Annotated in this window: 202 protein-coding genes, 1 tRNA gene and 2 pseudogenes (1 of these 205 cut by a window edge); 117 read left to right on the top strand and 88 right to left on the bottom strand. The window is 55.3% G+C overall.

What is annotated here, in order from left to right; translation table 11 throughout:
* The 5 genes from K7H09_RS04140 to K7H09_RS04120 all read right to left on the bottom strand — a co-directional run.
* A protein-coding gene (locus K7H09_RS04140) for a response regulator transcription factor (protein WP_009287364.1) crosses the window boundary here: on the bottom strand, window positions 1–317 show its 5' portion. Its footprint begins 370 nt before the window's first position; the window shows 317 of its 687 coding nt (coding positions 1–317); the start codon lies at window positions 315–317; its stop codon lies off the left edge, out of view.
* A 14-nt stretch (window positions 318–331) separates the two neighbouring features.
* Window positions 332–1,027, bottom strand: a complete 696-nt coding sequence (locus K7H09_RS04135; protein WP_009287363.1) for a response regulator — start codon at window positions 1,025–1,027, stop codon at window positions 332–334.
* Between the two features lie 87 nt (window positions 1,028–1,114).
* Window positions 1,115–2,521 carry an ATP-binding protein gene (locus tag K7H09_RS04130; protein ID WP_009287362.1) on the bottom strand — a complete coding sequence of 469 codons (1,407 nt, stop codon included), beginning with the start codon at window positions 2,519–2,521 and terminating at the stop codon, window positions 1,115–1,117.
* Entirely contained in the window at window positions 2,521–5,646 is a 3,126-nt protein-coding gene (locus tag K7H09_RS04125; RefSeq protein WP_141440737.1) for an efflux RND transporter permease subunit, read from the bottom strand. Before K7H09_RS04125 ends, K7H09_RS04130 begins: the two co-directional genes overlap by 1 nt.
* Complete coding sequence (locus K7H09_RS04120) at window positions 5,643–6,857, bottom strand: efflux RND transporter periplasmic adaptor subunit (protein ID WP_230803726.1); 1,215 nt, start codon at window positions 6,855–6,857, stop codon at window positions 5,643–5,645. The genes K7H09_RS04125 and K7H09_RS04120 overlap by 4 nt, the downstream gene beginning before the upstream one ends.
* Before the next feature lie 410 nt (window positions 6,858–7,267).
* Here K7H09_RS04120 and K7H09_RS04115 point away from each other — a divergent pair, with 410 nt between their 5' ends.
* Window positions 7,268–7,858 (top strand): TetR/AcrR family transcriptional regulator, encoded by a 591-nt coding sequence (locus K7H09_RS04115; RefSeq protein WP_022522312.1) that lies wholly within the window; start codon window positions 7,268–7,270, stop codon window positions 7,856–7,858.
* Between the two features lie 26 nt (window positions 7,859–7,884).
* Here K7H09_RS04115 and K7H09_RS04110 read toward each other — a convergent pair whose 3' ends face one another.
* Together K7H09_RS04110 and K7H09_RS04105 are read right to left on the bottom strand one after the other, a co-directional pair.
* Window positions 7,885–8,688, bottom strand: a complete 804-nt coding sequence (locus K7H09_RS04110; protein ID WP_022522313.1) for a helix-turn-helix domain-containing protein — start codon at window positions 8,686–8,688, stop codon at window positions 7,885–7,887.
* 108 nt (window positions 8,689–8,796) lie between these two features.
* Window positions 8,797–9,807: a zinc-binding alcohol dehydrogenase family protein gene (locus K7H09_RS04105; RefSeq protein ID WP_022522314.1), complete on the bottom strand. Its 1,011-nt coding sequence runs from the start codon at window positions 9,805–9,807 to the stop codon at window positions 8,797–8,799.
* Window positions 9,808–9,929: 122 nt separating this feature from the next.
* On the opposite strand from K7H09_RS04105, the gene K7H09_RS04100 reads away from it, so the two are divergent.
* Entirely contained in the window at window positions 9,930–10,814 is an 885-nt protein-coding gene (locus K7H09_RS04100; RefSeq protein ID WP_009287358.1) for a LysR family transcriptional regulator, read from the top strand.
* A 117-nt stretch (window positions 10,815–10,931) separates the two neighbouring features.
* Complete coding sequence (locus K7H09_RS04095; protein ID WP_039859383.1) at window positions 10,932–11,816, top strand: alpha/beta fold hydrolase; 885 nt, start codon at window positions 10,932–10,934, stop codon at window positions 11,814–11,816.
* A gap of 61 nt (window positions 11,817–11,877) precedes the next feature.
* Here the strand turns inward: K7H09_RS04095 and fabF are convergent, their stop codons facing one another.
* A complete protein-coding gene (gene fabF, locus K7H09_RS04090; RefSeq protein ID WP_041158842.1) occupies window positions 11,878–13,149 on the bottom strand; it encodes a beta-ketoacyl-ACP synthase II in 1,272 nt (423 codons plus the stop codon).
* Window positions 13,150–13,230: 81 nt separating this feature from the next.
* On the opposite strand from fabF, the gene K7H09_RS04085 reads away from it, so the two are divergent.
* Both K7H09_RS04085 and K7H09_RS04080 read left to right on the top strand, forming a co-directional pair.
* Window positions 13,231–13,872: a TetR/AcrR family transcriptional regulator gene (locus K7H09_RS04085; RefSeq protein ID WP_027958059.1), complete on the top strand. Its 642-nt coding sequence runs from the start codon at window positions 13,231–13,233 to the stop codon at window positions 13,870–13,872.
* A 172-nt stretch (window positions 13,873–14,044) separates the two neighbouring features.
* Window positions 14,045–16,228 carry an OsmC domain/YcaO domain-containing protein gene (locus K7H09_RS04080; RefSeq protein ID WP_039859382.1) on the top strand — a complete coding sequence of 728 codons (2,184 nt, stop codon included), beginning with the start codon at window positions 14,045–14,047 and terminating at the stop codon, window positions 16,226–16,228.
* Between the two features lie 79 nt (window positions 16,229–16,307).
* Here K7H09_RS04080 and K7H09_RS04075 read toward each other — a convergent pair whose 3' ends face one another.
* Window positions 16,308–17,210, bottom strand: coding sequence for a LysR family transcriptional regulator (locus K7H09_RS04075; protein WP_009287355.1), 903 nt, complete (start codon window positions 17,208–17,210; stop codon window positions 16,308–16,310).
* Window positions 17,211–17,310: 100 nt separating this feature from the next.
* Here K7H09_RS04075 and K7H09_RS04070 point away from each other — a divergent pair, with 100 nt between their 5' ends.
* From K7H09_RS04070 to K7H09_RS04060, 3 genes are all read left to right on the top strand, one after another.
* Window positions 17,311–17,526 (top strand): DUF2798 domain-containing protein, encoded by a 216-nt coding sequence (locus tag K7H09_RS04070; RefSeq protein ID WP_022522320.1) that lies wholly within the window; start codon window positions 17,311–17,313, stop codon window positions 17,524–17,526.
* A gap of 185 nt (window positions 17,527–17,711) precedes the next feature.
* Window positions 17,712–19,175 (top strand): alanine/glycine:cation symporter family protein, encoded by a 1,464-nt coding sequence (locus tag K7H09_RS04065; RefSeq protein WP_009287354.1) that lies wholly within the window; start codon window positions 17,712–17,714, stop codon window positions 19,173–19,175.
* A 42-nt stretch (window positions 19,176–19,217) separates the two neighbouring features.
* Entirely contained in the window at window positions 19,218–20,231 is a 1,014-nt protein-coding gene (locus K7H09_RS04060; protein ID WP_039859381.1) for an asparaginase, read from the top strand.
* Window positions 20,232–20,236: 5 nt separating this feature from the next.
* Here the strand turns inward: K7H09_RS04060 and K7H09_RS04055 are convergent, their stop codons facing one another.
* The 5 genes from K7H09_RS04055 to K7H09_RS04035 all read right to left on the bottom strand — a co-directional run bounded on the left by K7H09_RS04055 (window position 20,237) and on the right by K7H09_RS04035 (window position 25,257).
* On the bottom strand, window positions 20,237–21,103 hold the full coding sequence (locus tag K7H09_RS04055; protein ID WP_009287352.1) for a DMT family transporter: 867 nt from the start codon (window positions 21,101–21,103) through the stop codon (window positions 20,237–20,239).
* Window positions 21,104–21,266: 163 nt separating this feature from the next.
* Window positions 21,267–22,496: a nucleoside recognition domain-containing protein gene (locus K7H09_RS04050; protein WP_027958055.1), complete on the bottom strand. Its 1,230-nt coding sequence runs from the start codon at window positions 22,494–22,496 to the stop codon at window positions 21,267–21,269.
* Between the two features lie 81 nt (window positions 22,497–22,577).
* Entirely contained in the window at window positions 22,578–23,510 is a 933-nt protein-coding gene (locus tag K7H09_RS04045) for a lysine exporter LysO family protein (protein ID WP_009287351.1), read from the bottom strand.
* Window positions 23,511–24,152, bottom strand: a complete 642-nt coding sequence (locus K7H09_RS04040; RefSeq protein WP_083868797.1) for a hypothetical protein — start codon at window positions 24,150–24,152, stop codon at window positions 23,511–23,513.
* 169 nt (window positions 24,153–24,321) lie between these two features.
* Window positions 24,322–25,257 (bottom strand): 2-hydroxyacid dehydrogenase, encoded by a 936-nt coding sequence (locus K7H09_RS04035; protein ID WP_039859378.1) that lies wholly within the window; start codon window positions 25,255–25,257, stop codon window positions 24,322–24,324.
* 304 nt (window positions 25,258–25,561) lie between these two features.
* Between K7H09_RS04035 and doeA the strand changes: the two genes are divergently transcribed.
* The 11 genes from doeA to K7H09_RS03980 all read left to right on the top strand — a co-directional run bounded on the left by doeA (window position 25,562) and on the right by K7H09_RS03980 (window position 36,099).
* Window positions 25,562–26,761 carry an ectoine hydrolase DoeA gene (gene doeA, locus K7H09_RS04030; RefSeq protein ID WP_027958052.1) on the top strand — a complete coding sequence of 400 codons (1,200 nt, stop codon included), beginning with the start codon at window positions 25,562–25,564 and terminating at the stop codon, window positions 26,759–26,761.
* 38 nt (window positions 26,762–26,799) lie between these two features.
* Window positions 26,800–27,819: a N(2)-acetyl-L-2,4-diaminobutanoate deacetylase DoeB gene (doeB, locus tag K7H09_RS04025; protein WP_022522327.1), complete on the top strand. Its 1,020-nt coding sequence runs from the start codon at window positions 26,800–26,802 to the stop codon at window positions 27,817–27,819.
* An 8-nt stretch (window positions 27,820–27,827) separates the two neighbouring features.
* Window positions 27,828–28,304 carry an Lrp/AsnC family transcriptional regulator gene (locus K7H09_RS04020; RefSeq protein WP_022522328.1) on the top strand — a complete coding sequence of 159 codons (477 nt, stop codon included), beginning with the start codon at window positions 27,828–27,830 and terminating at the stop codon, window positions 28,302–28,304.
* A 223-nt stretch (window positions 28,305–28,527) separates the two neighbouring features.
* Window positions 28,528–30,024 carry an NAD-dependent succinate-semialdehyde dehydrogenase gene (locus tag K7H09_RS04015; RefSeq protein WP_027958051.1) on the top strand — a complete coding sequence of 499 codons (1,497 nt, stop codon included), beginning with the start codon at window positions 28,528–28,530 and terminating at the stop codon, window positions 30,022–30,024.
* A gap of 140 nt (window positions 30,025–30,164) precedes the next feature.
* Window positions 30,165–31,598, top strand: coding sequence for an aspartate aminotransferase family protein (locus K7H09_RS04010; RefSeq protein ID WP_009287349.1), 1,434 nt, complete (start codon window positions 30,165–30,167; stop codon window positions 31,596–31,598).
* A 129-nt stretch (window positions 31,599–31,727) separates the two neighbouring features.
* Window positions 31,728–32,405 carry a haloacid dehalogenase type II gene (locus K7H09_RS04005; protein WP_009287348.1) on the top strand — a complete coding sequence of 226 codons (678 nt, stop codon included), beginning with the start codon at window positions 31,728–31,730 and terminating at the stop codon, window positions 32,403–32,405.
* A gap of 61 nt (window positions 32,406–32,466) precedes the next feature.
* On the top strand, window positions 32,467–32,814 hold the full coding sequence (locus tag K7H09_RS04000) for a putative quinol monooxygenase (RefSeq protein ID WP_022522330.1): 348 nt from the start codon (window positions 32,467–32,469) through the stop codon (window positions 32,812–32,814).
* A 33-nt stretch (window positions 32,815–32,847) separates the two neighbouring features.
* The gene (locus K7H09_RS03995; protein ID WP_022522331.1) at window positions 32,848–33,315 is read left to right on the top strand and encodes an S-ribosylhomocysteine lyase; all 468 of its coding nucleotides are present in this window, start codon (window positions 32,848–32,850) and stop codon (window positions 33,313–33,315) included.
* Between the two features lie 161 nt (window positions 33,316–33,476).
* Window positions 33,477–34,088, top strand: a complete 612-nt coding sequence (locus tag K7H09_RS03990; RefSeq protein ID WP_039859375.1) for a LysE family translocator — start codon at window positions 33,477–33,479, stop codon at window positions 34,086–34,088.
* 98 nt (window positions 34,089–34,186) lie between these two features.
* Window positions 34,187–35,224, top strand: coding sequence for a CNNM domain-containing protein (locus K7H09_RS03985; RefSeq protein WP_230803723.1), 1,038 nt, complete (start codon window positions 34,187–34,189; stop codon window positions 35,222–35,224).
* 224 nt (window positions 35,225–35,448) lie between these two features.
* The gene (locus K7H09_RS03980) at window positions 35,449–36,099 is read left to right on the top strand and encodes a peroxiredoxin (protein WP_022522333.1); all 651 of its coding nucleotides are present in this window, start codon (window positions 35,449–35,451) and stop codon (window positions 36,097–36,099) included.
* 170 nt (window positions 36,100–36,269) lie between these two features.
* On the opposite strand, the gene K7H09_RS03975 is transcribed toward K7H09_RS03980, so the two are convergent.
* Together K7H09_RS03975 and K7H09_RS03970 are read right to left on the bottom strand one after the other, a co-directional pair.
* On the bottom strand, window positions 36,270–36,467 hold the full coding sequence (locus K7H09_RS03975) for a zf-HC2 domain-containing protein (protein ID WP_223828130.1): 198 nt from the start codon (window positions 36,465–36,467) through the stop codon (window positions 36,270–36,272).
* Window positions 36,468–36,489: 22 nt separating this feature from the next.
* Window positions 36,490–37,059 (bottom strand): sigma-70 family RNA polymerase sigma factor, encoded by a 570-nt coding sequence (locus K7H09_RS03970; RefSeq protein WP_230803710.1) that lies wholly within the window; start codon window positions 37,057–37,059, stop codon window positions 36,490–36,492.
* A gap of 149 nt (window positions 37,060–37,208) precedes the next feature.
* Here K7H09_RS03970 and K7H09_RS03965 point away from each other — a divergent pair, with 149 nt between their 5' ends.
* Entirely contained in the window at window positions 37,209–38,009 is an 801-nt protein-coding gene (locus K7H09_RS03965; protein ID WP_009287345.1) for a ZIP family metal transporter, read from the top strand.
* 7 nt (window positions 38,010–38,016) lie between these two features.
* Here the strand turns inward: K7H09_RS03965 and K7H09_RS03960 are convergent, their stop codons facing one another.
* On the bottom strand, window positions 38,017–38,496 hold the full coding sequence (locus K7H09_RS03960; protein ID WP_230803707.1) for a MerR family transcriptional regulator: 480 nt from the start codon (window positions 38,494–38,496) through the stop codon (window positions 38,017–38,019).
* A 68-nt stretch (window positions 38,497–38,564) separates the two neighbouring features.
* On the opposite strand from K7H09_RS03960, the gene K7H09_RS03955 reads away from it, so the two are divergent.
* On the top strand, window positions 38,565–40,775 hold the full coding sequence (locus K7H09_RS03955; RefSeq protein WP_230803705.1) for a heavy metal translocating P-type ATPase: 2,211 nt from the start codon (window positions 38,565–38,567) through the stop codon (window positions 40,773–40,775).
* A 25-nt stretch (window positions 40,776–40,800) separates the two neighbouring features.
* Here K7H09_RS03955 and K7H09_RS03950 read toward each other — a convergent pair whose 3' ends face one another.
* Window positions 40,801–41,817, bottom strand: a complete 1,017-nt coding sequence (locus K7H09_RS03950; RefSeq protein WP_009287343.1) for an isocitrate dehydrogenase — start codon at window positions 41,815–41,817, stop codon at window positions 40,801–40,803.
* Between the two features lie 480 nt (window positions 41,818–42,297).
* Between K7H09_RS03950 and K7H09_RS03945 the strand changes: the two genes are divergently transcribed.
* The 3 genes from K7H09_RS03945 (at window position 42,298) to cfa (ending at window position 46,033) form a co-directional block, all read left to right on the top strand.
* Window positions 42,298–43,788 (top strand): SulP family inorganic anion transporter, encoded by a 1,491-nt coding sequence (locus tag K7H09_RS03945; protein ID WP_022522338.1) that lies wholly within the window; start codon window positions 42,298–42,300, stop codon window positions 43,786–43,788.
* Window positions 43,789–43,807: 19 nt separating this feature from the next.
* Window positions 43,808–44,665, top strand: a complete 858-nt coding sequence (locus K7H09_RS03940; RefSeq protein ID WP_230803703.1) for a universal stress protein — start codon at window positions 43,808–43,810, stop codon at window positions 44,663–44,665.
* Window positions 44,666–44,872: 207 nt separating this feature from the next.
* Entirely contained in the window at window positions 44,873–46,033 is a 1,161-nt protein-coding gene (gene cfa / locus K7H09_RS03935; RefSeq protein ID WP_442908115.1) for a cyclopropane fatty acyl phospholipid synthase, read from the top strand.
* Between the two features lie 17 nt (window positions 46,034–46,050).
* On the opposite strand, the gene K7H09_RS03930 is transcribed toward cfa, so the two are convergent.
* Genes K7H09_RS03930 through K7H09_RS03920 form a run of 3 tightly spaced genes read right to left on the bottom strand, consistent with a single transcriptional unit; the run spans window position 46,051 to window position 47,838 of the window.
* A complete protein-coding gene (locus K7H09_RS03930) occupies window positions 46,051–47,007 on the bottom strand; it encodes an arsenic resistance protein (protein ID WP_230803701.1) in 957 nt (318 codons plus the stop codon).
* A gap of 46 nt (window positions 47,008–47,053) precedes the next feature.
* Window positions 47,054–47,440, bottom strand: a complete 387-nt coding sequence (gene crcB / locus K7H09_RS03925) for a fluoride efflux transporter CrcB (protein ID WP_027958040.1) — start codon at window positions 47,438–47,440, stop codon at window positions 47,054–47,056.
* Entirely contained in the window at window positions 47,437–47,838 is a 402-nt protein-coding gene (locus K7H09_RS03920; RefSeq protein WP_230803696.1) for a fluoride efflux transporter FluC, read from the bottom strand. Before K7H09_RS03920 ends, crcB begins: the two co-directional genes overlap by 4 nt.
* A gap of 164 nt (window positions 47,839–48,002) precedes the next feature.
* Here K7H09_RS03920 and K7H09_RS03915 point away from each other — a divergent pair, with 164 nt between their 5' ends.
* Window positions 48,003–48,857: a universal stress protein gene (locus K7H09_RS03915; protein WP_230803680.1), complete on the top strand. Its 855-nt coding sequence runs from the start codon at window positions 48,003–48,005 to the stop codon at window positions 48,855–48,857.
* A gap of 11 nt (window positions 48,858–48,868) precedes the next feature.
* On the opposite strand, the gene K7H09_RS03910 is transcribed toward K7H09_RS03915, so the two are convergent.
* A complete protein-coding gene (locus K7H09_RS03910) occupies window positions 48,869–50,065 on the bottom strand; it encodes an MFS transporter (RefSeq protein WP_230803677.1) in 1,197 nt (398 codons plus the stop codon).
* 79 nt (window positions 50,066–50,144) lie between these two features.
* Between K7H09_RS03910 and K7H09_RS03905 the strand changes: the two genes are divergently transcribed.
* On the top strand, window positions 50,145–50,486 hold the full coding sequence (locus K7H09_RS03905) for a TraR/DksA family transcriptional regulator (RefSeq protein WP_022522345.1): 342 nt from the start codon (window positions 50,145–50,147) through the stop codon (window positions 50,484–50,486).
* A gap of 25 nt (window positions 50,487–50,511) precedes the next feature.
* Here the strand turns inward: K7H09_RS03905 and K7H09_RS03900 are convergent, their stop codons facing one another.
* A complete protein-coding gene (locus tag K7H09_RS03900; RefSeq protein WP_022522346.1) occupies window positions 50,512–52,203 on the bottom strand; it encodes a 2-isopropylmalate synthase in 1,692 nt (563 codons plus the stop codon).
* 278 nt (window positions 52,204–52,481) lie between these two features.
* Here K7H09_RS03900 and K7H09_RS03895 point away from each other — a divergent pair, with 278 nt between their 5' ends.
* Window positions 52,482–52,967, top strand: coding sequence for an Lrp/AsnC family transcriptional regulator (locus K7H09_RS03895; protein ID WP_022522347.1), 486 nt, complete (start codon window positions 52,482–52,484; stop codon window positions 52,965–52,967).
* Between the two features lie 71 nt (window positions 52,968–53,038).
* Window positions 53,039–53,395, top strand: a complete 357-nt coding sequence (locus K7H09_RS03890; RefSeq protein WP_022522349.1) for a RidA family protein — start codon at window positions 53,039–53,041, stop codon at window positions 53,393–53,395.
* A gap of 64 nt (window positions 53,396–53,459) precedes the next feature.
* On the opposite strand, the gene K7H09_RS03885 is transcribed toward K7H09_RS03890, so the two are convergent.
* Window positions 53,460–54,323, bottom strand: a complete 864-nt coding sequence (locus K7H09_RS03885; RefSeq protein WP_009287337.1) for a MurR/RpiR family transcriptional regulator — start codon at window positions 54,321–54,323, stop codon at window positions 53,460–53,462.
* 214 nt (window positions 54,324–54,537) lie between these two features.
* On the bottom strand, window positions 54,538–55,893 hold the full coding sequence (locus K7H09_RS03880; RefSeq protein ID WP_230803675.1) for an aldehyde dehydrogenase family protein: 1,356 nt from the start codon (window positions 55,891–55,893) through the stop codon (window positions 54,538–54,540).
* Window positions 55,894–56,117: 224 nt separating this feature from the next.
* Here K7H09_RS03880 and K7H09_RS03875 point away from each other — a divergent pair, with 224 nt between their 5' ends.
* From K7H09_RS03875 to lpxL, 12 genes are all read left to right on the top strand, one after another.
* On the top strand, window positions 56,118–57,266 hold the full coding sequence (locus K7H09_RS03875; protein WP_230803673.1) for a GNAT family N-acetyltransferase: 1,149 nt from the start codon (window positions 56,118–56,120) through the stop codon (window positions 57,264–57,266).
* Window positions 57,267–57,422: 156 nt separating this feature from the next.
* The gene (gene ftsB, locus K7H09_RS03870) at window positions 57,423–57,761 is read left to right on the top strand and encodes a cell division protein FtsB (RefSeq protein ID WP_022522352.1); all 339 of its coding nucleotides are present in this window, start codon (window positions 57,423–57,425) and stop codon (window positions 57,759–57,761) included.
* Window positions 57,758–58,465, top strand: coding sequence for a 2-C-methyl-D-erythritol 4-phosphate cytidylyltransferase (ispD, locus tag K7H09_RS03865; protein WP_230803671.1), 708 nt, complete (start codon window positions 57,758–57,760; stop codon window positions 58,463–58,465). The genes ftsB and ispD overlap by 4 nt, the downstream gene beginning before the upstream one ends.
* A gap of 16 nt (window positions 58,466–58,481) precedes the next feature.
* The gene (ispF, locus tag K7H09_RS03860) at window positions 58,482–58,970 is read left to right on the top strand and encodes a 2-C-methyl-D-erythritol 2,4-cyclodiphosphate synthase (RefSeq protein ID WP_161463107.1); all 489 of its coding nucleotides are present in this window, start codon (window positions 58,482–58,484) and stop codon (window positions 58,968–58,970) included.
* Complete coding sequence (truD, locus tag K7H09_RS03855) at window positions 58,963–59,994, top strand: tRNA pseudouridine(13) synthase TruD (protein ID WP_027958032.1); 1,032 nt, start codon at window positions 58,963–58,965, stop codon at window positions 59,992–59,994. The genes ispF and truD overlap by 8 nt, the downstream gene beginning before the upstream one ends.
* Before the next feature lie 169 nt (window positions 59,995–60,163).
* The gene (gene surE, locus K7H09_RS03850) at window positions 60,164–60,910 is read left to right on the top strand and encodes a 5'/3'-nucleotidase SurE (protein ID WP_022522356.1); all 747 of its coding nucleotides are present in this window, start codon (window positions 60,164–60,166) and stop codon (window positions 60,908–60,910) included.
* Window positions 60,897–61,574 (top strand): protein-L-isoaspartate(D-aspartate) O-methyltransferase, encoded by a 678-nt coding sequence (locus K7H09_RS03845; RefSeq protein WP_230803669.1) that lies wholly within the window; start codon window positions 60,897–60,899, stop codon window positions 61,572–61,574. Before surE ends, K7H09_RS03845 begins: the two co-directional genes overlap by 14 nt.
* Window positions 61,571–62,530: a DUF368 domain-containing protein gene (locus K7H09_RS03840; protein WP_009287330.1), complete on the top strand. Its 960-nt coding sequence runs from the start codon at window positions 61,571–61,573 to the stop codon at window positions 62,528–62,530. The genes K7H09_RS03845 and K7H09_RS03840 overlap by 4 nt, the downstream gene beginning before the upstream one ends.
* A 6-nt stretch (window positions 62,531–62,536) precedes the next feature.
* On the top strand, window positions 62,537–63,604 hold the full coding sequence (locus K7H09_RS03835; protein ID WP_230803668.1) for a peptidoglycan DD-metalloendopeptidase family protein: 1,068 nt from the start codon (window positions 62,537–62,539) through the stop codon (window positions 63,602–63,604).
* A 165-nt stretch (window positions 63,605–63,769) separates the two neighbouring features.
* On the top strand, window positions 63,770–64,744 hold the full coding sequence (rpoS, locus tag K7H09_RS03830; protein WP_022522360.1) for an RNA polymerase sigma factor RpoS: 975 nt from the start codon (window positions 63,770–63,772) through the stop codon (window positions 64,742–64,744).
* Window positions 64,745–64,878: 134 nt separating this feature from the next.
* Window positions 64,879–65,979, top strand: a complete 1,101-nt coding sequence (gene alr / locus K7H09_RS03825; protein ID WP_161463106.1) for an alanine racemase — start codon at window positions 64,879–64,881, stop codon at window positions 65,977–65,979.
* A 12-nt stretch (window positions 65,980–65,991) separates the two neighbouring features.
* Entirely contained in the window at window positions 65,992–66,906 is a 915-nt protein-coding gene (gene lpxL / locus K7H09_RS03820; RefSeq protein ID WP_009287327.1) for an LpxL/LpxP family Kdo(2)-lipid IV(A) lauroyl/palmitoleoyl acyltransferase, read from the top strand.
* A 308-nt stretch (window positions 66,907–67,214) separates the two neighbouring features.
* On the opposite strand, the gene speD is transcribed toward lpxL, so the two are convergent.
* The 5 genes from speD to K7H09_RS03795 form a co-directional block, all read right to left on the bottom strand.
* Entirely contained in the window at window positions 67,215–68,009 is a 795-nt protein-coding gene (speD, locus tag K7H09_RS03815) for an adenosylmethionine decarboxylase (RefSeq protein ID WP_022522363.1), read from the bottom strand.
* Window positions 68,006–68,434 (bottom strand): OsmC family protein, encoded by a 429-nt coding sequence (locus K7H09_RS03810; protein WP_022522364.1) that lies wholly within the window; start codon window positions 68,432–68,434, stop codon window positions 68,006–68,008. The genes speD and K7H09_RS03810 overlap by 4 nt, the downstream gene beginning before the upstream one ends.
* A gap of 71 nt (window positions 68,435–68,505) precedes the next feature.
* Entirely contained in the window at window positions 68,506–68,928 is a 423-nt protein-coding gene (locus K7H09_RS03805; RefSeq protein WP_027958028.1) for a gamma-glutamylcyclotransferase family protein, read from the bottom strand.
* Between the two features lie 3 nt (window positions 68,929–68,931).
* Window positions 68,932–69,600, bottom strand: a complete 669-nt coding sequence (gene murU / locus K7H09_RS03800; protein ID WP_141440747.1) for an N-acetylmuramate alpha-1-phosphate uridylyltransferase MurU — start codon at window positions 69,598–69,600, stop codon at window positions 68,932–68,934.
* Complete coding sequence (locus tag K7H09_RS03795) at window positions 69,597–70,607, bottom strand: aminoglycoside phosphotransferase family protein (RefSeq protein ID WP_022522367.1); 1,011 nt, start codon at window positions 70,605–70,607, stop codon at window positions 69,597–69,599. Before K7H09_RS03795 ends, murU begins: the two co-directional genes overlap by 4 nt.
* A 70-nt stretch (window positions 70,608–70,677) precedes the next feature.
* On the opposite strand from K7H09_RS03795, the gene K7H09_RS03790 reads away from it, so the two are divergent.
* From K7H09_RS03790 to apaG, 5 genes are all read left to right on the top strand, one after another.
* The gene (locus tag K7H09_RS03790) at window positions 70,678–73,128 is read left to right on the top strand and encodes an LPS-assembly protein LptD (RefSeq protein WP_027958026.1); all 2,451 of its coding nucleotides are present in this window, start codon (window positions 70,678–70,680) and stop codon (window positions 73,126–73,128) included.
* A 39-nt stretch (window positions 73,129–73,167) separates the two neighbouring features.
* Entirely contained in the window at window positions 73,168–74,193 is a 1,026-nt protein-coding gene (locus K7H09_RS03785; RefSeq protein ID WP_027958025.1) for a peptidylprolyl isomerase, read from the top strand.
* 11 nt (window positions 74,194–74,204) lie between these two features.
* Window positions 74,205–75,272 (top strand): 4-hydroxythreonine-4-phosphate dehydrogenase PdxA, encoded by a 1,068-nt coding sequence (gene pdxA, locus K7H09_RS03780; protein WP_230803667.1) that lies wholly within the window; start codon window positions 74,205–74,207, stop codon window positions 75,270–75,272.
* Window positions 75,273–75,508: 236 nt separating this feature from the next.
* Entirely contained in the window at window positions 75,509–76,336 is an 828-nt protein-coding gene (gene rsmA / locus K7H09_RS03775) for a 16S rRNA (adenine(1518)-N(6)/adenine(1519)-N(6))-dimethyltransferase RsmA (RefSeq protein WP_027958023.1), read from the top strand.
* Window positions 76,333–76,710 carry a Co2+/Mg2+ efflux protein ApaG gene (gene apaG / locus K7H09_RS03770; protein WP_230803666.1) on the top strand — a complete coding sequence of 126 codons (378 nt, stop codon included), beginning with the start codon at window positions 76,333–76,335 and terminating at the stop codon, window positions 76,708–76,710. The genes rsmA and apaG overlap by 4 nt, the downstream gene beginning before the upstream one ends.
* Here apaG and K7H09_RS03765 read toward each other — a convergent pair.
* Complete coding sequence (locus K7H09_RS03765; protein ID WP_027958022.1) at window positions 76,707–78,155, bottom strand: FAD-dependent oxidoreductase; 1,449 nt, start codon at window positions 78,153–78,155, stop codon at window positions 76,707–76,709. The genes apaG and K7H09_RS03765 overlap by 4 nt on opposite strands.
* On the bottom strand, window positions 78,155–78,334 hold the full coding sequence (locus K7H09_RS03760; protein WP_081742558.1) for a hypothetical protein: 180 nt from the start codon (window positions 78,332–78,334) through the stop codon (window positions 78,155–78,157). Before K7H09_RS03760 ends, K7H09_RS03765 begins: the two co-directional genes overlap by 1 nt.
* 219 nt (window positions 78,335–78,553) lie before the next feature.
* Between K7H09_RS03760 and K7H09_RS03755 the strand changes: the two genes are divergently transcribed.
* Both K7H09_RS03755 and K7H09_RS03750 read left to right on the top strand, forming a co-directional pair.
* Window positions 78,554–79,375: a symmetrical bis(5'-nucleosyl)-tetraphosphatase gene (locus K7H09_RS03755; RefSeq protein ID WP_022522375.1), complete on the top strand. Its 822-nt coding sequence runs from the start codon at window positions 78,554–78,556 to the stop codon at window positions 79,373–79,375.
* The gene (locus K7H09_RS03750) at window positions 79,372–80,529 is read left to right on the top strand and encodes a polynucleotide adenylyltransferase (protein ID WP_230803664.1); all 1,158 of its coding nucleotides are present in this window, start codon (window positions 79,372–79,374) and stop codon (window positions 80,527–80,529) included. The genes K7H09_RS03755 and K7H09_RS03750 overlap by 4 nt, the downstream gene beginning before the upstream one ends.
* 1 nt (window position 80,530) lies before the next feature.
* Here the strand turns inward: K7H09_RS03750 and folK are convergent, their stop codons facing one another.
* Both folK and folB read right to left on the bottom strand, forming a co-directional pair.
* Window positions 80,531–81,079 (bottom strand): 2-amino-4-hydroxy-6-hydroxymethyldihydropteridine diphosphokinase, encoded by a 549-nt coding sequence (gene folK / locus K7H09_RS03745; RefSeq protein WP_041158828.1) that lies wholly within the window; start codon window positions 81,077–81,079, stop codon window positions 80,531–80,533.
* Entirely contained in the window at window positions 81,076–81,456 is a 381-nt protein-coding gene (gene folB, locus K7H09_RS03740) for a dihydroneopterin aldolase (protein ID WP_041158827.1), read from the bottom strand. The genes folK and folB overlap by 4 nt, the downstream gene beginning before the upstream one ends.
* Window positions 81,457–81,546: 90 nt before the next feature.
* Between folB and plsY the strand changes: the two genes are divergently transcribed.
* Window positions 81,547–82,119, top strand: a complete 573-nt coding sequence (gene plsY / locus K7H09_RS03735; RefSeq protein WP_230803663.1) for a glycerol-3-phosphate 1-O-acyltransferase PlsY — start codon at window positions 81,547–81,549, stop codon at window positions 82,117–82,119.
* Here plsY and tsaD read toward each other — a convergent pair.
* Window positions 82,116–83,165 carry a tRNA (adenosine(37)-N6)-threonylcarbamoyltransferase complex transferase subunit TsaD gene (tsaD, locus tag K7H09_RS03730; RefSeq protein WP_230803652.1) on the bottom strand — a complete coding sequence of 350 codons (1,050 nt, stop codon included), beginning with the start codon at window positions 83,163–83,165 and terminating at the stop codon, window positions 82,116–82,118. The genes plsY and tsaD overlap by 4 nt on opposite strands.
* 223 nt (window positions 83,166–83,388) lie before the next feature.
* On the opposite strand from tsaD, the gene rpsU reads away from it, so the two are divergent.
* From rpsU to rpoD, 3 genes are all read left to right on the top strand, one after another.
* Complete coding sequence (gene rpsU, locus K7H09_RS03725) at window positions 83,389–83,604, top strand: 30S ribosomal protein S21 (protein WP_008956349.1); 216 nt, start codon at window positions 83,389–83,391, stop codon at window positions 83,602–83,604.
* A 242-nt stretch (window positions 83,605–83,846) separates the two neighbouring features.
* The gene (dnaG, locus tag K7H09_RS03720) at window positions 83,847–85,715 is read left to right on the top strand and encodes a DNA primase (protein WP_141440749.1); all 1,869 of its coding nucleotides are present in this window, start codon (window positions 83,847–83,849) and stop codon (window positions 85,713–85,715) included.
* A 226-nt stretch (window positions 85,716–85,941) separates the two neighbouring features.
* On the top strand, window positions 85,942–87,792 hold the full coding sequence (gene rpoD, locus K7H09_RS03715) for an RNA polymerase sigma factor RpoD (protein WP_027958016.1): 1,851 nt from the start codon (window positions 85,942–85,944) through the stop codon (window positions 87,790–87,792).
* Between the two features lie 140 nt (window positions 87,793–87,932).
* Here the strand turns inward: rpoD and K7H09_RS03710 are convergent, their stop codons facing one another.
* Entirely contained in the window at window positions 87,933–88,580 is a 648-nt protein-coding gene (locus K7H09_RS03710) for a hypothetical protein (protein WP_230803650.1), read from the bottom strand.
* Window positions 88,581–88,789: 209 nt separating this feature from the next.
* On the opposite strand from K7H09_RS03710, the gene K7H09_RS03705 reads away from it, so the two are divergent.
* Entirely contained in the window at window positions 88,790–90,157 is a 1,368-nt protein-coding gene (locus K7H09_RS03705; protein WP_009288689.1) for an L-serine ammonia-lyase, read from the top strand.
* On the opposite strand, the gene K7H09_RS03700 is transcribed toward K7H09_RS03705, so the two are convergent.
* The gene (locus tag K7H09_RS03700) at window positions 90,154–91,050 is read right to left on the bottom strand and encodes a LysR family transcriptional regulator (protein WP_009288688.1); all 897 of its coding nucleotides are present in this window, start codon (window positions 91,048–91,050) and stop codon (window positions 90,154–90,156) included. The two genes, K7H09_RS03705 and K7H09_RS03700, sit on opposite strands and share 4 nt — an antisense overlap.
* A gap of 130 nt (window positions 91,051–91,180) precedes the next feature.
* On the opposite strand from K7H09_RS03700, the gene K7H09_RS03695 reads away from it, so the two are divergent.
* The 4 genes from K7H09_RS03695 to mtgA all read left to right on the top strand — a co-directional run bounded on the left by K7H09_RS03695 (window position 91,181) and on the right by mtgA (window position 94,997).
* Complete coding sequence (locus tag K7H09_RS03695; protein ID WP_039860931.1) at window positions 91,181–92,164, top strand: MBL fold metallo-hydrolase; 984 nt, start codon at window positions 91,181–91,183, stop codon at window positions 92,162–92,164.
* Between the two features lie 45 nt (window positions 92,165–92,209).
* Window positions 92,210–93,319, top strand: coding sequence for an S-(hydroxymethyl)glutathione dehydrogenase/class III alcohol dehydrogenase (locus tag K7H09_RS03690; RefSeq protein WP_027958011.1), 1,110 nt, complete (start codon window positions 92,210–92,212; stop codon window positions 93,317–93,319).
* Between the two features lie 96 nt (window positions 93,320–93,415).
* On the top strand, window positions 93,416–94,270 hold the full coding sequence (fghA, locus tag K7H09_RS03685) for an S-formylglutathione hydrolase (protein ID WP_009288687.1): 855 nt from the start codon (window positions 93,416–93,418) through the stop codon (window positions 94,268–94,270).
* A gap of 10 nt (window positions 94,271–94,280) precedes the next feature.
* The gene (gene mtgA, locus K7H09_RS03680; RefSeq protein ID WP_009288686.1) at window positions 94,281–94,997 is read left to right on the top strand and encodes a monofunctional biosynthetic peptidoglycan transglycosylase; all 717 of its coding nucleotides are present in this window, start codon (window positions 94,281–94,283) and stop codon (window positions 94,995–94,997) included.
* Between the two features lie 393 nt (window positions 94,998–95,390).
* On the opposite strand, the gene K7H09_RS03675 is transcribed toward mtgA, so the two are convergent.
* Entirely contained in the window at window positions 95,391–96,329 is a 939-nt protein-coding gene (locus K7H09_RS03675) for a DMT family transporter (RefSeq protein ID WP_230803647.1), read from the bottom strand.
* A 144-nt stretch (window positions 96,330–96,473) separates the two neighbouring features.
* On the opposite strand from K7H09_RS03675, the gene K7H09_RS03670 reads away from it, so the two are divergent.
* The 3 genes from K7H09_RS03670 to K7H09_RS03660 all read left to right on the top strand — a co-directional run bounded on the left by K7H09_RS03670 (window position 96,474) and on the right by K7H09_RS03660 (window position 99,766).
* Complete coding sequence (locus K7H09_RS03670) at window positions 96,474–96,866, top strand: DUF4168 domain-containing protein (protein ID WP_022522390.1); 393 nt, start codon at window positions 96,474–96,476, stop codon at window positions 96,864–96,866.
* A gap of 262 nt (window positions 96,867–97,128) precedes the next feature.
* Window positions 97,129–99,039 carry a DUF294 nucleotidyltransferase-like domain-containing protein gene (locus K7H09_RS03665; RefSeq protein WP_027958007.1) on the top strand — a complete coding sequence of 637 codons (1,911 nt, stop codon included), beginning with the start codon at window positions 97,129–97,131 and terminating at the stop codon, window positions 99,037–99,039.
* A 1-nt stretch (window position 99,040) separates the two neighbouring features.
* Window positions 99,041–99,766, top strand: a complete 726-nt coding sequence (locus tag K7H09_RS03660; protein WP_022522392.1) for a 3'-5' exonuclease — start codon at window positions 99,041–99,043, stop codon at window positions 99,764–99,766.
* A gap of 130 nt (window positions 99,767–99,896) precedes the next feature.
* Here the strand turns inward: K7H09_RS03660 and K7H09_RS03655 are convergent, their stop codons facing one another.
* The 5 genes from K7H09_RS03655 to K7H09_RS03635 all read right to left on the bottom strand — a co-directional run bounded on the left by K7H09_RS03655 (window position 99,897) and on the right by K7H09_RS03635 (window position 105,228).
* Window positions 99,897–101,534 carry a BCCT family transporter gene (locus tag K7H09_RS03655; protein ID WP_009288362.1) on the bottom strand — a complete coding sequence of 546 codons (1,638 nt, stop codon included), beginning with the start codon at window positions 101,532–101,534 and terminating at the stop codon, window positions 99,897–99,899.
* A gap of 40 nt (window positions 101,535–101,574) precedes the next feature.
* Entirely contained in the window at window positions 101,575–101,997 is a 423-nt protein-coding gene (locus tag K7H09_RS03650; RefSeq protein ID WP_027958618.1) for a universal stress protein, read from the bottom strand.
* Window positions 101,998–102,152: 155 nt separating this feature from the next.
* Window positions 102,153–103,028, bottom strand: a complete 876-nt coding sequence (locus tag K7H09_RS03645; protein ID WP_009288361.1) for a glycine betaine ABC transporter substrate-binding protein — start codon at window positions 103,026–103,028, stop codon at window positions 102,153–102,155.
* A 167-nt stretch (window positions 103,029–103,195) separates the two neighbouring features.
* The gene (locus tag K7H09_RS03640) at window positions 103,196–104,026 is read right to left on the bottom strand and encodes an ABC transporter permease (protein ID WP_009288360.1); all 831 of its coding nucleotides are present in this window, start codon (window positions 104,024–104,026) and stop codon (window positions 103,196–103,198) included.
* Window positions 104,026–105,228: a quaternary amine ABC transporter ATP-binding protein gene (locus K7H09_RS03635; protein WP_009288359.1), complete on the bottom strand. Its 1,203-nt coding sequence runs from the start codon at window positions 105,226–105,228 to the stop codon at window positions 104,026–104,028. Before K7H09_RS03635 ends, K7H09_RS03640 begins: the two co-directional genes overlap by 1 nt.
* Window positions 105,229–105,624: 396 nt before the next feature.
* Between K7H09_RS03635 and K7H09_RS03630 the strand changes: the two genes are divergently transcribed.
* Window positions 105,625–106,092, top strand: a complete 468-nt coding sequence (locus K7H09_RS03630; RefSeq protein ID WP_230803645.1) for a hypothetical protein — start codon at window positions 105,625–105,627, stop codon at window positions 106,090–106,092.
* Window positions 106,093–106,253: 161 nt separating this feature from the next.
* On the opposite strand, the gene K7H09_RS03625 is transcribed toward K7H09_RS03630, so the two are convergent.
* From K7H09_RS03625 to K7H09_RS03605, 5 genes are all read right to left on the bottom strand, one after another.
* Window positions 106,254–107,654 (bottom strand): sigma-54-dependent transcriptional regulator, encoded by a 1,401-nt coding sequence (locus K7H09_RS03625; RefSeq protein WP_027958616.1) that lies wholly within the window; start codon window positions 107,652–107,654, stop codon window positions 106,254–106,256.
* Window positions 107,655–107,665: 11 nt separating this feature from the next.
* Entirely contained in the window at window positions 107,666–109,111 is a 1,446-nt protein-coding gene (locus K7H09_RS03620) for an ATP-binding protein (RefSeq protein ID WP_022522398.1), read from the bottom strand.
* Between the two features lie 53 nt (window positions 109,112–109,164).
* A complete protein-coding gene (locus K7H09_RS03615; RefSeq protein WP_422822634.1) occupies window positions 109,165–110,343 on the bottom strand; it encodes a PQQ-dependent sugar dehydrogenase in 1,179 nt (392 codons plus the stop codon).
* Window positions 110,344–110,435: 92 nt separating this feature from the next.
* Window positions 110,436–111,311 (bottom strand): AEC family transporter, encoded by an 876-nt coding sequence (locus K7H09_RS03610; RefSeq protein ID WP_009288356.1) that lies wholly within the window; start codon window positions 111,309–111,311, stop codon window positions 110,436–110,438.
* A 78-nt stretch (window positions 111,312–111,389) separates the two neighbouring features.
* Window positions 111,390–112,304, bottom strand: coding sequence for a LysR family transcriptional regulator (locus K7H09_RS03605; RefSeq protein ID WP_035538178.1), 915 nt, complete (start codon window positions 112,302–112,304; stop codon window positions 111,390–111,392).
* A gap of 214 nt (window positions 112,305–112,518) precedes the next feature.
* Between K7H09_RS03605 and K7H09_RS03600 the strand changes: the two genes are divergently transcribed.
* Window positions 112,519–114,483, top strand: coding sequence for a ligand-gated channel protein (locus K7H09_RS03600; protein WP_141440755.1), 1,965 nt, complete (start codon window positions 112,519–112,521; stop codon window positions 114,481–114,483).
* A 154-nt stretch (window positions 114,484–114,637) separates the two neighbouring features.
* Here K7H09_RS03600 and K7H09_RS03595 read toward each other — a convergent pair whose 3' ends face one another.
* A complete protein-coding gene (locus K7H09_RS03595; RefSeq protein ID WP_141440756.1) occupies window positions 114,638–116,770 on the bottom strand; it encodes a TonB-dependent receptor domain-containing protein in 2,133 nt (710 codons plus the stop codon).
* 245 nt (window positions 116,771–117,015) lie between these two features.
* Here K7H09_RS03595 and K7H09_RS03590 point away from each other — a divergent pair, with 245 nt between their 5' ends.
* The 5 genes from K7H09_RS03590 to K7H09_RS03570 all read left to right on the top strand — a co-directional run bounded on the left by K7H09_RS03590 (window position 117,016) and on the right by K7H09_RS03570 (window position 122,862).
* Window positions 117,016–117,972 (top strand): ABC transporter substrate-binding protein, encoded by a 957-nt coding sequence (locus K7H09_RS03590; RefSeq protein WP_230803643.1) that lies wholly within the window; start codon window positions 117,016–117,018, stop codon window positions 117,970–117,972.
* 53 nt (window positions 117,973–118,025) lie between these two features.
* Window positions 118,026–118,994, top strand: a complete 969-nt coding sequence (locus K7H09_RS03585) for a FecCD family ABC transporter permease (RefSeq protein WP_141441526.1) — start codon at window positions 118,026–118,028, stop codon at window positions 118,992–118,994.
* A 38-nt stretch (window positions 118,995–119,032) separates the two neighbouring features.
* Window positions 119,033–120,130 carry a FecCD family ABC transporter permease gene (locus K7H09_RS03580; RefSeq protein WP_412768186.1) on the top strand — a complete coding sequence of 366 codons (1,098 nt, stop codon included), beginning with the start codon at window positions 119,033–119,035 and terminating at the stop codon, window positions 120,128–120,130.
* Window positions 120,127–120,942: an ABC transporter ATP-binding protein gene (locus tag K7H09_RS03575; protein ID WP_141440758.1), complete on the top strand. Its 816-nt coding sequence runs from the start codon at window positions 120,127–120,129 to the stop codon at window positions 120,940–120,942. Before K7H09_RS03580 ends, K7H09_RS03575 begins: the two co-directional genes overlap by 4 nt.
* Before the next feature lie 87 nt (window positions 120,943–121,029).
* A complete protein-coding gene (locus tag K7H09_RS03570; protein ID WP_230803638.1) occupies window positions 121,030–122,862 on the top strand; it encodes an ABC transporter ATP-binding protein in 1,833 nt (610 codons plus the stop codon).
* 17 nt (window positions 122,863–122,879) lie between these two features.
* Here K7H09_RS03570 and K7H09_RS03565 read toward each other — a convergent pair whose 3' ends face one another.
* Window positions 122,880–123,470, bottom strand: coding sequence for a hypothetical protein (locus tag K7H09_RS03565; protein ID WP_009288351.1), 591 nt, complete (start codon window positions 123,468–123,470; stop codon window positions 122,880–122,882).
* A 112-nt stretch (window positions 123,471–123,582) separates the two neighbouring features.
* Between K7H09_RS03565 and K7H09_RS03560 the strand changes: the two genes are divergently transcribed.
* A tRNA-Ile gene (locus K7H09_RS03560) sits at window positions 123,583–123,659 on the top strand.
* A 39-nt stretch (window positions 123,660–123,698) separates the two neighbouring features.
* Here the strand turns inward: K7H09_RS03560 and K7H09_RS03555 are convergent.
* Window positions 123,699–124,697, bottom strand: a complete 999-nt coding sequence (locus K7H09_RS03555) for a tyrosine-type recombinase/integrase (RefSeq protein ID WP_230803633.1) — start codon at window positions 124,695–124,697, stop codon at window positions 123,699–123,701.
* A 396-nt stretch (window positions 124,698–125,093) separates the two neighbouring features.
* On the opposite strand from K7H09_RS03555, the gene K7H09_RS03550 reads away from it, so the two are divergent.
* Window positions 125,094–125,858 (top strand): hypothetical protein, encoded by a 765-nt coding sequence (locus K7H09_RS03550; RefSeq protein WP_230803630.1) that lies wholly within the window; start codon window positions 125,094–125,096, stop codon window positions 125,856–125,858.
* Between the two features lie 64 nt (window positions 125,859–125,922).
* Here the strand turns inward: K7H09_RS03550 and K7H09_RS03545 are convergent, their stop codons facing one another.
* The 6 genes from K7H09_RS03545 to K7H09_RS03520 all read right to left on the bottom strand — a co-directional run bounded on the left by K7H09_RS03545 (window position 125,923) and on the right by K7H09_RS03520 (window position 131,325).
* A complete protein-coding gene (locus K7H09_RS03545; RefSeq protein ID WP_230803627.1) occupies window positions 125,923–127,479 on the bottom strand; it encodes a YfjI family protein in 1,557 nt (518 codons plus the stop codon).
* Window positions 127,480–128,308: 829 nt separating this feature from the next.
* A complete protein-coding gene (locus tag K7H09_RS03540) occupies window positions 128,309–129,010 on the bottom strand; it encodes a YagK/YfjJ domain-containing protein (protein ID WP_230803623.1) in 702 nt (233 codons plus the stop codon).
* 656 nt (window positions 129,011–129,666) lie between these two features.
* The gene (locus K7H09_RS03535; RefSeq protein WP_230803620.1) at window positions 129,667–129,909 is read right to left on the bottom strand and encodes a DUF4113 domain-containing protein; all 243 of its coding nucleotides are present in this window, start codon (window positions 129,907–129,909) and stop codon (window positions 129,667–129,669) included.
* Window positions 129,910–129,942: 33 nt separating this feature from the next.
* Complete coding sequence (locus tag K7H09_RS24525) at window positions 129,943–130,386, bottom strand: DinB/UmuC family translesion DNA polymerase (protein WP_230803618.1); 444 nt, start codon at window positions 130,384–130,386, stop codon at window positions 129,943–129,945.
* A gap of 3 nt (window positions 130,387–130,389) precedes the next feature.
* Window positions 130,390–130,548 carry a hypothetical protein gene (locus K7H09_RS03525; RefSeq protein WP_230803615.1) on the bottom strand — a complete coding sequence of 53 codons (159 nt, stop codon included), beginning with the start codon at window positions 130,546–130,548 and terminating at the stop codon, window positions 130,390–130,392.
* Between the two features lie 426 nt (window positions 130,549–130,974).
* A complete protein-coding gene (locus tag K7H09_RS03520) occupies window positions 130,975–131,325 on the bottom strand; it encodes a MerR family transcriptional regulator (RefSeq protein WP_230803612.1) in 351 nt (116 codons plus the stop codon).
* A gap of 74 nt (window positions 131,326–131,399) precedes the next feature.
* Between K7H09_RS03520 and K7H09_RS03515 the strand changes: the two genes are divergently transcribed.
* From K7H09_RS03515 to radC, 7 genes are all read left to right on the top strand, one after another.
* Entirely contained in the window at window positions 131,400–132,215 is an 816-nt protein-coding gene (locus tag K7H09_RS03515) for an aminotransferase class IV family protein (RefSeq protein WP_230803609.1), read from the top strand.
* 121 nt (window positions 132,216–132,336) lie between these two features.
* Entirely contained in the window at window positions 132,337–132,666 is a 330-nt protein-coding gene (locus tag K7H09_RS03510) for a hypothetical protein (RefSeq protein ID WP_230803607.1), read from the top strand.
* Between the two features lie 107 nt (window positions 132,667–132,773).
* On the top strand, window positions 132,774–133,742 hold the full coding sequence (locus K7H09_RS03505; RefSeq protein ID WP_230803605.1) for a DUF932 domain-containing protein: 969 nt from the start codon (window positions 132,774–132,776) through the stop codon (window positions 133,740–133,742).
* A 120-nt stretch (window positions 133,743–133,862) separates the two neighbouring features.
* Window positions 133,863–134,033 (top strand): hypothetical protein, encoded by a 171-nt coding sequence (locus K7H09_RS03500; RefSeq protein WP_230803603.1) that lies wholly within the window; start codon window positions 133,863–133,865, stop codon window positions 134,031–134,033.
* 23 nt (window positions 134,034–134,056) lie between these two features.
* Window positions 134,057–134,815, top strand: coding sequence for an ERF family protein (locus K7H09_RS03495; RefSeq protein ID WP_230803601.1), 759 nt, complete (start codon window positions 134,057–134,059; stop codon window positions 134,813–134,815).
* Window positions 134,816–134,852: 37 nt separating this feature from the next.
* On the top strand, window positions 134,853–135,464 hold the full coding sequence (locus K7H09_RS03490; RefSeq protein ID WP_230803599.1) for a lambda exonuclease family protein: 612 nt from the start codon (window positions 134,853–134,855) through the stop codon (window positions 135,462–135,464).
* A 90-nt stretch (window positions 135,465–135,554) separates the two neighbouring features.
* A complete protein-coding gene (gene radC / locus K7H09_RS03485) occupies window positions 135,555–136,175 on the top strand; it encodes a RadC family protein (protein ID WP_442908114.1) in 621 nt (206 codons plus the stop codon).
* A 97-nt stretch (window positions 136,176–136,272) separates the two neighbouring features.
* Here radC and K7H09_RS03480 read toward each other — a convergent pair whose 3' ends face one another.
* From K7H09_RS03480 to K7H09_RS03465, 3 genes are all read right to left on the bottom strand, one after another.
* Complete coding sequence (locus K7H09_RS03480; protein ID WP_230803597.1) at window positions 136,273–136,494, bottom strand: SPW repeat protein; 222 nt, start codon at window positions 136,492–136,494, stop codon at window positions 136,273–136,275.
* A 1,334-nt stretch (window positions 136,495–137,828) separates the two neighbouring features.
* Window positions 137,829–138,335 (bottom strand): MarR family winged helix-turn-helix transcriptional regulator, encoded by a 507-nt coding sequence (locus K7H09_RS03470; RefSeq protein WP_230803594.1) that lies wholly within the window; start codon window positions 138,333–138,335, stop codon window positions 137,829–137,831.
* A gap of 131 nt (window positions 138,336–138,466) precedes the next feature.
* Window positions 138,467–140,416 carry an FAD-binding monooxygenase gene (locus K7H09_RS03465; protein ID WP_230803591.1) on the bottom strand — a complete coding sequence of 650 codons (1,950 nt, stop codon included), beginning with the start codon at window positions 140,414–140,416 and terminating at the stop codon, window positions 138,467–138,469.
* 346 nt (window positions 140,417–140,762) lie between these two features.
* On the opposite strand from K7H09_RS03465, the gene K7H09_RS03460 reads away from it, so the two are divergent.
* Both K7H09_RS03460 and K7H09_RS03455 read left to right on the top strand, forming a co-directional pair.
* Window positions 140,763–142,220: an aldehyde dehydrogenase family protein gene (locus K7H09_RS03460; protein WP_230803589.1), complete on the top strand. Its 1,458-nt coding sequence runs from the start codon at window positions 140,763–140,765 to the stop codon at window positions 142,218–142,220.
* An 8-nt stretch (window positions 142,221–142,228) separates the two neighbouring features.
* Window positions 142,229–143,971: a thiamine pyrophosphate-dependent enzyme gene (locus K7H09_RS03455; protein ID WP_230803580.1), complete on the top strand. Its 1,743-nt coding sequence runs from the start codon at window positions 142,229–142,231 to the stop codon at window positions 143,969–143,971.
* Here the strand turns inward: K7H09_RS03455 and K7H09_RS03450 are convergent.
* Window positions 143,968–144,882 (bottom strand): LysR family transcriptional regulator, encoded by a 915-nt coding sequence (locus tag K7H09_RS03450; RefSeq protein WP_230803578.1) that lies wholly within the window; start codon window positions 144,880–144,882, stop codon window positions 143,968–143,970. The two genes, K7H09_RS03455 and K7H09_RS03450, sit on opposite strands and share 4 nt — an antisense overlap.
* Window positions 144,883–145,003: 121 nt before the next feature.
* On the opposite strand from K7H09_RS03450, the gene K7H09_RS03445 reads away from it, so the two are divergent.
* The 4 genes from K7H09_RS03445 to K7H09_RS03430 all read left to right on the top strand — a co-directional run bounded on the left by K7H09_RS03445 (window position 145,004) and on the right by K7H09_RS03430 (window position 150,237).
* Window positions 145,004–145,750, top strand: coding sequence for a class II aldolase/adducin family protein (locus K7H09_RS03445; protein ID WP_217488676.1), 747 nt, complete (start codon window positions 145,004–145,006; stop codon window positions 145,748–145,750).
* Between the two features lie 81 nt (window positions 145,751–145,831).
* A complete protein-coding gene (locus tag K7H09_RS03440; protein WP_230803576.1) occupies window positions 145,832–146,788 on the top strand; it encodes a TAXI family TRAP transporter solute-binding subunit in 957 nt (318 codons plus the stop codon).
* A 4-nt stretch (window positions 146,789–146,792) separates the two neighbouring features.
* Window positions 146,793–148,718, top strand: a complete 1,926-nt coding sequence (locus K7H09_RS03435) for a TRAP transporter permease (protein WP_230803574.1) — start codon at window positions 146,793–146,795, stop codon at window positions 148,716–148,718.
* A gap of 337 nt (window positions 148,719–149,055) precedes the next feature.
* A complete protein-coding gene (locus K7H09_RS03430) occupies window positions 149,056–150,237 on the top strand; it encodes an MFS transporter (protein WP_174788267.1) in 1,182 nt (393 codons plus the stop codon).
* 608 nt (window positions 150,238–150,845) lie between these two features.
* Here the strand turns inward: K7H09_RS03430 and K7H09_RS03425 are convergent.
* Both K7H09_RS03425 and K7H09_RS03420 read right to left on the bottom strand, forming a co-directional pair.
* Entirely contained in the window at window positions 150,846–151,211 is a 366-nt protein-coding gene (locus K7H09_RS03425) for an integrase core domain-containing protein (protein ID WP_230803572.1), read from the bottom strand.
* 68 nt (window positions 151,212–151,279) lie between these two features.
* Window positions 151,280–151,501 (bottom strand): hypothetical protein, encoded by a 222-nt coding sequence (locus K7H09_RS03420; protein ID WP_174788265.1) that lies wholly within the window; start codon window positions 151,499–151,501, stop codon window positions 151,280–151,282.
* A gap of 379 nt (window positions 151,502–151,880) precedes the next feature.
* Here K7H09_RS03420 and K7H09_RS03415 point away from each other — a divergent pair.
* Window positions 151,881–152,279 (top strand): annotated as a pseudogene (locus tag K7H09_RS03415) (hypothetical protein); the annotation flags it as partial.
* A gap of 489 nt (window positions 152,280–152,768) precedes the next feature.
* Here K7H09_RS03415 and K7H09_RS03410 read toward each other — a convergent pair.
* The 3 genes from K7H09_RS03410 to K7H09_RS24405 all read right to left on the bottom strand — a co-directional run bounded on the left by K7H09_RS03410 (window position 152,769) and on the right by K7H09_RS24405 (window position 155,056).
* Window positions 152,769–153,503, bottom strand: a complete 735-nt coding sequence (locus K7H09_RS03410; protein ID WP_230803570.1) for a hypothetical protein — start codon at window positions 153,501–153,503, stop codon at window positions 152,769–152,771.
* Window positions 153,504–153,506: 3 nt separating this feature from the next.
* Window positions 153,507–153,755 (bottom strand): tannase/feruloyl esterase family alpha/beta hydrolase, encoded by a 249-nt coding sequence (locus K7H09_RS03405; RefSeq protein ID WP_230803568.1) that lies wholly within the window; start codon window positions 153,753–153,755, stop codon window positions 153,507–153,509.
* 812 nt (window positions 153,756–154,567) lie between these two features.
* Window positions 154,568–155,056, bottom strand: a complete 489-nt coding sequence (locus tag K7H09_RS24405) for a sigma 54-interacting transcriptional regulator (protein ID WP_174788262.1) — start codon at window positions 155,054–155,056, stop codon at window positions 154,568–154,570.
* Window positions 155,057–155,294: 238 nt separating this feature from the next.
* On the opposite strand from K7H09_RS24405, the gene K7H09_RS03395 reads away from it, so the two are divergent.
* The 6 genes and pseudogenes from K7H09_RS03395 (at window position 155,295) to nadC (ending at window position 162,639) form a co-directional block, all read left to right on the top strand.
* On the top strand, window positions 155,295–156,608 hold the full coding sequence (locus K7H09_RS03395; RefSeq protein WP_230803566.1) for a Rieske 2Fe-2S domain-containing protein: 1,314 nt from the start codon (window positions 155,295–155,297) through the stop codon (window positions 156,606–156,608).
* 79 nt (window positions 156,609–156,687) lie between these two features.
* Window positions 156,688–157,680, top strand: coding sequence for an ABC transporter substrate-binding protein (locus K7H09_RS03390; protein WP_230803564.1), 993 nt, complete (start codon window positions 156,688–156,690; stop codon window positions 157,678–157,680).
* A gap of 103 nt (window positions 157,681–157,783) precedes the next feature.
* Window positions 157,784–158,782, top strand: a complete 999-nt coding sequence (locus tag K7H09_RS03385; RefSeq protein ID WP_230803562.1) for a TAXI family TRAP transporter solute-binding subunit — start codon at window positions 157,784–157,786, stop codon at window positions 158,780–158,782.
* Window positions 158,783–158,817: 35 nt separating this feature from the next.
* Window positions 158,818–160,731 carry a TRAP transporter permease gene (locus tag K7H09_RS03380; protein ID WP_174788259.1) on the top strand — a complete coding sequence of 638 codons (1,914 nt, stop codon included), beginning with the start codon at window positions 158,818–158,820 and terminating at the stop codon, window positions 160,729–160,731.
* Window positions 160,732–161,021: 290 nt separating this feature from the next.
* Window positions 161,022–161,318, top strand: a pseudogene (locus K7H09_RS03375) (EamA family transporter); the annotation flags it as partial.
* A 472-nt stretch (window positions 161,319–161,790) separates the two neighbouring features.
* Window positions 161,791–162,639 carry a carboxylating nicotinate-nucleotide diphosphorylase gene (gene nadC, locus K7H09_RS03370; protein WP_230803558.1) on the top strand — a complete coding sequence of 283 codons (849 nt, stop codon included), beginning with the start codon at window positions 161,791–161,793 and terminating at the stop codon, window positions 162,637–162,639.
* An 868-nt stretch (window positions 162,640–163,507) separates the two neighbouring features.
* Here nadC and K7H09_RS03365 read toward each other — a convergent pair.
* The 5 genes from K7H09_RS03365 to K7H09_RS03345 form a co-directional block, all read right to left on the bottom strand.
* Window positions 163,508–163,993 carry a MarR family winged helix-turn-helix transcriptional regulator gene (locus tag K7H09_RS03365; RefSeq protein ID WP_174788257.1) on the bottom strand — a complete coding sequence of 162 codons (486 nt, stop codon included), beginning with the start codon at window positions 163,991–163,993 and terminating at the stop codon, window positions 163,508–163,510.
* A 33-nt stretch (window positions 163,994–164,026) separates the two neighbouring features.
* On the bottom strand, window positions 164,027–165,244 hold the full coding sequence (locus tag K7H09_RS03360; RefSeq protein WP_230803556.1) for a Gfo/Idh/MocA family oxidoreductase: 1,218 nt from the start codon (window positions 165,242–165,244) through the stop codon (window positions 164,027–164,029).
* 28 nt (window positions 165,245–165,272) lie between these two features.
* On the bottom strand, window positions 165,273–166,250 hold the full coding sequence (locus tag K7H09_RS03355; protein WP_174788255.1) for a PDR/VanB family oxidoreductase: 978 nt from the start codon (window positions 166,248–166,250) through the stop codon (window positions 165,273–165,275).
* 1,987 nt (window positions 166,251–168,237) lie between these two features.
* Window positions 168,238–168,549, bottom strand: a complete 312-nt coding sequence (locus tag K7H09_RS03350; RefSeq protein ID WP_039860500.1) for an AzlD family protein — start codon at window positions 168,547–168,549, stop codon at window positions 168,238–168,240.
* Window positions 168,546–169,268, bottom strand: coding sequence for an AzlC family ABC transporter permease (locus K7H09_RS03345; protein WP_009288350.1), 723 nt, complete (start codon window positions 169,266–169,268; stop codon window positions 168,546–168,548). The genes K7H09_RS03350 and K7H09_RS03345 overlap by 4 nt, the downstream gene beginning before the upstream one ends.
* A gap of 174 nt (window positions 169,269–169,442) precedes the next feature.
* Here K7H09_RS03345 and K7H09_RS03340 point away from each other — a divergent pair, with 174 nt between their 5' ends.
* The 5 genes from K7H09_RS03340 to K7H09_RS03320 are packed head-to-tail and all read left to right on the top strand — an operon-like array spanning window position 169,443 to window position 174,342.
* A complete protein-coding gene (locus K7H09_RS03340) occupies window positions 169,443–170,579 on the top strand; it encodes a C4-dicarboxylate TRAP transporter substrate-binding protein (protein WP_009288349.1) in 1,137 nt (378 codons plus the stop codon).
* A gap of 56 nt (window positions 170,580–170,635) precedes the next feature.
* A complete protein-coding gene (locus K7H09_RS03335) occupies window positions 170,636–171,265 on the top strand; it encodes a TetR/AcrR family transcriptional regulator (protein ID WP_039860497.1) in 630 nt (209 codons plus the stop codon).
* Complete coding sequence (locus tag K7H09_RS03330; RefSeq protein WP_009288348.1) at window positions 171,262–171,762, top strand: TRAP transporter small permease; 501 nt, start codon at window positions 171,262–171,264, stop codon at window positions 171,760–171,762. Before K7H09_RS03335 ends, K7H09_RS03330 begins: the two co-directional genes overlap by 4 nt.
* Window positions 171,763–171,772: 10 nt before the next feature.
* Window positions 171,773–173,080 carry a TRAP transporter large permease gene (locus K7H09_RS03325; RefSeq protein ID WP_009288347.1) on the top strand — a complete coding sequence of 436 codons (1,308 nt, stop codon included), beginning with the start codon at window positions 171,773–171,775 and terminating at the stop codon, window positions 173,078–173,080.
* Window positions 173,081–173,115: 35 nt separating this feature from the next.
* Window positions 173,116–174,342 carry a metal-dependent hydrolase family protein gene (locus K7H09_RS03320; protein ID WP_009288346.1) on the top strand — a complete coding sequence of 409 codons (1,227 nt, stop codon included), beginning with the start codon at window positions 173,116–173,118 and terminating at the stop codon, window positions 174,340–174,342.
* 131 nt (window positions 174,343–174,473) lie between these two features.
* Here the strand turns inward: K7H09_RS03320 and K7H09_RS03315 are convergent, their stop codons facing one another.
* Complete coding sequence (locus K7H09_RS03315; RefSeq protein ID WP_009288345.1) at window positions 174,474–175,187, bottom strand: Crp/Fnr family transcriptional regulator; 714 nt, start codon at window positions 175,185–175,187, stop codon at window positions 174,474–174,476.
* Window positions 175,188–175,386: 199 nt separating this feature from the next.
* The gene (locus tag K7H09_RS03310) at window positions 175,387–176,097 is read right to left on the bottom strand and encodes a Crp/Fnr family transcriptional regulator (protein WP_027958580.1); all 711 of its coding nucleotides are present in this window, start codon (window positions 176,095–176,097) and stop codon (window positions 175,387–175,389) included.
* A 576-nt stretch (window positions 176,098–176,673) separates the two neighbouring features.
* Here K7H09_RS03310 and K7H09_RS03305 point away from each other — a divergent pair.
* From K7H09_RS03305 to K7H09_RS03295, 3 genes are all read left to right on the top strand, one after another.
* The gene (locus K7H09_RS03305) at window positions 176,674–178,737 is read left to right on the top strand and encodes a TonB-dependent siderophore receptor (protein WP_009288344.1); all 2,064 of its coding nucleotides are present in this window, start codon (window positions 176,674–176,676) and stop codon (window positions 178,735–178,737) included.
* Between the two features lie 168 nt (window positions 178,738–178,905).
* Window positions 178,906–180,210, top strand: a complete 1,305-nt coding sequence (locus K7H09_RS03300) for a serine hydrolase domain-containing protein (RefSeq protein ID WP_230803554.1) — start codon at window positions 178,906–178,908, stop codon at window positions 180,208–180,210.
* Window positions 180,211–180,452: 242 nt separating this feature from the next.
* Complete coding sequence (locus K7H09_RS03295) at window positions 180,453–180,713, top strand: EexN family lipoprotein (protein ID WP_083868875.1); 261 nt, start codon at window positions 180,453–180,455, stop codon at window positions 180,711–180,713.
* A gap of 170 nt (window positions 180,714–180,883) precedes the next feature.
* Here K7H09_RS03295 and K7H09_RS03290 read toward each other — a convergent pair whose 3' ends face one another.
* Window positions 180,884–181,717: an ABC transporter ATP-binding protein gene (locus K7H09_RS03290; RefSeq protein ID WP_039860496.1), complete on the bottom strand. Its 834-nt coding sequence runs from the start codon at window positions 181,715–181,717 to the stop codon at window positions 180,884–180,886.
* A gap of 282 nt (window positions 181,718–181,999) precedes the next feature.
* Here K7H09_RS03290 and K7H09_RS03285 point away from each other — a divergent pair, with 282 nt between their 5' ends.
* On the top strand, window positions 182,000–184,138 hold the full coding sequence (locus K7H09_RS03285) for a TonB-dependent receptor (protein WP_230803552.1): 2,139 nt from the start codon (window positions 182,000–182,002) through the stop codon (window positions 184,136–184,138).
* A gap of 85 nt (window positions 184,139–184,223) precedes the next feature.
* On the opposite strand, the gene K7H09_RS03280 is transcribed toward K7H09_RS03285, so the two are convergent.
* From K7H09_RS03280 to K7H09_RS03245, 8 genes are all read right to left on the bottom strand, one after another.
* Window positions 184,224–185,261: a FecCD family ABC transporter permease gene (locus tag K7H09_RS03280; protein ID WP_027958563.1), complete on the bottom strand. Its 1,038-nt coding sequence runs from the start codon at window positions 185,259–185,261 to the stop codon at window positions 184,224–184,226.
* Window positions 185,258–186,262, bottom strand: coding sequence for a FecCD family ABC transporter permease (locus K7H09_RS03275; RefSeq protein WP_027958562.1), 1,005 nt, complete (start codon window positions 186,260–186,262; stop codon window positions 185,258–185,260). The genes K7H09_RS03280 and K7H09_RS03275 overlap by 4 nt, the downstream gene beginning before the upstream one ends.
* Window positions 186,256–187,236, bottom strand: coding sequence for an ABC transporter substrate-binding protein (locus tag K7H09_RS03270; RefSeq protein WP_230803550.1), 981 nt, complete (start codon window positions 187,234–187,236; stop codon window positions 186,256–186,258). Before K7H09_RS03270 ends, K7H09_RS03275 begins: the two co-directional genes overlap by 7 nt.
* A 72-nt stretch (window positions 187,237–187,308) precedes the next feature.
* Complete coding sequence (locus K7H09_RS03265) at window positions 187,309–187,644, bottom strand: AzlD domain-containing protein (protein WP_141440781.1); 336 nt, start codon at window positions 187,642–187,644, stop codon at window positions 187,309–187,311.
* Window positions 187,641–188,381, bottom strand: coding sequence for an AzlC family ABC transporter permease (locus K7H09_RS03260; protein ID WP_138801462.1), 741 nt, complete (start codon window positions 188,379–188,381; stop codon window positions 187,641–187,643). Before K7H09_RS03260 ends, K7H09_RS03265 begins: the two co-directional genes overlap by 4 nt.
* Complete coding sequence (locus K7H09_RS03255) at window positions 188,378–188,908, bottom strand: helix-turn-helix domain-containing protein (protein WP_141440782.1); 531 nt, start codon at window positions 188,906–188,908, stop codon at window positions 188,378–188,380. The genes K7H09_RS03260 and K7H09_RS03255 overlap by 4 nt, the downstream gene beginning before the upstream one ends.
* A 156-nt stretch (window positions 188,909–189,064) precedes the next feature.
* A complete protein-coding gene (gene sstT, locus K7H09_RS03250) occupies window positions 189,065–190,285 on the bottom strand; it encodes a serine/threonine transporter SstT (protein WP_009288341.1) in 1,221 nt (406 codons plus the stop codon).
* Window positions 190,286–190,384: 99 nt separating this feature from the next.
* Entirely contained in the window at window positions 190,385–199,021 is an 8,637-nt protein-coding gene (locus K7H09_RS03245) for a GH36-type glycosyl hydrolase domain-containing protein (RefSeq protein WP_208797092.1), read from the bottom strand.
* Between the two features lie 302 nt (window positions 199,022–199,323).
* Here K7H09_RS03245 and K7H09_RS03240 point away from each other — a divergent pair, with 302 nt between their 5' ends.
* From K7H09_RS03240 to K7H09_RS03220, 5 genes are all read left to right on the top strand, one after another.
* A complete protein-coding gene (locus K7H09_RS03240; protein WP_230803548.1) occupies window positions 199,324–200,973 on the top strand; it encodes a DASS family sodium-coupled anion symporter in 1,650 nt (549 codons plus the stop codon).
* Between the two features lie 151 nt (window positions 200,974–201,124).
* Window positions 201,125–202,273 carry an exonuclease SbcCD subunit D gene (locus K7H09_RS03235; RefSeq protein ID WP_009288339.1) on the top strand — a complete coding sequence of 383 codons (1,149 nt, stop codon included), beginning with the start codon at window positions 201,125–201,127 and terminating at the stop codon, window positions 202,271–202,273.
* A complete protein-coding gene (locus K7H09_RS03230; protein WP_141440784.1) occupies window positions 202,270–205,335 on the top strand; it encodes an AAA family ATPase in 3,066 nt (1,021 codons plus the stop codon). Before K7H09_RS03235 ends, K7H09_RS03230 begins: the two co-directional genes overlap by 4 nt.
* Window positions 205,336–205,464: 129 nt before the next feature.
* Window positions 205,465–206,217 carry a tellurite resistance TerB family protein gene (locus K7H09_RS03225; protein WP_141440785.1) on the top strand — a complete coding sequence of 251 codons (753 nt, stop codon included), beginning with the start codon at window positions 205,465–205,467 and terminating at the stop codon, window positions 206,215–206,217.
* Window positions 206,217–206,705: a phosphatidylglycerophosphatase A family protein gene (locus tag K7H09_RS03220; protein ID WP_009288337.1), complete on the top strand. Its 489-nt coding sequence runs from the start codon at window positions 206,217–206,219 to the stop codon at window positions 206,703–206,705. Before K7H09_RS03225 ends, K7H09_RS03220 begins: the two co-directional genes overlap by 1 nt.
* Window positions 206,706–206,794: 89 nt before the next feature.
* Here the strand turns inward: K7H09_RS03220 and K7H09_RS03215 are convergent, their stop codons facing one another.
* The 3 genes from K7H09_RS03215 to K7H09_RS03205 all read right to left on the bottom strand — a co-directional run bounded on the left by K7H09_RS03215 (window position 206,795) and on the right by K7H09_RS03205 (window position 210,016).
* On the bottom strand, window positions 206,795–208,177 hold the full coding sequence (locus K7H09_RS03215) for an NAD-dependent succinate-semialdehyde dehydrogenase (RefSeq protein WP_141440786.1): 1,383 nt from the start codon (window positions 208,175–208,177) through the stop codon (window positions 206,795–206,797).
* Window positions 208,178–208,376: 199 nt separating this feature from the next.
* Window positions 208,377–209,000: a peptide-methionine (S)-S-oxide reductase MsrA gene (msrA, locus tag K7H09_RS03210; protein ID WP_039860491.1), complete on the bottom strand. Its 624-nt coding sequence runs from the start codon at window positions 208,998–209,000 to the stop codon at window positions 208,377–208,379.
* Window positions 209,001–209,107: 107 nt separating this feature from the next.
* A complete protein-coding gene (locus K7H09_RS03205; RefSeq protein WP_141440787.1) occupies window positions 209,108–210,016 on the bottom strand; it encodes a LysR family transcriptional regulator in 909 nt (302 codons plus the stop codon).
* Between the two features lie 150 nt (window positions 210,017–210,166).
* Here K7H09_RS03205 and K7H09_RS03200 point away from each other — a divergent pair, with 150 nt between their 5' ends.
* The 10 genes from K7H09_RS03200 to K7H09_RS03155 all read left to right on the top strand — a co-directional run bounded on the left by K7H09_RS03200 (window position 210,167) and on the right by K7H09_RS03155 (window position 223,141).
* Window positions 210,167–211,678 (top strand): CoA-acylating methylmalonate-semialdehyde dehydrogenase, encoded by a 1,512-nt coding sequence (locus K7H09_RS03200; RefSeq protein WP_138801469.1) that lies wholly within the window; start codon window positions 210,167–210,169, stop codon window positions 211,676–211,678.
* 26 nt (window positions 211,679–211,704) lie between these two features.
* The gene (locus K7H09_RS03195) at window positions 211,705–213,390 is read left to right on the top strand and encodes a GMC family oxidoreductase (RefSeq protein WP_052475598.1); all 1,686 of its coding nucleotides are present in this window, start codon (window positions 211,705–211,707) and stop codon (window positions 213,388–213,390) included.
* A gap of 204 nt (window positions 213,391–213,594) precedes the next feature.
* The gene (locus K7H09_RS03190) at window positions 213,595–213,801 is read left to right on the top strand and encodes a cold-shock protein (protein ID WP_022522448.1); all 207 of its coding nucleotides are present in this window, start codon (window positions 213,595–213,597) and stop codon (window positions 213,799–213,801) included.
* A 291-nt stretch (window positions 213,802–214,092) separates the two neighbouring features.
* Window positions 214,093–215,862: an SLC13 family permease gene (locus K7H09_RS03185; protein ID WP_041158288.1), complete on the top strand. Its 1,770-nt coding sequence runs from the start codon at window positions 214,093–214,095 to the stop codon at window positions 215,860–215,862.
* A 90-nt stretch (window positions 215,863–215,952) separates the two neighbouring features.
* The gene (locus K7H09_RS03180; RefSeq protein ID WP_027958548.1) at window positions 215,953–216,618 is read left to right on the top strand and encodes an alpha/beta hydrolase; all 666 of its coding nucleotides are present in this window, start codon (window positions 215,953–215,955) and stop codon (window positions 216,616–216,618) included.
* Between the two features lie 46 nt (window positions 216,619–216,664).
* A complete protein-coding gene (locus tag K7H09_RS03175; protein ID WP_141440788.1) occupies window positions 216,665–217,363 on the top strand; it encodes a hypothetical protein in 699 nt (232 codons plus the stop codon).
* A complete protein-coding gene (locus tag K7H09_RS03170) occupies window positions 217,360–218,850 on the top strand; it encodes a complex I subunit 5 family protein (RefSeq protein ID WP_141440789.1) in 1,491 nt (496 codons plus the stop codon). The genes K7H09_RS03175 and K7H09_RS03170 overlap by 4 nt, the downstream gene beginning before the upstream one ends.
* Window positions 218,847–220,352: a complex I subunit 5 family protein gene (locus K7H09_RS03165; RefSeq protein ID WP_141440790.1), complete on the top strand. Its 1,506-nt coding sequence runs from the start codon at window positions 218,847–218,849 to the stop codon at window positions 220,350–220,352. Before K7H09_RS03170 ends, K7H09_RS03165 begins: the two co-directional genes overlap by 4 nt.
* Window positions 220,349–222,121: a complex I subunit 5 family protein gene (locus K7H09_RS03160; RefSeq protein ID WP_230803546.1), complete on the top strand. Its 1,773-nt coding sequence runs from the start codon at window positions 220,349–220,351 to the stop codon at window positions 222,119–222,121. Before K7H09_RS03165 ends, K7H09_RS03160 begins: the two co-directional genes overlap by 4 nt.
* A gap of 36 nt (window positions 222,122–222,157) precedes the next feature.
* Entirely contained in the window at window positions 222,158–223,141 is a 984-nt protein-coding gene (locus K7H09_RS03155; RefSeq protein ID WP_035538190.1) for a YihY/virulence factor BrkB family protein, read from the top strand.
* 74 nt (window positions 223,142–223,215) lie between these two features.
* Here K7H09_RS03155 and K7H09_RS03150 read toward each other — a convergent pair whose 3' ends face one another.
* Both K7H09_RS03150 and K7H09_RS03145 read right to left on the bottom strand, forming a co-directional pair.
* The gene (locus tag K7H09_RS03150) at window positions 223,216–224,625 is read right to left on the bottom strand and encodes a PhoH family protein (protein WP_027958544.1); all 1,410 of its coding nucleotides are present in this window, start codon (window positions 224,623–224,625) and stop codon (window positions 223,216–223,218) included.
* A 216-nt stretch (window positions 224,626–224,841) separates the two neighbouring features.
* Window positions 224,842–225,711: a LysR family transcriptional regulator gene (locus K7H09_RS03145; protein WP_009288327.1), complete on the bottom strand. Its 870-nt coding sequence runs from the start codon at window positions 225,709–225,711 to the stop codon at window positions 224,842–224,844.
* A 115-nt stretch (window positions 225,712–225,826) separates the two neighbouring features.
* Here K7H09_RS03145 and K7H09_RS03140 point away from each other — a divergent pair, with 115 nt between their 5' ends.
* Window positions 225,827–226,693: a cation diffusion facilitator family transporter gene (locus tag K7H09_RS03140; protein ID WP_141440792.1), complete on the top strand. Its 867-nt coding sequence runs from the start codon at window positions 225,827–225,829 to the stop codon at window positions 226,691–226,693.
* 101 nt (window positions 226,694–226,794) lie between these two features.
* Window positions 226,795–227,067: a hypothetical protein gene (locus tag K7H09_RS03135; protein WP_039860484.1), complete on the top strand. Its 273-nt coding sequence runs from the start codon at window positions 226,795–226,797 to the stop codon at window positions 227,065–227,067.
* 62 nt (window positions 227,068–227,129) lie between these two features.
* On the opposite strand, the gene K7H09_RS03130 is transcribed toward K7H09_RS03135, so the two are convergent.
* Complete coding sequence (locus K7H09_RS03130) at window positions 227,130–227,315, bottom strand: DUF3008 family protein (protein WP_022522460.1); 186 nt, start codon at window positions 227,313–227,315, stop codon at window positions 227,130–227,132.
* A 332-nt stretch (window positions 227,316–227,647) separates the two neighbouring features.
* Here K7H09_RS03130 and ybaK point away from each other — a divergent pair, with 332 nt between their 5' ends.
* From ybaK to K7H09_RS03115, 3 genes are all read left to right on the top strand, one after another.
* Window positions 227,648–228,115, top strand: coding sequence for a Cys-tRNA(Pro) deacylase (gene ybaK, locus K7H09_RS03125; protein WP_022522462.1), 468 nt, complete (start codon window positions 227,648–227,650; stop codon window positions 228,113–228,115).
* A 99-nt stretch (window positions 228,116–228,214) separates the two neighbouring features.
* Window positions 228,215–229,648: an ATP-dependent RNA helicase DbpA gene (gene dbpA, locus K7H09_RS03120; protein ID WP_176316401.1), complete on the top strand. Its 1,434-nt coding sequence runs from the start codon at window positions 228,215–228,217 to the stop codon at window positions 229,646–229,648.
* Between the two features lie 33 nt (window positions 229,649–229,681).
* Entirely contained in the window at window positions 229,682–230,557 is an 876-nt protein-coding gene (locus K7H09_RS03115; protein ID WP_141440793.1) for a PA4780 family RIO1-like protein kinase, read from the top strand.
* Window positions 230,558–230,686 lie beyond the last annotated feature (129 nt).

Genomic DNA, 230,686 nt, shown 5'->3' with positions numbered 1-230,686 from the left:
TCCAACGAAAAAGGCTTGCATAGATAGTCGTCTGCGCCCACTTCAAGACCATGTATGCGCTGATCCAGGCTGTCGCGTGCCGAAATAATCAAGACAGGGATCGTATCCTGCTGGTGGCGTAATGTGCGTAGTAGGGAGATGCCATCCAATTCAGGCAGGCCAAGATCCAACACCAACAGGTCGTATCCGCCCTGTTCAAGCATATGGAGTGCTTTTCTGCCATCGTCGGCGACATCAATGCTAAAGGCAGCCTCGCTAAGTGTGGCTGCAATAGAGTTGGCTAAATTAACGTTGTCTTCTACTACAAGCGCCTTCATAAGCAGTCCTGTTGTTATCCCTCCGGCTGGTACTTATACCCTACGCCATAGACAGAACGGATGATCTCCAGCTCCGGAAGCGCTTCGTGGATCTTCTTGCGCAGCTTTTTGATGTGGCTGTCTACGGTGCGCTCCGAGACGATGCGGTTGTCGCGATACATGTGATCCATCAGCTGTTCGCGGCTGAAGATACGTCCTGGCGCCTGCATCATCACCCGCAGCAGTTGAAACTCCACCGCCGTTAGGCCTAAATCCTGCCCGTGGGCGAGCGCTTGCCAGCCGTCTTCGTTTAATACCACGGGGGCGTTTTGCACCTTGGTTGGGGCATCGGCGACTGCTTGGCTGCGGCGCAGCACCGCCTTCACCCGGGCGACTACTTCCCGGGGGCTGAATGGCTTGCAGATGTAGTCATCGGCACCCAGCTCTAGCCCCAGCAAGCGATCCACCTCTTCTACCTTGGCGGTGACCATAATGATCGCAATGGTCGGCCACTTTTGACGAATTTCCCGGCTTAGGGTGAGGCCATCTTTGCCTGGTAGCATGATATCGAGCAGCACCAAAGCGGGGGAGTGTTGCTCCAGCCACGGCATTACCTCATCGCCATGGCCTAAGGTCGTCACCTCAAAACCATGAGTGGTTAAGTAGTCCGTCATTAGGCGGGCAATCTTCGGTTCATCCTCAACAATCAGTAAAGAGGCAGCATCAGACATAGCGGTAGACTCGCTTAACAGTGAACGTAAAAGCAGGGCGTAACGGTTCTTGTACTATCAGTTTTGGTGACACTAATCCCGGAAATATTAATCAGCAGCCAACAGCGGAAAACGTAGCGTCCAGCGTAGCCCACCTAGCGTTGAGCTAGAGGGTGTCAGCGTTGCGCCGTGGGCATTAACCAGGGCGCTGGCAATTGAGAGTCCTAAACCGCTGCCGCCACTGGCACGGCTGCGCGAGCCTTCAACGCGATAGAGCCGCTCGGTCAAGCGGGCTAATTCACCTTCCGGCACGCCTGGCGTACTGTCTTCCCAGATGACTACGGCCATTCCCTGCTGAGCGGTAAGCGTGACGCGTAGCTCTCCCGGCGGCTGGGTATAGGCGCAGCTGTTATCCAACAGGTTGTTCCACAGCTGGCGCAGGCGTTGGGCATCGCCACGAATCATAATGCCAGGCTCGATCTGTTCGGTCAGCGTTAAACCGCTTTCGACTAACCAGCGGTCGGCGTCGGACAGGCGGCTGGCAAGGCAGTCGCTAAGATCCATCGGCGCCAGCTGAATATCCAGCGCGCCAGCATCGCTTTGCGATAGCAAGCGTAAATCCGCCACTAAACGCTCTAGCTGCCCCACTTCCTGGGCGAGGGAGCTAAGGTTCTCCTGATTCAATGGACGAATCCCATCCTGCATGGCTTCGATTTCGCCGCGCAGCACCGCCAGCGGCGTGCGCAGCTCGTGGGCGGTATCAGAAACCCAGCGGGCGCGGGCATCGCGGCTGGCCTCCAGCGTTGCCGCCAATACGTTGAAGTCGCGTGCCAGGCGCGATAGCTCATCGCGACCGCGTTCAGGCAGTCGAGTGCGATAGTCGCCCTCGGTAAGCCGCAGCGTGGCGCCCGCCAGTGCCCGAGTGCGTCGCCCCAGCCACCAGGAGAGCCCGCCTGCCAGTAGCAGTGAGGCAACGCAGAGTGATATCACGATAAGCACCAAGTTACGCTGTTGGCGCTCAAGGAAGCGGCTCTCCATACGCTCCATCATTTCTCGGGGGGGCCGAAAACCCAGCGAGCCGATATCGGTATCGCCGCTGCGAAGGGTTAGCCAATGCCAACTGCCCGAACCTTCGCGCCCGCTCCTGGGGAGCACCACAAAACGGCCATCCGCTGCGCGCAGGGTGAAGTCCCGCGCCTCACCGAGTGGCGAAGGGCGGTCACTATGCTCCTGACCCAGTTCAAAGCGGACAATATACGGCCAGCGTTCCGGTGACTGCTCCAGCCATCCCCAGCTCTGCTGGGTTTCCCAGCGAGTCACGAGGCCGTCAGCCAGCAGTGTGGCACGGCGTTCCTGGGCCTGGTTGAGGTAGTCGAGAAAGCCGCGGTCAATACTGTACGAGACAGCAAGAAACATACTCGCTGAGATCGCTACATTGACGCTGAGAATAATCACGAACAGCTTGAGCCCCAGCCGAGAGGGGCGCCATTGACGTATGGCTGTGAGCAAGGCCATCAGTGGGCTCCTTCTTCTTCTTGGCTAGGGTTTTTATCTAGTGTCGGTTGGCGTGGCGCGCTGAGCCGCTCGCGAACATTCTCCATGCCTAAATAGAGGCAGGGCACCAGGATCAGCAGTATCACTGTGGCGAAAAGCATACCGAAGCCGAGCGAGATCGCCATGGGGATCATAAAGCGCGCTTGTCTGGACGTTTCCAAGATCATCGGTGCTAGACCTAGAAAGGTCGTCAGCGTGGTCATCATTATCGGGCGTAAGCGGCGGGTGGCTGCTGCCACAATGGCTTCCCGGGCGGCCATGCCCTCACGGCGTTTGCGGTTGGCGTAATCAATCAGCACCAAGGCGTCGTTAATGACCACGCCTGAGAGCGCCAGCATACCCAGCAGGCTAATGATGGATAGCCCGAAGCCCATGATCATATGTCCAGCGACGGCACCAACAATGCCAAAGGGGATCGCGGCCAGCACCAGCAGTGGTTGTAGGTAGCTTCTAAAAGGGATCGCCAGCAGTGCATAGAGCGCGGCAATCATTAACCACATGGAAGTTCTTAGCGTGGCTAAATTGTCGGCGGTATCCTGCTGACGGCCACCCATGCTGACTTCCAACCCCGGCCAGGTCGCTTCCAGACTGGGAAACTCCTCTTCCTGGAGCGTGGCGAGCACTTGATTGATGGCCACATCGCTTTCCGAGTCAGCGGTAACGGTAATAATCCGCCGCCCGTTAATGCGTTCAAGGCTGCTAGAGGCTTGGCTGATGGTAATGTCGGCCACTCGCGATAGCGGTACACTCAGCCCATCAGGTGTGCGCACCGGCATGCGGTAGAGCTCATTCAAACTGTCGCGGTTGTCGGTGGGTAAACGTACCTCAACGCTGATTTCGCTGCGCCCCACGTACTGTTCAAGGGCGGTGGCGCCCTGGAGTGGCCCGCGCAGGGCTTGGGCTAGATTATTACCCGTGAGCCCCAAGGCGCGGCCTTCGGCAGAAAGACGCATTTCTAACTGCGGTTTACCGTCACCAAGGCCGCTGTCGATATCTGTGAGGCCATAGCCGCCCAGCGTTTCCGCTAAGCGTTCGGCGGCGGCTTCCAGCACCTGAGTATCCGGGTGCGAAAGACGTAGGCTGAGTGCCGCGCCGCTACCGGGCCCGCCGACATCGGCTTCAAAACGAACCGACTGGGCGCCGAGTAAATCGCCGGTGAGATCACGCCACTCCCGGGCGATACGCGAGGGTGGCCACGCTTCCAGGCTCTCGCTGGCAATATCCAAACGCACTTCCAAACTTTCGCCATCTAAGCGGCTGCGTGAGCTGCTGAAGCTAAGTGTCTCTTCGCGCTCGCTGAGGGCATCGGCGGCGTCGAGCAACTGTTGGCTAAGCTCGCGGCTAACGTTGATATTGCTACCAATGGGCAGGGTGACCGTGGCCTGCACCTGATCCGATTCGACCCGTGGCATCAGGGAAAAGCCCAAACGCCCACTCATCGCCCAGGAGAGCGCGATCAACAGAATCGCGATGCCCAGCGAAACACTGAGCAGGCGCTGATTGAGGGCGCGTTGCAGGAACGGTTCGAACTGGTGATAAGTAAAGTGGTGCAGGCCCCCCTGAAGGCGCTGGCGCAGTGCTTCAAGGGGACGCTGCCACGCCGGGGTTTGGCGCGGTTTGCGACTATGCGCCAGGTGAGCGGGTAGAATCACCAAGGCTTCCAGCCAGGAAATCAAGAATACCGTCACCACCACTACCGGCACGGTGGCAAAAATCAGCCCCAAAAAGCCGGGTAAAAATAGCAGCGGCAGGAAGGCGACGATATTGGACAGAATCGCAAAGGTTAGCGGCGTGGCAATTTCGCTGGCACCTTTGACCGCCGCATCGCGCAGTGAGTAACCCTCTTCCCGGTAGCTGTAGATATTCTCACCAACGATAATGGCGTCATCTACCACGATCCCCAGGGCGATAATAAAGGCGAACATCGACATCATATTGAGCGAGACGCCGATCCAGGGCAGAAACAGCATGGCACCCAGGAACGCCGTTGGAATGCCCAGGGTGACCCAGAACGCCAACCGCGCTTCCAAAAATAGCGCCATGAGTACCAATACCAGCGCTAGCCCCATCCAGGCGTTTTTTAACAGCAGGCTAAGACGATCTTCGTAAACTTCTGAGCTGTCGCGGGAAATATCCAGGCTGACGCCTTCTGGCATACCTGCGCGTAGGCGCTCAAGCTCACCGTTGACCGCTTCCGAAATACTGGTCGGGGTTTGATCACCAATCTGGTAAACATCCACAGAGAGACCGGGCTGGCCGTTATAAAACTCCTCTCGGTCGGTTTCGGCAAAGCCATCGCTGACTCTGGCGATCTCGCCCAGGGTAATCGGCGCCCCCTGGGTGCTGGTCAGAATCGGCAGCTCGGCAAAGGCCTCGGCGCTGTTACGCCGCCCCTGATAGCGAATCAGCCACTCACCTTCTTCTGTTGTGAGCTGGCCGCTAGCGAGGTCAAGGGCTTCTTCGGCAATGCGGTTGGCAAGTTCCTGGTGATCGAGGCCATAGCGCTCGATGGCCTCTTCATCCAAGTGGACTTGAATCTCTCGCTCGCGGTTGCCGGATAGCTCCGCACGGGAGATGCCGGAAGTGGCTTGCAGTTCACCGCGTACATCTTCGGCCGCGTTGTGCAGTGCTTCCAGACCGACTTGGCCGTAAACCTGTAGGCTCAACACGCTGCGGGAGCGCCCCGCGAGGGTAAAGCGGGGTGGATCGGCAGCGCTGGGTAGGGTTGTGATGGCGTTCACCGCCTGCTGGATATCCTGATAGGCGCGCATCACATCCACACCATCAATCAGCGTTGCGTAGACGCTGGCGCTGCCTTCACTGGCCGTCGCGGTCAGCTCGTCGATGCCCTCTACATCGGCAATCGCGGCTTCCACCGGTAGCAGCAGGCTCTGTTCCACATCCTCCGGTGTGGCGCCAGGGTAGCTGATAGTGACTTGCACAACTTCGATGTCGAATTCAGGGAACACTTCCTTCTTAATCGCTAGCGACGCCATTAGGCCGCCGACGATAAACAGCACCATCAATAAGTTGGGGGCTACCCCGTGATCTACCATCCAAGCCAATGGGCCGCGTGGTACCTTCATGATTCATCTCCCGGTCCATCTCCTGCTTGAGCCGGGGTGTCGTTGGGGTGACGAATGCGCACTAGCTGGCCTTCTCTGGGCTGGGCCAAGCCCGCGGTGACGACCTGCTGGCCGGTTTCCAAGCCGCCACGAATCAAAGCATCATCTTCCCCGCGATAAGCCAGGGTGACCGGCGTTCGGCGTAAACGATTCTCTTCATCTACCCGCCACGCTACGTCACCCGGGCGGAGAGCCGCAGAAGGTAGTGAAATAAGCTGCTCCTGAATAGCCGGTTGAAAAGAGGCGCGCAGGACATCGCCCAGGCGCAGGGCAGGGCCGTCGGTCTCTAGGGCGAGCGGGTCGTTAACCGCAATCAACAGCTGTGCCTGCAGGCCATTCTCTTCAAGGCTGGGTAGCATTGAGACCAGGAGTCCTTCGCGTGTGGCGCCTTCGGGCCAGCCGCGGCTGGTTAACGTAACGCTGCTACCCGCTTCCAGCCACTCCGTCCACTCGCTGGGAAGCGAGGCGCGCACCCAAAACTGCTCAACGCCCACCAAGTGGACTACTTCTGTACCCTGACTGAGCAGGCTGCCGGCGCCGACCAGGCGCTCTTGCACCATGGCCCGCCAGGGAGCAGTGAGAGTGGCGCGTTCCACATTCAGAGCCGCTTGGTCGCGGGCCACTCGTGCTTGGGTGACTTGGGCCTGTGCTTGGCGCAGCTGCGGTTCGCGTAGTACCAGTGACCGCCGCTCTGCTGAGAGCTGACGACCAAAAGATTCGTACTCGCTGCGGGCGCGTTGCTGCTCCGCCTGCTCTAGCGCCAGCTGCGCTTGAGCATTGGCTAGTTGCGCCTCAGCATCTTCAAGGCTCAGTGCCAGGTCGGCTTGATCAATATAGGCCACAGGGGCTTGCTGCTCGACCACCTGACCGGGCACAACGTTATCAGCAAAACGCTCCAATTGGCCCGCTACACGGCTGGCCAGCATCGTCTCCTGCTCTGCTTCAACACGCCCAAAAGCGTACAGGTTGGGTGCCTGGGAACTGGCATTCACCGTGACGACGTCTACCACACTAGGCAGAGGCTCAGGCGGTGGGGTACGCTCTATACGCGGTGGTTGAGTAATGATCCACCAAGCAAGGGTCAATGTGGTAATAAGAATCAATAATGCGACCACAGCACCCAAACGAATGCGGCCATGTTGATTCGTAGCGTAATAGCGAGAAAGAGTCATTACCGCGCGTCATCCATTGGGAGCGAAAATTCCAGAAAAATAAGCGTATGATGCTAGGGTTTGTACGAAAAGTCGCCGAGCGAAGGCTAGATAAGGCAAAAATCAACGAAAAAAGGATCGGATTCGCGTGCGAATTTACAGGTTGTAAATGAGCATTTTGATCGGACTCGCGCACGAGTTGATTTTTAACGCCGTATTGGCGAGAGCAGTCAGTTTTCGTACAAAGCCCAGCATCGCGCATTGTTAAGCAGCCATTAGTCAAAAAATGTGCAAATAACATGCAACTGCCACTTAACCAGGCTTTCTTACAGCTAGATTTTCTTACAATTGGGTTCTCTTACAAATTGGCTTTCATTCACTTGGCTTTCTCTCACTTGAAAGCAATAGACTGACTGGTCTACTTTAGGCATATGAAAAATACTGCAACGCGCGACAAATTAATCGATAGCGGCGCCCAGCTGATTAGTCAGCAAGGCTACAACGCAACGGGCATTAATGCCGTTTTAAAAACCTGCGGTGTGCCTAAAGGCTCTTTCTATCACTACTTTTCCAGCAAAGAAGATTTCGGGTTGGCGGTGATCGAGCGTTTTGCCGCCAGCTATGATGAAACGTTGATGGCGCTGCTGGAAGATAATGACACGCCGCCGCTTGAGCGTCTAAAACGTTACTTCGCGGCTGGCCGTGAGCATATGCACGAGTGCGACCACGCCACGGGCTGTTTGATTGGCAACCTTGGCCAAGAGCTTTCGGGGCAGAGCGATACCTTCCGCGATGCGCTAAATCTAGTCTTTCAGCGCTGGGAGCAGCGTTTTGTGCGCTGCCTGGAAGATGCCCAGGCGCGGGGAGATATTGCCACCCATTCGCCCCCAGAAGCGCTAGCCAGCTTTATTCTTACCGGCTGGGAAGGCGCTATTCTACGCGCCAAGACGTTGAAATCCGTCGAGCCCATGGAACACTTTGAAAAGATTCTGTTCCAGCAAGTGCTGGTGCCTTCCTCTTAACGCTTACCTACTTAAACATCCGTGCTCTAGTGACGAGCTCTGAAGTGATGCTCATCAGCGGCCACATCGTTTCGAGTGGCGGCTATTAGAGCGTCATCAAGTGAAGGGTCGTCCAGTGTTATTAAACCGCACTGTGCCAGCGCTTCGCGCAGGCTAACCTGTTCATCCAGGCGTTGATACACCACCCGCACACAGCAGGGCATGCGTTCACTGTTATCCGCCACGCCTATTTTTAAGCCGGTCAAACGCGTTACTTGGCTCTGAAAACTCGGAAACAGAATCGTCTGAGTGATTTCATGGCCGTTAAGGGTTTCGTGGTCGACCAAAAAGAGTCGATCAGCAAGCTTAACCGCGGTACCTACATAACGATTGTGACACGGGCGGGAGCCGGGCGTGGTCTGCATCCGCTCGGTGCGCTGATAGACCACGCCACCTTCCCGTGCTTCCAGGCACACCAAAGTTCGCATTAACTGCCCCGGTCGCGACATTGAGTGATAAAGCTCAAAGTAACGGCCAATATAGCGCTCCATGCCTTCGCTGCCGCGCTGAACCAGCGCGTTAGGCCAAGGCAGCGTTGCTGGGGTTGCTTCTCTATTGAGCTGGCCGGTTTGTACCAGAGCACGAAAATCATGATGGGGTAGCGCGATATCCTCAGTGGTGACGCCGAAAAAGTGGCAAATGCGCTGAAGAGCGGCGTGGCTGGGGCGGTAGCGCCCACTCAGGTAGCGGTTAAACTGAGCACGGTTGATCGTTAAACGCCGACAAACCTCTGCAATAGACGGGTAGTAGCTGCAGAGCAGGCGCAGGTTGGCCACAAAATCGTCATGCATGGGGTGACTCGATTCTCTTGGTGTCGTGGCTGCCTAATGTGATGGTTCACGCCTCAGAGTGCAACGGCCTTGTGCCAGGGCCGTCGCGCCCATTAAGCAATTTTTTGTTTAAAAACCTTCCAAGACCAGTTTGCCGATCGTGCGGTTGCTCTCAATAAGTGCGTGCGCGCGTTTTAGATTCTCAGCATTAATGGGGCCTAACACCTCGCCTAAGGTGGTTGTTAGCCTTCCATCATCGACCATGGCTGCCACTTCTGTGAGCAGATCGTGCTGCTTGGCAAGATCGTCGGTGGTGAATAACGGGCGGGTAAACATCAGCTCCCAATGCAGCGAAAGGCTTTTCACTTTGAGCTTCCGCACATCGATCAGTTCCGGGTCATCAATCAGTGCCAATTTGCCCTGAGGCTTAAGGGCTTCAACAATGGCCTCAAAGTGGTGATCGGTTTGGTTAAGGCTGATCACCATATCCACCCCGTCAAAGCCTGCCACTTTAAGCGCCTGATCAAGTGGTTGGTGGTGGTCAATCACTGCGTCCGCGCCTAGCGACTTCACCCAGGATTGGCTTTCGGGCCGAGACGCCGTACCAATAACAGTAATATCGGTGAGCTGTTTGGCAAGTTGCACAAGGATTGAGCCCACGCCCCCCGCTGCGCCAATCACCAACAGGCTTTTGCCTTGGGTATCGCGCATGCCCAGCTCTAGCCGGTCAAACAGCAGTTCCCAAGCGGTAATGGCGGTTAATGGAAGCGCAGCGGCTTCAGTGTCAGAAAGGCTTTTTGGCGCTAGGCTGGCGATGCGCTCATCGACCAGTTGAAACTCGGCGTTAGAGCCTTGGCGAGCAACGTTACCCGCATACCACACCCGGTCACCTGGCTGAAAACGCGTAACGGCGCTGCCAACGGCATCCACAATGCCCACAGCATCGTACCCAAGTACGCGCGGCTCGCCGGTTTTCGGCAAGGCGCTGTTGCGCACTTTGGCATCAACGGGGTTTACGGAAATGGCGCTAACCGCAACACGAATATCGTGGGCTTCTGGTGTTGGGATCGGTAACTCAATCTCTTGAAGTGCATCAGGATGATCAATAGGCAGACTTTGGGTAAAGGCAATCGCTTTCATAATGGGGAGTCTCGTGAGTTGTCGTTGCGCCATCATGCCTGGATGTTGTTTTGCTAAAAAGAGGGGTAATCTTGCTAACAGTTTCTAATAAATTTTGAAGATAGCAGGCGCCAGGGGGTCTAATGCGTGTCGATGATCTAAAAGTGCTGACCTATGCCGCCGAGTACGGCAGCCTTTCTGCCGCTGCGCGGGAGTTAGCGATTACTCCAGCGGTGGCCAGTGTGGCCATCAAACGTTTGGAAGACGCGCTAGGCACACGGCTATTGGTGCGCTCTACCCGCAGTTTGCGGCTAACCACCGCGGGCGCACACTACCTTGTGCACGCTAAAGCGGCGCTCAATGCTCTCAACCAAGGCGAGAAAGAACTTCACCGCGAGCGCCAAGAGATCGCTGGAGAGCTCAGTCTTGCCATGCCTTCCGACCTGGGTCGCAATGTGCTGCTGGGCTGGTTGGACACCTTTATGGCCCAGCACCCGCAGTTGCATTTACGCCTGCGAGTAAGTGACCGCGTGAGTGACCTGTTCCGCCAACCCGTAGAAATCGCCCTGCGATACGGCGTTCCGGAAGACTCCAGCCTCGTCGCATTGCCGCTTAAAAGCGATAACTATCGCGTGGTATGTGCCTCTCCAGACTATATTACGCGTCATGGCAGTCCTGCTTACCCCGACGATTTACACCAGCACAACTGTCTGTGTTTCGTGCTTGGCGAACGTGTTCATAACCAGTGGAAGTTCGGGAGTGACAACATCAACGTAAAAGGCAATCGGGTGAGCGACGATGCCGATTGTGTGCGGCGCTGGGCATTGGCTGGCGAGGGCATTGCTTACAAGTCACGGCTAGACGTTGAAGAAGATCTTCGCAATGGTCGCCTAGTGGCAATGCTGGAGGAGTTTCCCTGCGAGCCAACGCCGCTTTACCTTGTGTGCCCTCATCGCCTTTCATTGACGCCTGCCGTGATAGCGTTAAAAGACTTTCTTATTCAGCAGTTAAAAGGTTACAGCCGCTAGCGACTGAGGTCAGGGTTTAACATCAACTTGTATTGCGAATCACTGATATAGGCGTTTATAAAAGGGTTACGCGATTACGTTGTGTTAGTTACATTGCCAGCAGACCAGGAGAACACCATGTTTCATGGGTTTGAAAAACAAACGCGCCACGTTAATGGCGTCGAGATCGCTTTTCGAATGGGTGGCAGAGGCCCGGCACTGCTACTGCTTCATGGCCACCCTCAGACCCACGTGATTTGGCACAAAGTGGCAGAAGAACTTGCCCCATATTTCACCATTATCGCCGCGGATCTGCGCGGATACGGTGACAGCAGTAAACCCGACGATGATCCTGAGCATCTAAATTACTCCAAGCGCGCTATGGCGCAGGATATGGCTGAGCTAATGAGCGCGCTGGGTTTCGAGCGTTTTAAAGTGCTGGCCCATGATCGCGGCGCGCGGGTCGCCCACCGTTTAGGGGTTGACCACGCTGAACGCGTAGAGCGCATGGTGCTATTGGATATCGCCCCGACGCTTGCCATGTATCGCGGCACCAACGAGGCCTTTGCACGCAGTTACTGGCACTGGTTCTTCTTGATTCGGCCTCAGCCGCTGCCGGAAATGCTGATCCAGAGCGATCCCGCCCAATATCTGAAAAGCGTAATGGGTGCCCGCAGTGCCGGTATGGCGCCTTTCTCCTCAGAAGCCCTGGCCGAATATGAGCGCTGCTTGTCGCTCCCCGGTACCGCCACCGGCATTTGCGGCGACTACCGCGCCAGCGCCACGATTGATTTAGCGCACGATCAGGCAGATATCGACGCGGGTGTAAAACTCACCTGCCCGATAAAAGTGATGTGGGGCGCTGAAGGCGCTATTGAAGCCTGCTTCGATGCTTTAAGCGAGTGGCAAAAAGTCGCCACCGATGTAGACGGCAAAGCGCTGCCTTGCGGCCACTACATCGCTGAGGAAGTTCCCGAAATGCTGCTTGAGGAAGCGCTGTCGTTTCTATGCAAGAAAGGGTGACAATAGTGTTTAGATAAACCGATCATAGCCTGGCGGCAGATCGGTTTATTTATTTCCGTCTTTAACGCTCGATACTGCTAACAATAAGCGCCGCATTGACGCCACCAAAACCGAATCCGTTGCACAATACATGCTTAGTGACGTGCTTCTGATGAGTCGCCGTGACGAAGGTTAAATCCTGCATATCATCATCGCAGTGCTCAAGATTGATGGTAGGCGGAAGTTGCTGCGTATTGGCTGCCAATACAGAAAAAATACTCTCTATGCCCCCTGCTGCGCCTAAGAGATGGCCTGTGGCGGCTTTGGTTGCCGAAATAGGAATGGCGGGCAAGCGCTCACCGAATACATTACGCAATGAGGCAATTTCAGCCCGGTCGCCAACGGGCGTCGAGGTAGCGTGGGCATTGATATGGTCAATAGCATCAGTGGTAAGGTTCGCCATGCCTAGCGCCGCTTGAATCGCTGCCGCTGCGCCGGCCCCATCCTTTGGGCCTGCCGTTAGATGATAGGCATCTGCGCTGGTGCCGTAGCCGCTAATCACCGCTAACGGCGTTGCACCCCGCGCGACCGCATGCTCAAGCGTTTCGATCACCATAACGCCAGCGCCTTCTCCCATCACAAAACCGTTACGGGCTTTATCAAAGGGTCTGGACGCGCGTTCAGGGTTGTCTGCTTCTGTGGAAACGGCCTTTAGAGCGTTAAAGCTGGCCAGTGAAAGCGGGTCAATACATGCCTCGGCGCCGCCGACGAGGGCTACATCGGCTTCTCCATTGCGTATGATGCGCATACCGTCACCAATGGCCTGTAGACCTGCCGCGCAAGCTGTAACCGGGCACCCCAGTGGGCCTTGAAAGCCATAGCGAATGGACAGATTGCCAGCAGCCAAATTGGCTAGAAAGGCGGGCACTGTGAAGGGGGAGAGTTTGCGATAGCCGCGCTCGGCAAGGTTTTTTTGGGCTTGCGTAATGGTCGGGAAACCGCCAATGCCAGAACCAATAATGGTGGCCGTTCTGCGTTTTTGAGCCTGCTCAGCGGGGAACCAGTTGGCCTGTGACAGTGCCTCATGGGCTGCTGCTAACGCGTAAAGGCTGAACAAGTCCATTTTGCGCTGCTCTTTGGGGTCAGCTATCTCATTCAGGTCAATACCGCCGCTGGGGTCTTGGTTAATGCTAGGCACCACCCCAGCAATTTTGATCGGGATATTGCTGGTGTCAAAGCGGTCAATGGTGCTGATGCCAGACTGGCCGTCAACCAGTCGCTGCCAACTTTTATTGACGCTGTTGCCTAGCGGGCTGACCATACCCATGCCGGTAATCACGATAGGTGAGTGCATAGTGGCTCCTAATTTATTGATATGGTCACCCTAGCAATGGGCACTATATGATCAAGATAATATTTAGCTGACGAGGTAGATATGCCTTATCCCAAGAGCCATAAATCGAAAACCAAAGAGCGCATTTTGGCTTCGGCGACAGAGCTATTCAGCCGTAATGGGTTTCAAAAGGTATCGATTGGCCAGATCATGAAGCTAGCCAAGATGACGCATGGCGCTTTTTACGCCCATTTCGCTTCCAAAGAGGCCCTTTACAATGAGTCTGTTCGCCTAACCATTGATAACAGCCGGGCGGCCAGGCTGGTAAAAGGCCCACTTTCGTTACAACATCTAACCGAATTAGTCGCCAACTACTGCAATCTCCAAGAGTTGGAAGCTAAGCATAAGCCGGGGCCTGAAGCGGTACTGTTCAACGAAATAGGCAGTGAAAAAGCCGAAATCCGCACCTTGTTTGAAGCGTCATATATGAGTATGAAAAAGATGCTTGAAACGCGATTGATAGCGCTGAGTAAGCTGAAACAACTTCCCTTTGCCGATGACCGCAAAGCGATTGCTGATAAATCCCGGGTCATATTGGCCTCCCTGGTAGGGGCCGTCGCCATTGCCAAAAGTTTGCCGGGGGAGGTGGAGCGAAAGCAGGTGTTGGTAGCCACACAACGCCAGATTTTGCTGATGCTCGGGGTCAGCGAAGCTGAGGCGGAGCGTATGATGCAAGCTCAATAGTTCGTGAAGAGAACCCCGAGTTGCTGCTGTAGTAAGAACAACCATTTTTGCACGACATGTGGTAGATGATTTGGGAGACTGACCAAGACGAAGCGGGTAAAAAACTGGATAATGGGCCGCAATTCGCCTACTGCCTACTGCTAGGCAAACTCATTGCTCCGGATGCCCGCTCATGGAAATCAAAGTTAACTATCTCGACAACCTCCGCTTGGAGGCTAAGTTCGACGATTTTACGGTTATCTCCGACCAGCCGATTCGCTACAAAGGTGACGGCTCGGCACCGGGGCCGTTTGACTACTTTCTGGCATCGTCTGCCATGTGTGCGGCCTACTTTGTAAAGGTGTACTGCAACGCCCGCGATATCCCTACCGAAAATATTCGCCTGTCACAAAACAACATCGTCGACCCGGAAGACCGTTATAAGCAGATTTTCAAAATTCAGGTCGAGTTGCCGGAAGATATTTCTGAAAAAGATCGCCAGGGCATTCTGCGCTCCATCGACCGCTGCACGGTTAAGAAGGTGGTGCAAACCGGCCCTGATTTCCAGATCGAGACGGTAGAAAACATCGACGAGGACGCCCAGGCGCTGCTGATGGGCGCACCGGAAGGCGGCAGTACCTACATCGAGGGTAAAGACCTGCCGCTGGAGCAGACCATTGCCAATATGAGCGCGATACTGGCCAACCTAGGCATGAAGATCGAAATCGCCTCCTGGCGTAATATCGTGCCTCATGTTTGGTCACTGCATATTCGCGATGCGGCCTCCCCCATGTGCTTTACCAACGGCAAAGGCGCGACCAAAGAGAGTGCGCTGTGTTCGGCGTTGGGCGAGTTTATCGAACGTCTGAGCTGCAACTTCTTCTATAACGACCAGTTCTTTGGCGAAGAGATGGCGGGCAGCGCCTTTGTTCACTACCCCAATGAGAAGTGGTTCAAGCCAGGGCCGAATGACGAGCTCCCCGAAGGGATTCTCGATGAACACTGCCTTGATATCTACAACCCCGAAGGCGAGCTGTGCGGCTCGAATCTGATTGATACCAACTCTGGCCGCGAAGACCGGGGCATTGTCTCACTGCCGTTTGTGCGCCAAAGCGACGGTGAAACGATCTATTTCCCCTCCAATTTGATCGAAAACCTGTTCCTGAGTAACGGCATGAGTGCGGGCAACACTCTGGTGGAAGCCCAGGTGCAGTGTCTGTCGGAAATTTTCGAACGGGCAGTGAAGCGTGAAATCCTTGAGCAGGAGCTAACCCTGCCGGATGTACCGCAGGAAGTGTTAGCAAAGTACCCAAGCATAGTAGAGGGTATTAACGCTCTGGAAGCCCAGGGGTTCCCAGTGTTGGTCAAAGATGCCTCCATGGGCGGGCAGTTCCCGGTGATGTGCGTCACCTTGATGAACCCGCGCACCGGCGGCGTGTTTGCCTCCTTTGGCGCCCATCCAAGCTTTGAAGTGGCGCTGGAGCGCAGCCTGACCGAGCTGTTGCAGGGCCGCAGTTTCGAAGGCCTGAACGATCTGCCGCTACCGACGTTTAATTCGCAGACGGTTTCCGAGCCCAATAACTTCGTTGAGCACTTTATCGACTCGGTAGGTGTGGTCTCCTGGCGCTTCTTTAGCGCCAAGCCCGATTTTGAATTCAGTGAGTGGGATTTCTCCGGCAGCAACCAAGAAGAGGCCGACACGCTGTTTGGTATCTTTGAAGAGCTAGATGCCGAAGTGTACATGGCGGTACACGAAGACTTGGGCGCACCGGTGTGCCGTATTCTGGTGCCGGGCTACTCGGAGGTATATCCCATCGAGGACTTGATCTGGGATAACACCAATAAGGCGTTGGATTACCGTGAAGATATTCTCAATCTGCACCACCTGGATGACGATCAACTCACCGACCTAGTCGAGCGGCTGGAAGAGAGCCAGATGGATGACCACGCCGATATCATTACGCTGATTGGTATTGAGTTTGATGAAAACACCGAGTGGGGACAGCTGACGATTCTGGAACTGAAGCTGTTGGTCTACCTGGCGCTTGGCCGTCACGAAGAAGCGCTGGACTGTGTTCAGATGTTCCTGCAGTACAACGACAATACCGTCGAGCGCGGCCTGTTCTACCAGGCGGTGAACGCGGTGCTGGAAATTGTGTTGGATGACGAGCTGGCGCTTGAAGATTATCTGCATAACTTCCAGCGCATGTTCGGCGAAGCCACCATGGTGGCGGTGGTTGGTTCAGTGAGTGGCGAGGTGCGTTTCCACGGCCTAACGCCCACTAACATGCAGTTAGAAGGCCTAGAGCGCCACCAGCGCTTGATTGAAAGCTATAAAAAGCTCCACGCTGCTCGGGCGGCAAAAGCGGGCATCTAAGCATTATCCAAAAATGATGATCGTTAACTGCTGGCGTTACGGCGCCAGTAGAGAAGCCAGTTTGCTCCGTACAGTCGGTCTAATCAGCAGAGTGGAACCAGGATTGGTGACTGAGGAATTCGATTAACTCGCTGCGAAACAGCTTGGCCCGCGCTGAAAGGCTTCGCCGGTAGGGCCATACCAGGAAAATTTCCCTGTTGAGCCCCTGCCACTCAGGCAGTACTCGGATTAACTCCCCCGTTTGTAGGCTGTTGGCCACCATGCTGGTAGGCATCAAGGAAACGCCGGCGCCCGATTGGGTGAGATTCAGCACAATACTCATGTCGTTACTGATGTGAAAATGGCTTTTGCGGCAAGTGTACTGACTGCCTTCCCTGTGCGTGAGATGCCAGTCGCTAAACATTTTGGCGGCCACGCTGGGGCACGCTTCTAACTCATCAATCTTACTGGGAAGAGGATGCATCATGGTGGGTGATGCCACCAATATGATCTCTATATAGCCCAGGTATTTCTGGATCAGCGTATCGTCTTTTTGTGGCCCAGAGCGTAGTGCAATATCCGCTTGTTGGCCGCGAATGTCGGCTACGTTGTTGTCCAGCTCGATGGTCAGCGAAATCTCAGGGTAGCGATGGATAAAGTGACGCCAAAATGCATCTAGCGGCCCGCTGCCCAAATTGACCGGCGCCATAATTTTCAACGGCCCGCTTAGGCTATGCAGCGTTTGATCCAGATCCAAAATGCGCTGATCTAGTGCGAGCACCAATTCCTCACATTCGCGGTAGTAGGATTCGCCGTGAGGCGTCAACGTCAACCCCTTGGTTGAGCGATAGAGCAACTCAACGCCTAGCGTGGCTTCTAATGCGCTTATACGCCTCGACACGGTGGCAATAGTCATCTTCAACGATGCCGCCGCAGCCGTGAGACTGCGTTGATTAGCGGCCACGATAAAGATATTTAGGTCATCTAACGAGGGTTTTCGCATTTTGCAATTCTGTAAAATTGATTCTCATATATTGGCATATATTACCGTTATAGATGTTTGTTAATCTACCTGCACTTATACATCATCCTTAGGTACTCTCATGAAACATAGAATTATCTTCGCTATTCTCATGTCGTTTACGCTATCGCTAATTATGTCTGCCTGGGTGACCTACGTGAATATCGGCATGCATGCTGATTTTGTTGGCATCTGGATGCACGCTTGGTTTCTTGCCTGGCCAGCCGCTGGGATCATTGCGTTTATCAGCGGCCCCTTTATCCATAAGTTAGCCCACCGCATTGCCGAGAAGGTCTGACGGCTTGCCTGATGCACTATGGTGCACCCACTGATGCAGCGAGTGCACACAACTGCACCGCTGCGCCAAATTTAATCCTGCCCCACACTTGGTAAAACGTTCTCCGCGGCGCGAATTCCACAAGCGCGATAACAAACGACGCGAATTCAAACATAACGCTAATACAAAAACGCGGAGAGAATCACATGCTCGATATGCTCAATGACCTCCTGTGGGGGAAGGTTCTACTAGTGCTGCTGGTGGGCGTTGGCATCGGTTTTACCGTTGCGTCCCGCTTTGTGCAGTTTCGTTATTTCGGTGAGATGTTTCGCATCCTCGGTTCCGGCCAAGCCTTTAAGCGCAATAAACACGGCCATTTAAGCTCGTTTCAGGCGCTGGTGCTCTCAGTGGCTGGGCGCGTTGGTGGTGGCAACATCGCCGGCGTAGCGGTTGCGATTACCTTGGGTGGCCCAGGGGCGATTTTTTGGATGTGGTTGGTGGGCTTAATGGGTATGGCCACCAGCTTTTTGGAATGCACCCTGGCACAGACCTATAAAGAAGCCGAAGGTGACGGCACCTATCGCGGCGGCCCCGCGTACTACATTGTTAAAGGGCTGGGTAAGCAGTGGCGCTGGCTGGCAGCGTTCTACTCGGTACTGCTGCTGTTGACCTTCGGTTTTGCCTTTACCGCACTGCAATCCTATGCGGTGGCAACCTCTTTCGGCGATGCTTTTGGCGTACCGGTGTTGTATAGCGGCATTGCTCTGGCGATGTTGGTAGGGCTGATTATTTTCGGCGGTATTAAGCGTATTGCACGTATTTCCGAGGTTTTGGTGCCCTTTATGGCGGTGAGCTATATCGCCATTGCGCTGCTGGTCATCGCCATGAATATTACGGAAATACCTGGCGTGATTGTGCTGATTGTAAAGAGCGCTTTCGGCCTTGAACCACTGATTGGTGGCGGTATTGGCGCGGCAATTATGATGGGCCTGAAGCGTGGCCTGTTCTCTAATGAAGCGGGCTTGGGTAGTGCGCCAAACGTCGCGGCGGTGGCCTATGTGCCGCACCCTGCCAACCAGGGCATCGTGCAGGCGTTTTCGGTATTTATCGATACCGTGATTATCTGTTCCGCCACGGCGTTTGTGATTCTGCTCAGCGGTGCTTATGACCCGACCGTAGGTGCTGGTGTTGAAGGCATCGCCCTGACCCAGGCAGCGCTGGCCGACCATGTGGGCGAATGGGGCCGCACTTTTGTCAGTTTGGCACTGTTGCTGTTTGCGTTTAGCACCATTCTCTACAACTACTACTTGGGTGAGAACAGCCTCAACTTCTTTAGCCGCGACAACCAGAACCTGTTTAACGCCTTCCGCGTTGCCATCGTGCTGTTGGTTTGCTGGGGCGCGACCACTGATTTGGGCACCGTGTTCGGCTTTGCTGATGTCACCATGGGGCTGCTCGCAGTGGTCAACCTGATTGCGCTGATCATGCTGTTTAAGTGCGGCCTGCGCATTTTGAAAGACTTCGATGGTCAGCGTCGGCAGGGCATCAAACAGCCGATTTTTGACGCTAACCAGCATCCGGATCTTGACCTGGATCCAAAAGCCTGGGAGCTAGAGCCTGAAGAGGCCGAAGCGTTAAAGCAGCGCCTGGAAGGCGCGCCTGCGAAGTAAGTATTTATTTAGACGACTGTACTGATTAGGAAAGGAGTGACCATGCCCCGCGTACTGATGCTCTATACCGGTGGGACTATTGGTATGCAACCATCGTCACAGGGTTATATACCTTGCGCGGGGCTGGCCGAACGCCTAGCGGCGTATTTGGCATTGGACGATCTTTACCGGCTGCCAGCGTTTGATGTGCTGGAAATGCAGCCGTTGATTGATAGCGCCGAGCTAATGCCAGAGGCCTGGAACCGTTTGGTGGCACAGCTGGAAATCCACTGGTCGTGCTATGAAGCGTTTGTGATACTCCATGGCACCGATACCATGGCGTACAGCGCCGCGGCGCTTTCGTTTATGCTCGGTGCGTTGAATAAGCCGGTGATCTTCACCGGCTCCCAAATTCCACTGGGTGAGCCAAGAAGCGATGCGCTGAATAATGTGTTCAGCGCGCTGCAGCTTGCGGCTCACCCCGCAACACCTTGTGAAGTAAGCCTGGTGTTTCACGACCGGCTGTTGCGCGGTAACCGAGCCCGCAAGGTGCGCACTCAAGGCTTGGATGCCTTCGACTCACCCAACTTCCCCTGGCTTGCCGAGCTTGGTATTGGCATTAGTTTTCCCCAACCTTCGGCGCTGCTAAGCGGTATACCCAACTTTGTACCTATTGAGGTGGACGACGAGGCGGTGGCGGTACTGCCGCTGCATCCAGGAATGTCGCTGCGCCGCGCAAAGGCGTTGCTGGCGGATAAAACGCTAAAAGGGCTGGTGCTTTATAGCTACGGGGTTGGCAACCCGCTGAGCTTTGAAGGCGAGCTGCTTGACGCCTTGAAGGCGGCCAGCGAGAGAGGCGTAGCGCTGCTTAACGTCACCCAGTGTGCCCAAGGTGAGGTAGTGCAGGGTGCCTACGCCAGCGGTGCTGCACTCAATCAAGCGGGCGTGATTGCCGGCAGCGATATCACTCTGGAAGCCGCCATCGCAAAGCTCACCGTACTCATTGGGCAAGGGCTGGTGGGGTCAATGCTGAGCAAGGCATTGAGTGCGCCCATGCGCGGTGAGTGTAGCCGTTAAGCTTATCAGCGGGAAGAAACGCTCAGCGCGGTGACGGTTAGCAAGATGATCCCCATACCGACCATTTGAATAACGCCCAGGCTTTCGTTTAACACCGCTACACCAAACAGGGTGGCGGTAATCGGCTCGACCATGGCAACCATGGAGGCTAGCGCAGGTGCCGCATGCTTGATACCTACCACGTACAGCAGAAAAGATAGTCCAGCGCCGAGAATGCCCAGCGCCACAAACAGCGGCAGCTCCGGAGCGCTGATAACGCTGACAGCCTGGTTAATGTCCGTTGGAAACAGCAGTGCGATGGCTAGCACGGTGAAGGCGACCGAAAGAATTGCCTGAGGACTGCCATGGGGCGCGGCATACTTGAAACCAAAAATGAACGCTGCATAAGAGAGCCCGGCAAGCAGCCCGGTGCCTACGCCAATTAACGAGAGACCACTGGCGCTGATGGCATACAGCTTGGTTAACAGCACAATACCCACCATGACCAGCGCAATGGCCAGCCACTTGGCAGCGGTGGGGCGCTCTAGTTTGAGGGAAAATGAGACGAGGTAGACAAAAACAGGGGCGCAGTACATCAGGGTGGCAGCGACCGCAACGTTGCCATACTCAATACTAAGAAAATAGAACGTAAAATTGCCAGCGACGCCCAGGCCTGCAACCACTGACCAGAACCAAAGCCGCTTGCTGTTTAGTCCGCTATGCCGACGTTGAAGCAGCAGCCACCCAAGTGCGAAGAGAAGCCCTATAAACCCTCGATAAAATGACACGACGGCTGCATCCCAGCCGTCGTCTAACAAAATGCCTGCGATTCCCCCAGATATCCCCCAGCAGAAGGCCGCCAGCGCTATCAATAAACTGCTTGCGCCTGCCATATTTCACCTATCGTCCTTGAGCGGTAAACACTCGGGAGCAACGAATGTTTAAACGCATTTCTACTGCTTAGCGATGGCTCCTGATCTACTGCCTGTAGACCTTAATGCGGCTCCCCTGAAAGGTAGACGCTGAGCCCAGTGAACGAAAGCCAGCTAACACCAGCTATCCAAAAAACCAGTAACACACCGCAATCGCAGTGGTTACTCCCGCCACATCGGCGACCAACGCACAGCCCAACCCGTGGCGAATGCGAGTGATACCCACGGCGCCAAAGTAGACAGCCAGCACATAGAAGGTGGTTTCAGTGCTACCTTGCATAGTGGCCGCGAGTAGCCCGGCGAAGCTGTCTACGCCGAAAGTATCCATGGTTTCGATCATCATGGCGCGGGCGCCGCTGCCAGAAAGCGGTTTCACAAAGGCGGTGGGGAGAGCATCGACAAAGCGGGTGTCCCAGCCAAAGCCTTCTACTATCCAGCGGATACCGCCTAAGCCAGCGTCTAAAACGCCGCTGGCGCGCAGTACGCCGACCGCCACCAGCATGGCGATCAAGTAAGGCAGCAACGTGATGGTAAAGCTCAGCCCCTCTTTTGCGCCTTCAATAAAGGCGTCGTACACCCTCACCCCACGTAACGCCCCGACCACTAAAAACATCATCACGATGCTAAATAGCGTCAGGTTACCGACTAGCGTAGAGGCCGCGGCTAGCGCCTGGGCGGACATGCCTGCCAGCGTGGTGATCAGTAGCCCCAACGCAAGTGCAGCAATCGCTAAATAGGCTAGCACCACGGGCTGCCAAAGTTTTAAGCGCTGCATCAGTGCCACCGCCAAAAGCCCTGCCAGGCTGGAGGCGGTTGTCGCTAGTAAAATAGGTAAAAAGACCAGCGTGGGGTCGGCGGCGCCTTGCTGGGCGCGATACATAAAAATCGTTACCGGCAATAGCGTGAGAGAAGAGGTATTGAGCACCAGAAACAAAATTTGTGCGTTGCTGGCGGTCTCACTGCTGGGGTTAAGGCTCTGCAGCGAGTGCATCGCCTTGATGCCAATCGGCGTAGCGGCGTTATCCAGACCCAGGATGTTCGCCGCGAAGTTCATACTGATTAGCCCCATAGCAGGGTGGCCGCGGGGAACTTCTGGCATCAAGCGGCAGAACAGCGGGTCGAGCACCCGTCCAAGCAGGCGAATCAAGCCTGCCTTTTCGGCAATCGAAAGAAACCCCAGCCACAGCGTCATGGTGCCCAGCAGCACCAGGATAATATCAACGCTCACTTCCGCCATGTCGAACAGCGACTGCACCAAGCGGGCAAATACCTCGCTATCGCCGCCAACCAACCACTGCCAGAGTGAGGCCGCGAAGGCAGCGATAAAGAAGCTTAACCAAATTCCGTTGAGCATGGGGAGTGGGCATCCTGGGGGTTAAGAGTTTTTATATCTCCAGCAATGCCACTTATCCTAACCAATGAGCGCCCGTCACCGCTAACCTGACAGCGAAAGAAAGAACAGAATTAGCGGCGGGGAGAGCAGTGAAAGGATAAACCCGCTGACCACGGCAATGGGTACGCAGGCCACACCGCCGTGCTGCTGAATGACGGGCAGGGTGAAATCCATGGAGGTGGCGCCGCCGTAACCAATCGCCAGTGCGGTATGGCGGTGAATCACCAGTGGAATCAATATAAACGCCAGCAGCTCCCGGGTCAGGTCGTTGAAGAACGCCACACCGCCCATCAGTGGGCCTAGCTGGTCGCCGATCAAGATGGCCGAAAGAGAGTACCAGCCAAAGCCTGACGCCATCGCCAGGCCTTCGTTCCAGCTTAATGAGAGCAGCGGGGCGGCAGCCAAGCCTGCCAGCAGCGAACTTATTGCTAGCGTCACCGCAATCGCCAGCCCCATGCGGTTAAGTAAGATCTGCCTGAGTGGCATGCCGGAGTTACGCAGCTGGCAGCCAATCAGTGCCAGCAGCAGGTAGAGTACCCATTCGGCCAGTAAATCTGCGCTGTTGAAAAGCCTATCACCCAGGAGTGGCCCCAGCAGCAGGCCAGCGATAACGCCCCCTGCCACCACTGCGACCAATAAAAGCGAACCCTGCATGGCCGCCAGCTTACTGGTCGGAGCATTTTTCACCACCGGTGAGCTACCGGCCTTAAGCGTTAAACGGCGCGATAGCCACCATAGTGCTGCTAAGTTAAATAGCGTGGTAATGCTAAATAACAGCAAGGCGTTGCCACCCAGGCGCGAAAGCTGGCTAGTCAGGTTTTCAAGCCCGGCAAGGCTTATGCCCATGAATAGCAGAATCAGGTAAACCGAGCCATTAACCGCTCGGTTGATCAGATTCTGTAACTGTATGGAACGGACGCGAACCAGATAGCCAAGAAAAAGCGGTAGTAGAACAATCAATAAACCGGAAAACATTTAGGGCGTCGCGCCACCGTTTGGGTTGAAGTTAGTTAATGTCAGCTGCGTTTCGCGGCGACCCTCTTTTCGATACACCGCAGAAAGAATCAGCCCGGGCCAGTCAGGGTGAAAGCTAATGGTTAGCAGGCGGTCGGGCTTCTCGATATCGATGAGCGATACGTTCAGTGCTTCAAACTCTCCTGCGGGAACCTCAATGCTGCCTGGGGCGGTAACATAATATTGAAAGTGCTCATCGCGGCCTTTTTGATCGACAAACTCAATCGCGCAGGGCGTACTCTGTGTACAGTTTTCGTGTCCCGCCCGGCGGGAGAGATCAAATAGCGCCGCTTGGCGATCTAAAGTGGGGATCTCACCTTCGTTCAGTTGATAGCTATCACCCACGCCCAGCACCGAATAGCTGCTGCTAAAGAGCAGAGCGTTGGTGTCATTGCCATTGAGCGAAAAACGGCTGAACTCCTGGCCGCGCGCCACGGTGATTGAAAAGCGCATATCGCTTAACCAGTGATTCCCTTCGTTAGAGAGGCGATGGGTAATGGTAGCCCCAGGCCAACCGCGAACCTCAAGCCGGTACTGTGCTTCAAAGGGCTGGGGGGTTTCAAAGGGCTGCGGCTCTTTGAATGTCTCAGTTGCTAATGCCATGCCACTTGAGCAGGAAATAGCAAAACCCAACCCCACACACCTGAGCGCGCGGCCAGGTAGTCGTGCGAAAACATTGACCAAGGGCCTTTCCTCCATAAAGGGTATCTTCCTAAGAGCCTTTAGCCACTGCTTGGTTCCCAGTGCGCCAGTATAGCCTGGGTGGGGGGCGTCAGTAACCTGCCTCCGGGTTGATGGTGGAGAGTTTTTCACCCGATTCAAAGGCATGCAAGTAGGCGATCACTTGGTCGATGGCATCATTCAGCGGAGTAGGTGCCGCCATATGGGGTGTGACGATTACCTTAGGATGCTGCCAGAGCGGGTTGTCAGCGGGCAGCGGCTCTTCCTGGAATACATCCAATAGCGCACCCCGCAGGTGCCCCGGCTGGCGACCGCTACCCAGTGCTTCCAATAGCGCCTGCTCATCAATCAAACTACCTCGGCCAGGATTAATCACACTAGCCCCTTGGGGCAGCTGGGCCAGCCGCTCGGCGTTGAGAATATGTTGAGTGGCGGCCGTATCGGGCAAAATGGTGATCAGGCTCTGCACTTGGCCGAGCAGTTCGCTTAATCCATCGTCGCCATGAAAGCAGTGCACACCACGGATCTGCTTGGGGGAGCGGCTCCAACCCAGTACTGGGAAACCTGCTTGCTCCAAGGCGCTGGCCACAAAGCTGCCAATAGCGCCCAGGCCTAATACACCCACCGGCCACTGGGATTTTTCCACCACCTCTTGCGGCGCCCAAGTGGCGCTTTGCTGCTGCTCTGAGTAACGATCCATGCTGCGGTAAAAGTGCAGTACGCCATAGAGGGCGTAATCGGCCATCAGCTCTCCCATGCCCGCATCGCGTAATTTTACAATTGGCACGTCGTTGGGTAGGCCTGGGGTTTTCAGCAGATAATCCACCCCTGCGCCTAAATTGATGATGCCTTTGAGCTGGGTCTGCTCTTGCAGTAAATGGGCGGGGGCTTTCCAGATGGCGAGATAGTCAGCATCTTTACGCTCATCCGCTGGTGCCTCGCTGGTGAGTACAGTGGCTTGGGGCAACGCTTCCGCAAGCGCCGCTTGCCACTGTGCCGCCTCATCAATATGCACGACAATTTTCATTTCGTTTCCTCTCGCTAAACGTGTTTCCAATGCAGGTTATCATGGTGAGCGATAGGGGCCGTTGCAAGCTCGCATAGTGCAAATAACGATGCCGTATGCACTTTTTGTCATAAAGCCTTTGACCGCTAACCAAGGGTCGGTGCTAGTATCGGCTTAAGACGACATTGGCGGGCCTGCTGCAAGCGCGGCAGATGCAACCCCGACGCCTGATCGGTGGTGGCCAGGTCGATCCTGTGGCCCAGCGTTGCGTGCCTATCGTAGGCAGTGCGCTGGTTCTTGGTGATCTTTAATGGCGAGTTGCCCGATGACTCAGGTTTCCCTGCCTTTCACGCGCGAAGAGTACGCTAACCGCCTGTGGAAAGTGCGTGCTGAAATGGCCAGTCGTGGTATTGACGTACTGATCGTCAGTGACCCTTCCAATATGGCTTGGCTGACCGGCTACGACGGTTGGTCGTTTTATGTGCATCAGTGTGTGCTGGTGGGCCTTGAAGGCGAGCCGGTATGGTTCGGGCGGCGCATGGATGCCAACGGTGCTCTGCTCACCTGTTGGATCGATCCCGAAAACATTACCTACTATCCAGATTACTACGTACAGAATCCGGACATGCACCCGATGGAGTATCTGGCTCAGTCGATCATGCCGGATCGCGGCTGGCATCTGGGGGTGGTGGGTATGGAGATGGATAACTACTACTTCTCCGCCAAGGCCTATCTAAGCCTACTGCGCGAACTCCCCCATGCGCGTTTTATGGATGCCAATGCGCTGGTTAACTGGTGCCGGGCGATCAAATCGCCGCAAGAAGTGGCCTATATGCGCATTGCCGCCAAGATTGTGGAAGGCATGCATACGCGTATTCTTGAAGTGATTGAGCCTGGCTTGCCCAAGAGCAAGCTGGTGTCAGAGATTTACCGCGTTGGCATCGAAGGTTTTGTGGATGAGAACGGCAAAGTATTTGGCGGCGACTATCCCGCCATAGTGCCCATGCTGCCTACTGGTAAAGACGCCGCCGCGCCACACCTAACCTGGGACGACACGCCGTTCCGCAAAGGTGAAGGTACTTTCTTTGAGATTGCCGGGGTGTTTAAACGCTATCATGCGCCGATGTCGCGCACCGTATTTCTGGGCACCCCGCCGACGGATTTTATTCGCGCGGAATCAGCTCTGCTGGAAGGCATCGAAAATGGTTTGGCAGTGGCCAAACCTGGTAACCGTACGGCGGATATCGCCATGGCACTGGGTGCGGCGATGGATAAATACGGTTTTGACCGTGGCGGCGCCCGCTGTGGTTACCCTATCGGTATCTCCTACCCGCCTGACTGGGGCGAGCGCACCATGAGTCTGCGCCCCTCGGATGAAACCATTCTCCAGCCAGGCATGACGTTCCACTTCATGCCTGGGCTATGGGTCGATGACTGGGGCCTGGAAATTACCGAAAGCATTCTGATTACCGACGATGGCTGTGAGACGCTGGCCAATTTCCCGCGCCAGCTGTTTGTGAAGTAGTGCTGAGATAGCTGCCCGTAACATAAAGGAATTTTTTCATGACGACGATGCGACCAAGTCCCATTTCCGCCACCGTTGATTTTGATGCCGATGGCGTTCAGCACGGCTTTTTAAAACTACCGATCTCTACCGATGAGTCTGCCTGGGGCGCGGTAATGATTCCTGTGACCGTGGTTAAAAACGGCGAAGGCCCCACGGCACTGCTGACCGGCGGCAACCATGGCGATGAATATGAAGGCATCACCTCGCTACTGAAACTCTCTTCAACGCTGAAGGCAGAGGACGTGACAGGGCGGGTGATTATTGTGCCGTGCATGAATACTCCGGCAGTCATGGCAGGCAAGCGTACCTCGCCGATGGACAAGGGCAATCTCAACCGCAGCTTTCCCGGCGACCCCAATGGCAGCGTCACGCCGCAAATTGCCGACTACTTCACCCGTGTGTTGGTACCCATGGCGGACGTGGTGCTCGACCTTCACTCGGGCGGCCGCACGCTGGATATTCTGCCCTTCGGCGCGTCTCACGTGCTGGATAATAAAGAGCAGCAGCAGGCCGCTCTGGAAGGTGCCAAAGCGTTCGGCGCCCCCTATGCCATGGTGATGTTTGAGCTGGATGCGGAAAAACTCTTCGACACTGCCTGCGAGCGCCAGGGCAAAGTCTTTGTGGCCACCGAGCTTGGCGGCGGCGGTACTTCCACCCCACAAAGCATTGCCATTGCCGAGCGCGGCGTGCGCAATTTCCTGATTCACTACGGCCTTGTAGAAGGCGAAGTGGAAATGCCCACAGGTGGGCAGCTGTATCTCGATATGCCCGACGCCAGTTGCTACGTGCAGAGCCAGCACTCCGGCGTGTTAGAGCTATTGGTGGCCCTGGGTGATGAAGTGAAAAAAGGCCAAACCATCGCCTACGTGTACGACATGACCCGCAGCGGCACCGATCCGGTTGCCTATAAAGCAGAGCGCGACGGCATTCTAATGGCTCGCCGTGCCCCCTCACTGATCAATATGGGGGATACCCTGGCGGTGATTGCCGATGTTGTTGAACGCCTGGAGGCGTAATCCTCGGCATGATGAAACTTGACCGTTACGATCTGAAAATTCTCGATATCCTCTCCCGCGATGGGCGAATCACCAAGTCGAAGCTAGCCGAGGCGATCAATCTCTCGGTCAGTCCCTGCTGGGAGCGGGTAAAGCGCCTGGAAAAGGCTGGCATCATTGAAGGGTATACCGCGCGCATCAACGCGGACGTGTTGGTGCCGCGCAATCCTGTCTGGGTGCAGATTGAGCTCAAGCAGCACAACGCCGAAAGCTTCACTCGTTTTGAAGCGCTAGTGATGCAAACCCCGGAAGTTACCGAGTGTGTGGCGGTGGGCGGTGGGGTGGATTACTTAGTGAAGTTTGAAGCGCGCACCATCGATAGCTACCAGCGTTTGATGGATAAGTGGCTGGTCTCTGAAGCCGGTATCGAGCGCTACTTCACCTATATCGTGACCAAAACCGTCAAGCGCGTTCCTATAGGCATTGATACCGACGACATTCTTTAATGTAGTTTTGGCCCCCTATCGTAAGCCCACCAAAAAAAAGCACTGCCAAACGCTCTCTGACAAAAAAAGTCGCGTGATAAGTCTCGGTTTTCAAAAACACTTCGTGGCTCCTCTCCGTTAACCTGTGGGCATTCGACGGCAAGGCTAATCAGCGCTTGCTGACAATGCCACACAGTGACTGCAGCGCTCGGTTAGCCAGACTGCATTTGAGGGGGAGGTTCCCATGACCACACTATCGACCACGCTCGCCAAGCGCCTGGAAGATCCGCGTCTGTTCCGGCAGTACGCCTACGTGAACGGTAAGTGGACTCACGGGGAAGGCGGTCGCGAAGAGGCTGTCTATGACCCCGCTACCAATGAAGCCATTGGTCATATCCCGTTGCTGGAAGCCGAGCAGATAACCGCCGCTGTAGATGCCGCTGAAGCCGCTTTTGTACAGTGGCGGGCGCTACGCGCCGATGAGCGCTGCGAGCGCCTGCTGGCCTGGTATGACCTGATTCAAGCCAACCGTGAAGACCTTGCGACCATCATGACGCTGGAGCAGGGTAAGCCGCTGCCCGATGCCCGTGGGGAGGTGCAGTACGGTGCCAGTTTCGTGCGCTGGTTCGCCGAAGAGGGTAAGCGTACCTATGGCGAAACCATCCCCAGCCATATTCCCAACGCATCACTCGGTACCATTAAAGAGCCGGTGGGAATCGCGGCGATGATTACGCCATGGAACTTTCCGTTGGCGATGATTACCCGCAAAGCTGCGGCGGCGCTGGCAGCGGGCTGTCCGGTGATCGTCAAACCCGCCAATGAAACGCCCTTCTCGGCGTTGGCGCTGGCGGAGCTGGCCGAGCGTGCTGGGATTCCCGCGGGGATTTTCAATGTGGTGCTGGGCGATCCTGCGGAAGTCTCAAAGATTCTCTGCGCCGAATCGCGTATTCGGGCGTTGTCGTTCACCGGTTCCACCCGCGTGGGCCGTCTGCTGATTGAGCAGAGCGCTAATACCGTCAAGCGGCTCTCCCTGGAGTTGGGGGGCAATGCGCCGTTTATTGTTGGGCCCGATATGGATCCCAAAGAGGCGGCCTTTGCGGCCATTGACGCCAAGTTCCAAACCGCTGGGCAGGACTGTCTGGCTGCCAATCGCATTCTGGTGCATGAATCTATCCACGATGAATTCGTAGAGCATTTCAGCGAGCGTATGGCGGCGCTTACCGTGGGCAATGGCCTCCACAGTGAGATAGATCTTGGCCCGTTGATTCACCGTCAGGCGGTAGAAAAGGCGGCCGCGATTGTCGATGACGCCATTTCCAAAGGCGCCAAGATGGTGGGTGGTGATCAAAGCCAGGCACCGGGGGAAAATTTCTTTATGCCGGTGATGCTGACCGGCGTGACGGCGCAGATGAAAGTGTGGCGGGAAGAGAACTTCGCGCCTGTGGCCGGGATCACCGCCTATAGCACCGACGACGAAGTGATTGAAATGGCCAACGACACTGAGTACGGCCTGGCGGCGTATATCTACACCCACGATATTCGCCGCATCTGGAAGCTGATGCGCGCCCTGGAGTACGGCATGGTCAGCGTTAACTCGGTTAAGATGACCGGCCCGCCGGTTCCCTTTGGTGGCGTGAAGCAGTCTGGCCTTGGCCGTGAAGGCGGTGCCACGGGTATCGATGAATACCTGGAAACGAAGTATTACTGCCTGGGCGCGCTGGGCTCAGTATCGGGTAGTTAAGTCCGGGAACTTGAGTTGGCCTTGTGGGAGGCCGGCTCGGCCGGGCGAAGGCACCGTTAGGTGCCTAAAAATAAGTTCATCATTAATGAATAAAGCACCTCCCCGCTGACTGGGGAGGTTTACCGTACAGAGAGAACACTATGAGCTTGCATCAGGATTTGATCGAACGCGACCGTAAAGTCACTTTCCACGCCTCTACCCACTTGCGCGATTTCGCCCATGGCGATGCGCCGGGCCGCGTGATTACCGGCGGCAAAGGCATCAATATCGTGGATAAGGACGGCCGCGAATTTATCGACGGCTTTGCCGGGCTTTACTGCGTCAACATCGGCTACGGGCGCACCGAAGTCGCCGAGGCGATCTATAAGCAGGCACTTGAACTCTCTTACTACCATACCTACGTAGGTCACTCCAACGAGCCGCAGATCGAGCTTTCCGAGCGTATTCTAAAAATCGCCGGGATGAATATGTCCAAGGTTTACTACGGCATGTCGGGTTCTGATGCCAACGAAACCCAGCTCAAGATCGTACGCTACTACAACAACGTGCTGGGCCGTCCGCAGAAGAAAAAGGTTATCTCACGTATGCGTGGTTACCATGGTTCGGGCATTGCCTCGGGCTCGCTGACCGGCCTGAAAGCATTCCACGACCACTTCGATCTGCCCATCGATACCATTCGCCATACCGAAGCGCCGCATTACTACCTGCGTGCCGCCGAACAGCACGGCATGACCGAGCTGGAGTTCTCTGCGTATTGCGCTGAGAAACTGGAAGCGATGATTCTGGAAGAAGGCCCGGATACCGTGGCCGCCTTTATCGGTGAGCCGGTACTGGGTACTGGCGGTATCGTACCGCCGCCGGAAGGCTACTGGGATGCCATTCAAAGCGTGCTGGCGAAGTATGACGTGCTGCTGATTGCCGATGAAGTGGTCTGTGGCTTTGGCCGTACCGGCTCTGACTTCGGTAGCCACCACTACAATATGAAGCCTGACCTGGTCACCATCGCCAAGGGCTTAACTAGCGCCTACCAGCCGCTCTCCGGCGTGATTGTTGGCGAGAAGGTGTGGCAGGTGCTGGAGCAGGGCACCGGTGAGTATGGCCCCATCGGCCACGGCTGGACCTACTCTGGCCACGCTCTGGGCTGTGCGGCAGGGCTTGCCAACCTGGATATCATCGAGCGTGAAAACCTGGTGGGTAACGCGTCGGAAACCGGTGCTTACTTCCAGCAGCAGCTAAAAGCCAATTTCGAAGGTCATCCGCTGCTGGGCGACGTTCGTGGTGTAGGCCTGATGGCGGCACTGGAGTTCTCTCCGGATGCCAAGCAGCGCCTGCACTTCGACCCAGCGCTTAAAGTCGGCCCTCGCGTGGCGGCTGCCGCCATGGAAGAGAACCTGATTGCCCGGGCCATGCCGCAAGGCGATATTCTCGGCTTTGCGCCGCCGCTGACCATTAATCGTGGTGAAGTGGACGAGATGATTGGCCGCGCCAAGCGCGCCATTGACCGGGTTACCGATGAGCTTACGCGCTCTGGCGACCTGAAAAGCGGTGAAAAAGAGGCCGCGTTTACGGTCTGACCGAGTGTCGTAGTCTTCTGAGCGCCGCTGCCTGTGCAGCGGCGCTTTTGTTATTGAAGGTGTCGTCTATGCTAAAGATATAAGCTGAACTCAGGTCACAATCAATTGAAAGTTAAGGAGTAGCCAACGATGCAACCGGTCTTAGCCTTCGATGTATACGGTACGCTGATCGATACCCAAGGCGTTACCGTTGAGCTCGAACATCGCCTAACGGATGCTTCCAAAGCTGGCGAATTTGCTCGCCGCTGGCGCGATAAGCAGCTTGAGTACAGCTTTCGCCACGGCCTGATGGGGGCTTACGTGCCGTTCTCGGAGTGCACCCGCGAAGCGCTGGTTTTTATTGACCGCGCACTGCAAACCGGGCTTTCGGATAATGACCAAGATCATCTGATGGCGGTGTATGCTGAGCTGCCCGCGTTTGACGATGTAGTGCCTGCGCTCGATCAGCTTCGCGAAGCAGGCATACGCTGCGTGGCGTTTTCGAACGGCACAGCAGATGCCGTGTCCAAGTTACTCACTCGAGCAGGCGTTGAGAGCCATATGGACGATGTAATCAGCGCCGATGAGGTAAAACGCTTTAAGCCAGACCCAGCAGTGTACGCGCATTTGCGTAGCCGCTTAGAGACACGCCCCGAGCACACATGGTTGGTTTCCAGTAACCCTTTTGATGTGATTGGCGCCACCCATGCAGGCCTACGCAGTGCCTGGATACGGCGCAGTTCCGACGCCCCTTTCGACCCTTGGGGTGTCGAGCCGGATATGACGGTTACCGATCTAGAAGCATTGGCCGAGCGCATAATCCGCTAGGTTGTTAACCTACGTCGACAAGCCGCATAATGACGTACGCTTAACGACTTAGGAGATGACCATGTCAGAAAAAATTTACTGTGTTGCCGGTTTTAAGCCCAAACCTGGCAAAGAAGAAGCGGTATTCAAAGCGCTTCAGTCGTTAGAGCCGAACACCCACCGGGAAGATGCGTGCATTCACTACACCGTAACCCGGCAGATTGATAACCCCTTCGCCCAGGGCACCAGTTATCCGATTGTTTTTCATGAAATCTGGGCCAGTCGCGAAGAGTTTGAAGCCCATTGTCAGCGCAAAGAGATTCAAGACTTCTTTGCCAAGCACGTTGAAGCGCCGGATGGCGATATCGAAGATGCCAACGTGTGTGTTTATACCGACGAACCATGGAATTTTGACGCGCCCAAGGTTTAAGCGAATCAAGGTTTCAGTGAAAAAGGAGCCAACATGACCGATAAAAAGATGAACGTCGAGAGCTTTAACCTGGATCACACCAAGGTAAAAGCCCCGTACGTTCGGTTAGCCGATATTAAAGAAGGCCAGAACGGCGACCGTATTCATAAATATGACCTGCGTATCTGCCAGCCCAATAAAGAGCATATGGAGATGCCGGCGCTGCACTCCCTTGAGCACTTGATGGCTGAGCTGTCGCGCAATCACACCGATAAAGTGGTCGATATCAGCCCCATGGGCTGCCAAACCGGCTTCTACATCGCAATGATTAACCACGACGACTACGACGGTGTGATCACTATCATCGAACAAACCCTGAACGATGTGCTAGAAGCCACCGAAGTACCTGCCTGCAACGAGATGCAGTGCGGCTGGGCCGCCAGCCACAGCCTGGAAGGCGCTAAAGAATTGGCCAAAGGCCTACTGGCCAAGCGTAGTGAGTGGACTGAAGTGTTCGCCTAAGCGCTATGTGGCAGCAAAAGGTCGTTAGACGGCGCCTCCCCCTTGTTACATATAGCAAAGGGGAGGCGTTTTTATTGAGCGTGCTTTAACGAATGGAAAACGCCGACCAACAGTGACATGCTGGCGCATTGAAAGCATTTTTTCATGGGGGAGGCGTTACTATGCTGTTGGACACGTGGCTTTTATACCTAATCGCCTGCCTTGGCCTTTCGCTTTCGCCTGGGCCAAACGGCCTGCTGGCGCTGACCCACGGCGCGCTACATGGCAGCCGTAGAACCCTGTTTACCATCGTAGGCGGCGCCACAGGATTTATGCTGATTATTGCCCTGTGCATGTTTGGCATTGGTGCGCTGCTTAAGTCGTCGGTGGTGTGGTTAACAGTGCTGAAATGGGTCGGTGGGGGGTATCTTATTTGGCTGGGTATCCAGGTATGGCGCTCGCCGCCGATTACGGGCGAGGTGGATGTGAGCGCAAGCCAAGCGAGAGGGTGGCATCTGTACCGCCAGGGGGTGCTGGCATCGGTTACCAACCCCAAGGTACTGTTATTTTTTAGCGCTTTTCTACCTCAGTTTATCGACCCACAGCGCAGTTTGATGCTGCAATATTTCGTGCTGGCAGGCACCTTTGTGGCTATTGAATGTATGGTTGAAGGCCTGCTCGCCAATATGGCTAACCGCATTCGCCACTGGCTGAAGCGTGTTGGCCGCGGCTTCAATCGCACTTGCGGCGGCATCTTCGTTGCCATCGGGACTGCGTTGCCGCTGCGCCCATGAATGCGGCTTTGCGTGGTGGCGAGCGCACGATAGAGAACCATTGACTTCCGCTTATGATGCCCCTATAAACTGGGTACAACCCATCACTCTAGGCCCTCATGTTCCTCCTAATCACGATTGCTACCCTTTCAATCGCGTTCTCGTTTTTATGTTCCATCCTTGAAGCGGCGCTTCTTTCAATTACACCCAGCTATATTGCTAAGCAGAAAGAAGACAACCCCAAGCTGCACGCCTCGCTTACGCGCCTGAAGGCTAATATCGACCGGCCCCTAGCCGCTATTTTGACGCTCAATACGATTGCCCATACTGTGGGTGCAACTGCTGTGGGGGCTCAAGCGGCGGTCGTGTTTGGCGAAGCCTCTATTGCCATCGTTTCGGCAGTAATGACAATGGCGATTTTAATACTGTCGGAAATTATTCCTAAAACCATAGGCGCGACGTACTGGCGCGGCTTGTCACCGTATTTGCCACGCCTGTTAAACCCGATGATCATTGGCTTGCTGCCTTTTATCTGGATGTCGGAGCAGATCACCCGCCGGCTAGGTAAGTCAGAGCATGATGTCGATCTGCGTGATGAAATTAAAGTACTTGCCCGCGTCGGCCTGGAAGAGAAGGTTCTGGACGAGGACGAGTCGCGCACCATTATCAATATGCTCAACTTGCACGATATCGTCGTCAGCAAAGCGATGACGCCGCGCACGGTGTGTGAAACCGTTTTGCCTGACATGACCGTGAAAACGTTCGATGAGCAGTATGGCAAAGCACCGTTTACGCGCTTCCCAGTGATGGACAACGGTGAGCAGGCCTTTGGTTATGTGCATAAAGCAGATATGTACCACGCTGACGATGCCAAAACGATGCGCGAGTTGATGCATCCGATTGGCAGCGTGGACGTCTCACATAACATCGAGCAGGTATTCACCTCTATGCTAAAAGATCACCTGCACATGCGGGTTGTCTACGACGAGCATGGCACTTTTGTAGGTTTAATCACGTTAGAAGACATTATCGAAACCATTCTGGGGCAAGATATTGTTGATGAGACCGACAATGTGGCCAATCTACGCCACTATGCTAAACAGCAGTGGATCAAGCGGGTTAAACGGGATGATAAAGCTGCCAAAGCAGCCGAGTAATCCCAAAGAAGGTGCTCTCTGTTGTTGATTTAAAGCGGCGCCTTGGGGCGCCGTTCTGCTTTTACAGGCATTTATATTCAGGCTTTTACGCCGTTAGACTACGCTTGGCAGAGCGAGTGAACGTTGTACTACGACTCGCTTTCTTAGTGCTAAATGATCTATAGTGAAGGTGTTGAAAGTCAAATAAGCTATTAGGGCGTCTAACGCCCATTAAGGAGGAAAGCATGTCATTACGTATTAATGCAGTCGTGCCCGATTTCGAAGCGGAGACGAGCCAAGGGCCGATTCGTTTTCATGACTGGATTGGCGACAGCTGGGCGATCCTGTTTTCGCATCCTAAAGACTTTACCCCGGTTTGCACGACAGAATTCGGTGCCGTCGCGCAGCTGAGCGCAGAGTGGAAGAAACGTGGCACCAAAGTAATCGGTGTTTCCGTGGATGGTGTTGAAGACCACAAGCGCTGGGGCAATGACATCCAAACCGTCAGCGGCAGCGAAGTCGATTTTCCGATCATCGCCGACGACGGTCTTACGGTGTCAAAGCTGTATGACATGCTGCCGGAAGATGCCTACCTGCCCGATGGCCGCACGCCAGCAGACAGCGCAACGGTGCGCTCGGTGTTTATTATCGGGCCGGATAAGCAGTTGAAGCTTTCCATGACCTATCCAATGACCGTAGGGCGCAACTTTGCGGAAATCCTACGCGCCCTGGATGCATTGCAAACCACGACGAAACACGGCGTTGCGACCCCAGCCGATTGGACGATAGGTCAGGACGTAATTATTCCGCCTAGCGTTTCTGACGCCGATGCCAAGCAGAAGTATGGCGAGTATGAAACGGTTCTGCCTTACCTGCGTAAGACGCCACTGCGTTAATTGCGTTAGTAGAATAGTGTAAAAAGCGAAAAGCCAGCGCCTATGCGCTGGCTTTTGCATGGGCCATCAAGTGGACTCTATACAATGTTTTTGTCGGGCGTACTTAGGAGTTCGCTGACGGAGAAGCGAAGCAGGAGAGAGTAGTGGTTTGCAGCACTTAGCCGAAAAGGCTAATCGTCTAGCGTTTTGCGGGAAGAAATTCGCGAGGCGGGGTGGTGGTCGCTAATGTTGTGCAACAGATCGAATTGGCGGGCGCAGTGACGGCAATCCCGGCACATCGACAGGTGAAGACGAAGAGCCATCTTTTCACGCAATGTTAATATTTTGTCCTGTTTTAAAGACATCAACCTCGTGGCTTCGCGGCACATAAGCATATCAGGTTCCCCTCAGCTAATTTAACCAACCATGATCCAAGCACTCTCTTAGCCGTAAACGCGCACGGTGTAAGATGACCCAGCAGTTGGTTTCAGTAATGCCGGTTTCCTTACAGATCTCTGTGGTGGAGAGCCCCATGAGTTCACGCAAGGTAAATACGCGTGCGATATTCTCCGGTAAGGCTATCAAGCAGGCATCAAATACTTGCCAAAAACGCTGGTTTTCTAACACCTGCTCAGGCTCTCCCCAGTGGCAGGGGCGGGCAGCGCTTTGCCAGTGACCATCCTGTTGAAATAGACGGTCAAGGGTGTCGTCATCTAAGTCCAGGCCTAACGGTTGCCAAGTACCTTGACGGCGCTGTTGACGCAGTTGATCCAGAATTTTGTATTTTAATATGCCAAATACCCAGGTCTCGAACTCGGAGCGCCCTTCAAAGGTGGCGCTTTTCTCAAAGGCGGTGAGCAGGGTCTCCTGTACAGCATCTTCAGCGGCGGTAGAGTCGCGTAACTGCAGGCGCGCAAAGGCCACTAAGCGGGGTCGTAGCTGGGTAAAGTGGGCGGCGGCGAACGTAGCGGAATGAGGCACGAGAATCCCCTTTTAATGTTCCCAAGGCGCACTACTGACATCGCGCTAATGAAAACCATCGTTATTTATTCATTAGGCATTAATGCGTTAAAGTACGTGTTGATACCACGTTAGACAACAACGTGTCGTTCTCTTTGATGCCTTTCTGAATGCCAACCGAGTTTATGCTGTCCATGGAAAATACGTTGTTATTAGGGTTTTTGGGCAGCTTAATTGCTGGATTGTTGACGGCGGTAGGTGCGCTACCGGTGCTGCTAGGTAAAACGCCTAGCCGTGGCTTTCGTGATTTGGCGTTAGGTTTTGCGGCGGGGGTAATGCTGGCAGCGTCATTCTTTTCGCTGATTATTCCAGCGCTTGACGCTGCGGAAATCTATTATCCCGGTGGCCCCGTGCCTGCCGCGATTGTTTGTGCGGCTATTTTGTTAGGAATGGGCGCGATTGCGCTGCTTAACGAGCATCTGCCCCATGAGCATTTTGCCCAGGGCCGTGAAGGGCCGGAGGCTGCATCACTTCGCCGGGTGTGGCTTTTTGTGTTTGCGATTACTATCCACAACCTACCGGAAGGCATGGCAGTGGGCGTTGGCTTTGGGGCCAATGGGTTAGAGGGCGGTATGCCCCTGGCGATCGGTATTGGCTTACAGAACATGCCAGAAGGACTCGCCGTTGCGGTCGCCTTAATGGGCGAGGGCTACTCAAAGTGGCGCTCCTGGTCGATTGCTGCGCTAACCGGCCTAATCGAGCCCGTTGGCGGGCTATTTGGTGCCAGTATTGTCAGCGTTTCCCAAATACTGCTGCCCTGGGGCCTGGCCTTTGCCGCCGGCGCGATGCTGTACGTGATCAGCCACGAAATCATCCCCGAAACCCACCGCTGCGGGCACCAGAAAAAAGCCACCTTTGGCTTGGCGATGGGGCTGGTGATTATGCTGTTCTTGGATGTGTGGCTGGGTTAATTGCGCGTTAACCTATGACATCCGCGCCACCGTGAGGCCCCGTTTGATGGCACAACCGGTGGTCGCTGAGTACGTCAATAATATGGCACTGGCCAACATTGCCCCCCGCACACTGATTGATCATGCGTTTGAGCTCATCGCGTACCGAGGTGAGTCGTGCAAGTCGTGCCTCGACCTCGGCTAGGTGACGCTTCGCTAGCGTGTCTACCTCTTCGCAGGGCATAGTGGGGTAATCCGCCATTTGTAACAGCTCCCGGACTGCCTCCACCGAAAAGCCAAAATCCCGCGCATGGCGAATAAACGTCAAACGGCGGATAGCAGCAGTAGTGTAGCGCCGCTGATTGCCTTCGTTGCGCGGTGCTGAAGGCAGTAGCCCAATCTGTTCGTAGTAGCGCACCGTTTCTGGCTTGCAGCCGGACTCGCGTGCCAGCTCACCAATGCCGATATAACGCTCAGTGGCAGTTGGCTCAGGGGGTTGATCTTTCATTACTTGAACCTCTAGTGACTACAGGTATTACGCTGCTCCTAAGATAGACTAACTTGGAGCAAAGAGCGATGAGTACGACCACACCGGCTAAAACCTCTGCAGTTTCTCCGTCGCCGACCACCCTGCGCGTGCAGGGTATGGACTGTGGTGGCTGCGAACGTAAAGTTGAGGCGGCGCTAAATCGTTTAAACCATGTTGAACATGTTTCCGCGAGTTCTGTCACCGGCTCGGTGCGATTAACCGCACTGCCCGGTAAGACCCTGCCACATTCCGATATTGAGTCAACGATCACGGCTCTGGGCTACCAGGTAATCGATGAGTCGGTGAACACAACTGAATCGGAAAAGTCGTCCTCATGGTGGCAGTCGCCTAAAGGGCGTTTGGTGATTGTCAGTGGTGTATTGCTGGCGCTTGCCTGGGGGCTTAAATTCGCCTGGCCCACCCTGGGCAGTTGGCCGTTCATCGCCGCAACGGTCGTTGGTCTTGTGCCGGTTATTCAGCGTGCTTGGCAGGCGCTTAAGATGGGTAACCCTTTCACCATTGAAATGTTGATGAGCATCGCAGCCCTAGGGGCACTGGCGATAAACGCCGCCGCTGAAGCGGCAGTGGTGGTGTTTCTATTTGCAGTGGGGGAGATACTGGAAGGCGTTGCCGCCGCTCAGGCGCGCCGCAGTATTTCGGCGCTTTCCAAGCTGACTCCCTCTACTGCGCGGTTGATGGAGCAGGGCGAAGCTCGGGAAGTTGCTGCCGCGTCTCTGGTGCCGGGGCAACGAGTGCAGGTACGCCCTGGCGACCGTCTGCCCTGTGACGGGCAAATTATTGCCGGTCACTCCTCGATTGATGAATCGCCTGTGAATGGTGAGTCGGTGCCACGGGAGCGTAGCGAAGGCGAGTCAGTATTTGCTGGCACCGTCAATCTGGATGGCGTGCTTGAAGTTGAGGTAACCCGCAGCGCTGAAAACAACACCATCGCCCGAGTGATTAAGCTCGTGGAGGAGGCTCAGGCGGCCAAAGCACCGGTGGCGCGTTTTATTGACCGCTTTGCGTTTTACTATATGCCGGCGGTCGTCGGGGTGGCGCTGCTGGTCGCTATCGTACCGCCGCTGGTATCGACGATGCTGTGGTCGGAATCCATCTATCGCGCCCTAGCGCTACTGCTTATTGCTTGCCCCTGTGCGCTGGTGATTTCGACGCCCGCGGCCATTGCAGCCGGGTTATCGGTGGGCGCTCGCAACGGTCTGCTGATGAAAGGCGGTGCGGTATTAGAGCAGTTAGGCAAACTCAAGCGGGTCGCGCTGGATAAAACCGGCACGCTAACCGCGGGCAAACCCACCGTGACGGATGTAGAGAGCCTTGAAGCTGGTAGCCGTCTTGATAAAAGCCGTTGCGCTGAGATAGTGCGTCTTGCTGCCGCTCTGGAGCAGGGCTCGAGCCACCCCCTCGCTGTGGCGATCAGTGACTATTATGACCGGCAGGAGGGGGCTTCGGTACCTACTGTGCAAGGTGCTCGTGCGCTAGCAGGGCAGGGCGTTGCCGGACATGTCGAAGGACGTGAGTTAATGCTGGTGAGCTCGCGCTATTTACAATCTTTCACCCAGCACACCGGTGAGATAAAAGCCCGTATTGCGGCGTTGGAAGCGCAGGGCAAAAGCCTGGCCGTACTGATAGAAATAGGGATAGAAGGAGAGGACGGGATAGAAAGTGAGCGCCTATTAGGACTAATCGCTCTGCGTGATGAACCCCGTGAAGATGCTCGCGAAGGTCTTCAAGCGTTAGAGCGCCTAGGTGTGCAAGCCGTGATGCTTAGCGGTGATAATGCCCGCACCGTGGCGGCCATTGGTGAACAGTTGGGCATTGAAGCAGAAGGCGAGCTGATGCCGGAAGATAAAGCCCAGCGCGTGCGCGAGTGGCAGGCGCAAGGGCTTGGGCCAGTGGGTAAAGTGGGCGATGGTATTAACGATGCACCAGCACTCGCAGCGGCAGAAGTGGGTATTGCCATGGGTAGCGGTACCGATGTGGCGCTTGAAACTGCCGACGCCGCGCTGCTTAAAAACCGCGTAGGTGGGATAGCCGAGATGATCGCACTTTCCCGGGCGACCATGCGCAATGTAAAAACCAACGTGACCTTGGCGCTTGGCTTCAAGGCGCTGTTTTTGGTCTCTACGGTGCTGGGGATTACAGGGATGTGGGTCGCGGTAATGGCTGACACTGGGGCGACCGTGCTGGTCACCCTCAATGCATTGTACTTATTGCGTTACCGCTTTAATGAAATTGGCTAGAAAGTGATCGATTTGAACGAGTCAACTAGTGGCTCTGTACGTACTCGACCAACGCCTGGGCGAAGGAGTCGGTAGAGCCAGTGCCGCCCATATCGGGGGTGACCATATCGCGGCGGGTTTCCAACACGGTACGGATACCCTGGCGGATGGCGGTGCCTTTCTCTGTCATGCCCAGGTGATCAAGCATTTGTGCGGCGGCGAGCAGCAAGGCGCAGGGGTTAGCGATGTTTTTGCCTTCGATATCCGGCGCTGAGCCATGCACAGCTTCAAAGATCGCTGCTTTTTCGCCGATGTTCGCCCCTGGAGCCAAACCCAAACCGCCGACTAAGCCAGCGCAAAGGTCAGAGAGAATATCGCCAAACAGGTTGGTAGTGACCACCACATCAAACTGATGTGGGTTCATTACCAGCTGCATGCAGGCGTTATCGACGATCATCTCTTGGAATTCGATCTCGGGGTACTCTTTGGCAATCTCCCGCGCTACGTCCAGAAATAAACCCGAGCTGGTTTTGATAATGTTGGCTTTGTGTACCGCGGTGACTTTTTTGCGACCGTTGTTTTTGGCCAGCTCAAAGGCGTAGCGCACAATGCGCTCGGAGCCTTTGCGAGTCACTTTGATCACCGAAATGCCAGTATCGCCGTCGTCGATCATCTCCTGGCCGTCGGAAAGATACGCGCCTTCGGTGTTTTCGCGCACGGTGATCATATCAATATCGTCGTAGCGCGAACGAGTACCGGGGAAGCTAATCGCCGGGCGCACGTTGGCATAAAGGTCAAAGTGACGACGTAGCTGTACGTTAATCGAGGAGAAGCCCTTGCCAATCGGCGTGGTTAGCGGGCCTTTCAGCGCGATGCCGTATTTTTCGATGGCATCCAACGACTCTTGAGGAATCAGCGTGCCATGCTTTTCAAGGGCACCTAAACCAGCATCGATGTGCTGGTAGGTTAAGCCACAATCTAAGGCGTCGAGTACTCGCAGCGTGGCCTCCATAATTTCGGGACCGATACCGTCGCCCTTGATGACTGCAATAGATTGGCTCATGTGCTGCTCCTCTTTGAGCGACAAGTGTGTTGCGTATGCCGCTTCAACGTAAATAGTTGGGACTTGATAAGACATCATTTTCGAGCGTAATGGTACGCCAAATTGAGTCTGGAGGGCACCCTGCAAAGGGTGTAGCACGGGTGCAAAGAGCGCTAATTGCTGCTAGAATGCCGCGGCTTATAGCGCCACGCTTTAACTTTGCGTTCTTCTTACAGCAAGGCATAACGGTAATGATCTTTTCACGTTTATTTCAGAAACTACCTATTTCAGGGCTGATGACTCCGCCCTAGGTTTTCCCCCTCCTCAAGAAAACGTCTGGCCTCGTTAATTGCGTTGTCATGGCGTTGCAGCATGCTACTGTCGGCCGCACCCTAGATTGCTCCAGCACTGCTCATTGGTTTGACGCCGCACGTCTTGTGTGTGCTGATGCGCCGCGTCGAGAGTTTGTAAAATCTTAACCTCCAGCCATGGACTCCCTGAATGTCTCTCTATACCAAGCAAGAGTGGTTTTCCAACATTAAAGGCGACACGCTCTCGGGAATCGTTGTCGCCCTTGCACTGATTCCCGAAGCGATTGCTTTTTCAATCATTGCAGGCGTTGACCCTAAAGTTGGTCTTTACGCTTCCTTCTGTATCGCGGTGGTCATTGCGTTCACGGGGGGGCGCCCTGGCATGATTTCGGCGGCGACGGGGGCTATGGCGTTACTGATGGTGACGCTGGTGAGAGAGCATGGGCTTGAATACCTGCTGGCCGCCACGCTGTTGACTGGTGTATTCCAGATTATTGCGGGTTACCTGAAACTCGCGGATTTGATGCGCTTCGTGTCACGCTCAGTGGTGACGGGGTTCGTTAATGCGCTGGCGATTTTGATTTTCATGGCACAGCTACCGGAGTTGACCGATGTGACTTGGCATGTCTATGCCATGACGTTGGCCGGATTGGGCATTATCTACCTGTTCCCCTATTTACCTGTCATCGGTAAGTCCATCCCCTCACCTCTGGTCTGTATTGTGGTGCTTACCGCGGTCTATATGATCAGCGGTATGGATATCCGCAGCGTCGGTGATATGGGGGAACTGCCTGATACGCTGCCTGTATTCCTGTGGCCAAGTGTGCCGCTGAACCTGGAAACGCTATGGATCATTCTACCTTACGCGATGATGCTAACCGTGGTCGGTCTGCTTGAGTCTATGATGACTGCCACCATTGTCGATGATCTGACCGATACGCCAAGTAATAAAAACCGCGAGTGCAAAGGGCAGGGAATTGCCAATATTGGCTCTGGACTACTGGGTGGCATGGCGGGCTGCGCCATGATCGGCCAATCGGTGATTAACATTAAGTCCGGTGGTCGTACGCGGTTATCGGCGCTGATTGCTGGCGTGGTGCTATTAATGTTGGTGGTTTTTTTAGCAGACTTGGTCTCGCAGATCCCTATGGCGGCGCTGGTGGCGGTAATGATTATGGTGTCGATCGGTACCTTTAGCTGGGAGTCGATTCGTGATCTTAAAAAGCATCCGATAAGCACCAATATTGTCATGCTGGCAACAGTTGCAGTTACCGTCAGTACACATAACTTAGCGATTGGTGTTTTTGTAGGCGTGCTGCTAGCAGCGCTATTCTTTGCTAATAAAGTGGGCAACATTCTCTACGTTGGTTCAAAAGAAGTGGAAGTCGGTAAGCAGCGTGAATATCAGGTGGTCGGCCAAGTGTTCTTCGCCTCTTCTGAGCGTTTCACGGCCGCTTTTGATCTTAAGGAAAGTATCGAGAAAGTGACGATTGATCTTTCTCGTGCGCATTTTTGGGATGTGACGGCCGTGCAGGCGCTGGATCGCGTGGTGATTAAATTCCGCCGTGAAGGTACCGAGGTAGAGCTTGTGGGCTTGAGCGAGGCCAGTGCGACGGTCGTGGATCGCTATGCGGTACACAACGACCCCGAAGCGGTTGAAAAGCTGATGGGCGGCCACTAACCAACGCAAGGAGAGCGACATGACAGATCAAGTATTAGCCGCTATTGACGGCTCCCAGTTTTCTGAAGGCGTCTGCGATTATGCTGCCTGGGCAAGCTTGGCTATGGATGCACCGTTAACCTTTGTGCATGTGGTCGACAACCACTCAGCAGTACCCGAAGAGCAGAACCTTTCCGGCAACCTGCGTTTCGGTGCCCGCGAAAGGCTGATGAAAGAGCTTTCCGAGCTTGATGAGCAGCGCGCTAAAGTGAATCTTGAGCATGGCAAGCTGATGCTGGAAGTAGCTAAAGAGCGCGCTATCGATGATGGGGTCAGCAACCCCACCACACGCCAACGCAATGGCACCCTGGTGGAGAGCTTGTTAGAGCTTGAGGAAGACATACGGTTGCTGGTGGTGGGTAAGCGCGGTGAAACCGCCCACCAGGCCAGTGGCCACCTTGGCTCTAACCTTGAACGGGTGGCGCGTGAATTGCATCGTCCGATCCTGATGGTGCCGAAAACCTTCAAGCGACCTGAAAAGATATTGATGGCCTTTGACGGCAGCAAAACCGCCCGTAAAGGCGTCGAGATGCTGGCTCGTTCGCCGCTTTTTGCTGGCACTGAGTGCCATGTGCTGATCGTGGGTGCGGAAACGGCTGAACGCCGTTCTGAGCTTGAGTGGGCGTTAGGCACATTGCGTGAAGCGGGCCACCAAGCCGAAGGCGCTATTCGTGCAGGCGAGGTAGATGAAGCCCTACAAGCCTACGAAACAGAGAACAGCATTGACCTGCTGGTGATGGGCGCCTACGGCCATTCGCGTATTCGCCACCTGCTGGTTGGCAGCACCACAACGGCTATGCTACGTGGTAGCCGCATCCCGGTGCTGATTTTGCGCTAAAACTCAAAAAAAGCAGTAGTGCATAACCGTTTAGCTCGCTTTGCGTATTACCTTCGCAGCCGGCCCTCTTTCTTGAGCGAGCCGGCTTTTTAGTCTCTGCAGTGCATAAATTATCTCCATCAAATGATGCTAATGTTGCCATGCGCTTCTATGCTAGTAGTCAGGTTGTAACCTATTCACCCACTGGAATAGCGTAAGGAGCCTGCTGTGAACATGCCTATGTTGGAAAAAAAGCCTGTTGGCTTCGACGAAGCCTCTACTTCCCACCGTTTTGTTGCTGAGCTACTGGCCCAAGCCGATATTCATTTCGACGGGCACCGCCCCTGGGATATCCAATTGAATGCCCACGGCGTTATTGATAGCGCTCTCGCGCGAGGCAATCTTGGGTTTGGCGAAAGCTACATGAAGGGGGACTGGGACGCCGATCGGCTTGATGAGTTGTTTTACCGCTTAATGCGTGCCCAGCTCGGGCAGCGTATCAAGCCCACTCAATTGATTTATCACTCTCTGCGTTCGCGCCTGCTGAATCGTCAAACAGCGAAGCGTGCCTGGGAAGTGGGCGAAAAGCATTACGATCTGGGTAATGACTTCTACGCGGCCATGCTCGATCAGCGCATGACCTACACCTGCGGCTACTGGAAAGATGCCAAAACCCTGGACGAGGCCCAGGAAGCCAAGCTCGATCTCGTCTGCCGTAAATTGCAATTAAAGCCAGGCATGCGCGTGCTGGATATTGGCTGCGGCTGGGGAAGCTTCATGGCCTACGCGGCTGAGCACTATGGTGTTGAGTGCGTGGGCCTGACTATCTCCAAAGAGCAAGCGGAGTTTGGGCAACGATTGATCAAAAAGGGCTTGCCGGTAGAGTTTCGACTGCAGGATTACCGCAATGAAAGCGAGCAGTTTGACCGTATTGTCAGCATCGGCATGTTTGAGCATGTGGGGCATAAAAATTATCGCGAGTATATGAACGTGGTTAACCGCTGCTTAAAGGATGACGGCCTGTTTTTGCTACATACCATCGGCAAAAACTTAAGCAACACGGTGACTGACCCCTGGATTGATAAATATATTTTCCCCAATGGCGAACTGCCCACCTTGGGGCAAATAGCTGATGCCGCCGAAGCACTGTTTGTGGTGGAGGATGTGCATAACTTTGGGGCTGATTACGACCGTACTCTGATGGCATGGCACAATAATTTCGAGAGGCACTGGCCCACATTCGAAAGCCAGTATGGCGAGCGTTTCTATCGCATGTGGCGCTACTACCTGCTGAGTTGCGCCGGTGCTTTCCGAGCCAGAGAAATTCATCTTTGGCAACTGGTGATGAGTAAGCAGGGGGTACTGGGCGGTTATTCCCGCGTTAGCTAATCGCTATCTAACACAAGCTAGGGATCTGGCAGTAGCTTATTGGGCACCCAGCGTAAGAGTGCCACCATACCAAATAGCTCTACCAGTGATTGAAACACCACCACCACAACCGCCGCCTGCCAAGCGCTGGGTAGCGTCAGGGCGATGGGCAACATCATAAAAGAGTTACGTGTACCAAAGCTAAACGCTAGCGTTCTAGCGCTGGCGGTGGGTAGCTTAAACAACTTGCCAAGCCCCTTACCCAATAGAGCTGCAAAGAGTAAAAAACCAATAAAAATAAACACCACCTGAACCAACACTTGGCTAAGGCCGAACACAGTGTTGACCTGGGAAGCGGCGATCATAAACACCACTAAGGCCAGTAAGGGCACTGGCAGTATTCCCAGGTAATACACGGTGCGTTTAACTGCCTTGTGACGCTGGGCTATGTACTCGGTTAACCAGGCGAGTGCTAAAGGCGTGAGAATAAGCCCTGCAAAAGCGCTCAATAGTTCTTTAGAGAGCGTTAGCTGAAACCACTCACTGCCCAGGAACAACCACAAATAAACGGGTAACGCGACTAACTGCACCAGCAGCAGTAGTGGGGCGGCGGCAACGGCCCGAGCGCTATCGCCCTTGCCTAAATGCGTGAAGGTGATAAACCAATCGGTGCAGGGCACCAGCAGTACCAGTAAAACGCCTGCCAGCACGGCGGGGGAGAGTGGTAGCCAAATAACGGTAAGGGCTAAAAAGGCTGGAATGGCAATAAAGTTACCGACCATCAACGCGGCCATAAAGCGTGTGTCAGTGAAGCTACGGGCAATATGTAGCAAAGGAATTTGCGTAAAGGTGGCGTAAAGCAGCACCGCTAACAGCGGCCATAAAAAATGCGCTAGCGGCTCAGCGAATTGCGGTGCTCTGATGCCTAACGTTAGGCCTAAGCCAATGAAAATCAGGTAGAGCCAAGACTGATGCTTTTCCATCTGATCGCGCATGCTGGCACATCCTGTCGCTAACGGTTTTGCAATCGGGGCTGTTTTGCTAACGAAAAAGCGCCATGCGCTCACCCACCACGGCAGCGCCCAGCCAAAGGGGAAGGCTAACCACAATGTAAACCAGCGCAATCCCCGGGCGGCCTAACTGCACCAGATGTAGCGTCTCTAAGCTAAATAGCGAAAAGGTGGTAAAACCGCCGCAAAAACCGGCCACCAATAATGGCTGAAAACGCGCTAGCTGGCTGTGGGGGGAGCGCGAGAGGGTGGCGGCCAACCAACCGATTAAGCACGAACCCAGTACGTTAACAATGAGTGTTCCCCAGGGGAAATAGCCCCCTAGTGCTGCCTGGGATAATAGCGAAACGCCGTAGCGCAGCGCGCTGCCCACGCCGCTACCGACACCTACCGCAAGGTAAGCCTTCCAGGCGCTCATAAGGTCGCTCCTGACAGAGAAGCCCCTGATAACAACCAGCCCAGGGTGACCATGGCTAAACCAAGCAGCAGCGTGGTGCCCACATTAATGCCTGCGCGGAGTTGCTGGCCGCCCTGCCATAGCTCAATGGTCTGCAAGCTAAAAGAGGAGACAGTGGTGTAGCCACCTAACACACCTCCGACGGTGAACAGCCATACAGAAGAGGGGGTGCTGGCGATACCTAGGCTGCCGAGCAGCCAGCCCGCTAGAAAGGCTCCGCTGGCGTTAACCGCCAGGGTTCCCCAGGGGAAGGCCTTGCCGAGATAGCGGGCGAGTAGATTGGAAACCGCAAATCGTCCCATCCCGCCCAGCGCGCCTCCTAGTGCGACTAACAGTACGCTTGTTAAGCCATGCCCCATGCTTTCCTCCGAGTCGCCAACTTCAATAGGCCGCTAAGTTTAGCATGTGCGTTTTATAGCGTCCGAAGCACGCAAGAACGTTTTAGGGTGTCGTGGGGTAATGAGTTCGTGTAGAAAAGGGTGAGAATATAAAAATAATGTTGATGCTCAAGGAGAAGTACCTCATGTCAGATCGCGTGTTGGCAGCTATTGATAGTTCTCAGTTTTCAGAAGGCGTGTGTGATTATGCGGCTTGGGCCGCCCAAGCCCTGGATGCTCCGCTCAGTTTTATTCATACCGTGGATAACCATGCCCAAGTAGCTGAGCCTGATTTAACCGGTAACTTAGGATTAGGTACCCGAGAGCACCTGCTGGAAAAGCTGTCTGGCATTGAAGAGCAACATGCCAAAGTCTCCCGTGAGCGCGGGCGCCTGCTACTCGACGCCGCCAAGGAGCGCGCGGCCAACGCCGGTATTGCCGACCCGCAGTGTTTGCAGCGCAACGGTACTCTGGTGGAAACCCTGGTCGAGAATGAAAAAGATGTAAGGCTGTTAGTGGTAGGCAAGCGGGGCGAGACGGCGCACCAAGCCAGTGGTCATTTAGGTTCCAACCTAGAGCGCGTGGTGCGGGAAATGCATCGCCCGATTCTCATAGTGCCGAAAGAGTTTACTCAACCGCACAATGTGATGATGGCGTTTGACGGTAGTAAAACGGCTCGTAAAGGCGTGGAAATGCTGGCCAAAAGCCCGCTGTTTGAGGGTGCTACCTGCCACGTGGTGATTGTGGGCGCGGAAACCGCTGAAAACCGCTCGCAGCTGAGCTGGGCGCTGGAAACCTTACGCGAGGCCAGGCACACCGCCGAAGGGGCGATACGCGCGGGCGAGGTGGAAGAGACGCTGCGTACCTATAAGCAAGAGCATGATATCGACATGCTGGTGATGGGCGCCTACGGCCACTCGCGGATCCGTCACCTGCTGGTCGGTAGTACTACCACCACAATGTTGCGTAATGCCCAGTTGCCGGTGCTGATTTTGCGCTGATTTCTGCACTTTTATGGCTCAGCCGGGATAGTGGAGGTTTCCCGCAGTACACGCTGAGCCAGTAGCCAACCGGCAATGATAAACACCAGCATGCCCAACAGAAGCGCATGGAACGGAGCGCCTGCGCTAAGGGCTAACCCCAGTACGGCGGGCGCGACGCCGGTGGAGAACACCATGGCAGCGCTAAGAGCGGAGCGAACCCTCCCTAGGTGCTCAACTCCCCATAGCTTGATCAGCAGACCCGATGCTATTAGCTCTTGCGCGCCCATGGCCAAGCCGCCCCCTACCATCAATGCCCAAATGCTGATATGCCCGCCAATGGTGAGTGCCATCACCATGGCAAAGGCGTAGGGGAGTAGGTAAAGGCGGGCTAGCTTTACGGGGCCCAGTTTATCCACCCAGCGGCCTCCTAATAAGGCCCCCGGCAGTTTGGCGATTCCCATGCCGGTCAGCGCCAGGGCGTAAACCGCCAGGGAGCTCTCCAGAGACTCCGTTAATTGCGCTTGATAGATAAACAGCCCCGTCATGGTGATGGGGAGGGCCATTAATAGTAGCATTAGCAGCCAAAAGCGTTTTTCGCGAAAGGGACGAGGGCCATGGGGCGTCTGCCTGGTTGGTTTAACGCCCGGTGCGTCGGGCCAAGGTGCTTTTAACAGTAGCCACAGCCAAGGCAAGGCGATGACGCCACACAGTAGCCACCAGAAGGTTTGCCAACTGCTCCAGATAAGCGCAGCCGCCACTAACGGGGGCAGCAGCGCTTCTCCCAGCGGTATCCCTAGGTTAGCCAGGCCAATGGCACGGCCGCGCATGGTGGAAAACTCTCGGGCAGCGAGGGTGTTACCCAAATGGGTCAACATGCCCTGGCCGCATAGCCGCACTATGCCAAGGCCGACTATCCCCAGCCACCACCAGGGCGATAAGGTAAGCAGTACAACGCCGGTTAACAGCAGTGACAAGACGATTGCCGCAAAGCGCTGTGGGTTAATCCAGTCGATGGAGGGCCCAAAGCGCAGCATGCAGAAACCCGCTATCAGGGTAACCACGGCATAGGCGGTGCCAAACTGGCCGACGCTAAGACCCAGGTGGTCTGAAAGGGGCGCTTGAAAAAGACCAATAAAGTAGCTCTGCCCAAGGCTTGAGCTAAACATCGCTAGAAAAGCGATACTGAGTACGCTGCGGTGATCGCGCAGCAGGGTGCGATAGCCCATCGTAACGTTCCCTTCGCGATCAAATAATTAGTAGGTTAACGATTGTTGGTAAATGATTGTAGGCTAGTGGGAGGTGCAGATGAATCACCCTGAGGTGGATATAGTCGTTATTCGTGAGAAATTACTTGCTCTTGACGCCACGCTCCGCGAGGAGAGCGCCAGCAGTGAAGAGTCCCGGGATACGGTGATGCTGGATCAAACGTCGGTAGGTCGGCTGTCGCGTATGGATGCAATGCAAGGGCAAGCGATGGCCAAAGCAGGCGAGCAGCGACGTCAGCTAAAGTTGAAGCAGATTGCCGCTGCCCTGCAACGCATTGAGAGTGAAAGCTTTGGTGAGTGTATAGAGTGCGGCGAATGGATTGGGGCCAAACGCCTCACCTGGGGCCCATTAGTGCTGAAGTGTATTGAGTGTGCTGATTAGACCCTGCTCCTTAGAGCCAAGCCGTTTACGCTTCGGCGGCAGCTTCTGGCTGCTGCTCAGTTGTCTGACCAGGATTAATCGTTGCGTTAATACCTGACAACAGTGCCTTGAGCGATGCACTCACGGTGTCGCTATCTTCGGCCACTGCGCAAAGCCGCTGGCCATCGATATTGAGCTGAACGAAGGCGATGGCATTGGCTTCACTGCTGGCACCCAGCGAATGCTCGCTGTAATCGATAATCCCTACACTACTGCCGGAGTGGCGTTGCCACGCATCGGTAAACGCCGACATCGCGCCGTTGCCCTTGCCAGAAAGGCGCAGCGTTTCGCCACCCTGTTTCAGCGTCAGCTCAATGCCTTCCTGCTGGCCTTTGGAGAGCTGGTAATCGATAAGCGTTAGCGGCGATTCCTGAGTGAAATTATTGAACATCACCTGGCGAATCATTTCGCTGGAGAGTTCGCTGGCGCGTTTTTCGCTCTCTTGCTGCACGTAAGGCGCCAAGGCCAGCATCATCCAGCGCGGCAGGTTAATGCCGTAATCCCGCTCAAGCAGGAAAGCCATACCGCCCTTGCCGGACTGACTATTGACGCGAATTACCGCCTGATAATCGCGGCCGATATCATGGGGGTCGATGGGCAGATAAGCCACTTGCCAAGGCTCGTCGGGTTTTTGGTGCTTGAGGGATTTACGAATCGCATCCTGGTGGCTGCCCGAGAAAGCGGTGTAGACCATCTCGCCCACCCAGGGGTGACGCGGGTGTATAGCGATACCGGTGCACTCGTTGACCACCTGAATGATTTCATCAGGGTTGGATAGATCCAGTTCAGGATCGATGCCCTGGCTGTAGAGATTCATCGCCAGGGTGACGATATCCATATTGCCCGTGCGCTCGCCATTGCCCAGCAGGGTGCCTTCTACCCGCTCGGCGCCGGCCAGCAGGGCGAGTTCAGCAGAGGCTACCGCACCACCGCGGTCATTGTGGGTGTGCACCGAGATAATCACGCTGTCGCGGCGGCTAATGTGCTGGCAAAAGTACTCAATCTGATCGGCGTGATGGTGCGGCCCGGCCACTTCCACCGTGGTGGGCAGGTTGAGAATGCATTTATTCTCTGGCGTCGGCTGCCACACATCCATCACCGCTTCGCAGATTTCCAGCGAAAAATCGATCTCGGTGCTGGAGAAACTTTCCGGGGTGTACTCGAAACACCACTCAATCTCGGGGTATTGGTCGGCGTAGGTTTTGACCCAGGTGGCCCCTTGTACCGCAATATCGACAATCCCGGCACGATCCATCTCAAACACCCGCTCGCGCTGAATGGTGGAGGTGGAATTATATAGGTGAACAATGGCGCGCTTGGCACCCACCAGCGAGGCAAAGGTCTTCTCAATCAGGTGTTCACGGCACTGCACTAGTACCGCTATGGTGACGTCATCGGGAATTTGATTCTCTTCGATCAGCCAACGCACGAAGTCGTAGTCGGGCTGGCTGGCCGAAGGAAAGCCTACCATGACTTCTTTAATGCCCACTTTAACGATCTGCTGCCAGAAGCGTTGCTTTTGCTCAACGGTCATCGGCTCAAGCAGCGCCTGATTGCCGTCGCGTAGGTCTTCGCTCACCCAGATCGGGGCATGATCCAGGTCACGATCTGGCCATTGGCGATTGAAGGCAGGTACGCGGGGCGCAGGGCGATATTTGCGATGATCAAAAGCAGACATGGTGAGTTTCCTAAAGGCGGTGAGTTGTTAAAAGCGGCCGCTTGTGGCGTATGCCGCATTGCTGCAGTGCCAGGGTGAGGCACTTTAAGGGGCTGCTTGTGGCAATGACTCTTGTGGTACTGAGCTATCTCTTACTGGACTATCTTTTACTAGCTATCTCGTACTTGACATAGTGTATGCGGAGAGCGACGAAAGGTTATTGCGAAAATGTAGTGTTATCGCCAATAATTGACATTAAATATCGCATAATTCGCTTTTATTGGTAGGAGCTGCTTTCTATGGCCGTAATGCCGCTGTCGCTTGATCGATTTGATCGCCATATTCTGGATATTGTGCAGCAGGAGGGGCGCATCAGTAATCAGGAGTTGGCTGATCGAATCGGGCTTTCGCCTTCGCCCTGCTTGCGCCGGGTGCGGGCTCTGGAGGAGCACGGCCTAATACTGCGCTACCGTGCGGAGGTCGATTCCCGCCAACTGGGCTATCAGTTAATGGCGCTGCTGCATATTTCCATGGATCAGCATACGCCGGAGCGCTTCGATAATTTTGAGCGCCATATTCGTGAGATACCCAACGTTATCGAGTGCCTGATCATTACCGGTCAGGCGGCGGATTTTCAGCTCAAAATCCTGGTGCGGGACATGGATGACTACCAACACCTGCTGTTGCATGTGATTAACCGCATCGAGGGTGTTACCGGCGCGCATACCAGCTTTGTGCTGCGGCGGGTCTTTGAGCATCGGCCGGTACCTACGGATCGGCTTTGATAAGAAGGCATAGTCAAGGATAAGCCAAGCGGTTTAGACTGCTTTTCTTAAACCCACTAGGAGTTTTCCCTATGACCATTCAACGCCACGATACAAAAGCCCGCATGAGCCGTGCGGTGATTCACCAGGGCGTGGCCTATTTGTGCGGCCAAGTGGCTGGCCCGGAGGCCCGCGAGGGCGACATTACTGCCCAAACGGAAAGCATGCTGGCGCGGGTGGATGCGCTACTGAAAGAGATTGGTTCAAGCCGTGAGCAGCTGCTTAGCGCGACGATCTACCTGAAAGAGGGCAGTGACTTTGCCGCTATGAACGGGGTATGGGATGCCTGGATGCCCGCAGGCTACGCACCGGCGCGCACCTGCGTCTGCGCGCCCATGCCCGCCGATGAGCTTAAAGTGGAAATTACGGTGACTGCCGCAGTGAGCTAACTGCTTTCTATTCGCTACTCACCATTCACCCCTCACTATTTTCCATTCACTTGCTATTTATCATTCACTTACCGGGCTTTTCTACCGGAAAGCGGGTGTCGCGCAGGCTGTCTTTGATTTTCTTGAGGTGGGGTAAGAAGTCTTCACCACGCCTCAAGGTTACCCCAGTGGCCAGCGCATCAATCAGCGTTAATTGAATTACCCGCGAGGTCATCGGCATGTAGTGGTCGGTGTCTTCGGGGGTAGCGACATCCAGGGTGGCGGTGCATTCGTTGGCCAGTGGCGAGTTTGGCGCGGTTATACCAAGAACGACGGCCCCTGCATCCCTCGCCAAACGGGCGATATCCACCAGCTCCCGGGTGCGCCCGGTGTAGGAGATAATCACCACCACATCCCCCGTATGGCAAGCGGCGGCGACCATACGCTGCATCAGCACATCAATGTAGGCCATCACCGGCAGGTTGAAGCGGAAGAACTTGTGCTGGGCATCCTGGGCCACCGCGCCAGAGGCACCCAAGCCAAAAATATGGATCTGCTTGGCCTGGGTAAGGTAGTCGACCATGCGCTCGACAGCACCCATATCGATGTCGCGCTGGGCTTCATCGAGGGCGGCGATGGTGGCGCCAAAGATTTTGTGGGTGTACTGGGTGGCGGAGTCGCCAGGCTCCACTGCACGGGTCACATAGGGTGTGCCGCCAGCTAAGCTCTGGGCCAATTTGATTTTAAAATCGGGATAGCCCTTGGCGCCAAAGTTACGGCAAAACCGGTTAACCGTGGGTTCGCTGACGCTAGCTGCCTGGGCCAGGCTGGCAATGCTTAGGCTGGTGGCGACCGTTGGGTCTTCAAGAATTACATTGGCGACTTTACGCTCCGATCGGTTGAGTTCTTCTAAACGTTCGCGTAAGCGGTCAAGTAAGTCATGAGCCATTAACGGTCTCCGTGTCGTGTATGGAAAGCAGCAAATTTCCTATGCTTACAAAAGTTTTCCCACGAGTTTCAGTAAGCTGTTGCAAATGCTCAGGGCAGTTTCTGCTGTGCTTACGTGGGCTTTGTAGATAATTCCAACGTAGAGCGTATGTGAAATATATCATAAGGGCATTGTGAAAATTTGTTATTAGCAAACGATCATCAGTTCTTAAGCTTTAACCGACTCCTAACAATTTCATTAACCAGCGCCGATAAGGTGGATAAAGCAAGTGGCTCGAGGTGCGTTTTGATTGATAAAAAACGCTGCGTAAGTGGCTAAAACGCTCAAAGCCGTGACGGCCATGGTAGGCGCCCATGCCACTCTCGCCGACGCCGCCAAAGGGCAGTGAAGGAACGGCGTGATGAAGAAGCGTGGCATTAAACACCAGTGCGCCAGAGCGTGTCGTTTGCAGCAACTGCTGCTGTAAGCCCTTATCATGTGTGAAGGCATACAGTGCCAGCGGGTGAGGGTGGGCATTCACATAACGTATTGCGGCCGACATATCGCTAATGCCAATTACCGGTAGGCAGCGGCCAAAAATCTCTTCGCGCATCACCTGTAGCCCCTGGTGGGGGTCGATAATCAGCGCTGGGGCATGAGTGCCGTGATCGATGACTCTGCAGCCGTGGTCTTGGGCTTCTTGCAGCATGGCATCTAGCCGCTGCTGGTGGGCCGCGTTAATCGCGTGGGTGGCCGCATGATCGTCGGGGCGCTGCCGTTGAATAGCCTCGCTCAACGCTTTAACCAAGGCATTAATATGGCGGCTCTCAACCAGCACGTAGTCGGGGGCGATACAGGTTTGCCCGCCGTTCATGCCTTTTCCAAAAATAATATCTGCTGCCGCTTTGTCGAAATCCGCATCGCCTGCCACGATGGCGGGCGACTTGCCGCCTAGTTCAAGCGTCGTTGGGGTCAAATTCGCCGCGGCTGCTTGGGCCACTTGCCGACCTACCGCGCTGGAGCCGGTGAACACCAGGTGATCGAACGGCAAACTGCTAAAACGACGCGCCACCTCTACATCGCCTTCTACTACCTTGAGTTCTTCAGGGGTGAAGTATTGCGGCACCAGTCGCTGCAGTAGGGCGCTGGTAGCGGGGGAGTGCTCGCTGGGTTTAAGCATCACCACATTGCCCGCAGCAAATGCATCCACTATCGGCATTAGCGCCAAACTCCAGGGGTAATTCCAGGGTGACATCACGCCGACAACGCCCAGCGGCTGCGGCGCGATGCGTGCCCGGGCAGGCATCAATCGCCACGGCATGCTGACCGACCAAGGGCGCATCCAGCGCCATAGATGCAGTCTGGCATGGCGAATGGCGTGGAGCACCGCGCTGATTTCAGCCATGCGTATTTCCACCTCGCTGCGCTGACCAAAATCCGTTTGAATCGCGCGGATAATCTCAAGCTGGTGATGCTTGGTCATACGCGCGAGGCGGGCCAGCCGGTCACGACGCACCGTTAGCGTCGGGTAGGGCATTTGATCGACAGCGTGGCGCTGCGTTTGAAAGTCACCCGTCATATCGCGCGTCATGGACTCTCCTCATATGCCGTTACCGGCGTGGCGTTAACGTTAAATACTGCAGTTCAATAGCCGTATCTGCTTTCGTTGGCATAGCCCGATGGCATAGCTCGTTGATTTAGCCAGTTGATTTAGCCAGTTGATTTAGACATCGGTGTAGATGGTTAGTGTAAACGGTTTATATAAACAGTTAGTGTAAAGTGACCTTTTAGCCCCCACACGTTCGGGAAGGTGCTATGCCGTTACCCCCACTATCGATCACCATTCTACCCACCATTGAGGCCATTACGGCAAGCCAGTGGGATTCACTGGTCGATAATGATCAACCCTTTTTGCGTCACGCGTTTTTACACGCCCTGGAGGCAAGCGGCTCGGTCAGTGAGGCCACGGGCTGGGAACCATGCCATCTGAGTGTATGGCAAGGCGAGCAGTTGGTAGCGGCGCTGCCGATGTACCGCAAGTACCACTCTTACGGTGAGTATGTGTTTGATTGGGGTTGGGCGGAAGCGCTAGAGCGTGCCGGTGGTCGCTACTATCCAAAAGCCCTCAGTGCGGTACCTTTTACGCCAGTGCCTGGCGCGCGCACGTTAATCGCCAAGAATGTCGATGCCCGCGCCGTCCGTGGGCTGCTGGCCGACGCCTGGCGCGAGCAGTGTGAAAGTCTCGGTCTGTCTAGCTGGCACTTGCTATTTGCCGACGAGGCCGATGTCACCGCCTGGCAGGCGCAGTGTCCTGAGCTTATTACGCGTGAAGGCGTACAGTTTCAGTGGCGTGATCGCGGCTTCGGCGATTTTGAGGGCTTTCTAGCCAGCATGACATCGAAACGGCGCAAGATGATCAAGCGCGAGCGTCGCTTGGTCGCCGAGCAGGGGCTACAGGTAGCGCACCTTGAGGGTGATGCAATTACATCAGCGGACATGGTGCATTTCTATCGCTGCTATGCAATTACCTACCATGAGCGCGGCAGGCCGCCTTACTTAAACTATGACTTTTTTGAGCGCCTGCGCCAAACCATGCCAGAGGCGCTGGTGCTGGTGCAGGCTTACGTTGAAGGGCGCCCGGTGGCGTCAGCACTCTATTTTCGTGGCAGTAGCACGCTCTATGGGCGCTACTGGGGGAGTGAAGTCGTCGCCGATTGCCTGCATTTTGAGGCATGTTACTACCAGGGTATCGAGTACTGTTTGCAGCGCGGCTTAACGCTGTTTGATCCGGGCACCCAGGGCGAGCACAAGCTGGTACGCGGGTTTGCGCCCCAGCGTGTGCGTTCGCTGCACTATATTAGCCACCCTGGGCTTGCCGCAGGTGTTGCCCAGTTTTGTCATGAAGAGGGCGAGCATGTCAGCGCCTACCGCGATGCGGCCCATCAAGCGCTGCCATTTAAGTAGTTATTTAAGCTGTCATTATAACGACGTGCGGCTCGCTGGTGCTGCCCCTTAATGGCATAATGCGCGCCGATAAGCACTCTTTAGTGTATCAACGCCGCTTTTGATCAAACCAGGGCTTTGAATAAAATCCAGCCGATATTTCCAAGGAGTGCCGTGATGCGTAAATGGTTAGTGATGACATTGCTCGCTGTCTTGGCGCTGCTTCAGTACGAGCTGTGGTTAGGCAACGGTGGCTGGCACGATTTGCAGCAAGTGGAGCAGCGGGTCGCGGTGCAAGAGGCGGCCAATGTGCCCATGCGCGAGCGCAATGCGCGGCTGGCGGCCGAAGTGACGGATTTAAAAAACGGTTTAGACGCCATTGAGGAGCGGGCACGTAGCGATATGGGCATGGTGCGCACCGACGAGCAGTTCTTCTGGGTGCCTGGTGTAGCGATTGAGAAGGAGCTTATCGGTATTAATGCAGGTCTGGTCGCTCCCCAGGAGCCGCCACAGTGAGCCAAACCTGGTTAATTGTGCCCGCGGCGGGTCAAGGGCGCCGTATGGGGGCCGATAAGCCCAAACAGTACTTAACCTTGGCCGATGAGCAGCCGGTGTTGGCGCATACTTTGGCACGCCTTCATAGCGCCTTTCCTAGCGCTCGCTTGGTGCTCTGTTTAGATGCCGACGACCGCTGGTTCTCGCCCCGCTGGGTGCCTTTTACTGACTGGCAGCGCGTGCCCGGGGGCGATGAGCGAATGGACAGCGTCTTAAATGCCCTACACGCGATGGCCGCCGATGATAATGACGTAGTGATGGTGCATGATGTGGCCCGCCCCTGTATTACCGCGAGCGATCTCCAGGCGCTGTACCAAGCCGCCGCGGCCCACCCCGCAGGCGCGCTTTTGGCGATGCCGGTGGCGGATACCATGAAGCGTGCCGATGAGCAGTGCCAAAGCGCGCGAACCGAACCGCGGGATGACTTGTGGCACGCGCTAACGCCTCAAGGGTTTCGCTATGTGCTACTGCGGCGAGCCTTAGAAACCGCCCGCCAACAGCGAACCCTGGTAACCGATGAAGCCTCGGCGGTTGAAGCCTTGGGCGAATGCCCACAGTTGGTAAGCGGGCGGCGCGATAACCTGAAAATTACCCACCCGGATGACTTAGCGCTGGCAGCCGCGATTATGGCGGCACAAACCGCTAACACGCCTGACGGGCTTTAATCACTAGGAGCTTATAATGCGTATCGGCCACGGATTCGATGTACACCGCTTCGGCCCCGGCGATCATTTAATGATCGGCGGCGTTAAGCTGCCGTTTGAACACGGTTTCGTAGCCCACTCCGACGGCGATGTGCTGCTTCACGCGATTAGTGATGCACTGTTGGGTGCCTGTGCGCTGGGCGATATTGGCCGCCACTTCCCCGATACTGACCCGGCGTGGGCGGGGGCTAATAGCCGTGAGCTGCTGCGTCATGTAGTCACGCTGATTCAAGGTCAGGGCTATGGGGTGGTCAATATCGATGCCACGCTAATGGCTCAAGCACCTAAAATGGCACCGCATATCGAGGCAATGCGAGAAGTCATTGCTGCCGATCTAGGCGTCGCGCTTGGTCAAGTCAACGTTAAAGCCACCACCACCGAACGATTAGGTTTCACCGGGCGCGGTGAAGGTATCGCCGCGGAGGCGGTGGTGCTGCTTAACCGTGCTGAGGCGCTTAATGATTAATATGCCTGAGTGGCAGCGCTGTCTCGATGCTCAATTTGGCTCTCCCAAACCGGGCCAGTACCGTGCCCAGCCGGAAGATTTTTGGGTCGATGAGCAGCTGGATTTCACCCCTGAAGCACACGGGGAACATTTGTGGCTGCGAGTTGAAAAGCGCAATCAAACCACGTTAGATGTCGTCAATACATTAAGTCGGCTTTGTGGCGTAACGCCCCGTGATATCGGTTACTCTGGCATGAAAGACCGCATTGCCGTCACGCGTCAGTGGCTGAGCGTGCATCTGCCCGGCCGCGACGCGCCCACGGAGCTTGAGCAGTCGCTTAATGCGCTGGGGATCACTGTCGTTGAGCAGGCGCGCCACCCACGTAAGCTGAAGCGTGGCGTTCACCGCACTAACCGTTTTGTATTGCGCCTTAGCGGTGAGGCCATTGAAAGCGAAGATTTTGTCAGCCGCTGGGAAGCCCTTTGTCAGCATGGCGTGCCTAACTATTTTGGCCCCCAGCGCTTTGGGCCCGAAGGACGTAATCTTCAGCGTGCCGAAGCATTACTTAACCGAGGTTGGCGAAAACGCGACGATCGCCAGGGTATGATGCTCTCCACTGCGCGCAGTTTTTTGTTTAACGAACTGCTCAGCGCGCGCATTGCGGATGGCACCTGGTCGCAGCCGCTGGCGGGAGACACGTTGATGCTGGACGGCACCCAAAGTGTGTTTCGTATCGACGCCTCCGACCATACGCTTCAGGCCCGCGCCGCTGAACTGGATGTGCATCCCACTGGGGTGCTTTGGGGCGTTGGTGAAGCTGACCAGGGCGACGCCGCTGGCTATGAAGCCCGTTTGCTGGAGCACTACCCTGGGCTATGCAGTGGCTTACAACGCAGCGGAGTAAAGCAGGCACGCCGTGCACTTCGTATGCGGCTGCTGGAACCCCAGTATGCTTGGGAGTCAGGTGCTGTCCGGCTTTCGTTTTCGCTGCCGCGGGGCAGCTTTGCCACCGCTGTGCTGGGTGAGCTGATGTTAGCGAACTGATTTAGCTATTAGATTTGAGATTAGCATACAGAAAAGTTAGTAAAAGAGAGGGATATGAGCGGCCGCGTTTCGTGCATATGCTTTTGCGCTCACGTCTCTTGTGGCTATCACTCTTGGCTTACGACTCTTGTGCTTATAACTTTTGTGGTTAAGAACAGGGAGACCCACTATGCGGCGACTGCTGCTTTCCAATGATGATGGTGTGTACGCGCCCGGACTGCGTGCGCTGCACGATGCGCTGTTGGCCCATGCCAATATTCGCGTAGTGGCGCCTGATCGAGACCGCAGTGGTGCTAGCAACTCGCTTACTCTGTCACGGCCTCTCTCGTTGACGCCTCTGGATAACGGCTTTTATAGCGTCGATGGTACTCCCGCGGACTGCGTTTATTTGGGCGTTCACGGCGTATGGGATGAAAAACCCGATTTAGTCATCTCCGGCATCAATCACGGCAGTAATCTGGGCGATGACGTGCTCTATTCAGGCACTGTCGCGGCGGCGATGGAGGGGCGTAATTTAGGTATGACGGCGATTGCCATGTCGCTGTGTGGCGAGCGTCATTTCGCCACCGCTGCCAGGGTCGCTGCCACCTTGATTGGTGCTGCTGATCAGCTCTCTCTGCCGCCGAGAACGCTGCTGAATGTCAATGTGCCCGATGTGCCCTGGGAGGAGGTTAAAGGCGTAAAAGTGACTCGCTTAGGCTATCGTGGGCCAGCCGAGAAACCGTTAGCGGTAAAAGACCCGCGGGGGCGTACGCGCTACTGGATTGCGCCGGTAGCGGCCAATGCCGATGACGGTGATGATACCGATTTTGCTGCCGTCGAGGCGGGCTATGTGTCGATTACTCCCTTACAAACAGACCTAACGCGGCACCCCGCGCTTAACGATGTGCAGGAATGGTTGGATGTTTTTGCCTGATATCTCTCCAGGAGAGCTGCGCGGTCGCGGCATGACCTCCCAGCGTACTCGTGACCGCATGGTCGAGCGCCTCATGCAGCAGGGCATCAGCGATGCCCGGGTGCTGGAAGTCATGGCCAGAGAGCCGCGTCATCTATTTGTTGATGAAGCGCTGGCCCATCGCGCTTACGAAGATACCGCGCTACCGATTGGCTTTAACCAAACGCTGTCGCAGCCGTTCATCGTGGCGCGCATGACGGAGCTTGTGTTGCGCGCCGAGCCGCGCAGGGTATTGGAACTGGGGACAGGGTCTGGCTATCAGACGTTAATACTGTCGCGCTTGGTCGAAGAGCTCTACTCCATTGAGCGCATCAGTGCGCTACACGAGCGTGCGGCGGAGCGGTTAAGACGGCTAGCAGCACCTGCCAGACTGGCGGTGGCGGACGGCGGCTATGGTTGGCCAGACGTTGCGCCGTTTGACGTTATTTTGCTAACCGCCTGTGCCCAGACGCTACCCACACCGCTACTAGAGCAATTGAGCCACGACGGGGTGCTGATTGCTCCGTTGGAAGAGCCCGATGGCAACCAGTGGCTTACTCAAGTAAAGCGCATTGGCAGTGCCTTTGAAAAACGTCGGCTTGAGCCCGTGCGTTTTGTACCCTTACTGCAAGGAGTAGTGGATTGAAGCGGCAACCCTTGGGAATATTTTTACGAGGCGCAGGGATGGGCGCCGCCGACGCAGTGCCTGGCGTGTCGGGAGGAACGATTGCATTTATTAGCGGTATCTATGAAGAGCTGATCAATACGATCAAACAGTTTGGCCCCGGTGCCATCGGCGCTTGGCACCGCGGTGGCTGGCGGGCTCTTAGCAACCATTTGAATCTCGCCTTTCTGGTGCCGCTATTGGCGGGGGTCGCGGTTAGCCTGTTTAGCGTAGCGCATTTAGCGCTCTGGTTGATGGAAGCGCACCCGCTGCTGCTGGATGGCTTCTTTTTTGGCCTAGTGGCAGCCTCTGCTCTGGTGGTCGGACAGGCGAGTAGCGGCTGGAAGCTTTGGTATCTATTGCCGCTACTGGTGGGGCTAGTGCTCGCCCAGGCGTTACCGGGCATGATGCCGCTGGTGTTATTAATTGGTAATGAAGCGCTGGTAGTCATGGTGGCAGGCTGCATCGCGATTAGCGCCATGCTGTTACCGGGCGTGTCAGGTAGCTTTCTATTGCTGACTATGGGCCTCTACGGCACCATTATGGGTGCAATTCGCAGTTTGGATCTGGGCATTATCGTGCTGTTTGGCATGGGCTGCATAGTCGGCTTAGCGCTGTTTTCACGACTTCTGTCCTGGCTGTTACGGCGTCACCATACCCCAACGATGCAACTGCTATTGGGGTTTATTGCCGGTTCGCTGCCGGTTCTCTGGCCATGGCGCGAGCTGTTACGCTACCAAATCGGGCCAGAAGGGCAAATGATTCCTCTGGAGTACCGCTATTTATTGCCCGCTGACTATGCCGTATTGACCGGCGCTTCGGCACAAGTGGCCGGTGTTGTTGCGCTAATGGCCGTGGGTGCCCTCATTGTCGTGTTACTCAACCGACATGCAGATCGTCGGCCAATCGATACCCAGCTTGGCGCTGAAAAGGAGTAGGTTTGAATGCGTAAAGGTCATATACCTAAAGTACTCATGATGTCGGCGCTGGCATTAGCCATTGCTGGCTGTGCCAGCCAGCAAGGCGGAAGCCCCCAGGTGCGCGATTTAAGCCAAGCACGCCAGGCGGTGGAAAACTCGCCCCAGTACACGGTGAAAGCGGGTGATACTTTGTATGGCATTGCTTGGCAGCACAATTTGGATTATCGCCAGCTCGCGGCAATCAATAACATTGATCCGCCCTACCAAATTCGGCCAGGGCAAACGATTGCCCTGCGTGAAGGCGCTGGGTTGGCATCAACGGCCAGTAACCAGCCCACGACGAATACCTCAAGTGGCGCAGTGGCGACCGGGCTGAGCCCACAGACGGCCTCAGTGGCCAGCGACGACCAGGAGTTGGATTGGCTACTGCCCGATGAATCCGCGATTCAACGCAACCAGCGCCTTACCGCTGAACGCAATGCAGCAGAGCAAGAGGCTGATGAATCGTCCTCAACACCTCAGCCTGAAGTCGTCGCGGCGGCTGAGCCTGAGCCCGCCGAGCAACCTGAACCACAGCCATCATCAGAACCCGAACAAGCTGAGCCACAGCAAGCACCGGCACCGCAGCCCGAATCTGAGCCCGAACCACAGCCTGAAGCAGCGTCTGCCACACAAAGTGCCAGCGTAGACCGTTCATCGCGTACCTATACGCCCGCCGAAAACATCGACTGGCAGTGGCCTGCCGATGGTAATGTGGTCGGGGCATTTGGTCAGGGTGATAGCATCACCGCCGGGATTGATATCGCTGGTGAAAAGGGGCAACCTGTTAAAGCAGCAGGCCCCGGCATTGTGGTTTATGCGGGCAGTGGCGTCAGGGGGTACGGCAACCTCATCCTTCTCAAGCACAACGATCAGTTCCTGAGCGCGTATGCTCATAACGACAGCTTACGGGTCAGTGAAAATGACGTAGTAGAGGCTGGTGAGGTGATTGCCACAATGGGGGATAGCGATGCTGAAAACGTCAGATTACACTTTGAAGTTCGCCGTGATGGGCAGCCGCAAGATCCCATGGACTTCCTGCCTTCTCGCTAATGCACTCACCGGGATAGTGAGCAGTCAGCGCATAACTTGGACGTTGCCCGAATCGCAGCATTCGAGCGTCATATAACAATCGTCACATAACAATATGGTGTGCGTCTTAGAACGCACCCTTTGACTTTCTAAATGGCGGGTAGGCGACAAACGAGGGGTAAGGCCATGAGTATGTTGGAGAAAGATCTACAGGAGGTTGACCTGGACGCTGCTGAGGAGGCACTTGATGATACCGATGACGATGTCACGATAGAAGAAGATGCCTTTGAGAAAGCGCTAGGGCGTGAGGATCGTCAATCGACCCAAAGCTTGGATGCGACGCAAATCTACCTCAACGAAATCGGCTTTTCGCCACTGTTAACGCCAGAAGAGGAAGTTTACTACGGCCGCTTAGCGCGTAAAGGCGACCCTTTGGGTCGCTCACGAATGATTGAATCCAACCTGCGGCTGGTAGTGAAAATTGCCCGCCGCTACCTAAACCGTGGCTTGACGTTGCTGGATTTGATCGAAGAGGGCAATTTAGGTTTGATTCGCGCGGTAGAGAAGTTTGACCCCGAACGGGGCTTTCGTTTCTCGACCTACGCCACCTGGTGGATTCGTCAAACCATTGAGCGGGCGCTGATGAACCAGACGCGGACGATCCGCTTGCCCATTCACGTGGTCAAAGAGCTCAATATTTACCTGCGTGCGGCGCGTGAATTGACTCAAAAGTTTGACCATGAAGCCACCGCCGAAGAGATCGCTGATCACCTTGATAAACCGGTCGATGTGGTCAAAAAGATGCTCGGTCTTAATGAGCGCGTATCATCTGTCGATTACCCCATGGGTGGTGAAAGTGATAAACCGCTGATCGATACATTGGCTGACGATGAAGTGCAGGGGCCTGAGGCGCGGCTAGTGGATGGCGACGTTAAAGAGCATGTGGATCTTTGGTTGGATGAGCTGAGCGAGAAACAGCGCGAAGTGGTGGTGCGCCGTTTTGGTTTGCGCGGTCACGAATCGGCCACCTTGGAAGAGGTGGGCGCCGAAATCGGTTTAACCCGCGAGCGAGTTCGCCAGATTCAGGTCGAAGCACTCAAGAAACTACGCCGTGCATTGGAAAAACAGGGCCTTTCTTTAGAGGCGCTGTTTGAAACCTGAGTGAAGCTTAGGCGAACGTAAATCGCGTTATCTCTCTAAGCCGGGCGAGCGCCAGTGAGCGCTTACTCGGCTTTTTATTGCTGGCATTTTTATTAACAAACTTTTATTGCTAAATCAGGTAAGTGAGAAAGCACATGCGCCCCCTTGTGGCCGATATTGATCTGGACGCGCTGCGTCACAACTATCAATTGGCGTGCCGCTGCGCGCCGCAAAGCCGCTCAGTGGCAGTTATCAAAGCCGATGGGTATGGGCATGGCGCGCTGGCCTGCGCTCAGGCGCTGGAAGGCCAGGCTCCCGCGTTTGCCGTTGCCTGTATCGAAGAGGCGCTTACCCTGCGCCAGGGCGGCATTACCCAACCCATCATCCTGTTGGAAGGTATCTTCAGCGCCGACGAGCTGGCGCTGGTGGATTCCCACGGCTTCTGGATTGCGGTACACAGCCAATGGCAGGTTGATGCTTTGTTAGCCGCTTCACCTAAAAAGCCAATTCCTGTCTGGTTGAAAGTTGACTCCGGCATGCACCGCCTGGGCTTTGCCATCGACGAGGCCGCCGCTATCTGGCGTCAGCTAAGTGCCGCGCCAAGCGTGGCCTCGCTCCACCTTATGAGTCATTTTGCCAGCGCCGATTCCCGCGATAACCGCTATTTCAACCAACAAATGACCCGGCTGCAAGGTCTTGCTAGCGAGCTAGAAGCGCCGCTGTGCCTGGCCAACTCACCGGCTACCCTGGCGTGGCCGGTGGCCCATGGTGACTGGAACCGGCCAGGTGTGATGCTCTACGGCAGCGACCCCTTGGAAGTTGCCAACGAAATCACTCAGCAACTGCAGCCGGTGATGACCCTACGCTCGGAAATAATTGCCCTGAGGGAGCTGGAAGAGGGCGAGCCCGTTGGCTATAGCGGGCGCTGGCGCGCACCGCGGCGTTCACGCATTGCCGTGGTCGCCTGCGGCTACGGTGATGGCTATGACCGTCATGCCCGCGATGGCACGCCGGTACTGGTCAACGGCCAGCGCTGTGCGATTGCCGGAAAAGTCTCCATGGATATGTTGACCGTTGATGTGACGGACGTACCCGACGCCGCGATTGGCAGCGACGTTGTATTGTGGGGCAGGGCCAGCAACGGCGAGGTGCTGTCGGTGGATGAAGTGGCCCGCTACTGCGATACCATCAGCTATACGCTGCTAACAGGGGTACTGCCTCGGGCGCCGCGGCGTTATCATGGGCGTTCTGCTTAAACGGTTGTTTGCATGTCGAAATCACGTTACCCGCGCTCATTCGCCCACCCGCGTTACTGGCCCACATGGCTGGCTATTGGTGCCATGTATATCGCTGCCTGGTTGCCTTGGCGATTAAAAATGGCCATTGGCAAAGGGCTTGGACTGCTCGCCTGGCGCTTTGCCAAACGGCGGCGCCATATTACCGAAACCAATATAGCGCTCTGTTTTCCCGAAAAGAGTCCCCAGCAACAGTATCAGCTCGTTAAAGATACCTTTATTGCCAATGGCATTGGTCTGATTGAAACCGCAACCGGCTGGTGTCGCGATGGCGAAAGCCTACGCCACCGGGTCGCTTACATCGGCGAAGAGCATATGGCCCGCGCCGAGGCCCGGGGTAAAGGCGTGATCATTGTGGGGGTTCACTTCTCTTCCCTCGATTTAGGGGGTGCCCTGCACGCGCTGTTTTTCTCTGCCGATGCGGTCTATCGACCGCATAATAACCCGCTGTTTGAGCGTTTTATGACCCGCGCCCGCGGGCGCAATTTTGGTGTTGCCCTCGACCGTTATGACTTGCGTGGCGCGGTGCGTCAGCTCAAGGATGGACGTATGGTGTGGTACTCACCGGATCAGGATTTTGGCCGCGATGTGAGCGTATTTGCGCCGCTATTTGGTCAGCAGGCCGCGACTATTCGCTTAACGGCCAAGCTTGCGCGTATGACCGGCGCGTCAGTGGTGCCGATGATGTTTCACCGCAACCCGGATAACGCCACCTATACCATTGAAAGCCTGCCTGCCCTGGAAGGTTTTCCCAGCGGCGATGAAGTTGCCGATGCCACACGGATCAACCAGTTTATTGAACTGGCCATTCGCAAGCATCCCGAGCAGTACCTCTGGCTACACCGACGTTTTAAGACTCGCCCTGAAGGCGAGCCAAGCGTTTATTAAACGGCGATAGCCCTTCCTGTCATCGCGAGCGAAGCGCGGCGGTCTCGACTTGAGTGCCCACCGTAGGTAGAGATTGCTTCGTCGCAGGCTCCTCGCAATGACAGATAAGCCAGGCTCCTAATGCCCTTCCTGTCATCGCGAGCGAAGCGCGGCGATCTCGACTTGAGTGCCACCGCGGGTAGAGATTGCTTCGTCGCAGGCTCCTCGCAATGACAGGATAAGCCAGTATATTTAGTTGATATGAAAAAAAAGCCAGCGTTCGCTGGCTTTTTGGTGTTTCGGTGCTGCGTTGAGACCCGTTTGGGGGCTTAATCCAGATTGCGGGAGTAGAAAATTTCCAGCATCTCTTTACGCAAACGGCCCTCGATATCCCGGGCTTCTTCAAAGGTAATATCGCGACGCGACGTGCCGAACAGGTAGTTATCCAGTTCGAAGTCTTTGAGCAGCATCTTGGTGTGGAACATGTTCTCCTGATACACGTTGACGTCCATCATCTGATACGCATTCTTGGTGTCTTCAGCGAGGTAGTCTTGAATGGAAGTAATACCGTGATCGATAAACAGTTTTTTGCCATCCACATCGCGAGTAAAGCCACGCACCCGGTAATCCATGGTGACGATATCGGAGTCGAAGCTGTGGATCAGGTAGTTCAGCGCTTTTAATGGGCTGATATGACCACAGGTGGAGACATCAATATCCAGGCGGAAGGTGCTAATACCGTTGTCGGGGTGCGACTCGGGGTAGCTGTGCACCGTCACGTGGCTTTTATCCAGGTGGCCAACCACCGTCTCCGGTAGCGGGCCGGGACCTGGCTCAATTTGCTCAGGCGCCGCCTCATCAAGCTCATGTTCGGCAATCAAAATCGTCACGCTCGCGCCGTGGGGCTCGTAGTCCTGGCGGGCGATATTGAGCACATGGGCGCCGATGATATTGGTGACGTCTTTAAGAATCTGCGTCAAACGTTCGGCGTTATACAGCTCATCGATATAGTCGATGTAAGCCGCCGTCTGCTCTTCGGTTTTGGCATAACAGATATCGTAAATGTTGAAGCTCAGCGAGCTAGTCAGGTTGTTAAACCCGTGGAGTCGGAGATTGTCTGTCACGTCCGAGCCTCCTCCATAATCTCAAAGGAATGGGTGATCTCAACGCCGCCGTTAACGAGCATGATTGAGGCACTGCAGTATTTTTCAGCGGAGAGCTCAACTGCGCGGGCCACCTGCTTCTCTTTCAGCGCGCGACCGGTCACCACGAAATGGACGTGGATCTTGGTAAAAACGGCGGGCACTTCATCGGCGCGTTCGGCGTCTAGCTCAGCAACGCAGTCGGTCACATTGGCACGCGCTTTATCAAGAATATTCAAGATATCAAAAGCGGTGCAGCTGCCCATGCCCATTAGCAGCATTTCCATTGGGCGAGGCCCTGTGTTGCGACCACCGTGGTCGGGCGGGCCGTCGATCACAACGCTGTGCCCGCTACCGGATTCCGCCACGAATTGGCGGCCTTCTGTCCATTTTACCCGTGCTTTCACGTTGCTCTCCTCATCTAGGCGACGAAAGGTAAGTCGCGCAGCATAACATTTCTTGGCCTGCGCGCCTCTTCTCAGCGCCGCTGTTGAACATTGCTAATGTTCGGCATGCGCCAGCCACTCTCATAAATAGCTGTTTTACCTGTCACACTCGGATTGTAAAGATACACCCAGGCGAGACCAAAACAGGTGGTTATCTGCTGGCGGTCATACTCACCCTCTGACGGCGCATCGATGCGGTAATCCTCTAACCAGTCTAGCTGGGCCAGATGGTCAATACTGATCTGATAGACTTCAATCGTCACCCCTTTTGACCGCTGCCATTTGGCACCGGGGTAGGGGCCAATATCGTAAAGCGTGAGCGCTTTAGTAACGTCGCTCCCGAGCAGAGTGGCTCCGTTTAGCCAGTGGGCATTGTTGAAACCTTGCTTGAGCGTGCCGTAGACCGCTACCCGTGGAGTGTTGGCGATTGCCTCACGTAAGTGGTGCGGATGCATAGGCTAACCCCTTTCGCTCTGTAGCTGGCGTTCCAGCGCCGCCAGTCGTTCAGGGGTTCCAACGTCGACCCAATGCCCCTTATAGTGCTCGCCGCTTACCTGGTTGTTATCGATAGCAGTTCTCAGCAGTGGCGCCAAGGCAAAAGCGCCCTGGGGGTGCCCGGCGAGCAGCCCTGGGTGAATCACGCTGATACCTGAGTAGGTCAAACGCTCAGTGCTGGTTTGATTCACGCGCCCTCCTGCTAGTCCAAAATCCCCACTGGCGTGATGAGAAGGGTTTTCCACCAGCATCAGGTGAGCCAGATCATTGCCTTGCAGCGCGTGCTGGGTGGGGAGCGCTGCGCACCAAACATCGCCGTTAATCAACAGAAACGGCGCCTCGCCAAGCATCGGCAGCGCTTGCTGAATACCGCCTCCGGTTTCCAACGGTTCGGTTTCGCGACTCCAGTGAATGTGCAGTCCATAGGCGTCACCATCGCCGAGCGCTGCGATAATCTGCTCTGCACGGTAGCTGACATTGATGACGACCTCATGAATACCTGCCTGGCGAAGACGAGCCAGGTGGTGCACGATTAGCGGCTTGCCCGCCACGGGCAGCAGCGGCTTGGGGCAGTGGTCGGTGAGCGGACGCATTCGCTTGCCTAGGCCTGCGGCTAAAATCATCGCTTTCATGACGGTATTTCCGCTAGTCGTTTCATAATGGCAGGTCTTAAGGTGAGTTGGAGCCACTCAGCGAACTCAGCCTGCTCGGTCAGAAACGAAAAGCTATCTTCCAGATGATCCAGAAAGTGGGGTAAGCGCTCGAGATAGCCACTTTTTTGATCGCGCAGGGTTAAGCGGCAGAAAATCCCCAGCACTTTTAGTGAGCGCTGGGCAGCCATCGCGTGGCACTGGAGCAGAAAAGTGGCAAAATCGACACTGCTGGGCAGTCGACCATCATGGCGGGCCTGGTGATAAAAAGCCTCGACAAAGCCAGCGAACTGCTCATTGCTAAAGCGGCAGTATCGCCCCCGTAACAGCGAGATCACATCGTAGCTGAGCGGGCCAGCCACGGCGTCCTGAAAGTCGATCATAAACAGACGCTGATCGTGCAGCATCAGGTTCATGGCATCAAAATCACGGTGCACAGTCACTACCGGCTGCGCTAAGGCATGCTGGATAAGCTGCTCACGAACAACGTGCCAGCTCTCTGGCGATGGCAGCGTTAACCAAGCGCTGAGACACCACTCGGGAAACAGGTCGAGTTCGCGGCCCAACAACGCCGTATCATACACGGGCAGCGAGTCAGGGCCTGCGCGATTTTGCAGCTCGGCGATCAGCGTGAGAGCCTGCTGATGGTAAGCCTGTATGCTAGCGTCGTCGCTAAACAAACACTGTAGGGGGGTGTTACCCAAATCTTCAAGCAGCAGAAAGCCGTCCGCCAGGTTGGTGGCGTGCACCTTGGGTACCGGCAGTCCGGCGCTTCGCCAGCGCTTGGCAATGGTTACAAACGGCTGGGAGTCCTCTTGCTCAGGCGGGGCATCCATGACCACCTGGGTGGTGCCGTCGGGTAGTGTTAGGCGAAAATAGCGCCGAAAACTCGCATCGCCCACGGCGGATGAAAGCGAAATATCGGTCTCAGAGAGACCGTTTTGTTGGGCGGCCCACATGGTGAGGGCGTTAATCCGATATGAGGACATGCAAGCTCCTTGCTGGTCGGGCATCATGCGGGCTGTATAATACCGATTCTGGATGCCAAGGATAACGAACATGGGCAAGCGATTTTCGCGCACGTTGCCGGTTGCGCATACGCTGATGGGCAGTTTGCTTGCTGGCGCCTCGTTTACAGCGGTGGCTCAGGGTCAAACCATGTCCGCTGAAGCGTTGGATTGGCAACCCTGGGGGGAAGAGGAAGCGGCTAACCAACTGTGCCGGGGCCGCTATGTAATGCCCAGCTACCGCTTGCCAGCGGAAGATAACCCGGAAACCGTCTCGTTGGAGGCCCGGGAAGTCGATTACGCTGCCGATGGCGAAGCATTGCTACGCGGCGATGTGGTACTGCGCCGCGGCAATGAAGAAGTGGAAGCGGAGCGTATCTTTTTACCCGCTGACCGTCAGCAGGTCGACGCAGAAGGTAATATCGCCATCCGCGATGGGCGAGCTTTGGTGCGTGGCGAACAGGCGATGCTCCGGCTAAACGAAGATCGGGCCACCCTGGGTGACAGCCACTATGTGCTCTACGAGCAGCATCTGCGCGGTCAGGCTAGTCAGCTAGAGCAGACTGGGGAGGGCGAGTACCGCCTGCAAGACGCAAGCTTCACCACCTGTGATCCAGGCGCCAATAGCTGGCAACTGGTCAGCAGCGATATTCGTTTGAACCAAGCCGAAGGCTTTGGCACAGCGCGTCATGCGCGCCTGGAAGTGAAAGATGTGCCGGTATTTTACTGGCCATGGCTGCGCTTTCCCATCGACGATCGCCGCCATACAGGCTTGCTGTCTCCGTCGATTGGCTTTTCAACGGACGGTTTTGACTACGCCCAGCCGTTTTATTGGAATATTGCCGCAAACCACGATGCGACGATCACGCCGCGCTGGATGAGTGACCGCGGGCTGTTGATGAACGGTGAATACCGCTACCTGTTTGAGGAGAGCTCGGGCATCGTTGAAGGCGGCTATTTAAACAGTGATAACGGTGGCTCTGGCGGCGGAGAAAATCGCTTTGAGGGTGATGATCGCTGGTATGTGGATGCCCGCCATGCGGGGCGGGTAAATGAGCGCAGTAATTATCGGCTGCGCTACGGGGCCGCCAGTGACGGGCGCTATTTCGATGACTTCGGCGGTGAGTTTGGCGAGAGCGAGCGCGCCAGTATGGAGCGTTTGGCCCAGGTCGATTACCGCGGCCAGCGCTGGCAGTTGGATGCCCGCGCCCAGGGTTTCCAGCGCTTGGAAGACCCGCTTAGCGATAGCGATAAACCTTTTTATCAACTGCCGAGCCTGAGCGCGAATGCCAACTGGCAGTTCGACAACGGGCTATATACCCAGTGGCGATCAAACGCGACCTATTTTTGGCGCGACGTGGATGAGCGCCGCGTGCCGGAGCGCGAAGCGGCCACCGGTAGCCGCTTGCACCTAATGCCTGCGGTTGGCTGGCGTTTCGAGCGCCCTTGGGGCTACCTGGAGCCGCGTACCGAGCTATGGAACACTGCTTACGAGCTGGATTACGGCGAGCGCGATACACAGCGTAGCGACTCACCCAGCCGCAGTGTTGTGCTGACCTCCATCGACAGTGGGCTCGTCTTTGAACGTGAGCTTGCACTGGGTGGGCGGGACTACCGCCAAACCCTAGAGCCGCGTTTGAACTACGCCTATGTGCCGCGCACCGATCAGAGCGAACTGCCCGACTTTGACAGCCGCGAACGCGCTTTCTCCTGGGATCAGCTTTGGTCAGCGCAGCGCTTTTCCGGTACTGACCGCGTTGGCGATCTCAACCGGCTCTCTTACGGCGTGCAGTCACGCTTATTGGAAGATGCCTCCGGTCGTGACCGGCTCTCGTTTGGGGTAGGTCAGAGCGTTTACTTTGATGACCGCCGTATCGATAGCGAGGGCGATGCCGATACGCTGCCGGATCGGCCGGAAGACAACCCAAGCGTCAATCCGGAAAGCCGCTATCAGGCCACCCGAGATCGTTCGCCGCTGGTTACCCGCCTTGACTGGCAGATTAATGATCGCTGGAGCAGCGGAGCAGAATGGCTCTACGATGACCACCGGGAACGCACCGAACGATCAAGTGTTGATGTTAGTTACCGGCATCCCGAAGGGCACGTAGTGAACCTTGGCTACCGTTGGGAGATCGAAGGGTTCGATCCAGGCGTATTGCCGGGCGATAACGGCTTTCGCGACTATAACCGCGAAGAGTGGGATCTCTCATTTGCCTGGAAAGCCAGCACCAACATTGATTTGATTGGCCGCTACCTGCACGATCAAACCAATGAACGCTCACTGGAGCAATTGGCAGGTGTGCAGTGGAACAACTGCTGTTACGGTCTGCAGTTGGTGTGGCGCGAATGGGTAGATGACAATGACACCGCACCCATTAATGATGACTTTAATGATCGCGGGCTATTTTTACGCTTCGTATTCCGTGGCTTAGGCGGCGTTGGCCAGGATGCGGATAGCTATTTTGAACAGACCATTCCTGGCTATCGTCCGACTGCCCTGTAAATGACTTCCATCGAATGGCTAATGAAAGAGACGTTTGTTATGAAAATGAGAAAGCCCCTGCTAGGCCGTATGAAACAGCTATCGGCTGGTAGCCTGCTCGCTTTGTGTGTAGGCGCAGGCCTTGCATTGGCCCCGCTAGCCCTTCAGGCGCAGAACTTCCAGTCCACCCAGCGCCAAGTGCTGGACAGCGTCGTGGCCGTGGTCAATAACGATGTGATTATGCGCAGCGAGTTAGATGATCGCATGACGCAAATCGAGCAGCAGGCGCAGGCCCAGGGTGGTAATCTCCCTCCGCGCTCCCAATTGGAGCGTCAGGTGCTTGAGCGCATGGTAATGGAAGAGATTCAACTGCAGATGGCGAAAGATGCCAACTTGAGCGTCGATGATACCGAGCTCAATGGGCAAGTGCGCTCGATTGCCGAATCCAATGGCATGACGCTTGACCAGTTTGCCGATGCCGTGGAAGCTGATGGTATGACGCTGGCCAGCGTGCGCGAAGATATTCGCCGCGAAATGCTGATGCGTCAGGTGCAGCAGCGCCAAATTAGCAACCGCGTATCGGTCAGCGATCGCGACGTTGAGCGCTTTCTAAACCAGCAGCCCGGCCAGTCCGGCGAGCAGAACTTTATTGAAGAGACCCGTGCCCGCCACGTGCTGATTGCACTGACCCCTAATCGCGATGAAAACCAGGCCCGCGCGCGAGCAGAAGAGGTACGTCAGCGCCTTTCACAAGGCGAGGATTTTGCTTCGGTGGCGCGTGAGATGAGCGACGACAGTGGCACTGCCCTCAACGGCGGCGAGCTGGGCTGGGTTCGCCCAGGGCAAACCGTACCCGCCTTTGAAGAGGCGATGCGCGACCTGGATGTTAACCAGATATCTCAGCCGGTTCGCTCTCAGTTTGGCTACCACGTGATTGAGGTGGAAGAGCGCCGTCGTCAAAACGTTACCCAAGAGAGCCAGCGTGAGCAGGTGCGCCAGGCGATCTTCCAGCGTCGCGCGAACGAAGAGTTAGAGACATGGCAACAAGAGATTCGCTCCCAGGCCTTTGTTGATATTCGACTCTAATGGTAGTGGGAATGGTAGCGGGCACTTTATCTTCCGATAGCGAGCTACCGGTAGTAGTGACCACCGGCGAGCCAGCGGGCATTGGCCCCGAGCTAATGCTGATGCTAGCGGCCCAGGGCATCCTCCCCGCGGGTACAGTAGCGATTGGCGACCCGGATATGCTGCGCCAGCGTGCAGCAGCGCTGGGATTAAGTGTCACGGTGATTGAATGTTCGCCTGGCGAGTACCCAAGTAGCCCCCATGGTTTGCCGGTCTGGCCGGTTGCGCTGAACCAACCGGCCACGCCGGGCGTTCTCAATCCGGCCAACGCTGATTATGTGCTGGCTACCTTGGCGCTGGCGGTGGATGCCTGCCAAAAAGGTCAGGCGGCCGCTATGGTTACGGCGCCACTTCATAAAGGCGTCATCATCGAAGGTGGTCACCCAGCCTTTACCGGCCACACTGAGTGGTTGCGCGATGCCTGCGGCGTCGATGAGGTGGTAATGATGCTCGCCACCGATACGGCGCTGCATGCTGCGTCACCAAGCTGGCAGGGTGGCGGCGATCTGCGTGTGGCGCTGGTGACCACCCATTTGCCGCTGCGCAATGTTGCCGACGCCATCACCTTTGAGCGGGTAACCCGTATTAGCCGACTGCTTGCGGCTGATTTACAGCGCCAGTTTGGGATTGCCCAGCCACGTATTGCGGTATGTGGCTTGAATCCCCACGCCGGTGAAGATGGTCACCTGGGGCGCGAGGAGCTGGATGTTATTATTCCCGCCCTTGATGCACTGCGCGCTGAGGGAATGGATATACTTGGCCCCTTGCCCGCCGACACACTGTTTACCCCCAGGCATTTGGCTGGTGTCGATGCGGTGCTGGCGATGTACCACGACCAGGGTTTAGCGGTGTTAAAATACGCAGGCTTTGGTCAGGCCGCTAACATTACTCTGGGCTTGCCATTGGTACGCACTTCGGTCGACCATGGCACCGCGCTGGATCTGGCAGGCAAAGGCGTGGCAGATCCCGGCAGCCTAAACGTCGCTATCGCCCTTGCGCGCCGTTTAGCCGCAAGGCGGCTGTCTGCGGCTGAAATTTAATCCGGTGCCAGGGTAGGTTGCAGCGAGGGTCTTTTTCCAGGGCCGGAAAATGTTCCTGACAATTCCGGCATTTCCGCCATCCATGGCGGTCAGATGGGAAAAGTAGCGCCCAAGGACGGGTTCACAGCGCCCTCGCGGAAACCTACTCTGGTACTGATGCAAGCAGACGACCAGTTGCAACAGTGCTGGCTACTACATACTCCCGATTGAATCCGCACCCCAAGGAACACCGTTTGATGTCTACTGTGCCCCAACACCGCGCTCGTAAACGCTTTGGTCAGAATTTTTTACGCGACCTTGGCATTATCTCGCGGATCGTTCGCGCCGTTGGCCCGCGCTCGACGGATCGCCTCGTCGAAATTGGCCCAGGCCAGGGGGCGCTGACCGAGCCGTTGCTGGAAGCCGCGGGGCACTTGGAGGTGATCGAACTCGACCGCGATCTGATTCCCGGTTTGCGGGTACAGTTTTTCAACTATCCCGATTTTGTGATTCATGAAGGCGACGCACTGAAGTTCGATTTTGCTGCGCTGAAAGGCGATGGGCCCGCGCTACGCGTGGTAGGCAACCTACCCTACAACATCTCCACACCACTGATAATACATCTGCTGGCTGCAGGAAGTGCCATACAAGATATGCACTTTATGCTGCAAAAAGAGGTGGTTGAACGCTTAGCCGCAGAACCCGGCGGTGCTGATTGGGGGCGTCTGTCGGTTATGGCTCAGTACTACTGCCAGGTCGAACAGCTGTTTATCGTGCCGCCGGAAGCCTTTGTGCCACGACCCAAAGTCGACTCCGCCATTGTGCGCTTAACCCCCCATGAAACGCTGCCCCATACGGCGGATGACCCCGCGATGCTGTTTGAGCTGGTGAAGCTCGCCTTTGGTCAGCGGCGCAAAACGCTGCGCAATAACTTCAAAGGGCGGGTGAGTGCCGACACCCTGGAAGATCTGGGCATTGACCCCATCCGCCGTCCGCAAACGTTGACCGTGGCGGAGTACGTGGCGATTGCCAACCGTGTCGCCGCCGATGAGCAGGCAAGCGGTGAGCGGGGCAGCCAAACGTGAGTGGCCTAGCAATCAAAGTGAGCGTCGTCCCTAGCTATCGCGCTGATGAGTCTAACGATGGAGAGTCGCGCTATGTGTTTAGCTACACCGTGACTGTCCACAATCAGAGCCCCCATAGCGTTCAGCTGATGGCGCGCTACTGGAAAATCACCCAGGGCAGCGGCGACTGCCAGGAAGTCCGCGGCAAAGGCGTCGTCGGCCAACAGCCGCTAATTGGCCCCGGCCAGAGTTTTCGTTACACCAGTCGCGCCATTCTGCAAACCCCGGTGGGGGTGATGGAGGGTGCCTATACGCTGTTGGATACCTCTACTCAGCGTGTTTTTGAGGTAGCCATTATTCCTTTTAGGTTAGCCGTACCGCTTCAGCTCCATTAGACAGTTTGGGTTAGCCTGCTCTCCAGGTGATCGCAAAGCCGCAGGGCCAGCTGTACTAGCGTTAACGTCGGGTTGGCGTGCCCGGCGCTGGCAAAAACGCTGGAACCCGCCACATAGAAGTTATCCTGGGCAAACAGTCGGCAGTCGGGGTTAACAATGCCTTCCTCGGCATTAAGACTCATACGCGTGCCGCCCATATGGTGACGGCCAGCCAACTCGCCCTCGGTAGGCAGTTGTACCGGCGTATCGGCCAGCCAGTCAGCCATTTGCAGCCTTCCCACCTCGTGGTCGCGCAGATACTCCCCTAATAGCAGCATGCTCTCGCGGATCGTATGGCGATCCAGCTCGGACTGCTGCCACACCAATCGGCTGCGGGGTACGTCCAGATCATCCAGCTCTTCGCTTAACTCTATGCGATTGTCAAAGCGCGGCTCTTGCTCCCAGGCGGCTCTGAGTACCGCGCCGTGTATCACCCGTCCCTGGGCCTGCCAGACACGCAGTCGTCCCGCCAGCGTGGGGGCCTGATCCGCGAGCTCGTCAATCAGTTCCTGGGTGGCTTCAGCGTTCATGCGGTGCAAGCGCAGCCCACAATTCAGTATTTGGCGTGAGCTGATGGATTGAGCGGTGGGGGAGAGGAACACGTTGTAATCCTCGTCCAGCCCCAGTGCCGCTGGCTCAAAAATTAGCGCCTGACCCACCGTGGCGTGGGGGTGCTCCATCCAGTAATGCCCTAGGGTGTCGGCTTGAGGTATAAGCTGGCCATTTAACTGTTGGTTGCACCACAGCAGCAAGCGCGAGTTTTCGATGCCGCCACAGGCCAGCACAAAGTAGCGCGCCTGAACCTTTCGGTAATCGCCTTGGTAGTTTTTGAAGATAGCGCCGGTGACTTTGCCATTCTGGCTTTCCAGCGCCACCAAGTTGGCCGTTAGGCAGCACTCCAACGTGTTCGATTCGCTTAGCGTGGTGGCATATTTCTCCTTCAGACGCGTCGGGTGGCCCAGTGAGAAATAGATGCGCTTGAGCCCAGAATCCGTGATCGGCTGATCAGCAGGCGTAGGCGCCAAGTCGAGCACGCTGGCCGCGGCGCGGTAGTAGGGCGATAACGCATCCCGGCCAATAGGCCAGGCCGTCTCACTGGCAGCACTTTTGGCGGTAAAGTCATAGCGATCGAGTGGTCGGCAGATGCCACCCCAGTGGTTGGTCGACCCGCCCAAATAGCGCAGGCGAGCGCCATAAAGGGGAATATAAGGGTCGCCGACGACTTCGCCCCGGTAGCACTCCTGGGAGCGTTCGCTGTAGTCCGCATCGCCACCTTCGCAGAGCAGTACGCGGTGGCCCCGCTCCGCCAGGGTAACGGCCATGGAAATGCCCGCCGCACCCGCGCCGATAATGCAGACATCCACTGCATGGCTGTGTTCGCTAATGTCCTCAAAAGCGATATACATCAGCGGTCACTGCTGCGCAGGAGCCAACCATTAACCGTCACCGCAGCGGGCGGTGGGTCAAGCTTGGGAGTGGTGGCTCGTGCGGCTGGAAGAAGCGTTGTGCCGGGGAGTATAAGTGCGCCAAGACCTGCCAGCGTTGCCGCTCGCAATAGCCCGCGTCGAGAGTAATCCATTGTCATAAGCGTACCGTTTTCCTTAACAGTTGTTGCGAGGTGGCTACTCGATTGAGTGGTTAAGCTAGCGAGAAGCTCAAGAGCGCCAAAGCGTACTTTTTATAGTGATCCAGGTTTGTACTTTTCACCAGTGCTAATCATCAACATAAGCCACCAGCGACAGGCATAGGATGTCGGTGAAGTGGTAGTATTTAGCCTACTCATTTTATTAAAAAGGCCTCGTGCATGAGCACCTATGCGATCGGCGATCTGCACGGCTGTCACGCCGAATTTGTAGCCCTTCTTGAGAAGCTCAGCTTCAACCCCGCGCGGGATACGCTATGGCTGGTGGGCGATTTGATTAATCGTGGGCCTGGTTCATTGGAGTGTTTGCGAGAAGTGCGCGCACTGGGTAGCTCGGCACGCAGCGTATTGGGCAACCACGATTTTCATTTGCTGGTCGTAGCGCGCGGCGGCGGCAAGCTGAGAAAAAACGATACCCTGGGCGATATTCTGGGTGCACCTGATCGCGAAGTGTTGCTGGATTGGCTACAGAGCCAACCGCTTAGCGTGTTTGAAAACAGTACGCTAATGACCCACGCGGGGCTGCTTCCCCAATGGAGCGTAGCCCAGACCGAATCTTTAGGGCGCGAAGTGCAGATGGCGCTAGGCAGTGAGGCATCCGGTGAGTTTTTAACCCAGCTGTTTGGTAACCAGCCGGATAGCTGGCACGATGATTTAGACGGCATGGATCGGCTGCGCCTGACTGTCAATGTGCTGACTCGGATGCGCTTTATTGATGCCCAGGGCCGTTTGGACTTTGCGGCCAAAGAGGGATTGGACAGTGCCCCAGAGGGCTTTCTGCCCTGGTTTCAATACCCGCGTGACGATGACACCCGCCTACTCTTCGGCCACTGGGCGGCGCTGGAGGGGAATACCCCCCAGGCGCGGGTACCCGTTGAGGCGTTGGATACGGGCTGCGTGTGGGGCGGACGTCTAACCGCGCTCAATCTGGACAGCGGCGAGCGAACCAGTGTAGCTAGCCTTCAGCAGGAAAAACGACAGTGAAAGAAACAAACAGTGATCCCCGCTTAGCAGGCTTGAACGTGTATCGGGTGGGCGGCGCCGTGCGCGATGAGTTACTCGGCTGGCCGGTATATGACAATGACTGGGTCGTGGTGGGCGCTACGCCGGAGGCCATGCGCAAGCGCGGATTTAAGCCCGTGGGGCGCGACTTTCCGGTTTTTCTGCATCCCGAAACCGCTGAGGAATACGCCCTGGCCCGCACCGAACGCAAGTCTGGTCACGGCTATGGCGGGTTTGAAGTGCATGCCAGTCCCGATGTCAGCCTGGAAGAGGATCTGTTGCGGCGTGATTTAACCATTAATGCCATTGCCCAGAGTACTGAGGGCGAATTAACCGATCCGTTTAATGGTCAAGGCGATATCGAACGGCGCGTGTTGCGGCATATCTCTGCGGCGTTTAGCGAAGACCCGCTGCGAGTACTACGTACCGCACGTTTTCTGGCCCGCTATGCGTCACTGGGCTTCACCATTGCCCCTGAAACCCTGACGCTAATGCGTAAGGTGAGCCACAGCGGCGAACTTGAGCACCTGGCCGCCGAGCGGGTGTGGGTCGAAACGGAAAAAGCGCTGGGTGAACCAAGCCCAGAGGTCTATTTCACCACCCTTGAACGTTGCGACGCGCTCAACGTCTGGTGGCCAGAATTGGCGGGCGAAGCGTTAGTGAAGGGCTTGGCAGCGATGGCTGAGGTACCTGATAGCGATATGTTCCCATTGGCTCATTGGCGCCATGCGCAGTTGGTATCGCCGCTAAGCGCTGAGCAGCGCGATGCCTTGTCGGAACGACTCAAACTGCCCAATGCCGTTGCCCAATTGGCTCGCCATACCGCGCTTACCTATTCTTTAATAAACCATTCGCTAAAAAACCATGCGCTGCCTTCCGACGCATTAGAGGGCCCCAGCGTGCTACGTTGGCTGGAACGTTTGGATGGTTGGCGTAAGCCTGAGCAGGTCGAGGGACAGCTGGCGTTAGTCAAAGTGTTGGCGCCTGAGCAGGTTGGCCCGCTCGAAAACGCCTGGCAGGCTGCTCGGGAGGTAAGCCCCCAGGCACTGATAGCTGAGGGATATCAAGGCGCAGCGCTGGGCGAGGCCTTGCGAGCGCGCCGCGGGCAGGCCGTGGAGGCGGCGCTAACCAAGTAATTTACCGGCGTGCCGCCGCCAGCAGGGGCTGTTCATCCGCTTGGGAGATCCAGCGGCCGCGCCAGCTGAAATCCACCGCCCAAAGGCGCTGGCTGCCTAGCTCGAAGGCGCTCCATAGCGCGGCATAGGACGTGCCGCAGCGGGGGTGGCGCTGCTCGGGCAGCAACTCGGCGAGCGGCTGCAAAACAAACGCATTATGGGTAATTTCGCTACGCGGTAAGGCGATTTCGTCAACCGTGCCGCAAAGGCTGCCCACCGTGAGCAAGTCGATATCCAGCGCGCGGGGACTAAATTTGGCAAGACCAGGCAGGCGGCCATGCTCTATTTCCAGTTGCTTCCCCCATGCCTGAAGTTCGCCGGGTGTCCAAGCACTGTGAAACGCCACCACCAGGTTGTAGAAATTGCGGCTGTCGGCGAAACCGACCGGCTCGCTTTCAAACACACGGGAGATCTGCAGGGGGCCGAAGGTATCAGCAAGCGCATCCAGGCAGCAGCGAATATGCCGAGTAGGGTGAATATTGCTGCCTAAGCTGACGGTCACCAGGTTCATGCGCTGATCTCCTGGGTTGCCTCCGGCAGGTTGCCGCGGGTGATTTCCAGGCCGACGCTAACGGCGTTGGCAACCGCGCCCGGTTTACGTACCGTCAAGCGCAGCCAAGTGATAGGGAATTCCGTACGCAGGCACTCAGCGAGGCGTTCGGCAAAAGTCTCTACCAGGGCGAACTGATGGGCATCGGCAAACTGCTGAATGCGCTGGCAGATAGCAGCGTAATCCAGGGTGAGGCGCAGATCGTCGGTGGCTGCCGCCGAGCGAATATCGGTCGCCAACACCAAGTCTAAGCTTAGCGACTGTTGAATCGAGCGCTCCCAGTCGTAGACACCAATCACGGTATCGACGCTTAACGCTTCAATCAAAATGCGATCCATCCAGCTTCCCCCTACGGTAACAAGCGGGCGATTGTACGTTAGGATGGGGCTAAACGACAGTATATCGGGCCACAAAGCGAGCATGGCGCCATGGTATGGATAGTGGTGGGTTATTTAAGTGGCAGTTGGCTGGCAGCGCTGAGCGTTTGCCGCCTGGCGGGTGTGGGCGACCCCCGTCAACACGGTTCATTTAATCCCGGCTTTTCCAACGTACTGCGCCTATATGGCCCCCGCTTAGCGGCAGCCACCCTGCTGTTAGACGCCTTAAAAGCCATGCCTGCTGTTTTGGGTGCCAAGCTGATGGGCTATCCGGTCTGGCTGCAGGGGCTTGTGGGATTGGCAGTATTGCTAGGCCACAGCTTTCCACTGTGGCATGGCTTTCGTGGCGGTAAAGCGGTCGCCAGTGCCTTCGGTGTGTTGTTGGTATTGGTGCCTCAGGTGGCGTTACTGAGTGCATCGATATGGGCGCTGCTAGCGTGGCGATTAAAAACAGCTGCGCTGGCGTCGCTAGTGAGTGCTCTCGTGGCGCCGCTGGCCTGCGGCTGGCTGGCGCCGGAGTACGTCATGGTGGTGGGTGGATTCAGCCTGCTGGTGCTGGCACGTCACGGGCTTAATATTCGCCGACTGCGACGCGGTGAGGAGCCACCGTTTCGTGGTTTTTAGGGTGAGACAGGCGGTATCAACTGATCGAGAGGCCAGCGGGGCGTCGCCTGCATCATGCCAGAAGTGTCGCACTCTCCCGCTGCCAGGCGTTGAGCACCCACATAGGCAATCATGGCGCCATTGTCGGTACAGAATCGCCCGCGCGGGTAGTAGGCGCGGGCTTGGCGTTTTTCGCACTCAGTCTGCAGTCGTTCGCGCAGGCGATGGTTGGCGCTGACTCCGCCCGCCACCACTAAGCGCTTCAAGCCGGTTTGATCCAGCGCTCGACGGCACTTAATCACCAGCGTATCGACAACGGCCTCTTCAAAGGCGCGGGCAACGTCGGCGCGGGCCTGGGCGTCGAGTTCGTCGGCTGTTTCCAGCTGGCGAATGGCCGTCATGGTGTGGGTTTTAAGGCCCGAAAAACTAAAGTCTAGCCCTGGCCGGTCGGTCATGGGGCGCGGAAAACGAAAACGCTTGGGGTCACCCTGTTCCGCTAACTTGGCGACCTGAGGGCCGCCTGGATAGGCCAGTCCGAGCATCTTGGCGGCTTTATCAAACGCTTCACCAGCCGCGTCATCCACCGATTCGCCGAGCAGTCGATAGCGACCCAGCCCCTGAACTTCGACGAGCTGGGTATGGCCGCCGGATACCAGCAGCGCCACGAAAGGGAACTCGGGTGGCTCGTCTTCCAGCATCGGTGCCAGTAAATGGCCTTCCATATGGTGTACGCCGAGCACGGGGATGTTCAAGGCCCGAGCCATGCCATGGGCGGTACTGGCACCCACCATTAATGCGCCGACCAAGCCGGGGCCAGCGGTGTAAGTGATGCCATCCAGGTCGCGGCGCGTTAGCTTGGCGTCACCGAGCACTTGCTCGATCAGCGGCAGCAGTTTGCGGGTGTGATCGCGAGAGGCGAGTTCGGGCACTACGCCGCCAAATTCTGCATGCATGGCGATTTGGCTATACAGCGCATCGGCAAGTAGCCCCTTGCCGCCGGTTGACGAGGTGTCGTAAAGCGCGACACCCGTTTCGTCGCAGGATGTTTCAATGCCCAGAACTCGCATAAAAAGGGCCTCTCAAAGGCTATTCAAAAGATGTAAAGGTGAAAAACACAAGAGCACTAGTCTAGCATTGTCGTCCTGGGTCAGCGTAAGCATTTGCAAAGATGGCCAACGGCGACTAAACTACTGTGCGCTGTAAAACTGGGTCGTACACCGCGTTCTAAATGTAATATCGCAGTGTACGTACTATCCGAACTCAAGACTCCTTAAGGTAGGTGAGTGCTTAATGCCTTCTGTAAAAGTACGTGATAACGAGCCGTTTGACGTCGCCCTGCGTCGCTTCAAGCGTTCTTGCGAAAAAGCCGGTGTTCTTTCTGAAGTACGCCGCCGCGAGCACTATGAGAAGCCGACTGCTGAGCGTAAACGCAAAGCGGCAGCTGCCGTAAAACGCCACGCTAAGAAAGTTCAGCGTGAGCAAAAGCGTTTCGAACGGCTCTATTGATCCGTACCCGAGGGGGCCGGAGCAGTTAGCTGGTCGTCTCAAGAGGGATGCCAAGCGGCCGCCACTAGGTGGCCGTTTGTTTTTGACTGTTGTTCTTCAAAGCTGTCGTTGCTAAAGGCCGTCGCTGTTTATGATGATCTGATCTGGCAATGGGTCTGATGACCTTAGGCAGTGTTTTAAAAAACAGGGCTTTTAAAAACAGTCTCGAAAGTTAGCGCTTTGCGCGAGGATGCCCGTAGTTCATGGCAGGCCAAATTCCACAGCGTTTCATTGATGATCTGTTAGGCCGCGTTGACGTGGTCGAGGTGGTTGGTGAGCGCGTGCAGCTTAAAAAGGCTGGTCGTAACTACTCTGGGCTGTGTCCCTTCCATCAAGAGAAAACCCCGTCGTTTACCGTCAGTGCTGATAAGCAGTTTTATCACTGCTTTGGCTGCGGAGCTAATGGTAATGCACTACGCTTCTTGATGGAGTACGACAAACTACCGTTTCCTGAGGCGGTAGAGCAGTTGGCCGGTCGCCTGGGTATTGAAGTGCCGCGTGAAGGCGCTGATGACCCGCGTGCCCAGCAGCGTGAAAAGAAGCGCAAAGAGGGTGTTAACCTGCTCGAACTCGCCGCCAGTTTTTATCGCGAGCGATTAAAGATGCAGGAGGGCCAGCCGGCCCAACGCTATTTGTCGGGTCGTGGGCTCTCGGACGAGGTGATCAAGACCTACGGCATTGGCTATGCCCCGGCGGGTTGGGAGGCGCTAAAACAGCACCTCAGCGAGCGCGGTATTGGTGAGCCAGTGCAGGTGGAGTACGGCCTGCTGATTCACCGTGAGGATACCGGGCGTACCTACGACCGTTTTCGTGATCGGGTAATGTTCCCCATTCGCGATTTGCGCGGTCGTACGATTGCCTTTGGTGGTCGAGTGATGGGCGATGACCAGCCCAAATATCTCAACTCTCCGGAAACACCCGTATTCCATAAAGGTCGTGAGCTTTACGGCTTGTATGAGGCGCGCCAAGCCTCGAACAAGCTTGAGCAACTGGTCATGGTCGAAGGCTATATGGATGTGGTGGCACTGGCGCAATACGGTATTCATAATGCTGTGGCGACGCTGGGTACCGCCACCACAGAAGACCATTTGACCCGCCTGTTTCGACTGGTGAGTCGCGTAGTGTTCTGTTTCGACGGTGATCGTGCCGGGAGGCAGGCGGCTAGCCGGGCATTGGAAACCGCACTGCCGCAAATGATTGATGGCCGTGAAGCGCGCTTTCTGTTTCTGCCCGAAGGTGATGACCCGGACACCCTGGTGCGCCGTGAAGGCACCCAGGCATTTCAGGATCGCGTGACCTGCGCCATGCCGCTGTCGGAGTTTCTATTCGAACAGGCAGCCCAAGGGCGCGACTTGAATACCGTGGAAGGGTGCGAGCGGTTTGCCAGTCAGGTGCTCGAAGCATTGAACAAAGTGCCTGAAGGCATGCTCAAATCGCTACTGCTGGAGTCATTGGCAAAGCGTAGTGGGCTGGCGCAAGAGCAGTTGAAAGTGCTGCTCGAAAAGCGTTCCCAGGCGTCGCAGCGATCCGTCACCCAAGGTGATGTTTCGCAGGAGCCGGCAGAGCAGTTGGAGTCCGAATCGGCCTCATCCGCCATGAACGGCGCTGTTTTGGCAGCGCCAGCCCGCTCATCGCGCTCACGTTCTCAGGCGCTCTCCCCGGTTGGGCGTATCGTGCAGCTGTTATTGCATGAGCCCAATCTGGTGGTCACGCTCCCTGATCATTTGGAGTGGTTGCCGGAAGATGGCGATGCGCCGCTATGCCGCGAGCTGATTGAACTGCTCAAGGCAGGGCGCTACCGCAGCCCACAAGTGGTGTTGGCGCATTTTCAAGGCAGCCAGCAGGGGCAGGCTTTGGCGGCTTTCGCCAAGCGCGAGCTGTTGATTCCCAAGGCAGATCGGGAAGCAGAGCTGAAGGGATTGGTGGAACACTTGCAGTACGTTCAGCGCCAGCGTTCTCCTCAAGAGGAGTACACGGCGTTGCTGGCGCAGGAGCGCGCCGGGCAAAAGTTGGATAAGGAGCAGCGCCAGCGTTTGGCAAGCTTGGTAATGGAGCTTGCTCAGCGCCAATGAGGCGGTGTCTTGGGCGATGGGGGTTGAATTCCTAGCGTTTCAGCACCAGATATAGGGTCAGCCACCGAGCGTTGGCCTAACCGAACAAACTAACACACCTGAATTACCGCGCAAATACGTCGAGCTGGAAAATTTCTTGCTTTTTACGCTATACTGTACGGCTTGTTGAGTTTAATCGATTCAGCGCTCCAGGTGTTTCATTCTTCTTCGTCGAGATAGGGTTTCTATGGCTGGAAATGCGCAGCAGCAGTCGCGTCTGAAGGAGTTGATCGCTCGAGGCAAGGAACAGGGTTACCTGACCTATGCCGAGGTCAACGACCATCTACCTGAGGATATCGCCGACCCGGATCAAGTGGAAGACATCATTGGCATGATCAACGACATGGGTATAAGTGTCGCTGAAGAAGCGCCAGATGAAGACACTTTGATGATGTCGGATCAATCCACGGACGAGTCCGCTGCGGAAGAGGCCGTAGCGGCCCTTGCCGCCGTGGAAAGCGATGTAGGCCGCACCACTGACCCCGTACGCATGTATATGCGTGAAATGGGCACGGTTGAGCTTTTGACCCGTGAAGGCGAAATCGAAATCGCCAAACGGATCGAAGAGGGTACCCGTGAAGTGATGTCGTCTCTGGCCTATTTGCCGGGTGCCGTCGCGTCTATTTTGGACGCCTATGACGCTACCCAGGATGAAGAAGCGCCGGGGCGTCTTTCGGATCTGTTTTCTGGTTTCATCGATCCCGATGAGGGTATCCCCGGCGTTGCCGAAGCAGAGGTGCCCGAACCGGAGCCTGAAGCCGAGATTGACGACGACGTTGAGAGCGACGGCGACGATGAGGACGAGGATTCTACGGCCAGCGAGGGCGGCCCAGATCCCGAAGAGGCGCGTGCACGTTTCGAGCAGATTCGCGAGCAGAACGCCTTGGTGGAAGAGGCGTTTGCCAAGCATGGCCGCGGCAGTGCTGAGTTAAAGGCCGAGCAAGCCCGCTTAGCGGTGCTTTTCTCGCCTATCAAGCTGGTGCCTAAGCACTTCGAGCGCTTGGTCGGTCAAGTGCGTATCAGTGTTGAGCAGGTGCGTGCCCAAGAGAAAGCGGTCATGCAGCTGTGCGTGAAAAAAGCCAAGGTGCCGCGTAAGACGTTTATCAAGTCGTTTCCTGGTAATGAGTCGAGCAAAACATGGCTGGATGAATTCCAGGCAGCGCAGAGCAAGTACGCAGACCGCCTTGAGCCGTTGCGCGCCGATATTGCTCGTGCTCAGCGCAAGATCGCCTTCGAAGAGGATATGGTGCAGCTCTCGGTTGCCGACCTTAAAGAGGTGAATCGCAAGCTCTCGATTGGTGAGGCGAAAGCTCGCCGTGCCAAGAAAGAGATGGTTGAGGCTAACCTGCGCTTGGTGATTTCGATCGCCAAGAAGTACACCAACCGTGGTTTGCAGTTCTTGGATCTCATCCAGGAAGGCAACATCGGCTTGATGAAAGCGGTCGATAAGTTCGAATACCGCCGTGGTTATAAGTTCTCGACTTACGCCACCTGGTGGATTCGTCAGGCAATTACCCGCTCGATTGCCGACCAGGCGCGCACCATCCGTATTCCGGTGCATATGATTGAGACGATCAACAAGCTCAATCGCGTCTCGCGCCAGATGTTGCAGGAAATGGGCCGTGAGCCAACGCCGGAAGAACTCGGCGAGCGTTTGGAAATGCCGGAAGATAAAGTACGCAAAGTGCTCAAAATCGCCAAAGAGCCGATCTCCATGGAGACGCCGATTGGTGACGATGATGATTCACACCTGGGTGACTTTATCGAAGACGGTACCATGCTGCTGCCCATTGATATGGCTACCGGTGAAGGTCTTATCGAAGCAACGCGCAACGTGTTAGGTGGCTTGACCGCCCGCGAAGCGAAGGTACTACGCATGCGTTTCGGTATCGATATGAACACCGACCATACGCTGGAAGAGGTGGGCAAACAGTTTGACGTAACCCGTGAGCGAATTCGTCAGATTGAAGCCAAAGCGCTGCGTAAGCTGCGTCACCCCAGCCGCTCTGAGCCGCTGCGTTCGTTCCTCGACGAGTGAATGTCGTAAGTTGTGAGTGGTAAATAGAAAGTAGTAAGTGGTGAATAGAAAGTAGTCGCCGCTAAGACCAAAAAGCCCGCCGTTCTCTGAACGGCGGGCTTTTTTATGGGGACTATTGTTGAAGACGATGTGTGCCGCGCTTAATTGGGTATCTGCCGGGCTTTATAAATGCGGCGAGCCAGTAGTAGCAATTCCAGGGTGGCGATCAGAATTAGGCTATAACCGAGTAGTTCGACGACTTCTTCAGCAACACTCTTAAAGGTTCCTGAATAGCTGTCTTCAAGAACGGCTTGCCAGAACTCTTGTCGCCCATACAGGCGCGAGAATATATAAGTGGTCAGCACGCCTGCCGTAAACAAACCAAAGGCGAAGGTGTTGCTGTAATGAGCGAACTCCGCAAGAAAGCGTTGGCGCTGCTTCACCACCCAAAAAAGCGATGGGAGAATAATCAGTGCAACGAGTACCTTCCAGGTGTTCTCAGCCACATAGTTATCTAAAAAGTGATCCTGTTCGCGTACTAAGGAGGCGGCCACAAATGCCAGCAGCAGCAGTGTAACGGTGGGCCACACTTTAAGTACATGACGAATGTAAATCAGCATTGCACAGCAGGTGGCCAGCACCAGGGTCTGGGTAAACTCGGTAAAGCCCAGCTCAGAAAACCGAACTGAGGGTAAATAGAGCGCTTCTAAATAGGCACCTTGGGTAATCGCGCCGATAAACAGCACGTACAGCACCGCACGTACTAAGATGGTTCGAAATCCGATAGGCCAGGCAGGGGGGGAAGACATACCAACATCCTTTGTGGGTAAGCAGCGTAGCTACTACACAATTTTGCAATGACATGTGCATATAAAAACATGCAGGGTTGAATGTTCATTATATCGTCACAGTTATGTGTTGGCACGTCGATATTGCGGTTAATCACTCGACGTTTGGTCATCGGCGCTGCAAAGTGCCCCATAGGCAGGTAATAACAGTGTTGTGAGGCGTAATAGACATGGCTATTAGTGTGTTTGATCTTTTCCGAATTGGCATCGGGCCATCGAGTTCCCATACTGTGGGCCCGATGCGCGCGTCGCGAGATTTTGCCTTGGCGCTTGGCGATACCCGCGTTACCCGGCTGGTGGTAAGGCTTCATGGGTCACTTGCCGCCACCGGGGTGGGCCACGGTACCGATCAAGCCGTCATCATGGGGCTGATGGGCGAAGCACCAGAAAGTATCGATCCAGACACGATTACGTCGCGGTTAAAACAACTTGCCGAAGGCGAGCCGCTGTTGTTGGCCAATGGCCAACAGATCGCTTTTGACGCTCATAACGATGTCGAATGGGATGAGGCCTGTTTGCCGTTCCATCCCAATGCCATGGTGCTGAGCGCCTATTGTGATGACGCGCTAGTGGCGACCAATACGTTTTACTCCCTCGGCGGCGGTTTTTATGTCGATCAAGCGAAGGCAGATCAAGGCGAGGTCGGTGAAGATGCTACTGAACTGACTTATCCCTTCAATACGGCGGCCGAACTACTCGTACTATGCCGGCAGCATCAACTGCGTATTAGCCAGCTTATGTTAGAAAACGAGAAAGCCTGGCGTAGCGAATCGGCCATTCGTGAAGAGCTGCTGACCATCTGGCACGCCATGAGCGATAGCATTGAGAATGGCCTACGCGCTACAGGCCATTTGCCCGGTGGATTAAATGTGCGCCGCCGTGCGCAACTGCTCCACCAGCAGTTGCTTCATCCACCGGAAAATCAGCGCCTGATCGTGTCGAGTTTTACCGTAATGGATTGGGTTAACGTGTTTGCGTTGGCAGTAAATGAAGAGAACGCCGCCGGGCGGCGGATGGTCACTGCGCCGACCAACGGCGCAGCGGGCATCGTGCCCGCCGTATTAGCGTACTACTTGAAGTTTGAACCCGACGCTAGCGAAGCTGATGTGGTGGATTTTCTGCTTACCGCCGGGGCCGTAGGCATTTTATGCAAAAAGAACGCCTCCATTTCCGGTGCCGAAGTGGGCTGTCAGGGCGAAGTTGGCTCCGCTTGTGCTATGGCGGCCGCAGGGCTTGCCGAAGTGCTAGGCGGCTCACCTGGGCAGGTGGAAAATGCCGCTGAGATCGGCTTGGAACATAACCTTGGTTTGACCTGCGACCCGGTCGGCGGGCTTGTCCAAGTGCCCTGCATCGAGCGCAATGCGATCGCCTCCGTCAAAGCTATAAACGCTGCACGAATGGCGCTGCATGGCGATGGAGAGCACTTTATATCGCTGGATAAAGTGATCCGTACCATGCGCGATACTGGCCGTGACATGCAGGACAAATACAAAGAGACCTCCAAGGGCGGGCTCGCGGTCAATGCTATCGAGTGCTAGGCAAGCGGATTGCTGGGTAGCAGGGTGTCTATATTAGCGACCAGGTAGTCGACCAGTTGGCGGATTTTGGGTGACAGGTGGCGGTGGCGGGGGTAAACCGCCCAAACGGCGGTATCGTGATGCTGAAAGGGCTCAAGCACGGCCACTAGCTCGCCGCTGGCCAAGTAGGGGGCAACGTAGTAGTCCGGTAGTTGCGCAAGCCCCAGCCCCTTGCGCGCCGCGTCTAGCAGCGCTGGCCCGGAATTTCCCGACCAGCACCCCTCGACACGCACTTCACGGCGTTGGCCGTTGACTTCAAACAGCCAGTTGGGCCGTGAGCCAATCAGGCAGCGGTGCTGGCTAAGTTCCGCCAAGGTGTGGGGGCGCGGCGCCTGGCGGAAGTAGCTCTGTGAGCCGACGATATACTCGCGGCGGTCACATAGGCGTCTGGCGATCAGGCTTGAATCCTTTAATACGCCCATCCGAATGGCAATATCGTAGCCCTCTTCAATGAGTTCTACTGGTCGGTTAGTGAAGTGCATATGAACGTCCAACTGCGGATGCAAACACTGAAAGTCATTCACCAGTGGGGCGATAAAGCGCTCGCCAAAGGTCGTGGCCGAGGTCAGTTTAAGTAGCCCGCTAGGCTTGGCCTGGAGTTCGCTAAGCGCCTGCTCGGCATCGCGTAGCCCATCAAATAGATGGCGGCAGTGTTCCACGTAGATAGTGCCCGCATCGGTTAAGCGGATCTGGCGGGTGGTACGATAGAGCAACTGCACGCCCAGCTGGTTTTCGAGCTGGCTGACCAAACGGCTGATATGCGAGGTCGATACCTTCAGGTGGCGGGCCGCAGCAGAGAACGTGCCTAAACGCACCACCTCAACAAAGGCTTCGATACGGCTCCAGTGCTGCATGCTAACTCCCTGGGTTGATAGCGATTGTTGCTGTGTGGCAATAATTTTATGAGTGTATCCCGGTTTATCAAGAGCGCCTAGCTGGCCTACACTGCTAGCATCGCTAGCCTATGACTGGAGTCTTTTGCTTATGTCTATATCTTTATCTCAGTGGTCTCGCGGTGCGCTAGCAGTGGCCGTGAGCGCTGGCTGGGCAGTCAGTGCCCAGGCAGAGCTGCCCGCCCAGCAGCAGGAGCAGGCGCCAGGTTGGTTTCGCATGATGGTTGGGGAGTATGAGGTAACCGCGCTATACGATGGTCATACGGCTATTGATACCTCCTTGCTAAAAGGCATGGAGCAAGAAGAGATTCTCCGCCACTTGGATGCGCTATTTATCGATGCAGAGAGTGGCATGCAAACTGCGGTCAATGCCTTTCTTATTCACACTGGCGAGAACCTTGTGCTGGTCGATGCCGGCTCGGCTGCTTGCTTTGGCCCCTCATTAGGTCAGGTGGAGAGTAACCTACGCGCTTCTGGCTACTCGCCGGAGGATGTCGACACGGTGTTGATGACTCATCTGCATCCTGACCACGTGTGTGGTTTGGCCAATGAGGAGGGCGAAGCGGTTTATCCCAATGCTGAACTGCGTGCCAGCCAAGCGGATGCCGATTTTTGGCTGGATGAGGAGCGTGCGGCTGCGGCGCCTGAAGCCAATCAACCCTTCTTTACCATGGCTCAAGACGCGGCAGCGCCTTATCAGGAAGCTGATCGTTTCAACCCCTTCACGGCTGGTGATGAAGTTCTGATGGGCATTGTTGCCCAAGATACACATGGCCACACCGCCGGACACTCAAGCTTTATGCTCAATAGCGATGATGACGCCATGCTGGTATGGGGGGACGTAGTACACAGCTACGGCGTTCAATTTGCTGACCCTACTGTGGCCATTGAGTTTGATTCTGACCCCGAGCAGGCCATTCGCACCCGGGAAAGCGTGCTCGAAAGCGCGGTTGAAGATAAACACTGGATAGCTGGTGCCCATATGCCTTTCCCTGGCATTGGTCATATCGTAGAAGATGAAGAGGGCTATCGCTGGCTGCCGATTGAGTTTGGCCCAGTGGCAGTTGACGAGTAACGGCTTAGTGTCTGTTGTTGAAGTAATGAACATTTAGGAGTCAATATGAAATCACGCGCAGCTGTTGCACTGGAAGCGGGTAAGCCGCTTGAACTGGTCGAGATTGATGTCGAAGGCCCGAAGGCGGGGGAAGTGCTGGTTAAAATGGCCGCGACAAGCGTTTGCCATACCGATGCTTACACGCTCTCCGGTGCTGATCCCGAAGGTAACTTCCCTGCGGTGCTGGGCCATGAAGGTGCCGGCGTTGTGCAGGAAGTCGGCGAGGGCGTTACCAGCCTTAAGCCAGGCGACCATGTTATTCCGCTTTACACCGCTGAGTGTGGAAAGTGTAAATTCTGTTTGTCGGGCAAAACCAACCTGTGTGGCAGCGTGCGTGCTACCCAAGGTAAAGGGGTCATGCCTGACGGTACCTCGCGTTTTTCACTCGAGGGCAAAATGCTTCATCACTATATGGGCACCTCCACGTTCAGCGAGTACACCGTGTTGCCTGAAGTCTCCCTGGCGGTGGTTTCTAAAGAAGCACCCATGGATAAAATCTGCCTACTGGGCTGCGGCGTGACCACCGGCATCGGTGCAGTGCTGAATACCGCAAAAGTAGAGCCGGGCGCCACTGTGGCGGTGTTTGGTCTCGGAGCTATCGGTTTGGCCGTCATTCAAGGCGCGGTAATGGCTAAGGCAGGGCGTATTATTGCTATCGACGTCAACGCTGATAAATTTGAGCTGGCCAAGCAGTTTGGCGCCACTGATTTTGTGAACCCCAAAGAGTATTCAGATCCAATCCAGCAGGTCATTGTCGATTTGACCGATGGCGGCGTTGACTACTCCTTTGAGTGTATCGGCAACGTCAATGTGATGCGCTCAGCGCTGGAGTGCTGCCACAAAGGCTGGGGTGAATCGATCATCATTGGTGTCGCTGGAGCCGGTGAAGAGATCTCCACACGGCCATTCCAGTTGGTCACCGGGCGGGTCTGGAAAGGCTCCGCCTTTGGTGGCGTAAAAGGACGCAGCGAGCTGCCGGGCTACGTTGATCGTTATATGAACGGCGAAATCAATATCGACGATTTCATTACCCACGATATGCCATTCGAAAAGATCAACGAAGCGTTTGAATTACTGCATGCGGGTAAGAGCATTCGTACCGTGCTGCATTACTAGGCCTAGCATTATTAAGTAGTATAGAAAGCACGTTTGAAACGCTAAAACGCGGTAGGGTAGACCTGCCGCGTTTGCTGTATTTAAAGGAACCTGCCCATGAGCATGAGTGAAACTCTAGAACTGGTGTCTGCCAACCGTAGTTTCGGGGGCTGGCATAAGCGCTACCGCCACTATTCCCGTGCGCTGGACTGCGACATGATCTTCGCCGTTTACTTGCCACCCCAGGCGGAAAACGAGCGCGTACCGCTGCTGTGGTGGCTCTCGGGGCTGACCTGTAATGACGAAAATTTCATGCAGAAAGCGGGCGCTCACCGTATTGCCGCTGAGCTGGGCGTGGCGATTGTTTGCCCTGATACCAGCCCACGGGGCACCGACTTGCCCGGCGAGCATGAAAGCTATGATTTAGGCTCTGGGGCTGGGTTTTACGTCAATGCCACCGAGTCACCCTGGAAGCCCCACTATCGCATGTACGACTATGTGATTGAGGAGTTGCCTTCTGTAGTGCGTCAGCACTTCCCGGTCAATGGGCGCGAATCGATTAGCGGACACTCGATGGGTGGGCACGGAGCATTGATCCTGGCGCTGCGTCATCCAGGTCGTTTCCGCTCTGTGTCGGCCTTCTCACCGGTGGTGAACCCGATGAACTGCCCTTGGGGGCAGCAGGCGTTTAACGCCTACTTGGGGGACGATCAGTCCCGCTGGCGTCAGTACGATGCCTGTGAGCTGGTGGCCAACGGCGCATCACGCCAGCGGCTGTTTATCGACCAGGGCGAAGCGGATCAATTCCTGGAAGAGCAGCTTCAGCCAGAGCGTTTAGAAGCCGTTTGCGAAGAGCATGATCATCCGTTAACGCTGCGCCGCCAGCCGGGCTACGATCACAGTTACTTCTTCATTGCCTCGTTCATTGAGGATCATCTGCGCTATCATGCAGATCACCTCATGAAGCGTTAAGGATAACGGGATGCTCAATCGCTTGCTGCGCCGTTTTATGCGTCTGCTATGGCGGATTGTATGGCGCGGCGTTTTAGCGTTTGTACTGTTGTCGGTCGCGCTGGTCTTGTTGTTTCGGGTCGTTCCACCACCGGGATCGATGGTGATGGTCGAGCGCAAAATTCAGAGCTGGATCCACAGCGATCCGATTCGTATACAGCGCGAGTGGCGAGGTTGGGACTCGCTCTCGGTGAACGCTAAGCTGGCAGTGATTGCCGCGGAGGATCAGCGCTTTCCACACCACGGCGGGTTTGATCTGGTCGAACTGCGCCGCGCATTGCAGGCTAGCCGGGACGGCGGACGACTGCGCGGTGCCAGTACCTTGAGCCAACAAACGGCTAAAAACGTTTTTCTGTGGACAGGTCGCAGCTGGACGCGGAAGGGGCTAGAAGCGTGGTTTACGCTACTGATCGAGATACTCTGGAGCAAGCAGCGTATTTTAGAGGTCTATCTCAATGTCGCCGAGTGGGATCGCGGTGTGTTTGGCCTAGAAGCCGCTGCTCAGCACTATTTTGGCGTCTCTTCAGCTTCGTTAACTGAGCGCCAGGCAAGTCTTCTCGCGGCTATCTTACCCAGCCCCCTGACGCGCAGCGCCGCACGCCCCGATGCCCAGGTTGAGCGGCGAAGTCAGTGGATTCGCCAGCAGATGCGTAACTTAGGTGGGGCTGATTATTTGCAACATCTATAGCTATTTTCATATAGCTATTTTTAGCCACGCTATTCGTATTTAGCGTCGTCAATTTCCGCGAGTGCTTCCAGATTGGGATAGGAGAAGTAATAGCCCTGCTACATGGGAAGACCCAAGGGCAGCAGGCCGCGTGATTCCTCACGGGTTTCAACACCTTCAGCAATTAGCTGAGTTCCCAAGGTTTTTGCTAGTGCCACCAGGCTATGCAGTATGGCTTGGTAGCACTTGTCGTTATCGCCCCCAATTGATGATCGGTTGAAACACCATCGTGAATGCAAAAGGTACCGGAGAATTGCAACGGTTACAGTGTCCGTTCACCCTGGCACAGTGGTGTTGTGCTGACATGTTTAGCCAAGCCCTGGAATAAAATTATCGACCATTATAAAAATCGGGTCATCGTCTACTCGCCTTAGGGCCGGGTTTCCGTATCACCATCACTACCCCAGTGATGGCCACCAACATACCCACAAGCCCTAACAAGGGAAGGCGTTCGTCAAAGAGCCACCACGCCTGAAGCGCCGTGACTGGCGGCACAAGATAAAAAAGACTCGCTACACGCGAAGCTTCCCCCTTTTTAATCAAGGCCATGAGTAACAGAATAGCTGCAATTGAGAGAATCAACACCAACCAGCCCAGGGTCAGCACAAAGGTGCTGCTCCATTCCACCTGGCGGGACTCAAAAAGCAGGGCTCCAACGCCCAGCAGAGCGCCCGCTGCTAAGTACTGAATCACCGCCCCTGAAAGCAGCGGCATGCTGGTGCAGTATCTTTTCTGATAGAGCGTACCCAGCGAAATCCCCATTAACGCGGCGGTGACACACAGCAGAGCACTAATCCCGAAGCCGTCAAACAGCGACTCACCCAGCTCAAGCTTACTGCCGAGGACTAAACTGATACCTATCAGGCCCAGCGCTAGCCCTGTCCATTGGCGCCAAGAGAGCTGCTCACCCAGCAGTGGGCCAGCGAAGGCGGCGGTCAGAAGCGGCTGCAGCCCCACCAGTAAGGCCGCTAAACCGGCGGGCATGCCCAGGTAAATGCCATAGAAGACGCCACCTAAGTAAGCACCATGGACTAGAAAGCCTGATATGGCGATATGTGTCCATAGCCTGGGTGATGAGGGCCAAGGTATCCGCATCACAACGACCAGCGGAGTCAGTAGCAGTAGCGTGAGTACAAAGCGAATAAACAGAAACGTAAAAGGTTCTGCGTAAGGCAGGCCGAACTTTGCACCAATAAAGCCAGTGCTCCAAAGCAGAACAAAAAGTGCGGGCATGGCGGCAAGTCCTGCTGAAGGTAAGTCGTTTTTACGTAACTTGCTGAATATGATAGACATATTATTTCCGAGGTGGCGTGTTTAATTCGTCTTTTAGATACATTTGGTTCTTTTTGTTACTAACTTTTACATAAAAGATTGAACCTGCTTGAGCATGGCGCGTCACAGAGGGCACATACACAACGCAATATTGAGGTTTCTTCTATGCAACGTATGACTGCTCTGTTCTCCGCTGCTCTGCTCGCGACCGGTTTGATGACGGCCACCGCCCACGCCCAGGAAGAGCAACAAGGCGCTGCACAAGATCCAATGGCAACCCAGCAAGCTCCTGCCCAGGATTTTTCTGACGACCAGCTCCAGCAGTTTGCCGATGCTTCTCAAGAAATTGCGGTTATTTCTCAGGAATATACCCAGCGTCTGCAGGAAGCGGAAGATGAATCAGCGCAACAGGAAGTGCGCACCGAAGCTAACGACCGCATGATCGAAGTGGTCGAAGACAGCGGCCTAGATGTTGATACCTTCAACGCTATTGGTCAATCCATTCAGCAAGATCCGGAAATGATGCAGCGTGTGCAGGAAATGGCTAACCAGTCATAAGTCATACTGCTAAAAGTGGCTGATGTGTTTTTGCTAATTTGGTCTGGCTAATATAGCAACCTTTATTTAGCAACGTTAATATTAGTATGGTTTCGGCCACCAAAGCCCGGTGCATAACTGCACCGGGCTTTTTTTGTGAGCCGATTGGCCTACGGTTAGTTTTATTATCCTTAGTGGGGTTTACCTAACTTAGCCTTCCCGCCACACTTTAGATTATGCGTTGATTATCCAGCCTATTGACCGGCAACACCAAGGAGTCCGTATGGATGTCGAACTGTTAGAAATACGCCAACATATGGGACGGTTTCCCCCTTTTGATGGGCTGTCGGATGATCTCCTTGATGCCATTGCTGAGCAGGTGGAAGTGAGCTACTTCAAAACAGGTAGCAGCATATTAACGCTTAACGAGATGCTCAATGATCTTTGCTATATCCGCAGTGGCGCTGTGGAGGTTTATCGTAGTCAGGGCGAGCTGTATAACCGCCTGGGCGAAGGCGATATTTTCGGTCACTTCAGCCTCTTGCGTAACCATAAGGTGCGTTTCCCAGCCCAGGCGATCGAAGATACCCTGATCTATTTTATTCCCAAGGCGGTCTTCCTGCGATTGTGCGAGGAGGATGACCATTTTGCGGATTTTGTCGAGTTGGAGCGACCGCGGCTTGAGAGCGCTGCCGAGCAGCAAAAGAAGTCCAACGACATGATGGTGACGCGGATACGCAAGCTGCTAACCCGCTATCCAGTAATGGTGGAAACGTCTACCAGCGTTCAGCACGCCGCGCAGCAAATGAGCGAGGCTCAAGCCTCCGCCCTGCTGGTAATAAAAGAGGGGAGCGATAACCCTCGCTACAGTTTTAAAGATAGCGAAGGCCAAACTTGGCAGATGTGCGGTATTTTAACCGATAGTGATTTTCGTACCCGCATTGTGGCCGAGGGGCTATCGCCACAAACCTCCGTCGGTGAAGTGATTTCCTCGCGGCTAATTACTATCCAGTCTGACGCCTCTGTTTATGAAGCGATGCTGACGATGTTGCGCAGTAACGTGCATCACCTGCCTGTGCTCTATCGTCAGCGCCCTGTGGGCGTAGTGCATCTCTCCGACATTATTCGCTACGAGACCCACAGTGGTCTCTATCTGGTCAGCAATATTTTTAATCAGTCCAGTGCCCAGGGGCTGGCACGCTTGGCGCCGGATGTGAGCGCGGCGTTTGTGCGTATGGTGCAAGAGGGCGCTAACTCGCAGATGGTGGGTAGCGCCCTTTCCACGATCGGACGCAGCTTTACTCGACGGTTGCTGGAAATGGCTGAAGCAGAACTGGGCCCCCCGCCGGTGCCTTATTGTTTTATGGTGAATGGCTCAATGGCCCGCAATGAGCAGAGCATCGTCACTGACCAGGATAATGCGCTGATCCTCTCCGACGAGTTTAATCCCGAAGAGCATGACGACTACTTTTACGCCCTGGCAAAAATTGTCAGCGATGGCTTAGATGCCTGCGGTTACACCTACTGCAAAGGTGACGTTATGGCGACCAACGTTCAGTGGCGTCAGCCGCTCAGCGTTTGGAAGGGGTATTTTCAGGATTGGATGGCCAATCCCACGCCTGAACGGCTGCTGCACAGCTCGATTTTCTTTGACCTGGATAGTTGCTATGGCGAAGACCTTTATGTGGAAACGCTGCAAGATTTGATTGCCGAGACAGCGCCAAAATCACCGCTGTTTTTAGCCGCCATGGCGCGCAATGCCTTAAACCGTACGCCACCGCTGGGGTTTTTCCGTACCTTTGTGATGGAGCAAGATGGCAAGCACAACAACTCGATCAACTTGAAGCGCCGGGGAACTGCGCCGATGGTGGATTTGGTGCGTATTCACGCTTTGGCCTGCGGTTCCAAAGCGCAGAACTCCTTTCAGCGCTTGAATGACATCAGTAAGACCCAACTATTGGCGACCGGCATGAGCGACAAGCTAAGTTATGCGTTTGAGTTTTTATGCATGTCGCGGATTCGCCATCAAATGATTGACCTACAAGAGGATCGCCTGCCGGATAACAATATCGAGCCCGAAAACGTGGCGGACAGCGAACGCCACACCCTGAAAGACGCTTTCCAAGTGCTTAGCAACGCGCAAAAATTCCTCAAGTTCCGCTATCCCATGCCTGCACAACGGCAGGGGCGCTAAGATGCGCGGTATACGCCCACGTCAAAAAATCGTCCAGGCCGATTGGAAGGGCTATATGGCCCAACGAGCGCAACAAGCGAAAAATCCTGCCCTTCAGCAATTCTTTGGTACGCCGTTGCCTGATCCTGAAACGCCCATTTCTGAGGTGCCCATGGTGGCGCTGGATATGGAAACCACTGGGCTGGATGAGAGGCGCCATGCGATTGTTAGTATTGGCCTCGTGCCCTTCACGTTAAATCGTATCAAATTGGCTGAGCGGCGCTATTGGGTAGTGAACCCTTCGCGGCCGCTAGCAGAAGCCTCAATTACCTACCACCACATTACCCATTCAGAGATCGCCCAGGCGCCGGACTTAGATGCGATACTGGACGAACTTCTGGCCCAGCTAGCAGGTCGCCTAGTGGTCGTTCATTTTCGCAATATTGAACGGCCTTTTTTGAATGCAGCTGTCAAAGCCCGACGTGGGGAAGGAGTGCTGTTTCCGATGATTGATACCATGTCGCTGGAAGCGCGGATGCACCGCCAAACCCTATGGGCGCGGTTCCGCCGCTGGCTGGGTCGCCCACCGGTTTCCATCCGTATGCATGCGAGTCGTGAGCGCTATGGCTTGCCCCCTTATCAAGGACATCATGCCCTGGTGGATGCATTGGCCACCGCAGAGCTATTGCAGGCGCAAATAGCCACCCATTATCGACCTGAAACGCCATTGAAAGATATTTGGTGTTGATGCTTAGCTGTCGACATACCAACAAAAACGGGCAACCCATTGGGTTGCCCGTTTACTAGCTAAATTTGAACAGTACCAGCAAGCTTTAAACTTATGATTGGTTTAAAACCATGGTCGGTTCAAAGCATCGCTAGACGGCTTTAGGTTCGCTCATCAACCCCTTGATAATGGCATAGCAGGCCACTAGCAGAATGATGGTGAACGGGAAGCCGGTAGAAACAGCCATGGTTTGCAGCGCTGTTAGGCCACCGCCTAGCAGTAGCGCAATGGCAATCGCGCCTTCGATGATCGCCCAGAAAACGCGCTGTGGCGTCGGTGCATCGACCTTACCGCCAGCGGTGATGGAGTCAATCACCAACGAGCCAGAGTCAGACGACGTCACGAAGAACACGATGACTAGCACAATGGCCACGAATGAGGTGATTTGTGATAACGGCAGCTGCTCGAGCATTATGAATAGCTGCAGATCAACGCCTGCATCGCGAACGGCCTCAATGCCTTGGCTGACGTACTGATCAATGGCTGTGCCACCAAACGTGGTCATCCATAGTACTGATACAGTGGACGGCACCAGCATCACCGAGACCAGAAATTCACGCACTGTACGACCGCGGGATACCCGCGCAATAAACATACCGACATACGGAGACCAGGAGATCCACCAGGCCCAGTAGAAGGCTGTCCAGCCCTGGCTGAAGTTGGCATCTTCACGACCAAAAGGATTCGATAACGCAGGTAGATGAACCGCATAGTTCCAAAGGTTTTCAAAGAAGCCCGTGGCAATCATCAGGGTAGGGCCAACAGCAATCACAAAGAAAAGTAGCATTGCCGCAAGAATAATATTGATTTTGGAGAGCAGCTGTACGCCCTTATCAACGCCTGCCACGATTGAGCCGATGGCGATCATCGTAATACCGATGATCAACAGGATCATGGTGATATCACTTTCCGGCGCACCAAACAGGTAAGTGAGGCCTGCTGCTGCTTGGGTTGCCCCTAAACCAAGGGACGTAGCCAAACCAAATAAAGTGGCAAACACTGCCAAAATATCAATCACGTGGCCTGGCCAGCCCCATACGCGCTCACCCAAAATGGGGTAGAACACAGAACGCATGGATAGCGGCAGGCCCTTATTGAACGAAAACAGTGCCAGTGAAAGCGCCACTACAGCGTAAATTGCCCAGGGGTGCAGGCCCCAGTGGAAGATGGTTGCGGCCATAGCTAACGCTTCAGCACCGGCAGCATTGCCTTCCGCACCCGCAAGCGGCGCCCAGCTGCCACCGTCAAATGAAGTGCCAAAGTGCGTCAGCGGTTCGTTAACGCCGAAAAACATCAAGCCAATGCCCATGCCTGCGGCAAATAGCATTGAAAACCAACCCATATAGGTAAAATCAGGCTTGGCATCGGCGCCACCAATGCGGATTTTACCTAAAGGAGAGAAGATCAGACCAATGCACAAAATGACGAATATATTCGCCGCTAGAATAAAGAACCAAGACAGATTTCCGGTCAAGAAATCGAAAATGTTTTGATAAATCGGTGCGACGGTCTCTTGCAGTGCCAGAGTTAACACCACAAATAGCAGCACGATAACGGCCGATATACTGAACACCTTACCGTGCAGGTCAAGATTGAGACCCATAGTATTCGTGGTGATGTTGTCTTGGCCGATAACGTAATCGGTATCGATCAGGTTAGCCGGGCCATCTGGGGCGGGTATACCCTCAGAGACCGGCTCATCAGGCTCATTTTTCGGTGTTTTGTCCATAAGTTTACTCCCTTAATTATTTTAAAAACGAAAGGCGGTTTTATTGAGCCAGACGAATTAAGAAGACAGAGGCGTTTGTGTGGGTTGCTACTTTGCCACCATGCGAAGGCATGACAATATCCAAATGCCGCGGCAGATGAGTTGCCATCATTACTAAGTCAGCCCCTACTTCGTCAATAGCTTTCTCAAGCAGTGTGTCGATATTCGCCATAGGGTCTGTTGAGCTATAAACCTTGCTGCTTACCGGTTGGCCATGAACCTTATGTCGTTCTTGCGCAAAAGCCTCGAGCTTTTGCGCATACTCCTGGGGAGTGCGGGCGACGCTTGTGGGTGTATTGGCCGTGACGCTGACATAGGTGATATGGGCGTCATATTGTTTGGCAAGGTCGGCTACAACGCTTAATGCGGGTTCAAGTGCTTCAAGGTGGGCAAGGTCTACCGGCACCATAATGTTATTAAACATGCCAAGCTCCCGAAATGACCTGTCACACTATCAAACTGCTTATAGTAGTGTGCTCATAACAATAGGTTGTACAAACTTAAGCAGTTGGGCTGGGGCTTACGAAAGCCCCAGCCCAACCATTGCTAACAAATACAACTTACCTAATCAAAATGGCATTAGCTATCGAGCCATTCTGCTACTACATCTTGGTTATCTTCAACCCACTGCTTCGCGTTCTCATAGGGGTCACTGCCATCTTCCTGGTTCATCAGCATGACCTCGCCCATCTGCTCAGGCGTCCACTCGAAAGCGTCGAGAATGGCATAGGCTCCTGGCATGTCGTCTTCCAGGCCTTGGCGAACTGCGGTGTGAATCTGCTCTGCACCGCCATAGACGTTTTCAGGGTCTTCTAGATATTTGAGATCAAAGCGGGCAAACATCCAGTGGGGCGTCCAGCCAGTAACAACGACATCTTCCTCGTTATTAATTGCACTCGACAGTGCCGCCGTCATGGTGGCACCGCTGCCACTACGCAGATTCAGCTCAAGGTCATAGGTATCCACAACCTCTTCGGTGAGGCTCATTAAACCTGCACCAGGGTCAATACCGATGATCTCGCCGTTAAAGCTGTCGGCGTTATCGTTAAGGTCTGCAATCGAGTCGACGTCAGTATACTCTGGAACCACAAGGCCCAGCTTGGTGCCGTCCAGGTTGGGGCCAAGGTCTTCAATACTATCGCCCAGGCGTTCCATGTAATCGGCGTGAGTGGTTGGCAACCAAGCAGCGACGATGGCATCCGCATCGCCAGTGGAGAGCGCCTGGAACATAGCCGCCGCTGAGAGTGAGGTTAGCTCGACGTCATAGCCCGCTTGCTCAAGTACTGCAGCGACCACGTTAGTTGAAGCGACTTCGGAAGACCACTCTACGTAGGCCAGGTTAACCATGCCTTTCTCTTCTTCAGCCTGCGCCGCGCTGCTGACGGTCACACCAGCACCTGCTAGCAGTGCCAGCGAAGCAAGACGGATACGGAGGTTCAATGTGCGATGTTTCATTCACTTTCTCCCTTGTGTATTAAAATATAAATGTACTGGTTATTAACGTGCATGATGCTTAACGAGCACGGTTGCTGCAAAACACAGCATGGTAAGCAAAGAGCGACTTAGCAAGCTAATGGCTCAACGCAGCCGCTTCTGCTGTTTTACTCTATCGCGCGTTTTCGCTATTGCCGGGTTTTTCTAAGCGATTGCGTCAGGCGGTCAAGCAGCATGGCCAGGATGACCACCGCGATGCCTGCTTCAAAGCCGTCGCCAGGGCGCAAGCGTTGAATTGCGCGCCATACTTCGCTGCCCAAACCATCTGCACCAATCATGGCTGCGATGACTACCATGGAGAGAGCGAGCATTATCGTTTGGTTGATACCTGCCATTACTGTGGGCAATGACAGCGGTAGCTGTACTTTGAATAACTTCTGGCCACGGGTGGCACCGTAGGCATCGGCGGCCTCAATCAGCTCCACCGGTACTTGACGAATACCCAGAGTGGTAAAACGAATAGCCGGGGGCATCGAGAAGATCACCGTGGCAAAAATCGCCGACACCGAGCCAATACCGAAAAATGGAATGGCTGGGATCAAATAGACGAACGCTGGCATGGTCTGCATAAAGTCGAGAATTGGCATAATGACCCGGTAAAGCCGGTTAGACAGCGCCGCGGCAATACCCACAGGTAACGCGATGACAACTGCCACCATGGTAGCGAACACTACCAGCGTGAGCGTTTCAATCATCGGGTTCCAGAGCCCCAGGTTCCAGATCAGTGCCAAGCCCGCAGCAGCGCCTATGGCTAGGCGAGTGCCCGCCAGCTTCCAGCAGAGCAGGGCGATCAAGCCAAGCAGCGCCCACTCGGGTAACCACATCAAGCCGTCATTTAAAACATCGATACCGGTTTGAGTGAAACGAGAGATGCCGCGGGTAACCAAAGAGTATTCGCTGGTCAACCAAGTCAGGCCGCCTTCAATCCAATCACCTAGCGGGATGCGTGGGATATCCATTATTGCTCTCCTGCTCGTGCCAGTTCGTCGAGTACTGCGCCTTTAACCACCACGCCTAGCAGTTGCTCTTGCTTATCAATAACGGCGATAGGGAAACTCTTTTCACTAAACATGGCAAACAGGTTATGCAGTGGCTCATCCATGGGGACTTTGCGGAAATCCTGGGTTAAGTAGGGAATAATCGAATCGGCACCCTCTTCAATGGCCCGGCTGGCGGCATCGGCCTCGAGTAGCCCGATAAGGCGGCGGTTGCGATCAACCACATAAATAGAGTCGATAGCATGGTCGCGCATGCGGTGTAGCGCCGTGCGTGGGCCATCGCTTTCCCGAGCGGTGGAGCGCAGTGGCCGCATGGCGCTCTCGGCGGTCAAGATACGTGCCCGGTCAACGCCTTCGATAAAGCGACGCACGTAGTCATCCGCAGGCTTGGTCAGAATCTCTTCCGGCGTGCCGATCTGCACCACTTCGCCATCTTTCAGCAACACGATACGGTCGCCAATGTTGAGCGCCTCATCCAGATCGTGGGTGATGAAGACCGTGGTTTTTTGCATTTTGGATTGCAGCTGCAAAAGCTCTTGCTGCATGTCTTTGCGAATTAGCGGGTCAAGTGCTGAGAAAGCTTCATCCATTAACAGTACGGTGGCATCGTTTGCCAGAGCACGGGCGAGGCCAACGCGCTGCTGCATACCGCCGGAAAGTTGATTCGGGTAGGCGTCTTCCCAGCCCTCCAGGCCCACTTGCTTAAGCGCATCATGGGCAATTTTATGGCGCTCTGTTTTCTCTACGCCGCGAATTTCCAAACCGAACTCGGCATTTTGCTGCACAGTGCGGTGGGGAAATAGCGCGAAATTTTGAAATACCATAGAGAAGTGACGGCGGCGGCACTCCAGTAACGCTTTCTCTTTTAGCGTCGGGATGTTTTCGCCGTCGATAATGATCTCACCTTCGGTGGTCTCAATTAGACGGTTAAGACAACGGATCAAGGTCGATTTGCCTGACCCCGAGAGTCCCATGATGACCAGCAGTTCGCCTTCATAGACATCAAACGAAATATTGGATAGCCCCAGTGTCTGGCCGGATTTCTCCAGAATTTCGGGGCGCTTCATTCCTTGATCACGTAGCTCAATGGCTTTTTGTGGGTGCTTACCAAAGACTTTGCTTAATCCGCGCACTTTAATTTTGACGGGTCGTGTCTCGTCCATCGGCGATGCCTTTTTGTTGAGCTGAATGGGCGTGTGTCGTTATTGCGCCATTCATAAAGAAATAAGAGCTTGAGTCGGATAATTTATTAAAAATTATTATACATAGGTGGGGCCTGTGTGTCACAACGGCTCGCTCAACGGGGCAATTAACGCTACATGTGTCATTTTTTACCCACTCGCGCGGGCTGCCTATAAGTACATAATGGCATTGCTAATGTTTTATAAGGCATTGATTATTAATTGTTTATATTGGTTTTTTATGTTTTTGGCACGTAAAGTGATTGTAGTTTAAGTAGAGTGTTGTGAATAACTTGTATACGTGTACGGAAAGCTGACTGTCGATTTTTCCAGTGAAATGTTTAGAAACAAGCAGCGTAAGTAATGGAGGTGGGTATTATGGATAAGCAACACGACCACATTGAGAGCAAGCAAATTTCCAATCGCCCACGCTGGTTAACGCTGTGCATGATGGCGACAGCGGCAAGTGTAATTGTGTTAGCTGGTTGCGGTGATAACGAAGAAACAGCGCCACCTGCTGAAGAGCCTTCACCATTAGAGCAGGATGCCACCACTCAGCCGGAACCGGGTATGAGTGAAGAGTCAGCGATGGAGCAGGATCCAGGCTTAAGTGAAGAGCCAGCAGCAGAAAACAGCATGACGCAATCTGAAGAAACGATGTCAGAAGATCCTATGCCAGAAGAGTCCATGCCAGAAGAGTCCATGCCAGAAGAGTCCATGCCGGATGACACCATGGACGAGCCCGCAGAGGGCACTATGAACCCTGACGACGAGCCTGGCTTTGGTGAAGGAACCGAACCTATGCCTGGCGCTGAGGAAGAGGATGAAAATTCGACCAGTAACTAGTCTTTAGCAAGTGTACCGCTCCCTACGATGGTAAATCGCCTCAGCTGTTTGTTCCCTGCGGCTGCTCCACACGATTTGCCATCCTTTCCGCCCCCGCGCCCGCGGGGGTTTTTTTGTCTGTTTTCTAGCTAGCGCATCCCACCTTATCAGTATCCTGGTAGTTACTCTTCACTGTCTTCCAGGCGACGATAGAGTGTCCGACGAGCAATGCCCAGCACTTCTGCGGTGCGTCGTTTGTTGCCACCCGTTGCTTCTAATACCTTGTTAATATAGCGCTTTTCAACTTCTTCTAGGCTAGGCCAGCGGATTGGCGTTGCCGAGGGCACCTGGCTCCCTGCCAGCACTTCGCCACTGACGGTAGGCACCAGTGGGGTACCGCTTTCCACCGTTGATTGTTCGCGCAGCCGTTCGGGCAGATCTTTATGGCTGAGCGAGCCATCTTCGCTCAGGGTAACTGCCCGCATGATGGCGTTTTCCAGTTCGCGAACGTTACCGGGATAGGCATAGTTGAGCAGGTTGTTGAGCGCTTCTGGCTCGATTTGCTCGATCTGCTTGCCCTGGGCCTCGGAGTGCTTGTCGATAAGGGCAAAAACAAGGTGCTCAATATCGGTACCGCGCTCGCGTAGCGGGGGAATGCGCAGCGAGAACGTTTCCAAACGGTAGAACAAGTCGCTGCGGAAATTCTCCTGCTCGATTTCCTTCTCCAGGTTGCGGTGAGTTGCAGCGATGATGCGGACATCTACTGGCTCTTCGCGCTCGCCGCCCACTGGGCGCACGGTTTTCTCCTGCAAGGCCCGCAGTAGTTTAGCTTGCAGATTGATGGGCATTTCACCAATCTCATCTAAAAACAGGCTGCCGCCCTGAGCGCTTTGAAAGAGCCCTTTGCGCGCCTCATTAGCCCCGGTAAAGGCGCCTTTTACATGACCAAAGAACTCACTCTCCATCAAATCTGCGGGAATGCTCGCACAGTTAACCGGCACAAAGGGTTGGTCATTGCGAGGGCTTTCCTGGTGAATGGCGCGGGCGAGTAACTCTTTGCCGGTACCGCTTTCCCCTAAGATCAAAATGGGGGCATCGCTTTTGGCAAGGCGGGAGGCGTCATGAAACAGTGTCTGCATGACCTGGCTTTTACCCACAATGCCGTGGAAATGGCTGATATCCGTGTCGTGGAAAACCGCCAGGCGTTGGCGTTCCAGCACACGAAATACGGCATCGCGGATGGCATCAAGGTCTAACGGCTTGGTTAAAAAGTCGTCAGCCCCTAGCTTAAGTGCCTCAACCGCCTGATCGATGGTACCGAAAGCGGTAATCACAATAATGCCCAGCTCACTGCCTGCTTGGCGGAGCTGCTGGAGTAGCTGAATGCCGGTCATACCCGGCAGTCGCACGTCGGTAATTACCAGTGAGACGGTGGTGTGGCTTAGTAAGGCGATCGCCTCTTCAGCGCTAGGTACGCCGAGCGTCGTGTAGCCTGCATCCTGCAGTTCTTCTTCTAATAACTCACGTATAGCGGCGTCATCTTCAACCACCAACAAAGGTAAAAGGGGATCCTGTTGGGTCACAAACGTTGTCCTCACGCGGATGCGGTTTCACTAATAGGTAGTGTGATTTCAAATCCAGCGCCGCCAAGGGCGCTGTCAAACACGCCGATCGTACCGCCGTGGTCGTTAATAATGCGATGTACCATAGAGAGTCCCAAACCGCTGCCTTGACCGACCGGTTTGGTGGTGAAAAATGGGTCGAACACTTTGTGATGATGGGCACTGGGTATCCCTGGGCCATCATCTTCCACCCACAGTATTAATTCGTGCTCTTGCTGCTGGGCGCGCACTCGAATTCTGTTCACTTCGGGGGCTTGCGCTGCATTGCGCAGCAAATTGGTCAGCACCTGTACAATTTGTTGGCCGTTGGCGAGTAAGTTGGGTGTCGGCGACGGTAATTCAATGTCTAAACGAATATTGCGTGGCTCCAGCTCGTCTTCAACCAAATCGCTGGCATTCATAATAAGCTGATCAAGCGCCAGTTCGCCTTTCTCTACGTTATGTTGGCGGCCTAATTCCATCAACTGGCGCACAATTTCAACGATGCGCTCGACTTCGCCACGAATACGCCCTAGTCGTGCGCGTTCGTCATCGCCAATCACATCGCGGCGAGCCAAACGCTGGGCCTGGCCATTGATCACCGTTAACGGCGCACCTATCTCATGGGCAACGCCGGCTGCCAATACGCCCAGTTCAGCCAGCTTTTTCGATTTGCGCAGGCGCTTTTCAAGCTCAATTTCGCGCCGTTGGCGATTTTCGATCTCTTGGTCTTTTTCGGCCATCGCATCCAGCATGCCATTCAAGCCGGAGGCAAGGTGGCGATATTCGATAGGGCCGTCTTCGGTGGCGCGTTGGCTGCGGTCACCTTTTTCTACCAACTGCATTACGTGCAGCAGCCGGTTAAGCGGGCGCTCGATATGGCGGCGAAACCCCCACCAAATACTAAACACGATTCCGGCGGCGCCAATCACAAACACCAACACGGCCACAATACTGATAAAACCCGTGTAGTTCTCAATACCGGTATTTAGCCGATTAACCTGCAGTACCCCATATACAGTGCCATCTTGTGAGCGCAAGGGTGTCAATGCAGAGTAGTAATTCCATCCATCGTGTTGGCGATAGTTGCTATATAAGTCATCGCGCTCAATGATTTGTTGAATCTCTTCACGGCTGAAAATATCTTTGCCTAGGCCCAGCCCGTAAATATCGCGACCTTGGGTATCGAATACATAGGCCCCGTAAATTCGATGGAAGGAGAACGCCGACTGTAGCGCTTCTTCAAGCGGCGTGTTGCTATCTGGCGTAACCGCGTAGCTGAGCGACGAGCTCAGCGTCCGGGTAATAATCTCAACTTCCGTTTGTAGCTTTGAGCGTACGTTATCTTCGAGCGACTTGATTGCCACTAAGCTAAAAACCACCAGGATGACAAATAGCGGCACAATCACGGTCAAAATAATCAAATTGCGTAGTCGCATGGGGCATCCATGGTGGTTTTAATACGTTTTAATATCAGCCAGTGAATGAAGCGCTACTGGTTCGTTGGCGCTAGGCGGTACAAGCCGCCCTGGGGGGCGTCAGTGAGTAAGTAAATGGCATCATCAGGGCCTTGGCGAACATCGCGAATGCGACCCACTTCGCCTTGTAAAATCAGCTCTTCCTCGGTGACACGGCCCTCTTCCAAGCGCAGGCGCAACAGCTTCTCGCTACCTAGCCCACCGGCTAATAAGTTGCCTTGCCACTCACTAAAGGCGTCGCTAGTCACTTCGGCAAGCCCAGCGGGGGCGAAGCGGCCTTCAAATACATACACTGGATCAACCATGCCGGGGAGCGAATCTTCGCCAATCGGCTCGTTGGTTGCATAGTCATTGCCCTGGCTGACCTTTGGCCAGCCGTAATTATTGCCCGCTTCGATATGATTCAGCTCGTCGCCGGTGCGGGGGCCATGCTCTGACGCCCAGGCTTCGCCGTTACTGAGCACGACCATGCCTTGAATATTGCGATTACCCATGGAGTAAATTTCATCCAGGGTGGTGTCATCACCAACGAAAGGGTTGTCATCGGGAACGCCGCCAGTAGCGGTAAGACGCAGGGTAGAGCCCGCGTGGTCATCGCTTGCCTGGGCGCGGGGCGGTTCACTGCCGCGATCCCCAATACTCATTAGCAGGGTACCGTCGGGCAGCCACGCCAACCGCGAGCCGTAATGGCGGCCCGGCCCAGAGGCGCGATCTTGTTCAAACAAGTGTTCGACCTCTCCTAGCTGGCCATTGTGCCATTTTATTCGCGATAATGCTGAACGGCTGTTATTGCCCTCGGGCTTGCTCCAGGTGAAATAGATCCAATCGTTATCACCCTCGCTATTTCCGCCTTCAAAATCAGGATGTAACGCTATGTCTAGCAAACCGCCCTGGCCCTGAGTACTCACTTCGGGCATGCCTTCCAACGTACTGGCTTCACCGCTTTCGGGGTCGACAAGTTTCAGTTGCCCGCTGCGTTCGCTCACCAAGTAGCGGCCATCGGGTAAAAACGTCACCGCCCAAGGATGCTCAAAACCATCGGCGATACGCTCAATGGAAAGGTTTAAATGGTCGGTTTCCAGCGATTCCTGGACGATTTCCGCATTTGCCGTGTTAATAGCGCCCGCCAGCACTAGCCCACTGATCCTTGCCCAAGCCCCATGGGGCAGTGGGCGTTGGGTATGATTGTTCATGTGAAGCATAGCGTGCCCTCTGGTGACGTTAATCATTGGCATCCTTGCCAGTAGTCTAGCAGTGACCTTTTAGTCACGTGTGGGTTCCACTATTACATGAGCAGGGCGAGTAGCACGGGTAGGTAAAACAGCGCTAACAACGTTGAGCAGAAGACCAAACTGGCGACATAAACGGGTTCGCGCTGGGCACGCTGAGCAAAGAGATAATTGAATACCGCCACCGGCATACACATTTGCAGCACTAAAATGCTCTGTGCCAGTGGCGGAAGGCCCACCCAGCCAGCGATCAACCAGGCGACCACGGCAGCGAGGGGCACGCGCACCAGGCTAAATCCGAGCCCTGAACGCAGGTTCTTCACCTGAATGCTGGCTAGCGATACGCCCAGAGTAATGAGCATGAGCGGTACCGTGAACCCTGACATTAAGTCCACCGTATTCGCCAACCAGGGCGGCAGGGAAGTGTCCGTCAGCAGCAGCGCCATGGAAATCGCAATAGCGTAAACCGTGGGCGTTTTGGCAAGCGTTTTGAGCGGGTTGCCCTGGCTATTAAGCACCGCGCCTAAGGTGAACTGAAACAGCGAGACAGTCACCATCACCGTGATGCCGTATGCAAACCCGGCACTGCCAAAGGCGTAAAGCACCACCGGTAAGCCCATATTGCCGGTGTTGGGGTACATCATGGGGGCAAGCAGCACTCGCCAACTGCGGCGCAACAGTTTTGCCACCACAAAAGTAGCGGCCCCCATGGTGATAATCACCAGCGCGGCGGCCAGCATCGTCTGGCCAAAGGTGGTGGCATCAATATCGGCACCCGCCAGGGATGCTAATACCAGTGAGGGTGTGCCAATGTTAAACACTAGCCGGGTAATGAAGTCGACCGGGTAGGGATGGCCTAGGCGTACCCACAGGTAGCCGAGCCCTGCACCCGCCAGCACGGGCGCCATGACGGCAAAAAGTTCGGCAAGCATTGGCTGTCCTTGGCAATCGTTAGCCGCCCATTGTCGTTAATAAGCGGGCTAACTGGCAAGGCAAACACTCGAATTAACCTAGACGGCGGCGGCTGACGTGCGCCACGGGGCGGGCACCTGGCTGCGTAAAAACTCTAACAGCGCGTGGGTACGGCGTGATTGATGACCGTAAGCGTAGAGCAACGTGATGGGGAGAGGCACCGGCTCCCAGCCCGGCAGGCAGTTAACCAGTTCGCCTGGATGATGCTGTTCGCGTTTTGCAGTTAACCAGTGTGAGAGCAACCCGATCCCCTGGCTGCGCGCGATGGCATCAATATGCAGGGCAGTAAGGTCTACTCGCAGCCGGGAACGGGGCGGGTTAAAAGCGTACTGGCCATGCTCTTGATGAGTGAGCAGCAGCCCATCAGAGGCAGAACCCAACAGATCTATCCAGGCGTGCTGGTTCAGTTCGTCGGGGTGTTGAGGCGTGCCAGCCGCCGCTAAATAGTGTGGGCTGGCATAAAGCCCGCGGGTTAAATGCCCCAAGCGCTCCTGGTTTAGCCCGCACTCGTGCGTTGGCCCAAGCCAGACATGAACGCTATTGCTGTGCATTTTAGTGGGTGGTGTTTCCCTGGTGTGTAGCGTTAACTCTACCTTGGGGTGGCGGTTTAAGAAGGCATCAATCGTGCCGGGTAACCAGCTGCGTGCCAGGGCACCGTGTACCTCAAGGGTTATTTCGCCGCTAATCTCCTCACGCAGCTCTGCCAGCGCCTCCTGGCTATGAGCCGCCATTGCCAAAAGCTCGGTGCAGTAGTTGTGAAACAGTAACCCCGCCTCGGTAGGAATCAAGCGGTTGGCCTGACGGCGCAGCAGTGGCTGGTTAAGCCGGGTTTCGAGCTGGCTGATACGGCGGCTAAGGGTCGATTTGGCTAATCCGAGCTTTTGAGCGCTGCGAGTCAAACTGCCCGTGGTCATCACATCGGCAAAGGCGGTAAGTTCGTCAAAGTCATACATGGTCAGGCCCACGGAAAAGGGTGAGCGCTAATTGTGCCATTTTTCGGTGCGAATGAAAATAATAGGCATTTGTGTTCCGGTATGCTGAACGTACCGTCTCACCCCAGTGTGCAAAGAGTGTGTAAAAATATTAATGCTAATAATTCGCATTTAATAGAGCGAATGCTGACCCACATTCCTCACACACATTGCTCACACTATGAAGGACGAAGTTATGTCTCCCTGTTTGCGCCGAACGCTGCTGGCCAGCGCCATCTCTTCCCTTGCCAGTAGCGCATTATGGGCACAAGAAGCACCCCGTTTAGACGATATGGTGGTCACTGCGTCGGGGTTTGAACAGCAGATTACCAATGCGCCTGCCTCTATCAGCGTGGTTTCCCGGGAAGAGTTAGAGCGGGGCCACTATCAAAGTGTCACCGATGCGCTGCGTGACGTGCCCGGTGTGATTATTACTGGCGGGGGCGCTGGGGATAACGGTCAAGATATCTCCATTCGTGGTATGCCTTCCCAGTACACGCTTATCTTGGTGGACGGACGCCCGCAGAATTCCCGCGAGTCCCGACCCAATGGTAGCGCCGGGTTTGAGCAAGACTGGCTGCCACCGCTACAGGCTATCGAGCGCATTGAAGTAGTGCGTGGGCCAATGTCGACGCTCTACGGCTCCGATGCCATCGGCGGGGTAATTAACGTGATTACCCGCAAGGTTGCGCAGGAGTGGCACGGTAATGTTCAACTCGACACCGTGCTTCAGGAAGACAGCGACTCCGGCGATAGCCGCCAAGCTAATTTTTATCTGAGTGGCCCGCTGGTAGGGGAGCGTTTAGGGCTTCAGCTCTATGGTCGCGCCTCTCAGCGCGATGAAGACAATATCCTCAACGGCTATGAAGATAAAAGCCTACAAAGCCTTACCGCACGATTTAGCCTTGCCGCATCAAAAAAACACGACTTCACGTTTGAGGCCGGTATCACGGAGCAGGAGCGCGAATCGCTGATGGGCAACTCGGCGCCATCAGAGGGCTGTCGCGGTGGTTGTGAGGATAGCTTCAATGACTATACCCATCAGCACGTTGCGCTAACCCACAGTGGCCGCTTCGATTGGGGTACCAGCGAAACCTACCTGCAGCGTGAGCGCAGCGAAAATAAATCGCGGGATATTGAAATCACCAACACCACCGCCAAAACCAGCGCGGTCATTCCGCTAGGCATGCATATGGTGACGGTAGGCGCTAACTACGAGGAAGAGTCGCTTGACGATAGTACGACGAATCAATTGCCTGGTTCTGATCGCAGTGAGATTGAGAATAGCCAATGGGCACTCTTTGTTGAAGATGAGTGGATGCTTACCGATTCCTGGGCATTGACCGGCGGTTTACGTGTTGATGATGACGACAATTACGGTAGTCATTTAAGCCCGCGTCTTTACAGCGTGTGGAATATGACGCCTGATTGGACGTTGAAAGGCGGCGTTTCAACCGGTTATCGAGCGCCTAACCTGCGCGAGATTACTCCCGACTGGGGACAGGTCAGCCGTGGTGGCAATATTTACGGTAATCCTGACCTTGAGCCAGAGACCTCGCTCAATAAAGAGCTGGCCCTGCTTTATGCCAACGATAGTGGCTTGAGCGGCGGTGTCACGCTATTCCATAACGACTTTGACGATAAAATTACCCGCATTGCTTGCCCCATCGATATCTGTACGGATGGCGCTAACGATTATGGTAGCGACCCGACTTACCGCGTCAACGTGGATGAAGCGGTGACTCAGGGCGTAGAGGCGAGTGTGGCTGCGCCGTTAACCGATACCGTTGAGCTAACGGCCAGCTACACCTATACCGATAGCGAGCAAAAAAGCGGTGAGTATGCAGGCGAGCCGTTAACACAGCTGCCTAAGCACCAGGTATCCGCCTCGTTAGATTGGCAAGTCTCTGCCAAGTTGAGTCAATGGACAAAAGTCACTTACCGCGGCGAAGAAAGCCAACCGACTACTGGCCCTTCGAGCAGTGCCATTGTGGCTCCTTCCTACACCTTTGTAGATGCAGGTATTGGCTACCAGCTAAATGAATCGACTCAACTGAACGCGGGTATCTACAACCTGTTCGACGAAGCGATTGACTACGATGAGTACGGCTATGTGGAAGATGGCCGCCGGGTTTGGTTAGGTCTCAACGTCGCCTTCTAAACGCTAGGTTCCCGTTATAAACGCAGTACAGCAGCGGCTATCCAGCGATAGCCGCTTTTTTGGCTGCTAGGCAAGGAGAGGAGAGTCAGCAAAAAAGCCCCAGCGCATGGCCGGGGCAGAAATCAGCATTGAAACAGTAGCGAGCTGAAATTGATTAGAACTCGTAGCGGGCGGATAGCCACAGACGGCGACCTTCTTCACTATTGGCGTAAACGTTGCCAAAGCTGGAGCCATCGCCGTAGGCGCGGTAGTCGACAAAGTCTTTGTCAAACAGGTTATAGATGGTTGCGCTCAGATTAAGCTGATTGGTGACTGCATAGTTACCGCCTAAGTGAAACAGTGAATAGGCTTTAAAGTCGCCCAGGTCATCAAACGAGGGGGCACCGCGGACGCTTTCGCGGTTACGGTAGCGTTCGCTGCGGTATTCTGCTGATAGCCAGGTATCCAGCTTTGCCGTTGTCTGCCAGCGTAGGGTGGCGTTAATGGCGTGTTCCGGGGTATCTGTCAGCGGCTCGCCCTTGTTATCGCCACTCTTCTGTTCGCTATCGGTGTAGGTGTAATTGGCGTTGATGCGCCAATCGGGAGCGAACTGGTAGCCAGTAGAGAGCTCAACCCCTTGGGTGATCGCTTCATCGATACTGATATCCTGGCTATACAGGCCGTCAGGAATCAGCGGGTCGTTTTCCACCAGGATATCGCTGCCACTGGCAATCTTATCGTCAAACTGGTTGTGGAACAGCGTGGCGCTGGCGGTAAAGCCTTGCTGGTTGTCGTAATGGGCGCCGATCTCGCTGCTGGTGCTGGTTTCAGGCTCAAGATCCGGGTTACCAATAGTTAGTACGGTGCCTTGGCCGGTAACGCCATTGATGCCATCGTGAAGATCATTAAGCGTGGGCGTTTTATAACCGCGGCTCACGCCACCTTTTAATGTCCAGTTGGGCGCCGTGTTCCACACCAAGTAGCCGCGCGGGCTGAACTGGCTGCCAAAGGCATCGTGGTGATCGTAACGGCCACCTAGGGTCAGGGCCAAATCGTCCCGTAGTAGCCACTCATCTTCCGCAAATAGCGACCAGGTGGTTTGGGCAAAGGTCTCACCGGCCAAGCCGTCGTCAAGCTCCGCATCCCACCACTGCATACCCACGGTGGCCATATGGTTGTCTAGCGGCATGATGAATTTGCTGTCGAGCACGGTATTGGTGGTTTCCAGCTCCCGCGGCGCACCGCCGACAATGCTGGGAAAGCCTTCGTAAGCGACGCCCACATCACCAGGAATCGTGCGTCCTTTGGTTTCGGTGGTATTGCGCATCAGGCTGGATTCCAACGTACCCGAGGCAAAACGTCCGGTGTGGCCAATGGCGATTTGCTCGCGCTCAAAACGGAGTTCATCCGAATAGCCGGTGGCGCTGCCAGGGTCGGGCGCGCAGCTGCGGGTGCGGCCATCCAGGGTGCCTAGCTGGCACTCATCGTTGTTATAGCGCTGACGATTGACTTCACCATCTAGCCACAGGTCATGGCTATCAGAGGGTGTCCAGGTTAGCTTGCCGCCGATGTTGTAGGTATCGCCTTCCACCGGGCTGGGGCCGCGCTGGCTAACTTCAATAGGATTGCCGTCACCGTCGGTGTAGGTGAGTTCAGAAGCATCGCGCTCATAAACCCGCCCGCGCAGTTGCAGGCCAAGGGTATCTTCCACCAAAGGGCCACTGGTATACAGGTTGATCTCGCGACGATCGCCAAAATCGCGATCTTCGTTAAAGGTGTTTTCGACCCCGATAGAGCCAGTCCACTCGCGGCCAACCCGACGGGTAATAATGTTGATTACCCCGCCCATGGCGTCAGAGCCATACAGTGTCGACATCGGCCCACGAATAACTTCAATACGCTCAATGCTGGAAATGGGCGGAAAGAAGCTGGTGGACGTTTCGCCAAAGCCGTTGGGCGTCACGCTACCGGCAGTATTCTGGCGGCGGCCGTCAATCAGGATCAGCGTGTAGTCGCTGGGCATGCCACGGATACTAATATTACTACCACCGGTTTTGCCCACTGAGCCGCCGACATCCACTCCCTCAACGTTGCGCAGGGCATCGGCAATACTGGTAACCCGTTGACGCGAGAGCTCTTCGCGGGAGATCACTGAAATGCTGGCGGGGGCATCGACCATCGCCTGTTCAAACCCGCTGGCCGAGACAACGATATTGTCCAGCTGTTGATCTTCTTGAGCGGTGGCTGTGCCTGAAGTAACAGCAAGCGTGACGGCGCTAGCCAGAACAGAGCGAGTAAAGCGTGGCATGTCATCCCCTCTTGGTTACGATAATTATTAGCTAATGATATTAATTATCAAATAAAGGCGGGAGTCTAAAAAGAAAAGTTCCCAAACGCGAGGGGATGATTGAGGAACATTACGTTGCGTGAACTGAAACAGCGGGGTGGTGGAGAGGTTGCAAGAAATGGAACACGCCATTCGATGGAATAGTAGTGCAAGCGCTTTTGATAATCGTTATTATCCTTGCCAAAGTACCGTATTGAGAGAAACTTATGCTGGTTAAAACGACATCAATGGCTGCCACCCTCGCTAAGAGCGGGCGTTTAGGTATGGTCGGCATATTGCTAAGTATTTTTGTGGCAGCCACTGCGCAAGCGCGCACGCTGGAAACCGCCTTTGGCGACGTAGACATTGAGGGAACCCCAAAGCGCGTCGTAACACTCTACGAAGGCGCTTTGGACGCTGCGGTAGCGGCAGGCGTGGACCCGCTAGGCGCTGTGACGACGCGTGGTGGCGACAACGTGGCAAGCTACATTGAAGCGCATCTTGGTGAAAACCCGCCGGCGATTATGGGCGTGGTGCGCGAGATCAATATCGAGGCCGTGCTGGCGCAGCAGCCGAATCTGATTTTGGCCCCCGCCCAGCTCTCTGATGAGCAGTATCAACTGCTGTCACGTATTGCGCCCACGGTGGTGCCACCGCCCCAGCCACTGGCGCCGGATAATTGGAAAGCGGAAGCCCGCCTTTACGGCGAAGCGCTCAATCGCCAAGCTGCCATTGCAGAAGCGATTGAGGCCGTTGAACAACGCGCCGCCGAGGTCGCTAAGGCAGTGGAAGAGGCCGGTGTGGGGGGGAGCGCCTTCTTGGTACGCTGGATGCCCGGTGGCCCCATGGTGATGTCGGAAAACCTTTTTTCTGCAGGTTTGTTAGCCCAAGCGGGCCTGGATGTTCAGGACGCTGGCCTGGTCGGCGAGCGCGGTGTGCATAGCGATGTACTGAGCCTGGAAAATCTTTCCCAAGTGGACGGCGACTGGCTGTTCCTGGCAACGCTCAACGAAGATGGTCAAGCGGCGGTGGACGCAGCCAAGCAGAGTAGCGCCTTTACGCGCCTAAACGTAGTACAGCAAGACCACGTAGTGCCGGTGGATGGCCAGCTTTGGACAAGCGCCAATGGCCCGCTGGCCGCCCAGGCGATTCTTGATGATATAGAGGCAGCGTTGTTGCCGTGACGGTTCCACGTTTTGCAACGCCTAACGTTAGGCGTGCTACTCCCCGAACGCTAATGCTGCTGCTACTCACCGCCCTTGTGGCGGTGAGTCTCGTTAGTCTATTAATCGGTGCGGGTAGCATTGGCCCCGGCAGGGCCCTGGCGCTACTGAGCGGCGCTCAGGACAGTGAAGCACGCTTCATCGTCTGGGAACTGCGCGCACCGCGCACCTTGATTGGTATTGTGGTGGGCATGGCACTAGGCGTCGCTGGCGCCCTGTTGCAAGCGGTGGCACGCAACCCACTGGCTGAACCAGGGCTTTTAGGGGTTAGTGCGGGGGCAGCGTTTGCCGTGGCGCTGGCCTTAGTGCTGGGTGCCAGCGCCGCCACTTTACGCATTTCAGTCGCGCAGTTAGGTGCGCTGGTGGGCTGCGTGTGCGTATTGAGCGTGGCGCGCTTTCGCGGTGTGGGTAACGACCCCGTCCGGCTCGTGCTTGCCGGAGCCGCATTTTCTGGTCTGCTGGCGTCTTTAACCTCATTGATACTGCTTTACGACCAGCGTGCTGCTGATGAAATTCGTTTTTGGGTGATTGGCAGCTTGGCAGGCCGCCGCTTGGGCGACCTGCTGGCCGTGCTGCCCAGTATGCTGGTCGCGGCAGTGATGGTTGCACTGATTGCTCGGCCGTTAGCTGCCCTGGCGCTAGGCGAACGAGTGGCCTCTGGTTTGGGCCACCACCCCAATCTCATTCGTTGGTTGGTCATCGCCTGCGTGGCGCTGTTGGTGGGGGCTGCCACCGCTATCGCCGGGCCCATTGCCTTTGTTGGGTTGGTGGTGCCGTTTGTCGCACGGGCCTTTGCCGGGCCTGATATTCGTCGCACGCTATGGTTTTGTCTGCCCATCGGGCCGCTGATCGTCCTCGCGGCCGATATCATTTCTCGGGTGGTGGTCGCTCCATCGGAACTGCCGTTGGGCGTACTCACGGCGCTGTGCGGCGCCCCCGTACTGATAGCGGTTGTACGTGCGCGCCGCCTACCAATGCTATGAATTCGCTAATGAAAACCACGCAGATAAAAAGCTCGGCTATGCCTTTCTCTTCGGAAGACCAGTTCCGCGCGGGCGGCAATGACAGCGTAATTCCACCGCAAGGTTACTGGCGATTCGCCTGGCGAAGCGGGAACAGTGCGAACAGCCTGTTGTTTGAACAGCGTGCGGTGGCCGTTAACCTGGGCCTGTTTGGCGCGTTACTGCTTGCCAGCGTTATTTACCTAAGCCTGGGCAGCGTTAAGGTCGCCCCTATGGCGGTGCTGCAGGCGCTGTTTGGCAATGCAGATATAATGGCGAGCTTTGTCGTGCAGGAGCTACGCTTGCCGCGTTTGGCCGCAGCCGCTAGTACCGGGGCGGCCTTCGCGTTAGCGGGCATTCTGATGCAAACCCTGGCCCGCAATCGCTTGGCGACGCCGGGTATTATTGGTATTGATAACGGCGCGACGGCATTTGCAGTGGCCTCCATCGTAGGCCTTGGTGTTTCCATCGCGCCGCCTGCCATGGCGTTAGCAGGGGCAACCACCGCAGCGGTACTCACCTTCGGGCTCGCCGCGGGCAACGGCACCCAGGGCTATCGCTTTATCGTGGCGGGGATTGGCGTGGGCGCGGTGTTTGGCGCGATAACTCAATTGATGCTGGCGCGAGTCGCCATTGATACCGCCAATGCCGCTTACCCATGGACGGTGGGTTCGCTTAATGCCCGCCCCAGCGGCGCACTGCAATTACTCATGCTCGGGTTGGTGTTAGGGCTGGCCGCTGCCATGGCATTAGCCCGTTCGCTAACGCTACTGCGTTTTAAGGATGCTACCGCTAGTGGGCTAGGCGTGAACGTCAAGCGACGCCGGTTGGAAGTGCTGCTGCTATCTGTCGCCTTGACGGGGTTGGCGGTCGCTGTTGCCGGGCCGGTGGGCATGGTGGGGTTGATTGGGCCGGAGATTGCCCGGTCGCTTGCGAGTTCGCGCAGCGTGCCTGTTTTGGCGGCCACCCTGGCGGGGGCGTTGGTGATGGTACTCGCCGATTTGGCCGGGCGTACGCTGCTGGCGCCTATCGAGATTCCCGTCGGTATCGTTACCGCCGTGGTCGGCGGGCCCTGGTTACTTTGGATATTAATGCGTCCGCAACGGAGCTTCACATGAGCCAATCTCCAACACCCACCATGCCGTCTCTTGCCACGCAGTCGCTCGGCATGAGTTATGGCACCCGGCAGGTGATCGATGGCTTGGATATCACCCTGCCCAGCGGCCAAGTGACCGCCATTGTAGGCCCTAACGGCTGCGGAAAATCGACGTTGTTGGCCGGGCTTGCTCGGTTACACAAACCTGATAGCGGTGCCGTATTGCTCGATGGCGCCGATATTCAGCGCCTGCCCACCCGCCAACTCGCTACGCAACTGGCGCTATTGCCCCAGGAAGCCGTCGCACCGGAGGGGCTCACCGTGACTGAGCTGATTCGCTTTGGCCGCCAGCCCCACCAAGGCTGGCTACGCCAGTGGTCGGCAGAAGACCAGCGCGTGGTGCAGCACGCGCTAGCGGCGGCAGGGCTTGAACAACTCGCTGACAGACCGATTGATGCGCTCTCCGGTGGCCAGCGTCAGCGCGCCTGGATCGCCATGACTATCGCCCAACAAACCCCGCTGTTGTTGCTGGATGAACCCACCTCTGCGCTGGACCTTGGCCACCAGATTGAAGTGTTCGAGCTGGTGAAACATCTTGCCCATCATGGCCGTACGGTGGTGATGGTGCTACACGATCTCGCCAGCGCCTGCCGCTACGCTGACCATCTCATCGCCATGCGCGAAGGGCAGATAGTGGCGGAAGGGCCGCCCGCTCAGGTGGTGACGCCCGATCTAGTGCGTACGCTCTATCAAGTAGAGTGCACGCTGCTGCTAGACCCCGATACCGGCAGTCCGCTGTTGGCCAATGTGCGCCGCGCCCCGGCGCCAGCTTAACTCCCCAAGCATTAACGCGTTGAGCCTGAGCATTGAATTCATTACGCTAGCGCCTACCTAATTGGCCTACAACAACCTCAGTAAGGAATGCTCGTGGCTCCTTCTCCGCCCCGTTCTAAGAATCAGAGCTTTCAAGCCCTGGTGCGGCTACTCCGCTACGCCAAAGGCTATCGACGGCGCATTATTGCTGCCACTACCTGTTCAGTCATCAACAAGCTGTTTGATATTGCTCCGGAAATTCTGATTGGTGTGGCCATCGATGTAGTGGTCAACCAAGAGCAGAGCTTTGTGGCCAGCCTGGGGTTTGAAACGCCCCAACAGCAGATCACTATGCTGGCGGTGCTGACGTTTGTTATCTGGGCAGGGGAGTCGCTGTTTGAGTACCTGTTCCAAATCTTATGGCGCAACTTAGCCCAACGTTTACAGGCGGATATGCGCCAGGATACCTACGAGCACGCTCAGCGGTTGGATATGGCGTTTTTCGAGTCGAAAAGCTCTGGCCAGTTGGTGGCCACCATGAACGATGACGTCAACCAGCTTGAGCGTTTTCTGGACGGCGGGGCTAATTCGATTATTCAGGTGGTGGTCACCGTGGTAGCAGTGGGCGCAGTCTTCTTTGTGCTTTCGCCATTGATTGCGCTGCTGGCGTTTACGCCTATCCCGCTGATCATTTGGGGCGCGTTCTTCTTCCAGCGTAAAGCCGGGCCGCTGTATAGCGATGTGCGTGAAAAGGTCGGGGATCTAGCCAGCCGCTTATCCAATAACCTGAGCGGCATTGCGACGATTAAAAGCTTTACCAGCGAAGAGCGCGAAGCCGAGCGCCTGCGTGATGCCAGCGAAGCCTATGTAGACGCCAACAGACGGGCGATCAAGGTTAGCTCCGCGTTTATTCCGGTCATCCGCATGGCGATTTTGGCCGGTTTTCTTGCCACCTTTACCGTGGGCGGCATGATGGCGCTCAACGGTTCACTCAATGTGGGTGCTTACGGTGTGTTGGTATTCCTGACCCAGCGTCTGCTCTGGCCGCTCACCGGCCTGGCTCAGGTGATCGACCTGTTCGAACGCGCCATGGCCAGCACGCGGCGGATTCTTGATCTGCTTGAAGAGCCGATTACCGTTAAAGACGATAGCACCACTCCGCTCGCTCAGCCGGTGCGCGGCGAAGTGACCATCGACAATGTGAGCTTTCACTACGCCACCAGTGGCGTTGGCGTGGAAAACATTCATTTACACGCACCTGCAGGCAACACTCTGGCATTAGTAGGCGCGACCGGCTCGGGCAAATCGACCCTGATCAAGCTACTGCTGCGCTTTTACGACCCGGAAAACGGGCGGGTATTCATCGATGGCCAGCCGATTACCGACGTCAGCATGAACTCACTACGCCAGTCGATTGGCCTGGTCAGCCAGGATGTTTACCTGTTTGAAGGCAGCATTCGCGACAATATCGCCTACGGTAAGCCCGAGGCGGATGAAGCTGAAATTATCGACGCTGCCAAAACCGCCGAGGCGTGGAGCTTTATCGAGACGTTGCCCCTAGGGTTAGATACGCCGGTAGGGGAGCGGGGCGTGCGGCTTTCTGGCGGCCAACGCCAGCGGCTTTCCTTAGCGCGGGCGCTGCTTAAAGACCCGCCTATTTTGGTGCTGGATGAAGCCACCAGCGCGGTGGACAACGAAACCGAAGCGGCCATCCAGCGCTCGCTTAAGCGCATCGCCCATGGCCGCACGGTGATTATGATTGCCCACCGGCTTTCTACCATCGTGCATGCCGATGAGATCGTAGTGATCGAGAAAGGCCAAGTGGCCGAGCGCGGCACCCATTCCAGCCTATTGGCAGCGAACGGCCACTACGCCGCCCAGTGGCGGGTACAAACCGGCGAAGCCCAGGCGGGGGATGTGGAAGCAGTTAGTAGCCTTTAACGACTACCGATTAACTATTACCTATTAACCAGGAGCGCATTGAGGGTGACGGGCACATGCTCGTCAATCTCCTGGTAGCCTAGTAATGACATCACGGTGCGCACCGTGCTGTTGGCCATCAGCGCTCGGCCATCCATCGCCATGGGCTCCGCGTGGGTTACGCGTATCTCGTTCAAGCCTTCACGAGTAAACCGCAGCGGCACGGATTCCTGTTGGTTTACCATGTCTGATTGAACGCTAAATGTCAGCGTCTCCACCAGGGATTCGCCAATATCCAAACCGTCCAACCGCTCTGGCGGCATTTGCGCCTCTAGCGTCACCAAGGTGGTGTTCGCCAGCAAGCCTATCCAAGGTGGCAGCTCACCAAAGCGTTCCAGCACATCCGTTTGGCTAAGTTTTAACGGCAAGCGCAGGGTGCCATCACTGGAGATATCTCCCTGTAGATCGCGCACTTGATGGTGATGCGTTTGCGGTGTTTCGCCGTTCAACTGAGTAATCGATGCCTGAACCCGCGACTGGCCAGGATCAAGCTGCCAGTCAGCGTGCACGGGCAGCGCCAACAATAAGGGGAATAGAGCAATCAATGCTTTCACAGCGCGTCTCCGCATAAAGAACTACTCACCAGACTGCCCAATCCACATAAAGTGCCGTAATGACATCAAGATAGCGCAAAGGGGCTAGCCTCACCCGGCCACATTCGCTATGATATGCACGCTTTTCGGGCCTATAGCTCAGTTGGTTAGAGCAGGGGACTCATAATCCCTTGGTCGTAGGTTCAAGTCCTACTGGGCCCACCAATTAAATCAATTGGTTACAGAGATTAGAGCTTCTTTTCATCAGTGCTTGGTTGCCATTTGGTTGCCAATGCGCGGCAGATTGGCAACCACACTGTCCCATCTTTTCGGGTCGGCGTGGGCATAGCGACTGGTCACCGTCAGCGATGAATGCCCCAGCAAATCCCTGATGCTCGTTAATGACTCCCCCTTGCTGGCGAGTAATGAAGCGTAGCAGTGTCGCATATCGTGAAAACGGATGTCCGGGCGACCAATGGCTTCTCGGGCTCTTTCAAACGCTCCCCTGACTCTGTCTCCTGTTGTGTCAAACGGTAAGCTTTCCATCAGTGGTAGTGCTTCTTCTGATAGCGGAATAACCCTGGGTTTACCGTTTTTCGTCTGGTTGGGTTTGAGCACGATTCGACCGTTGTAAACGTTTCTCGGCTCCAGTGCCATCAGCTCCCCGCGTCGCATTCCTGTCAGCATGGCCAGCAAAATCACCTTTCGTTCGACCTGATACCGCTTGGGTACGGCATCAAGCAGTTCGGCAAGCTCCAACTCGGAGAGATAGACGTGGCGCTCATTTTTGGGTGAGGGCTTACGTAGCTTTCCGTCGAGTGGCAAGTCGATCCAGTCCCATTCTCGATACGATAGCGAAAGCACTCGCTTGACGACCTGAATCCGGTTGTTGATGGTTGACTGCGCCAATCCCTTCTCTTTTAGAGCTTTCTGCATTCTTCGGGCGGCATCCAGTAGTTCCTGGCCAATGATGATGCCGGGGGCATGCTCATCCATCCATCTGGCGACCAATAGAATGTGCTGTTTCTGGGAGCGAGCGTCGTATTCGCTGACCATCCGCTGCAGCCCCTCTGAGAAGGTGTATTTGGGCTTACGGCCCATGACACCATTGAATTCATCTTCTTGGCGTTGAGCTTCTGCCTTTAGTGCGTACTGCCTCGCTTCTCCTTCTGTGCGAAAAGTTCGCTGAGTACGTTGGCCGTTGACCCTGGCGCGGACAATCCATGTGTCACGGTCCTGTCTTTTTGAAACGTTGTATCCCATTCTCGATCCTCCTTTAACTGAGGATCGCGCCTGCATCCTCTAGCGTACTCCTCAACGGCCTCATGCTCAAAGCGCACGGCTTTGCCAAGCTGAATGAACCCGATGCAGTGTTTATTGCTGTAGACCCAGCTCAGGCTCATGCCTAGGCTTTCAGCGACTTGCTCGGGGCGTAGTAGCGCTCTGGCCATTGTTTCCCTCCCTCCTCATCGGCTTGATGAGTGGATTTTCGCAACTTGTTGCCAGCCGCATACCGGTGCTACTTAATCTGCTATAAAAAATAGGTGTTAGTCTTGACTAGTGCGATCGGGGGTGTTAAGGAAGTTGTTGGCAGAAGAGGGTATGTGTGTTGAAACTCGGTGACATATTGTCCTGACTATTAGAAAAAGGAGGCGGGGGATGACTGTAGATTCTTGGCAGATAATTTATGATCAAGCAGGTGATCTGGTTGATGCTATATTGCATGAGCAACCGAAAAGTGAATTCGATGCAATTGATTTTGAAGAAGCAATAAATAGCAAAGCGGAGGAAATTGCTTGGCGGGGAATCAAACCTGAAGATGATTGGTCTACGATTATACGACCTGTTAAGAAGGGAGTTAAGCTTGATAATAAAATTGACGAGCACTTCCATACTGCCTTGCGTCAGGGGGTGTTTGTTCGTTTACTTTATGAAGGTGAAATGCAAATAATAATAAAATATTACTCTGATAGTTCGCAGCCGGGAAAATTGTTTAAAGTTGGTGCAAAAATGGTTTCAGCCTTTTCTTGTGCGCAACAGCATGCAACAGCATGGCGACTTTTAAATGAAGTTAGAAACAACAGCTATGAGGTAAGGCAAGAAAAAGCTCAAGCTGCGCGTAATGAGAAAAAGGAAGAGCGAGAAATCCTGCTACGTGGTTTAGTGAAGGGGGCGCTCTCGAAACGTCCAGCCAATGGATGGCCTGGGCATGTCAGAGCGGCGCAGACGATTGCCAAGACATTGTTCCCTCTTATCGACGAATATAACCTTCCGCTACCGAATGATGAAGACCAGCTTTCTGAGCAGATTGAAAAACTCATCTTCCATGAGCCCATCTTGCGAAAGGCCTACAATGACTCTGCCAAAGAACCGTTGCCGGAACCTGTAAAGCTTCGCAAGGTAAATGTTGATGTAACCCCATAGACCGTTCTATACCATTGCTTGTGGTAGAACGGCCTGTATCATTATTTATTGTCTATTCTGTCCATTAGTGGGTGCCACCAGGAAGAAATATCTGCAGATGGGGCTTCAGGTTCAGGTAGCGCGTTCTGCCATGGTAAAGAGGCACGATACGGTTCTGGGCAATCAATATCTCAAGGGCTGCCTCCAGCCGGTGTTTTTGGCGTAGCCGATTAGGACCGCATTGACGAACAAAGTTATGGCGTACCACCTGGAGGTTCTGGTTACGTAGCTGATCAAGCCACTGATCAAGTTGTTCAGCATCTTGGATCGGCTGCGGGGGTGGTAGGAAAACGCGCTGAAAGTGATCCGAAAAGGCACAGACTATATCCGCTGCCATCAATACCGTCTCTCGCTGAATATCCCCTTCACCCCCCTCAATCAAGTGCAGTAGACCCGCTACACGACCCATGATCTCGGGGAGTTTGCCACCATGATCCAAACAATGCTCGAACCTTCCCCCCGGTTGGCATTGCTGTTCGCACTCATTATGGAGCTGTACCCAATCACGTGCGGCTGCTTCGCTAAGCTGTAGACATTCACGTGGACTATCTGGTAGCAACGTCAGGACACGGTTGGCCTTTACTAAGTCTTTGATACGGGCCTTGAGCGCTTCCCAGTGAGACCAATCATACTGCTGGTCGTGCAGGAGTAAACGACCGCCTTGGCGTGGACGAGGAGCGCATATAATCCAACGTCCCAAGGTACCTGTCGCACGTGCCATCTCTCCGTGACGCTCCAGGAATTCTTCTAAGGGAGCCGGCTGCGTCAGCCACAGTGCTGAAGATCTGACGCCCTGGCTGGGGGCCAACCGGGTCGTTTCACGTGATACGCGAGATGTCCGCACCCATTCACCATCAGATAGGTTGTTAAGCAACCCCATGCGTCGCATTAGAGCTCCCTTGTAGGTGTCGTGACCCTCATCAGTAATGATCCCCCCCGACGGAAGGTCGCGGGAAAGCCCCTCAAGGTACGCCTCTGGTGTGACATCTTGATACAGTAATTGAAAAAGACGTGGTGGATTATGCTCAACTTCACGATGTTCCTTAAGCTTTATGTTCAGCGCTGCTGTGCTTTGGCCTTGCTTTGTTGCTTTCTCAATGGCTTTTAGAATGGCTTTTTCTTCCGCATTGAGCACCTTTATTTCCGCATTGTAGTCGGCAACCAACTTAACGTATTGACGCTGATAATCGGCCTCTACCTCATGGATGATCGACATGACATGGTTATAGCTTGAGGATTTACGCTCATTAGACGCTGCAACCACTTTGATATTGAGAGACAGCGGGCGCGTTTTATGGTTGGGCAGATGGACATTATAAAGACCCTGAGCCGCGATCGCCGTAGCAGCGAGGATGATAGCTAGCGGCATTTCAGGCTCTACTTGCTCATTGAAACTGAGCTGTTGAACAGCGTTCCACAGGAGTGATGATTCTGGCACGACAGTTCGCCATTCGCCTGGTAGCGGCAACAGCTGCTGATAGCCACTTGTGGAAGCACTGTTCACAGAGGGGTAGCCGTTAGGGTACATCCCTGAGTGAGTCGGTGTTATATCACTGTAACGGCTGGTGGTCGGTATTCTCATCGTCGTTTCCCTATAGAGCTAAACGGATCGGCCCAATGCCGATATGCGAACCTTGCCCCATCGTTTGCTCGGTAACGACTGCCTAACTAAACGCCATTTTTAAATTAGGTAGAGGGGTTGACTTTTTTTTGTTTTTCATAGGGAAAAATAGTTGTTATCACGGTGTTAACGTCAACAGGCTGCCATTCCCGCTACCGCTGTAGCGATAGTTGCAGCCTAGACCGTTTCAGTATCCACTTTCATGTTCCTACTAAGTTTTACACATCGCCAAATAGACCTCTTGATGTATATATACTTTAGTCTTAATTAATTTTTTTAGGTAACGCCATATGTGTCCTAAGAGTGTGTTATTTTGTTAAGTAAAATTTACTATAAATGTTTGCTCCTGGACGCATGGCCGCACGAGTTTTAGTGGGCGCTTAGCACAGGTAACTAGCCGAGTAGAAAATCGTTGCCAATGAATTTGCGTCATTTCGCTGTAGACAATACTCCATCGGCTTTTAGACTTTCGAGTCATGAGAAATGTGAACAAGGTCATTAATCTTATCTAAAGGCCACTCAAGGGCGCTTACCTAGGAGTGAGGGCCTTTCAAGGTGGGGTTGTTGGGTAAAACAACAGGAAAAGCGCATGAAAATTTTAAACCACTCTAATGACTGCCAAGTAGGTCTCATCATGAGCGCTTGATTTCTTGTTAAGGCTCTTCTTTTCTACGCTGATAATCCCTAAATGGACGTGCTGAGCGCTGACTAGAGAGGAGTGTAGGGCCACTCTACGAAAGTAGTGGTAACGCCTCACAGGCGTTCTAAGAAGGCCGGTGGCTACCCCGTGCTATCGCTGGCTTTCATCAAAGCAATGCACACCCTGACCGATAGGTTTCGAATACGCTTTGCACAAGTAGCTTGCAGCGTAAAACAAGTCGGCAAATGCCGTTTGGTCATCGCTTTTGAAATCCCATGTGGCCAACGTTTTGTCGTGCTTTTTGGGAACCCTTACCAGTAGATCCATGCACTCTTGAGGCCATTTGATAGCAAATGCCCACGCCCTGACTAGGCGATGGTATAGGTTGTCGTAGCTGTAGTAGCCATCGGAACTTTTCTTCATACATCCCAGCCAGTTATAGGCATTACCATTAAAAAGTAATACTAGATGGTAATGGTGATGACTGCTCGTAACCTGCTCAAGGCACCATACATAGCGCATTTTGTGTGGTTTTGTATTATCTGCAACATTTAGCTCCCATTGCAAAAAATCCAGGAAGTTGCGGATATATGCATTATCAAGGCCTATATAGCCAGTGTAGTCCTCTACAGGAAAGCGTAAGTCGATACGTACAGCGAATAATCGACTACAGTCCTGGCGTGCTTGGTTCATTACTCTAAGCAAAGTCTCCAGGTAGTTTTCGATTAAGGGCCCTTTCTGCGTTTGCACCATCATATAGTGGTATTCAAACTCCCAGAATAGCTTTAAAGCGGGGTTATCTTGGTGACGTTTACGACGGCGTTGACCTACGTTCGGTATAATGAGGTTCATTATCAAACTCCTAACACTCACGCACAGGAATACCCACGGCATGGAGACCGTGTGATTACCCATAGCAAAAGTGTGACCATGGAATAGATAGAAAACGCTGAAGTGATACCGCGTTAGCAGACGCAGTTATCTTTAGCGAAACAGTAAGTGCCCTAGCAGGCGAATGTGAGCATCATGCGAGCAGTAATTTATCGGTTAAATGCTGTATGGTGGGTTCCGCAGGGGTAACCAATAGGCGTGTTACAAGCACGCCTTGCTTAGCAGTAAATGACAACTTAGCTGCTTTGCCATGAGGATGTGAGGATGGCTTATAAGGTCACTATGGTTATCGCCTTGAAGAAAGGTCGTCGGCTTTTAGGCCTCCTTCATGGATAATATTACTAACCTTAAAAAAAGGTATAATAGTATTACCGCCATCAAAAGGTACCTGATAGGCATTCCCACTAAGTGCCCACACCCGCATGGTAAGCGGGCTGCTTACAGATCATAACTACTCTGAGAGACACCCTTTTCATTAAAAAGTAAATCCATTTTTTCAATAAGATAACCAAGAGCTTTTTAAACTCGGCATGTGCTCAGATAATCATACCCGCCAGTATTTTCTTTCTTAAATAACACTGCCCTAGCATGACCAGCACCATAAAAGCGTGTAAGGCTTACCTAACGATCAATAGCTCGTTCCACTGGGTAGTGTATAGCGGTGTGCGTCGCTCACTGCGCAGCGCCCAGGCATTGCCTTTACGAGGTAGACCCAGCTGTACCGTTCCCTTTCCCAACTCGCGATTTAGCTTGTCCATCGTCCCCATCAGGCGTTCGCTGCGCTTAGCCTCTTCATCGGTTTGCGGGGTTTCAGTGAGGGTAAGCTGTCGGTTTGACTTGGGGGAGAGATCAAGCAACATGAGACCTGCTTTATGGTAGGCATAGCCCTTGCGTCAGAGACGCCGCAGGCCTTGTACCGTCGCTGCGATGATGTCCCGGCTATCATCGGTGTGCCTTTCGAGGGATACGACTACACGCTGCTGATATTGCGGTAGGTCGGTACGAAATGGATTCGTGCGTACAAATACCATGACGGCGCTAGTAACGCTTTGCTGTTGGCGCAGCTTTTCAGCTGCCCTGGCGGCGTGCTGTCTTAAGGCTTCGCGCAGGTCGTGGGGATTGCTGGTTAGCCTACCGAACGAGCGCGACACCATGATCTGTTGCTTGGGTAGACTCATGTCATCAAGCTGGATGGCGGACTGCCCGCGCAGCTCCCATACGATGCGTTCCTGTACCACACTAAAGCGCTGCCTAATGTGCTTAGGGTCAGCTTCACGTAGCTCCCATGCGGTCTCAATACCCATCACTCTCAGGCGTTCACCGGTACGGCGTGCCACGCCCTACAGATCTGTCACCGGCAATTGCTTTAGCAGTGCCTTGGTCGCTTCACTCTCGGCGGTTAACTTACACACCCCGTGTTGCTTGTAGGCGGGATGTTTTTTAGCCGCTTGGTTCGCCACTTTGGCCAATACGCGGGGCGGTGCAAACGCCACCCACACGGGAGTGCCTGTTCACTGTCGAACGATTTCACGCATTGATTGCCCTCGCGCTTCTAGCATATCGGGGTCAAACCCCTAGAAGCCGACAAAGCTTTCGTCAATGGAGTAGATTTCAATATGTGGTGAAAACTCACTTAACACCCTGGTCAACCGATGGGACATATCGCCATTTATGTGGAATAGAAAATCAATGGGGACGGGAGCTTTGCTCAGCCTCGGGTGCTTTTCATACCCAGCCAGTATGGCTATAGCTTCTGAAAAGAAAGAGATCGCCAACGAGTCCAGTTTACGATCCCTGACCTACCATCGGGCTAACATTCACGTAAAAGAGACAACAGGCAGAAAATGGCCTAAGGCAGACCTTCAGGCCAGGGGAAACTAACTATCATGCACAGTTGGTAGGGACTCCAACTGTGCTGTCTAAGGTCAGGAATCTATTTCCAACAGAAACATCTCAAGCACCTTCCGGCTTCGCATCAGCTTCTCGGCCTTCTGATCGATGAGATGGATCTGGTCATGCAGTGTAGTGCGAAGCTCATCGCATGGTTCAAGGATATGATCCTCTCCTCGCATGCAAGGGGAGAACTGCTTGATCGTAGCGAGCGTCATCCCGGCAGAGCCCAGAAGTTTGATTCTCTCGACGGTCCGCTCGTCGACCGGATCATAGTCGCGATAACCGCTTTCCGTTCGTCGCGGCTTCAGGAGGCCTTCAGCTTCGTAATAACGGAGCATTCGAATACTCACATCGCAGCGCTTGGATAGTTCGCCTATTTTCATATGCCCTCTTGACTCTGACAGCGCTGTTAGACTCTAGACTGCATACTCCCAGTCACAACCGCAGGAGCAAAGCGATGTCTGTTCAAGCCGCTACTTACTCGACACTTATCAACGGTGAACCAGCAAGCACTAGTGACCTAGTGCCGCTAGCCTTCTCGGGGTTCGCGCATTTTACCGCAATGCAAGTCCGAGATCGAAAGGTCAAGGGATTGGATCTACACCTGACGCGTCTCAGAGAAGCTTCAATCACGTTGTTTGGCATGGCGCTGCCTGACGAGAAAGTGCTCCGTAGCATTCGGCTAGCGATCGCCGAAGGTTCAGCGGATAAGTCACTTACCGTCACAATCTACTCTCAAGAAGGTGAGTTCACCGCCAAGAGCATGGGAGTGGAGCCGAGCATCCTTGTCCGAGCTGACTTGCCATATGACGGTCCCTCAGGTCCGGTGCGGCTTAGTGTCGTGGAACATGAAAGGCACTTGGCGGAGATTAAGCACGTCGGCGAGGGTGCCAAGACATACTACCTACACCGAGCTGTAGAACAGGGCTTCAATGATGCAGCATTCGTTGATCGTCGCGGAAGGTTAAGTGAGGCGACAATTTGGAACCTCGTATTTTGGGATGGACATTCGGTTGTTTGGCCCCGTGCAGAAATCCTGACCGGGACGATGATGGGAATAGTTCAGCGCCAGCTGAGGCGCTTAGGTGTGCCCCAGCGTCATGAAGAAATCAAATTCCGCGATGTGGCGGGTTTCTCCGGTGCCGCGATAATGAATTCCTGGACACCCGGCGTCATGATAACCGCCATTGGGTCAAATATCGTTCCAGAAGCAAATCAGTTCATGGATGTGCTTCACGAGGCCTACCAGGCTGAACCTGCAATGATTGTTTAATGACGCACCCATGGTCACAAATTCGCGGGCGAAAAAGGACAAAGCGAAAAAAATACAGATCTATATCACTCCTATGAATCCTGCACACGGGATCACTTTGACGCCTATAGGAGTGTTGTTTATGTCCCCGCCTTGCCTCAACTGTGCAGCCGCTTGCACGCTTAACCTTGAAACCGCCCAACGCATCGGCACGGTGGGCAGCAGCCTTGTGGGCGGTGCCATTGGTGCGTGGCGTGCGTCCTATCACCCAACGTCCCCTTTATCGATGGCTACCTCACGCTTCCCGTTAGCCAAACTGCCCGCTGCCGTGATTGGGGCTGTTTCCGGTAGTCAGGCTGGCTCGCGTGTCGCAACGGTGTTCTTCACACAGAAGTCGCCACCCGGTGAAGGAACGCCCTGGCTGTGCGTATCGTGCGGACATGCCTTCCGGCAATCACACAGCGCCTTCTAACCACCCCGTTAACGCATCCTCCCTAAAGCAGCCCAATCCCTTACATTCCAACCATAAAGCGCTGGCGATTAACGTCAGCGCTTTTTTTATTGCTAGGAGTTTTCACCATGGCACATCTCGTTGAACAAATGGCTTACGTCGGCGCAACCCCGTGGCATGGCCTGGGGCAACAGCTATCCCATCAGCAACCGTTAGAGGTCTGGCAGCAACAGGCCGGAATGAACTGGCATATTGAAGAAGCCCCGGTGCGCTTTATTGCCGAGGGTGCCAGCCACCTAGGCAGCATCCACTCGTTCCCTGAACAGAAAGTACTCTACCGCTCGGATACCAAGGCGCCGCTATCGGTCGTGTCTCAGCGCTATAAGGTGGTGCAGCCCGAGGAGATTCTGGAGTTTTACCGCGACCTGACGGAGTACGCCGGGTATGAACTGGAAACTGCGGGTGTGCTGAAAGGTGGTCGTAAGTTCTGGGCCTTGGCACGCAGTGGCTTAAGCACTTCGCTGAAAGGCCAAGATGAGGTCAACGACTACCTGTTGTTGGCAACGTCCTGTGATGGCACCTTGGCCACCATGGCGACACCCACCACGGTGCGTGTGGTGTGTAACAACACACTGCAGATTGCAGTAGATGGCACGTCGCAAGCAGTGAAGGTACCCCACCGGTCGGAGTTCGATCCCCGTGCAGTAAAAAGCCAGCTGGGTATTTCTGTTTCCCAGTGGAACGACTTCATGTACCGCATGAAGGCATTAGCCGAACGCAAAATCGACCACCGCGAGGCTCAGCAGTATTTTCAGTCGGTGCTCTGCGGTATCGATAAGCCGATAGATGACCCTTCCAAGCTGCCTAACTACCGGGCACTCAACAAGGTACAGAAGCTCTACCACGGCGAAGGCCGTGGTTCTCACCTTGACACGGCCAAAGATACCGCTTGGGGCTTGCTTAATGCCGTTACCGAGTACGTGGATCACGACAAGCGTGCGCGCAGCAACGATACTCGCCTGGATTCAGCGTGGTTTGGCAAAGGGGCTCAGCTGAAGCAAGAGGCATTGCAAACGGCTCTTGCCCTGGTGAGCTGACATGCTGTTTCTCATCATTTTACTGCTAATTTTCTTAGTTTTTGTCTTACCCCTCATTGGATAGCGCGATAAGCCCAGCCCCTAACAGGCTGGGCTTTTTGCTTTTACGTGGAGCACACCATGGTCTCTCTTAACCTCGATTTAGATATCGCATTAACCCAACTGACGGAACGGCTGCTTACCCAGGAACAAACCTTTACCGAGACCTACGTGATGGCAAAAGGACAGCTGTATCGCACCGAGCTGCATCTATACCCAGTCCCTCCCAGCGAGCTTCCCGCCGATTTTTAAGCCTCTATTGAAGGAGCCTTGCCATGGCCACCAAAACTAATGTGGTAAATCAAGAGTCATCTGCATCCACTTCACTACAAGCTGTTCCTGCAGAACCTACTCCCCACCTCACTGAGAGCACGGCCATTATCCAGGTGATAGAGCGCGCTGCACTCAACCCGGATGTCGATATCGACAAGATGGAGCGCTTGCTACAGATGCAGGAACGGGTGATGGATCGCCAGGCCATGATGGCCTATAGCGCGGCCATGGCAGCCATGCAGACCGAACTCCCCAGCATTGAAGAGCGCGGGCAAACCAATAACGGCTGCTATGCCACCTTGGAGGATATTGTCGATACCGTGCGCCCCATTATGCAGAAACACGGTTTTGCAGTGAGCTTTCGTATTAGGACACAGGAGCGCGGTATCGAGGTGACCGGTGTACTGATGCACAAGGATGGCCACCGTGAAGAGACCAGCATGCTGCTGCCTGCCGATATGAGCGGTAACAAGAACGCTGTGCAGGCGTTTGGCTCATCTACCAGCTACGGCAAGCGCTATGTCCTTTCTGCACTACTCAACATCACCACACGCGGCCAGGACGATAATGGCAACGCCAGTACCAAGGAAGCCATCAAGACAGTCACCGCGTTCCAGGCAGGTCAAATCCAACGACTGATCAGCCAATGCCCCGCGACGACCCAGGAGTGGTTTATTGGCAAGTACGGCTCAGCCGTGCAAGTGCCGCATAGCGACTTCGACAAGCTTCGGGCATCCCTCTCCAAGCGAGCCGTTAAGTAAACGGCGTACCAACCCTGCCTGAGTAAAGGAGGCATCCATGCAGATACTCAATATGCCGCAAGGCTCCTCTGAGTGGCTGGCGGCGCGCTTAGGGCGCGTCACCATGTCGGAGCTCAAGGCATTGCTGATTAAAGGCAAAGGCCCTGGTGGATTGGGTGCCGGGGCCATTACCTACATGCACCAGTTGATCGGCGAACGCATTACCGGCGAGCTGGCCGAGCCGTTTCAAGGTAACGCGCATACCCGTCGTGGTCATGAGCTGGAAGGCGTGGCACGTGCGCTTTACTGCGATGCCACCGGCGAACCCCAGCCCCAAGAAGTGGGCTTGATCCTTAATCACGAGGTGGGCTACTCGCCAGACAGCCTGGTAGGCGCTAACGGCCTGCTAGAAATCAAAACCAAGCTACCTAAGTTCCAAATCGAAGTGCTGCTGAATGGAGAAATACCCGATGAACACATACCTCAATGCCAGGGCGGCCTATGGGTCAGCGAACGCGAATGGATCGATTTTGTTAGCTATTGGCCGGGTATGCCGCTGTTTATTAAGCGCGCTTACCGTGACGACATCATGATTCGCACCATTGCTGAACGGGTCGAAGCATTCCATGAAGAAATGGAGCGACGTTTGAGCCAAGTGATGGCTGCGTGACGAAACCCATACCACAATATTCAACACGCTATCTAACGACATAGATGCCGGGGCCACCACCCCGGCATTTTTTATTTTTTGGAGACAACCATGACACACGCCAAGCTGAAAGCCGGTGAAGTGGCGGGCACCTATCACGTTACCTCGCCAGTGACCGAAACCGATATCATCATCATGGCCAAGCGCTTCGCGCGACGCAAACTCGCTAAAGGCCGCAAGATCACGCAGCCTTCGCAGGCATTCGAGTACCTGCAGTTACTGCTTCAAGATTACGAGCACGAGGTGTTTAGTGTTCTCTTCCTCGATAGTCAGCACAGAGTCATCCGCTTTGAAGAGCTGTTTCTTGGCACCATTGACGCCGCAAGCGTCTATCCGCGTGAAGTACTGAAGGCAGCCCTTGCTTACAACGCTGCTGCCGTAATTTTGGTACACAACCACCCTAGCGGTGACCCCGAACCTAGTGATTCAGATAGGAAAATAACCGAGCGACTCAAAGAGGCGCTGGGGCTGATGGATATTCGAGTGATTGATCATGTTGTGGTGGGCAGAGAGGGGGTAAGTCGTTTGCGGAGATGGGGTATCTTTGAACTCAGGAACGCAACGCCGGTGCTGCCCAACAGGGCGGCTCCGGCATGTAAGGATTTTTTATTTTTTGCGAGTATCGGCAACTATCGGCCCGCCCCAGCATCACCAAAACCAGCAGTGCGGTAAGCGCCACCAGATCGTAACGAAACCACCCTATACAAACCCGCCCAGGGAACTGACCATTCAAGCGGCACGTCGACAGTCTCCATGAGTTTTACAGAGGCTACGGCTTATGGGTAGCGGCACTCTCGTTGGATGGCATTTTCTGGGTGATCAGGTTGGTAGTGATCTCAAATATCCCGTAGTGAAAATGAGGAGGAAAAATCTGATCGGCAAAGCCGAAGATCCATGGCGATAGCGCTAGGAATATCCCGCACAGCATGTCGACCGTCGGGTGTTCCGGCATCGGAAGGACGGCAAACAAGCCGTACTCAGACTTCGTCATTATACTGGAAGCAAGAAAGCAGCGAGTTTTACACTCCGCGCCTGGTGGTACGCATGATGGTGTGGTTGATTGCGCCGTAGGAAGGCCTGAGTGGCTATGTCTGCATGGGCTAGGGGGTTTACTGCTCCCACACCAAGGAATAACTGGAAGAGCAGGGCGGCGGCCCGCACCGAATTATCGGTTCGGCTAGGAGGCCACTGCTCGTTATGGGATCGAACAGGTCAAAAAAGCGCCGCGTGTCTCGCGGAGATGATCGACACCAAAGGCGCGGGACTTGGTGGCGTGGTTGACGCTCCTTACCGGGACCTAGATCGGCGTCGTTGTGCTACTAAGAAGCCAGTTTGCCCACGTCCGGCTCTATAAGGTCATGCTTCTTGGCAATCTCGCGTTAGGTCGATTCCGCGTCAGCGGCTATGGCGTCTGAGGGCAGTCCGCCACCTTGAGGCCGAAATATTCGCCAAACTCGAACCACATGCGGCGCCAGCGGAAGACGTCTCCGTTGACGGTGTTAAACTACGGCCTTCAGGCCATGGTAGGCGGCGGTGACGACCGCGGACAGACCGGCCGCGCCCGCAGGCGCTGGTCACCAAGCGTGAGGAAGAGGACGGCAAAGTAGGTTACTGCTTCGACATCAAGCTGCAGGGCGAAGGCGAAACAGTATTCTTCGATTTCTGAGCTTCGATAAGCGGCTTCTTCGTCTTTATACCCCGCCTCGCGCGGGGGTTATTGCCTAGCTTAGAAAGCTCCGGTCTGTCTTATTTTCGGGCGGCAGGTCGTAAAGTGCTGATATCCCATGGAGATATCGATCGGGTTTTCTCAGTCAACGACACCATCGCCTGGAAACAAAGGCTCTACCCTAACCATGTGAGCAACGCCAGCGGCTTCGCTCGTCTTTATCAGGAGCCTGGCATGCCCTAGGCACGGATGGTGTGGTAACGGTGGACATGGACTTCCTATCTGCTTCTTCGTCGGTAGTGTCTCCTCGGCGAGGCTTGGCGGGCATGCTTGCGACCAAAGGTACACTGGTTCGACTAAAGTCTAAAACGTGTGTAGAATGGAGTTTTCCCACGACCTGACAGGTTGCAATCGATATGACAACTCAAGCGTTTTCTCATCCCGTCACCGAAGCCAGCGTTCCCCTGCTCAAGCGCATCGGACTGAGCGCCTACCGACTGTTGGAGCGGATGACCGAGAGGTCGTATCGTCAGCACAAGACATTTCTTACCCAAAGCTATGGCCTCTGATCGGTAGCACACGATTCGACCCAGTACAAAGAGCCAGCGCAATGCGCTGGCTCTTTGCTTTTTTGGATAGTTGCCTGGCGTTTCGCCGGGTCAACCGGCGCGGCGGATAGGCACCCGGCTTAGGGCATTGTTTTCATCGGCCAAGCGCTGCAAAAGGCCGCAGACCTGCTCGCGTTCCTCCTCGTTCAGCGGGGCGAGGATATCCTCCTGGGCCTGGATCACGGCGGGCTCGGCCTCTACGCGCAATGCCTTGCCAGCCTCGGTGATGGTGACCAGCATCGAGCGGCGATCCTCGGGGCTGCGGCGTCGATCGACCAAGCCGCGCTCCTCGAGCTTTTTCACCACAATCGCTACGGTGTTGCGATCGAGCGCCGTGAAGCCGCCGAGAGTGATCTGGTCCAGCGAGCCCATCTCGTCCAAGGCGGAGAGGATTATGTACTGCAGCTGGGTGAGATTGTTGGCCTCGCACTTGCGCAGGAAGATCGCCACGCTGATCTGATGGCAGCGCCGAAGCAGGTTGCCGGGCAGAGCGTTGGCCTGGGAAAGCGGAGATTCGGTCATGTTCTCGGTCTGCTCAAGGAAATGGATGAAAGACACAAGCCATGGTCCTCTGCGGGTCACGGCTTTTAGGCTCTGGCTCTGGGACTACTGGCCAGCCAGTTTCACCGGCGAAGCAGGTGCCTGACGGGAACGGTGCCCCTGGCAGGCTGCCGCCAGCAGAGTATAGGTCAGCCTGCCTCCAGCATGAAGCGGGCGAAATAAGCCGCCAGCTCTTCATGGGCCTCCAGCGGCAGCACATTTGCGATGTGCTGATCGGGACGCACGATCACCAGACAGCCTTGCTCCCGGTCGATGCCGCGCATGTCGAAGATGTCCTGCTTGTTCTTCAGATTGGGGCAAAAGACCTTCTCGTAGTCGTGCAGTCCGTAACGTCCCTTGCGCGGCCACAGCAGCTGGGGGAAGGCATCCAGGGAGAGCTCGCGGAAACCCTGCTGGCAGATGGCTCGCAGGTCAAATATCGAGTCAACGGCATCCCCTGGCGGTGTGTACTTGCGTACCGGGGAGTCAGGGGAGTCGCTCAGGAACCGGCACAGGCCGCTGAGTCCGGACTCCGGCGCGGCGGGATCGCTGGCGTCGGCGAAGGCGAACAGCCGCCAGCGGCCATCCGCTTTCACCGTGTGGCCTAAGTGCATGGGCTTGGCATCGGAGAGGCGAACCACCGGCGCGGAGTGGAAGCGCATCCCGATCTCCAGGCCCTTGGCAAGATGCTGATGGGTCGGCTCGGCGGAGATCAGCGAGGGGTAGTACTGGATTGCCGTGCCGGCGGTGAAGCGCCCCTGCTTGACGAAATACTTCTGGAATTCCTTGGGATCTACGCCGTCGCCCTTGTCCTCGGGTGAGCCCTTGGGCGGGGCGCTGAACATCTTGGCAAACGTTCGGTCGAAGTCGATCAGCTCCTTGGCCACGGTCTGACGCTCGGTGGTATAGGTGTCCAGCAGCGCCGGTGAGGCCTTGCCCTGCAGCACCGAGGCTATCTTCCAGCCCAGGTTGAAGGTGTCGCGCATCGAGACATTCATGCCTTGGCCCGCCTTGGGGCTGTGGGTGTGGCAGGCGTCGCCGGCGATGAACAAGTGGGGAGCGCGACTGCCGACTTCTTCGAGGGGCACGTCGTCGAACTTGTCGCATAGACGCTGGCCGATATCGTATACCGACCACCAGGCGATTTCCTTCACGTCCAGGATGTAAGGGTGCAGGATCCGCTGCGCTGCGGTGACCAGCTGGTTGGAGGTAATGTTGCGGCTGGCGACACGCTCGTCTTCCTTGAGCTTGTCGAGTTCGATGTAGAGGCGCGTCAGGTAGCCGCCCTCTCGCGGGATGATCAGGATATTGCCTTCGTTAGCGGAGTGGATCGCCGCCTTCATGCGGATGTCTGGGAAATCGGTGACCGCCAGCACATCCATCACGCCCCAGGCTTGGTTGGCGGAATCACCCTGCAGGGCGCGGCCTAGGGACTGACGCACCGCGCTGCGCGCGCCGTCACAGCCCACCACATAGCGGGCCCGTACGGTTTCCACGTTGCCCTTGTGAGCATCATCGGTACGCTCAAGCTTAACCGTCACCGGGTACGCCTCGGCGCCCAGAGTGACCGCATCGGCCTGGGCGGGATCGACCACCACATCGACCACGCGGCGCGAGTAGTTCGGCTTCAGGCGACTCGCTGAGTTGCGCATTAGCTCCAGATAGAAGTCATGGATCCGGGCCTGGTTGAGCACCGTATGCGGGAACTCGGAGAGGCCGTCTTCGGTGTCCTGGATGCGACCGTGGCGCATGATGTTCTTGCGGTTATCTTCATCCGGCTTCCAGAACACCGTCTCGTTGATCCAGCAGGCCTCCTTCATCACCTTTTCAACGAAGCCGAAGGCATTGAACATCTCCATGGTGCGACAAGCGATGCCGTCGGCCTGGCCGAGCTTTATCGGGCCATCCTTCTGCTCGACGATGCGGGTGCGAATCTCGGGGAAGGCCGATAGCTGGGCTGCCAAGGTCAAGCCGGCCGGTCCACAGCCGACAATCAACACATCGACCTCCTTGGGTAGCTGGTCGGCATTGGCGAGCTCACTAACAGGCTCGTGGATGGTCGGGTCGCCGGTCTGGAATCCATTGAGATGAAATTGCATGCGGGCCTCATCGGTATTTACTGATCACTATTGTGATCAATATTATTGTGATGTCATGTCTCGTTAGCAATTAGCCTTTGTGCTTATGCTCATTAAAGTTAATTCTAGTTGACATAACCAAGATCTCATCGTTTCCCCGATTACGAATAGTTAGGGCCTCCCCGCTTCTAGCGCTATGCTCGGCCACGTTTTCGATGAGTCGACATCCTTATTCAGGTAGGCATGTTTTTGTTTTTCACAGATATATCGAAGTGGCTATATATATAGCTAGATATATATATTTGACTGTGGGCTGCGCTTCCATGCATTACTGTCTGCATCTAAGGAGACGCAAGAGGAAAGCAAGATGGAGCGTATCTGCGAGGCCGAGCGTATGTTGATTGGGGGTGAGCTTGTTGAAAGCGTTACCGGCGAATGGATAACATCCATTAATCCCGCGACGGAAGAACCAATTGGACGGGTGCCAGCCGGTTCGTCAGAAGATGTGGACCGGGCCGTCCAGGCGGCAGAAAAAGCTTGGCCCGCCTGGGCGGCATTGACACCGATGGAACGGGCCGCGGCCATGAATCGCTTCGCCGACGCTATAGCGGCCCGTGCGGAAGAGATCCTAAGAATTGAGGTCAGCGACACAGGCAACACGATCCGGCCGATGCGAATGATCGATGTACCATCCGCTGTGGAAAGCTTGCGGTACTACGCCGGGCTTGCTCCCGATCTACGGGGCGACACCATCCCGGCAACCTCCGACAACCTGCACCTGACGATGCACGAGCCTTATGGGGTAGTGGCGCGGATTGCGCCTTTCAATCACCCCATCATGTTCGCTGTCGCACGTACCGCCGCGGCGCTGGCGGCAGGCAACGCAGTGATAGTAAAGCCGCCCGAGACGTCTCCGTTATCGGCGATGGTGCTTGCCGAGATCGCCCGGGATACCCTGCCGCCGGGCGTATTTAACATCGTAACCGGTGACGGCGCTGTTGTTGGCAACGCTATCGTTCGGCATCTGGGTATCAAGCGGATTGCTTTCATCGGTTCGCCCGAGACTGGCCGTGCTATTCAGCGGTCGGCGGCTGAGGTTGCGGTCAAGCACATCACGCTAGAGTTGGGCGGTAAGAACCCAATGATTGTATTTCCTGACTGTGATCCCGAGAAGATCGCTGACGCCGCTGTGTTCGGCATGAACTTTTCCTGGCAGGGCCAATCCTGCGGGTCGCTTAGCCGGCTGCTCTTGCATGAAGATATATACGTTCGCGTACTCAAGGCAGTGGTAGAACGCGTCGCCGCGCTGCGCATCGGCGATCCACTGAGCGACGAGACCGATGTGGGCCCGGTCAACTCCGAGCTGCACATGCAGCGTATCCTGGCACATTGCGCAAATGCCGATGCGGATGGCGCGCGCCGAATGCTGGGCGGTGGGCGGCCAGAAGGGGAACAGTTTCGCAAGGGGTATTGGGTAGCACCCACAGTATACGCCGACGTGACGCCGGAGCTGCGTCTTTGGCAGCAAGAAGTGTTTGGCCCTGTCATGGCGATAGGTCGCTGGAGAGACTTCGAAGAGGCGGTTGCCATGGCCAATAGCACCGAATATGGCCTAACTGCTGCTGTCTGGACACATGACATTAACGCAGCGTTGAAGATGGCGCGACGGATCCGGTCGGGGCATATCTGGATCAACGGATCGAGCATGCATTTTTTGGGGGTGCCCTTCGGCGGTATGAAATCCAGTGGTGTAGGTCGAGAGGAAGGGCGCGATGAGCTGCTTAGCTACACCGAATCCAAAACCATCAATATCATGCTGTCGTGAGGGTAATCATGAGCCATAAATCCAATAATGACGTCCCCTGCTGGGGTTCGGATGCGATAGCCAAAACCTTACAGGGTCTTGAGCTTAACTATATCGCACTCAATCCTGGCGCAAGTTACCGTGGGCTTCACGATAGCTTAGTGAACTTTACCCACAATGACCCGCGGCTATTGTTATGTGTACATGAAGAAGCAGCGGTTGCCATTGCGCATGGTTACGCTAAGGTGACGGGGCGTGCCATGGGAGTCGCGCTACATTCAAATGTGGGTTTGATGCATGGTTCCATGGGTATTTACAATGCTTGGTGCGACCGGGTGCCTATGGTAGTCCTAGGGGCCACGGGTCCAGTTGATGCCACCCAGCGGCGCTCCTGGATCGACTGGATTCATACCTCGCAGGATCAGGGTTCACTGATCCGAGATTTTGTAAAGTGGGATGATCAACCTGGAGGAGTCACGGCCACTCTTCATGCATTGGTTGAAGGAGTTTCCCGTGCGGGAACTGCTCCACGCGGTCCGGTCTATATTAATATCGATGCAGCACTGCAGGAGAAGGCTTTAGATGCGCCGCTGCCCGAAATTGATATATCGCGGCGAGGAGCGCCGCGGACCGGGGCGCCTGTACCTGATTTGGTGAATGAGGCTGCAATGCTGCTGTCAGGTGCAAAAAAAATCGTCGTTCTTATGGGGCGCATGTCGCATGATTATACGGATTGGACGCGCCGCATCGCGTTTGTTGAGCGTCTTGGAGCGCAGGTGGTGACAGATTTCAAGACCGGCGCGACCTTCCCCAGCGCTCATGGCGCGAATATCGGTCACGCAGGCTACTTCCCCGATCCGAAAGCCAAGGCGGCAATTGCTGAAGCCGAGATCATAGTGAATCTCGACTGGCTAGACTTCGGTGGGACATTGCGTTCGGTTTTTGGTGATCGGCCGGTGCCGGCAAAAATAATCTCGGCCACGATCGACGTTCACAATCATCGCGGCTGGGTAAAGGATGGCGGCGCCCCCGCCCCGGCCGATGTAGCCTTCCTTAATGAGCCTGACCAGGTTGTTGCCGCGCTAGTGGAAGCTTTGGAAGCACAGGAAACAGTTCCCTTACCTGCGCTTTCCTTGCCGGACGAAGTAAAGGGCGGCACGATGACATCGCAGGATATCGCAGTGCTCCTACGCCGAGGTGTGAATAAGCGCTCTGTTTGTCTGATACGCGCTCCACTCAGCTGGACCGGCGCGGATTGGCCCGTTTCCCATCCGTTTGGCTCCCTGGGTTATGATGGTGGTGGCGGCATTGGTTCCGGCCCAGGGATGGCGGTGGGTGCGGCATTAGCCCTGCGTGACGAGGGCTTAAAGCACTTGCCACTGGCGGTACTAGGCGATGGCGACTTTCTGATGAACGCTTCGGCTCTTTGGACGGCAGTCAACCAGGGCGTCCCCTTAATGATTGTCGTCGTGAATAACCATTCGTTCTATAACGATGAAGTACACCAAGAGTCGGTTGCGAAGGAGCGGGAACGCCCCGTCGAGAACAAGCATGTGGGCATCGTGATGAACGGACCCGACATTGATGTCAGTGCGATAGCTCAAGGCTTCGGCGCGACAAGCTATGGTTTGCTGACTTCACCTACTGCGGTGATGAAAGCTATAAGCAATGCTCTGGAGGTGGTCGAGAGTGGCGGCGTAGCAGTACTTGAAATCGAAGCGGCTAAGGGCTACGCGCCCTCGATGGTGCAAGCGATGCGATCAGCAGGTTAATCGCGTAATGCGAGGCTTATTTCGTCCAGCATCGTGGTTTGGAATTTGGTCAAATTCTTATTTTTTCGGTAAACCAGGTAGAACGGAACGCGTAGCTCCATACCCAATGTCTCTAGTCTCCTCAGTGAGCCTGAGGCAAGTTCATCTCGAACCGAAGACTGAAACAAGAAGGCAACACCCGCACCAGCGCGCACTGCTTGCTTTATAGCTTCGGCATGGCCAAATTCCATCACAATCTGTTTGCGTGATACGCCAAACTCCATTAATAAGCGCTCCTCGATATCACGACGAGGAGTACGTAACTGAGCCGTGATGAATGGAAGTTCTGAGAGTTCATCGAGCGCTACGCTCTTCGCCTTGGTCTCGGATCTGTTCGATGCCACGAGGATCAGGCGTTCGTCCCGCACCCGTTGTACCTCCAGACCGGCGATATCATGGCGTGGATCTAAAATGGTAAAAGCAAAGTCGCATTCGCCTTGTCTCACCGCATCTGGAACCAGTATCGAGTCAGTCACTTGCACTGATATCTCTCCCTGGGGATAACGCTGTTTGATTGGTGCGATAATACCAGGAAGAACGTAAGAGCCCAGAGTCATTGAGGCACCGATTTTGGCCTTGCCGGCCAGCCCGCGCTGGGTATCGGCTATCTCGCGTTCGAACTCTTGAGTGCGGATGACGACATCCTGAGCCCACTTGTACACGCGATGGCCTTCTTCGGTCAGTGCGATGCGTCGGCCGTTTCTTTCCGTCAGTGAGACTCCTAACTTACTCGCAAGCGATTTCAGATGCGCTGAGACGACAGGCTGGGCAATGTTCAGACGCTCAGCCGCCCGCGAAACGCTCTTCAGCTCTGCGACTATGCAGAAGACTTCGAGCTTATGGATGGTGAGCTGGGAGGCAACTGACCGCATGAGAATCTATACCTTGATGAGTATACAGAAAGGTATAAATATATATTAGTTCCCGTGACGAAACACAACTAGTCTGAATATAAGTATTATCTATCCCTATGAAAGGCGGAGGAGCCACCAGATGCCCGAAGACATGAAAGCACGTTTCGAGGAAGATATTCTTGAGACGACCATTACCAACCTCGTTATTGCCAATCGCATCCTGGCGCGAGAAGACGTGATAGACGACTTTGGGCATGTGAGTGTGCGTAACCCTTTGAACCATGAGCGTTATTTTATATCGCGCTCGCGGAGCCCCGAAGTGGTAACGCGTGGCGATATCATGGAATTTACACTCGATGGTGAGCTAATCGGCAATGACCATCGACGTCCATATGCCGAGCGGCATATTCACGGCGCGATTTACAAGGATCGCCCGGACGTGAATGCAGTGACACATCATCATGCTCGCTCGATTCTTCCGTTCACGATGAATGCAATCTCGCTGCGCCCGATCTTCCACATGTCGTCAGTGATCGGCAAGGAGATTGAGACCTGGGACAGCCAGGTCGAATTCGGCGACACCAATATGCTCGTCGATTCAATGGAGATGGGGCATTCGCTGTCACGAGCACTTGGGGAGAATCGGGTTGCTCTGCTTCGCGGGCATGGGTGTGTCTGCGCAGCGGATAATCTTAAAGCGGTCTGCATGGTGTCTATCGGGCTGAAGGATAACGCCAAGCTCATACATGACACACTCCAGATAGGAGAGCTGAGTTACCTCACCGACGGGGAGATAGAAAAGACAAGCGCCATGCTGCTAAGCCCTATGCCCCTCGCACGGGCTTGGGATTATTGGGTGGCACGAGCGGGATTCAGTGGAATATAAGGGGGGCCAACAGGAAACGAGTAACCCGATAAAAATAAACTAACCATCACCGAAAAATAAAATAAACAACGGAGTATCGCCATGAAATATGCAATGCTGGGTGCGATTTGTCTTGGAACCACAATCTTTATGGCAAGCGGCGCTAGCGCGCAGTCACTTGGTATCGGTGCCGGGACCCAAGGCTCGCAAAACTACGCTGCCAATGCCGGGATGGCGAAGTTTCTGTCTGATGAGGCAGGGATGGACGTGCGCGTGCAAGCCTATGGCGGATCGGGACAGTCGATGCCAATGATTGATGCAGGTCGGCTGGACATGCAATTGATCCCGAGCCCTGATATCTCTGCTGCAGTTCAGGGGCAGGAGCCGTTCGAGGGTAGGCCACTACAGAATCTTCGTATCGTAGCCTCTCTGAGCTCCTCAGCCTATGGGTTCATGGTGCGTGAGGATTCAGATTACTACAAAGTTTCCGACATCGAAGGTAAGAGCATCACCTATGGCTACACAGCACAGCCGACCTTACGGTTCCAAGTCGACGGCATTCTCGCCGCTGGAGGGTTGTACATTGAAGACATGGAAACCCATATGATGCCATCTGTACCAAATGGTGTCGATGACCTTATCGCGGGCAACGTCGATGTGGCCTTTTTCTCCTTGCAGGGTGGTAAAACACGCGAGGCAGATGCTGCCGTAGGCATTCGCTGGCTTGCTGTCAACGATACACCCGAGGCCGAGGAGGCGATGCAGGAATTCGTACCCACCTCCTATATAAAAACAGTCGATCCGGGCGATGGCATTGTGGGCGTGGATGAGCCAACGCCAATGATGGGGTATAACTATATATTAACCGCGGGGAAGCATGTTCCTGATCAGACTGTTTATGAAATCGTAAAACTCCTCCACGAAAATCCTGAGAAAGTGCGTGGCATCCTTACGGCTTTCGCTGACTTCGAGCCAGCTAGCATGGCGCCTACCTATCCGGGTCTGAGCTATCACCCAGGTGGGATCAGCTACTATACCGAAGCCGGGCTGGTAGAGTAGCGTCATGCAAAAGCCGAAAGATAACTCCCTGGATCCCGCTTTAATCAAGCATGCAAAGAGGCTACTAGGGGGATTAATGGTACTGTTGCCGGTGGCTTATGCCGGCAATGTGCATCGTCTACTGGAGATGTCGATATACGATGTACAGCTATTAGTGTTAGTTCTCATACTTTCCCTCTCTGCGGGCTTTCTGATCATGGCGGAGCGCGCCCGCAACAGCTGGCTAGAGGCGGCCAACCTTGTCTGCGCCGCTGTAATATTCTGTGTGGGCTTTTACGTCGCGCTCTTTTACCCATCAATATCGATGGAGGCACCTTATCTTCCGGACTGGCTGATCGCGACCAGTGCTGTTCTGTTCATTGCGCTCATGCTCAACCTGCCAGCTTCAGCCGGTATTGGTATCCTGTCGGTTGTACTAATTTTTCTAGCCTACGGTTTATTTGGGCATCTCGTTCCAGGGGAGCTGCAGAGCCGTCAGACTACGCCCTCGGAACTAGTGGTCTATCTCGCGATCGATGCGAATGGCATGCTTGGCACCGCTCTAAAGGTGGCGGTAATCATCGTTATTCCATTCCTGCTGTTCGGCCAGCTCCTGGCGCGTTGCGGTGCGGCTGATTTTTTTAATGACATAGCCTTGGCTGGCATGGGGCGTTTTCGAGGAGGCCCAGCCAAGGTTGCAGTCACTGCCTCAGGCCTTTTCGGATCGATCTCGGGCAGTGCGGTCGGTAATGTAGTAGGCACTGGTGTGGTAACGATCCCGATGATGAAACGAGCAGGCTTCAACCCTGCCTATGCTGGCTCGGTCGAGGCGGTAGCCTCCACAGGGGGGCAGCTCGTGCCACCGGTCATGGGGGCTGCTGCCTTCATCATGGCTGACTTCATCGGTGTCGATTACTCGACAGTTATGATGGCAGCGCTACCGTCGGCACTGTTGTACTACCTCGCCATCTTCATCAACGTCGACCTTTACGCGGCCAAACGCAACATTCGTGCGGTTGAAGCCTCACAGATCCCCTCCTGCTGGCATTCGCTGCGTCAGGGCTGGCATTTTCTAATCCCTTTCGTAGTTCTCTTCTATACACTATTCGCTCTAAATATGCGCCCCGAACGAGCAGCCGTTCTGGCGGCTCTCACTCTGCTGGCTGTTAGCTTAATTTTTGGCTACCGCGACCGCCGCATAGCTCTTGGAGATATTTGGTCCGTTGTTGCCTCAGCGGGGGCCGCCGCGAGCGGACTCGTCATTGTGTGCGCAGCAGCTGGATTGATCATTGGTGTACTCAATCTTTCGGGCCTCGCCTTCAATCTCACGCTGCATATCATCAATGCAAGCGGTGAAAATGTTTTCCTGCTAGCTCTCATTACCGCACTGATTAGCATCGTGTTGGGCATGGGCATGCCCACTGTAGGGGTATATATCTTACTCGCTACGCTAGTGGCACCGGCGCTCGTCGAAGTAGGCATTCCAGTGATCTCGGCACACCTCTTCGTCTTTTACTTCGGTCTTCTTTCAATGGTGACACCGCCAGTGGCATTAGCGTCCTTTGCGGCTGCCAATATTGCTGGGGCTGGTGCGTGGAGCACGAGCATTGCGGCAATGCGTCTGGCATGGCCAGCCTATGTCGTGCCTTTCCTCTTTCTGTTTGCCCCATCGCTAATCCTAGAGGGCAGTCCTATGCAAGTGACTTGGGCGCTAGGCTCGGCAATAATGGGTATTTACATGGTTACTGCGGGAATTGTCGGCTACATGGGTCGTATGGTAGGAGCATGGTTCCGGTTCTTGCTGATCATAGGAGGATTCCTACTGCTCATTCCAACAGACCTATTTTCAGGCGGCTTCTATACCGACATAGTGGGACTAGCTGTTTTCGGTTTCTGCGTGATTTGTAGTGCGTTTATACGTACTAAGACAATCGATATTCCCAGAATTTAGTTTCATTTTAACCTTAATGACCACTTCCCTAAAGCCAATAAATGCCGCTGGGTCTATTTAGTGACCAATAGCCCAGCTAGGCGTGTGGCCTTACTATCCATGTTAAATGCGTTCTTGGTTCAGCGGGGCAGGGCTTTAAGAGTAGTAGGGGATTTTGTTCGGATAATTGCTAGGTGTAAGTGCTGTTTGTTTTTTGGTTTTTACAGGTTGTTAGATCTCGACACGCAGCGTTTATGACACACTTTAAATGCATTGATAGCCATCATCACCGCATTAAACCGAAGTGTGGGAGGGTGAATAAGTATCCTTAATGCTCATAATTAATAGAGGAGGGGCTGTGGCAAAAACAAGCAAAAAAAAATGTCATGGCTGGACACTCTACGCCTTGAGCTTTTTCTCTTTGAGTCCCATGCTCATGATGGGCCTCGCAGTACCCTTGTGGGGTGTATCGCTCGGTATTGCCCCCTCACACTTGGGGGTCATTCTTTCTGCACGCTCCTTCCTGCCGCTTTTGTTATCAATTTACGGTGGAAATTTACTCGACCAGTGGGGCGTACGACGCACTCTACAGGTGCTTGCTGTCCTATCAATGTTCATACCACTACTTTATCCGGTGCTACCGTTTACATCAGCACTGATCTTACTGGAATTGTTCGGCGGAGTGGTAACGGCTTTCGTGTGGATGTGTGCACAGACTGTTCTGGGGCAGGTTGCGAAGGGTGATCCTTTATATGCAAGTCGCTTCAGCTTCGCCGCTAGCATGGGCAATTTATGCGGCCCGTTTTTGCTCGGCCTGGCCTGGGGGCTCAGTGGGCCATGGGCTGCATTTGGAGTGGTCGCCGCCTGGGGCGCGGCACTGACGCTTTTAGTCGTTAGCTGTGGCAGCAGCTTTCAAGGCGCTAATACACATGTTGATTACGGATCGCGATCAGTGCTTACAACACATTTAACTGCTTTGAAAACCATGCGCGATCGTCAGGTTGCCTTTGTGCTCTATACAACTTTCATTCGGATCGCTGCGTACACAGTACAGGCATCTTTCTACGTGGTCGCTCTAGATTTCGTGGGACAAGGAAAAATACAAATTGGCATCCTTGTTGGGATCGCTGGGCTTTGCTCAGGAGGGTTCACTATGCTCAGTGCTTCCGTGGTTCGACTGATTGGCTCGCAAGAACATGTTTTAGTTAGCGGAGTCGCGCTTGCGATCTTATCTATCGCTGTGACCCCTGCATTTTCTAGTTTTACGCTATTGTTAGTCTTGGCCATTTTACACGGGGCCGGGATGGGGCTATCGATGCCTTTGCTACTCTCCTTGCTTTCAGAGGCAGCGAGCAGCGATACTCAAGGGTTGGCGGTGGGGTTGCGCTCCACTGCCAACCGGCTCGCAGGCGTAGTCATCCCCGTTGGTCTGGGTGCGGCGATCAATATGTTTGGTATCACTTGGGGGTTTTATTTAATCGGATTTTTGTTGTTAGTTTTTTTGTGGCTTGGCTGGTGCGCATTGAAGCCCTCCCAATAAATTTACAAGCGGTAAGCTCCGTTTGTTCGTAAAATGCTGGGGTAAGGAGTGCTATCTTGTCGTCATGTAGCTTGGCCTAGCATAGGTGTGAAGGTATTCTTAGTTAGTGAAATAAAATTAATATTTATTTTTTTGAAGTGGGTTGGGCACTAACAAATGCGCTAATTAAGTTTAACATATTGGGACATAATTATCGCAGAGGCGCTGCCCGATCATGTATACTGATTACCAGTCGATCTCTTTCACATCCACAATGTAGGATGCAAGATACGATGCGCAAACCAGCTAGTCGGAGGTAATATTGCGGCTGGCGACGCGTTCGTTTTTCTTCAATTTTCGGATTCAGTGCAAAGGCGATTCAGATAGCCATCCATGGTACCAGCAAGATATTTCCTTTGTTAGCGAAATGGATGACCGATTTTCAGGCGTATTGCGGGGAAATCAATTACAACCAGCACATCCAACACGCCCTAGCCCTAGTTAGCTGAATCTCCATCAGTAAGCGCCCCAGGGATTTCCTGACTACGCTGGGTGCCTAGTCGCACCCCAACCACATAGCGGGCAGGTATGGTCTCGTATTTTCCCCTCGTGTTTCGGGTCGAGCCTCTCTAGCTGTTTGGTCCCGTGAAGTGGGGATTCGGATCACCATAAAACCTCTCGATCTCTTTTTGCCATTTCTCAAGGATAAATTCAATCGGTGTTTTGCCCTTGAGCGCCCGGAGTGGCCGAGCACTGTTGTAGGCCCATAGATAGTTCTTCAGGTGAGACTGTAACTGCTCCAGCGAGGTGCAGTGAAACGCCCGCGTGGTCACCTCCTTGATGGTTCGATTCATCCGCTTGACCTGCCCATTGGTCCAGGGATGGAGGGCTTCGTTAGCCAACCCGTAACGATGACAGACCACATCGAAGATATGCGGCTTGTAGGTCTTGGTTCCCGCCTTCTTCGCAAACTGCAGGCCGTTATACGTCAGCACGGTGTGGGCGCGGTAAAGTAGGGCTTTCAGTGTATCTTCGAGAAATTCGGCGCGATCTGTCGGGTCATCTACCGGTACAACTGGGCATGAACGAACTTGAACGTTCGGTTCACCGCGACAAACAGATAGGCCTTGCCCTCGCCGGTGTGAATCTCGCTGATATCGATATGCAGGTAACCGATCGGTAGCGCTTGAATGACTTCTTCTCGCGCTTCTACCCGGTACCCTTTGGCAATTGGCTGATGCCTTGGCGCTAATAGAGGCGGTGCAGGCTCGACTGGGTTAGCCATGTAGCTGCACTGTCAACACTCCAATCGACGCTCACTTCGACGGGAATCCTTTAGCGCCGCTGCCACTGCCGGACGGAAATTTCTTAGGTCAACGATGACCGACCAACAGCCGGAAACCTTCGCCCGGCCTCGGGCAGCATCGTGTCGGAGGAGCGCAGCACAGGGTCTTCGTAGCTCGAAGTACGGGGCTGGCGTCTGATGAGCTCGTCGCTGAATCATCTGCCATCGCGCGTTCCCGCCGCTTCCGGGGTCCGCTGAGAGCGGCATGTCGTCCGCTCCCGTCGGTGCGCCTCACTACGTGTCGCTAGGCAGTTAATTGGGTTCTTCCTCAATTTCTGTGGTTCATCCGCTGCTAGCGACGCTATTCCTAGGGGCGAGCATGCAAAGGAAATCGAAAGGGTCGCCCGGCCTAGGGGTCAAAATTCTGGGTGTCGAACTCACTGATGATGACAGAGTTCGGTTGTTTCCGCTGCCGGATCAACAGTCGGCATTTGCTCCGATTGCGGACGGCGAAGACGAAGACGGCACGGCTGGTCCAACTGGAGTCTTCAGGATCAGCCGGTTGTGACGGTTAAGTTCCTGCTGAGCCGCTGGCAAAGCGCACATTAGAAATGTGTACAGCAAACGTTCACCGATTGGCTGCCGACGGTTGCTTCAACTTATGCGCGCCATACAACTAGGGTCGGTCGCTCACAGCAACTCCACGATTCGGGTCGTTGACATCGACGACTGGAGTTGGCAACGAGCAAAACGTTACGGCACCATCATGGTTGAACTGCATCCAGCACGCCGGCGGCCATGCTGAATGAGTAATCTCGGCCATTCTGGTCGCAATAGAAGGGAAGCGGACATGTTCACGAAGATCAAGGTTTCGACCCAGGATGAATATCTCGTCGTCGCATCGTCCATCTCCTCTATCGAAACAGACTGACCTCAGAACGGGGGCATCTATCGGGGCAGGGCAAAACCGTGAGCATCGACACGTTCCATCCAATCTGGCTGAGACATGGCCAGGAAGCGCGCTGCAACGGTAACGCCCCTGCGCGCGCGTATTTCGTTGATCCTACTCTTCTTTGCCGGGGACCCAGCCTCGATTGAAATACGCTATGTCATAATCGCCCACGGGCATGAAGTGTGCCGTTCCTTCGATATCCAAGGAGGACGCCATCTCGTTGAGATCTTGCGGTTCCGTACTTGGCCATTCCCCGGTATCAAACCGTTGGTTCATAACTCCGACCGCCAAGGTACTTTCGGCGGGATTGATGGCCTATCCAGTGCAATGCTGTACGAAGCAAGTCCTCTTTTCCGTTTTTGGCTGCCAGATCCTCATAACCGGGCATGAGCGTGTAGGGGATCTGGTGATCGCCAAGCCCATGCAATCGAAACACAGGAATCTCAGATCTCCTACGATGTTGCGGCCGGCAGCGCCCCAATATTCGAGCGCATGAGTAGACGCTAGGACGCCGGACGCCTCGTTGATCCTTTGAATATCCGCCTGAGGTCCCAACCCCGCCTCTTGATAGAGCACCTCGACGGCATTCTTGACGGCAGGGTTTACGTTCTCGAAATACGCCGCATAATCGATATTCTCGTTCCAAGACAATTGTTGACCCTGCGCGGAATTCTCGAACATCGTCCGGGCAGCGCCACCAGGGCTCCACGATATGAGCAGCAGCGTGTTGTACATCGCCTCTTGCAGCGCCTTCGGGTCTTCTAGATACGGATGCTGTTCGTCACCGCCAGCCGTCCAAACTGGCCATTCTCCCAGCGCAAATGCCAGTGCCATACGGGCACGCCCATCCGGCAATTTTTGTGCAGCCTTGAATGCCTTCTGCCATTCCTCCGGAAGCGTCCCACCGATTTCGTTCGCATCGGCACCGGCACTAATATCGGGCGGAAGGTTAGTGATCGCCAAGTTGGGCGCCGGGCCATGTCCGGCTTTCTCATAGTACTCGGCGAGGAGCGTCTGCAGGACGAACCAGCCGTCGAGAAAGGTGTTCATCAGTCACACGGGCGTATGCGCGGATAGGGCAACGGCTCCATCAACGCGATCAGAGAAATCTTCGGCCACGGCCAGCGCCGTATGTCCGGCACCGGAGCAGCCGAACTGAATGACGTGTTCAGACCCTTCATAGGTTTTCTCGAAGCGATCGAGAACAAGATCGAGATTGGCGACCTCCCGTGCTGGGTCGTACTGCCAATCCCGGAGTGGGTGGCGTGCGGTGCCTGCCAGGGCATAGCCCCTGTTCAGCAAGGCGCTGAAGCGATCGGACCATCCTGGGCTGTCCTCTCTCGCAGCATAGTCAAGGTCGCGGATCAGCTTTCCATTCCATTCGGTCGGGACGCGGATCAGATATCTCGTCCCGCCGGAAGTTCGTCCTGTTGCTCCTTGTACCCGGCTCCCTCATTATTCGTCACTTCTGGCTGTTTCGTGATCTGGGCCAATGCCGAACCCGATGCCGCAACGCCTCCGAGTATCGCGGCGGCGAACACCGACGCTCCAAGCGCTCCAGCGGAGCAGCACGTCCGCAGTCTACTTTTCCGCATCCGCAGCCCTTTCTTATGAAGATGCCTTTGAACAACTTTCATAGTGTACTACCTTCGTTGTGTTCTCGCTTCGTTGCCCCGTCAGACAGGGCTGTTGAGCCGCATGCGCTTAGATGCCTCAACGACATGAGTGCGCATTAATGCCGCGGCTTCTACGGCCATGCCGGCCACCATCGTCTCGAAGATAGTTCGGTGTTCCTTCCTGACATGAAGGGGCATCTCGGGAAACCGCAGAACCTCGCCGATCGAAGGTCTGAGGTGCTGCCAGTTAAAAAAAATCTACAAAACGATACGGATAAGCAGAAGGTAAAGTTTAATTATCTAACTTAGAGATCTGTATATACACTGCGAGGTTTTGTCAAACATATTAAAGTAGTATTTGTCCTGGCGGGAATCTCTCGCAGATTGTGATGCCCCCAAGGCTTTGTTCAAAAGCCGAATTTGATATTGTCGTCTATCTCGTAGCAACATAGGTACCCCCATAGCAAATCGCTATGGGGCCTGCGAAAAGGGCAGGGCTTACATTGAGTATATCGTGTCGCCACCGCAGACTACGGGGCAGTTCTTGGCGGTGATCGCCAGATAACGAACGGTATCTTTTGACATCCTTTTCTCGGACGTCAGGTGGCTAGACCGTCCAGAGCGCTCCGCGGCGACGAAGCGGCCCTCAGTACGGTGGCTCTGGTCATGCAGGCTTTGGGCCAGGTTCTCCTTGCCAGTACCTATCTCGCCCAGGAGTAGTACGGGGACTTCAAAGGGCGCTGCGCAGCCGAGCATGGTGAGCATCTTCTGGAAGGCCGGTGCCGACTCGATGGCCGCCCCGTCCTCCTGGCCGCGGGTACGGGCCAGCTCCATCCCCAAGGTGGCGATGCGCGCCTGCAGTTCGTAGAACTCATCGATTAGTGGCTCCTCTATCACTTCCCGATCATGCCTGCATCCTAATGGCTCTCCCGTGGCTCGCTCCACCACGCTCGAAATGGCCGCTCTGGCCACCGGTCTACGCTTCATATCAGGCTCCTAAGTATCGAGGGTCCGCCAAGGCTAGCAATGGTGCGGCTGGCTGGAGGCGGATCTCGTCAGCGTTACGGTGCCCAACACACTGGGTGCGACTTTGGTCTATTTGACATGGCCGCTCGATTCCTTAAGGTTAGAGATGTAAGTTAGGTATCTAACTATATCAGCGAGGCCTACTTATCGACGAGGCCTCCTCGTGAAGCTAACTATTCTTGTAACGGAGACCGTGCTTATGTTGACGCAAGAAGATAACGAACTGCTGTGTCGTGTCGAGGGCGATGCCCCCATGGGTGAGATCATGCGCCGCCACTGGCTGCCCGCATGCCTTTCAGAAGAGATCGAGGAGCCAGATGGTGATCCGGTGCGGGTTCGACTGCTCGGTGAGGATCTGGTGGCCTTTCGCGATACCGAAGGGCGCGTGGGGGTGCTGGACGAGATGTGCCCGCATCGGCGCGCATCGCTAGTGCTGGGTCGTAACGAGGAGTGTGGACTGCGCTGCCTGTACCATGGTTGGAAGATGGATGTCGAGGGCAATGTTCTGGAGATGGCTTCCGAGCCACCAGAATCAAAGATGACCGAGAAGGTAAAGCACAAGGCATACCCCACCCATGAGTCGGCCGGTTTTGTCTGGGTCTACATGGGGCCGCCCGAGGAGCAGCCGGAGTTCATTCCGCCCGTTTTCCAACCGACTCCGGAAACTAAGGTGTCTATCTCCAAGGTGATCGTCGATTGCAACTGGGCCCAAATCCTAGAGGGAGCCATCGACTCGGCCCACTCCTCGAGCCTGCATTCCACCGACATGGTGCCGGCCCGCAAGGATGGCGCCGAGGCCACCGACAAGCTTTGGCTGCGCCCGTCCACAGACAAGGCGCCGCGTCTGCAAGTGCAGCCGACCCCGTTCGGTTTCCGCTATGCCGCTATCCGTCGTCCTATCAAGGACGCCAAGACGCATGATTACGTGCGTACCACACTGTTCATCGCGCCCTATACAGTACAGATCCCGCCGAACAATCTCTATGATATCGCGATCCTGCATGTGCCAATCGATGACACCCATACGGCGTTCCACTTCATCGCCTGGGGCGACGCGAGCACTACGCCTGATACCGAGTCCTGGCGCAAGTTCCTCGGCACGCAGATCGGGATCGATGTGGACACGCACTACGGTAAATTCCGTACCCGTGAAAACAACTACTGGCAGGATCGTCGCATCATGCAACTCGGTACCAGCTTCACCGGTATCAAGGGCATCCCCAATCAGGATATCGCGATGTGGGAAACGATGGGCCCGATTGCCGATCGAACCCATGATCGTCTCGGTGCGAGCGACCTGGCGATCGTCGAGTTCCGTCGCCAGATGGTGCAGGCCGCCAAGACCATGCAGCAAGGAGGACCAGCCATTGGCACCGAGGAGCCGCGGATTCCGCATTATAAGCTCAAGTCTTTCCAGGGCATCGTCCCCAAGGAAGAGGATTGGCGTCAACTGGGTACCGCCCCTGAAGAGGCGGAGCTGTATGCCGACAAGCAGCACCATGCCAGCAATTAAGATCGGTACGTTGAGCCCGTGAGCAAGCCTCTTATGTTGCTAAACATCGTGACTCACAAATAACAAAGCAGGAACCATGATGAACAAGCTTGAACTTTCGGTTGCCGTCGGCAATTACGACCGCGTAAGGCCATTGATCGATGGGGAAGTGCAGATCGATGGGGTAGATCCGGTATTCATGCTGCATGACCCGGAGGAAATCTTCTTTCGTGCCTTCCGTCATGCCGACTTTGACATCACCGAGCTCTCGCTGAGCAGTTATACCGTAAAGACGGCAGCGGGCAATTGCCCCTATATCGGGGTACCCGTCTTCCCCTCACGCGCCTTTCGGCATACCTCCATCTACATTCGGACCGATCGCGGTATCGAATCGCCGGCCGACCTGCGGGGCAAACGCATTGGCGTTCCCGAATATCAGTTGACCGCTAATGTCTGGGCCCGTTTGTTCCTCGAGGAGGATCATGACCTCCAGCCTCGTGATGTGACCTGGATGCGTGGTGGTTACGAGGAGCCGGGTCGGGTCGAGAAGATCAACCTCGATCTTCCCGACGGAGTCCGCGTGGAGAACATTCCGGAGGGGGAAACTCTCTCCGGTATGCTGGCTTCTGGTGAGCTGGATGCGGTAATGGGGCCGCGAGCTCCATCTTGTTTTATGCAGGGGCATCCCCAGGTGGGCTACCTCTACCGTGATCCTCAACGCGCAGCCTCGGACTGGTATCGCCGAACGGGCATCTTCCCCATTATGCATCTGCTGGGCATTCGCAAGACGCTTGTAGAGCGCCATCCCTGGCTGCCATTCTCCGTCTACAAGGCTTTCGAGCAATCCAAGGTCAAGGCATTGGCGAAGCTTAGTGACACCTCAGCAACTAAGGTAACCCTGCCGTTCGTCGAGGACCAGCTCCAGGCAGCCCGACGCCTGATGGGAGAGGATTTTTGGTCCTATGGCTTTGCTCCTAACCGGCACACGCTGGAGCGGTTTCTCGAGCAACACCATGCGGAGGGGCTGTCCCGGCGGCTATTGAAGCCGGAGGAGCTGTTCCATCCCGCCACGCTGGAAAGCTTCAAGATCTGACTGTCCCTGAAAGGGTGATTCTATCCGTTGCACAGCGATACCTTTACAACAACAAACCAAACTCCGTAGTACCAATGACGCCATAAATATAAGAGGTGAATAAATGAAAATCTCAATCAAGAAGTCCGTGATGGCCATGGCCCTTGTCGTTCCTGGGCTGATGATGAATGTCGCATCGGCCCAAGAATACAAACTCACCGTTGCCGGTGCCTCGCCAGGAGGACTGTGGTCATTGCTGGGCGCCGGCCTGGACAGTGCCGTGAAAGCTGAATATCCCGGCTCGACTGTGACCTATCAGACTTCGGGGGGCGGTATTGCCAATGTGGCAGTCCTGCAGCGCGGTGATGCTAGCCTGGGTATGGTTGAGGACGCCGTGCTGCAGCTGGCTCGCGATGGGGCAGCCCCTTTTCGCGAGCCTGTCAATGACGATATTAGGGTGCTTGCCTATCTCTACACCTGGGCGCCGATGCAGGCTGTTATGAGGAAAGAGTTTGCCGAAAAGCATGGTATCTCCAGTTTTGCGGATATCGCCGAGGTCAAGCCACCGATCACCATTGCCATCAACAAGCGCGGTAATATCGCATCGAGTGTGGCGGAAACCATGTTAGAGGCCATCGGTGCGGGACCCGATGAACTCAAAAGCTGGGGAGGCGATATCATCTATGCCGCTTCCAGTGAGCAGTCGGGCCTGCTTCAGGACCGGCGCATCGACATGCTCCTGAACAGTCTATTCGTGGGACAGAGTTCGATCATGCAGGCGGCCTCGAGTGTCGATGTGAAGCTTTTGCCCTTGTCCGAGGACACCATACAGGAAGTCTCGGAGAAGACGGGAACCAGCGCCTTCACAATTCCTGGGGGAGCCTACGATTGGGCGCCGGAAGAAACACAAACCGTGTCGGTCAGCACTGCCTTGGCCGTGCGGAGCGATATGGATGAGGAAATGGCCTATAACCTGACCAAGGCGCTTTACGAAAACTATGACAAGATCGCCAACGTTCATCCGGCCATGGAGAGCCTGACACCGGAAGTCATGGCGGATGTAGACGTTGTGCCCTATCACGATGGCGCCGAGCGTTACCTTAAGGAAGTCGGCCTTCGCTAATTGTGGAAAGAGTATCGCTACTGAGAGGTTGGTCTATGAATCACTTTTTCTCGATGGTAACGGGAACCGGCGCCAGGCGAACCCTCACGGGCAGGCTGGGGATGGTAGTGCATGGATGCGCTGCCCTCGTGGCGCTGGCAGTCATTTATACGACGACAATCGTATATGTAGATCTGTATGCCATGATGGTCGTTTTCCTTTCCGCTATGCTGGCCCTACTGTTCCTTAACGTGACCGCTGGGCCCAAGGGGCGTCAGGACCGCCCCAGCGTGTTCGACTGGTGCCTTGTCGTGGCGAGTCTCGTTGTTGGACTCTATTTTTTTGCGGAAAGCCACCGGATCACTCAGCGCATCACCTTGCTGTTCCCACTGGAGACAGTTGACTTACTAGCGGCCAGTGTGCTCCTAGCACTGACCATCGAGGCAACACGTCGCACGGTCGGCTTTGGCCTGACCAGCGTCGTGCTGGTCTTTGTCGTCTATAACCTTTGGGGGCACGGCTTACCGGGAGCACTTGGTTTCCGAGAGGTCAGTTATAATCACTTTCTCGATATCATGATGTTCACTTCGGACGGCCTGTTCGGAGTGCCGCTTCGCGTCGCGGCGACCTATGCCTTCCTGTTCGTGATGTTCGGAACCTTCCTGTCCAAGGCGGGCGGTGCCGAGTTCTTCTATAATCTGGCCTCCGCGGTTGCTGGCCGTAGAACCGGGGGGCCGGCTAAGATCGCCGTCATTTCCTCGGCACTTTACGGTACCATGTCGGGGAGCCCAACCTCCGACGTCGTCACGACGGGATCCGTTACTATCCCGATCATGCAGCGCCTCGGGTATAGCAAGCCACTATCGGGTAGTGTAGAAGTGGCCGCTTCCACCGGTGGAAGTCTGTTGCCCCCGGTTATGGGATCTGCAGCTTTCATCATGGCGGAGTATACGGGCATTGAGTATCGCGATATCGCCGTTGCCGGTATTATTCCTGCGATGCTCTATTTCATGTGCGTATACGCGCAGGTGCATCTGCGCTCCCAGAAACTGGGCCTGAGAGGGTTGTCCAAGGAGGAAACTCCACCTTTGAAAGGGACTCTCAAGAACGGCGGCCTGTTCATCCTCCCGTTGGTCGCGTTGTCGGCGGCTCTGTTAATGGGGTATTCCCCGACCTTTGTCGCGGCGCTTGCCACTGCGGTGGTGTTGATCGTCTCGGCGGTCCGTAGTTCGACTCGGATGGGGCCAAAGGCTATCTGGGATGCCTTGGCCGTCACCACACTGCGTATGGTCTCAGTTGTGGCGGCTTGTGCGGCGGCGGGGCTGGTAATCGGGGGAATCTCCATGACGGGCCTGGGCGGTAAGTTCGCCGATCTCGTGTACTTGCTGGCTGGCGATGTTGCTTTCCTAGCACTGATCATCTCCGCCATACTGGCGATTATCTTGGGCATGGGCATGCCGACTCCCTCTGCCTTCATCCTGGCGGCCGTGCTGGTGGGTCCCACCTTGCTGGGGCTGGACTTTAGCGTCCTCCAGACCAATATGTTCATCCTCTACTTCGCTGTGCTCTCGGCCATGACACCCCCGGTGGCGGTAGCCGCCTTCGCCGCTTCGGCCATTGCAGATGCCAAGCCCCTAGAGATTGCTACCGGGGCCGTGAGGTTAGCCATTACGGCTTTCATCGTGCCCTTTGCCTTCATGTATGGTGATGGACTGCTGATGGTCGGTGGCTGGGCGGAGATCGCCAGTACCTGTGTTACTGCGGTGATCGGCGTACTATTACTGAGTATCGCGGTTGAAGGGTATTGGCGCGGACGGCTCCTCAAGTGTCCGAGGTTTGGCTTTGGGCTGGCAGGGCTGTTGTTCATTGCCCCGAGCTGGTGGGCAGTTGCTTTGGCAGTGTTGCTCGTCTCCATGGCGGTTATTGCCACACCTCATTTGCGGCTTCATCGGTATAAGGTGATGATATGATATAAAAAAACAGTTTCTTGTTTGTGGTAATCTATTCTCATAAAGGCCAAGCTACATGCCATGAAACTTCGGCGTTAACTTGGCCTCTATGAGTATTTTAGGGTTGTGAGGTCATGGTGTTGAGTTCGGAAATAATACCTGTCCTGCTTTCCCTGTTGTCTTCGCTGATGTTCGCCGCCACTTTTGTTCTTGTGAAGATTGGTGTCAATTCCTCATCAACCCTTGCGGCACTATGGGTGACCCTATCCACTAACGTGGTTTTCTTATGAGGCTGGAGTCTTCTCAGAGATGGCTGGCAGCTCACGGAGTGGTGGGAGTGGCGTTACACTGTCTTGGCCGGATTTTTTGCTCCCCTGCTTGGTCGGTTGTTCCATTTCCTCGGTATGGAAAGCTTAGGTGCGAATACCACTACTCCACTCACATTGACCCATCCGCTAGTTACCGTAGTGCTGGCCATCTTTTTTCTAGGTGAGGATGTTGATCTTGCAGTGCTGCCGGGGATCGGGTTTGTGCTGTTGGGTACGGCTTTTCTTGGATCACAGAGCGGGCGGCTGAGTGTACATTCTTCAATTAGCACTTCAAGATGATATTTACTCTTCCCTTTGGCTGCATCGCTGTCTTACGGTGTGTCGGTAGTATTCAGGAAAATAGGCATTGATCATGTAGCAGATGCAGTGATTGCAGCCGCGGTCACCACGACATCCTCCTGGGGGTTGTTGGCATCTTACCTGATTGTTTATAAGACCATCCGTGGCGTTTCTGCGCCTGTCAATACTGTCGTTTGTGGTCGTGGTGAGTTTTTTGTTTTTTGATGTCAGGTCTGTCCAAGCCTCGGTCCTGTGTTTCTTTATATGGCTTTTCAGGGCGGTAGGCTTTCCGTTGTTGCTCTATTGGCTTCAATGACTCCCTTTTTTGTATTGCTGATAACCGTATTTATTATGCGTGGAGAAGGTGTGGTGAATCGATGGGTGGCGCTAGGCACCGTTACTATGGTAATGGGTGTGGGTGCAATTGCGTATTTTGGAACTGCATAGTAAGTGGAAAGGGGAGAGTTTTTGTATGTATAAGATTGATAAAAACATGCTCGACGAAGCAGCGAGGAGGAACGCAATTGCTGCACTTGAAGAAGACATCGGAAGTGGCGATATTACGGCGCGACTGGTGTCCGGTATGTGTGAGGCGGAAGCTAGCATAATCACGAAGGAAGATGCCGTTGTTTGTGGCACCACTTGGGTCGACGAGATTTTCAAGCAGATCGATCCCCGAGTGGAAATCGAGTGGAAGGTCAAAGATAGTGATTGCGTCACGGCCGGTCAGACGCTCTGTGACATGTCAGGAAATGCCAGATCTCTGCTCAGTGGGGAGAGAAGTGCGCTCAATTTTCTTCAGGCTCTCTCAGGTACCGCGACCCGAAGTCGCTATTTTTTCCGGTTAGTCGAAGGAACGTCAGTGCAATTACTAGATACTCGCAAGACCTTACCCGGCCTGCGTCTCGCTCAGAAGTATGCGGTAACCTGCGGTGGTTGTCTCTGTCACCGTATGGGCCTATATGACGGCTATCTCATCAAGGAGAATCATATTGCAGCTTGTGGTGGTATCGCTAAGGCGATAGATGAAGCAAGGCATCTGGCACCCGAGAAGCCGATCGAAGTGGAAGTTGAAAATCTGGAGGAATTCAAGCAAGCGCTTAAGGCGAGGCCCGACATGATCATGCTGGACAATTTCAGTATCGAGGACATGCGGACAGCCGTCGATATCTCAGCAGGAGGCGTGCTACTTGAGGCCTCAGGAGGCGTCACGGAGGCCACCTTGATCACTATCGCAAGGACGGGGGTCGATTACATCTCTCTAGGTACTTTGACCAAGGATCTCAAGGCGATAGACTTATCAATGCGTCTATTGATGTGAGAGGTCAACAGGCCAGCGGGGGCTGCCGAATTCACACGAAGATCAAGCGTGGAATCGGCAGTTGGAGGTATCTTCGGTATGCTAAGGACTAAACTCCGAGATGGGTTTGCGCCTGGCGTGCCCGAATATCCATAGCTGCCAGGGTTTTTCCGTCTGTCCCCCGGTCGCCTCTGTGGTTGGTCTCGTCGGGGCAGTTACTCGATGGGACCAAGTCGAAGCGCCAGCTTGAAGCGGTGCATTCACTTCGTCATAGATGGCTCGGTAGACCGCTTGCTTTAAGGTTGGCCTGGGGACTATCGCGCCATGCCTGCGTATCGGTACGACATTATCGTTTCTAGAGAGCCGGCAAGCGACGCCCCCAGCGAACGATCTCGGATCAATAGGGCAGTCGCGGTGCCTGCAGTGTCCCCGTTCTGGAAGATTGGCGCGCCTGCACCCAGAAAGCTGCTCATGCGGCATGTCGGCCGCAAGGGGGCCTACTTGACGGTACTGAAGGAGAGTGGCTATGTACAACTGCCACAACATTCGGTCGTGCACGATAATTCGACCTCGGGTATGGTTACTCCCTAATAAAGAAGAGCTACTCGGGGCTTGGTAGATACCAACTATTCACTTTCAATGAAGGCGTACTCGATGCCTTCTGGCATGCCAACATCCCCTTCCTGAAGATACCGTACGGCTTCTACTGAGGCGAAACATAGCACCCGGGCTCGTCACGTTGGACGATATACTGACATTCCATCACTATGGCAGCCCCATCGATGCTGATGGCCGCTCCGTCTATCTTGAGCGCTTCTCATGGAGAGGTCTGGCGGTATTCATCGCTAACCCACAGGTTAGTGGGTTAGCAGATGATTGTGATTAAGCATTATTCGTTTGCCGCGGCCAAATTGCTGATAATTTTGAGCAAGGTGCGTCGTGTCACACGGAGGTCTTCACACTTGGTACCTTGCACAGCAATATCATTAACGTCCTCAGCAAGGGGAATCAGGGTTTCCTTTAAATCTCGTCCCTTATCCGTAAGATAGATATGAATGTTCTTGCGGTTACCATTTAGTTGTCTGCGTTCAATCAGGCCGTTGGCCTCCATCGCTTTCAGGGCGGTAAAGGTCGTGGGCTCCATCAGTCCAGCCTGTTCACTGAGTTCGCGTTGAGTCAATCCTTCTGTTACCCAGAGGATACGCAGGAACGACCAGTGGCCGAAGCTTACCGAGTGTTCCGCCAAGCGTGACTGCAGGCTTTTTGTCAGAACTCGGCCGGCATCACGTATCAAGTGAGCCAAGCGATCGTCCGGCACATCTTCTAACCAATGAAGAAGAACCGTTCGACTTTCCCGATTATTGTTACGAGGCATCGTGGTGGTTTCTCCCAAGGAGGCAATATCGCCCTAATCCGAAGTTTTATCATAACACACCGGGTCTGGCACACTTGTCTGGTGGGATAACATAACTTCATGTTTATTTTGGGCGGATTCCAGTATCGCCAAGCAGACTTCCATCGTTGCCATTCCCCATTCGCCGGTGTGAATGGGTCGCCGGTCATGGCGTATGGCACCTATCAGTTCATCTAAAACTTCACGCCTCGGGATCTCCGGTCGCGGCAAGGATTCCAGAAAGCGTCGAGTATGGGCATACACCTGAACCCCGTGCGGTACGGGACGAAGGTCGGCGCCATCGCAGGAAACGAGGACGAAGCCGAAATGGTTATGTGCGGTATCCTGTGGTTGGCTATTGGTTAGGGAAAGGCCAGCGCCATAGGTGCGGGTGTTCTTAAGGGCGGCTTCCTCTTCGGGTCCTTGAATCTCCATCAGCCTCGCCCTGGCACAGCCGTACTGATCGGGGTCTCGAGGCCGCCCCAATTCACCTGTCCACCCGCAAAGTTCATCGCTGTCGAAATGCGCGAAGCCACTGTAGGTCATGTTGGCAAATACGCCATTGTCGAAGGTGAGCAGCACACTGTAGGCGCCTTCCGTGGGGCGTGCAGGATCCCAGCTTCCAGTAGCGGCCCGCACGCTCTTGACGTGCCCGCTACCGAGCAGGCGCACAATATCGACCTGATGAGCAGCCTGGCTGAACACCACCCCACCCCCCTGCGACGTGTTTAACTCTTCCGGACGGCGGGGGCGGTAAAGAAAGTCGGTGTAGTTGAGCGCACTGATCATGCGCACCGCCCCGAAATCCTGACTGTCGATTATCTCACGCGTCCGCAAATAGGGCGCATCGAAGCTATGACTGTGTCCGACAATCAGCCAGCACGCAGCGCGGCGCATGGCATCTATCATGGCCTGGCAATCCTCAAGGGAGAGCGCCATCGGCTTTTCGACCAAGACATGCTTTCCATGTGCTGCCGCCAGTTCGACATGCTCGCGATGAAACTGGTGGGGAGTGGCGATATATATCGCTTCCACGTCGGGATCGGCGCATAGTTCAGCAACTTCAGCATAGGTGGTGGCGGCAAAATCGTCACGGAACTGGCGACGAGCCTCCTCTCGCGGATCGGCCGCCGCCACTAAGCGAATGCCAGGGTGGGCCGCGAAGGTGGGCAACAGAAGCATGAAGCCTCGACCCAGACCGGCGATGCCGAGTTTCAAGCGGGGTACTAGCATGGTGGGCACTCCGGGGTGAAGTAAATAATTATTCAGGTAAATCGATTAACAGTTCCTTCGAACGCGCGCGCGAGACGCAGACCATAATGTTGTCCTGTCGCTCGGCTTCTGACAAAACCAGATCACGGTGCTCCGCCTCGCCTTCCAGAAGCCGCGTTCGACAGGAGCCGCAGGTGCCACTTTCGCAAGAGTAGGGAACATGATGGCCATTCACTCTTAATGCCTCGAGGATCGAGACACCTGCCGGTACCGGAACCGCCTCGCCGGTCTTGTGGAGGCGTACAGTGAAGGGCGTGTCCTCTGCTGCGCTGGTCGAATGGCTTTTGCCAAAGTCTTCGAAGTGTACACTGGAGGGTGTCCAATGACCGGTCATGTCGCGAACCGCTTCCATTAACCCACGGGGGCCACAGCAGTAGATATGGGCCCCCTTGGGCTGCTCGAGTGCCGGCCACAGGTCATAGGAGTTATCGGGATTGCCATGGTCATGATGGATTACCACCTTGCCTCGGTACTCGGGGGCGCTGAGTTCCTCGAGAAAGGCGGTTTGCGACGGCTCGCGCGACAGGTAGTAAAGCTTGAAGGGCTTGCCCCCCGTTGCCTTCAGGTGATAAATCATCGAGAGAATCGGGGTTATGCCTATTCCGCCGGCTATGAAGATGTAGCGAGCGGGGTTGCCTGTCAGTTCGAAGTCGTTGTGCGGCGCCGATACCTTGAGACGATCGCCCACCCGGGTTTCGTCAACCAGGCTCTTCGATCCGCCGGTGCCTTCTTCCTCGCGCTTGACCGCAATGACATACCGAGCCTGCTCGTCGGGATCATTGCACAGCGAGTAGTGTCGCATTTGGCCGCTGGGAGTCTCGAGGCGCACATGAGCGCCGGGTGTGAATTCGGGAAGGTCGTTGCCCTCGGGATCAGCGAGCTCAACGCGGTAAATGCCGTCGGCGATCGCGTCCAGTGCTGAGACGACCAGTTCGTTCATGGGAACTTTTTCAGAGGGGCTAGCCATAGAATACCCACCTTTCTTGTGTGTGGTTGAATACTTAAATATCTAAGTATTTTTCCGACACTAATGCAAGCCACGAAGCTGCAACTTTAGTCGCATTTTTCGTTGCTCAGAAGCAAGAGTTACCGGTATGAGGCGCAATTATGGCCTGTGAGGTTGACCTGTTACTTGACGCGAGGGTCACCAGCCAGTTGGGGGTCTTAGGGCCACACACGCCGGGTATTTCTCGTCTTACACTGAGTCTCACGTAATATCACCTTCGCCTCATACGCCTTCTGCTCCACGCATCTCGCTGCGCTGTTCGGGCTTAAGCGTCGACATCATTTCCCATGGGCATGAATAATGACTTGCCCGCGAGTGACAACACGCTTGCCACCTTAGCCCTTTCGTTCAATAATTGCGGCCCATCGGCGGCTTTTACCGTTATATCGGTGAAGAGGAAACATCTCTGGCATTTCGTGATGAGTTGAAGGACTACGAGGAGAGGAGAACACTAATACCACTGGAAAATGAAGGTTTTGCACTGTAGGGCGGGCGTTCATCGCAGCCATTCTCAAAGCGCGTACGTCTGAGACATCATTTGACGCTTTCCTGCCGACCAAGCGCCTGCTGGGTCGTCTCGAGCAGGTAATGTTTGTGTTATATGGCTAACTGGGGGCTCTACACAGCTAGCCGTAGGTAAGGCGATGGTTCTTGTTTGGTTGCTGGTTGCCGGGAACAATGTAACTAGTGTAAGTAGTGGAAATTCTCAAATGGCTGATTTTAAGAATAACCGCATTGCAGGCGCGATTCTTAAAATCACTGAATTTTATTCATAATCACTTTGTCGTAAGTTAAGTCCTTCCTGGATTCAACAAGTGAGTGCGGGCAAGGCCTACGCTGAATCAAGCTAGGCTTTGGAGTTCGGAGTTCGCAATGCAACTCCCAAGCGTTTACTTTTTCTCACTATCTCTAGGCGACGAACCGTATTCGCGATAGAAAATTTTTCGCTATTGTAGAAAGGGGCAGAGTGGGTTCATCTGATGGGGGTTCTTCCTGATCCCTCCGCATCGGCCGCTAGGAATGGTGCTAAAATAAAGTTTGACCACATCACTCTCTAGGCTATGAAGGATGAAGCAAGCGCAGAGACGTATCGCAAACAGGCTTTTTCATCTTGGTGCACGGCCAACCCGGACCCTACCACGTGGGCGGAAAGCGCACTTGAATACTGAAAGGCGATGCTATTTGGCATCCGCAAAGAGGAGCCTGTGGCAGCCTTGTATAGTAAGATTGCTCCGGTGCTAGAAGCTGAGCTTGCGGCTATGCACCCTACGCGTGCTGATTCGTCAAATACCCTGGCGATGCTGTTCCTGTACCGCTGATATTCTGAGTTGGCCGTGTCTTTTTTTCAGGGCGCCAAACAGATGCTCGTAGAGAACTATGAGGAGAAATATCAACGGATTCATGCCCAACAGTCTTTGATAGACGGACTCACTCTAAAATATAAAAAGTAGGCGTGAAGGTCGGTAGAGATTCAGATTAATGAGCATATCTTGGTGAGAAGTAAGGCTAACCACAGTTTGATAGAATAATAGAGGAGCTTTCCACTTAGGGCTTCGCCTAGAAAATTTTACTGTGCCATTATTGTTTGTCAGTGATTGCAGTGAGGCATTTTATCCACTTCATTCAGCTCCTTCAGACTAATGTTTAAACGGCGGGTGGTCGTCGCCTGGTTGTCATTTGGCTGCTGACAGGGTGAAAACCGTGTGAGTAATGTAATTCATGGAAAACGGTAAATCGTTGATAATGCTTGGTTTACGCATTGCAGGCGCGACCCCAAAGTTTGTTTGGTTGCACTCATAATCCCTTGGTCGTAGGTTCAAGTCCTACTGGGCCCACCATTTCTATATTTACCTATTTCAAAAGCAGGGAGTAATTAGTCCCTGGAGCTGCTGTATATCTGATTCTAGTTACGCCCTGCGCACGTCTAAAACTTTCAAGTCCCCCAATATTACCCAACCCACCAGCGCCAACCCGCAGCGCAAAGCATACCCATGGCAATCGATACCAGCGGGCTTCTCAATACTACCGCCACCGTGCCAGCGGCAATGGCCGCGAGCCGAACGCCGCCGTCACCATGCACGATGATAGGCGTAATAACGGCAATCAGGACTGAGCTAGACATGGCATCGACGAATCGCCGCACGCGTGGACTTAGCGGCACACGCGACATGATTAGCAGCCCCAGCACTCTGGAGCCATAAGCAATTACCACCATTAGCATGATAGCTATCAACGACTGCCACACGGGTGATGAGCTCATGAGGCGCTTTCCCTTAACCAGCGCCCGGGTAATAATACGGCCACCACGCCACCAGTAATGGCACCCACCATCACATGTAGGTAAGGCGGCAACCACCAGTACGCCATTAATGCACTAGCCGCTGCTGCCAGCCAGGGTAGGGCCATTGCCGCTCTTGGGTTTCCACCTACAACGATCATCAACAGAAAGCACAGCATGATCACATCAAGGCCGAAGCGTTCAGGCTCGGTAATGCCTCCGCCAAAGGCTAACCCTATTGCGGTGCCCGCGACCCAGGCTCCCCATAGCGCTATCCCGCCACCTAGAAGAATGCCCAGGTTTCGCTCGCCGCGCTGATACTCTCCCAGCGCCATTGCCCAGTTGGAGTCGGTTAGCAGAATCACCATAGCGAATTGCTGGCGTTGAGGTAACGCCTTGAGCCAGGGATAGAGCGCCGCACTCATTAGCATATGCCGGGTATGAATCGCGAGTGTGACCGCTGCCAGAGCAAGCAGTGGCAGAGGCGAATGCCACATCTCTAGGGCAGCAAATTGCGATGGAGCCGCGAAGACAAACAGGCTCATTAGCATCGCTTCCCAGCCGGCCAACCCTTGGTGCACGGCGGCTACGCCAAACGCCAATCCAAACGCGATCGTAAAAACCGCTAAAGGCAGCATCATGCGAATCCCTCGCCAGGTACCCGCAATATCCAGCCGAGTAGGATTTTCTTTTATTTTCATTGCTTAACCTTTCTATGCGAAGCAGGTCGTATCAAAAACAAACAGACCTGCTTGTTTTTTTATTATTTGAAGTCTAGATTGAATTATGTGCACGCGCCACAGCTGGTGACGTGTCAACAAGATGAAACAATACAACAGAAAAAAACAGCCGATTAAATCGGCCCAGGAAACTATATGAACTTCACTCGTAATACGCTGACACTCGCCGTTGGAGCGCTGGTCTTGCCTGTTGTTGCTTCTTCGGCCCATGCCGCAACTTCCTTTATTGCCAATTCGTTCTACGACCAACAACATCCCCACTCCCGTTACGGTTACATCGAGTGGGCAGAAATGGTCAAGGAACTCTCGAACGGCGAACTGCAACCCGAGGTTTATACCGGCACCGTACTGTTGGCACCACGGGCTAACCTGCAGGGTATCCAGGATAACGTGGTTCAGGTTGCTCACCATGCGGCTATCTACACGCCTTCTGAAATGCCAGTCGCGAATGCCGTGCAGGAGTTAGGGTTTAACTATGATGACCCGCTGATTGGCATACTGGCGGTGACAGACTTCAGCCTTAATAATCCCACTCAGCTAGCCGAGTGGGAGGAGCTGGATATTGTCTACCTGGGCGCCTATAACACGCCTTCCTATGTGCTGTTCTGCCGCGAACCAGTCCGCAATCTGGAAGAGCTACGCGGTAAGCGTATTCGAACGGCTGGCTCGACTGTTTCTGCCTGGGTCGAGCAAGCCGGGGGAACGCCCGTCAATGTGCCTTCCAGTGAGATGTATAGCGGCCTCGATCGTGGCTCGTTGGACTGCGCCTCTAATGCGGCTAACGACTTGATTGACCGGTCATTGTGGGAGGTTGCCGAGCACACCACGTTGCTGCCTACCGGCATGTATTGGTCTGGCCCTCAGTGGGGCTTCAATTCGGGCTTCTGGGCTAGCCTCAACGATGAGGAACGTAATGTCTTCAAAGAAGCGACTGCCAAGGCAATGACCCGCATGATTGTCCAGTATCTGGGCGCTTCTGAAGCCGCACTGGAAGAAGCCGCCTCCCACGGCAACAATATCTACGAGCCCGAAGATGATCTGATGGCTTCCGTGGAGGCTTTCCGCGATGAGGCCTTGGCCAATGTCTACGATAAGGCTCGTGATGAGTACGGCGTTGAAGACCCAGAGGCGCTGATTGATGATTTTATCGCGACCTACGAAAAGTGGGATGCCTTAATCAGCGAGGTTGATCGCGAGGACGAAGAGGCACTGGCCGAACTGGCCATGGAAGAGATCTACAATAAGCTTCCTGCTGACTACGGAATCTATTAACGCTGCAACATTGAGGCCGCCGCATTGAGGCGGCCTAGGCCAAATAAGGGTTCGCTATGACGAAGCGACAGAATCAAGAAGAACGCTCACGCCAAACCCAGGCTCGGGTGACGCAAGCGACTATCGAATGCATTCTCGAGAAGGGCATTCGTGCCACTTCAACGGTAGATGTTGCACGTCTGGCGGGCGTTTCCCGTGGCGCTTTAGTTCACCATTACCCCTCTAAGACATTATTGATGCAGGCGGCGCTTGAGGACTTGCTTAGTCGCGAAGTGGAAAGCGTAAGGGAGATGGCCGTAAAGGTTAAAGCGGGTGAGCTTAACTTTGACAGCCTGCTTAAAGCGCTGCATGAGCACTTCAAGGGTGACCTTTATATGGTGACTCTCGAATACCTCACTAATGCGCGAACCGACCCCGATATCATGAAAGTGCTGATACCGCTGGCAGCAAAGTTCAATGACTCTTTGGAGCAGATTTGGGAGCAGTTAGTCGCCAGTTCCAAGCACACTTCACATCAGAATCGCGTCGCCCTGAATGCCACCTTGTGCATGATGCGGGGTATGGGGGCGCAAAGCATCTGGCGAGATGACCCCGAACTCTACCGCGATATGCTGCTGTTCTGGAAAGAGACCCTGTTAGAACTGGGCTTTTCTGCCCCGGATACGCAGAGGAGTGAGCCCGCATGATGGCCAAACACTTCGAATCACTGAGCCAGTGGGTTGCCAAAAGTGCCATGGTGCTGGCGGCCCTCTTTCTGGTGCTTATGGCACTGCATGTCTCACTCGATGTTGGGCTGCGCTACTTATTCGGAAAGTCGTTTACCGGCACCTTGGAGTTTGTCTCTTTTTACTACATGGTCGCCGTCGTCTTTCTGCCTCTCGCCTATGTGGAGCTTCAGCGGGAACACATCAGCGTGGATGTGCTGGTGGGAAGGCTTCCGCCTATTGCCCAACTAACGCTTTACCTATTTGCCAGCACCCTTGGGTTCCTCTATTTCGGCATGCTCTGCTACCAGAGCTATCTAGATGCCGTTCGCGCTACGGTTCGAATGGAAACGGCCATGGCCAATTTCACCTTCTATCTATGGCCCAGTCGTTGGGCGTTACCGGTTGGCTTTGCAGCTATGTGCCTGGCCATCCTCGCCAACATGATTAAGGCGCTGCAACAACGCCAAGCCCTGTAGGAGTTTCCTAATGAGTAATATCGAGATAGGTGTGGCAGGCATTGCCATCGCCTTGGCCCTTACCGCCCTGCGCGTACCAATCGGCGTGGCACTGGGTTTGGTGTCGATTATCGGCATTGGCGAAATGACCAGCATGCGTGTGGCCTGGGGGATGATTTCGGCCACTCCGTTCGACTTTGCAGGTACCTGGGAACTGACCGCTGCACCTATGTTCCTGTTTATGGGCTATTTGTGTACCAGCACTAATATGACCCAAGGCCTGTTTCATGCCATGCGCCTTTATCTGGCGCGCCTGCCTGGCGGTCTGGCTGTTTCCAGTGTTATGGCCTCTGCCTTCTTTGCTGCAGCCTCCGGCTCTAGCGTCGCAACATCGGCGGCCATGTCGCGGATTGCCGTGCCCGAAATGCTCAAGCATAACTACGACAAGGGGCTGGCCACCGGTACCGTCGCCGCCTCTGGAACACTTGGCTCGCTGATTCCCCCAAGCGTGCTGCTGGTGCTCTATGGCGTTTATGCCCAGGTGTCGGTGGGTCAACTGTTTATGGCGGGATTCATCCCCGGTGTGCTTTCGGCGCTGCTTTACATCGCCATGATTATGGTGCGAACCAAGCTTAGCCCCAGCTTGGCGGGCAACACCGATGTACGCTCTAGCTGGGACGAAAAGTGGGATGCCTTTAAGCATATCTGGCCGTTGCCGTTGCTGATCGGCTCAGTTCTTGGCGGGATTTTTCTGGGTGTTTTTTCACCTACCGAAGCGGGGGCCGTGGGTACAACCATTGCCGCTCTGATTGCTTTGGCACGGCGCACACTAACTTTTTCAGCCATTCGGGAAGCGCTGATTCGCACGGCGGTGAGCACGGCAAGCATCTTTATTATTCTCATTGGGTCGCTGTTTTTCACCCGCTTTCTAGCCATGAGTGGCGTGCCCGCTGCTTTCTCCGAAATAATCCTCGGCGTCAGCACCGAGACCTGGTGGATCATTCTCGCGGTGGCAGTGATCTATCTTGTGCTGGGGATGTTTATCGACTCCATTGGCTTACTGCTCCTCACTCTGCCGTTAATTCTGCCCTTAGTGGAAGGCGCAGACCTCAACTTGATCTGGTTCGGTATCATCGTCGTAAAGCTGCTTGAAGTGGGGTTGGTCACTCCGCCTATCGGGCTCAATGTGTATGTCATCAAAGGTGCCTTGGGCAATAGCGTCACCCTGTCTGAAGTCTTTAAGGGCGTCGCCTGGTTCATCGTCATGGATATTGTTGCCCTGTTATTGATCGTGCTGATTCCAGCGCTTTCGCTCTACCTTCCGCAAAAGATGTTTTAACGCCACTCTCACAAGAACACTCACAAGGAATACTCATGACAACGACACGCTTTATTAATGCCAACGTCATCGACACGCGCAACGGAAAAGTACTCGCCAACCAGCAGGTGCGTATTCAGGATGGCCGTATCGTCGATGTGAGCGATTCGCCGCTAGAGGGCAGTGATGATCACGTCATCGATATTCAAGGCCACTACCTGATGCCTGGTCTGGTTGATTCGCATGTACACGTCACGGCAATTACACCCAATTTTGCTCTGCTTGAGACGCTTTCGCCTTTCTATGTGGGTGCCAAATCAAGCGAGCTGCTGGAAGCTATGTTGATGCGCGGATTCACGACCGTGCGCGATGCTGGCGGTGCAGATTACGGGCTCGCCAAGGCTGTCGATGAAGGTGCCCTGGTCGGCCCGCGTATCATGTACGCCGGGAATGCACTCTCCCAGACCGGCGGCCACGCCGATATGCGCGGCCCAGGCCAACAAACCTTTGAAGGCTGCTTCTGCTGCGCGGGCCTAGGTCGTGTTTGTGACGGTGTTAGTGAAGTACGCCGGGCCGCCCGGGATGAGATCAGAAAGGGTGCCACCCAGATCAAGATTATGGCGTCTGGCGGCGTTTCATCACCTACCGACCGTATCGACAGCACGCAATTTTCGCTTGAGGAAATTGATGCCATTGTGGAAGAAGCCTCCGCCGCCAATATTCATACCATGGCACATGCCTATACGGCGCGCGCTATCAACCGGCTTATCCCCAGAGGCGTCAAGACCATTGAGCACGGCAACCTTATGGACGAGGAGAGCTGTCGGCTATTCCTTGAGTACGACGCTTACCTAACGCCGACTCTCTGCACTTACGATGCCTTAGCGAAGGAGGGCGTCGAAGCGGGCATGGCCGAGCACCTACAACGCAAGGTTTATGATGTGCTGGATGCTGGCGGTAAGGCACTGGAAATGGCTCAACAATACGGTGTCAAGATGCTATACGGCTCTGATCTTCTTGGCCGGATGCAACGCCATCAACTCAACGAATTTCATTTACGCAAAGATGTAGTGCCCACCGACGAGCTGATTCGTGCAGCCACTAGCCACGCCGCCGACGCTTATGGTCACACCGGCGATTTTGGCGAGATTATCCCAGGCGCAAGGGGAGACGTAATCGTGCTTAAAGACAATCCTTTGGACGATATTAATGTTCTTACTCAGCCCGATGAGCAGCTCATGCTAATTATGAAAGGGGGAGTAGCTTACAAAAATGTTCTGTAGTCAGGCTTAATGCTGCTTAATAAAACGCTGCGTAATGAAGAGGCCAGCCAATGGCCTCTTTACGTAGCCCGTTGGCGTTACAGAGGAAGGGGGCTTATTAAATGCTTGATCAAGCGTTACGCTTCCTTTCTTTATATCACCGGCAACATTTTGGCGTATAACGCGCAATCATCGCTATAGCAATCGCAGGACGCCTCGATTAGGCCTAGTCGATCAAGCACCGTGATGGTTCCACGCTGGTAACGGATTAGGCCACGCGCCTGCAGGGCTATCGCCGCCAGGGTAATGCCTGCACGTCTAACCCCGAGCATCATGGCCAGAAACTCATGAGTCAGATTCAACTGATCGGTACCCGCGCGATCCTGAGTTATCAGCAGCCAGCGGGCGAGGCGCTCTTCAATTCGATGAAAATGATTACACGCCGCAGATGTCGCCAGTTGCTTCATCACGACATAGATATATCGCTTTAGTCGCTGTTGTAATACCGGAGTGCTAAGGAGTAGTTGTTGAAAGGCTCCAGCGTCAATACGTAGGGCCGAACCTGCTCCTTGAACCAGCGCGAGTAGTGGCGCCTCATCAATGCCTAACACTAAGGAGCTGCCCAGCATTCCTTCCCGACCCGCCATCGCGACTTCCAGTCGTTTGTCAGTATCGATGACGACAATCAGTGAAATGAAGCTATCGATGGGAAAATAGACGTGGGTAAATGTCTCTGTGGGCTGTAGCAGCACTTTACCAAAGCTAAGCTCCACGGTGTTGCAGGCAGCCATAAAGGCATTTCGCTCGACTTCCGGCAGCTCAACAAGGAGTTGATTGGCAGTGGGAACGTTCAAAATAGACGTCATGTGCCTCTCCGGTTATAAGAACCTGGCAAACAGCACAATGAAGGTGTAAATCATTTTGATGTCGGCTGCAGATAGGCCATCATCAGCGTTATTGACGGACTATGCGCATATTAACATTGGGTAAATCACTCGTCGGCACGCTAGCGTACATAACGTTGGAATGGTGTTTACGGGTAGATTGATAGTAGGGATTGAAGGATTACATTACGTCATGGTGGTTGAGTAGGCGGTCGTACTCGCGCTTAACCACCGCGTAACACTCGCAGACCCGCTTCTCTAGCCCAGGCCTGTCAATGATGGTGATATGCCCGCGGTTGTAGGAAATCAGCCCTGCTCGCTGGAGTTTCCCTGCGGACTCGGTCACGCCTTCGCGCCGCACGCCCAGCATATTGGCAATTAACTCTTGGGTCATAATCAATTTATCGCCCGGTAGCCGGTCGAGGCTGAGTAGCAGCCAGCGGCATAGCTGCTGATCGACGCTGTGATGGCGGTTGCATACCGCTGTCTGTGCCATCTGCGTCAGCAAGGCTTGGGTATAGCGCAGAAGTAGTCGCTGCATAGGGCCCGCGCGATAGAATTCGTTTTTGAGTAATTGCCCCTTAAGGCGGTAAGCCTTCCCTGCACTCTGCACAATCGCTCGGCTGGGGGTGGTCTCTCCGCCCATGAACAACGAAACGCCTACCACTCCTTCATAACCCACTACGGCAATTTCCGTCGAGGCACCATCTTCCATTACGCACAGCAGTGAGACGATAGAATCCAATGGGAAATAGACATGGCTCATTTGCCGGCCGGATTCGCTGAGTGACTGACCCAAGGACAATGTAACCTGCTCAAGATGAGGCAACAGATGCGCAAGGTCTTCTTCGGGTAATAAGCCAAGCAGAGCGTTCTGCTGGAGTTCTAGCATCGCACCTCTCCCCCTGTTGTTGGCTGTCGCGCGGCTTTTGATCAAAATTGTCTGAGTAAGATGTTCTTTTCTAATGCTTTTTACTGTTATCACAAATTTTTATACAGATATCGTTTTTAGTATAGGCTATCGGCAGACCAACTCAGTACGCTAACGTACATAAGCCTCTTGGAACAGGCTTAGAAACGACGTGTTGTATAAGAGAGAATCGTTGGAGAGGGATAGTTATTGCAGGAGTTTTCACCCCCATGTTCGCCAGCGCACAGCCAACAGATAGCTAACTGTTTAATGTAGATATAAGTGTGGCAACGGAAATGCCTAAACAGGACGTTGCACTTTGCGCTGCAGGGAACGCAGCGCCTCTCTTCTCAAATCTCAACTGCTAAAGCATCTAAGCAGTTGAGATGCATTGGGTACAGTCTGTTGGTATCGCCTTCAGTCAGCGTGGAAAATCCCCGCATTAGGCCATTGAAAGCAACTATTCAAAAGCGCTATCATGAATGCTAATAACAACGATTATCATGATGCTTATTTCTCTGCTTCCTCTTTGCTCCTAATTCCAACTGAGACTCTATCATGCCTCGTCTGCCGTTTGCCCGTCGTCCTTTGGCGCGCTCAATTTCCGCACTGATCCCCGTCACTGCGGCGCTTTTTTGCGCATCTGCCTATGCTCAGGAAGAAAACACTTCCAACGATACTGTGGTGGTTACCGCCACGGCACTAAAAGTCGATACCCCGCTAGTAGAGACACCACGCCCGGTCTCAAGCGTTGACCGTGAAGAACTGGAAGCCCGTAACGTCCAACAGCTAGATGAAACTTTCCGCTATCGTGCGGGCGTGCTGTCGGGCCATTACGGTAGTGATAACAATACCGATTGGCTCAAGGTGCGCGGTTTTGATCAATCGACTTACCAAGATGGTCTGCGAATCTACCGCGAAGGATTTTATCAGTGGCTACCCGAGCCTTATGGTTTGGAACGTATCGAGGTATTTAAAGGGCCTTCATCGATTCTATACGGTGAGGCACCTCCTGGGGGCTTGATCAATGCGGTCAGTAAGCGTCCGACTGAGACTCCTCAAGGGGAGGTTAATTTACAGCTTGGCAACCGCAACCATCGCCAAGTCGGCATTGATACCAGCGGGCCGCTGGGAGAATCAGAGGATGTGCGCTATCGCTTGGTGGGATTATACAAAGAGCGCGACGGCGATTTAAACGCCACGGATAACGAGCGCTACTATTTTGCGCCGAGCCTGGCGGTTGATCTTAGTGAAGATACTACCGTTACCTTTTTAGCCAGCGTGCAAAAAGATGATGGCGTTCCCGTTAATGGCTTTAAGCTGCCCTATGGCACTGTGGAAAACACCCCCTTTGGCCGCATAGACCCACAGACCAACTTGAGCGAACCTGGATACGATCAGGATAAACGCACTCAGTGGGGGCTTGGTTATGAGCTTCGCCACGCTATTAACGATACTTGGTCGTTTGAGCAAGACCTGCGCTACAGCGAACTGGACTTAGAGCTGCGCAGCACCTACGCACTCTCCATGGTTGATGATCGACGCGCATCCCGTGGATTGGTTTATCGCGATGGTTCCATTGATAGCTGGACGATTGATAACCGCATGGTGGGTACTTGGTACGGTGATCGCACCGAGAATACGCTGCTGCTGGGTGTTGATTACCAAAACTTGAGCCTGCGTGGCCAGGAAGGGGATAACTATGCGTTCGGCGAGCCGATTGATATCTTTAACCCAACCTACGGTAACTTTACGCCGATTGCAGAAGAAGATCTGCTAACTCGGGAAATCGATAAAGAGCAGACCGGTCTGTATGCCCAAAACCAGCTGCGTATCGATGACCGCTGGGTGCTGCTGGGCGGCGTACGCTACGACCAAGCGGAAACTGATAACCGTAATCAAACCGCAGGAACCACTCAGCGCTCAGATGACGACCAAGTGTCTTGGTCAGGTGGCGCAATGTATCTGGGTGAAAACGGTGTTAATCCTTACGTTAGCTACACCGAGTCATTTGACCCAGTGGGTAGAGTCGATGATGCAGGCGACCTGTATGATCCCCGCGAAGGTCGTCAGTGGGAAATAGGCGCTAAATTGGCGCCGTTCGACTGGGATGGCTATGTAACGGCGGCAGTTTTTGATCTGGAAGAGACCAATACTCTAGTGACCTCTCCAGCAGGCTTCCAAGTACAAGAGGGCAAGCGTACCTCTCAAGGCTTTGAGCTGGAAGGGGTGGGTTATATTACCGATGCGTTAAAAGTCACCGCGGCCTACACCTACACCGATGCTCGTCTGGAAGGCGATGAGCGTGCGCCGTTAATCCCGCGCCACCAAGCATCAACTTGGTTGGATTACGCCTTCACCGGCGGCGCGTTAAACGGCGTGACCCTAGGTGGCGGTGTGCGTTATGTGGGCAGCACTGTTGATACCAGCGTCGCCGACAACACAGTAGTGGATAGCTACACTCTGGTCGATGCCATGGTGGGCTATGAGTTTGCTGACGGTTGGCAGGCCCAGGTCAACGTCAACAACCTCACCGATAAAGAGTACGTGGCCAGCTGTGAATACTGGTGCTATTACGGTGAATCCCGCAGTGTGATTGGCAGCGTGAAATATAGTTGGTAAGGCCCAGTGCAAACCACAACGCCCGGTCATATAGGTCGGGCGTTTGCGTATCTGGGGTATGCCTTAGGATTTGGGCGTATATCTTAGTAAAGCATCGTGCATTTCTATCTATACTGAGGACGCTGCCTGTCCGCTTTATGTGCAGGACAGCCTATTTAGGAGTTGGTCATGCCGCGTTTAACCCGTCGATTCATCAGCGTTCTACCGCTTGCGATGTCCACCATATTTGTTGGTTGGGCAGCACCAGCCTTCGCGCAGGCATTTAATAGTGACGTGTTAAGCGCCGACGAATCAGACCCCAACCGGTTGGGCTGGATGCAAGGGTTTCCGCCTGTTTCAGAACGGGTAATTGGCCAACCTGACTCCAATTACTTTAGCTTTCCTAAAATGCGTTGGACAGTGTGCCACTTCCGCGAATTGCTACCCACTAAACAGGTGAGCAGGGGGTTGGGAGCGCCTATGCCGCTCACCTACGCGCTGGATGACGCTATCAATGATGTGCTGTTTACACCCCTTGACGGTAGTGAACCCATGTCGTGGCAGGTATCGTTGAGCGAGAACTACACCGATGGCCTGCTGATTCTTCATCAGGGGCAAGTGGTGTATGAGTACTACGCCGGCTGTTTAGATGAGGCGGGCCAGCACGGGGCAATGTCGGTGACTAAGTCGATGACCGGCCTGTTGGGGGAAATTCTGGTCGCTGAAGGCGCATTGGATGAAGAGGCGCTCGTCGGCGACATACTGCCAGAGCTGGCCAATAGCGCTTTTGGCAATGCCACCGTGCAGCAGCTGTTAGAAATGACCACAGGCCTTGCCTATAGCGAAGATTACAGCGACCCCAATGCGGAAATATGGGCGTACAACGCAGCGGCAAGCCCACTTCCTAAGCCAGAAGGCTACTCTGGGCCACGCACTTACTATGAGTATTTAGCCACCGTGCAGCCGGAAGGTGAGCATGGTCAGGTGTTTGGCTACAAAACAATCAATACCGATGCACTCGGTTGGGTAATTGCGCGCACCACGGGCGAGTCGGTGACGTCGTTACTGTCGTCGCGAATTTGGCAACGCATAGGCGCCGAGCAGGATGGCTACTTTACCGTCGACTCTATCGGAACACCCTTTGCCGCTGGCGGTTTAAGCGCAGGCCTAAGGGATATGGTCAGAGTAGGGCAGTTAGTGCTGAATGAAGGTGTTATTAACGGCAAGCAACTGTTTCCCGCGGCTGCGGTAGAACGCATTCGTCAAGGCGGTGGCAGGCAAGCGTTTGCCGCTGCAGGTTACCGCACTTTACCCGGTGGCAGTTACCGTGGCATGTGGTGGTCGCTGCATAATGATCATGGTGCATTCACTGCCCGTGGGCAGACGATCTATATCGACCCCACCGCCGAGATGGTAATAGTGCGCTTTGCCTCACACCCGGTGGCGGGCAATACCGCACCCCACCTCGCTCCCAGCCTATCAAGTGGTAGCTGAGTATTTGTTGAAGAAAGCCCCTTAGCCCAGAACATACGAGGTCTGATGCATCGACTGGCTCTACCAAATATTGTAGTTCTAGGTCGAGTAGAGTACTTAAAGAATGCTAAAAGATGCGTTAAATTGTTCTTCTTCTTTGACTGATATAGCTTATCTTGGTAATCTTAATTAGGATTTTTCGTTTAAAATTTTTAGAAAGGAAATCTTATGTGTATGACGTTCAAATTTAAGTGGAGTGCAATATGATATTTTTGCACCCACGAAATTTAGCAATCATTGCTCTAGCCGGCCTTACACTTACAGGGTGTTTTGATGACGCTGCCGAGACAACCCTTCCCACTCATGATGTAGAGTGGTTCAAATCTCACGATGATGAGCGCAAGACAACACTAACGGAGTGCTCAAATAATCCTGGCGAGTTAAAAGACACGCCGAATTGCTCTAATGCACTTGAAGCTGAGCAGCAGCTTTCTTCAGGTTCATTGCATAACGTCGATTGGTAATCGTATCGCTTATGTCTGTAGTGGTTCAATAAAATCGGACACCACTTAAGAGATAATATTGCTACTAGTATTTGAGGTGTTTAATAAAAAACTTCTCAATATGTAGGTTAGCATATCCACTTTATACGACGCTGATGAAGCAGATATATGCCTTACATTGCACTGCATCTCTAAAAAACCACCTCCGATGCAGTGGCGGTCTGATACCGTTTCCGCGGCACGCAAATCGGGCTGCCGCTTTCGGGGTCGTGGATCACATGGGCATCCAGGTCGAACACGCGCTTAAGGTTGGTGGCGGTAAAGACCTTGCTGGGCGCGCCGCTGGTAACGATACGGCCATCGCACATCATTACTAAATGATCAGCGTAGGCGGCGGCCAGGTTTAGATCGTGGAGCACCAGTAGCAGGGTGCGACCTTTTTCATGGGCCAGGCGCAAAAGTAGCTCCAGCAAATCAACCTGTACCTTTAGATCCAGAAAGGTGGTGGGCTCATCAAGTAGGATCAAGTCGGTTTGCTGAGCCAGCACCATGGCAATCCAGCAGCGCTGGCGCTGGCCGCCGGAGAGCGCATCGACATTGCGCTCGGCAAACTCAGTCACGTGGGTATAAGCCATGGCTTCACGAATAGCAGCGGCGTCTTGCTGAGCATTTTTCTGCCATAACCCCTGATGTGGAAAACGGCCCATCCCCACTAACTGCTTTACGCTCAGCCCCTCGGGCGCTACCGGGCCTTGGGGCAGAATTCCCAGGCGCTTGGCGACCTCCCGCGTTTTGCTGCGATGGATATCCTTGCCGTCCAAATACACATGCCCGCCACTAGGCGTGAGCGTGCGCGCAAGGGTTTTTAGCAGCGTCGACTTGCCACTTCCATTTGGCCCCAAAAGCACCGTGAGCTTGCCTTCCTCAATCGCAATATCGACACCATCCAGTACACGTCGAGTGTCATAGCCCGCGTGCAGGGCTTCGCCCGTCAAGCGAGGTGGCTGATGAGAAGGCTGGGTCATGAATGTGCTCATTGGGGTTGTTTAAGCAGGCAGAACCGTAAGCCAAAATATTCTCATTTTCAATACTTGCCATTGCTCAGCAAGCAGTTGCTCACTGCTTTAAACGTCGGCCGTAGAGGAAAGAGGGGGTAAGAAAGGGGAGAAATAGTGTCGTTATCCTGAACGGTTCGTTCCGCTTGAGTAGATCTTTGTGACTTATATGCATAAAATAATCATTATTATTTAGATGTAGATTACGTTTACAGGGTAAGGTTCACTCAAAAGCAGGGGGATAAAAACTAGATGTACACTAAGAAACGCCAGGTATTTTGGCCTACGGTGACGCTTGCCGGTTTGGTAGCTGCCAGCCACGCTTATGGGCAGGAGTCTGCTTCCACAGGATCGCAAAGCGGCGCCAGTGATGCCGATTCGACCATGGTGGTGACTGCCACCCGCAGCCATAGCGAAGCGGGCCAAACGCCGCAGCGGGTAACGATCATTACCCGTGAGCAGATTGAGCAGCAGCTAGCGATTACTGATGACCCGGGCCAGGTGCTCAGTAATCTTATTCCCTCTTACTCCCCCAGCCGCCAAAAGCTCTCCAACGCGGGCGAGACATTCCGCGGCCGCGATGCCCTGTTCCTGATTGACGGAGTGCCGCAGTCCAATCCCCTGCGCGACAGCTCGCGGGATAGCTATACCATTGACCTTTCCATGGTGGAGCGTATTGAAGTCATCCACGGGGCCAGCGCCGAGCACGGTTTAGGTGCGACCGGCGGCTTGATCAACCTGGTGACCCGGCGTGCCGAAGGCGGGGGCATTAGCCAACACGCGGGCATTAGCCTGACCATGGATGATGATCTCCAGTCGGATGGGCTAGGCAACAAGCTGGACTACCGCATTAGCGGCCAGCAAGGCGACTGGGATTTCGTTGCCGCAGCGACGCGTCAGGAGCGCGGGGTTTTTTACGATGGCAACGATGAGGTGGTCGGTATTGCCTACCCAGGCGAGCTGCAAAACTCGGAAAGCTACGATCTTTTCGGCAAGCTGGGCTACTGGATCGACGACAACCAGAATGTTGAGTTCTCGCTGAATCACTTCGATTTGGAAGAGGGCAACGACTACGTACCGGTCACCGGGGACCGCTCCGCAGGTGTTCCCACCACGGCACGCAAAGGCCGTCGTGACGGCGAGCCTGGGTTCAACGAAGTGACCTCGGCGCGGCTTTCCTACTCTCACGCTGACTGGTTTGGCAACGAGCTGGACGCCCAAGTATATCGTCAGCGCTTCCGTGCACGCTTTGCCACTACGCCATTTTTCCCTTATCTGGATAGTGCAGGGGATACCCAGTATGACCAAACGCGGAATGAATCTGACAAAATGGGCGCCAAATTCACCTTGAACCGTGATGGTATGCTGGATGACCGTTTGGGTGTGACGGTTGGTTTGGACGTATTGGAAGACGAAACAAGCCAGATGCTGGTGCATACCGGGCGCACCTACGTGCCGGAAAGCCGCTATCGTAATTTGGCGCCTTTCCTGCAGGGCCAGTTTAAGCTCGCGGATCCTCTCACGCTGCATGCCGGGGTGCGTCACGAGCATGCCGAGCTTGAGGTGGATACCTTCCAAACGATTGATCGCAGCAATGTCACCCAAGACAACGTCACCGTGGACGGTGGCAAGCCCAGTTTCGATGAAACGCTGTATAACGTCGGCTTAACCTATCAAGCCACCGACTGGGCCCAGCTGTACGCCAACTATTCGGAAGGCTTTGGCATGCCCGATGTGGGCCGGGTGCTACGCGGCATTGGCACGGCGGGCCAGGATGTGGACACCCTGCTGCAGCTTCAGCCGATTGTTACCGATAACCGGGAAATAGGCGCGCGTTTTGACTGGGATGGCTACGGGCTAGAGATTAGCTACTATGAGTCCAATTCGGATTACGGCCAGCGGCTTACCGAGCAGAATGGCACCTGGGTCGGTAGCCGAGAGAAAACCGAGATCCAGGGCGTTGAGATTACCGGCGACATGCAGGTGGCGGACAAGCACGATCTATCGCTCTCCTATGCCCACACTGAGGGCAAGTCGGATCAGGATGGCGATGGCAGTGTGGATACCAAACTCACCGGTATCAATATCGCCCCGGATACGCTCAAACTGGGCTGGAGCGCTATCTGGAACGACCGCGTTTCCACGCGCTTGCAGGGTAGTTACTACTTCGATCGAAGCGTCGATAATCCTGAACTTGATTTTGACGGCTACGGCTTAGTGGATGCTTCTCTAGCTTATCGCCTGCCCACCGGCAGGGTGTCAGTAGGTATCGAAAACCTCACCGATGAGGATTACCTCACTTACTACTCTCAAGCCGCACGCATCAGCGATGAGTACTACTTCACTGGGCGGGGCCGCACTTTCACTCTGGGGTACCAGCTGGATTTCTAGTCAGCCGCTTTCTATTTTCTATGTTTTGTGCTCGATACTGTTTGGCGGCGCCTTTGGGGCGCCGCTTTTTTTTCGTCAATTCGCTCTAAAAGCGAGCTCGCGATCTATGCAGTAAATAAACGAAGAAGGGCGCGCCTATCCCGGCAACAAAGATGCCCGCAGGTAAATCTTTGGGCAAAAACGCTACCCGGCCCAGCAGGTCGGCGTAAAGCACTATCAAGGCGCCGACCAACGCTGATGTAGGCACCAGGCGTGCCATGTTCCGCCCCACCAGCCTAGCGGCCAGGTGGGGGGCAATTAATCCCACAAAGCTTAAGCCACCGGCAAAAGCCACAGCGGCACCTGCCAGCGCCACGCTGCAGGCCAGCAATACCAATCTGCTGCGCAGAATCGCCACCCCAAGCCCTTCGGCAACGCTATCACCCAGGGCCATGGCATCCGCATGGCGGGCGAAGAGTAGGCTGATAGGCACCGCGACGACTAACCACGGCAATAGGCTCCACACATCGTCCCATTGCGCCGCGTAAAGGCTGCCGGTTAGCCATACATAGGCGGTCATGGCGGCAGAGTCATCGCTGATCACGATTAACAGGGTGGTGCCAGCGCCCATGGCCGCGGCCAGGCCAATGCCGACCAGTACCATGCGCGATGGGCTAACACCGTTTTTCCAGGCCAAGCTCACCACCAGCAGTGCAGAAACTAGTGCTCCCAGCATGGCGGCAACGGGCAGCCAGTGAATGCTAAGGGTCGAACTCAATAGGGATAAGAACACCACCGCCGCCAGCGCCGCACCGCTGGTAATGCCGATGACATCCGGGGAGGCCAGCGGGTTACGCACAATGCTTTGCAGAATCGCTCCCGCGATTGCCAGGGCGGCGCCGACCAATACCGCTAGAGCGATGCGCGGAAGGCGCAGCTCCCAAATAATAAAGGTAATATCACTACTTAGCGGGGCTGCTAGTGCATTTAGCACCTGCAGCGGTGGTGTGGGAAAACTGCCTAAACAGAGCGACAGCCCGGCGCTTGCTAGCAATAAAAGGCTTAGCATCAGCAGGCGACGTAGTAAGCGATTACTGTCGCTTTTTGCTTCGCTGTTAAGGTTTAACGTGGCGTCTGCTCTCATTGGCCAGCCATCTTGCGTCGTGCCAGATAGATAAAGAAGGGCGTGCCGATCAGCGCGGTCATCACACCGACCGGAACCTCTTGGGGTGGCATTAAAAAGCGCGAGCCAAGATCGGCCAGCAGCAGCAAACAGGCACCCAATAGCGCGCAGGCTGGCAGCAGCCAGCGATGGTCGATGCCAAATAACCCCCGCGCCATATGGGGCACAATCAGGCCCACAAACCCGATCATGCCCGCCAGCGCTACGGCGCTGCCCGCCAGCACAATCACAATCAGCCCGAGCAGCAGCTTGATGGTGGTGGCCTGCATGCCCAGCCCGGTGACCATGTCATCGCCCAGTAACAGTGCATTGGCGTGACGTACCAGCAGTGCGCTGAGCAGCAGTGCTCCGCCGAAGAGCGGCAGTAAGGGCGCTACCAAAGAGAGGTCGCGCCCCGACACTGAGCCCGCCAACCAGTAAAGCACGCTTTCAAAACTTTGCTGATCAATCACCAACAGCCCTTGGCTGAACGACACAAACATTGCCGTCACTGCTACACCTGCCAGCACGACCCGCAGAGGGGAGAGCTCACCGTGGCGGCCGCGGCTAAGCACCACCACCAGTATGGCCGCAACGAGTGCCCCTAATAGCGCGGCCCATACGTAGTGAGCGGGCGTGTGCAGCGGCAATAGCGAAACCGCTACTACTACAAAAAACATCGCGCCGGCGTTAATGCCCAAAATGCCCGGCGACGCCAGCGGGTTGCGCGTCATGGTCTGCATTAGTGCGCCTGCAATCGCTAAACTGGCGCCCACCAGAGCGGCAATCACCGCACGGGGTAAGCGTTCAGTTAAAAGAATGATGTGGGCGATGTTGGTAGGATCGTAATGGGCGAGCGAGCCATACAGAGAGGAAAGGGAGATCTCCGTTGTGCCTAACATCACGCTGGCGAAAAAGGCGCCTAGTGCCACCAGCACGCCGAGTAGCAGGCCAATACTTTTTGCGGCAGTACTGTTTAGCATGAAGCAGGCTCCCCACGGCCACTGGCGTGAGGCAGGCAAGCCTGATGCGGCGCCGCTTCGGGTTGCAACAGCCCGTAGTGACTATACAGATCATCCAGCATGGCGTTGGCCGCCAGTATGCCGCCACCCATCATCCAACTCACCGGCTCAACTTCAAATACGCGCCCGCTTTGTACCGCTGACAGCTGTTGCCAGAGTGGGTGGGAGGCCCAGTGTTGGTAATTATCTGCAATAGCGGGGTCATCGGGCTCAAGCAGAATAAAGAGGGCATCGGCATCCAGCACCGGAATGTTTTCAGTACTGGAAAGCTTCATTCCCCAACTCTGGCTTTGCAGTGTATCCGGCTGATTAAAGCCCAGCTCATCAAGAATCGAGCCTGCAAAGCCGCTGGTATAGATGCGCACGTGGTCGCTTTTAAACCGCACCACGGCCACTTTTTGCGGCCACTCGCTGCTCAACTTGGCGGCGATCTGCTGGCGAAAGTCGGCGACACGATCATCCCATTGCTCAAGCAGCTCATTTGCCTGCGCTTCGCGGCCAGTAGCATTGGCCACCATGTTCAGCGTGGTCTTGAAGTTAAACACTGTCGGGGCAGATACAGTGGGGGCGATGGCCTCCAATAGCGGCGCTATTCGCGCATGGCGAAAGTCGCTGGCAATGACCAAGTCAGGATTAAGCCAGGCAATCTTTTCCAGGTTCGGTTGGGTTTCCAGCCCCACATGCTCGACGCTATCAAGCGCATCGCGCAGATAGCGGTACATGGGCTTTTCCAGCCAGGAATCGACTACGCCAATAGGCGTCAGTCCAAGGGCTACGGCGCTGTCGGTAGCCCCCTGGTAAAGCGTCACAATGCGTGGCGGTTCCGGGGGGCTGCTCGGCGTGTCAGCGGCTGCCATAAAGGGCATTAGCGCCGCCTGCGTTAACAGCAACACACTCATAAAAACCTTCTTGCCATGGGTGTGTGCTTTTAACATTAATGTCACTTTACGATTGGCTCGGACTTAAGAGCCGGGATGATGGCATGACGTAAAAGCTAATGCAAAGCATTACCAAATGAAGGCCGCGACCTCAACTATCCCAAATACCGCGACGCCGGCCGCGACCGGCCAGCCAAGTGAGCGTACCCGCGACCAGACCAGCAGCGTGACAGAAAGCCCGATGGCGGTGGCGATCCAGGAAACAGCGCTTGGGTTAACCGGTACAATGGATACCCCCAGCACGGCGGCAATCATCAGTGGGCCAAGAATACCCAGCCACTGGGGCATGTTATTAAGGCCACTTTCGCTGTTGAGGCGGCGCTGCATCCATAAAAAAGGCACTACCCGCATCAGCAACGTGCCAATGGCAGAAACCGCGACCACTATCCAAAGTGCAGTGCTCATGATTCACGCCTCCTGTTGGTGGCGAATCTTTGCGTATAGAACTGCGTGGAGTAGAAGCACAGCGCGCCGCAGGCGGCGGCTAAGGGAATCGCCACGTTGCTCCAGCCGACCAGGGTCAAACACAGCGCCGCTAAAATGGTGCAGCCCATGGCGACTGCCCAACGCTTGTCGGTAAAGCGCGGCGCCACCATGGTCAAAAACAGCGCGGGCAGCGCGAAGGGCATAATCTCACCCAGCAGCGGCCAGCGGGCGGTGAAGGCCTCACCGGCGGTAGCGCCCACCGCGGTGCCAATTATCCAGGCGCCCCAGGCCAGCAGTGATGCGCCCAAAAACCAGCTAAAACGCTTTACCTCAGGCAGTTGGGGCAGCCGGGTTAGGGCCAGTGCAAACACCTGGTCGGTGAGGCCGTGCATTAACCAGGGCCAGTGGCGGCTGCGCGGCAGTAACGCCGCTAGGTTAGGGCCGTACACCACATGGCGCACGTTAATCAGCAGCGTCATCGCTACCACCAGCCACAGCGGGGCGCCGGTGGCGATCATACCGACAAATAGAAATTGCGAAGCACCGGCGTAAATCAGCGCTGAAATAGCCGTGGCCTCCAGCGTGCTAAAGCCGGCCTGGGTGGCGACTAAGCCAAATGACAGCGCCACGGGAATGTAGCCGCCCAATAGTGGGATGGCTTCTCGCACGCCCTGCAGCGCGCTACGAACAGGAGAGTGGCTGGCAGCTTGGCTCATGATGTTTGGCCTTCCAAACCATAGGTGATGGTCATCATCAACGTGGCCTCCGCTTCGTGGGTACGGTAAAGGTGCGGTTGATCGGCGGCGAAGGTGATGGCCTCTCCCGGTGTTAGCACCGTGGTGGCGCCCTCTGGCCCTGCTTCCAACCAGCCGCTTATCAGCGTGAGTGATTCACGGGTGCCGGGTGTATGGGCTTCAGCATGGCGCAATGTATACGGTGCGCAGCGCATCCAGTAGGCGTCCACCTGGGGGGAGTCCTTGCCTTGATCGATTAGGCGCACCTGCACGCCATCTTCACCCAGCGGCACGCTGATTGGCGCTACCAGGGTGCCGAAGGGCACATCGAGCCGCACCGCCAGCCGCCAAATGGTATCCAGGGTCGGATTGCCGTTGCCTTGTTCAAGGCGACACAGGTTGGATTTGGCAATCCCCGCCTCATTGGCTAACTGCGACAGTGACCAGCCCCGCTCCAGGCGAAGTGCTTGAAGGTGCTGGCCCAACGTGTTGAGTGAGAGCTTATCCATAAGGCTGTCCGCTGTTCTTTATATAGAACGTTCTATATAAGGAACGTTCGTCTGTCAATGGCCTCGCTCGGCAACAATAGCCTTATTCGGAAGTGGCACCCTCTAGCGGCGGCGCGCTGGGAGTATGCCTAATGGGGCACTATGCCCCGGGCAGTGCTAGTTGTTCGCTTCCTTGGAGCGGCAGGCCGCTGCAGTAAACAGCACATCGGTAGAGGAATTGAGCGCAGTTTCGGTGGAGTCCTGTACCACGCTGATCACAAAACCAATCGCCACCGCCTGCATGGCCACTTCCGTGGGAATACCGAACAGGTTGGCGGCCATGGGAATCAGCATCAGTGAACCGCCCGCCACGCCTGAAACGCCGCAGGCCGCCAGCGCTGAAACCACGCAAAGTAGCAGCGCCGTGGGAAAGTCGACGCTAATGCCTAGCGTATGAGTGGTCGCCAGAGTGATGACAGTAATGGTGATGGCTGCGCCACACATATTGATCGTTGCACCCAACGGAATGGAAATGGAGTAGGTGTCAGGGTCGAGCTTTAGGCGGCGGCAAAGCTCCAGGTTCACGGGGATATTCGCGGCCGAACTGCGGGTGAAAAAGGCAGTAATCGCACTACCGCGCAGGCACGTAAACACCAGGGGGTAAGGGTTTTGCCGGGTGGTGAAGTAAACCAGCAGCGGGTTGCTAACCAGCGCGACAAACAGCATACAGCCCACGATCACACCCAGCAGTTGGGCGTAGTTGAGCAGCGACTCAACGCCGGATTCTGCCAGCGTGCCTGCCACTAAACCAAAGATACCCAGCGGCGCTAAACGAATCACCAGTGTCACAATGCGGGTGATCGCTGCGGATAAATCGCTCAATGCTTGGCGGGTGGTATCGCTGGCTTGGCGCAGCATTAAACCCAGGCCGATAGCCCAGGCCAAAATAGCGATAAAGTTAGCCTCCATCAGCGCACTAACCGGGTTGGCAACCGCGTTTAGCAGCAGGTCGCGTAGAACGCTAAAAATATCCCCGGGCGGGTTGCCGTCAACTTGCCCCAAATCTAACGTAAGCTCCGTGGGAAACAGGAAGCTGGCTGCCACTGCAATGAGCGCGGCGATCAGCGTGCCCACCACATAGAGCACCAGCACGGGGCGAATATGGGTGGGTTGACCTTTTTGATGAGCAGAGATCGCAGCGGCTACCAGTACAAACACCAAAATGGGCGCCACTGCCTGCAATGCGGCGATAAAGAGCTGGCCAAGTAGGGCCACGTCGCTTGCAATGCCCGGTGAAAACAGGGCGAGCACTACCCCGGCAACGATACCGATTAAAATCTGCGGGATAAGGCCCAGCCGAATAAGTGGCCGGAAAACGGTGCGGGCGGTGGCGATCATTGCGCAACTCTCAGGTAGTAAAAGGTGGGTGGCGTATCGGCGTTTAGCCGCTAACGCGCCTGAAAGGGGCGGTATTCTATCAGCTACGACCTGCCTCCGTTACTTTTCAGCGACTGTGTTTGGCTTGATAAATACCTCTAACTGATGTCGTTTGCCATCCAGCGGAATGCGTACTTCACCTTGTTGACGGGTCAGTATTCGGCCATCGAGCTGCGCGCTGGGTGCCTCATCGGTGGTGGTAACCTTAACCGCGTAGTGGGTGGCGGCAATGGTTAGCGTTGCGCTAAAACCTGGCCAGTCGTGGGGAAGGCAGGGGGCAATCACCAGCCAGCCACCTTCTCGGCGAATGCCCAGAATGCCCTCCACCCCAGCGCGGTACATCCAGCCCGCTGAGCCTGTGTACCATGTCCAGCCGCCGCGTCCGGTATGAGGCGCAACCGAATAGACATCCGCGGCCACCACATAGGGTTCTACGTGATAACGAGTGACCTCTTCGGTGGTGCGGGCATGATTGATCGGGTTGAGTAGCGCAAAAAGCCCATGCGCTTTGCTGCCCTCGCCGAGCTTGGCAAAAGCGAGAATCGCCCACATTGCGGCATGGCTATATTGCCCCCCATTTTCGCGCATACCCGGTGGGTAGCCGCCAATATAGCCAGGGTCGCGCTGGGGTTGATCGAAGGGGGGCCAGAACAGTAGCGCAAGTTGCTCATCGTGCCTGATCAGTTCACGTTCCAGTGACGCCATGGCGAGGGCTGCGCGGTGGGGGGCTGCTGCCCCCGAGAGTACCGCCCACGTCTGGGCAATCGAATCAATTTGGCAGGCGTCGCTCTCTTTGCTACCCAGCCAACTGCCGTCATCGAAAGTTGCCCGTCGATACCACTGCCCGTCCCAGGCGTTGCTTTCAAGCGCAATACGCAACGCAGTGATATGGGCACGCCAACGCTCGGCGCGTGGAGTGTCCACTGTGGCTGAGTCCGTTGTGGTTAAGTCCGAGGTCGCTGAAGGCGCTTGCTTTTCGCGCTGCTGGGCAAAGGGTAGAAACAGCTCCAGGGTATGCACCAGCAGCCAGCCAAGCCACACGCTTTCGCCTTCGCCCGCTTCGCCAACGCGGTTCATGCCATCGTTCCAATCGCCGCCACCGATCAGCGGCAAGCCGTGCTCGCCGGAAAGCGATATGCTCTGATCCAAGCCTCTGGCGCAGTGCTCAAACAGCGAGGCGGTTTCCCCTGCGATCATCGGCTGAAAAAAACAGTCGTGCTCTTCAGGCGCTAATTCGGCACCTTCCAGAAAACTCACCGGCTCGTCGAGCACGGCGGCGTCGTGGGAGGTGGCGATATAGCGGGCGCAGGCATAGGCCAGCCATACCCGGTCATCGGAAATGCGCGTACGTACCCCTTGGCCGGAATGGGGCAGCCACCAGTGCTGGACATCGCCTTCGACAAACTGGCGTGAGGCGGCGCGCAGCAGGTGTTGGCGAGTGGCTTCGGGGCTAGTGAAGGTTAACGCCATGCCATCCTGTAACTGGTCGCGGAAACCATAGGCGCCGCTGGCTTGGTAAAACCCTGAGCGCGCGGTGATTCGGCAGGCAATGGTTTGGTACATCAGCCAGCCGTTAAGCATGATGTCCATGGCGCGGTCAGGGGTGGCCACTTGTACCGCGTTAAGCTGCGTTTGCCAGTGCGCAGTGACCAGTGCGAGCTCCGCGTCAATGTCCGCCTGGCGATACCGCGCGATCAGCGATTTGGCTTCAGCGGTTGAGCTGCTTTGCCCCATCAGTACAACGATATCGACGCTTTCTCCTGCCCCTAGCGTTACGCTGCGGTTAAGCGCGGCACAGGGATCCAACCCCGCACCGTGGGTGCCGGAAAGCGGAGCCTGGCTGCGCAGCCCCGCGGGCGCCCCCAGGCTACCGCCGTGGCCGATAAATTCACAGCGGTCAGCCGTCCAGGAAGTTGGTTGGGTGCCGATATCCAGAAACGCTACCCGGCCAGGGACATTTATATTCCAGGGATTCTCCACCAGCAGCGCGCCGCTATCGGCGTCTGGGTGCGAGATCAGAAAAGGCGCCGAGCCGCTACGTGAAGTCCCTAGCACCCACTCGGCATAAGCCGTCACCGAGAGCTTGCGTAGTCGCCCGGAGTGATTGCTAAGGCGTAGCCGTGAAATCCTTAGCGGGGTCTCTAGGGGCACGAAGTGCAGAAGCTCCAGAGCGATCCCATCCACTTGGTGCTCGAACTGGCTATAGCCGAAGCCGTGTCGTGCCATGTAGCGGCCATGATCCCGCAAAGGTCGGGCAGTCGCGGTGAAGAGCGCCATCGTCTCTTCATCGCGAACATAGATCACATCGCCACTTGGATCCATCACGGGGTCGTTTGACCAGGCTGTGAGCTGGTTTTCGCGGCTGTTATCCGCCCATACATAGCCTGCGCCTTCTGCTGATACCTGAAAGCCGAAGCCTGCGTTGGCGATCACGTTGATCCACGGCGCGGGCGTGGAGCTCCCTGCCTCAAGTACCGTGACGTACTCACGACCATCCTGAGCAAAGCCGCCCAGGCCATTAAAAAACTCAAGCGTTGGGAGTGGCGTTTCGCTGGCATTGAGCGGGGTGTGCCTGGGTAGGGGACGTTTGACCAACGCTTGGGGCGGTGTTGTGGCAAGGCGTGTGGGCAGCGTCAAGGCTAATTGATTCGCTATGCTGCCGCGATGGGCCATTAATGCAACGCAGGCGATCGACTGAAGCTGCATACGTACTTCCAGACTTATTAGGTCGGCACGCAATGCAATCACGGCGCCCTGAGCGAAATCTTTTTTAAGACGAGGTTGTGTTTGGCTGCTAAGCACCGCTGTTTCAATGGCCTGCTGCAGATCCTGAATATAGGAGGAGGAGCGCTCATTGATAATCACCACATCCACGCCCAGCCGCTTCATGCGCCAATATTCGTGGGCACGGAGCAGTTGGCGTACCTGGCCAATGTCATCAATGCTATCAATGCGCATTAAAATTATCGGCAGGTCACCGGAAATGCTGTGTTGCCAGAGTCGCGACTGCGGCCCGGCACCACGCTCAATGGCTTCGGCAGGCGCTCTAAAGCGGGTATCAGGGTAAAGAATTGGCGCGGCAAGACGCTGAAAGTCGGCGGCTTCTTCAGGCTGAATGCCCAAATGGCGAAGCTGCACCTGTGCCTGAGTCCAGGCGAGGGTTTTGGCGCGCTCAAAGGCGCTGCGGTCGTGGTGTTTATCAATTAGATCCATCAGCGCCTCACGGGAGGAGGCGACCACAGTCCAGTAAGCGATTCGGGCCGCTTTGCCGGGGACCACGCGCAGGCAGTAGCGCAGTGCAAAAATAGGATCCAGTACGCTGCCGACACTGCTTGAAAGGTGCTGGCCCTCTGCCAGCGCTGAGGCATGCAGCGTACTTCGGCCGCGGCCTAAAAACCGGGCCCGGTCAGTCTCGAACTCCAGCTCGCCCACGGTGTCGCCCTCTACCACCGCAAAGTGAGCCGCCCACACCTGCTCTTCATCGGGTGAGCGCCGCCGCCTTGTGGCGATCAAGGCGTTGAAGGCTTCAAGGTACTCGGTCACCACAAACATTTTGGCGAAAGCGGGGTGCGCATTGTCGGTACTGGGAGCGGTCAAGACTAATTCTAGATAGGAGGTGATCGTGATGTCCCGGGCGTGACGACCGCTGTTGGTGAGCGAAAGGTGGCGAACTTCGCTGTCGTCCTCGCCTGAAACCAGCACCTCCATGTGGCTGGTGATGTCGTCATGACGATGGCTGTAGCGAGCATAATCCTCGGCAAATATCGCATGGCTATGTTCATCGTTAGCGCCGGCCGGGTGCGCCGCCGTTTGCCCTGTGGCTGTCCACACGCCGGGGTGCTTGGCATCGCGCAGAAAAATAAAGCTGCCTAAGTGGTCGCGGGTGGCATCCGGCTGCCAGCGGCTAATGGCTACGTTGCGCCATCTGCTGTAACCACCGCCGGTGGCCGTTAGCATCACCGAGTAGCAGCCATTGGAGAGTAAATGGGTAACGGGTGCGCCACTGGCTGTTGTTGAAGCACGGCGAATAGTTTGTGCTTCGTTAATCATTTGACTCGCGTTTGACTTCACCTCTTCAGCGCGGGGGTGGGCAATCGCCACGTTACGCGGAACCCGCTCTTGAAGCAGCAGTTCGCTGGCTTGAATCATCGGTTCGCGGTGAAAGCGAGCGCGCATCTGGCCGTGATGCAGGGTGTTAGCAATAGCCGCGATGGTCATGCCCTGATGGTGGGCCATAAAGCTGCGCACAATCACCACTTTCTCACCTGCGGGTAGCCGCGAGCGAGTGAAATCGAGTGCTTCATAGAAGCCATAGCGGCCTACTGCACCCATCTCCGCCAAGCGTTTGAAATTACGACAGGCGCCGTTGGGGTCAACCATGGCGGCTAATCCGGTGGCGTAGGGTGCGATCACCAGATCAGCAGAGAGCCCTCGCTTGAGCCCCAGCCCCGGCACCCCAAAATTAGAATATTGATAGGTGAACTCCCGATCACGGGCATTATAAGCGGATTCGGAAATACCCCAAGGGGCGGAGAGCTGGGCAGCGTAGGTCTCTTGACGCTTTACCACTAGCCGGTTGGTTTGCTCCAGCAGGCTGCCCCCAGGGGCGCGCATCACCAGCGAGGGCATCAGGTATTCAAACATCGATCCCGACCAGGAGATCAATGCCGAGCCAAAGGTGACCGGGGTGGCAGCACGGCCGAGTTTGAACCAGTGGCGGGTGGGAATATCGCCTTTGGCAATTGCAAACAGGCTAGCCAGGCGCGCCTCAGAGGCCAGCAGGTCGTAGCAGCTGGTATCCAGGCAGTTGTCATCCAGCGAATAACCAATCGACAGCAGTTGACGCTCGCTATCGAGTAGAAAGTCGAAATCCATGCCCAGTGCCAGGCGTCGCGCCGAGTCCGCAAGCTGCTGCAGGCGTAGGGCGAGTGCACCCTCTTCAAGGTTTGGCTGGGATTCCCTGTCATGGCGGTGTTGCGCCACTGAGGCGTGCAGTGCTTGCAACCAAAACAGCAGGTCTTCGCTGTATGGGTCGTTATGCTCGCTGAGAGGAGTGCGCGAAAGCGTTAACGTACTATCCGTCAATGCGGCGATAGTTGCCAAGCATCCCGTCGACATCACTTTGCCTTTCAACTGAGCGTCTATGGCCTCCAACTGCACGCTAAGCTGAGCCGTGAACTCTTTCGACAAAGTGGATGCTTGTTTAAGTGTCTGACGGGCCAGGTTTAGGGTGTCGGCAATGCCTTCGCGTGGGTCAGCTAGATAGCCTGCCGTCTGCCAGGTTTCGCAGGCATTGGCGATAGCGATAAGGTGCCCTGCAAGGTTGCCGCTATCCACCGTTGACACATACCGGGGGTTAAGCGGGCGCAGGTCGTGGGTGGCGTACCAGTTATAGAAGTGCCCCCGGTAGCGGGGTAGTCCCAGCATCACGCCCAGGGTGGCTTCGAGTCGCTCAAGCGTCTCATGGGTACCTGTCCAGCCGAAATCCCGTGCCGCCAGGGTGGAGAGTAGATAGAGCCCCATATTGGTCGGCGAGGTGCGCTGGGCGAGGGCGGGCTGAGGATCCTCCTGAAAGTTATCCGGCGGTAAGCGGTTATCGGTGGCAGTCACGAAGGTTTCGAAAAAGCGCCAGGTTCGCCGAGCAATAACCCGTAGCTCAAGGGCTTCTTCTTCTGAGATGGTGGGTTGGACAACGGCGCTTGTGCTGCTGCTTAACCAAGAAGCCACTGCTGGTGCCGCCAACCAAAGCAGTGCCATGGGAAGTGTGATTGGCCATGTGTGGCTGGCTGTCCAGAGTGCACTGATAACCACCGCTAGCCCCAGTGCGGTGCCTGGGGCCATGCGCTGATAGAATCCCAGTACGGTCAGCGGCGGGCTTTTCATCGACTGGGCGGCAGATGTCCACTCCAGTAGACGCCGGTGGGTGACCAGTACGCGGGCGAGCGTTCTGGCGATGGCATCCAGCATGCGCCATGCTTGGTCAGGTAAAAACAGGATCAGTAGCAGCATTTGTGCGCTACCCAGCTTTAGCTCGTCAAACCAAAGGTGGTAGTGGTGGCGTAGTCTAGACCACGCCCGGAAGGGAACGAATGAGGCCGTTAGGGAGAGCAACACCGGTGCCCCGACAACGGCCAGTAGTAGCAGTGTACTGGTAATAGCCATGCTCAGCGGCAACTGCCAGCTAACCGCAAGGCTTGCCAACACTAATAGTGGCGTTACCGAGCGGCGCAGGTTGCCGAGCATTTTCATCCGCCCAGTGAGCGGCAGCGCCGAGGCGATTAGCCAAGGGAGCAGTTGCCAATCACCGCGTGTCCAGCGGTGCTGGCGCTTGGCGGCTACATCATAGCGGGCCGGGAAGTCTTCAATCACTTCGATATCGGAGGCGAGTCCCGCACGGGCAAATACACCTTCGAACAAATCGTGGCTGAGCAGGCTATTGTCGGGCACCCGGCCAGCCAGCGAGGCTTCAAAGGCATCGATCGCGTAAATACCTTTACCGGCGAACGAGCCTTCACCGACCAGATCCTGATAGAGATCTGAAATAGCGGCGGCGTAAGGGTCGATGCCCCCAGGCGCGGAGAATAGCCGCTGGTAGATAGAACCTTCGCCCCCTGTGGGCAGCGACGGCGTCACTCGAGGCTGCAATATTGCATACCCCTCCACGACCCGGCGTAGCTGTTGATCCATTCGTGGCTGGTTTAACGGATGCGCCATTTTACCGATCAACCGGCTGGCTGCGCCCCGAGGCAGGCGAGTGTCGGCATCTAGAGTGATGACGTAGCGCACGTCACTGGGCAGTGGCGGCGGCTCGATAAAGGTGGTGTCCGTGGCGCCACGTAGCAAGCGGTTTAGCTCGTGTAGCTTGCCCCGCTTACGCTCCCACCCCATCCAGGTATTCTCGCTGGCGTTAAATACCCGCCGCCGATGAAGCAGAAAGAAGCGTTTATCGCTATCGAGGGCGAGAGGACAATAACGCTTATTTAACTGCTCCACCGCTGCTTTAGCAGCCAATAACAGCGCGGCCTCATGGGGTAGTTCCGCTTGGGGGGCATCCACGCCGTCAAGCAGCAGCGCATAGCCAAGCGCCCCCTCACCGCTGGACAAGTGGTGCACTTCAAGACGCTCAATCTGTTCGCGCAGATCTTCTTCGCTGGTCAGCAGCGTAGGCACCGCCACCAGGGTTCTTAACTGTGGCGGAATGCCTTTGGCAAGGTCGAGCCCAGGCAGCGGTTGAGCGTCGATAGAGTAGATAATCAGGCGGTTAACGATCAGCGTCGCGACTTCCATAATGGGCAGGAAACCGAACGCCCCTAGCAGCATAAGCCAGGGTAACGGTACATCACCGATCGCCAGCGGTAACGAAAGCAGCAGTCCACCGGCCAGCGTCATCAGGCTCAATGTCACCACGGCCATCAGTACGATATAGCTGCGAATGCCGTGGTGAATGAGTGTCCGGCGCAACCACTGGCGTGAGGAGGGGGTAAATCGTATCTTCTGCTCAAGGGTTATCCGACCTGAGCTTACCAAGAAGTAGCCAGGGTCTCCCCGGCGTGCTGCTTCGGCCGGGTCGCTGGTGGCGTCCCCTGCCTGCTGGGAGAGTGAGAGCGCCGCTTCGACTACCTCAAACTCGCTGAAACGAGAGCCACGGGCGAGTTGTTCTATGGCGCTGCGATACTGATTGCGGGTGGGGAAATCGAGCTGGCTGAAGTGGCTTTGCTGGCGTAACCGGCTATCCACTAAACTAACGTTCTCAAACAGCTCCGCCCAGTCGATGCTGGAAACGAAGCGCATGCTGGTGATGATATTGCGCACGGTTACGTTGGCGGCGCCTTGGCGCTGCTGAGCGTGCTGAACCATGTCGTCAATGCTTTCACCCTGCTGGCTAAGTTGCTCGTTTAGCCAACCTACCAGCGGGCTGCAGCGGGGGTCTAAGCCGCGTAGCCGCTTAGCGAGCTGAGCGGTGAAGGGCTCTGCTAATGGCCCTTTATGAATATTGAGCGTGCTGGTTTCCAGGTGAAAGTTATGACGTTCCTGGGAGGTTTGCCGGTCGGTGGGCGTTAGCCATTTAGTGGCCAATGCATCGGCTTCGTCCCTTGCGGTTTGTTCGCTGATAATTTGGTCGGCAAGGCGTCGCAGGTTCTCGATCAGCACAATACGTAGCGTGATCGCCACCGCCCAAAGTTCGCCAATGGTCAGAGGCTGAACGCGCTGGTAAGCGGTGATAAAGTTCTGCAAATTATCCAGTTCGACATGGCTGTCAGTATGCGCCACAAAAGCCCAGGCGATACCAAATACCCGCGGGTAGCCCGCAAAAGGCCCGTTGGCTAACTTTGGTAGCTGGCGGTAATAACCGGGGGGAAGGTCGCTGCGTATCTCGCGAATTTGCGCTTCAATCAGGTGGTAATTATCGAGCAGCCAAGCGGCGGCAGGCACAATTTCTCGCCCACCTGCCAGCGCTGTGGCACTGGCGCGGTAAACGTCCAGCAAAGCGCGCGCGTTATCGTTGAGCCGTCTTGCTAACGAAACTACCTTGGGTGGCGTGCTGGTCACTGATTGGTTAAGCGCCAAGCTGCCGGCGTGCTGTTCAAGTCGCTCTGCGCTGAAGAGCTCTTCCCTGACGGGGCTAGTCGAGTTCCACGGCGCTGCAAACGTAGGGTGCGGACGCACAAAACGGAGAAGTTGTTTCACAGATTCCATCCTGGTGAGAATGCACCTCGGTGCACCAACGATGCTTCCTTACCAGAACAATGGTCGTGATGTGAGATTTCGTCCGTGCGCTAGCGCACATTGCGCTTATGTCACTGTTAGTATTTGCGCATAGTTAAACTAAAGTTGTTAGACTTTGGTTGTAATTAATGGCAAATCACTGGACTAATTGCCTATTGCAGTTAATAAAGGGCGCCAAAGGAGGTTCCGTGTCGCCCATCGTGCGGCATATATATCGGAATGTTGATCCTCGATTTGTTCTTTTCACTCTGACCGTAAGTGGCGCAAATTGTATGCATAAAACTGCCCTGATGACGGTATGGGATCAGCTATGGCACTCCCACTACCAAGCCAAAAAACTATTGATGTGCGCGCTACCTACGGGCGGGGCCGCCAACGCCGCGGCTTCGAATACCAAGCGTAATCCTTCCCCTCAACCTAAGCCGCCTGCCTACACCACGCCGCAGAAGATTGGCCTGTTGCTTGGTCCGCTGCTGTTCGCTTTTGTGGTGATGTTCTTTCACCCTGAAGACTTAAGCTTTGAAGGGCGTATGGTGCTCGCTACCACTCTGTGGGTGGCCGTATGGTGGATCACCGAAGCTATTCCGATTCCCGCGACCTCGTTGCTACCCATTGTGCTTTTACCGATTACCGGCGCTTTGGATGGCAATACCGTTACGGCCGCCTACGGTAATCCGATCATTTTCCTGTTTCTGGGCGGTTTTATGATCGCGCTGGCAATGGAGCGATGGGATCTTCACAAGCGTATCGCGCTGTCGATTATTGCCGTGTTGGGCACCAGTATTAATAGCATCGTGTTTGGTTTTATGGCCGCGACGGGCTTTTTGTCCATGTGGGTCTCCAACACCGCATCGGTCATGATGATGCTGCCGATCGGTACCGCTATCGTGTATCAGGTGAGTCAAGAGCTGGCGAAAAGTGACGGCGACCACAGTGTCGAAATCGATAAGTTCAGCAAAGCGCTGATTTTTGGTATCGGTTATGGCGGTACCATTGGGGGCCTGGGCACGCTCATTGGAACCCCTCCGAATATCATACTCGCCGCAATTGTAAATCAGCTGTTTGGCATTGAGATCTCCTTTGCCGGTTGGCTCATGTTTGCATTTCCCATTGTGTGTGTACTGCTAGTTATCACCTGGCTGCTACTTACGCGGGTGTTTTTCCGCATTGACTTTAGTCACCTACCAGGTGGCCGAGAGCTGATTAACAAAGAAAAAGCGGCGCTGGGTAACACCAGCTTCGAAGAGAAAGCGGTGCTGGTGGTGTTTTTGTTCGCTGCCTTTATGTGGATCACCCGCTCGTTCTTGTGGCAGGGGCAGATCATCAATATCCCCGGCATCAATGATACCATGATCGCGATTGTCGCTGCGCTGCTGCTGTTTTTGATTCCCTCCAAAAATCAAGGTGGCTGCCTACTGGGCTGGGACGTGGCGAAAGACGTACCCTGGGGCATTCTGCTGTTGTTCGGAGGTGGTTTGGCAATTGCCGCAGGCTTCGGCTCTTCCGGCCTGGCGGAGTGGATCGGTGGGCAAATGAGCGTGCTGGAAGGCGCCAACTTCCTGTTGGTCATCCTGCTGGCGACCGGCATGGTGCTGTTCTTGACCGAAATCACCTCGAATACCGCCACGGCCACCATGATTCTGCCGGTGTTGGCGTCGCTGGCGCTGGCGCTGGATATCCACCCCTTCGTGCTGATGGTGCCCGCCGCCATGGCCGCCAACTGTGCCTTTATGCTACCTGTTGGTACGCCGCCCAACGCCATCATCTTCGCCACTGGCAAACTGAAAATTATCGAGATGGTGCGCACCGGCTTCTGGATCAACATCATCGCCATGCTGCTGATTGTGGCGGCGGTTTACTTCCTACTGCCGGTCATGTGGGGAGTTGATCTCACCAGCTATCCAGACGCCTTCCGTCGCTAGCGCTGGTTGAGCCTAGAGCCTTTAGAGAAACGATTAGCCCTGCCATTGAGCGGGGCTTTTTGTCGGTCGTTTATGTAGGTGAGGAGTTTTGTGGGTAGATTGAGTATCGGGTTGTTATCATGCCGCTACACTATTTTTTGCTGAGCCTGTTATGCGTCTACTTCACACCGCCGATTGGCACCTGGGGCGGCTGTTCCACAACCTGTCGTTACTGGATGATCAGCGCGATGTGCTCGACCAGCTTATCGAAATTGTCGACCGGGAAAACGTCGATGCGGTGCTGATTGCGGGCGATATCTACGACCGTTCGGTGCCGCCTGCGGCGGCGGTAACGCTGCTGGATGAGGTGCTCCACGCGCTCTGCGAGGAGCGCAAGCTGCCGGTGATCATGATTTCAGGTAACCACGATGGTGCTGAGCGGCTTCGTTTCGGCGCGCGCCACCTGCGTCAGGCCGGTCTGCATATTCTTTCCGACTTAGCTGATTTTGACACACCTGTAACGCTGACGATTAAGGGCGCTGAGATGGATGTGTTCGGCATTCCCTACGCCGACCCCGAACATGTTCGCAGCCAGTTTAACGTGGAGGTGCGCGATTTTGACGGCTCCCACCGCTATTTGGTTGAGCGCATCGAAGAGCAGCGTCACCCGACACGCCCGTGCATATTGATGAGCCACTGCTTTGTGGATGGCGGCAGCGCCTCTGATTCTGAACGCCCGCTGACCCTGGGCGGTGCCGAAAGCGTCGCCTGGGAGCCTATGCAAGGCTTTGACTATGTGGCGCTTGGCCACCTTCACGGCCCCCAGTACCGCGGCGGCGAGCATATTCGTTACAGCGGCTCGCTGCTCAAATATAGCTTTTCCGAAGCCAGCCAGCGTAAAGGCGTGACGCTGGTGGATTTTGATGCGAGCGGCGTCACCAAGATCGAGCAGATACCCCTCATACCCAGTCGTGAAGTTCGCGTATTAGAGGGCGAGATCGATGCGTTGATTGCCCAGGGGCGAACGGATGCCAATGCCGACGACTATCTGCTGGTGCGGTTAACCGATCGCCACGCCATTCTCGACCCCATGGGCAAGTTGCGTGAGGTGTATCCCAACGTGCTACATCTCGAGAAGCCCGGCATGCTGGATGCCCAGGGTAATCAGCAGCTTGACCGTGAGCGGCTGAAGTTCAGCGCACTGGATATGTTCAGTGACTTTTTCGCCCAAACCAGCGGTGAGCCCATGACCGACCAACAAGCCGAGGCGATAAGCGAACTGATAGGCGAGCTTAGTCGTGACGAAGAGGCTCAGGGATGACACCTCTAACCCTTACCATGCAGGCGTTCGGGCCCTTTGCGGGCAGTGAGACCATCGACTTCACCGCGCTGGGAAGAAGCCCACTGTTTTTGATTAATGGCCCTACCGGCGCCGGTAAAAGCTCGATTCTTGATGCCATCTGTTTTGCGCTTTACGGCCAAACCACGGGCAATGAACGCGATCCGGCGCAGATGCGTTGCGACCAGGCTGACGCTTCGCTGCTAACGGAAGTGACGCTGGATTTTCGCCTGCGCGGCGTGGATTACCGGGTTCGCCGGGTGCCCCAGCAGGAGCGCCCCAAGGCTCGCGGCGAAGGGACGACCACCCATAATGCAGAAGCCCAGCTGTGGCGATTAAAGGCAGAGGGTGAAGTGGAATCCTGCCTGGTAGCACGCAAGGTCAATGATGCCACCGCGGAGTTGCAAACCCTGATCGGCCTGGATGCCAACCAGTTTCGTCAGGTGATGGTGCTACCCCAGGGCAAGTTCCGCGAACTGCTGCTGGCAGGCTCCAAAGAGCGCGAAGTGATTTTTTCCCAGCTGTTTCAAACCCAGATTTTTCAGCGCATCGAAGAGCGCCTGCGCACCCAGGCCAATCAAATCGAGCGGGCAGTGAGTGATCATCGCCAGCATATCAGCGGCATCCTCGCCGGGGGGGAGCTTGAGAGCGAAGCCGCGTTAGCGCAAGAGCTTGAAGCGCTGACACCCCAGGTAGACCAAGCGCGGCAACGTTTTGAAACCGCGCAGCAGCAGCGCCGTAGCGCCGAAAAGCAGCGCGATGAGGCGCTGGCGCTGCAGCGTCAATTTGAGGCCCGCGATCGGCTGGCGGCGGATAAAGCCCGTCATCTTGAGCAGCACACACAGATAGAAAGCACTAAGGAGCGCTTAGCGCAAAGCACCCACGCCCAGGCGCTGCGCCCACAGAGAGCTGCCTTAGACCAAGCGCTGCAGGCGTTGATCACCGCCCAGGCCGATCAGCGACAGGCGCAAGCCGAATTAGCCACTCAACGTACTAACGCCGAACAGGCGCAGCAGGCGTCAGAAGTGGCACGCCAGCGTCAGGCAGAGCTCCCCGCGCTCCGTGAACGGCATCGCCAATTGGGCGAATTTATTCATAAAAGCCAGCAGTTAAGCGAGTTGCAGGCGCGTTTTAAAACGGCGCAGGCCACCTGGCAACAAGCCGATAGTGCGCTCAAGCGTGATGAGGCGCAGCTAGATAACATTCGCCAGCAGGGCGAAGCGATTAGCGTTAACCTGGAACGCTTACAGACAGAGTTTCAGCAACTGGCCAGCGCCCCCGCTGAGCTCAGCCGACATAACGACCTGCTGACCCAGCGCCAAGAGCTGGATGAACTCACCCGGCAAGCGCATGAGTTAACCAGCCAACAGCAGCAGGCGACGGAGGCACTCAACCGCCAGCAAAGCGAAGCAGAACGAGCGCAACGCCACGCCACTGAGCAGGAGATGCGTTGGCACCAGGGGCAGGCCGCGCTGTTAGCGCTCACCCTTGAACAGGATGTCCCTTGCCCGGTGTGCGGCAGCCTGGAGCATCCAGCCCCAGCGGTTAACAGTGCCGACGTGGTCAGCCAAGCGCAGGTTGAAGAAGCCAGGGCGGCGCAAGAGCAGGCTCGTCAAGCACAACAGAGCGCCGAGCGTTACCATCATCAGCTCACTCAGCAGATTAACTACAATACAGAGCAGGCCCAGCGGCTTACCCAACAGCTGGGCGAGTGGGCTAGCCAACCGCTGCTTGAACTGCAAAATGCCTGCGAAGGCTTGCGCCGCCAAGTGCAGCGCCGGGAAAGCGTTGAACGTGAGATTAGCCAGCAAACCGTTGCTCGCGAAGCGCTGCGCCGCGAGTGGGGCGCGCTGGATAAGCAGCTTAAAACCCAACGGCCCGCGGTGGAGAAGGCAAAAGAGGACGCGTTGCGCCTAGAGAGTCAGCGCGATCAACTGAGCCAATCGCTGCCGGAAGATGCCCGCGACCCTGAGGCAATGCGCCGAACCCTCACTGAGCTTGAACACCAGATCGCACAGCTCGAAAAAGCCTGGGAGAGCGCCCAGCAGATGCTCTCGACCAGCCAAACCCAACTGGCGCGGGCGGAAGAGCAGCTACGCGGTGCGAACGAGCGAATCGAACGTAGCGAGCAGACGCTTCAGCAGGTGCAAGCTGAGTGGCAAGCCGCCCTGCAGGCCAGCCCCTTTGAAGATGAAGCAGCGTTTCAGGCTGCGCAGTTGGATGATACCCAGCGACAAGAGTTGACTCGCCAAGTAGAGGCGTACCAACGCCGCCTGGCCGAGCTTGAAGGCGCGCTGGAGAACTACCAAACTCAGCTTGCGGAAAAAACGCCGCCGAATATGGCCGCGTTGACCAGCCTAACCGAGGCGGCCCAGGTCGAAGAGAACACCCAGCTAGAGGCGTGGCGGGGGCTGGATGGGAGGCTGACCACGCTGCGCGGTATTCGTCAAAAGCTTGCGACTGCCCACAGGGCGCAGGCAGAGCTCGAAGCCCAGTATCAGCTGTGGGGCACGCTCAGCGAGGTCGCTAATGGTCGTACGGGGCACCGTATTAGCCTGCAGCGCTTTGTGCTGGGTGTGCTGCTGGATGACGTATTGATTCAAGCTTCGGAGCGTTTGGTGCGCATGAGCCGCGGGCGTTATCAGTTGGTGCGTCGGGAAGATCCCTCCAAAGGTAACAGAGCGTCGGGTCTGGAGCTTGATGTGGCCGACACCTACACCGGCAAGAACCGTTCGGTAGCGACACTCTCCGGCGGGGAGTCTTTTATGGCTGCGCTCTCGCTGGCGCTAGGGCTCTCGGATGTAGTGCAGGCGTACGCTGGCGGTATTCAACTGGATACGCTATTTATCGATGAGGGCTTTGGCAGCCTGGATCAGGATGCGCTGGATCAAGCTATTGCCATGCTCAGCGAACTGCAAATGGGCGGGCGCATGATTGGGGTGATCTCCCATGTCAGCGAACTCAAAGAGCAAATGCCAGTTCGTATAGACGTAAGTGCCAGCCGCCACGGGAGCTCTGTGGAAGTAAAGGGCGTACTTCTTTAACGCCGCATGGCCGAGTGCAGGCAGTTTTCTTACAAGGCCTGGTTCATGCTGGGTTCATATAGAATGTTTTATAAAGTAAATGAATCGTCAAACGAGCCCTAAAGATACTATCTACTTAGGAGTACAAGGATGAACGCAAGCAAAATTTTACAGCAGCTGATGCAGCAAGCCGGCGGAAGCCAGAAGGGCGGCAGTAGCAGTAGCAGTGGTGTCGATGTTAAAGGCATGCTGAGCGGGCTTTCTAAGCAGCTAGGCGGTGGCAGTAGCGGCGGTCAAGGTGGCGGCTCCTCCAGTAGCTTTGATATGAAAAGCCTGCTTGGTGGCGGTGCCATGGGTTTACTGGTGGGTTCCAAACGTGGTCGCAGCATGGGCGGCAAAGCACTAAAATACGGCGCCATTGCTGGGGTGGGCGTGCTGGCATGGAAAGCGTGGCAGAGCTCCCAGGCGGCAAAAAATGGCAATGCCCAGCAAAATACGGCCCAGAATGCGCCAGAGGGCGAGCGAGTAGAAGTGCTTAGCGGTGAGTATCAGGAGCGCCGCAGCCTGGAGTTACTGCAGGCGATGATTATGGCTGCCCGGGCCGATGGCCATATTGATGAGCAGGAGCAGGCGCTGATTACCGAGCAGATTGATGCCCTGGGTGCCGACCAGGAGATGCATAACTGGGTGGAGCAGCAGCTAAAAGCACCGCTGGATGCCCAAGCGTTGGCCCGCGAAGCGGACTCCCCTCAAGCGGCCCGGGAAATGTACCTGATCAGCGTGGCCGTGACCGATGATCAAAACCCCATGGAGCGTGCCTGGCTTGATCAGTTGGGCAATGCACTTAACTTACCCAAAGAGATGACTGACGAACTTGAGCGTCAAGCGCAGCAGGCGGGTTAATGCTGGATACGGTTAATTTTTGGCTAGCTACCGGCTTTGGCCTGGGGCTAGCGCCGATGGCGCCGGGTACCTTCGGCTCGCTGCTGGGCATCCCCCTGGCGTGGTGGCTGTTAAGCCGCCCGCTAGGTCAACAAGGCGCTATCATGGCAGCTCTGCTGCTACTTGCGATACCGGTTTGCCACATCGCCGCCTGGCACTATGACGGTTTGGATCATGGCAGCATCGTCGCTGATGAGTACTTTGCGTTCCCGCTGGCGGTCATCGGGTTGCAAGCTGCGCGTCACCCGCTGGTTATGGCGTTGGCATTCGTTGTCTACCGCTTTTTCGATGCGCTGAAGCCGCCGCCGATTCATCTGGCAGAGTATGTTCATGGCGGTTTTGGCATTGTTTTGGATGATGTTATCGCGGCGTTGGTGACCTGGGTGGTGATTGCTATTGGGCTGAAGCTTTGGCAGCGTCGAACCTCTGGGCAACAGTTAAACTCGTAATAGAACACGCAACGAAAAAAGCGCCGCTAGCTTAATAAAAAGCTAGCGGCGCTCTATCTTATCGCTCATGATTTTGAGCGCTTACAGGCTTACTCTTGAACGACAATCACCGACTTGGCATTGACGAACTCGTGCATGCCGAAGCCGCCGTGCTCGCGACCGTACCCGGAGTTTTTAACGCCGCCGAAAGGCATTTCCGGGGTAGCAACACCAAAGCCGTTAATGAATACCATGCCGGTATCAAAGTACTTGCTGGCTAGCTCGGTGGCGCGTTCCACATCTTTAGAGATGATGCCGCCGCCCAGGCCGTAACGGCTGTCGTTAGCAATGCGCATGGCGTCTTCGTCATCTTTGGCACGAATCAGCGCAGCGACGGGGCCAAACAGCTCGTCGTCGTAAGCGGGCTGGCCGGGAGTCACGTTATCCAGCACGGTGACCGGGTAAAACGCGCCCTTACCGGATGGCTTTTCGCCACCGCAAAGAATCTTCGCACCTTTGCGCACGCTCTCTTCCACTTGGTCGTGGAGACCATCGCGGAGATCCACGCGAGCCATGGGGCCCAGATCGCTGTCTTCTTGGGTCGGGTCACCCGCTTTAAGCGACTGCATACGTTCTACATAGCGCTTTTTAAACGTTTCATAGTTCTTTTCAGTGACCACAAAACGCTTGGCCGCGACGCAGGTTTGACCGCCGTTGTAGACGCGCCCCTGTACGCAGGTGTCGATGGCGATATCCATATCGGCGTCATCGAGCACCAGGTAGGCGTCGTTAGAGCCCAGCTCAAGCACGGTCTTTTTAAGGTACTCAGCCGCTTTGCCAGCGACTTTGCGACCTGCGCCATCACTACCCGTTAGCGTTACGCCACGTACCGCAGAATGAGCAATCACCTCATCAGAAACATCGTGAGAGATCACCAGTGTACGGAAGACGTTTTCCGGAAGACCCGCTTCGCGGTAGATCTTTTCCAACAGCAGGCCGCTGCCAGTCACGTTTTCAGCGTGTTTTAGCAGCACGCCGTTACCCGCCATGATATTGGCGATTGAGTAACGTACTACCTGATATGCAGGGAAGTTCCAAGGCTGAATGCCGTAGATCACACCCATCGGTGAGTAGGTCACGAAACCGCGTTTACCATTGCCAGGCTGACGCTCTTCGTCGGCTAGCTTTTTGGGGCCATGTTCAGCGGTGTAATCACAGATGCCGGTGCAAAGATCGACTTCCTGGCGGGCCTGAGAAGGCAGTTTACCCATCTCATTGACCATCAGGTCGGCAAGCTCTTCTTTATGCTTTTGCAGCGCTTGGCCAATGGCTTTGACCGTTTTAGCGCGGCTTTCCAGCGATTCTAGGCGCCAATCGAGAAACGCCTCGTAGCAGGCGTCCACTATCTGCTTGGCTTCCGCGCTGCTCATTAGCGTATAGGATTCGAGGGTTTCACCATTGGTGGGATTGATCGTCTTGATACTGTTGCTCATAAGATCTCCTATCTATAGATCAACGTGGGGTCAAAGCGCCTAGCTCCAGGGCGCCTAATCGACCGGTCTATTACTGGTGCACGGTCACTGTAGTACAAAAAGAACGACCATGCATAACATTGGCGTTACCTTTCCGGCAGTGATTAAAGCAAACAGTTCAACCCATCACTTCAGTCAATGGTTGATGGTGTACCGCTTGTTACTCAAACGAAGGTCCACCGGCTTCTTCGCCCCACACTTCTTCCAGGCGCCCGTCGCGACCACAGCTGTAGCGGTAGAACTTATAGCGCACGGGGTTCTTTTGATAATAGTCCTGGTGGTACTCCTCAGCAGGCCAGAACTTGGTGGCTGGTACTATCTGGGTGGCGATCTCCCGGTCGAAGCGCGCTTCCATTTCGGCTTTGGACGCTTCGGCCAGTTCACGCTGGGCTTCGTCATGATAGAAGATCGCCGAGCGGTATTGATCGCCTACATCACAGAACTGACGGTCGACCGCAAAGGGGTCGATGTTGCGCCAGAAGATTTCTAAGAGCTGCTCGTAACTGATCTGCTCGGAGTCGTATTCGATTTGCACGACTTCAGCATGGCCAGTACCGCCCTGGGAGATTTCTTCGTAGGTGGGGTTCTCTAGTTCGCCGCCGATATAGCCGGAAATGGTGGCGCTAACACCGGGCTGGTTGTCGTAAGGGGGTTCCATACACCAGAAGCAGCCGCCTGCAAACGTGGCTTCTGCACTGCTTTGGGCTTGAAGCGAAGGGCTGGCTAGGCCAGCGGCCGCCAATACGCCAAGCGTAAATGGACGAAGAGGGGACAGACGGATCATTGCAAGCACTCCAGTAGCAGGGCGAGTTACTGTTCATTATGAAGTTGATTAGTCGCTTGGTGTTCCCTTTCCTTACAGCCCCTTTGTGACAACCCTTTTTTTATGACTTAGCCTAGACGATGGGGCCATACCTCATCCAGCGTACTTAGCGCAGCGTTAACGGTCGATTCGTTGGTGCTTTCATGACGCCAGATAAAGCTTAACGCGCAGGGCAGGCGAATATTCTCTGCCACTGCCAAGCCGCTTTCCTGGCGCTCGGTCATCGCCAGGGCGTCCCGGGCCAAGCTTAAGCCAACGCCTGCGCGCACCAGGTCAAGCATGCAGGCCTCCTGGTCAACTTGGGCCACCCGGTTGGGAACTGCGCCGCTCGGTGCCAGCGCCTGCTTTAACAGCCGGTGGTGGGCGGAATCCTGTGGCGTAACAATCCAGGGCAGCGTGGCTAAGTGCTCCCAACGAGTATCAATGAGTCGATTTTCCCAGCCTGCTGGGGCAATCACGTGATAATCAAAATGGGTTAGCTCACGCCAAGCAAGCGTCTCATGGCCTTTTCCAGGGCCTTGAGCGGGCGGCGCCAGGTAAAACCCAACATCTAAGTCGCCTTGTTCAATACGATTAAGCACGCTGCCGCTCATACCATGGTGAAGTTCGGTTTCTAACTGCGGCGTACGGGCCATCAAGCGGCTCAAAAAGGCGCCTAGACGGAGAAATTCGGGGTCGACAATGGTGCCAATTGAGAGCTTGCCGCGCAGCGTGCTGTGTAATGTCCCGGCGGTTTGCTCAAACGACAGGGCGCTGGCCAGGGCCTTTTCAGCGGCAGGTAGCAGTGCATGGCCGTCGGGCGTCAGAGCAAGGCCTTGAGGACGGCGACTAAACAGCGTGAGGCCTAAATTCGACTGCAGTTGCTTCAACTTTAGGCTAATGGCCGGCTGAGTCAGGTGCAGCTGTTCTGCGGCGCGTGACACGCTGCCTGTTCGTGCAACGGCCACGAAGGCGCGCAGGGTGGCGTACTCTTGCATGATTAGCCTCAAATACTCGTTGTGATATTAGAAAAGCTTATAACTGGCTTTTAAATAACTCAATTGACCCGTTCGTTAGGCCCAGTAGGCTAGGCTGAAAGTAAGCTTTTTGCACACGCTTTAAACATGCGTTCTTAACTAGGTAATCCCATGACAACAACAGCGATTCAGCACTTTATTAATGGTCAGGTCACCGCTGGTGAGTCTGCTCAATCCCAGGACGTCTTTAACCCTGCCACTGGCCGAGTTACCGGTCGTGTGTCGCTCGCTTCCCCGGCGGACGTCAATACGGCGGTAGAGGCCGCACAAGCCGCTTTTCCTGCCTGGGCCGATACCCCTCCGATCCGCCGCACCCGGGTGATGTTCAAGTTTTTAGAGCTGTTAAACGCTCATAAAGATGAGCTAGCCGAAGCAATTACCAAAGAGCACGGCAAGGTGTTCACTGACGCCCAGGGTGAAGTGGCCCGTGGTATCGATATTGTTGAATTTGCCTGTGGTATCCCGCAGTTGTTAAAGGGTGACTACACCGAGCAGGTGAGTACCGGGATCGATAACTGGACGATGCGTCAGCCGCTGGGCGTCGTTGCAGGTATAACGCCATTTAATTTCCCTGCCATGGTGCCGATGTGGATGTTCCCGCTGGCAATTGCGGCGGGTAATACATTTATTTTGAAACCAAGCCCGCTCGATCCCAGTGCTTCGCTGCTGATGGCTGACTTGCTTAAGCAAGCTGGCCTGCCCGACGGCGTGTTCAACGTTGTGCAGGGTGATAAAGACTCTGTGGAAGCGCTGATCGACCATCCGCATGTTAAGGCGCTGTCGTTTGTAGGCTCAACGCCAATTGCCAACCTGATCTACGAGCGCGGCGCGCGCAACGGCAAGCGCATTCAAGCCTTGGGCGGGGCCAAAAACCATATGGTAGTGATGCCGGATGCACATTTGGATAAAGCCGTCGACGCACTGATTGGCGCCGCCTATGGCTCCGCCGGCGAGCGCTGCATGGCGATTAGCGTGGCGGTGTTGGTAGGTGATGTGGCGGATAAAGTCGTGCCAGCATTGGCTGAGCGGGCTAAAGCGCTGAAAGTAAAAGATGGTATGCAGCTGGATGCGGAAATGGGCCCCATTGTGACTCGTCAAGCCCACCAGCGGATTACTGGGTATATCGAAAAAGGCGTGGCTGAAGGTGCTGAACTGGTGGTTGATGGACGCAACTTTAATGCTTCATCGGCAGGCGAGGACTGCGCCGACGGGTTCTGGATGGGCGGCACGCTTTTTGACAATGTCACTCCCGAGATGACGATCTATAAAGAAGAAATTTTTGGCCCGGTGCTGGTTTGCGTGCGGGTGCCGGATATCGCCACTGCAATCCAGTTGATTAACGACCATGAGTTTGGCAACGGCGTTAGCTGCTTTACCGAAAGCGGTACGGTGGCGCGGGAGTTTGGCCGCCGTATTCAGGTCGGCATGGTGGGTATCAATGTGCCCATTCCGGTACCTATGGCATGGCACGGCTTTGGTGGCTGGAAGCGCTCGCTGTTTGGTGACACCCACGCCTATGGGGAAGAAGGCGTGCGTTTCTACACCAAGCAGAAATCGATTATGCAGCGTTGGTCGGATTCGATTGATGCCGGGGCTGAATTTGTAATGCCCACGGCGAAGTAGCGACTAAACGTTACCGGAGCCAACCAATGTCAGAATCTACCCATAACAATATCGACCATATCAGTTACTTCGACTATATCGTGATCGGCGCAGGCACCGCGGGGTGCCTGATGGCTAATCGTTTGAGTGCCAATCCCAATAATAAGGTACTGCTGATAGAGGCGGGCGGTCGCGATAACTACCACTGGATTCATATTCCGGTGGGCTACCTCTACTGCATTAATAATCCACGTACCGACTGGCTGTTTCGCACCGAGCCCGATAAAGGCCTCAACGGCCGTTCGCTGATCTACCCGCGGGGGAAAACCCTGGGCGGCTGCTCTAGCATCAACGGCATGATCTATATGCGCGGCCAAGCGCGTGACTACGACCACTGGGCGGAAGTCACCGGCGACGATGCCTGGCGCTGGGAGAACTGCCTACCCGACTTTATCAAACATGAAGACCACTACCGTCTGGACGAGGGCGGAGATGCAGACGCCCAGCACCGGGATTTTCACGGCCACGGTGGGGAGTGGAGGATCGAAAAGCAGCGCCTCAAGTGGCAGGTGCTGGATGATTTCGCCGAAGCTGCCGTGCAGGCGGGCATCCCGCGTACCGACGATTTTAACCGTGGCTCTAACGAAGGCGTGGCCTACTTTGAGGTCAATCAGCGCTCGGGCTGGCGCTGGAATACCGCCAAAGCGTTTTTGCGCCCCGCGCTTAAGCGCAAAAACCTCACACTATGGCACTCCACTCAAGTCAATCGGCTGCTGTTCGAAAAAAGTGCCAACATGCTGCGATGCACAGGGGTGGAGGTGGAGCGTGAGGGCAGCCCGCTTCGCGTCATGGCGAACAGGGAAGTAGTGCTCTGCGCAGGCGCGATTGGTACGCCGCATCTGCTGCAGCTTTCCGGTGTGGGGCCCGCAGAGTCGTTGCGTAAGCATGGCGTTGAGGTAGTGCATGAGCTGCCGGGCGTCGGCGAGAACTTGCAGGATCACCTGCAGATTCGTTCGATATATCGGATTACTAATGGCAAAACCCTCAATGCCATAGCCAGCACGCTGTGGGGTAAAGCGGGAATTGGCCTTGAGTACCTGTTTAAGCGCTCTGGGCCGATGAGCATGGCACCTTCGCAGCTGGGGGCTTTTACCCGCAGCACGAAGGATCAGCCGCACCCCAATATTGAGTACCACGTGCAGCCGCTAAGCCTGGAAGCCTTTGGTCAGCCGCTGCATCCCTACCCAGCGATTACCGCCAGCGTATGCAATTTGAACCCTACCAGCCGGGGCACCGTGCGACTTAAAAGCAGCGACCCGCGCCAGGCACCGGCGATTTCTCCCAATTACTTGAGCACCCCTGAAGATCGCAAAGTGGCGGCGGATTCTCTGCGGGTGACGAGGCGTATCGCCGAGCAGCCTGCGTTTGCCAAATACGCGCCGGAAGAGGTGAAGCCCGGCCTTGAGTACCAAAGCGACGATGAACTAGCCCGGCTGGCTGGTGATATCGGCACGACTATTTTCCACCCGGTGGGCACCGCACGTATGGGCCAGGAAGATGATGCGATGGCAGTGGTCGATGCACGGCTGAGAGTGCGCGGTATTAGCGGGCTAAGAGTGGCTGACGCCAGCGTTATGCCGACCATCACCAGTGGCAACACCAATTCTCCGACGCTGATGATTGCCGAGAAGGCCGCCGGTTGGATACTGGCTGAGAGGCGTGAGGTTTACTAGCGACAAAATCTACTAAGCAGCGTTTTATGGGGGTGTTGACGCAGGAGGGTGGTTGAGCGCAGAATAGTTACAGTTGGTTAGCAAGTCGAACGTTGTCAGCAGTATAGAAGCGCCTCTAGCGTTAAATCTGGTGAAAGTCTCTTGTTATACCCACTGCAATTCGGGTATTTCCCGGTTTAATTAGCAACATTGAGGATTTCGATCATGGCAACTGGTACCGTTAAGTGGTTCAACGACACTAAAGGTTTCGGCTTCATTTCTCCTGACGACAATGGCGACGATCTGTTCGCGCATTTCTCAGAAATTCAGGCAGAAGGCTTCAAATCCCTGCAAGACGGCCAGAAGGTTTCCTTCGACGTCACACAGGGTAAAAAAGGCCTTCAGGCTTCTAACATCAAAGTAGAAGGTTAATTCCTTTACTAAGGTGTTAACAATCACCGCCTAGCGTTGATTGACCAGAAAACCCCGCCGAGCGCGGGGTTTTCGCTTTTTAGGTTTTGTAACCTAAACTTAGCTCACCTCACCTCACCTCACCTCACCTCACCTCACCTCACCTCACCTCACCTCACCTCACCTCACCTCACACCTCACACCTCACACCATATTCCATTTAGATCTTTAAATGTTTCTAAAAATAACTTTTTAGAATATGCGATTGGCTTCACAATACCGCCATGCTTATTTGTTAAGGATGTCGTGGTTATGTCGCTGGATGCTTGGATAGCGGTCGGGGTGGTGCTCACCATCTTCCCGTTGATGGCCTTTTCACGCCTGGGGCCGGATATTATTTTGCTGGGCGCGGTGATTTTGCTAATGACGCTGGGGGTGATTGACCCACAGCAGGCGCTGGGGGGCTTCTCCAATAGCGGCCTGTTTACCGTGGCGTTTATGTATGTGCTGGTGGCCAGCATTCGCGAAACCGGCGGCATCGACCTGATCATTCGCTATGTGCTCAAACGGCCAAAAAGCGAGCGAGGCGCGTTGGTTCGCCTGCTGCTCCCCGTGGCCACGCTTAGCGGTTTTGTCAATAATACCCCGGTTGTCGCTACCTATATTCCCGCGGTCATGAGCTGGAGCCGTCGGCTGCGCTTGTCTCCCCAGCGGCTGCTGATGCCGCTCAGTTTCGCCTCTATCCTCGGTGGCACCATCACGCTCTTTGGTACCAGCACGAACTTGGTGGTGCACGGGCTATTGCTGGAGCGTTACCCAGAACTCGGTATGGGCCTGTTGGATTTGGCCTGGGTCGGTGTTCCCGTCGCCGTCGTAGGGCTTGGCTATCTTATTTTGCTCGGGCCGCGGTTGTTGCCTGCCAGGGAAGGGCTGGCCAATGCGTTTGCCAACCCACGCGAGTTCACTATCGAAATGGAAGTCGACCCGGCAGGAGTGCTGGTGGATCGCACTGTCGAAGAGGCGGGACTACGCCACCTGCGGGAGTTGTTTCTGGTTGAGATTGAGCGCGCAGGCAACGTGGTTAGCGTTGTTGGGCCTGGCGAGCAGCTAAAAGGTGGCGATCGGCTGGTGTTTGCAGGTACCTCTGATGCGGCGGTGGAGTTGCAGCAAATTCGTGGCTTAATCCCTTCCCGGGATGGTACTTCCAGTTTGGAGAAAGAGTTTAAAGAGCGTCGCTTGGTCGAAGCGGTGGTCTCAAATCAGTGCCAGTTTATTGGCCAGCGTATTCGCGATGGTCACTTTAGAACCCTTTATGGGGCAGCAGTGCTGGCGATCTGCCGTGGCGGTGAACGGGTTAAGGGTAATCTTGGCCAAGTGCGGCTGCAGCCTGCCGATGTGCTGTTGCTGGAGGCGCGTCCTCCTTTTATTGAGCGTCATCGTCAGTCGCGGGACTTTCTGCTGATTAGTGAGTTAAATGGCGCAGCGCGGCCGATCCATGAGAAGGCGCCGCTAGCGTGGGGAGTGCTGTTAGGTGCCGTACTGCTCGCCGCCTTCGGTGTGCTGAGCATGCTCAACGCTGCCATGTTGGGGGCGGCATTGGCGCTACTAACGGGCTGCTGTTCGGTGGGCGCCGCCAAGCGTGGTTTGGATACCCAGGTGTTGCTCACTATTGCCGCGTCGTTTGGGGTGGGGGCCGCGCTGCAAAGCTCTGGTGCTGCCGAGGTAATGGCCGGCGGAGTGCTCACCTTAGTGGCCGGAAACCCTTTGCTACTGTTAGTAGGTACTTACTGTGTGGTGGCGCTGCTCACCGAGCTGGTGACCAACAACGCAGCGGCAGTGATTATTTTTCCGGTGGTGATGAGCGCGGCCGAAAGCTTGGGCGTGAACCCGATGCCCTATGTGGTGGCGGTAATGTTTGCCGCCTCAGCGAGCTTTTTAACCCCCATCGGCTATCAAACCAACCTGATGGTGTATGGCCCAGGTGGTTACCGGGTGAGCGATTTTCTACGTTTGGGCGGTGGATTAAATATACTGACGGGTGCCATAGCGCTCGTTTTGATTCCCCTCGTGTGGCCCTTTTAAACGTGGCGTGGCCTTTTTAAGCATGCCATGGCTCGCTGTTAACGCGGGTTTGCGCTAGGGTGGCCCTTTTTGAATAAGGAATACGATGTCATGACTGCTCCTGGCGAACTGATTATTGAGCCGAAAGATGGTCAACCCGCCGATGCCTGTGTGTTTATTATTCACGGCTTAGGCGCGGATGGGCACGATTTTGAACCCTTGGTGCCCGCATTAGCGCTGCCTAAAGATTCTCACGTGCGCTTTATCATGCCCCATGCGCCACGCCTGCCGGTGACGATTAATGGCGGTATGGTGATGCCCGCTTGGTACGATATTTTGGCCATGGATTTGGGGCGTCGGGTCGATGAGATTCAGCTCAAGAAATCTGCTGAGCGAATCCAAGTGCTGATTCAAGAGCAGATCGACCAGGGCATCGATAGCCAACGCATTATTGTGGCGGGCTTTTCGCAGGGTGGCGCTGTTGCCTACCACGCCGCGCTGACTTTCCCCGCGCCGCTAGGGGGCTTATTAGCCATGTCGACTTACTTCGCGACCGCCGACAATATCGATCTTGCGGAAGCCAATCGTCAAATCCCTATAGAAGTGCAGCACGGTCACTTTGACCCCATTGTGCCTGAAAGCCTGGGTCGTAGCGGTGTCGACCGCTTAAAAGAGATGGGCTACGCGGTCAACTACCGCCAATACCCTATGGCCCACGCGCTCTGCCCCCAGCAGGTGAATGATATCGGCAAATGGCTGAGTTCTCGCCTAAACTAAGCGCCTCGTCCTATTCGTGACCGATGCAAGGATGTAGCGAAAACGAATGATAGCTTTCTTTGATGCAACACACTCTCTTGACGCAATAGAAGTGCTGCTGGCGCTGTTCCTCACGGCATCAGCGCTAGTGAGCCTGTTTGATCGCCACCTGGTGCGCGCCTGCTACTTTTTTGTGGCTTTTACGGCCGCAATGACTGCGGCCTGGTGGCAGCTCGGTGCTCCCTGGCTGGCAGCCGTCGAGCTGGTGCTAGGGGTAGGGCTAACCGGGCCCTGCTTTTTTTATGCCCTGGGCCATGTTGTATCCGGCGCTTCCTCGCCTTTAGAGCGCGATAAATTCAGCGAGCCTTGGTCGCGGGTGGCAATGCGGGTGGTATTGGCGCTGGCTTGGTTTGTCATGGTCGGCGCCGCGATCCGCTATGTCGTTGCCGATATGGCGTATGCACCTTCAGAGCATCCGCTGCTTGTTGCCGGGGTGGTGATTGCCGCTACCGCCTTAGGGGCGTTTGCGCTACACCGTCATCTGCTGCGTCGGCTGCTGGCGTTTAATCTGCTCGGCTCGGCGGTGTTTATGCTACTGGCTGGCGTGGCAGGTACCTCGGCGACTGCTCAGGCGTTAATTAGTGTAGGGCTGCTAGTCGCCTGGCTAGGGTCAATGCTGGGTGCGCTGTTGATTCGGCAGCTTGTACATCTCGAAGGGGTCGAGGCTTTGGGGCGTGACGGTAAACCTGAAGAGGGCGCCACATGATTTGGCGCTTTGGCCTTTTCGATAGCACCTTTGAACCCCTTCTCTCTACTCACTGGGCGCTGTTAGTTGCGCTTGGCTTACCCCTGATGCTGGGCATGCTGGCAGCACTATTCCCCCCTAAGCGGGCATGGCCCGTGGTGCTGGCGAGTGTGCCGGTGTTGGCCTCTGGGCTAATGCTGCTATCTGCTTACGATCAAGCGGGACTACTGCGCTGGCATTGGGACATAGCAGGCGTTCAGCTGTCGCTGCGCTTAAACGGGCTGAGCGTGCTGTTGCTATTAATGACTCAGGTGATTGGTGTTGCGGCAGCGATCTATACGCCAGGGTATCTGCGCTTAAGCGAAACCGGGCCGTTGGCACGCTGGCTGTGGCCGCTGATGGGCGTAGTGCTGAGTGCGCTTTCGTTAATTTGGCTGGCCACTGACCTGTTAACCCTCTATGCCGGGCTGGAGTTGATGGGCCTTGCGGCGGTCGGCATGCTGATGTTATCGGGCAAGGTAGCCGCGCTGGTGGCGGGAATGCGCTATTTGCTCTTGGCCCTGATGGGCTCGTTAACCTATTTACTCGGGGTCGCGCTGATTTTGGGCCATTGGGGGCGGTTGGATTTGCAGGGCTTGGCTGAGGTCGTCGAGCCTGGGCCGGTGGCGTGGTTTGCCGCCGCATTGATAGGCGCAGGGCTGGCCTTGAAAGCCGCGCTGTTTCCACTGCATGCTTGGCTGACTCCTGTCCACGAGAATGCCTGGACACCGGTGAGCGCGCTGCATGCGGCGCTGGTGATCAAGGCGTCGCTGTTTATATTGCTGCAGCTGTGGAGCATTCTGCTCCCCGATACTTTCTACGCCCCGCGTGTTATCGCTTGGTTAGGCATGCTGGCGATTGTATGGGGCGGGTTACTGGCGTGGCGTACCGATTCACTTAAAACCCTGGTCGCTTCTTCTACCGTAGGTCAGCTGGGTTACCTGATGGTGGCTTTTCCGCTACTACTGGAGCCGGATATTGCCCCGCTACCCCGCGCTTTGGCTTGGGAAGGGTTCTGGCTGCAGCTAATGGGCCATGCCTTTGCTAAAGCCGCCATGTTCATGGCTGCAGGTAACCTGATATTGGCCACCGGGGAGAGCACGCTCAAAGGCCTGGCCGGTACCAGCCGCCGCTTGCCGCTTTCGCTATTAGTGTTTGGTATTGCCTCCATTACTTTGATGGGGCTGCCGCCCAGCTCGGGGTTTACCGCCAAGTGGATGCTGCTACAGGCGATGGTGATATCCCAGCAGTGGTGGGCGGTGGCCGCGCTTTTAACCGGTACGCTGCTCACTGCTGCCTATATATTTCGCATGTTTCGCTACTGCTTTGATGAGACGGCCCCACGGCATCGTTATCAACCCTTGGCGCCGGGCATGGATCTGATCGCACTAACGCTTGCTCTGATTGCGTTCGCTCTAGGGTTATTGGCGCATTTCCCGCTGGAATTGATGCATGGAGGTAGCCCATGAACGCCGCCTGGTTACCGCTAACGGCTCTGGCCACTTCGCTATTGGTGGTGGTGATTATCTTGGCGCTGCCGGAAGACGCCCGGCGGCTGCGCACGACGATTAACCTAGCGGCGGCAATGGTTAAGATTATTCTGGTTACTCTTATGGTCAGGCGGGTCGCCGCGGGGCATGAGGATATTTTTAGCTTTCAAGTGATCGGTGGCGTTGATTTCGTACTGCGCAGCGATGCGTTGGGGGTGATGTTCGCCGGACTATCGTCACTGCTGTGGCTGTGCACCACCATCTACGCCATTGGCTACTTGGAAGGTTCAGCTAATCGGAAGCGCTTTTTTGGCTTTTTTAGCCTCTGCGTTGCGAGCACGATCGGCATTGCGCTGGCTGATAACCTGTTTACCTTCCTGATTTTCTACGAAATGTTGACGCTCTCCACCTACCCTTTGGTGGTTCATAACGGTACCCAGCAAGCACTCGATGCCGGGCGCGTCTATTTGCGCTACACCTTAAGCGCCGGTGTGGTACTGCTGCTTGGCACCGTGTTGCTATATAGCCTGACTGGGGATCAGTCATTCTCCTCAGAAGAGGGGTTGGGCGACTATTTAAACGATCATCGCGGTCTGCTAACGCTAATATTTGCCCTGCTAGTGGGTGGGTTGGCGGTAAAAACGGCCATGGTACCGCTGCATGGGTGGCTGCCCAGGGCAATGGTTGCCCCCGCGCCGGTGAGTGCGCTGCTACACGCGGTAGCGGTGGTGAAGGCGGGGGCTTTCGGGATTCTGCGGGTAGTTTACGACCTGTTTGGCATTGAGCTGAGCGTGGAGCTCGGCGTTATTACCGCGCTAGCGGTAGCTGCCTCATTTACGATTATTTATGGTTCATTAAGGGCCATTGCCCAAGAGGAGCTCAAGCCCCGCCTAGCGTTCTCCACCGTCAGTCAGGTCTCCTATGTCATTCTCGGTATAGGCCTGTTTGGCCCTTTCGGCACCGTCGGTGCTTTAGCGCACTTGCTGCATCAGGGCTTAATGAAGGTCACGCTATTCTTCTGTGCGGGCAACTATGCCGAAGAGCTGGGGATCCATCGTATTGATGAAATGGACGGTGCTGGTAAGCGTATGCCGTTGACCAGCATCGCGTTTACTATCGGCGCGTTTGGCATGATTGGCCTTCCGCCCGTGGCGGGGTTTATTACCAAGTGGTACCTCGGCGTTGGCGCGATTCAGGCCGAGATGTATTGGGTCGTCGCCGTGCTAGTGGCGAGCAGTACCCTCAATGCTATGTACTTTTTGCCCATTGTGCACCGCTTATGGTTCCGTTCAGGGCCTGCCCATGGCAAAGGCAGTTGGCCCAAAGAGCAGCGTCTAGGCCGTTTTGAAACTCATAGTTGGCTGCTGTTACCGATGGTGTTTACCGCCTTGGTGAGTTTGGGGGCCGGGCTGTTTGCCGGGCTCCCCTTTAGCCCCTTGGATTGGGCGGCTCGGGTAGCCAACGGGGAGTATCTGCCATGATGACCATGCTGCTTGCCCTGGCGCTACTTTGGCCGCTGGTCGTCATCGGCTGGACGCTATGGAGCGCCTACCGCGCTCCGGCTGCTTATCAGAGCTATTTTTCAGCACTATGGCTAAGCGCCGCTTGGCCAGCGCTGCTGCTAGCCTATGGCGGTGAAGCGCAGTGGACGATGGATGCCTGGATGCTAGGCGGCGAATGGGCGCTTAACTCGCTAAGCCGCCCCTGGCTTGCGTTTACCGCGCTGCTCTGGGGGTTGGCAGCCATCCACGCGAGGGGCTATTTTGCGACGGAACAGGCGAAGGCCCAGGAGGGGGATCAGGATACTCAGCGACGCCTGTTGCGCTTAGCGCTGCTTTGGCCGCTGACACTGCTGGGCAACGTACTACTGATTATTGCCCAGGATATCGCCAGTTTTTATCTAGGCTTTGCGCTGATGACCTTCGCCGCCTACGCACTGGTAGTGCATAGCGGTACCGCAGAGGCCCGGCTGGGGGCCAAGGCCTATTTGATGTTAGCCGTGGTGGGTGAAGGGCTTATTATAGGCGGCTTTCTATGGGCAGCCGGTGAAGCTGACACATTAACGTTGCAAGGCCTGCGTGAAGGCATTTTAGTCGCAGAGCAAGGCGCATGGATGGCCGCCTTGTTGTGCTTGGGCTTTGGCGTGAAAGCAGGGGCTATTGGCTTACACGTATGGCTACCGTTAGCTCACCCGGTGGCACCGGCCCCTGCCAGCGCGGTGCTTAGCGGAGCGATGATTAAAGCAGGGCTGCTGGGCTGGATTAGTGTGCTGCCGTTAGGTGATGAGCAGATTTCAGCTTCCTTAGCCCAGTTTGGCAACATCATGTTAATGGCAGGGCTGGCGGCAGCGTTTGGCGCCGCGCTGTATGGCGTTTTTCAGCGTCATCCTAAAGCTGTTTTAGCCTACTCCAGTATCAGCCAGATGGGCATGATGACTGCTTTGGTGGCCATGGGATTAGTCGCGCCAGAGGTGTGGCCGTTGCTGTGGCCAGGCTTGGTGCTGTTTGCTGCCCACCACGCGCTGGCCAAAGGCTCACTGTTTATGGGCACCAGTATCAGTGAGCATCTACCCCGGTGGCCGCTGCCGTTGGTCTGGGGTTTGCTGGCACTGCCGGGGATCTCGCTGGCGGGTGCCATTGGGGCGGGCATGATCAGCAAGTGGGGGGTGAAGAGTCCACTCTACGAAATGCACCATGAATCGTTAATCAAACTGCTCAGCTGGGCGGCTGTTGGCACCGCGGCTCTGGTAAGCGTTGCTTTATTGCGTCAGTGGCAGCAGCGCCATAAAGGAGGCAGTAACCGAGAGCAGTGGGGCGCCTGGTTAGTTGCCATAGCGGCAGCGCTGTTCACGCCACTTTGGCTTCCCCTCCCTGCGGGCAGTATTGAGATGCCGCCGCTTAAAGAGTGGTTGGGGATTATGTGGCCATTCCCGGTGGGGGTACTTTTCGCCGGGGTGGGCTGGCTATTAACGCGCCCGCTTAAGGGTAAATCCCTCCCCGCGGGAGATCTATGGTGGCTCTATGCGGGGATGGTCGGCGCTGCATTGGTGCCAATACGACGGCTTGGGCACTACTGCGCCAAGCTTAAAGCGGCGAGCGTGGCAAGCGCACAAAAAACTGAAGAGATATTAATGGGCCATTTAACTCACCTGTTGTCGACGGAGTCCTGGTTGCGTCACCATGTCAGTGGGCTGATGATGTTGCTTGCCGTGCTGCTTGCGGCGCTAATGATGTGGGAAGGTCAGCGATGAGACGACTGTGTGGACTGTACTTGTCAGGAGCCTGCTATGGGTAAGCTCCCGCGCGGTCGCCGGGCGCAGGTACCTGGTGATATTCCCCAGCGGGGTTGGCACGATATTACTTGGCGGGTAGTGCGCGCCGCTCGTCGTAACCGCCTGACCATGCTGGCCGCCGGTGTGGCTTTTTACGCCTTGCTGGCGCTGTTTCCCACTATCGCCGCGGTCATTTCCCTCTGGGGGTTACTGTTTGACCCTTATGAAGCCGGTCAGCAGTTGTATGAAATCAGCCGGTTCATGCCGCCGGATGCTGCCAAACTGATTGATCAGCAGGCTCAAAAGGTCGTGGAGAGTGCGGAATCGGGTAATTTTCTGGGCGCATTAGCCGGGCTGCTGATTGCGATGTTTATCGCTTCCAAAGGGGTGGCGGTGCTGGTTATTGGCCTTAACGTGGTGTACGGCGAAACTGAAAAACGCAGCCTGTTACACCGTAGTACGGTATTGGTCGCGCTGACTTTTGGTTTGATTTTTATGACGCTGATCTCGCTAGCGTTTATTGCCATCGTACCGGTGCTGGTCAACTCCTTGGCGATTAATCCTCCGTTGGATCAAATCCTGCAATGGCTACGCTGGCCTGCACTGTTAGTGGTGATGAGCATGCTGATTGCGCTGCTCTACCGCTACGCCCCTTATCGGCGCTCGGCCCAGTGGAGTTGGTTAAGTTATGGGACGCTGCTGGCAACGGGGATGTGGCTGTTAGGTTCCGGTGGGCTTTCGCTCTACGTGCGCTATTTCTCTACCTTTAGCGAGCTTTATGGCTCACTGGGGGCAGTGGTGGCGCTAATGCTATGGTTTTGGCTCTCTGCCTTTGTGGTGCTGTTTGGTGCGGAAGTCAACTGTGAGATGGAGCGGCAAACCTTCACTGACACCACCATTGGCGAGGCGCGTCCGTTAGGTGAACGCGAGGCGTTTGCCGCGGATACCATTGGTGCCCCCCGGCCGTGGAAGGACATTGAGGAGAGTAACGATACCTGAGGGTGTGGAGAAGCACCTCCCACCAGCGGTGGGAGGCAGTTGGTTTTAAAAAAAGCAGGTTTAAAGAAGAAAGCTTAAAGCAGTTCTTCCGCCGCCAGGGCCAGGCGCGAGCGTTCAACACTTTTCAGCGTAATATGCCCGGCATGGGGCCAATCACGGAAGCGCTCCACCACTGCGGCCATGCCGCAGGTGTTGGCGGTAAGGTAGGGGGTGTCAATCTGCCCGACATTGCCCAGGCAGACGATTTTGGTATTGCGCCCCGCCCGTGTTACTAGCGATTTAAGCTGTTTGGGGGTGAAGTTTTGCGCCTCATCAATGATTAAAAAGGTGTCGTTTAGGGTACGACCGCGCATAAAGCTCGGCGAGCGGATTTGTACCCGTGAACCAATCAACTGCCGCGTGGCGCCGTTATCCCAACTGGTTTCTCCCTCCTCGTTGCGCAGCAGGTTATCCATATTGTCGTGGAAGGCACCCATCCACGGTGACATCTTCTCCTCCTCGGTGCCGGGTAGAAAACCAATGTCTTCGCCCATGGGGATTGGCGCGCGGGTAAACACAATACGCTCAAACAGCTTGGCATCCAGGGTTTGCTGAAAGGCGGCGGCCAGGGTCATAAAAGTTTTACCCGTACCGGCATTACCCGCAATGGTAACCAGATCAATATCGGGATCCATGAGTAGATTTAATGTGAAGTTTTGCCGACTGTCGTGGGCGTGAACGCCCCAAACGCCCGCGTGGTGGCGATAGTTCGTCAGCAATTGCAGGCGCGCCGAAGAGGGCCCCAGTTCACGAACGATTGCTTCGAACTCCGCCCCGTTTTCGCTATCCGAGACCAGCATGCCCACGTGCCAGTGGCGGGGCATAGTGCCGGTGAGTTGGTAGAAAGTGTGGTGATCGAGTCGTTCCACTGTGACATCAACATTCAACGCTTCCCACAGTGAAGCGCCATGCTGGCCGGCAGAGGCGTAGACCTGGGCGCCCTCAATCATGGCGTCGCTGTCGGAGAAGGCGCGGTCGTTGAGATAATCTTCCACCGGTACTTTCAGCGCAGCGGCTTTAACGCGCAGATTAATGTCTTTGGTGATCAGAATGACCGAGGCGTCGGGACGTTCTTCGCGTAGGCGACAGGTTTCCGCCAGTATGCGGTTATCGGGGCTATCGTCGAGGGAATCAAACAGCTTTAAATCGTTGTAGCATAAAAAGTGCAGGCGTCCTGTGTCGCCACTGAGTCGGGGAATCGGAATGCCGCGTTGGATCTCATCAAAGGTGACTTGGCTGGTAAGGTCGGAGAGCGTACGGCTGATTTGGCGAGCCGTGCGGGCAATTTCACGTACACCATTTTTGTGCTTATCAAGTTCCTCCAGGACGGTCATGGGGATAACGACATCGTGCTCATCGAAGTGGTAGAGCGCGGTGGGGTCATGAATCAGGACATTGGTGTCCAACACATACAGCCGAGTGGCTTTCTTATCGATTCGTACCATCGTTGGAATCACTCCTTGGTTGACGGCAACTTCGACACTGGCAGGTGCGTATTACGTCTGGATGACACTTACCAGTGTTCCTCACGTGGCGTGTCCTGGCGTCTCCTTATTTAGCTCTTTTTAATAGCGTGGAAGGCTTTGGCGTTTTTTTCCACAAAAAAGATTTCAACGATATGTCAGCAAGTCCTGAGTATTAGCCTGGTACTCGCCCGGGTATCAGTTCTGGGAAGCTAAGAAGTGCGCCACCTTGTTTAACAAGGCGGTGGCCACCACGCCGCGGTTATCGCTCTCCACATAGCGGTAATAGTGGCTGTCTAGCACTAGATCGTGATTTAGCGTGCAGAGCGTGCCTGCCTCTAGGGCGCCTTTAACCAGCGGGTAAGGCAGCAGGGCCCAGCCGGTTGCATTGATGACGGCGTCGCGGATTACCTCAAACATGGTTAAACCCAGATAATTACCTGAAAACAGCGCCTCGCTGATCAGCTTGTCATCCTGTACGTAGGTCAAACACACTTGGGTGTACTGGGCCAAGTCGTCGCGGTTAACGCTAGGGAGGCGACTTAAAGGGTGATGGGGCGCTGCCACTAAACGCATGCTGACGGGAGCAAGGTTGGCCGCGTTGGTATCAATGCCTTCAGCGGTATACAGCCCAAAGGCAATATCCACCGTTTGGCGCTGCACAAACTGGGTGTGCTCCTGGGGTGGCACCAAGTACACCGAAATCGCGGTTAACGGAAACTGCTGTTTTAAATCATGCATCACCTGGCGCCAAAACACCTCGGGGAGAGCGTCATCACGGGCAATGCCGAGTTGGCTTTCAACGCCCTGCAAGTGTTGGTGGCAGTGTTTTTTGATCCGGCTGGCGCTGGTGAGTAAACGGTAGCAGTCGGGAAGCACGCTATCGCCTACGGCGGTCAGCGTTAGGCTGTTGCCCGAGCGCTCAAATAGCGCCACGCCCAAGCTGTCCTCCAGCGCATTGACGGCAGCACTTAGCGTGCTCCGTTTTAAGCCGGTATGCCGTGCAGCGGCAGCAAAGGAGCCATGCTCGGTGACATCAATAAAAGCCTGTACCTGTTCAGCGCGCATAGTCGCCTCGTTTAATGCGTTGAGCGCCAGTTAACTTGGCGCTGAGCGATTCGTGATTGTCATAACTCTTCTCTATTATGGCGCACAATTCGCCTAACGTGATGGAGTTATCCGCGTGACCCCCTTTGTTGCCGAGCGCCGTGCGCTAAGATTTTCAGCCATTTCTGCTAGCCTGTTTGCGTTTACCGGGCTGGCACTAGGGTTGACCAGTGGTTCCATAACGATTCTTTTTGATAGCGGTTACTCGCTGTTAAGCCTGGTGTTGGCGTCGCTATCGTTATTTGCGCTTAAGCAGGCGCGTAAACCTGCAGACGATCACTACCCCTTTGGGCGGCTGACGGTGGAGCCGCTTGCGGTGCTGCTCAAAGGCGTAGTGATCGCGATGGTGTGTATCGTGTCATTGGTCTCCGCGCTATGGAGCCTGCTCGATGGTGGGCGGTTGGTCACGCTGGATTTGGCGCTGATGTTTGGCGTGGTCAACGTCACGGGTTGTTTATTAACTTGGTGGTGGCTGGCGCGCTACGCCGGTGTAGCGCGCTCTTCGCTGTTGACCGCCGAGCTACGTCAGTGGCAGATGGATACCTGGCTAAGTGCCGCTGTCATGTTGGGGTTTGGGCTTACCTGGCTGTTAACCCAGTCGCCATGGGCCAGCTACGCGCGCTTTGCCGACCCGGTGATGGTGCTGATCATTGCAGGCTACTTCTTGCCCATGCCGGTTCGCATGGTGAAGGGAGCACTGCGTGAGCTGATGTTTGGCGGTTCATGCAGCAGCGTGCGACGCGATGTGGTGGAGGATATAGCTGACTTTGATGTCACTGCCGACGATGTGCGCCTGGCCCAGGTGGGCAGCTTTTTAATGGTCGATATCCAGCTCGACAAGCAGCAGTTCGACGACGCTCAAGAGATAGTGGAGAGTGTAGAGAAGCGCTGTAAACGGCTAAACCTGCGCCCTATTACCAGTCTTACCTTAGTCGCTGGCTGAGAAGGGTGAAAAAAGATTGACGTTCTGTTACAGGCAGTGCTATTTAGCGCTACCGACAATAGGTGTCGGCTTAATAGTGCTACGTTGAGGGTTGTAAAAACATGCCACTGCGCCGCTGTTTACCCGTACTGCTACTGACCACACTGGTCGCTGGCTGTGCAAGCTCTACCATTGCGCCAAGTTATACTACCGACAATCCTGACGTTATGCGGATTGGCGGTGAGCGCCCGGCTAACCGCGATGCGAGCGTTGAAAGCGCCGGATCGTTCTGCCTGGAAACCGCCGAACGTTGGAATGAGCATGGCCGTACGCCGGATGGCCAAACGTTATGGGCAAAAGACACCCTGCGTAAAGTGGTACCTTGCAAGCAGTAGTCGTTAGTAAAGCCAAAACCGCCAGCTTCGCTAAGCTGGCGGTTTTATATCAAAAAGGATAGTTAATCCTGTTTCTTTTCCGGTTTGCCTTTGCGCTGTGTACTCGCGAAATCTTCTAGCTCCTCCTCGCTCATGGAGTCATACATCTCTTTAGACGAACCATAAAGTTCACTGGGCTTGGTTTCTCCGCGCTTAGCGGATAGTGCCGCGCCCGCCGCTTTCTGTTGCGCCTTGGAGGTTGCTGGCATTGTTGAACTCCTTTCATTTAGCTTCCGTTTACCTACTGCACTATTGAGCATTGCATTTTTAAGCATAGTCACTGGTGCTCAGCTTTCCATTCATAGCGTACTAGGCTTTGTACGAAAACTGACTGCGCTCGACAATACTGCGTTAAAAATCGCCTCGTGCGCGAGTCCGATCGAAATGCTCATTTACACGCTCAGCTTTCCATTTATAGCGTGCTAACATTCATGCTCAGCCACCGGTTGACTTCCATTTGCCTGTCGCGCTATTAACCTATCGGGCGAAGTGTGCCATTCAGTAAAGTCATCGTATCAACGCTATTAATGAAGAGAACGCCATGACACCGGCTATCAATAGTGCAAAACACGCAGGCATTGCCTTTCAAATCCATGAGTACGATCACGACGCCACCGCGCACTCCTATGGATTGGAGGCGGCGGAAAAACTGGGCGTCGCGGTGGAGCAGGTTTTTAAAACCTTAGTGGTAAAGCTGGATGGCAAACAGCTGGCGGTAGGCATTGTGCCGGTGAATGGCCAACTAGGGTTAAAGCAGATCGCTAAAGCCGCCGGCGCAAAGAAAGCGACCATGGCGGAACCGTCGGAAGTCGAGCGCACAACCGGCTATGTGCTGGGAGGTGTTAGCCCGCTGGGTCAGAAAAAGCGCTTGGCCACCTTTATTGATCACTCTGCCGAAAGCTTTGCCAGTATCTATGTAAGCGCCGGGCGTCGTGGACTTGAAATCGAGCTGGCCCCGGGGGATTTAGCCACGCTGAGTCAGGCTACCTTTGTGCCCCTGGCAACCTGATGTCACTGTGATGGCGGCGCAGCCCCGGGCACTTTCTGGTATGGTGCGGTAATATTTGCGTGTGTCGTTTGTCTTTTAGGCTGCGTGCGCTGTTTTCCGATGGCCATCTACCTGTGGCCCAAGCAAGGTAATATCGTGTCTGACTCCTCTTTCTCCTCGTTAGCGTTGCCAAAAGCTCTGCTGAGCAACCTTGCGTCCCTTGGCTACCACGAAATGTCGCCGGTGCAGGCGGAAAGCCTGCCGCCGATGCTGGCCGGGCGCGATGTGCTGGCGCAGGCGAAAACTGGCTCAGGCAAAACGGCGGCGTTTGGTTTGGCACTGCTGGCTAAATTGAAAGTAGACAGCTTTGCGGTGCAAGGCCTGGTGCTGTGCCCCACCCGGGAGCTCGCTGACCAGGTGGCTGAAGAGCTGCGCCGTTTAGCCCGCGGCATGGCCAATGTAAAAATACTGACTCTCTGCGGCGGTGCACCCTTTGGCCCACAGCTCGGCTCTTTAGAGCACGGCGCGCACATTGTCGTAGGCACACCAGGGCGTATTGACGAGCACTTGCGCAAAGGCTCGCTCACTTTGGAATCTCTCGCCATGCTGGTGTTAGATGAAGCGGATCGCATGCTGGATATGGGCTTCCAGGCAACCATTGATGACATCATTGCCGAGACCCCAACTGACCGCCAAACGCTGCTGTTCAGCGCAACCTTCCCAGACGAGCAGTCATCGGGCGGTTTAACCGAGATGACCCGCGGCGTCATGCGTGAACCGGTGATGGTGAAAATCGCCGAGGTGCACGACGCCACGACGATTCAACAGCACTTTTACAGTGTCGCCAATGAAGAGGCGCGATTTGACGCCCTGCGCCAACTGCTGCTGGTCTATCGGCCCGCGACCAGCGTGGTATTCTGCAACACTAAACGCGAAACCCAGGCAGTGGCTGAGCAACTGACCGATGCTGGTTTTAGCGCCGTGGCGCTCAATGGCGATTTAGAGCAGAAGGATCGTGATCGCATTCTGATTCTGTTCTCTAACCAGAGCGCGTCTATTCTGGTGGCCACGGACGTTGCCGCCCGCGGCCTTGATATTGCCCAGCTGGACGCCGTGTTTAACTACCAAATTGCCCGCGAGCTTGATGTTCACGTGCACCGGGTAGGTCGCACCGGTCGTGCCGGGGCCAGTGGCATTGCCTGTACGCTGGTAACCCCTAAAGAGAGTTACCGGCTGGAGCGACTGGAAGGGTTGCTGGAGCAGGCGATTAAAACTGAGCCCTTGCCTAAACCGCAGCACTCGGTGCCGTTCGAGCCGCTAATGGCGACATTGCAGTTAGCCGGTGGCAAAAAAGACAAGCTGCGCCCCGGCGATATTCTTGGCGCACTGACCAGTGAAGGCGGCTTGCGCGGCGATCAAGTGGGTAAAATTAAAGTGCTCGCCCGCAGTGCCTATGTGGCCGTTGACCGCGATGTGATTCAACAAGCTCAGGCCAAACTCGAGCGTGATAAATTAAAAGGGCGGGCTTTCCGTGTTCGCCGTATCCGTTATTGAACGCGTACCAAAGAGGAGCCGACGCAGCTAACCATGAAAATCCCTAAGCGATTACAACCCCTGGTCGATGATGGAATGATCGACGAGGTGTTGGTGCAGTTAATGAGTGGCAAGGAAGCGCAGGTCTACGTGGTGCGCTGCGGTGAAGAAGTGCGCTGTGCCAAGGTATTTAAGGAGGCCAAACAGCGTAGCTTTAAACAGGCCGTTCAATATCAAGAGGGGCGTAAAGAGCGCAATAGCCGCCGTTCACGGGCGATGGCTAAAAAAACCCGTTACGGTCAGAAAGAGCAGGAGCAGGCGTGGCTGAATGCCGAAGTCGACGCGCTCTACCGTCTTGCCTCGGCGGGTGTGCGGGTACCTGAGCCTCATGGCTTTGTGGACGGCGTACTGTTGATGGAGATGATCAGCGACGCCGAAGGCAACGTCGCGCCGCGCTTGGACGAAGTCACGCTTACCCCAGAGCAGGCCGAGACCTACTACGCCAAGGTTATTCAAGACGTGGTTAAGATGCTGTGCGCGGGCCTGATTCACGGCGATTTGTCGGAATTTAACGTGCTGGTCGATGCCTCTGGCCCGGTGATTATCGATCTGCCCCAGGCCGTTGACGCTGCCGGTAATAACAGCGCAGCCGTGATGCTGTATCGCGATGTGGATAACATGCGCAATTACTTCGGCCAGTTCGCGCCAGAGCTTCTGAATACCGAATATGGCAGAGAGATGTGGGCGCTGTATGAAACCGGTGAACTGCATCCGGATAGCAAGCTCACCGGCCACTTCGATGCTGACACACATATTGCTAACGTCGATGAGTTGATGGAAGTCATCGACGATGCCAAAGAGGAAGAGGCGGAACGCCAGGCGCGTATGCGCGACGATGATGACGACGGCGAGATTCCGCAGCCTTACTGAACAGCCTCAATAAAGCTGGCTCCTCTCGTTTTACAGCAAAGTGAGGAGCCAGGTTCGAGCTTTTGCCTGCTTTTAAGATTTAACCCAGTAGTTCATTCGCTTGCTTGACCACATTGTCGACGGTAAAGC

Origin of the sequence: Halomonas sp. IOP_14, assembly GCF_021021315.1 — a bacterium.
Lineage (GTDB): Bacteria > Pseudomonadota > Gammaproteobacteria > Pseudomonadales > Halomonadaceae > Vreelandella > Vreelandella titanicae.
The sequence above is the reverse complement of the archived record's forward strand: the minus strand, read 5'-3'. Positions and strand labels throughout refer to the sequence as shown.

Coding starts and splice junctions, on each gene's coding strand:
- K7H09_RS04135 (WP_009287363.1), bottom strand. CDS start 1,027: ATGTCTGATGCTGCCTCTTTACTGATTGTTGAGGATGAACCGAAGATT.
- K7H09_RS04130 (WP_009287362.1), bottom strand. CDS start 2,521: ATGGCCTTGCTCACAGCCATACGTCAATGGCGCCCCTCTCGGCTGGGG.
- K7H09_RS04125 (WP_141440737.1), bottom strand. CDS start 5,646: ATGAAGGTACCACGCGGCCCATTGGCTTGGATGGTAGATCACGGGGTA.
- K7H09_RS04120 (WP_230803726.1), bottom strand. CDS start 6,857: ATGACTCTTTCTCGCTATTACGCTACGAATCAACATGGCCGCATTCGT.
- K7H09_RS04115 (WP_022522312.1), top strand. CDS start 7,268: ATGAAAAATACTGCAACGCGCGACAAATTAATCGATAGCGGCGCCCAG.
- K7H09_RS04110 (WP_022522313.1), bottom strand. CDS start 8,688: ATGCATGACGATTTTGTGGCCAACCTGCGCCTGCTCTGCAGCTACTAC.
- K7H09_RS04105 (WP_022522314.1), bottom strand. CDS start 9,807: ATGAAAGCGATTGCCTTTACCCAAAGTCTGCCTATTGATCATCCTGAT.
- K7H09_RS04100 (WP_009287358.1), top strand. CDS start 9,930: ATGCGTGTCGATGATCTAAAAGTGCTGACCTATGCCGCCGAGTACGGC.
- K7H09_RS04095 (WP_039859383.1), top strand. CDS start 10,932: ATGTTTCATGGGTTTGAAAAACAAACGCGCCACGTTAATGGCGTCGAG.
- fabF (WP_041158842.1), bottom strand. CDS start 13,149: ATGCACTCACCTATCGTGATTACCGGCATGGGTATGGTCAGCCCGCTA.
- K7H09_RS04085 (WP_027958059.1), top strand. CDS start 13,231: ATGCCTTATCCCAAGAGCCATAAATCGAAAACCAAAGAGCGCATTTTG.
- K7H09_RS04080 (WP_039859382.1), top strand. CDS start 14,045: ATGGAAATCAAAGTTAACTATCTCGACAACCTCCGCTTGGAGGCTAAG.
- K7H09_RS04075 (WP_009287355.1), bottom strand. CDS start 17,210: ATGCGAAAACCCTCGTTAGATGACCTAAATATCTTTATCGTGGCCGCT.
- K7H09_RS04070 (WP_022522320.1), top strand. CDS start 17,311: ATGAAACATAGAATTATCTTCGCTATTCTCATGTCGTTTACGCTATCG.
- K7H09_RS04065 (WP_009287354.1), top strand. CDS start 17,712: ATGCTCGATATGCTCAATGACCTCCTGTGGGGGAAGGTTCTACTAGTG.
- K7H09_RS04060 (WP_039859381.1), top strand. CDS start 19,218: ATGCCCCGCGTACTGATGCTCTATACCGGTGGGACTATTGGTATGCAA.
- K7H09_RS04055 (WP_009287352.1), bottom strand. CDS start 21,103: ATGGCAGGCGCAAGCAGTTTATTGATAGCGCTGGCGGCCTTCTGCTGG.
- K7H09_RS04050 (WP_027958055.1), bottom strand. CDS start 22,496: ATGCTCAACGGAATTTGGTTAAGCTTCTTTATCGCTGCCTTCGCGGCC.
- K7H09_RS04045 (WP_009287351.1), bottom strand. CDS start 23,510: ATGTTTTCCGGTTTATTGATTGTTCTACTACCGCTTTTTCTTGGCTAT.
- K7H09_RS04040 (WP_083868797.1), bottom strand. CDS start 24,152: ATGGCATTAGCAACTGAGACATTCAAAGAGCCGCAGCCCTTTGAAACC.
- K7H09_RS04035 (WP_039859378.1), bottom strand. CDS start 25,257: ATGAAAATTGTCGTGCATATTGATGAGGCGGCACAGTGGCAAGCGGCG.
- doeA (WP_027958052.1), top strand. CDS start 25,562: ATGACTCAGGTTTCCCTGCCTTTCACGCGCGAAGAGTACGCTAACCGC.
- doeB (WP_022522327.1), top strand. CDS start 26,800: ATGACGACGATGCGACCAAGTCCCATTTCCGCCACCGTTGATTTTGAT.
- K7H09_RS04020 (WP_022522328.1), top strand. CDS start 27,828: ATGATGAAACTTGACCGTTACGATCTGAAAATTCTCGATATCCTCTCC.
- K7H09_RS04015 (WP_027958051.1), top strand. CDS start 28,528: ATGACCACACTATCGACCACGCTCGCCAAGCGCCTGGAAGATCCGCGT.
- K7H09_RS04010 (WP_009287349.1), top strand. CDS start 30,165: ATGAGCTTGCATCAGGATTTGATCGAACGCGACCGTAAAGTCACTTTC.
- K7H09_RS04005 (WP_009287348.1), top strand. CDS start 31,728: ATGCAACCGGTCTTAGCCTTCGATGTATACGGTACGCTGATCGATACC.
- K7H09_RS04000 (WP_022522330.1), top strand. CDS start 32,467: ATGTCAGAAAAAATTTACTGTGTTGCCGGTTTTAAGCCCAAACCTGGC.
- K7H09_RS03995 (WP_022522331.1), top strand. CDS start 32,848: ATGACCGATAAAAAGATGAACGTCGAGAGCTTTAACCTGGATCACACC.
- K7H09_RS03990 (WP_039859375.1), top strand. CDS start 33,477: ATGCTGTTGGACACGTGGCTTTTATACCTAATCGCCTGCCTTGGCCTT.
- K7H09_RS03985 (WP_230803723.1), top strand. CDS start 34,187: ATGTTCCTCCTAATCACGATTGCTACCCTTTCAATCGCGTTCTCGTTT.
- K7H09_RS03980 (WP_022522333.1), top strand. CDS start 35,449: ATGTCATTACGTATTAATGCAGTCGTGCCCGATTTCGAAGCGGAGACG.
- K7H09_RS03975 (WP_223828130.1), bottom strand. CDS start 36,467: ATGTGCCGCGAAGCCACGAGGTTGATGTCTTTAAAACAGGACAAAATA.
- K7H09_RS03965 (WP_009287345.1), top strand. CDS start 37,209: ATGCCAACCGAGTTTATGCTGTCCATGGAAAATACGTTGTTATTAGGG.
- K7H09_RS03960 (WP_230803707.1), bottom strand. CDS start 38,496: ATGAAAGATCAACCCCCTGAGCCAACTGCCACTGAGCGTTATATCGGC.
- K7H09_RS03955 (WP_230803705.1), top strand. CDS start 38,565: ATGAGTACGACCACACCGGCTAAAACCTCTGCAGTTTCTCCGTCGCCG.
- K7H09_RS03950 (WP_009287343.1), bottom strand. CDS start 41,817: ATGAGCCAATCTATTGCAGTCATCAAGGGCGACGGTATCGGTCCCGAA.
- K7H09_RS03945 (WP_022522338.1), top strand. CDS start 42,298: ATGTCTCTCTATACCAAGCAAGAGTGGTTTTCCAACATTAAAGGCGAC.
- K7H09_RS03940 (WP_230803703.1), top strand. CDS start 43,808: ATGACAGATCAAGTATTAGCCGCTATTGACGGCTCCCAGTTTTCTGAA.
- K7H09_RS03930 (WP_230803701.1), bottom strand. CDS start 47,007: ATGCGCGATCAGATGGAAAAGCATCAGTCTTGGCTCTACCTGATTTTC.
- crcB (WP_027958040.1), bottom strand. CDS start 47,440: ATGAGCGCCTGGAAGGCTTACCTTGCGGTAGGTGTCGGTAGCGGCGTG.
- K7H09_RS03920 (WP_230803696.1), bottom strand. CDS start 47,838: ATGGGGCATGGCTTAACAAGCGTACTGTTAGTCGCACTAGGAGGCGCG.
- K7H09_RS03915 (WP_230803680.1), top strand. CDS start 48,003: ATGTCAGATCGCGTGTTGGCAGCTATTGATAGTTCTCAGTTTTCAGAA.
- K7H09_RS03910 (WP_230803677.1), bottom strand. CDS start 50,065: ATGGGCTATCGCACCCTGCTGCGCGATCACCGCAGCGTACTCAGTATC.
- K7H09_RS03905 (WP_022522345.1), top strand. CDS start 50,145: ATGAATCACCCTGAGGTGGATATAGTCGTTATTCGTGAGAAATTACTT.
- K7H09_RS03900 (WP_022522346.1), bottom strand. CDS start 52,203: ATGTCTGCTTTTGATCATCGCAAATATCGCCCTGCGCCCCGCGTACCT.
- K7H09_RS03895 (WP_022522347.1), top strand. CDS start 52,482: ATGGCCGTAATGCCGCTGTCGCTTGATCGATTTGATCGCCATATTCTG.
- K7H09_RS03890 (WP_022522349.1), top strand. CDS start 53,039: ATGACCATTCAACGCCACGATACAAAAGCCCGCATGAGCCGTGCGGTG.
- K7H09_RS03885 (WP_009287337.1), bottom strand. CDS start 54,323: ATGGCTCATGACTTACTTGACCGCTTACGCGAACGTTTAGAAGAACTC.
- K7H09_RS03880 (WP_230803675.1), bottom strand. CDS start 55,893: ATGACGCGCGATATGACGGGTGACTTTCAAACGCAGCGCCACGCTGTC.
- K7H09_RS03875 (WP_230803673.1), top strand. CDS start 56,118: ATGCCGTTACCCCCACTATCGATCACCATTCTACCCACCATTGAGGCC.
- ftsB (WP_022522352.1), top strand. CDS start 57,423: ATGCGTAAATGGTTAGTGATGACATTGCTCGCTGTCTTGGCGCTGCTT.
- ispF (WP_161463107.1), top strand. CDS start 58,482: ATGCGTATCGGCCACGGATTCGATGTACACCGCTTCGGCCCCGGCGAT.
- truD (WP_027958032.1), top strand. CDS start 58,963: ATGATTAATATGCCTGAGTGGCAGCGCTGTCTCGATGCTCAATTTGGC.
- surE (WP_022522356.1), top strand. CDS start 60,164: ATGCGGCGACTGCTGCTTTCCAATGATGATGGTGTGTACGCGCCCGGA.
- K7H09_RS03845 (WP_230803669.1), top strand. CDS start 60,897: ATGTTTTTGCCTGATATCTCTCCAGGAGAGCTGCGCGGTCGCGGCATG.
- K7H09_RS03835 (WP_230803668.1), top strand. CDS start 62,537: ATGCGTAAAGGTCATATACCTAAAGTACTCATGATGTCGGCGCTGGCA.
- rpoS (WP_022522360.1), top strand. CDS start 63,770: ATGAGTATGTTGGAGAAAGATCTACAGGAGGTTGACCTGGACGCTGCT.
- alr (WP_161463106.1), top strand. CDS start 64,879: ATGCGCCCCCTTGTGGCCGATATTGATCTGGACGCGCTGCGTCACAAC.
- lpxL (WP_009287327.1), top strand. CDS start 65,992: ATGTCGAAATCACGTTACCCGCGCTCATTCGCCCACCCGCGTTACTGG.
- K7H09_RS03805 (WP_027958028.1), bottom strand. CDS start 68,928: ATGCATCCGCACCACTTACGTGAGGCAATCGCCAACACTCCACGGGTA.
- murU (WP_141440747.1), bottom strand. CDS start 69,600: ATGAAAGCGATGATTTTAGCCGCAGGCCTAGGCAAGCGAATGCGTCCG.
- K7H09_RS03795 (WP_022522367.1), bottom strand. CDS start 70,607: ATGTCCTCATATCGGATTAACGCCCTCACCATGTGGGCCGCCCAACAA.
- K7H09_RS03790 (WP_027958026.1), top strand. CDS start 70,678: ATGGGCAAGCGATTTTCGCGCACGTTGCCGGTTGCGCATACGCTGATG.
- K7H09_RS03785 (WP_027958025.1), top strand. CDS start 73,168: ATGAAAATGAGAAAGCCCCTGCTAGGCCGTATGAAACAGCTATCGGCT.
- pdxA (WP_230803667.1), top strand. CDS start 74,205: ATGGTAGCGGGCACTTTATCTTCCGATAGCGAGCTACCGGTAGTAGTG.
- rsmA (WP_027958023.1), top strand. CDS start 75,509: ATGTCTACTGTGCCCCAACACCGCGCTCGTAAACGCTTTGGTCAGAAT.
- K7H09_RS03765 (WP_027958022.1), bottom strand. CDS start 78,155: ATGTATATCGCTTTTGAGGACATTAGCGAACACAGCCATGCAGTGGAT.
- K7H09_RS03760 (WP_081742558.1), bottom strand. CDS start 78,334: ATGACAATGGATTACTCTCGACGCGGGCTATTGCGAGCGGCAACGCTG.
- K7H09_RS03755 (WP_022522375.1), top strand. CDS start 78,554: ATGAGCACCTATGCGATCGGCGATCTGCACGGCTGTCACGCCGAATTT.
- folK (WP_041158828.1), bottom strand. CDS start 81,079: ATGAACCTGGTGACCGTCAGCTTAGGCAGCAATATTCACCCTACTCGG.
- folB (WP_041158827.1), bottom strand. CDS start 81,456: ATGGATCGCATTTTGATTGAAGCGTTAAGCGTCGATACCGTGATTGGT.
- plsY (WP_230803663.1), top strand. CDS start 81,547: ATGGTATGGATAGTGGTGGGTTATTTAAGTGGCAGTTGGCTGGCAGCG.
- tsaD (WP_230803652.1), bottom strand. CDS start 83,165: ATGCGAGTTCTGGGCATTGAAACATCCTGCGACGAAACGGGTGTCGCG.
- rpsU (WP_008956349.1), top strand. CDS start 83,389: ATGCCTTCTGTAAAAGTACGTGATAACGAGCCGTTTGACGTCGCCCTG.
- dnaG (WP_141440749.1), top strand. CDS start 83,847: ATGGCAGGCCAAATTCCACAGCGTTTCATTGATGATCTGTTAGGCCGC.
- rpoD (WP_027958016.1), top strand. CDS start 85,942: ATGGCTGGAAATGCGCAGCAGCAGTCGCGTCTGAAGGAGTTGATCGCT.
- K7H09_RS03710 (WP_230803650.1), bottom strand. CDS start 88,580: ATGTCTTCCCCCCCTGCCTGGCCTATCGGATTTCGAACCATCTTAGTA.
- K7H09_RS03705 (WP_009288689.1), top strand. CDS start 88,790: ATGGCTATTAGTGTGTTTGATCTTTTCCGAATTGGCATCGGGCCATCG.
- K7H09_RS03700 (WP_009288688.1), bottom strand. CDS start 91,050: ATGCAGCACTGGAGCCGTATCGAAGCCTTTGTTGAGGTGGTGCGTTTA.
- K7H09_RS03695 (WP_039860931.1), top strand. CDS start 91,181: ATGTCTATATCTTTATCTCAGTGGTCTCGCGGTGCGCTAGCAGTGGCC.
- K7H09_RS03690 (WP_027958011.1), top strand. CDS start 92,210: ATGAAATCACGCGCAGCTGTTGCACTGGAAGCGGGTAAGCCGCTTGAA.
- fghA (WP_009288687.1), top strand. CDS start 93,416: ATGAGCATGAGTGAAACTCTAGAACTGGTGTCTGCCAACCGTAGTTTC.
- mtgA (WP_009288686.1), top strand. CDS start 94,281: ATGCTCAATCGCTTGCTGCGCCGTTTTATGCGTCTGCTATGGCGGATT.
- K7H09_RS03675 (WP_230803647.1), bottom strand. CDS start 96,329: ATGTCTATCATATTCAGCAAGTTACGTAAAAACGACTTACCTTCAGCA.
- K7H09_RS03670 (WP_022522390.1), top strand. CDS start 96,474: ATGCAACGTATGACTGCTCTGTTCTCCGCTGCTCTGCTCGCGACCGGT.
- K7H09_RS03665 (WP_027958007.1), top strand. CDS start 97,129: ATGGATGTCGAACTGTTAGAAATACGCCAACATATGGGACGGTTTCCC.
- K7H09_RS03660 (WP_022522392.1), top strand. CDS start 99,041: ATGCGCGGTATACGCCCACGTCAAAAAATCGTCCAGGCCGATTGGAAG.
- K7H09_RS03655 (WP_009288362.1), bottom strand. CDS start 101,534: ATGGACAAAACACCGAAAAATGAGCCTGATGAGCCGGTCTCTGAGGGT.
- K7H09_RS03650 (WP_027958618.1), bottom strand. CDS start 101,997: ATGTTTAATAACATTATGGTGCCGGTAGACCTTGCCCACCTTGAAGCA.
- K7H09_RS03645 (WP_009288361.1), bottom strand. CDS start 103,028: ATGAAACATCGCACATTGAACCTCCGTATCCGTCTTGCTTCGCTGGCA.
- K7H09_RS03640 (WP_009288360.1), bottom strand. CDS start 104,026: ATGGATATCCCACGCATCCCGCTAGGTGATTGGATTGAAGGCGGCCTG.
- K7H09_RS03635 (WP_009288359.1), bottom strand. CDS start 105,228: ATGGACGAGACACGACCCGTCAAAATTAAAGTGCGCGGATTAAGCAAA.
- K7H09_RS03630 (WP_230803645.1), top strand. CDS start 105,625: ATGGATAAGCAACACGACCACATTGAGAGCAAGCAAATTTCCAATCGC.
- K7H09_RS03620 (WP_022522398.1), bottom strand. CDS start 109,111: ATGCGACTACGCAATTTGATTATTTTGACCGTGATTGTGCCGCTATTT.
- K7H09_RS03615 (WP_422822634.1), bottom strand. CDS start 110,343: ATGAACAATCATACCCAACGCCCACTGCCCCATGGGGCTTGGGCAAGG.
- K7H09_RS03610 (WP_009288356.1), bottom strand. CDS start 111,311: ATGCTTGCCGAACTTTTTGCCGTCATGGCGCCCGTGCTGGCGGGTGCA.
- K7H09_RS03605 (WP_035538178.1), bottom strand. CDS start 112,304: ATGTATGACTTTGACGAACTTACCGCCTTTGCCGATGTGATGACCACG.
- K7H09_RS03600 (WP_141440755.1), top strand. CDS start 112,519: ATGTCTCCCTGTTTGCGCCGAACGCTGCTGGCCAGCGCCATCTCTTCC.
- K7H09_RS03595 (WP_141440756.1), bottom strand. CDS start 116,770: ATGCCACGCTTTACTCGCTCTGTTCTGGCTAGCGCCGTCACGCTTGCT.
- K7H09_RS03590 (WP_230803643.1), top strand. CDS start 117,016: ATGCTGGTTAAAACGACATCAATGGCTGCCACCCTCGCTAAGAGCGGG.
- K7H09_RS03585 (WP_141441526.1), top strand. CDS start 118,026: ATGCTGCTGCTACTCACCGCCCTTGTGGCGGTGAGTCTCGTTAGTCTA.
- K7H09_RS03580 (WP_412768186.1), top strand. CDS start 119,033: ATGCCTTTCTCTTCGGAAGACCAGTTCCGCGCGGGCGGCAATGACAGC.
- K7H09_RS03575 (WP_141440758.1), top strand. CDS start 120,127: ATGAGCCAATCTCCAACACCCACCATGCCGTCTCTTGCCACGCAGTCG.
- K7H09_RS03570 (WP_230803638.1), top strand. CDS start 121,030: ATGCTCGTGGCTCCTTCTCCGCCCCGTTCTAAGAATCAGAGCTTTCAA.
- K7H09_RS03565 (WP_009288351.1), bottom strand. CDS start 123,470: ATGCGGAGACGCGCTGTGAAAGCATTGATTGCTCTATTCCCCTTATTG.
- K7H09_RS03555 (WP_230803633.1), bottom strand. CDS start 124,697: ATGGGATACAACGTTTCAAAAAGACAGGACCGTGACACATGGATTGTC.
- K7H09_RS03550 (WP_230803630.1), top strand. CDS start 125,094: ATGACTGTAGATTCTTGGCAGATAATTTATGATCAAGCAGGTGATCTG.
- K7H09_RS03545 (WP_230803627.1), bottom strand. CDS start 127,479: ATGAGAATACCGACCACCAGCCGTTACAGTGATATAACACCGACTCAC.
- K7H09_RS03540 (WP_230803623.1), bottom strand. CDS start 129,010: ATGAACCTCATTATACCGAACGTAGGTCAACGCCGTCGTAAACGTCAC.
- K7H09_RS03535 (WP_230803620.1), bottom strand. CDS start 129,909: ATGTTGCTTGATCTCTCCCCCAAGTCAAACCGACAGCTTACCCTCACT.
- K7H09_RS03520 (WP_230803612.1), bottom strand. CDS start 131,325: ATGAAAATAGGCGAACTATCCAAGCGCTGCGATGTGAGTATTCGAATG.
- K7H09_RS03515 (WP_230803609.1), top strand. CDS start 131,400: ATGTCTGTTCAAGCCGCTACTTACTCGACACTTATCAACGGTGAACCA.
- K7H09_RS03510 (WP_230803607.1), top strand. CDS start 132,337: ATGTCCCCGCCTTGCCTCAACTGTGCAGCCGCTTGCACGCTTAACCTT.
- K7H09_RS03505 (WP_230803605.1), top strand. CDS start 132,774: ATGGCACATCTCGTTGAACAAATGGCTTACGTCGGCGCAACCCCGTGG.
- K7H09_RS03500 (WP_230803603.1), top strand. CDS start 133,863: ATGGTCTCTCTTAACCTCGATTTAGATATCGCATTAACCCAACTGACG.
- K7H09_RS03495 (WP_230803601.1), top strand. CDS start 134,057: ATGGCCACCAAAACTAATGTGGTAAATCAAGAGTCATCTGCATCCACT.
- K7H09_RS03490 (WP_230803599.1), top strand. CDS start 134,853: ATGCAGATACTCAATATGCCGCAAGGCTCCTCTGAGTGGCTGGCGGCG.
- radC (WP_442908114.1), top strand. CDS start 135,555: ATGACACACGCCAAGCTGAAAGCCGGTGAAGTGGCGGGCACCTATCAC.
- K7H09_RS03480 (WP_230803597.1), bottom strand. CDS start 136,494: ATGACGAAGTCTGAGTACGGCTTGTTTGCCGTCCTTCCGATGCCGGAA.
- K7H09_RS03465 (WP_230803591.1), bottom strand. CDS start 140,416: ATGCAATTTCATCTCAATGGATTCCAGACCGGCGACCCGACCATCCAC.
- K7H09_RS03460 (WP_230803589.1), top strand. CDS start 140,763: ATGGAGCGTATCTGCGAGGCCGAGCGTATGTTGATTGGGGGTGAGCTT.
- K7H09_RS03455 (WP_230803580.1), top strand. CDS start 142,229: ATGAGCCATAAATCCAATAATGACGTCCCCTGCTGGGGTTCGGATGCG.
- K7H09_RS03450 (WP_230803578.1), bottom strand. CDS start 144,882: ATGCGGTCAGTTGCCTCCCAGCTCACCATCCATAAGCTCGAAGTCTTC.
- K7H09_RS03445 (WP_217488676.1), top strand. CDS start 145,004: ATGCCCGAAGACATGAAAGCACGTTTCGAGGAAGATATTCTTGAGACG.
- K7H09_RS03440 (WP_230803576.1), top strand. CDS start 145,832: ATGAAATATGCAATGCTGGGTGCGATTTGTCTTGGAACCACAATCTTT.
- K7H09_RS03435 (WP_230803574.1), top strand. CDS start 146,793: ATGCAAAAGCCGAAAGATAACTCCCTGGATCCCGCTTTAATCAAGCAT.
- K7H09_RS03420 (WP_174788265.1), bottom strand. CDS start 151,501: ATGGCTAACCCAGTCGAGCCTGCACCGCCTCTATTAGCGCCAAGGCAT.
- K7H09_RS03410 (WP_230803570.1), bottom strand. CDS start 153,503: ATGAACACCTTTCTCGACGGCTGGTTCGTCCTGCAGACGCTCCTCGCC.
- K7H09_RS24405 (WP_174788262.1), bottom strand. CDS start 155,056: ATGAAGCGTAGACCGGTGGCCAGAGCGGCCATTTCGAGCGTGGTGGAG.
- K7H09_RS03395 (WP_230803566.1), top strand. CDS start 155,295: ATGTTGACGCAAGAAGATAACGAACTGCTGTGTCGTGTCGAGGGCGAT.
- K7H09_RS03390 (WP_230803564.1), top strand. CDS start 156,688: ATGAACAAGCTTGAACTTTCGGTTGCCGTCGGCAATTACGACCGCGTA.
- K7H09_RS03385 (WP_230803562.1), top strand. CDS start 157,784: ATGAAAATCTCAATCAAGAAGTCCGTGATGGCCATGGCCCTTGTCGTT.
- K7H09_RS03380 (WP_174788259.1), top strand. CDS start 158,818: ATGAATCACTTTTTCTCGATGGTAACGGGAACCGGCGCCAGGCGAACC.
- nadC (WP_230803558.1), top strand. CDS start 161,791: ATGTATAAGATTGATAAAAACATGCTCGACGAAGCAGCGAGGAGGAAC.
- K7H09_RS03365 (WP_174788257.1), bottom strand. CDS start 163,993: ATGCCTCGTAACAATAATCGGGAAAGTCGAACGGTTCTTCTTCATTGG.
- K7H09_RS03360 (WP_230803556.1), bottom strand. CDS start 165,244: ATGCTAGTACCCCGCTTGAAACTCGGCATCGCCGGTCTGGGTCGAGGC.
- K7H09_RS03355 (WP_174788255.1), bottom strand. CDS start 166,250: ATGGCTAGCCCCTCTGAAAAAGTTCCCATGAACGAACTGGTCGTCTCA.
- K7H09_RS03350 (WP_039860500.1), bottom strand. CDS start 168,549: ATGAGCTCATCACCCGTGTGGCAGTCGTTGATAGCTATCATGCTAATG.
- K7H09_RS03345 (WP_009288350.1), bottom strand. CDS start 169,268: ATGAAAATAAAAGAAAATCCTACTCGGCTGGATATTGCGGGTACCTGG.
- K7H09_RS03340 (WP_009288349.1), top strand. CDS start 169,443: ATGAACTTCACTCGTAATACGCTGACACTCGCCGTTGGAGCGCTGGTC.
- K7H09_RS03335 (WP_039860497.1), top strand. CDS start 170,636: ATGACGAAGCGACAGAATCAAGAAGAACGCTCACGCCAAACCCAGGCT.
- K7H09_RS03330 (WP_009288348.1), top strand. CDS start 171,262: ATGATGGCCAAACACTTCGAATCACTGAGCCAGTGGGTTGCCAAAAGT.
- K7H09_RS03325 (WP_009288347.1), top strand. CDS start 171,773: ATGAGTAATATCGAGATAGGTGTGGCAGGCATTGCCATCGCCTTGGCC.
- K7H09_RS03320 (WP_009288346.1), top strand. CDS start 173,116: ATGACAACGACACGCTTTATTAATGCCAACGTCATCGACACGCGCAAC.
- K7H09_RS03315 (WP_009288345.1), bottom strand. CDS start 175,187: ATGACGTCTATTTTGAACGTTCCCACTGCCAATCAACTCCTTGTTGAG.
- K7H09_RS03310 (WP_027958580.1), bottom strand. CDS start 176,097: ATGCTAGAACTCCAGCAGAACGCTCTGCTTGGCTTATTACCCGAAGAA.
- K7H09_RS03305 (WP_009288344.1), top strand. CDS start 176,674: ATGCCTCGTCTGCCGTTTGCCCGTCGTCCTTTGGCGCGCTCAATTTCC.
- K7H09_RS03300 (WP_230803554.1), top strand. CDS start 178,906: ATGCCGCGTTTAACCCGTCGATTCATCAGCGTTCTACCGCTTGCGATG.
- K7H09_RS03295 (WP_083868875.1), top strand. CDS start 180,453: ATGATATTTTTGCACCCACGAAATTTAGCAATCATTGCTCTAGCCGGC.
- K7H09_RS03290 (WP_039860496.1), bottom strand. CDS start 181,717: ATGACCCAGCCTTCTCATCAGCCACCTCGCTTGACGGGCGAAGCCCTG.
- K7H09_RS03285 (WP_230803552.1), top strand. CDS start 182,000: ATGTACACTAAGAAACGCCAGGTATTTTGGCCTACGGTGACGCTTGCC.
- K7H09_RS03280 (WP_027958563.1), bottom strand. CDS start 185,261: ATGAGAGCAGACGCCACGTTAAACCTTAACAGCGAAGCAAAAAGCGAC.
- K7H09_RS03275 (WP_027958562.1), bottom strand. CDS start 186,262: ATGCTAAACAGTACTGCCGCAAAAAGTATTGGCCTGCTACTCGGCGTG.
- K7H09_RS03270 (WP_230803550.1), bottom strand. CDS start 187,236: ATGTTAAAAGCACACACCCATGGCAAGAAGGTTTTTATGAGTGTGTTG.
- K7H09_RS03265 (WP_141440781.1), bottom strand. CDS start 187,644: ATGAGCACTGCACTTTGGATAGTGGTCGCGGTTTCTGCCATTGGCACG.
- K7H09_RS03260 (WP_138801462.1), bottom strand. CDS start 188,381: ATGAGCCAAGCTGCCAGCCACTCTCCTGTTCGTAGCGCGCTGCAGGGC.
- K7H09_RS03255 (WP_141440782.1), bottom strand. CDS start 188,908: ATGGATAAGCTCTCACTCAACACGTTGGGCCAGCACCTTCAAGCACTT.
- sstT (WP_009288341.1), bottom strand. CDS start 190,285: ATGATCGCCACCGCCCGCACCGTTTTCCGGCCACTTATTCGGCTGGGC.
- K7H09_RS03245 (WP_208797092.1), bottom strand. CDS start 199,021: ATGGAATCTGTGAAACAACTTCTCCGTTTTGTGCGTCCGCACCCTACG.
- K7H09_RS03240 (WP_230803548.1), top strand. CDS start 199,324: ATGCATAAAACTGCCCTGATGACGGTATGGGATCAGCTATGGCACTCC.
- K7H09_RS03235 (WP_009288339.1), top strand. CDS start 201,125: ATGCGTCTACTTCACACCGCCGATTGGCACCTGGGGCGGCTGTTCCAC.
- K7H09_RS03230 (WP_141440784.1), top strand. CDS start 202,270: ATGACACCTCTAACCCTTACCATGCAGGCGTTCGGGCCCTTTGCGGGC.
- K7H09_RS03225 (WP_141440785.1), top strand. CDS start 205,465: ATGAACGCAAGCAAAATTTTACAGCAGCTGATGCAGCAAGCCGGCGGA.
- K7H09_RS03220 (WP_009288337.1), top strand. CDS start 206,217: ATGCTGGATACGGTTAATTTTTGGCTAGCTACCGGCTTTGGCCTGGGG.
- K7H09_RS03215 (WP_141440786.1), bottom strand. CDS start 208,177: ATGAGCAACAGTATCAAGACGATCAATCCCACCAATGGTGAAACCCTC.
- msrA (WP_039860491.1), bottom strand. CDS start 209,000: ATGATCCGTCTGTCCCCTCTTCGTCCATTTACGCTTGGCGTATTGGCG.
- K7H09_RS03205 (WP_141440787.1), bottom strand. CDS start 210,016: ATGCAAGAGTACGCCACCCTGCGCGCCTTCGTGGCCGTTGCACGAACA.
- K7H09_RS03200 (WP_138801469.1), top strand. CDS start 210,167: ATGACAACAACAGCGATTCAGCACTTTATTAATGGTCAGGTCACCGCT.
- K7H09_RS03195 (WP_052475598.1), top strand. CDS start 211,705: ATGTCAGAATCTACCCATAACAATATCGACCATATCAGTTACTTCGAC.
- K7H09_RS03190 (WP_022522448.1), top strand. CDS start 213,595: ATGGCAACTGGTACCGTTAAGTGGTTCAACGACACTAAAGGTTTCGGC.
- K7H09_RS03185 (WP_041158288.1), top strand. CDS start 214,093: ATGTCGCTGGATGCTTGGATAGCGGTCGGGGTGGTGCTCACCATCTTC.
- K7H09_RS03180 (WP_027958548.1), top strand. CDS start 215,953: ATGACTGCTCCTGGCGAACTGATTATTGAGCCGAAAGATGGTCAACCC.
- K7H09_RS03175 (WP_141440788.1), top strand. CDS start 216,665: ATGATAGCTTTCTTTGATGCAACACACTCTCTTGACGCAATAGAAGTG.
- K7H09_RS03170 (WP_141440789.1), top strand. CDS start 217,360: ATGATTTGGCGCTTTGGCCTTTTCGATAGCACCTTTGAACCCCTTCTC.
- K7H09_RS03165 (WP_141440790.1), top strand. CDS start 218,847: ATGAACGCCGCCTGGTTACCGCTAACGGCTCTGGCCACTTCGCTATTG.
- K7H09_RS03160 (WP_230803546.1), top strand. CDS start 220,349: ATGATGACCATGCTGCTTGCCCTGGCGCTACTTTGGCCGCTGGTCGTC.
- K7H09_RS03155 (WP_035538190.1), top strand. CDS start 222,158: ATGGGTAAGCTCCCGCGCGGTCGCCGGGCGCAGGTACCTGGTGATATT.
- K7H09_RS03150 (WP_027958544.1), bottom strand. CDS start 224,625: ATGGTACGAATCGATAAGAAAGCCACTCGGCTGTATGTGTTGGACACC.
- K7H09_RS03145 (WP_009288327.1), bottom strand. CDS start 225,711: ATGCGCGCTGAACAGGTACAGGCTTTTATTGATGTCACCGAGCATGGC.
- K7H09_RS03135 (WP_039860484.1), top strand. CDS start 226,795: ATGCCACTGCGCCGCTGTTTACCCGTACTGCTACTGACCACACTGGTC.
- K7H09_RS03130 (WP_022522460.1), bottom strand. CDS start 227,315: ATGCCAGCAACCTCCAAGGCGCAACAGAAAGCGGCGGGCGCGGCACTA.
- ybaK (WP_022522462.1), top strand. CDS start 227,648: ATGACACCGGCTATCAATAGTGCAAAACACGCAGGCATTGCCTTTCAA.
- dbpA (WP_176316401.1), top strand. CDS start 228,215: ATGGCCATCTACCTGTGGCCCAAGCAAGGTAATATCGTGTCTGACTCC.
- K7H09_RS03115 (WP_141440793.1), top strand. CDS start 229,682: ATGAAAATCCCTAAGCGATTACAACCCCTGGTCGATGATGGAATGATC.